The organism is Rhizobium acaciae, from assembly GCF_025941625.1.
Taxonomy (GTDB): Bacteria; Pseudomonadota; Alphaproteobacteria; order Rhizobiales; family Rhizobiaceae; genus Rhizobium; species Rhizobium acaciae.
On sequence record NZ_JAPCZO010000006.1, the window covers coordinates 114954 to 335849 of the forward strand.

Genomic DNA, 220896 nt, shown 5'->3' on the forward strand with positions numbered 1-220896 from the left:
CGGCGATGGTCGAGCAGTCGACGGCTGCCGTTGCCTCATTGTCCTCCGAGGCGGGCCGCCTGCGGGATCTGGTCAATCAGTTTCAATTGGACGACGACAAAAGTGCCGCGGACGGGCAGCGCAGCAGCGGACGGGCCTTCGAAGGCAATAGGCCAATCCACCTGGTCGCTTCGCGGCGCGTGACGCAAAGATGACGCGGGGCTGACGTCAGATCAGATACACGCGCTACTTGAACTGCCGTCCTGACGATTGCTGCATGGATCCAGTATGTGGCCGTTCCAGCTATTCGGCCGGCGTCACGCGGGTCCAGAACGCGTTGAACACGACCGAGTCGAAGAAGGCCGAGGCGCGGACGATACGGCCGTCGCGCATGTCGAGGAACCAGGCATAGGTGTTGGCGTAGGGCTCTCCGTCGCGGGCGATGCCGCGGGCGTCGAAAAAGACGATCACAGTGTCGCCGTCGGCATAGACGTTGCGGATCGCGGGCTTCAACGGCGCCTTCATGCGGGCGTTAAACGGGCGGATCACCTCGCGCAAGAAAGCCTCGCGACTGGGATAGGTCTTCGATGCCAGCGAATAACCCTCGATCGTCCAGCGGGCGTCGTCGGCGAGAAGGTCATACGGGCTGCCTGTGCCGGCCGCCCACGCTTCAAAGCCGGCCTCGACGGTCGTCTTGTTGCGGCGTTCGGTTTCGGTCAGCGTCTGCGATGCGGCGCGCGCCTCCAACCCACCCATAGCCAGAATGGTGGCGGCGATGCCGAGGGCAGCGTTGAAAATGCGGCGAACAAAGGATTCCGGGCTGCGGACAGTTGCGGTTGCAGTGGTGGACATGGTTTCCTCCGAGGATCGGGTTGGTGGCGCGACACCCGCTGGCCGAGTGCCGCTTGCAGCGCTCGCCGCCAAAAACTCTGATCAGATCTGGTTTTCCCAGGCTCTCAGCTGATGCTCCTTCAGCATGTCCTCGACGACCTTCGGAACCACGTTGCGGAACCTGCCGGTGTCGGCCGGAACGACGTCGATCATGCGGTCGATCATTTCCTTCGGGTCCATCTTACCTTCGGGGGTGGCGAAGAAATCGTCGAAGCCCTTGCGCAGATCTGCGCGCTTGGTGAAATTCTTGCTGTCATCCAGCCAGCGGAACGGATTGTCGGCCATCGTCTCGTTGTAGCCGGTGTAGTAGGCGCCCGGATTAATCGTCTGGATCTTGATGCCGTAGGGGGCGAGTTCCTGCTGCAGCGCCTCGGCGATCGATTCCAAAGCGTGCTTGGTGGAGACATAGGTGCCCCAGTTGGCCGGAGTGAAGAGGCCGCCCATCGAGGACGTGAAGACCACCTTGCCCTTCTTGCGTTCGCGCACCCATTTCTGGACGACGCCCTGGGTCAGCACCAGCGGCAGGAAGACGTTGACTTCGTAGTTCTTTCGAACGAGCTCGATCGGGATCTCCCAGACCGGGCCGGCTTCGCCCATGCCGGCATTGTTCCAGAGGACGTCAAAGTCCCAACCCTGCGCCTGCTTGATGTCGTAGGGGTCGGTGAGGTCGAGACGCTCGACGCGGAAGTCCTTGAGTCCGAGGGCGGCGATTTCCTCGCGCAGCGGCGTGACCTGTGACGAAACCTGCGTGGTCGCGATGATGCTATGGCCGTTCTTTGCCATGCCGATGGCGGCAGCCTTGCCGAAGCCGGAGCCTGCACCGGTGATCAAAATGGTCTTGGTCATGCGACATTCCTTTCGATACTTTGGGGTTGGTCAAAATCAAGGGTCGGCACAAGCATCACGCGACGGCTGCAGCCGCTGCCTGCGCGATTTCCAGATCCTGCGGAACCGCTCCACCGGAAACGCCAACGGCGCCGATCACCGTGCCGTCGCGGGCGAAAAGCGAGATGCCACCGGGAAAGGGAGCCAGGCCGCCGTTGGATAATTCGAGGGCATGGGCGGGAGCGCCGGGCTTGCAATATTCCCAGACGGCCTCGCTTGTCGTTTGAAACAATACGGCCGTCCGGGCTTTACCCATAGCAAGGTCGATCGAGCCGAGCACGGCGCCGTCCATTCGGCTGAACGCCTTGAGATGGGCTCCGGCGTCCAGGACCGTGATATTGACCGGCACGCCGATTTCTTTAGCCCGCGACTCGCCTGCGGCGATGATCCGGCGAGCGTCGTCAATGGTAATCATCTGCCTGCCTCCTCTTTTCGTTTGGGGACTAAGGCCCCCGCTCGATGAGACAGGTGTAGGCCGAAAAGGGTTTTGCAGTATTTTCAGCTCTTGCTGCGCTATGCGCAAATCTTGCGCTCCGGCGTGTGGGCTCCGGCAGGCGGATATCGCTCTATCCTCTTGTTTTACGCAATTCCCGGCAAAACCGCTTCGCGCTTTGCCTGGGAAAACCGCTTCGCACTTTTCCTGGAATTGCTCTAATCGGTGATGAGCGCGCGGTACTGGCCGGGCGTCAAACCGGTCATCTTGCGAAAGACGCGCGTGAAATTCGCCTGCGAGCCGAAGCCGGTATCGAGCGCGATCTCCACGAGCGAGGATCGCGCAAGCCGCAGCTTTTCCTTGGCCGCCTCGATCCGTCGCTCGGTGACGTAGCGATGCGGGGTCAGGCCGGTGGCCTTGCGAAACATACGGGCAAAATGAAAGGGACTAAGGCAGGCCTCGGCAGCAAGGTCATTCAGCAAGATCTCTGCGGCGATGCGGGCTTCGATGAAATCGAAGACGCGTCGCAGCCTTTTTGGATCGATGGTCGGGACCCGCGCGGCAGGATGCCACCGACCAGACGAATAGGTGCCGAGCAGGTGCGCCACCAGCGCCATCTGAATGCCGTCGAGGAAGAGTCGATCGGTCGGCTCCAGGCTTCTGTTCAACAAACCGCGAAAAAGCTGGCCGATATGCAGCACCATGGGATCGGGGACGCCGCCCGCATAGGCGAGCTGCACCCTGGCCGGGTCGATGTCAAAGTTCGAAAGCGCGTTCTCACCGACGAGCGACGGCGGCAGGAAGATGTGCAGGGACTCGGGCATGGTGCCGATGATTTCTACATCGCTCTCATGGACACCCGCCGGACATATCCAGGCGACGCCGGGACGAGCGATAGCCTCCTGTCTGTGACCGTCACCGGTCCACCTGATCTTCGACTGGCCCGAGAGCAGGACGGCTATCTCCGTGCATTCGAGTGTAAGGTCGACCTGCCAGCCCGGATCGAAACGCCGGAGCTCGACCTGCAGCGATGAGCACTCAACGAGTCGGCCCACTCGCTCACTGGTCCGATACTTTCTGTCCCCTTGCGATTCCACGAAAGTCATGTCGCATCCACGCCGTGAAGATGGATCTAAACTCGAATTGTTCAGTCTCGGCGGGTCGATTGTCGCCGCCACGCTGCTATCAATCTGAAATCATCTTTGATTTATGAAATGAATATCTTTCAAGCACGCCGCACTGCTGTCAGGGGCCTGCGTATTACAATCAGGATTTTGGCTGAAATTCAGGCGAGCGCAAGTCCGATAGCCCGAAGTGATACTGCCACGGTCCTCCCTCTTTTGTCGCAAGACACATGGAAGACGGCGATATTCTCATATCCCGACGCATCCTGTAGGGTCACGGGACTTCGAACCTATGGGAAAATTTCAGAGAGATCGATGAAAAAGACCTTCAATCCGGCCTCGGTGCGCCGGCCCTTTGGAAATTATAATCACGGCCTGCTGGTGCCGCCCGGCGCATCGCTTCTCGTCACGTCGGGCCAGCTTGGTATCGGTCTCGACGATGCTGTTCCGAGCGACGTCACTGCTCAGGCGGAACTCTGCTTCGAGGCGGTCAAGGCGATCCTCGAAGAGGCGGAAATGAGTTTTGCCGACGTCATCCGTATTTCGGGCTTCGTCACCCGCCGCGAGGACTTCCCGGCCTATATGGCCGTACGGGATCGCTATACGCTCGATCCGAAGCCGGTTTCCACCTTGCTCGTCATCGGCGGCTTTACGCGCCCTGAGTTCCTGGTCGAAGTGGAAGTGACGGCGGCGAAAATCTTCTAAAAGCGCTCCATCGCGTCTCCGACACGGACGAGGAATTTTGCCCGCGTTTCCGGCGTGCAATTGTTCATGTCGTAATGGGCGAGGAACGTCACCGGCCTCACCGGATTGATCTGCGCCCTCAGCACGCGCTTGACGATTTTCTTCGGCGGGTTGCCGGCTGCAAAGGCCCGGAAGGGCGTTGCGCCGTAAGTCAGGACGGCCGCGAGCTTGCGGATGTGGCGCAGCCGCGATTCCACCTTGCCGTTGACCAGCTCGAAGGAAACGCCCGGCAGCCACACGCGGTCGAAGTATCCCTTGAGGATCGCCGGAAAGCCGAAGTTCCAGATCGGGGTGCAGATCACCAGCCCCTCGGCCGCCTTCAACCTTTCGACATGCGATTCCACCAGCTTCAGATTTTCCGGATAGTCGTGATAGACGAGCCGGTCGCGGCGCGAGAGCACCGGATCGAACTGCTCTTCATAGAGATCGCAGCCATCCACCATATGCCCGGCCTTCTGCAGGCTCTCGACCGTTTGCCGGTAAAGCGCCTTGCCGTAACTTTCCTCGACCGGGTGAGAGTGGAGGACGAGAACCCTCATGAGGCCTCCATCAGGGCCGCCAGGCCAGGGAAGAGGTAGTTCTTGCCGGCGTTGAAATCGAAATCGGGATTCTCCCACGCGATCATCTTGCCGGGATTGAGCAGGCCCTTCGGATCGGTTTCCTGCTTGAAAGCGAGCTGAACTGCGTCGGTGCGCTTCATGCCGCCCTCTTCCAGCGTATAGCGGTGCGGATTGAAGATCGGGCATCCATTGTCCTGGTGGATCTTGATAATCTCCTCCAGCCGCTCCTCGGTGGTATAGCGCACCAGCGGCAGGCCGGAGCACTGGATCTGGCCGTCGAATTTGATGAATTCGAGATGACCCGGCACTTCGTCACCAAAGATTTCGACCATCTTCCGAACCTTGGCGACGTGATCCGGTCCCGGATATTGCACCTGCAGATAGGTGAAGCTCGGGTCGACCTTCAGCGCACGCAATGTCGTGTGGTTCCAGGCAAGCTCGTAGGCATGCGGGATGCCGCGCATGCTTTCCACCTTGTCGGAGCGGAACATGATCTCGCCCTTCTGCGCCGCCGTGAAGGCGAGAAAGGCATCCATGGAGTGTGGTGCGATCATCAGCACGACGATCGACTGACCATGACGGATATAGGGCTTGTGGCGGGTGAAATAGTCGTAAGGAATGGGAGCGGCGATCGGCGCGATCTCCTTGACGAGGATGCCGTTGCATTTCGCCAATGCGTCGGAGAAGCGCACCGCTTCCATGAAGTCGTCGTAGCCGACGAGCACATCGACCCAGTCATAGGCGGGCGCAAGCGGCATCTCGATCTCGGTGATGATGCCGTTTGTGCCATAGGCGTGGCTCACCTTCTGCAGATCCCAGCCGGTGAGGTCGAGCACGCGCGGTTCGGCTTCCATGGTGACGACGCGCAGGCGCAGTATATTTCCGAGATCGCGCAAGCCGCCCCAGGTGATCGAGCCGACGCCGCCCGAGCCGCCGGCGATGAAACCGCCGACCGTCGCCGTCTGCGCGGTGGAGGGGTGGAAGCGCAGCTCCTGGCCGGAATGGGCCTTGGTCTGCTTGTCGAGTTGGGCAAGTACGATGCCCGGTTCGCAGACGACACGGCCGGGATGGATCTCCTTGATCTTGTCCATCGCCGCAAGGTTCAGCACGATACCGCCGGAAAGCGGCATGGCCTGGCCGTAATTGCCGGTGCCGGCGCCGCGCGGCGTGACCGGCACGCCATGGGCATAGGCGACCTTCAGCGTCCTTATGACCTCTTCCTCGGTCTTCGGCGTGACGACGAGATCGGCCGTCACATTGTCGAGCTGCGCCTTCAGGATCGGCGAGTACCAATAGAAATCCCGGCTCTTCTGGCGAACGAGCGCTGGATTGTCCTCGACGGCGATGCCTTCGAGGTCCTTTTTGATCTTCTGATAATCGGCCATGTCAGGCTCCAACGACGCTATCGAGTTCACGGTAATCCGGCAGGCTGCGGTCGATCACCTTGCCGCGGCGAAGCACGACGCGGTCAGCCTGAGGACGGGACAGGAATTCACTCCAGCGCCGCGCGCTGAAGAGCACGAGATCGGCGGGATCGCCGGCGGCGATACGGCCCTTGTCCGGTCGCCCGACGATGGCGGCGGGCGAGGTGGTGACGACACGGGCGGCGGTATCGAGCGGGTGGTCGAGATGCAGAATCCGCACGGCTTCGCGGAAGACCTCCACCGGATCGAGATCGCCATAGGCATAGAAGGGGTCGCGGGTATTGTCGGATGCGACCGCGGTCGCGACACCGGCAGCGGCCAGCTCCTTGAACAGGGTGACACCGCGCCAACGCGGGGTGCGGCCGGGATAGCGGTCCTGCAGATACATATTGCACATCGGCAGCGCGATGACCGCGACACCTGCCTTGGCAACCAACTCGACGGTGCGCGCGGCGGTGTCTTCGTCCTGGCGGGCGAGCGAGCAGCAATGGCCGGCGGTCACCTTGCCCTCGAACCCGTTGCGCAGCACGGCCTCAGCGATTGCCCTCAGCGTCTCGGCGCCGCGATCATCCGTCTCGTCGACATGCAGATCGACATCAAGGCCATGCTCCGCGGCAGTCCTGAAGAGCGTGTCGAGCTGCCAGACAAGCTCCGGCCCCATCCGGGTGACGCCGCCAAGCAGGCCGCCGGTCTGTCGGATTGTTGTGACGAGATCGGTAAAGAAGGTGCTGTCTGCCATGGCATCCAGCGGGAAGAGGGCAACCGCCTGCAATGCGATCCTGTCTTTCCAGGCATCCCGGATTTCGGCAAATACCTCGAAGGAGATGCGATGCTGGGGCGCAAGCGAATCCAGGTGCGTGCGGATCAGGCTGGTGCCATGGGCATAGGCGGAGCGGAGCGAGAATTCCATGCGCCGTTTGACGTCTGCCGCCGACCAGTTGGCTTCACGGTCGGCCCTGACGGCATCGAGCGCACCCATGAAGCTACCGTCGGGATTGGCCTGGCGCGGCCAGATATGGCCCTTGTCGAGATGGGTATGGATATCGGCAAAGCACGGCCAGACCATGCCGTCCCTGAGATCGGTCCTGGCATAATCGGCGGGTGCGGCGCCGGCCGGCCGGATGGCGGCAATCATGCCGTCGCTGATGACGATATCGACCGTGGCCAGCCCTTCCGTGACCGGCACGTCGATATGTTCGAGGGTGGCGGCGGGCACTGTCGCATTGCTCAGCACGAAGCGGGCAGCATTCGGCGGGGATATGAAGGAATAGGTCATCAGTTTTCCCGTTTAATGCTGCTCTCATGCCAGCGGTGGAGGCTCAGCCAGGCGATGAGGGTGGTGAGGCCGAAGATCGCTACGCCAAGCATGGAGAGCATCAACAGGGCGGCGAAGAGCCGCGGGATGTTCATCCGGTACTGCGCTTCGAGCAGGCGGAAGGCGAGGCCGGAACCGGCACCGGCCGAACCTGCGGCAAATTCCGCGACGACGGCGGCGATCAGCGCAAGGCCACCGCCGATCCTGAGGCCGGTCATGAAATAGGGTTGGGCGGCAGGCAGTTTGAGAAAGAGCAGCGTCTGCCAGCGCGAGGCGCCGTAGAGCTCGAAGAGGTTGATCAGATTATGGTCGACGCTCTTCAGTCCCTGGACCATATTCGAAAGGATCGGGAAAAAGGCGACGAGGAAGGCGCAGATCAGCAGCGCGACCTGCGTCGACGGCGCATAGATCAGGATCAGCGGCGAGATGGCGACGATCGGCGTTACCTGCAGGATGACGGCAAGGGGATAGAAGGCAAGCTCGACCCAGCGCGACTGCACGAGAAAGATCGCAAAGCCGACGCCGCCGACAAGCGCCAGCATCAGCGACATGAAGGTGATCTTGGTGGTGACCCAGAGGGCAGGGGCCAGCGTACCCCAATCCGTCACGAAGGCGTTTGCCACAGCGGCCGGTCCTGGCAGGATATAGGGCGGCACGCCGGACAGTTTCACATAGGCGTACCAGACGAGGATCATCAGGGCGATAACGAGGAAGGGGATGGCGATGCGCAGCGCAAGATCGCGGCGCCTTGCGCTTGCGGTACCCTTAATGAGCAGCGGCGATGTGTCTGTTTCGTCACTCATCAATGATCCCCTGCCGAATTGATCGCCCCGATCAGCGAATGCGACACCGTTTCGCAGGCCTTGCGGTATTCCTCCGAGGTGCGGTAGTGCGCGTCGCGTTCGAGGCTGATGAGCAGCGGCACGTCGGCATGCACGCGCCCGGGCCTTGCCTTCATCACGACGATGCGGTTCGAGAGATAGGCGGACTCGAAGACCGAATGCGTCACGAAAATCACCGTAATGCCGGTCGCCTTCCACAGCCGCAGCACGTCGTCGTTGAGCTTCTGCCGGGTGATCTCATCGAGCGCGGCGAAAGGCTCGTCCATCAGCAGCAGCTTCGGCTTCGTCACCAGCGCACGGGCGATCGAGACGCGCATCTTCATGCCGCCGGAAAGTTCGCGCGGATAGGCCTTGGCAAAATCCTGCAGGCCGACGGTGGTTAGCACTTCCATGATCTGATCATGCGCGGCGGCCTTCGAAACGCGCCTCAACCTCAGCGGCAGATGGACATTGTCGAACACATTCTTCCAGGGCATCAACGTCGGCTCCTGGAAGACGAAGCCGATATCGCCCTCCGGCAGACCTCTGGAATTGATGCGCGAACTCGGCCAGTCGATCGTTCCCGAGGTGACATCGCCGAGACCGGCGATGATGCGCAGCGCCGTCGACTTGCCGCAGCCGGAAGGACCGAGCAGGCTGACGAACTCGCCGCTTTCGACCGTGAGCGACATGTTCGAAAGGGCGACAGTGCCGCTGGAAAAGACCTTCGAGACCGACTGCATGATAACAAGCGGCCGCTTGCGCGTCTCTTTCGGGGATACCGCCTGGGCTTCTGCTGGGAGCATAGCTGTCTCGTCATGCGGGAGGATACGGCCCGCCACATCCTCAATGGCGGACCAGGAGAACCGTCGGTCGGCCTACTTCTTCAGTGCCATTCCGGCGCCCTTGCAGACGAACTTCGTCGTGAAGGCCTTGGTGTAATCGGTATCGGCCTTGAACACCTTGATGGCGGTCATCTCGTCGAAGAACTTCTTGTAATGGGCGTCAGTGATGCAGCCGATGCCCTTGTCGAGGCTATCGCCGGATTCGATGATGCCGTATTCCTTCATCTTGGTGATCGAATAGGCGATCTGGCCATCCGTTATTTCAGGATTGTCCTTCTTGATCAGCGCGTTCGCCTTGGTGTTGTCGCCATGGAGGTAGTTGTACCAGCCCTCGATCGAGGCATCGACGAAGCGCTGCACGACATCGGACTTGCTGTCGATCATCGCCTGTGTTGTCGTGATCATCGTCGAATAGGGCGAGTAGCCGTTGTCGGCGAGCAGGAAGACCTTCGGCTCAAAGCCTGCCTGCTTCTGGATCTCGTAGGGTTCGGAGGTCAGGTACCCCTGCTGGGCAGACTCCTTGTCTGCGAGGAAGGGGGCGGGACTGAAGTTATAGGGCTTGTACTGCTCGTCCTTGAAGCCTTTGAAGTTGGCCTTCATCCATTCGAAATAGGTGAGGTAGCCGTCCTTGCTGAGGAACAGCGTTTTCAGCTTGGCGAGGTCCTCGAACGTGTCGACGCCGTTATCCGGATGGGCGATCAGCACCTGCGGATCCTTTTGGAAGATCGCGGCGACATCGACCAGCGGGATGCCCTGCTCGACGGCGGATATTTCTCCCTGAGGACCACCCATGTAGAAATCGAGCTTGCCGGAAATCAGCAGCGCGCTGTTTGCAGCATTCGGGCCGCCCTGGACGATGGTGACGTCGAGGCCGTATTTTGCATAGGTGCCGTCGGCGACGGCTTGGTAGAAGCCGCCATGTTCCGCCTGGGCAAGCCAGTTCGTCCCGTAGCTCACCTTGTCGAGGGCAAGCGCCGGCGAGGCGGCGGCAAGCATCGAAGCGAGGCCGAGGCAGCCCAGGAATTGCGTCTTCGTCTGTGCTTTCAACATGGTCGGCAGTTCCCCTTTTTGACCGAGGGAGGCCTTGCTCGGCCTCCTTTTGAGGGAATTTGAGCCATTGCCATGCGCTTTGAAAAGCATCAAAATTCGTGCGCATTGATGCCTTTTCGGCATCTGTCGGAAAGCTGAAAATAATTTGTGCGCCCTGCGCAAAATTTATGCATCGGAGAGACCATGCTGCACTCCAGACGCCTTCTTTACATCAACGAGATTGCCCGTTGCGGTTCGATCCGCAAGGCGGCCGCGCGCCTCAATGTTGCGTCATCGGCGGTCAACAGGCAGATTTTGGCGCTGGAGGAGGAGATCGGGGCGCCGCTTTTCGAGCGGCTGCCGCGTGGCTTGCGGCTGACAGCTGCCGGCGAACTCTGCATCGAGCATATCCGCGACGTGCTGAAGAATTACGAGCGCCTGGAGGGGCGCATCCGCAGCCTCAAGATGCAGCAGGCCGGCAAGGTGCGCATGGTGACCACCGTTGGGCTTGCCGCCGGGCCGCTGCCCGAAATCATCGCGCGTTTTCTTTCAGAGCATCCGCGCGTCTTCGTCCAACTGCGCAACGACACCGGCGGCACGACGGCCAGCCCCGTTGTATCAGGCGAGGTGGATATCGGTCTCGGCTTCAACATCCCCGCCACGCCCGGCATCCGCACGCTCGGAAATTTCGATATCCCGATCGGTGTCGTGCTGCCGCCGGGGCATCAGCTAATCGGTCCCGGGCCGATCAACCTTGCCGATGTCACCCAGGAAAAACTGGTTCTGGCGCAGCCGGGCACCAGCCTGCGCGAAGTGATCAACCTTGCTTTTGCGCGCCTACCCATTTCGGTCGAGCCGGTGCTGGAAACCAATGCATCGGAGATGCTGAAGCAACTGGTCAAATGCGGCACCGGGCTGACGCTGCTCAATCCGCTTGATGTCATCACCGAATGCCGGCGCGGTGAACTCGTCTTCCGGCCGATCGCCGAGCCGCATGCGCGTTACCAGCAGATGAAGCTGTTTGCGCGTGCCCGCGCGCCGCTTGACGCGGCCACCAGCCTTTTCGTCGAATATCTGCTCGCCGAACTGCTCGGCCTGGTGCAGGAATTGCAGGCCAAAGGTCATATCCCACCGGATGTGAAACCCGCGGCTGAGCCTATTTCACATAGAGATTCGAAAGCGGATAGGCCTTGAGGTCCCGGAGCATCTCGACGAACCCCTTGACCTGATGGCGGCAGATCGCCTCACCCTTTTCGGCAGTGGCAATCGAGGCATCGCCGACCACGCCGAAGGGATTGAGGTCATGCGCGATCCAGGCAAGCGAATGCGGCGGCAGAGGCTGAAGAAATTTGGATTGCTGCCGCATCCCTTCGGCCTTCGAGGCAAAGTTCTGGGCCTTGTCCATCCGCACCAGCTCGGGGCGGAAATGCAGCATCAACGATGTCTCGACATCGCCGCCGTGGATGCCGTATTTGCTCTCGTGATCGCTGACCATGCCTTCCGGGTGGCCGAAACGGCCCCATTGCGTGGAGACCACCGCCATTTGATAGCGCACGCGCAGTTCGCGCGCGACGATGCTCATGATGTCGACATTGCCGCCGTGGGAATTGACGATCACCATCTTCCGCAGCCCGGCTTCGGCAACCTTTGCGCCGATCGCCGTCCAGACGGGGATGAGCAGCTCGGCACCGAGCGACAGCGTGCCGGGGCCGTAGATGTGTTCGTTGGCCTTGCCGATCTCCTGTGTCGGAAGCACCAGCATGTCCAGATCCTCCGGCCGCTGCCTCTTCAGCTCCGCCAGCATGCCGGTCGCAATCGCGACATCCGTTGCGATCGGCAGATGCGGGCCGTGCTGTTCCGTCGAGGCGATGGGCAGAACGGCAATCGTGGTATCGGGGGAGAGGCCGGCAAAATCATATGTATTGAGCTCGTTCCAGTAAAACGGCGTGGGCATGCGGTCGTCCCCTTTCGTCAGCTGCTTCGATAGGGAGTAGGGAATAATGATGAGCCCGAAAAGCATCATTTTTTGCGCATGGCGCTGCTTTTTTTCGCGCGCATCGGCGGGCGTTGCTCCGCTGGCGCTTCAGCATCCAAGCCAACTTCATTGAAGTTGTGGCTCGCGGCATCTTATGACCGCGGCTCGGGGAATTCATGAGCCAGATCGATAACCGTATGCAACGGAAGGGGTCTAATCAGGAGGCCGAGTTGCACTACCTCAGCAGACGGCGTTGACGCGCGCCTATGTCCAACGAGCAAGGTGGAACAGTTCATGCCAAGCCAGATACAACTGGAACTTTCCCGTCGAGATCTACTTATCTCGTCGGCCGCAACGATTGCGGTCACCGGAGCCGTCGCGCCCGCGGCGGCACAGTCCCCAGGAAATGACATGGCCTATTCATCCAAAGTTTCCTTCGCGGTTAACGGTGAGAAGCGCGATCTCGAGGTCGACAACAGAACGTCGCTGCTCGACGCGTTGCGCGAGCACCTGCATCTGACCGGCACGAAAAAAGGATGCGACCACGGCCAATGCGGTGCATGCACCGTCATGGTCGACGGCCACCGCATCAATTCCTGCCTGACACTGGCGGTCATGCACGAAGGCGATCAAATCACCACGATCGAGGGCCTCGGTCAGCCTGAAAACCTTCATCCGATGCAGGCGGCCTTCGTCAAGCATGACGGCTTCCAGTGCGGCTACTGCACGCCGGGACAGATCTGTTCCTCCGTGGCGGTGCTCGAGGAGATCAAGGCGAACATACCGAGCCACGTCACCGGCGACCTTACGGCGCAAGCGGCCGTCACTGCGGCCGAGATCCGCGAACGCATGAGCGGCAACATCTGTCGATGCGGCGCCTATTCCAACATTATCGATGCCATCTCGGAAGTCGCGGGGATAAAAGCATGAGAGCCTTCACTTATGAACGCGCCTCGTCCGTCGAGGCCGCGGCCAAGGCTGCAGCCTCAAATCCTGAAACCAAGTTCATCGCCGGCGGCACCAACCTCCTCGACCTGATGAAGCTCGAGATCGAAACGCCAACGCATCTGATCGATGTCAACACTGTCGGCCTCGACAAGATCGAACCCACGCCGCAGGGCGGGCTGCGCATCGGCGCCTTGGTCCGCAATACTGATCTTGCAGCTCATGAAACCGTTCGCCGCGACTACGGCCTGATCTCCAGGGCGCTTGTCGCGGGCGCCTCCGGGCAATTGCGCAACAAGGCGACGACGGCCGGCAACCTCCTGCAGCGCACGCGCTGTCCTTATTTCTATGACCCGAACCAGCCGTGCAACAAGCGGCAGCCGGGCAGCGGCTGTTCCGCCATCGGCGGCTTCAGCCGCCAGCATGCCGTCGTCGGCACCAGCGAAGCTTGCATCGCCACGCACCCGAGTGACATGGCCATCGCCATGCGGGCGCTCGATGCTGTTGTGGAAACGGTCAAGGCCGACGGAAGTCGCCGCTCGATTGCGATCGCCGACTTTCATCGGTTGCCCGGCGACACGCCTGATATCGAAACCGTTCTTGAGCGCGGCGAGTTCATCACGGCGGTCTTGCTGCCGCCCCCGATCGGCGGCAAGCACATCTATCGCAAGGTGCGAGACCGCGCCTCCTATGCCTTTGCGCTGGTCTCGGTCGGAGCCGTGATCCAGCCGGATGGCACAGGACGGGTCGCCGTCGGCGGCGTTGCCCACAAACCGTGGCGCATCGAGGCCGCCGAAGCCGAGCTGCCGAAAGGCGCGCGGGCAGTGGCAAGCGTGCTTCTCGCCGACGCCCATCCGACCGAACAGAACCGTTTCAAGGTGGACCTGGTCGAGCGCACGCTCGGCGCGGTCATCGCCGAAGCAAGGGGTTGAGCCATGCAGTTCGATACGCCAGCGACAACCAACCCGATCGACAATCTGAAGGTCGTCGGCCAGCCGATCCACCGCATCGACGGCCAGCTCAAGACGACCGGCCGGGCGATGTACGCCTACGAGTGGCACGATCCGAATATGTCCTACGCCTATGGTTATCCTGTCGGTGCGGCCATCGCCAAGGGCCGCATCACGTCCATGGACGTTTCCGCCGCCAAAGAGGCTCCGGGTGTGCTTGCCGTGGTGACGACGCTCGATATCGGCGAGCGGAAGAAGGGCAAGTTCAACACCGCCAAGCTTTTCGGTGGCGACGAGGTTCAGCACTATCACCAGGCAATCGCGGTCGTCGTCGCCGAGACCTTCGAACAGGCGCGCGCCGCAGCCTCCCTGGTCAAGGTCGATTATGCCGAGGAAAAGGGTGTGTTCGACCTCGGCCAAGCCAAGGATTCAGCCGTCAAGCCGGATGAATCGCAGCAGCCCGATACAGCGGTCGGCGACTTCGAGGCTGCCTTCAGGTCAGCTCCCGTCACTGTTGACGCGTCTTATACGACGCCCGACCAGTCGCATGCGATGATGGAGCCGCACGCATCGATCGCGGCCTGGAACGGCGACGAGGTGACCCTCTGGACCTCCAGCCAGATGATCGACTGGTGGCGTTCCGACCTTGCAACGACGCTCGACATCGACAAGGAGAAGATCCATCTCATGTCGCCCTTCATCGGCGGCGGATTCGGCGGCAAGCTGTTCCTGCGGGCGGATGCCGTGCTGGCCGTTGTCGGCGCGCGTGCCGTAAAGCGGCCCGTCAAGGTCGCCTTGCCCCGCCCGTTTGTCATGAACAACACCACCCATCGGCCGGCGACGATCCAGCGGATCCGTATTGGAACCGAGCGTGACGGCAAGATAACCGCCATTGCCCACGAAAGCTGGTCTGGCGATCTTCCGGGCGGTGGATTGGAGACAGCCGTCAACCAGACACGGCTCCTCTACGCGGGTGCAAACCGGATGACCGCGATGCGGCTGGCGACACTGAACCTCCCGGAGGGCAATGCCATGCGCGCTCCGGGCGAAGCCCCCGGACTGATGGCGCTCGAAATCGCCATCGACGAGATTGCCGAAAAAGTTGGGATCGATCCTGTGCAGTTTCGGATCATCAACGACACCCAGGTCGATCCGGAGAAGCCGCAGCGGCCTTTTTCCCAGCGCAATCTCGTCGGCTGCCTGACGCTCGGTGCTGAGCGGTTTGGCTGGGGTGAACGGGGAAGGCCGGGTTCCAGGCGGGACGGCAACTGGCTGGTCGGCATGGGCGTCGCCGCTGCCTTCCGCAACAACCTCGTCCTTCCCTCCGGAGCCCGGGTAAAACTCGACCGGGAAGGCGTCGTAACGGTCGAAACCGACATGACCGACATCGGGACGGGCAGCTACACGATCATCGCCCAGACCGCCGCCGAGATGATGGGAGTCACGATCGATAAGGTCGCCGTCCAACTCGGCGACTCGCGTTTTCCGGTTTCTGCGGGTTCCGGCGGACAGTTCGGTGCGAACTCCTCCACGTCCGGCGTCTACGCAGCCTGTGTCAAGCTGCGTGAGGCCATCGCCAAGAAGCTCGGCTTCAACTCCGAAGACATCGTCTTCGAGAACGGCGGGGTCCGCTCGGGCAATCGTTCGGTGCCTCTTGCCGAAGCCGCCGGTCCGGATGGTCTTGTCGGCGAGGATACCATCAAGTGGGGCGAGCTCACCGAAACGCATCAGCAATCGACATTCGGCGCCCACTTCGTCGAGGTTGGCGTCGACATCGCCACTGGGGAAAGCCGCATTCGCAGGATGCTCGCAGTCTGCGCGGCAGGCCGGATCCTCAACCCGATCACGGCCCGCAGCCAGGTCATCGGCGCGATGACGATGGGGGCCGGCGGCGCACTGTCCGAGGAATTGGCGGTCGACACCCGTCGCGGCTTCTTCGTCAACCACGATCTCGCCAGCTATGAAGTGGCGGTGCATGCCGACATTCCGCACCAGGAGGTGATCTTCATGGACGAGACCGATCCGATGTCCTCGCCGATGAAGGCGAAGGGCGTCGGCGAGCTTGGCCTTTGCGGCGTCGCGGCAGCAATCGCCAACGCCGTCTATAACGCGACCGGCGTCAGGGTTCGGCACTATCCGCTGACGCTTGACAAGCTCATCGGCGGCTTGCCGGACGTGGCTTGATCACGTCGACGGCGGTCCGAAAGCCGGACCGCCGTCGCTTCCTGTAGGATTTCCCATGCATCACACACTTGCGCCCGTCACGGCGCCAATTCCCGTCAGGGCCACGTCCACTGACGATCCTGTGGAACTGCTTCGATTCGCGATAGACGCCCATGGTCTTGGCGCGGCGGCACTTGCCACCCTCGTCGAAATCCGGGGCGGGGCCGCGCGGGCGCTCGGCGCTCATATGGCCTTTGCCGCAGACGGACGGTTCTGCGGCTATGTCTCCGGCGGATGCGTCGAAGCCGCCGTCGCTTCCGAAGCGCTTCTGGCAATGGCGGAAGGACGGGACCGCACGGTCAAGTTCGGCGACGGCTCTCCCTTCTTCGACATTGTCCTTCCCTGCGGCGGCGGGATCACTGTTGCAATCCATGTCCTGAAAGATGTCGGCGCTTTGCAGCATGTTCTGGATCGTCTCCGACGGCGGCAGGCAGCCGGCCTTTCATATTCGCCAGAGCGGCAGACGCTCGAACCGGTAGACCCACTGCCACGGGCGTGCTGGCTCGAGCGAGATTTCCTGAGCGTCTACCGTCCCCGCACCCGCATCGTCCTTTCCGGGCAGACGATCGAAGCGCAGGCCGTCGTACGACTGGCCGAAGCTTCCGGCTACGACGTGATCGTCAGGGGACAGGGCGAGGGGGCCAGGGTCGCAGCCGACAACATCGACCCCTTCACGGCCGTCGTGCTCCTGCATCATGACCTCGACGCCGAAGCCGCCATACTCGAGGCCGCGCTTCACTCGCCTGCCTTTTACATCGGCGCACTCGGCAGCACCCGGACGCATCATCGGCGTGTCGAGCGGTTGAGAGCCATGGTTTTCAGAAAGGACGACATCGCTCGCATCAAGGCGCCCATCGGGATGTTCGGCCCGACGCGGGATGCAACCTCGCTCGCCCTGTCTGTTCTGGCGGATGTCGCCGCGGCAAGACTGGTGGCTTATGCGTGAGGCGTCAGTCGCGATCGTCATTCTCGCTGCCGGCAAGGCAAGCCGGATGGGTGAGGGCGGGAAGCACAAGCTGCTGGCCGAATTCGACGGCGTACCGCTCGTGCGGCGGTCGGCATTGACCGCGCTCGCTGCGGATGCAGCCTCCGTTATTGTCGTTACGGGCCATCGCAGGAGCGAGATCGAGGCTGCGCTCGACGGGCTCGCGCTGACTCTCGTCGATAATCCCGATTACGCCAGCGGCATGGCGAGCTCGCTCATGGCAGGGTTCTCATCAAAGCGCGCTGACAGCGCCGAAGGCATTCTCGTCATGCTCGCCGATATGCCCGGCATTTCCACGACGCATCTCGATGCCCTGATTTCCACCTTTCGCAACGCCGGCGGCGAGGCCGTCGTGCGCGCCGTCTCGCGGGGGAAACCTGGCAATCCTGTTATCCTGCCCCGTTCTCTCAGTCAGGCAGTCCTTGGGCTTGAAGGCGATGTCGGCGCGCGCGATATCATCGCCACATCAGGCCTGCCCGTGCTCGATGTCGATGTTGGCGACGCGGCTTTGCTCGACGTCGACACTCCGGACGAGGTATTGGCGGCGGGCGGCGCATTGAACTGACCCAGGAATACAGTGAGATGAGGATGATTTGATGAAACGGTTCGAGCTGGATTCTCCGCGGCTTTGAATTCGCCACTCTTAGCCGCGGATATGCCAAGCCGTCATTCTGCAGCCGATGGATCAACGCACCGACCTGAATGCCTCTCGCAGTTCTTCAGCGAAAAGCTTGGGCTGTTCCCAGGCGGCGAAGTGACCGCCCATATCGACACGGTGGTAATAATGCAGCGTGGGATAGGCCTGCTTGCTCCAACTCTCCGGCGCCTGGTAGATCTCCTTCGGGAATACGCTGATTGCTACCGGGATCTTGATCTCTTTGGTCTTTTGGGCGTCGGAGCTGAAGTTGTTGTTGTTGTTTTCCCAATAGAACCGCGACGAGGATGCCCCAGTGTTGGTCAGCCAGTACAATGTGATGTCATTCAGCATTTCGTCCTTGGAAAAAACGCGCTCGGGAATGCCCTCGCTGTCGCTCCATTGAGCAAATTTTTCGTAGATCCAGGCAGCCAGACCCGACGGTGAGTCGGAAAGCGAGTAGCCGATCGTCTGCGGACGCGTCACCATCACGGCCCCATAGGCGGCATTCCGGCCGAAGAAGGTACTCAACGATTCATAGGCATCCCGCTCGGGCGCCGACAGTCCCGCAGGAGCCGGGTCTCCACTGTTGATCGCCTTGGTGAGATTGCCCGGAACTGTCGCCGGCATGTTGAGATGGATACCAAGCAAGCCCTTGGGTGCCCGGCGCGCCAGCGCGTCGGAGATAACGGAACCATGGTCGCCACCCTGGGAAACATAGTGCGCGTAGCCGAGCCGCTTCATCAGGATGTCCCATGCTCGCGCGACGCGGTCAGGCCCCCAGCCAAGCTCCGTCGGCTTACCCGAAAACCCGTAGCCGGGGATGGAAGGGATGACCACGTCAAATGCATCCTCCGCTCTACCGCCATAAGCAGTCGGATCTGTAAGAGGGCCGACCGCCTTGATGAACTCGAAGGTCGAACCCGGCCAACCATGGGTCAGAACGACGGGAAGGGCGTTGGGATGACGCGATCGCACATGGATGAACTGGATATCGACCCCGTCGATCGTCGTGATGAATTCCGGAAGTGCATTGAGCTCAGCCTCGGCTTTGCGCCAGTCGTAATCAGTGCCCCAGTAACGGACCAGATCCTGGACGCGCGAAAGCTGAATGCCTTGCGAGGCGTCGCTCACGGTTTCCTTATCTGGCCAACGCGTTTCGGCAATGCGCTTGCGCAGATCGTCAAGCTGTGTCTGCGGAACGTGGATCTGGAACGGGCGGATCGTTTCGTCGGCCTTGATCGGCGTCGTCGGCCCGTCCGATGTGACATCGGCGGCACTCGCTGGCACAAGGTAACCGGCTGGGAACAGCAACATCGGTCCAACCGCCATCACCATCGCTCCGCGGGCAATCCGGCGCCAGGCGAGAATATTGTCAAACTTCTTCATGAGGCACTCCATGTTCTTGTCGCCCGGGGCGACATTTCGTGACGGAGTGATGTCTGACGGGTCTGCGTATCCGGCATGTTTCAAGAAATGCCAAAAACGTATCAGAGTGTGGAGTGGCGGCTACACAGGGGCGGGAACGCAATCGTCGAGGACCGACCTGGGCAAAATCAATACCTCATTGCTGCCTGCGGAGGCTCCCCAGCATAGCCTTGAATCCCGCGACGGCTCGCTTCGAAACCGCCTCCGGATTCTCGGCATTGGCGATCCAAAGCGCCATATGGCTGCTGGCGCCATTGATGAGGCGAGCGGCGGTTTCGGTGTCGATGTCGATGATCTCGCCATCGGCCTTGAGACGGTCGAGGCTGCGGGAGAGGGCGGCGATACAGCCGGGGGTGTTCTGCCATTGCGAGATGTCGCCGAGGACGGCCGGGCCATCGCGAAACATGATACGCTGGATTTCGGGCTCAAGCGCCATCTCGATGTAAGCGGAGCACTCGTCGACAAAGCCCTGCCAGCGCGTCGGAGCGGCGGCCGAGACCTCGTTCAGCCGCTCCGTCATTTCCGCATCGATTTCCATGATGACGGCCTGGAGCAGGCCCCTCTTGTCACCGAAGTGGTGATAGAGGGCGCCGCGCGTCAGCCCCGCTTCGCCGGTGAAATCGTCCATCGAAGCTTCCGCATAGCCGATCGTGCCAAAGGCACGCCGCCCGGCTGCGATCAGTTTGCCTCGGGTCTCTGCGATCATCTCCTGGCGCGGTTTGCGCATGGCTTCTCCATTGGCATACGCCGCGTATCTTTTTCATTGACATACGGGACGTATGCATTATTTAAACACATACGCTCCGTATATAAGTGTTCTATCCGATAGCTGGAAGGGTCGTCCCATGTCAAATCCGTACAGACAAATATTCGCGGCACCTGGGGCCAAGGGCTTCTCCGCAGCCGGCTTTTTTGCACGCCTTCCCATCGCCATGGCGCCGATCGGCATCGTTGCCATGCTCTCTCAGGCACATGGCGAATATTGGCTGGCGGGCGCCGTGTCGGCGACTTATGCGCTCACCAATGCGGTGATCTCGCCGCAGATTTCGCGCGCGGTCGACCGGCTGGGCCAGACGGCAGTGGTCGTTCCCACAACCATCGTATCCGTGCTGGCGTTTATCGCGCTGATCACCGCGACCAACCAGAACTGGCCGGTGTGGACGCTGTTCGCCTCAGCCTTCCTCGCGGCAGCCATGCCGAGCATTCCGGCGCTGATGCGGGCGCGCTGGACGGAACTCTTTCGCAACCAGCCCGAGCTCAACACCGCCTTCGCGTTCGAAAGTGCCGCGGACGAACTGGTCTATATCGCCGGCGCCTCGCTGTCGGTCGGGCTGGCCGTCGCCCTATTCCCCGAAGCCGGCATGATGGTGAGCACAGCTTTTCTGGCGCTCGGGACCGCCGCCTTCATCGTGCAGCGCGGCACCGAGCCGAAGGTGCGGCATGTCGCCGGCGCGGCTTCGGTTGGCTCCGCGATCCGCCAGCGTCCGGTGCAGATCATCACGCTCGCGCTGATCTTCGTCGGCGCGATCTTCGCAACCGCTGAAGTGAGTGTTGTCGCCATCACCAAGGAGCTTGGTCAGCCGAATGCGGCAAGCCTAGTCATCGGTGTCTATGCCCTCGGTTCCTTCCTGGTGGGTTTGACCCTCGGCGCGCTCAATCTGCGCATCCCCTTGCATCGTCAGTTGCTGATCGCTGTTGCGATCCTTGCACTGACCTCGCTGCCGCTGCTCGTCGCCGGCAGTTCGGTAACCCTGCTTGCTATCGCCGTCTTCGTCAGCGGCATCGCGATCTCGCCGACCTTTATAACGGCCTTCGGATTGATTGAGCGTCGCGTGCCGGAATCGGTGCTGACGGAAGGTGTCACCTGGGTGATGACCGGCATCGGCATCGGTATGGCGCTCGGCGCCTTCGTCTCGGGCTGGGTCGTCGACAGCTACGGTCCCCAGAGCGGATTCTGGGTGTCTGCAGCCGCTGGGGCCGCAACCGTCCTTATCATTGCGCTCGGTCAGCGTACCCTCTCGGGCGAGTGCACCGGCGGCGAAGATTGCGCGATGCTGGAGCCGGCGCAGTAGCAGGAAGACGGTAAAAGGAAGGAGCAGGTCGGGTCGACTTGCTGAACGCAGTGAGATCGCAACCGCCATGATGAGTGCGTCTGCTGGTTCCAGTGCATGTCGCGGCTGCAGCGCGCCTGTCAATTACTGGCGCGCCGTCCTCCTAACCCGCGGGTCCCCGATTCAATTTCGATCAACGCGGGATGAAATCGTGATGTTACGGCACCTGAGCCCCACTCACCGCGACATAGACCGAATAAACCGACCGCGTCGCCGCAATGAACAGCCGATTGCGTTGGGGGCCGCCGAAGGTGAGGTTGGCGACGGTCTGCGGTACGCGGATCTTGCCGATCAGCTTGCCCGTCGGGTCAAAACAATGCACGCCATCGGCGGCACTTGACCAGAGGTTCCCGTTGACGTCGGTGCGGACGCCGTCTGGGATGCCGTTGTCGATCAGGCAGAAGACGCGGCTGTTCGTGAGCCTGTTGCCGTCGACCACGTCGAAAGCGCGGATGTGACGCGGCAGGCTTTCGTCGTGGCTTGCGGCCGAATCCGCCACATAGAGGATTGTCTCGTCGGGCGAGAAGGCGAGGCCGTTCGGCTGGATGAAATCCGTGACGACGGCCGCAAGCGCGCCGGTCGTCGGATCGAGCCGGTAGACGTTGCGGGTCGGCTGCTCCGGCTCGGCGCGAAAACCTTCGTAGTCCGACATGATGCCGTAGGTCGGATCGGTGAACCAGATCGAGCCGTCGGACTTCACCACCACATCGTTCGGCGAATTGAGCCTGGCGCCCTCGAAACGGTCGGCGAGCACGGTGATCGAGCCGTCGACCTCGGTGCGCGTGACGCGGCGCGTCCCATGCTCGCAGGAGATCAGCCGACCCTGCCGGTCACGCGTATGGCCGTTGGTGAAGTTGGAGGGTTGCCGATAGACGGAGACGCCGCTTTCAGGGGTCCATCGCAGCATGCGCTGGTTGGGTATGTCGCTCCAGAGCAGCTGGTTCGCATCGTTGAACCAGACGGGACCCTCCGCCCAGCGGCAGCCGGAATAGAGCTCGTCGAGGCCGGCGCTCGTTACGATCATCTGCCGGAAGCGCGGGTCGTGGATTTCGTAGATGCTGGCCTCGGCCATGGCGGTCTTTCCGTTTATCGCATGCCGGCCCGGCGACCGCCGGCGAGCATGATGACGCTGATGATGATGAGGCCGGTCATGATCAGGCGGATGCCCGCGCCGAGCCCGTAGGTGTTGAGCATGGAGACGACCAGGAACATGAAGAGCGATGCGCCCCAGATGCCCGGTACATTGGAATCGCCGCCGGCGACCGCCGTGCCGCCGATCACGACGACGGCGATCGACATCAGCAGATATTCCGAGCCCATGTTGAGCGCCGCGCCGCCCGAGAAACAGGCGAGTAGATAGCCTGCGACCGATGCGAGAACGGCGCAGAAGAGGTAGGTGACGAAACGCGTGCCGTCGACCGGTATGCCTGCCATGCGGGCTGCCGGCATGCTCTGGCCGATCGCCGAGATCCAGCGCCCGTAGATCGTCTTCTCGAGCAGGAACCAGGCCAGCAGCGAGATGAGGAGTGCTGCGATCGCCACATTCGGCACGCCGAGCGTGCTCGACGTGGTGAATTCCGCCAGCACGCTCGGAGGCTTGATGCGCAATCCCCGGTTCGTCCAGATCGCGGCGGACTGGACGATGAAGCTCATGGAAAGCGTTGCGATGATCGGCGGAATGCGCAGCGCCTTGATGAGTGCATAATTGCCGAGGCCGACGACAAGGCCGATGACGATGGCAACGAGAAGGCCGGGCAGGATCATGCCGTTTTCGACATTCATCAGCTTCAGCGCCACCGTGCCGGCAAGCGTCATGGTGGCGGGAACCGAAAGATCGATATTGCCGGGACCGAGCGTGATGACGAACATCTGGCCGATGCCGACGATAACCGAAAAGGCCGCGAAGGTGAGGGCTGCCTGCGACAGGCCAAGCGTGCTGGCGCCGAACGTCACCATGATCGTCAGGAACCAGACGACAAAGGCGGCAAGCCACGACCAGATCCAGGGTTTGCGGAATAGGCGCAGGAGCGGGGTCATCGGCGTTTCTCCCGCTTCTCCAGGCGGTTCAGCATCAAACGGAGGGCCAGCACGATGATCAGGATCGCACCCTGAGCCCCGATCTGCCAGTCCGGCGAGATGCGCAGGAAGGACAGGAACGAGCCGGCAAGCGTCAGCGTCAGCGCACCGATGACGGCGCCGATCGGGGAAACGCGGCCGCCGATGAACTCGCCGCCGCCGAGGATCACGCCGGCGATCGACAGCAGCGTGTAGCGCAACGCGATATTGGCATCGGCCGAGGTGGTCAGTCCGACGAGGGCGATGCCGGCGAGCACGGCAAAGAGGCCGGCAAGACCATAGGCGGCAGCGCGCGCCCCAACAATCGACCAGCCGGCGCGCTCGACCGAGCGTTGGTTGCCGCCAATGCCGCGCATCAGCACGCCGAGCGACGACCGCATGACGAGAAGATGGGCGACCAAGGCGATGACGATGCTGGCGACGATCGCCATCGGCGCCAGCGGCGGCTTGACGGTCATCAGCCAGCGTACCCAGTCCGGCGCCTGCCCGCCCGGTGCCGGCAGCAGCAGAACGGCAAGGCCGCCCCAGACGAAGCTCATGCCGAGGGTCACGACGATGGACGGCAGGTTGCGCAGATAGATGACGACGCCGAGCGCCGCATAGGTTGCGATCGCGCCTGCAAGGATCAGCACGCCGATCACCGGAGCATCCCGCAGAAAGGTCGCGGTGACGCAGGCGACGAAGCTGACGAAGGCGCCCATCGAGAGATCGAGATCGTTGACCGCCATCACGATCATCTGGGCGATCGTCGCAAGCGCGATCGGCACAGCCAGGTTGAACAGCAGGTTGAGCCCGACATAGCTCATGGCGCGCGGCTGTAGCCAGAAGACGGCGGCGAGCAGCAGCGTCAGCGACAGGGCGGGAATCGCTAGACGCAGGGCGTCGGACGACAGCCGGAACGTCATGCGGCGACCCCTTCGAAGGAGGCGGCGATGATGTTCTTCTCGTTGACGGCATCACCGGCGAGTTCGGCCGTGATGCGGCCTTCGCGGAAGACGTAGACGCGGTCGCAGAGGCGAACCTCGTCCATCTCCGTCGAGTACCAGATGAAGGTGCGGCCGCGCGCCGCTTCCTCGCGGATAATCGCGTAGACCTCCTGCTTGGTGCCGACGTCGACACCGCGCATCGGATCGTCCATCAGGACGACAGGTGCGCGCGTCGCAAGCGCGCGCGCAAAAAGCACTTTCTGCTGGTTGCCGCCCGAAAGCGACAGGATGCGATTGTCCATATCGGGGGTGCGGATCTCGATCCGCCGCTTCCAGTCGGCGCCTTTCGTCTCCTCTTCGTCCGCGAGGATGAGACCGCGACGGGAGAGGTCACCGAGCGAGGCGATGGAGAAGTTGCGCAGGATGCTCCACAGCTCGAAGACGCCGTTGAGGCGGCGGTCGCCGGCAACGAAGGTGACGAGCGGATCTCTCTCCGGCAGCCAGTTGCTCGACTGGGTGGCATGCAGGGCGAGCAGGAGCTCGGTCTGCCCATGGCCCGCCAGGCCCGCCAGTCCGATGATCTCGCCCTTGCGGGCCGCAAAGGGAAGGCCCTTTGCCTGATGGGACAGAATGAGCGGAGCGGTGGATTGTTCGCGGGCCGAGCGCTTGGTTTCCTCCTTCGCAACGGTTCCCATGGCTTCCACGAGGCCGTGATGGTCAAAGCCCCGCGCCGGGCGCTCGGCGACAACGCGGCCGTCCTTCATGACGACGATGCGATCGGAGGTTTCGAGGATCTCGTGCAGGATATGCGAGATGAAGATGACGGACCCGCCGGTGGCGATGAAGCGGCGGACATGGTCAAGCATCTGCCGGGCAAGGCTTGCATCGAGCGACGAGGTTGGTTCGTCGAGGATCACCAGCCGCGGCGCAATGCCGGAGTCGGAAAAGGCCATTGCGATCTCGACCATCTGCCGCTCGGCGATCGAAAGATCTCCCACGGCCCTGCTGCTGTCGATGCCGTGGCCGGGAAAGACGGCGTCGAGGCTCGTCTCGATGATTTTTGCGGCGCGCCTTCGCCAGCCGAAGCCACCGAGATGGCGATGCATGATGCGCGTGTTCTCGACGATCGAAAGGTTGGGGCAGAGCGAGAGTTCCTGGAAGACGCAGCGCACGCCGCGGGCACGCGCAGCGTTGATGCCATAACGCTCGATCCGTTCGCCGTCGCTCGCCACACTTCCTTCGTGCGGCGTGAGACCGCCGTTGATCACGCTGACAATGGTGGACTTGCCGGCTCCATTGTGTCCGACAAGCCCGACGCATTCGCCCGGCATGACGCGAAGGGTCACGCCATCGAGTGCCCTGACTGCGCCGAAACTCACCTTGGCGCCATCGACGGCGATCACCGCCTTCAAAACGTCATCCATGCTGCCCGCCATGCCTGCTTGAAAAAAATGCCGCGCGACCTTTTGCGGCCGCGCGGCAGTCGCCGGGAGAATTACTTTGCCGACTCGATGACCTTGATTGCGTCTGCCTGCGTGTATTCCACGTTGGCGACGCCGCCGGCCTGGGTATTGGCGAGGTTGGTTTCGAGATTATCCTGGTCGATGCGCAGGAAGGGCACGACCAGGTCCTTCTTGACTTCCTTGCCGTCGAGGATCTGCTGCGCCACCCAGAAGGCAAGCGTCGAGACACCGGGCGCGATAGACACGGACATGGTCTCGTAGCCCTTCGCGTCCTTCTGCTCCTTCCACCACTTCAGTTCGTCTTCGCGGTTGCCCATGATAATGATCGGCATCTTTCGGTCGGTCGCGGCAATCGCCTGTGCGGCGCCATAGCCGTCACCGCCCGCCCTGCGTTACCACGCCGGCGATGTCGGGCAGGCTCGGCAGGATGCCGGCAACAGCCTTCTGCGCCACGTCCTGCGCCCAGTCGCCGTGAACGGAGCCGACAATCTTGAACTGCGGGAACTGCTTGACACCCTCGTGGATGCCCGCCGAGATTTCGTCGTCGACGAAGACACCGGCAAGGCCGCGGATCTCGAGCAGGTTGCCGCCGTCCGGAAGTTTCTTCGAAAGGTACTCGACTTCACTGCGGCCCATTTCCTTGAAGTTGACGGCGATACGCCAGGCGCAGGGTTCGGTGACGATGCCGTCGAAGGACACGACGGTGATGCCGGCATCGCAGGCTTCCTTGACCGCACCGTTCAGCGCCGTCGGCGAGGCAGCGTTCAGCACGATGGCGTCATAGCCCTGCAGGATCATGTTCTGGATCTGCGCGGCCTGCTCCGTCGCCTGGTTCTCGGCGGTGGTGAAAGGGTCGGCTGCGGCAACGGTGCCGGCCTTCACGGCTTCGCCCGTCACCTTGCCCCAGCTCGTCAGCATGGCTTGGCGCCACGAGTTGCCGGCATAGTTGTTGGAAAGGGCGATCTTCTTGGCCGATGTCTCGGCAAAGGCGGAAACGGGCATCGCGGCGCAAGCAATAGCGGCCGATGCCAGAAGCATCTTACGGATTGTCATGTCTTCCTCCCTGATGATCGCGCTGGTCGGCGGATCGCTTCACTCCTGCCTGCCCAATTGGGTCCGAGTGAAAATTGTTCTTGCACTGAGCTTCCTCCTCTCAGTAAGGGCAGGATGCGGGAGATCGACCGGCCTGTACAGGGGCAAGGCGGCAATCCGTTTGCGGGATTTGCGCAACAAGCTGCGGGTTTACGCAAGACGGCGGCGCTTCCGCGGGCGCTTACTGGGAAGGGGCGCGGCGGGTTGAGGAGCCTGCTGCCGCCTCGGGGAGGAACTGACGATGCTGCATCTCGTACCCGCAGCCATGTTCGACCATTATCTCGGCATTTCCCGGCTGCTCGCGGGCCAGCTCGACTTCCGCTCGGCTATCCGTTCCGTCGCGGCCGAGGTCGCCCATATCATCCCGCACGACCATCTCGATGTCTGTGTGCTGCTTGAGGGCGGCAATTATCACACAGCCTATGAAACGGGCATCGAGACCGCCTGGGGCGGCCTTGCCGGCGCGCCTGTTGTCAACAGCCCCATCCGCTCGCTGCTCTGGGGCGAGGTGGATTTTCTGCTGGCGGACGACGCCATGACCGACCCGCGTTTCCACTTCGAGGGCGCCTTCAAGCGGCCGATCGTCGAACAGTCGCTGAGAAGCCGCTTGCATGTGCCGATGAAAGTGCAGGGCACGATCATCGCGGCGCTTTCCTGTTCGTCGCACAGGGCGGGCGTCTATACGATGGAGGATATCGAACGCGCCCGCATCATCGCCGACCTGCTGACGCCCTATTTCTTCGCGCTGCAGGCGGCCGAGCAGGCGCAACGCTCGGCCATTGTCGAGGCAGAGGCCCGCGCCCGCGAGGAGGGGTTGCGGCAAGGTGCGCTGAAGCTTACCGAAGCCCTGGAGCAGGAACGCCAGCGCATCGGCATGGACCTGCACGACCAGACGCTCGCCGACCTGACGCGGCTCGCCCGCCGGATCGATCGGCTGTCGCGCAACGGCGAGGTGGCGCCCGAGGCGCTGGAGCCGATCTCGCGTTCCCTGCAGCATTGCATGCAGGATCTGCGGCAGATCATCGAGCAGGCAAAACCCTCCGTGCTCCAGCTCTTCGGCCTCGCCCAGGCAATCGAGCATCATCTGGACCGATCGACCCGCGACACGGGATCGGGGATCGAGTGGGGCCTTGTCGACGAGACACACGGCGCATTGGAGCGACTGGAACCGACCGTCAGCGTCGCGCTGTTCCGGATCGCCCAGGAGGCGATCAACAATGCGGTGCGCCATGCCGCGCCGCTGGCCGTCACGGTGCGGCTCGAGGCCGATGACGACCGGCTATCGATCGAAATCTCCGACGACGGAACCGGGCTTGCCAAGGCGCGGGGACGGATCGGCGGCGGCATCGACAATATGAAGACCCGCGCGCGGCTGATTTCGGCGCGGTTCACGACCGGCCCCGGCCACAACAATCGCGGGACTGTGGTGCGCGTCGTGCTACCGCTCGTACCGAACGACCCGCCGAGCGGGCCAAACTGAGGAGAAGGGCATGATGAAGGTTCTGATCGTCGAGGACGACCCGCTGCACCGGTCCTATCTGCACGAGGCGGTCAACGCGGCTCTGCCGGAATGCGACACGGTGATCGAGGCGGAGAACGGAACCGTCGGCGAGAAGCTCGCCCGCGACCACAAGTCGGCGCATATCGTCATGGACCTGCAGATGGCGAACCGCAACGGCATCGAGGCGGCGCGCACCATCTGGAAGGAGCGGCCGGAGACCCGCATCCTGTTCTGGTCGAATTACTCGGACGAGGCCTATGTGCGCGGCGTCTCGCGCATCGTGCCGGATGGCGCCGCCTATGGTTATGTGCTGAAATCCGCCTCCGACGAGCGGCTGAAGCTGGCGCTACGCTCGATCTTCATCGAGAGCCAGTGCGTCATCGACCGCGAGGTGCGGGGCCTGCAGCAGAAGAGCCTCGGCCAGACGAACGGCTTCACCGATTCCGAATACGAGATCCTCGTCGATATCGCGCTCGGCCTCACCGACCGGGCCATCGCCAAACGTCGGGGCCTTTCCCTGCGCAGCGTGCAGAACCGCCTGCAGCAGCTCTACGACAAGCTCGACGTCTACCAGAGCGCCGGCGACGACCACGAGGACGGCCGCTTCAATCTCCGCGCCCGCGCCGTCACCGTCGCTTTCCTGCGCAAACTCCTGAACTACAGCGCTCTGGAGCGGGCTGAGGCAGAGCTGCAGGAGTGGCTTGAGGGAAAGTAGTTTCCGGATTTGCGTGGAATGACGGGGGATCAGAGAGGCGGGCTGCGGCCCTGCCTTTCACGGCGCATGAGCCAGCGCGATCGCATCGGCGGCTTCCTCGCAGCGATCATTGAGCGTGCTGGTCGCGACACGGATATGACTGCTTGGCAGGACGGAGAATTTGCTGCCCGGATTGACCGCGATATTGCGTGCGGCGAGCGTCACCATCGCGAATGGTTCGGAGACGACGGGCACCCAGAGGCACAGGCCCTGACCCGGCGGTACCGGTATTCCCCGTTCGCTGAGTGCATCGGCAAGAGCGTCACGCCTCTGCTGATAGATCTCGCGCGCCTCGCCGATAAGCTGCCAGGTTGCCGGATCGCGCAATAGCCAAGCGGCGGCACCTTGCAGGATACGGCTGGTCCAGCCGGCGCTGAAGGAACGGTAAGACTGGATCTGGTCGACGATCGGCGCGGAACTCGACAGGACCGCGAGACGCAGATCCGGGCCGAGGCTTTTCGAGAGTGAGAGAATATGGATCGTCCGCTCCGCAAATCGGCCGGCCAGCGACTGCGGAGGTGCCGCCGACACGTCGCCGACGCCGTCATCCTCGATGATAAGCGTATCGCTGTCTTCCAGCACATCTCCTAGCTGATCGAGGCGAGATGAACTGACCGTAACGCCGGTCACCGAATGCAGCCGCGGCTGGAACAGAAAAGCCGCCGGACGTTGCTGCAATGCTTCGCGCAGCGAATCCGGCAAGGGGCCTTCGCCGTCGCAGGCGACAGGGATGATTTTTACGCCGAGGTCTTCCAGAATATCGAGCAGCCGCATCGCGGTCGGATGTTCGATCGCGACCGACGAACCCGAGGAAACCAGCGCATGCAATATCGTATAGACGGCGTTATAACCGCCGTTGGTGGCCAGAAAGGCTTCCGCCTCGTAAGGCCATCGCTCTGAAACGGCGTCCTTCAACTCAGGGACGATCCGGCTCCGTTCATAGCTGTTGAGGTCGGCGGCTGACGCGCCATAGGCCATTGCCTCGGCGAGGCGCGGAAGCAATGCTGCATCCGGTCCGGCTAAGGTGAGGTCGAGCACACCCGCCGCATAATTTCCCGAGCTGGCGAGACGTTCCGGCTTGGCGACAAAGCGGTCGCCGCTGACCCAGGTGCCGTTGCGCCCCCGGCCGCTGATGATCTTCTGGCGCCGCAATTCGCTCCAGGCTTCGGAGATCGTTGCCGGACTGACATGCAATTCGTAAGCGATATCGCGGATCGCCGGCAGGCGCGTCCCAATGGGCAGGACACCGGCACGGATCAATGCGCTGGTTTCGAGAGCGATCCCCCGGATGCTGCGGTCGGCTATTTTTTCAGCAAACCAGGAGGCTTCGACCGTATCGCTCATTTTTCTCTCACTTTAAATGTTCAATAACGTAATAACATTTGTACTCTCTATTTTGAACATTTAATTTGCCACTCGTCGAGCAATTTTGTGAGTTTTGCATGCCTGTGACGCTTCGCATCGCCCTCCGGGACTGGGATTACATGACACCGCTCGTGCTCGGTGACGTCAGTTCTTCCCGTCTCGATATCAAGGTGGATCGTGTGGGCACGCTGGTCTCGAGCCTCGCCGATGACGCAACGCATGACGCTGCGGAAATGTCCTTCAGCCGCTATTCCCAGATGCGTCATGATGGCGATGATCGGGTCATTGGCATGCCGAACTTCATCATGCGCGGCTTCCGCCATCGCTGCATCATCACCACAAAGGATAGTCCGATCCGCAAGCTCTCCGATCTGGCCGGCAAGAACATCGGCGTGACGGGCTGGCGCGATTCCGGAAATACCTGGACCCGTGCTGCGCTGCGCCGGGAAGGCGTCGGCGTCGAGGATGCCATGTGGTATGCCGGGCGCCTGACGGAGGCTCATCCGATCGTCGATCGGCTCGATGGTTTCGGACGGCCCGGGCGCATCGAGGCTGCTCCCGGCGAGCGCCCGATGGTCGATCTTCTGATCGATGGCGGGCTCGATGCTGTGTTCACACCTTTCATGCCGAAGGGCTTCTTCGATCAGGAATCGCCGCTCCGCCAGGTGCTGGATGATTTTCGCGCCGCGGAAGTCGCTTACCTCAATGAGGTTGGTTATGTGCCGGGCATGCATCTAATCGGCTTCAAGGCTGATATCGTCCAGGAGCACCCCTGGATCATGGATGAACTCAGCGCGCTGATCGACGAGTCCCAGCGCCTCTGGCTGGAGAAGCGCGAGAAATACGCCGACACCACGCCGTGGATGATCGACGAGCTGCGCCGCTGCGCGGCCGAGCTGCCGCCGACCTGGAGGGCCAGCGGATTTGCCGAGAACGAGGCGATGATCGCCGACTTCGCCGAGGAACTTTACGAACAGAAGATCATGCCGCGGCTTTTGACGCCCGCCGAATTCTTTCCGCGGCACGCCAAGGCCCGGTGAAAGCTACCCATCGTTGACCACCAAATTAGCAAACCAAAAAAAGGGGAATGACATGCATTTGAAACTGATCGCTTCCGCCGCCCTGATGGGCCTGATGATGACGACGTCGGTCTTCGCTCAGGAGGCGGCCGCACCAAAGCAGACCGTCAACGACGCTCTTCGCGCCCGCCTGCCGGAGAAGATCCGCACAGACGGCAAGATGATCTCCGTCAACAACGGTTCCTTTCCTCCCTATGAGATCGTCACCGGTACGAAATTGACCGGCGCCAGCGCTGATCTGACCGATGCGATCGGCCAGATGCTAGGCGTTACGATCGAGCACGAAACCGTCAGCGGGTTGAGCGCCTTGCTCGCCGGCATCAATTCCGGCCGATACCAGTTCGCCTTCGGCCCGATCGGTGACTTCAAGACCCGTGAAGAGGCCAATGATTTCATCGACTGGGTTCAGGAATACGTGGTCTTCTCCGTCCAGAAGGGCAATCCGAAGGCCATCACCTCGCTCGACAGCGCCTGCGGCAATCGCATCGCCGTCATGGCCGGCGGCTCCGCCGAAAAGGTAATCCAAGCCCAGGTCGAAAAGTGCAAGACGGCGGGCAAGCCCGCGCCCGAAGTGCAGTCCTACACCGACCAGCCGAGCTCGATCCTAGCGGTCCGCTCCAAACGCGCCGATGCCTTCTTCTCCTCGCAGGCGCCGCTGACCTATTTCGTGTCCCAGGCAAACGGCCAGCTGGAATTGAGCGGCGTCGGCCAGAAAAACGGGTTCGAGGATCTCTATCAAGGCGCCGTCGTGCCGAAGGGCTCGCCGCTCGGCCCCGTTCTGCTCGACTCGATCAAGGCGTTGATGGATAACGGCGCTTATGCCGCCATCATGAAGAAATGGGGTCTTGAGAACAACATGATCAAGCAGCCCGGCCTCAATCTTGGTGGAGCCCTGCCGAAATGAGCAATGACCGCACGACTGCCGCACCGCCTTTGGGCGGTGCGGATATCAGGGATGTTGCCCACGCCCACAAGCCTTTTCAAACAGGCCGGCTCGTCCTGTGGGTGGTCGTGCTCCTGACTGCCGCGAACTTCCTATGGATCGTCGCCCATAACGAAAATTTCGGCTGGCCTGTCGTCGCGGCCTATTTCTTCGATCCGACTGTTATCAACGGCCTTTACGTCAGCTTGGGGCTGACGGTGGTCGCGATGGCCATCGGCATCGTGCTCGGCCTCGGACTAGCGATCGCCCGGCTGTCGAATGACCGGCTCGCACGTTCGCTGGCGTCGCTGTTCATCTGGTTCTTTCGCGGCACGCCGCTCCTGGTGCAGCTGATCTTCTGGTACAATCTCTCGACCCTCTTTCCCGAACTTTCGATCGCCGTTCCGTTCGGCCCGACGCTGGCCAGCTGGGAGACCAATTCGGTGATTACGCCGATGACGGCGGCAATCGTCGGCTTGGCCTTGAACGAAGCGGCCTACATGGCCGAGATCATTCGTGGCGGCCTGCTCTCGGTCGATCGCGGCCAGTTCGAGACGGCGGAAGCCTTCGGCATGACCAAGGCGAGGGCGCTGTGGCGGATCATCATTCCGCAGGCGATGCGCTCGATCGTGCCGCCGACGGGCAACCAGCTGATCAGCATGATCAAGGCAACCTCGCTCGTCAGCGTCATCGCCATGGCCGATCTGCTCTATTCCGTCCAGTCGATCTACAATCGCACCTTCGAGATCGTACCGATGCTGCTGGTCGCGGTCCTCTGGTACCTCTTCATCACGTCGATCCTCAATCTCGGCCAGAGCTATATCGAGGCCTATTACGGCCGCAGCGAACGGCGCAACAATGTCGCTGTCGCCAAATCCGAGACCCTTGTCGAGGAGGCAAGCCATTGACCGCTGCCGAAATTGCAAGACCTCTCGTCAGAGCCCGCAACGTCCACAAGTCCTTCGACCAGCTCGAAGTGCTGAAGGGGATCGACCTCGACGTCATGCCGGGTGAAGTCGTCGTCGTGCTCGGCCCGTCCGGGTCGGGAAAATCGACCTTCCTGCGCTGCATCAACCATCTCGAAGCGATCAATAAGGGGTTCATCGAAGTCGATGGCGAACAGATCGGTTACCGCCTTCGCAAAGACCGGCTGGAAAAGCTGTCCAGCAACAAGATCGCCAGCCAGCGGCGCAAGATCGGCATGGTGTTCCAGCAGTTCAATCTCTATCCGCATATGACGGTGCTGCAAAACATCGTCGAGGCGCCGATCGGCGTGCACGGAGAAAGCCGCAACGCCGCAACCGAGAACGCCCTGCGGCTTTTGGAGCGGGTGGGTCTGTCGGAAAAGGCGGGCAGCTATCCCCGCCAGCTCTCCGGCGGTCAGCAGCAGCGCGTCGCCATCGCCCGTGCCCTGGCGATCAAGCCGAAGCTGATGCTGTTCGATGAGCCGACCTCGGCGCTCGACCCGGAACTCGTCGGCGAAGTTCTCTCCACCATGCGCGATCTCGCCAAACAGGGCCTGACGATGATCGTCGTGACCCACGAGATCGGTTTTGCCCGTGAGGCGGCCGATCGGGTCGTGTTCATGGACGGCGGCAATGTCGTCGAGATGGGCAAGCCCGAGGATGTCATCGGCAATCCGCAACATTCCCGCACCCAGGCTTTTCTCGCCCGTTTTCTCTGACTGGTGTCAATCGGTTGCTTCGCCCTCGGGGGCGAAGCAATGCTCTTTCGGCCAAGACTGGATATTCTCATGCCCACGCTCGACAATGCCTATGCCCGCGTTTCCGATTTCGAAGCCATGGAGGCGGAGCTGAAGGCGACCCGCCAGCACCTGCACGCCCATCCGGAACTCTCCTTCGAGGAAGCGGAAACGGCGCGTTACGTCGCGGAAAAGCTGGAAGGCTGGGGTTATGACGTGACCCGCAATGTCGGCGGTCACGGCGTTGTCGCCCGGCTCAGCGCCGGCAAGGGCAGCAAGGGCATCGCCATCCGCGCCGATATGGATGCACTGCCGATCGTCGAGGAAACCGGACTTGCCTATGCCAGCGGCACCCCCGGCAAGATGCATGCCTGCGGCCATGACGGCCACACGGCCGTGCTGCTTGGTGCCGCCGAATATCTCGCCCGCACCCGCCGTTTCAACGGCACGGTGACGCTGATCTTCCAGCCGGCGGAAGAGGCGAGCAAGAATAGTGGCGCCCAGGCGATGATCGCCGACGGCCTGTTCGAGCGGTTTCCGTTCGACGCCATCTTTGGCCTCCACAACCATCCCGGCGCTCCCGAAGGCACCATCCTGCTGCGATCCGGCCCGATGATGGCGGCCTCGGATACCGTGGAGATTACCATCACGGGCAAAGGCGGCCATGCCTCGCGGCCGCACCTGACCGTTGATCCCGTGGTCGTGGCGTGCAACCTCGTCGTCTCGCTGCAGACCATCATCTCGCGCAACCTCGATCCGACCCAGACGGCGGTCATCACCGTCGGCACGATCCATGCCGGCGATGCCGTCAACGTCATTCCGGAATATGCCAGGCTCGCATTGAGCGTGCGCTCCTTCGAGCCCGGCATTCGCGACCTCCTGCAGGAACGCATCACCAAGCTCGCCCGCTCGGTGGCAGAAGGGCACAATGCTTCCATCGAGATCGACTACGATCGCGGCAATCCTGTTGTCGTCAATTCGCCTGCCGAGACGGATTTTGCCCGGATCGTCGCGATGGAACTGATCGGCGAAGACAAGGTCGCGACGTGCCCGCTCATTCCCGGCAGCGAGGATTTCTCGCACTTTCTCGAGCACAAGCCGGGCAGTTTCCTGCGTCTCGGCAATGGCATGAATTCCGCCATCCTGCATAGCGCCAAATATGACTTCGCCGATGCCAGCCTGACGGTTGGCGCAGCCATGTGGGCAAGGCTCGCGGAACGGTACCTCCAGGATGACGCTTGAAGTCCGGTCGCCCAGCTTGACCGCGTCGCATTTGGAGCTTGCACTTTCTGTAGCGCAAAAGGATTTTGTAGCGAGACCATCACGTCAACATCTCTCGCAATCCAGGATGCGCAGCATGATTGCCGACTATAACGACGCCGGGCTCGACTTGTCCTACGATCTCGAATTTTACGCATTGATGGCGGAAAGCTTCGAACGAAGCGTGGGACGCAGCCTGACGCCGGAAGGCGAGGGTGCTGAATGGCTCTACGACCAGTCGCCGGCAGTTGTTCTTGCCCACAACACCGACGCCGATCCGCGCTTCATCTACGCCAACCGCGCGGCCCAGGCCTGCTTTGAATATTCATGGGACGAGTTCGTCACTTTGCCATCGCGTCTTTCGGCGGAGGCGCCCGATCGCGCCGAACGCGAGAGGTTATTGAATGCCGTGGCGGCCAACGGCTTTATCGCCGACTACCGCGGACTTCGCATCGCCAAGTCAGGGCGGCGTTTCTACATCGAAAAAGCCATCGTTTGGGATCTCGTCGACCGCAGCGGGTGCCGTCGCGGTCAGGCTGCGACATTCGATTCCTGGCAAGACGTGCAGGCGGATTGAGCGCCGGCTGCGGAGACCCCAACCACGCGCCGGATATGTCTGCAGCTTTGCAAACCATGTCGTTTGCCATTTGGTTGCCAAAAAACCATGATTGCGTCACATAGATCGCACATCGACACTCGGCATCAAGAATTGGATCAACGCTGAATGCGCATAGCCTACTTTTTCCTTGGTGCATTTCTTGCAATTGCACAGTCCGCATATGCTGAAGTCGCATCACCGCCTCTTTTGGCTCCGCTAAAGCGACAGGCGCAAGCCGCTGAGTTGAGCGCGCAATTTCTTTCGCGGTATAGCTACAAGCCCGTCCCACTCGACGACGCCTTGTCAGCCAGGATCATGGATGGGTTCATCAAGTCACTTGATCCGGATCGCATGCTCTTCCTGCAAGCCGACATCGACGGATTCATGTCCGACCGCAGCGAGATCGATGATGCCATCGAGGATAAGGACTTGAAGATCCCGTTTGCGATCTTCAAAGCGTATCAGCAGCGCGTTGTCGACCGCATGAACTATGCGCGCAACCTGCTTAAGCAAGGCTTCGATTTCAGCGCGCAGGAAAATTATTCGGTGCTGCGCGATAAAGCGCCGTGGCCGCAGTCGGAGGCCGAGAGCAATGAGCTTTGGCGCAAGCGCGTCAAGAGCGACTGGTTGCGGTTGAAACTGGGCGGCCAAAACGACGCGGCCATTCGCGAAACACTCGACAAACGTTATGAAAACACGCTCGAGCGCGCTTACAAGTTTAAAAGCGACGACGTTTTCCAATCGTTCATGGACGCCTACGCAACCTCGATTGACCCGCACACGGACTATTTCGGTACGGCCGCTTCAGCCGACTTCAATGTCTCGATGAAGCTTTCGCTGTTTGGTATCGGTGCGGTCCTGCAGGAGCGCGACGACTACACGACGATCCGCGAGCTCGTTCCTGGCGGACCGGCGCAGCTGTCCGGCAAGCTCGCGGTCGGAGACCGCATTACCGGCGTTGGTCAAGGCAAGGATGGGGCGATCAAGGACGTGGTGGGCACGCGCCTTGATGAAGTCGTGCAGATGATACGCGGAAAAAAAGGCTCCGTCGTGCGGCTGGACATCCTGCCGGCAGATGCCGGAGCTGATGGCACGCATCGGGTCATCAACTTGGTGCGCGATAAAATCAGTCTCGACAAGCAGGCCGCCAGGAAGACTGTGCTGTCCGTGAAGGCGGGCGACGCGACGCGTAAAATCGGGATCATCACGCTGCCGGTATTCTATGAGGATTTTGAAGCCAAGCGCAAAGGAGACCAGGATTACAAAAGCGCAAGCCGCGATGTCGCCAAGCTTCTCGACGAACTGAAACAAGAAAAGGTCGACAGCGTTCTCATTGACCTGCGCAACAATGGCGGTGGTTCATTGGACGAGGCGATCGATTTGACCGGCCTGTTCATCGGCAATGGCCCGGTCGTTCAGCAACGCGGCAGCGATGGCAAAGTCGAAGTGAGGAGCTCGGATCTTGCGGCGCCTGTCTGGACAGGCCCGGTGGGTGTCCTGATCAATCGCGGATCGGCTTCGGCGTCGGAGATTTTTGCCGCGGCAATCCAGGATTACGGTCGAGGCGTGATCGTCGGCGAACCCAGTTTCGGGAAGGGCACCGTTCAGACCGTCGTCGATCTTGACCGGATCGTCCGCAACAGCAAACCCGAGTTGGGGGAGCTGAAGGTGACGATTGCCCAGTTTTTCCGGGTCAACGGCGGGACGACGCAGCTGCACGGCGTAACGCCCGATATCGGCTTGCCAGGACTTTCCGATCCGACGAGCTTCGGCGAGACCAGTTATGACAATGCCCTGCCGTGGGCTCAGATCAAACCTGCGAAATACACGGCCGCCGACACTGTCACGACGTTGCTGCCGACATTGCAAAGCCGCCATGATGCGCGGATTGAGAGCGATCCGGACTTCCAACGCCTGATAAAAGACATTGCCGACCTCAAGGCGCAGCGGGAAAAAGGAATTGTTTCCCTCAATGAAGCCGAACGTCGCAAAGAAGCGACGGCGCGCGAGAAACGGTTCAAGGATCGAGCGCAAGCAAGCGGTGGCGAGGATCTTGGAGATGACGGCCTGGAGGCAGGCGAGCGCAGCCTGAGCGCTGATATTGCCATCGAGAATGCCCGCAAGAACGCAAAAGACGTCCTGCTCGACGAGGCCGCCGCCATTCTTGCCGACGAGGCGGATCTGCAGCAAGGCGTGCTGAACGCAGCCACCAAACAATCAGGAAACACGAACGGAAAATAATCGTCGATGACCGGCGCAACGGTGTGCGCAGCTTTGCGATCACCTTGGCATGATCGGCCTGGGTTCAGGTCCTTTCAAGGCGAGGGATTTCGTTGGCGATTTCCGCATCGGCGTGATGACAGGCGGTCAGAAGACCAGGTGCTGCCGTTCGCGCGGTCAGGGCAGGCTCCTGTTCTGCGCAGATCGACGTCGCTTTCCAGCAACGCGTTCGAAAACGGCATCCGCTGGGCGGATTTGCGGGGCTCGGCAGATCGCCCTGCAGAACGATGCGCTTGCGCTGCGCGCGACGCCTCGGATCCGGTGTCGGGACCGCCGACATCAGGGCCTGCGTGTAGGGATGAGCCGCTGCGCTGAAAATCGATTGCTTCGGCCCCGTTTCGATGATCTTGCCGAGATACATGACCATTACACGGTCCGAGACATGCCGCACGACGGCGAGATCATGCGCGACGAACAGCATCGCCAGATTACGCTCGCGCCTCAGTCCGGCGAGCAGGTTGATCACCTGCGCCTGGACCGAGACGTCGAGGGCTGAGACAGGCTCGTCGCAGACAAGAAGTGTCGGATTAAGCGCAAGAGCGCGGGCAATGCCAAGGCGCTGCCGCTGGCCGCCTGAAAATTCCGAGGGATAACGGTCCGCATGCTCGGCGCGCAGCCCGACGGATTCGAGCAGCTTGACCGTCTCTTCACGCCAGCTGCTCTTGGGCACGACCCCCGGGTGCAATGCCCAGGGTTCGGAAATCAGCCGGTCGACCCGCATGCGGGGATTGAGCGACTGGTAAGGATCCTGGAAAACGACCTGCATCTTGCGGCGCAATTCATGCAGCCGCCGGCCGCTGGCTGTCGTAATGTCCACGCCGTCGAGCAAAGCGCTGCCGCTTGTCGCCGGTCCGAGCTTCAAGAGCGTCCGAACCAGCGAGGTTTTGCCGCAGCCGCTTTCGCCGACGAGGCCGAGGGTCTCTCCCTTGGCAATCTCGAAGCTGACATCGTCGACGGCACGCACCGGCGCCGAGGCGCTGCCGAAGTGCCGGGAAAGGTTTTGGACCTTGAGCAGAGGTTCGATCATACTGGTGATACCGGGAAGTGGCAGGCGGCCTGGCGGCCCGGCCCTACGGTTTCAAGAGAGGGGACGACCTCGGCACAGAGCCCTTCGGCGCGTGGACAGCGGGTTCTGAATGTGCAGCCGGAAGGCAGGGCGACAGGATTGGGTGCTGAGCCGGGGATCGGCACCAATTCGTCTTCATCCGTGTCCATGCGCGGCTGCGAGGCAAGCAATCCGACGCTGTAGGGATGCCGTGCATCTTCGAACAGTTCGAAGACGCTTGCGGTCTCGACGACGCGGCCGGCATACATGACGGCGACGCGATCGGCGAGTTCGGCGACGACGCCGAGATCATGGGTGATGAAGATCATGCCGGCATCGCTGCGTTTGCGGATCGTCTCCAGAAGATCGACCACCTGCGCCTGGATCGTGACGTCGAGCGCCGTCGTCGGCTCGTCTGCGATGATGACATCCGGTTCCAGTGCCACGGCCATGGCGATCATGATGCGTTGGCGCATGCCGCCCGAAAACTCATGCGGATATTGCCTGGCACGGCTTTCAGGGTCGGGAATGCCGATGGCCGTCAAAAGGTCGATCACGGCTTTTTCGACACCGCCTTCCGGAGTACGGCCGTGGATGCGGAACATTTCAGCGATCTGCCAGCCCACGGAATAGACCGGGTTGAGCGCTGCGAGCGCATCCTGAAAGATCAGCGCGATCCGGTCGCCGCAAAGATCGCGCCGTTCGTTCCGCGAGAGCTGCAACAGCTCGACACCGTCGAAGCGGATCGATCCTTGATTGATTTCGCCCGGCGGGTTGGGAACGAGATCCATGATGGCCGATGCGGTCACCGACTTGCCGGAGCCGCTTTCGCCAAGAAGCGCCAGGACCTCTCCACGCTCGAGCGAGAAGGAAACGCCGTTGAGCGCCAGGATGCGGCCGGCGGCCGTATCGAAACTGACCTGCAAGTCCTTGACTTCGAGAAGAGCCATCAGCGCCTCCGGTTGACAAGACGCCAGTGCTGCGACGGGTCATTGACGATCCGGAACCAGTTGGCGAGGAGATTGAAGGACATGGTCGTGAGCATCACAGCCAGGCCAGGGAAAAAGCCCAGCCACCAGGCGGATGACAGATATCCCTGGCCCTGCGCCACCATCAGACCCCAGCTCACGGCAGGCGGCTGGATGCCGAGACCGAGATAGCTCAGCCCGGATTCGAACAACATGACCATGGCGAGATTGACCGAGGCGAGCGTCAGCATCGTGGGAGCGACGCTGGGGAGAATGTGATTGCGCAATATCCAGACAGGCCCGCCGCCGAAGACGCGCGCCGCATCAACGAAAAGCCTCTCCCGGACTTCCAGAGTTTCGGCTCTTGCGACGCGGATATAGGCAGGCATGCGGGTAACGGCGAGCACGATGATGAGGTTGCCGACGCTCGGGCCGAACAGGTAGAGCCCGAAGAGCGCCACCAGCAGCGTCGGGAAACCCAGGATGATGTCGCACACCCGCATGACAAGGTTGCCGATGATGCCACCGAAGTAACCGGCGATCACGCCGAGCAGCGTTCCGCCGATCAGGCTCGTCAGAACAGTCACCAGCGCTATGCCGATCGTTGTCGATGCCGCCTGAATGAGGCGAACGAGGAGCGGGCGCCCGAGGGCGTCGGCGCCCAGCCACAATGTCCAGGACTGGCCGAGGTCGAAGGGCGGCAGGTTGCGCGCCTTCAGCGAAATGCGGTTTTCGCCCAGCAGCGACGATGCGTCCGCAAGGATGGCAAGGACGACGATCAGCAGCCAGATTGTCGCAGCGACCGCCATCGGGTCGCCTGCGAGCGCGCGCATGAACCACAAGATGCGGCGGCTTCGGCGCTCGCGGGCAGGGAGGAAGTCGGCGGACGTGTTGGTCATTCGACCCTCACGCGCGGATCGATCGAGGCATAGAGCATGTCGACCAGGATATTGATGAAGAAGATGACGACGGCGACCGCGAAGATCGATGCCTGGACGATCGCGAAATCGCGCTTGAGGATGCCGTCGATCAGCAGCTTGCCGATGCCGGGAAACCCGAAAACAACCTCGACGACGCCACCGCCGCCGGCGAACTGGGCGGCGAGGTCACCGGTCACGGTCACCGCGGGCAAGAGGGCATTGCGCAGCGCATGCACGAAGGTAACCCGGCCGCCGCGCGCGCCCTTGGCCCGCGCAGTCCGGACAAATGTCGCGTTCAGTGCTTCGATCATCGAGCCGCGGACGATCTGCACCAGCGTCCCGAACGGTCGGGCAAAAAGACAGGCAACCGGCAGGATCCAATAGATCGGACCGCCGAAACCCGATGTCGGCAGAATGCGCAAGGTAACGGCAAACAGCAGGACGCCCATCAGCCCGAGCCAGAAATCCGGCACGCTGGCCGCTGCCTGCGACAGCACGTTAATAGCCCGGTCGATCCAGCCGCCGGCATTCACAGCGGCAATCGATCCAATAATGACGGCAGCGATGAAGGCCAGGGTCAAGGCAATGGCACCGAGCGCCAGCGTATTCGGCAACGCCTCCAGGACAACGTCCATGGCCGGGCGGTTGTGCCAAAGCGACGTGCCGAAATCGAGGCTCAGCATGTCGCCGGCCCAATCGAGGAATTGCCACGGGAGGGAGCGATCGAGGCCGAGACGGACGCGCATGGCTTCGCGGGCCGCATCCGAGGCATCGACGGGCAGGTAGAGATTGACGGGATCACCCGTCAACCGCACCAGGAAGAAGGCGGATGTCATCAATGCTGCAAGTGCGAGTGCCGCAAAGGCTGCACGTTTCAGGAAGTAGGTGAAGGACATCCGCTCTCCTCAAGGGACGTTCGGCGACAAGTCTGGGCGGTCAGCGGTAGCTGATCGATTTAAGCTTGATCTCGTTGCCGGCCTGCACATCGGGTGTGTAGGTGACATTCTCGGCGACGCGGGCGATTGTGACCATGTGGAACAGCGGGACGATATTGACCGCATCGACGGCGATGTAGCTGAACGCCTCCTCGAACAGTTTCTTGCGTTCGTCGCCGGTTGCCTTCGACGCGTCGGCAATCAATGTGTCGAGCTTGGCATCGGCGATGGTCGACTGGTTACCGTCGGTGGTAAAACGGTTCGGCAGCGTGAATACGGCGTCGCCTTCGGTGTTGTCGATCTGCGTCTGCAGGATCGACGGCTGACGTTCCTTGTCCCAAGGTTTCAGCAGCTTCTTCAGCCATGGGCTCGTTTCAAGCATTTCGAGCCGGGCATTGAAGCCGGCATCCGCGAGCATTGCCTGAATGGCTTCCAGACTTTCGGACGAATTGGGATAGATGCCGATGCGGCCGTAGATGACGATTTCCTTGTCGACCGGCACGCCATCGGCTTTCGCGGCGGCGAGCAGGGATTTTGCTTTTTCGGGATCATACGTCCAGACGGGGATGTCGGGATTGAAGCCGAAGACGGACGGCGGCACCGCCTGCATCGCCTTTTGGGCATCCTGGTGGAAAATGGTGCCGACAAGGCCGTCCCGGTCGATCGCAAGATTAAGGGCTTCACGCACGCGTTTGTCGTTGAGCGGCGGAATTTCTGCGTCGATCCTCAGCAGCGAGGTTTCGGCGTTCGGGAAGGCATGATCCTGTTCCGTGGTGCCGTCCTGGGGTGCTATTTCATATGCGATCTGTGCTTCACCGGTGGCGACCATCGCCGCGCGAACAGCGGATTCGGCGCGCCAGATGATGGTTGCGTTCTTGATCGCCGGTTTGTCGCCCCAATAGCCGTCATAGGCCACGAGGTCGACCGATTGCCCGGGCGTCCACGCTGCAAGCTTGTAAGGTCCGGTTCCGGCCGGGGAACGCGTCTTGCCGTCGTTCGGGGTCGCCGGCGAACCGATGTCCACGGCGGACATCTTGTTCGGCAGGATCGGCTCGACGATATCCGTTTTGATGAGGAGGGTCGTCGGGTTCACCGCTTCGGCATTGAACTTGACGCCCTTCAACGTCGCAAGTCCGACTTCGCAGGCCAGTGCCGGATCCTGCGCGCGCTTGAGAGCGGCAACGACTGCATTGGCATCGAACGCCTTGCCGTCGTGGAAGGTGACGTCGTCGCGGAGCTTGAATTCCCAGGTCAGCTCGTCCATTTGCCGCCAGCCGGTGGCAAGGCTCGGGACGACCGATCCGTCGGCCGGGCTCAGATTGACGAGCGCTTCCGTGATGTTGTTGTGCAGAATGCGAGAATTGCCCGAAAGGTCGGTGTCACAGGGATCGAGCGACTTCGGTTCATCGGTCACCACCACCGCCAGCTTATCCGAGGCAGCATCGGCGCGAATTGCGCTGCCTGGAGCCAGCAGAAATGCCAGTCCGATGCTCAGCGCACCAATTGCCTTCATCTTCTTCATGAAATCCCTCCTCCAGATCCAAACGAGCGGCATCCCGTCCATCGCAGTGCCGTCTTGTGAAAACCATCCGGTTGCGCACCGCCTCGGCGGGTATCCAAATGGCTTTACTTCCTCCGCCAAGCGCGTAGTGTCAAATGTGACACTCGCACCACTGAGCATGCTCACTCAGTCCGGTGAAGTCAATACTATAATTCTCATATGGAATTCAAAGTTCATGATTGAACCAAGGCATGGATCACCCGTCGTCGAGAAGACCGCCCACTTGCTTGAGGCCGTTGCCGATGCGAAGACGGGAATTTCCCTGGCCGCACTGGTTGATCAGCTTGGAGTTCCGCGCTCGACCGTCTATCGGATCCTCAATTCATTGGCCGCGCATGGGCTTGTGGCGCGGGTGAATGGTGGAGCGTCCTACGAGTTGGGGCCAAAATTCGTCGAGCTTGCGCGGCGCATCTCGCCCGGCGCCGACAGGGCAACGGTGATCGAGGCGGCAAGGCCGATCCTGACGGCTGCGGCTGACCGCATTTTCGAATCCTTCAGGCTGGCCGCCCCCGAAGGCAACGAGATGATGACGATATTTGCAGCCTCCAGTCCCGGCGATTATTCGCTTTTCATCAAGGTCGGCAGTCGCTCGCGTCAACATGTCGGCGCCGCCGGCAAGCTCGCCCTTGCCTATTCGGACTACGGTGACATCGAGGCCTATTGCAGCGGCGGACTGGAGTCGAAGACGCCATACACGATTACCGATCCGGAAGCGCTGAAGGAAGCACTCGTTGAAATTCGGCGCAATGGATGCGCCGAGGACAATCAGGAATCCAACCTCGGCCTCCGGGCCTTTGCCGCGCCCGTCTTCGATTCCGAAGGTCGGCTCGTCGCGACGATCAGCGTCCCGTTTATTGGTGAAGCGACGCCGGACAGGGCGCGGGCAATCAAGCGCGAGGTTGTGGAGGGCGCCGCCATCTTGACCAAGGCGATCAATGGCAAGCAGCCATTATCCAAATAAGAAACATAAAATTCTTTATTGAACTATCTTCTCGTTATGCTAGAGCTTCCACCGGACAATGGAGGATCTCATGACGGCTTTGGACCCATCAGTTTACGCAAAGCTTTTGCGGACGAATTCTGCAAGTCTCAGCACTCTGTTGCTGAAGCGTGGCCTGAAGAACACCGCGGTTCGCGGCGTGCGACCGCTGGCGAGCGCCGGCAGGCCGATGATCGGCCCAGCCGTCACCGTACGCTACATCCCCGCACGGGAGGATATCGACGGTTCGACTTACAGTTCGGATCCATCCAATCAACAGCGCAAGGCCATCGATACGATCCCCGACGGCCACGTTCTCGTCTTCGATTGCCGCTCCTTGGCGGAAGTCGCCGGCATTGGCGCCATGCTTGCCCGTCGTCTCGTCTATCGTGGCGCCGCCGGTCTCGTGCTCGACGGCGGCGTCCGCGATACGGCCGATATCGCGCAGCTGGGTCTTCCGACCTACTGCATGGGACCGGCAGCGCCGGCGAACCTGGTTGCCCACCATGCCTCGGATATGAACCAGCCAATCGCCTGCGGCGGCGTCGCCGTTTACCCCGATGACATCATCTTTGGCGACAGCGAAGCGGTGATCGTTATTCCGCGGGAATATGTCGATGACATTGCCGAAGAAGCTGTCGCGATGGAGGAGCAGGAAGAGTTTCTCAAGCTGGAAATCGAGTCAGGCAAATCGACCTTGGGCGTATACCCGCCAAACCAGGAGACCCTGGAGCGTTATGAGGCCTGGCGCCAAGCGAGATTGCCGAAAAGTCCCATCATCGTCTCCTAGAACAGGATGAAGCGCTCGAACGGCAGCCCGAACCCGTCGCTGAAGACGGCGACCGAAAAGATCGTCAGCCGCAGCGACGGGATGATCGCGAAGTGGATGGGTGGGCATGCCGGATCGGCTGGAGAAGCGACCCGGCCGGCTGAGGCACGGGAAGGCTGGCGGACGCGTTTCGTCTATTGCCGCGCGATGCCCGCATCCTTTATGACCTTTGACCACTTGTCGATATCAGCCTTCAGACGATCGCCGATTTCCTGCGGCGTGCTGGAACGGGCCTCGACGCCGAGATCCGCAAACCGCTTCTTGACGTCGGGGTCGCCAAGAACCTCGACGAGCGCCGTGTTCAGTTTGTTCACGACGGCCTGAGGTGTGCCGGCGGGAGCGAAGATACCGTTCCAGGACGTGACATCGAACCCTTTTACGCCTTCTTCCTGGGCCGTCGGAACGTCCGGCAGGAGGATAGAACGGGCCGAGCCAGATGATGCAATCGCAACAGCCTGGTTCTGCTGAAGTGCCGCTTTTAGCGCCGTCTGGCTATCGATGATCAGGTCAAGCTCCCCACCGAGAAGGGCAACTTGTAGATCCGGCGTGCCCTTGTAGGGAACGATCGTGAGGTCCACTCCGGCCGTCGATTTGAAGAGTTCGGCCGCAAGGTTCTGGCTGCTCCCGACATTAATCGTCCCGACATTGAGCGCGCCCGGGTTTGCGCGGGCTGCTTCGAGAATATCCTTGAGGGATTTGAATTTACCATCCGCCTTGGTCACGAATACGAAATCGAAATAGGCGAGGCTGGATACCGGAACGAAATCGGCGACGGGATCGAACTGCAGGTTCTTGAACAACGGAACGCTGACTGCAGTTCCGTTCGACAGAAGTGCGAGCCTATATCCGTCGGGCTCCCCATTCAGCGCCACCCGTGCGGCGACCGATCCTCCCGCGCCGGGCTGATTCAGGATGACGATCTGTTTCCCAAGCTTTTTGCCGAGAGAATCCGCAACGATGCGCGCAGTGATGTCGGCAATTCCACCAGGGCCGAAGGGAATGACAAGACTGATCTCGCGGCTCGGATAGTCGTTCTCCTGCGCCGGTGCTTCCACCGCCATCGCGAGTATTAGAACGAGCGCCGGGATAATCGATTTCATCAATGTTACGATCCGCCGGGATGGCGTGCTCACTTGTTGTCTTACGCTCATGTTCATAATCTCCTCCTCTTGATAAATGCCGATGCACGCAGCGATGTCCGCACAACCGATGCATGAATGCCTTGCGCATCCAGATCGGCGCCCTCCACCTGCGTGAAATGCGTCGTCCAGCCATCCCGAAGGCGGATTACCGCCAATAGAGCCGCATAGGATTGTCAACCAGCAGCTTGCGCTGAAGCTCCTCGGAGGGTGCGATGCGCGGGATGATGTCCACCAGCGCGCCGTCGTCGGGCATGTGGTCCTTCATGTTGGGGTGCGGCCAATCGGTGCCCCACAGGACACGCTCCGGGAAGCGCTCGACCAGCGTCCGCGCAAACGGAATGACGTCGTCGTAGTTCGGTGGACCTGATCGCGACAGCCGCTCCGGGCAGCTCACCTTGCTGACGACATTTTCATGCTCGGTCATGAACCGGATAAAGCGGCCGAACTGCGGGCCGTCGACTGGCTGGGAGACATCCGGCCGGCCCATGTGGTCGACCACGACGGTCGTCGGTAGCGAGGTGAAGAAGTCCCAACGCTCCTCGAGATCGGCCGCCTCGAAATAGATCACCACCTGCCAGCCAAGCGGTGCGATACGGTCGATGATCGCACGATAATAGGCATCCGGTTTCGGGTCGACCAGGCGGCGAACGAAGTTGAAGCGCACGCCGCGCACGCCGGCGTCATGCAGTTCGGCGAGCTCCCCGTTCGTCACCGTGTCACGCACCGTCGCTATTCCGCGAGCGCGATCGCCGGCCGCATGCAGCGCATCGACCAGGGCACGATTGTCGGCGCCGTGACATGTCGCCTGGACGATGACGTTGCGCTCGAATCCGAGAAAATCACGCAGGGAGAACAGTTGCTCCTTGCCGGCATCGCAGGGTGTGTACTTCCTCTCGGGCGCATAGGGAAACACATCCCCGGGCCCGAAGACATGGCAATGCGCATCCACTGCACCCGACGGCGGAACATAGCTCGGTTTGCTCGGATCGGGATGATAGCGGAGCCAATCGGGATCCATCTGGAAATTTGCCATCACAGCCCCCGTGCCTTGAGCTGTGCATCGAGACGCGGATAGACGCGGCGCGTGTTGAGTTCGAACACCTTCCGCTTGTCCTCATCGGATATCGTCAGAGCCTCGATATAGCGCTTGGTGTCGTCGAAATAGTACCCCGTCTGCGGGTCGATCCCGCGCACTGCGCCAACCATTTCCGATCCGAACAGGATGTTTTCCACATCGATCACCTCGAACAACAGGCCGATGCCCGGCTGATGATAGACGCAGGTATCGAAATAGACGTTCTTCATCACGTGCTCGGCCAGAGGCGGCCGCTTCAGCATGTCGGAGAGGCCGCGATAACGGCCCCAGTGATAGGGAACGGCTCCGCCGCCATGTGGAATGATGAACCGCAGCAAGGGGAAATCCCCAAACAGGTCGCCCTCGACGAACTGCATGAAGGCAATGGTGTCTGCGGCAATGTAATAGGCGCCGGTCGCATGCATCGCACAATTGCAACTGCCGGAAACGTGGATCATCGCGGGAACGTCGAGTTCCACCATCTTTTCGAAGAAGGGGTACCAGGCGCGATCGGTGAGCGGCGGCGAATCGAACTTGCCGCCGGAGGGATCGGGATTGAGATTGCAGCCGACGAAGCCGAGCTCGTTGACGCAGCGCTCCAGCTCGTCGATCGCGTTGGCGATCGAGACACCAGGAGATTGCGGCAGCTGGCAAACACCCACGAAAGTCTCGGGATAGAGATCGACCACGCGCTTGATCAGATCGTTGGAACGACGCGCCCAGACCTTTGCCACCAATTCTCCGCCGATATGCGGCGCCATCGCCGAGGCCCGAGGCGAGAAAATAGTCATGTCGGCGCCGCGCTCGCGCAGCAGGCGCAGCTGGTTGGCCTCGATGGTCTCGCGGATCGCATCGTCGGAAATGTCGGGATAGGCGGGATCGATATCGCCGCCCGATTTGATGGCAGCCTCCTGTCGTGCTCGCCATTCGCCATGGAGCGCAGGGGCCGTAGTGTAGTGGCCGTGGCAGTCGATGATCATATCTTTGAGGTTCCTGTAGCGGCAAAGATGCGTTCGCCTCGGCAGCGAATCCCGCGGTCGGAGGGGAAGGCATGGGGAGCCAGCCGGCGGTGGCGCGGCTTAGCTCCTGGACCAGCATTCGCTCGAGGTCGCAGCCGGTGCGGAAGCCAGCCCCTACGGAAAGCCTGCGAAGGCTTTCCGAAACCGGTGAATGCGATCGTTTGGTGTTTGCTCATGCCCCGTTCTAACGAACCGGACGATGATCAGGCATATCGGAAGGGTTCACGCTCCATTGCTTTTCCTGAAGTCCACTCCGCACAAACCGTGCGGAAGGTATCCGTGAATGCCGTTTGCAGCTGTGTCGGACGCCAGTCATCGCGCACCGTGAGGCCGATCTGACGACGCAACGACAGCCCAGCGCCGGCGACTTCGCCAAGCAGGCCAGCACGCCGTTCGAACAGGAACTGGTCGCGCGACATCAGCGTCAACCAATCGTCCTCCAGCATCAGCCCGCGGACCACCAGAACCGAACCGCATTCGATGCGTAGCCGTGGCGGCTCAAGCCCGTGCTCTGTAAACATCTCCTCCCACCGATGGCGTACCGGCGCGCCCGTCGCGGCGATGACCCATGGAAAATCCAATAGCCGCGAGAAGGCAAATCCCGGTTTGGACAGCAGGGGATGTCCGGCGCGACCGACGATCACCGGGTCATCGATGAACAACGGTTCCTGAGCGATGTCCTTGACCGGCGGAGGGTCGCGCATTGCCCCGATCAGCAGATCCATCTCGCCTTCGCGGAGCCTGGCCAACAGCTCCACATATGGCCCCTCCACCACGTCCACCGACGCCATTGGATAGGCGCGAGCGAAACGAGCCAATGCCTGCGGCAACAGGATTGCGCGCGCCAGCGGCATGGTGCCGACAGTGACACGTCCGGCGCCCTCCGACCGCAGTGCCTCCAGTTCGTCGAACCCCGCCTCCAGCTCCGATTGCGCCAGACGGGCGAACCGCAGCAACACGGCGGCGGCCGTCGTCGGCTGAACGGTACGCCCCTGCCGGACGAGAAGCGGCACGCCCAGCAACTGCTCCAGATCGCGGCTCGCCCGATGCAATGCCGGTTCAGAGAGGCCAATTCGCTTCGATGCCAGCGCAAAGCTGCCTGCTTGATCGACCGCGATTAGCGCGCGCAATTGTCCAAAAGTGATGCGCCGCTCGATATGGGGCAGCGGCGGCAAGCGGGCGCCACGTCGCACGCTTTGGCCGCCGCGCGCCACATAGGCGAGCGCGCGTTCGATGCGGGCCGTGATCAAGCGCCCCGCCTCGGTGCTGGTAACGCCGCTCGGCTGGCGATCGAATAGCACATGGCCAAGCTGCGCCTCGACCTTGGCAACGGCTTGGGTCAGAGCAGGCTGCGACAAATTCATGGTGTGAGACGCGCTGCTGATGCTGCCCAGCCGCGCGGCGGCAGCGACGGCCTCGAGGTGGCGAAGGTTGAGTTCGCGGTGTGCAATCATCAGCACACTTCAACACAGCTTATGACCGGTGCGCAAATCAAGTTTGCTTTGCGGCTCAATATTCCCTCCCCTAATTCCCAGCCGAGACAGGAGGGAGGATCGAGCATGCCCGATGTGATTACCCAGATCGAACGCGCCGATACCGCCATCATCCACGGCCTGGCAGATGCCGGAGTCCCCATCGTCCACGATGCGCAGGAACGCACGGGACCGCTGGCCGGCCGGTTGCGGCCGATCTTTGTGAGTGCCCGCATCGCTGCTTCCGCAGTCACCGTTTCGGGGCGGCCGGGCGCGCCAATTGGACGGTGCAGTTGCCATTGAACAATTGAAAGATGGGACATCACGGCCAGGCGGGCAGCTTGGGAGGAAATAAATCATGACGTATTTGGAGGCGAGTAAAACGATGACACCTGTGGGTGAGACGCAAAAACCGGCGGGCCGATTTGGCATCTTTGGCCAGTTGTGGTTTCAGGTGCTGGCAGGGACGCTGCTCGGCATCCTGCTGGGTCATTTCACGCCCGCCACTGCGGTGGCGATGAAACCTTTCGGCGACGCCTTCATCAAAATGATCCGCATGATGATCGGGCCGATCATCTTCGTCACCGTTGTACATGGTATCGCCGGCATGAACGACATGAAGAGCGTCGGGCGTGTCGCGCTGAAATCCATTATCTATTTCGAGGCGATCACGATCTTGGCGCTGATCTTCGGACTGATCGCAGTCGATCTGTGGCGTCCGGGCGAGGGCATGAACATCGACGCTGCCGCAATCGATACCGCATCGATCAAGACCTATCTTGCGACGGCGCACGACCAGTCCATTTCAAGCTATTTCCTTGACATCATCCCGGATACCTTCGCCAGCGCGCTGACGGAAGGACACGTTCTGCAGGTCCTGTTTATCTCTGTCCTGTTCGGTATCGCCATCGCCGCCATCGGAGAACGCGGACGCCCGGTATTCCAGGTGATCGAAAGCGCCTCGCAAGGGTTCTTCAAGATCATCGGCTACATCATGTACTTCGCGCCGCTCGGCGCCTTCGGCGCAATTGCCTTTACCGTCGGTCAGTTCGGTACCGCCTCGCTCTGGTCGCTGGGTGAGTTAATCATCGAGTTCTTCGTCGTCTGCGCCTTGTTCACAACAATCGTCCTCGGCAGCGTTGCCCATTGGTGCGGTGTCAGCCTGTGGCGGCTGCTAGGCTATCTCTGGGATGAAATCGTCATCGTCGCTGCGACCACCTCGACCGAAACGGTGCTGCCGCGCCTCATCCAGAAGATGCGCAAGGCCGGCTGTGAGGAAAGCGTGGTCGGCTTCGTCATCCCGGCCGGCTATTCGTTCAACCTCGACGGCACATGCCTCTATCTGACCACCGTCGCTGTGTTCCTGGCACAGGCGACGAACACACATCTGACCTTCTGGCACGAACTCGGCCTGATCGCGGTGTTGCTGCTCACCTCGAAGGGAGCGGCGGGCATCGCCGGAGCGGCCTTCGTTGTACTGGCGGCAACCCTGAATACCACCGGAACCATTCCGGTCGCCAGCATCGCGCTGATCCTCGGAATTCACCGTATCCTTGCGGAGGGGCTGACTTTTGTGAATCTGATCGGCAATGCGCTTGCCACCGTCGTCGTCGCGAAATGGGAAGGCAAGCTTGACGAGCAGCTACTGGCCGCCACTATCGGCAACGACCGCTTGCGCGCCAGGCACCAAACCGCCGCCGCTGCGTTGTGACATGGTGCAACACTCAGCTCCGGTCTCCGATCTATTCTATTGGAAACCGGGTTGTCGCATGGGTTCAGGTCCTGTGATAAAATTACGGGACGCCACCATGTAACGACGAAATCTCGACGCCGCTTGTCCAGAGGCAAGCGTGCCACTGAACATGCCGTCAACCCCGCGACGCGCAGCCTGATCGATCGCGCCGCCTGCTTGACGCTGCACACACACGACTTCACACTCGCGGCGTCGAAGGTGAGTCGGACAGACTGTACCGTTTTTCGCATCCGTTGCTCACCCCAGAAGGAGTCGCCAGCAGGGGCTGATTGATCCAATCGCCGACCGACGCTGGTTGGTCGCGAATAGGATCGAGGTTTGATTGAGTTCGAACTCGCAGCCGCTCCTATTTTCTTGTGAGGTCGCGCCGTGGATAAAGTGTTATCACCCGTCGATCCTCCTCGCGACAGTCCATTTTGGCACCGGAACTTCCGATTGCCGAGCAACCGCCGGTCTCTTCTTTGGCTGGGGCTTTTGATATCAGTTTTGCTTCTTGCGGCCCTCGTCGTTTTTTTCCGTGAAGTCCACCACCTCGAAGAGCCGGTCGAGCCCTTTGAATATCGAACTCTCAATAAGGCTGCCCGATCACCTCGCATCGCCGCTCGCTCAGATCCGGCGGCTCCTTCTCCCCTCCCGTCGATATCGATATCGCTGCAGCTGATCGAGGTCCCGAAGCTGGAGTTGGCAAGTCAGTTTCTGCGGATCTGGCGCGTCTCGGGGCGGAATATGTGCGGTGCTCTTCGAGAGGCCGGCATCGATATGAGCGAATGGAAAGCCGCATCGATGCGCAATCGCAGCTATGAATGTTATTTTCAGCGCATCTACGAACGGGACGAGGTGCGTCCCCTCAGCTCGACCTTCGTTAAGGTTCGTGGAGATGAGATGGGCGGTATTCTTGATATCCGCGCCAAGATCATTGGGCCGACGACCGACGCCCAGGGACGTCTCGCTCCGGCTGTCCTGCGCATTTTCGAGATCATCGTGAAGCAGGCGTGCTGGCGTGATTTCGAGGATACTCTTGCCTCGATTCAAAACCTTCGAAATGTCGAATACGAACGATTCGGCTCCTATCTCAGCTTTACGCGCGAAGCAGACAGCGCAAATATCTTCAATTTTGTTCTTGGTCTTAAGGCGACTTCAAATTCGCAGGTGAAGACCAAGACGTATTTTTCGACTGAGCGCTGGCTCCAAATGCCCGCAGTGCTCCCGCGAGCTTCATCCACAGTGAGCGCTCGGAAACGTCCATATGAGCCAGCGCTCAATGACGGCGCAAGCACTCGTCACGATCCGGGATCGAGCCGGAACTGTGACTGAACATCGACGATAACCGCCGATGCCGCCGAACGCATGGACAGGCCCGGAAAAGAACATATCTTCGAGAGACCTTCCTTTTTGGAAGTCTCGAATCAAACAGCACGGGCACACATCCATGACCAAAGGCTCCGATCTTCTAGTGGCAGCGCTTGAGAACGAAGGTGTCGACCGCATTTTCGGCATCCCAGGCGAAGAGAATCTCGACGTCGTCGAATCCATCCGCAAGTCGTCGATTGAGCTCGTCCTCACCCGACACGAGCAGGCAGCAGCGTTCATGGCCGCGACCTATGGCCGCCTGACTGGGAAGCCCGGCGTCTGCCTGACAACGCTTGGCCCCGGCGCTCTGAACCTCTCGACGGGTGCCGCCTATGCCTTGCTCGGCGCGATGCCGATGGTGATGATCACAGGTCAGAAGGGGATCCTCTCGTCCCGCCAGGCACGTTTCCAGGTGGTCGACGTCGTCGCGTCGATGAAGCCGCTGACCAAGCTCGCAAGGCAGATCGTGTCGCCGCAGATGATCCCGACGACGGTCAGGGAAGCGTTCCGCATCGCCCAGGAGGAAAGGCCGGGGCCGGTGCATCTGGAGCTTCCGGAAGATATCGCGGCCGAAGAATGCCAGGAGGTGGCGCTGATTGCGCCGCATCAGCTCGAACTGCCGACGGCAAGCGACGCGGCCCTCGATCGCGCCGCCGCCCTCATTGCCGCAGCCAAACGTCCGCTTCTGATGTTCGGGGCCGCCGCCTCGCGCCCCCGCTCGACATCGGATATTGCGCAGTTTGTGATCCGTACGCGCATTCCGTTCTTTACCACCCAGATGGGGAAGGGAACGGTGCCCGGCGGAACCGAACTTTATATGGGCACCGCGGCGCTGTCGGAGCGGGATTATGTCCACGAGGCCATCGAACAGGCCGACCTTATCATCACGATCGGGCACGACACCATCGAGAAGCCACCTTTCATCATGGGCAAGGGCGGCCCGAAGGTCGTTCATATCGGATATCAGCCGGCGACCGTCGAGCAGGTCTATTTCCCGCAATCCGAGGTCATCGGCGACATCGGCCCTTCGCTGAAGGCGCTGGCGGATCGCCTCGAGGGCAAGCTACCAAATGCGCAGGCGCTTCTCCATCTCCGCGAGCGCATTCTCGCGCGCATCGCCGCGCGGGCGACGGAGGATCGCTTCACGCCACAGCGGCTGGTCCACGATATAAGAGAAGTGATGCCGCATGACGGCATCCTGGCGCTCGACAACGGCATGTACAAGATATGGTTCGCCCGGAACTACCGGACGCGGATGGCGAACACGCTGCTGCTCGACAATGCTCTTGCAACGATGGGAGCGGGGCTGCCGTCGGCCATGGTTGCCTCGATGCTCTATCCCGAGCGGCGTGTCATGGCGATCTGCGGTGACGGCGGCTTCATGATGAACTCCCAGGAACTCGAAACCGCCGTCCGGCTGAAACTCAACCTCGTCGTTCTTGTCATCGAGGATAATGCCTACGGCATGATCCGCTGGAAGCAGGCGGTGGACGAGTTCCCGGATTTCGGGATGACCTTCGGCAATCCCGACTTCGTGAAATATGCCGAATCCTACGGCGCCAAGGGAACCAGGGTCGACGATATCGGCCAGTTCAAACAGGTTCTCGAAGAGGCATTCTCCGGAGGTGGCGTCCATCTGGTGAACGTCCCGGTCGACTACTCGGAAAATGAACGCGTGCTGGTAAAGGAGCTTCGTGAACGGCTCCCCGCGATACTGGAGGCCTGAGATGCAGTCTACCATGAAGGTCTACCAGGCGTTCAACCGCGAGCCGATTGCAGAGCTGCCGGCAGACGACGTGGCCGCACTCGAGCGCAAGCTTCAGCTCGCCGCCAAAACCTTCGCCGATCGCGATGGCTGGCTGCCCCCGCATCAACGGATGGCGATCCTCAGAAAGGCGTCGGCGCTTCTGCAGGAGAACCGCGATCGTTTTGCGATGATGATCGCCCGTGAAGGCGGCAAGCCGCTTACGGATGCGATCATCGAGGTGACGCGCGGGATCGACGGCCTGGTGAACGCGGCGGACGAGCTGCGCAATTTCGGCGGCAAGGAAATCCCCATGGGGCTGACCGCCGCCAGCGCCAACAGATGGGCCTTCACCACCAAGGAACCGATCGGCGTCGTGGCGGCGATATCGGCCTTCAACCATCCGCTCAATCTCATCATCCACCAGATCGCGCCGGCGATCGCCGTGGGTTGCCCGGTGATCATCAAGCCGGCGGCAACAACGCCGATTTCCTGCATCGAGATCGTCAAGCTGTTCTGGGAGGCCGGTCTCGACGAACGCTGGTGCCAGACCCTCATCACCGAGGACAACGCGCTTGCCGAGGCCTTCGCAACCGATCCTCGCGTGGCGTTCCTGAGCTTCATCGGTTCCGCCAAGGTCGGCTGGTACCTCAAGAGCAAGCTGCCGCCGGGCACCCGATGCGCGCTGGAGCATGGCGGAGCGGCACCCGTCATCGTCGACCGCAGCGCCAATGTCGATGCGATTGTCGGCACTATCGTCAAAGGTGGCTATTATCACGCTGGGCAGGTCTGCGTGTCGGCTCAGCGTCTTTTCGTGCACGAGGATATTCTGGCTTCCTTCACCGAAGCCCTCGCCGCCAAGGTTGCAGCCCTGCGTGTCGGGGATCCAACACTTGCGCAAACCGAGGTAGGGCCGCTCATCCTGCCACGCGAGGCAGACCGCGTCACGACCTGGATCAAGGAGGCGACGGACGCCGGAGCCAGACAGATCGGAGGCGGGCGGATGTCCGAGACGACACTGCTGCCATCTGTCTTGCTGAACCCGCCTACTGAGGCGAAAGTGTCGGTGCTCGAGGTCTTTGGACCGCTGACCTGCGTCTACGGCTACCGCGACCTTGACGAAGCGATCCGCATCGCCAACTCGCTGCCCTATGCCTTCCAGGCAAGCGTCTTTTCTGCCGACATAGCGGTTGCTCTCAAGGCGGCAAAACATCTGGATGCATCGGCCGTTCTCGTCAACGACCACACGGCGTTCCGCACCGACTGGATGCCTTTCGCCGGACGCAGGCAGTCAGGATACGGGGTCGGCGGCATTCCCTGGACGATGGAAGAGATGGCCGACGACAAGATGGTGGTGTTCAACCAGGTGACTTAGGGGCAGCGATGATGGGATCAACTGTTCGATTTCCCTCGGCAAGTAAAACCCTTGGATAATAGACGATGCCTTCGCCGACGTGGTCGGTCACCGCGCCTGCATAATTCTTCTACGGCGACGGGATGGGTGTCGTGCACCGCTCAAAATTGGACAAACATTGGATAACCGCTTGCTCGGCCAGGATGGACTTGCCTCGCCCATAACCGGGAGGCATGGTCTGCCTCGGAACAACGGAATCACAACTGCGGACGAGAGGTCCTTGACCATGCTCGAAAACTCGCAGCGCATCGCAAACATGGCTGATTAATGTTTTCCTTCCTGCACAGTTCGGACCTGCATATCGGCAAGCGATTTGGCAATCTTCCGGAGGATTTGAGAGGACGCCTGCGCGAGGCGCGGCATGGCGTGATCGGGAGACTCGCCAGTGCGGCACGAGAGCATGGGGCTGGTGTCATCCTGCTCGCGGGCGACACCTTCGATACCGAGACGCCGACGCCTGCCGTGCTTCGCCAAGCACTTGGCGAGATGGCTCGGAATACGCCGCTGCGCTGGGTTCTCCTTCCGGGCAATCACGATTCACTGCTGGCGGACCAGCTCTGGAGCGCTGCGCGCGGCGTGGTGCCCGACAATGTCATCCTGGCGACGGAAGCGGCGCCCCTCCCGCTTGGACCTGATGTCATCCTGCTGCCGGCGCCTTGCACGACCAGGCGGTCGGGCCGTGACCTGACCGAATGGATGACGGGTGCAGCCACGCCGGACGGCTCCATCCGCATTGGCCTCGCCCATGGCCCGAAATCCAGGAATTTTCGGAGGATGCCACGGCCACCAATGTGATTGCGCCGAACCGCGCGGCGCTGGCCGGCCTCGACTACATGGCGCTCGGCGATTGGCACGGATCGGTCGCGGTGGACGCCAGAACATATTATAGCGGCGCGCCCGAGCCGGACCGTTTCAAGCATGACCGGCCGGGGCAGGCGATGGTCGTTTCGATTGCCGGGCAGGGAGCGATGCCGACGACGACGGCAGCAGTGACCGCCAGCTTTTCCTGGCAGACATTGCAGCTTCCCCTGCTGGCGTCAGAAGACGGCGTTGAAGCGCTGAAGGCGGCACTGCCGGAACCCTTCGCGCGGCGACAAACCCTGTTGCGCGTCGCGCTGTCCGGCCGTGCCCGATTGAACGGGCGCACAGCAATGACCAGCCTGCTGCAACAGGTCGCGCCGGAATTTGCGCATCTGGAGATCGATACGGACCTGCTGGGGACCGATTGCGAGAGCGATGATCTCGAGATCATCGACCGAGCCGGTGCGCTGCGCGATACTGCGGATTTGCTGCTTGCCGAAAGCCTCGACCAATCCCGCTCGGGCGATGACAGGGGCGTGGCGCGCGAGGCGTTGATCCGCCTGTTTTCCTATTGCGAGGCGATCGATCGATGAAACTCAACGCTCTTCGCCTTCACAATGTCAAACGCTTCGCCGGCCGCGGCATATCCGTCGAAGGAATCGCCGACGGCGTCAATGTGCTGAGCGCCGCCAACGAACACGGCAAATCAACCTGTTTCGAGGCGCTGCATGCGCTGTTCTTCCAGCCGCACGGCGGCACGCCAAAGAGCGTGCAGATGCTGCGCCCCTATAGCGGCGGCAATCCGATCGTTGAGGCCGACATCACGATCGAAGCCGGCCGCTACCGCCTGACCAAGCAGTTCTATGGCGGACGGCGCGCCAGCGTCACCGATCTCGGCAGCGGCCGGCTCGTCGCCCAGGCCGACGAGGCCGAGGCTTTCATCGGCGATCTCATTTCCGGCGGAACTGCCGGCCCGGCAGGCCTGCTCTGGGTGCGCCAGGGCATCACCGGCATCGAAAATCGTAGCAAGAGCGAGGAAGAAAACGACAAGCGGGTGCGCGAAAGCCTGTTGTCTTCAGTGCAGGGCGAGGTGGAGGCGCTGACGGGCGGACGGCGTATGTCGGCGGTGCTCGAAGCCTGCGAGGATGAACTCAATCGCCTGGTCACCGCAACGCTCCGGCCAAAGACCGGAGGCCGCTTTGCCGCCGCGCTCGACGATCGCGACCGGCTGCAGGCGGAGGAGGGGCGGCTGGCCAAGGAGGTGGAGATGCTGCACGGCGCGCTCGACCGCCGCCGCTCAGTGCAGGCCAGACTCAGCGAACTGGAAAATTCGGACGAAGAGGCCGGCCGGAAAGCGGCGATTGCCAATGCCGAGTCAGTGCTCGAGGCCGCTAAACTGCACGACAGGGAGCTCAAAGCGCTCGACGCCGAGGCTACTTTGGCTGCCAGCCGCCGCGATGAGGCGCAGCAGGCTTTCGACCGCTTCCACACGACATTGAACCGCAGCGACGAACTCGCGCGGCGTTTCGCCGTGGCGGAAAAAGAACTCTCAAATGCAGCCGAGCGACGCGCGGCATCGCTTGTTGAAAGCGAAGCTGCGACGGCTGAGGTGCAAGCGGCCGAAGAGGAGGAGCGGGTAAACCGCGAGCTGCTTGCGCGGCTGGAGGCAGCGCTCCGTTCACGCCACGCCGCAGAGCGGCTGGCCGAGGTGCGTCTGCGTCTGGAACAGGCCGAAGCGGCGCGCCAGCAGATCGAAGATGGCGAGGCTGCACATGCGTTGCTCGCCATTCCGCTCGATGCGATCGAACGGCTTGAAGCGCTGGATCTCAAGATCGTCGGCTTGCGCGCGGCCGCCGAGGTCGGCCTTCCCACGCTCAGGATCGATTACCTGAAAGACGCCTCCGGATTGGTGAGCATGGACCGCCAGCCTTTGCCCGGGGGCGAGGATAGAAGCTTTGCCGGAATGGCGAAGCTCGAAGTATCAGGCGTCGGCACGCTGACCATCCATTCCAGCCGGCAGGCAGAGCCGGACGGGGCGCTGGAGAGTGCGGAAGCCACGCGCCAAACATTGCTTGCCAAGCTCGGTGTCGACAGTCTGCGGGCGGCACGACAGCGCGATATTGCCGCGCGGAACAAGCAGGAGGAGCTGGTGCGGGCACGCCAGCGGCTCGCTGATCTCGCCCCGAATGGCATCGACGAACTTCACCTCGACGCCGCACGCTTTGCTGAACTCAGCCAGGGTCCGGTCGAACTCGACGCCAACCCGGAGGAGGTGCGCGCCCGTCTCGCCGATGCGACGCGACGCATCGAACTGGCGCGCAATCGGGCGCGGGAGGCGTCAGTGATGCGCACGGAAGCAGGCGAGGCCATATTGCGCGCGCAGACCGAGCACGCCAGGCTTGGCCAGGAACGCGAGGCGATCGAAGCGGTCATCGGCCCCGAAGCCGGCCGGACTGAATTGCAACAGGACCTTGCCGTAAAACTTTCCAGCGCCAAAGAACAGGTCGATGCTGTCGAACTCCGGGCCGCGCCTTTGCGCAGGACAGGTCGGGACCTCGCAGGTGCAGAGGCCGCCCTTGCCAGGGCGCGCTCGGTCGCCGACGCCGCAGGCCGCGAAATTGCCAAGCTTCGCGAGGAGCTTGCCGATCTCGGCGGTCAGATCCGCACCCGCTCAGACAGTGCGGTGGAAGAAAACTGGCTGGAAACTCGCGGTTTGCTTGATGCGGCGCGGGAGCAGGTAAAGCGTTTCGAGACGGAGGTCGCCGTCCTGGATCGCCTGCGCAAGGCGCTGACGGCGACGCGAGCAGCCGCGCGCGACCTTTATCTCAAGCCTGTCATGAACGAACTCACCCCGCTGCTCGGCCTGCTGTTCGACGACATCTCGATTACCTTCGACGGCGACACCTTGCTGCCGCAGATCGTGCGCCGCAACGGCCTGGAGGAGGATGTCGACCGGCTGAGCGGCGGCATGCGGGAGCAGCTCTCGGTGCTGACCCGCCTTGCATTCGCAAGGCTGCTTGCCCGCGACGGCCGGCCGGCACCCGTCATCCTCGACGATGCGCTTGTTTATTCCGACGACGACCGGATCGAGCGGATGTTCGATGCGCTGCACCGCCAATCGCGCGACCAGCAGATCCTCGTCTTCTCCTGCCGCCAGCGCGCCTTCGCCAAGCTAGGCGGCAATGTGCTCACCATGCAGCCATGGCAGCCGGATTGATGAGGATCGATTCTCAGGCAAGCACTCTGCCACGCTCAAGCCACAGATAGGCTGCGGCCGTCCAGGAAAAGCCGAGGCCGCCGCAGCCTTCACCGGTGACCGGGTCGAAATATTCGGCGAAACCTTCCGTTTCGATCGCTGCGATGGTGGATTGCCGCAGCTCTTCGGCGACATCCGCATGGCCATTGCGTTTCAGTCCGTCGATCAGAAGCCAGTTGATGATCGCCCAGGCGGGGCCGCGCCAGTAACGCTTCGGCTCCCAGCTGGCGATGCCAGGCTTCGTGGTCGGAAAAGCGACCTTGAGATCCTTGGACCAGGCCTTCATTTCCGAAACCAGCGCGTCGGCAACCTGCTTGTCGAGGTCCAGCGAGAGGAGGGGGATGAAACCGGCTTGCGTCGCGGCCTCGACATCCTCGCCGGAGATCAGGTCTCGCGAGACGAAGCGGGCGAGGTCCGGCCGCCATTGGGCCGTCATCGCCTTGCGAGTGCGGTTGTTGAAGGCAGCGATCTCGATTGCGTCGCCGGTCCGGCCGAACAGGCGGGCAAGGTGCTCGAGGTCTTCGCCGGCCTTGAGCAGGATGGCGGTCGTCTGGATCTCGGCGACCTTGAAGGACGCCTTTTCCCATTGTTTGGCCGGATCCCAGCCGCAGGCGGCATAGGTATCGACCAGATGAATGAAGCGGCGGTAATCCTCGTCGCGCGGACGCATGTCGGCATCGACATGGCCGGTATCCTTGCGCACCACAAGCGTATCGGTGGTGGTGGGCACCCGGGCGAGCGCGATGTCCCAGGCCGGAGAATTGTCGCTGCCGCTTTCCCACGGATGTAGAAGCGCAACGAGCCCGGTGCCTTCAGGATCGCGGGCGGAATACCACCAGCGATGCCATTTCAGCGCCGCCTCGTAGAGGGGCAGGGTGCGCTCTTCGGCGCCTTTGCCGGCGGCGTCATGCAGCTTGCGCAGCGCGATCGCAAAGACCGGCGGCTGGGTTATGCCGGAGGTCGGGATCGTGTGCTGCGTACGCCAGACATTCGGGCCCGGGAAATAGGTTTCGCTTGGCGCGTGGAAGACGATATGGGGGATCATCCCGTCCGCCCACTGACCCTCGACCAGCCGCTCCAGCTCGCGAAAGGCGCGGTCGGTATCATAGAGCGCGAAGCCCATGGCGACGAAGGCGGAATCCCAGTTCCACTGGAAGGGGTAGAGCCTGTCGGTCGGCACGGTATAGCCGCCACGATCGTTCACGGCGAGGATGCGCTTCGCCTGGTCGATATGCGTGTTCATTCTGGATGCTCCGGTATTCTTAGGCCAAAACGGCCGGAAAGGACTTGCCGCTTTCAGGCGAAAGCCAGGTGATGCGCTTCTGGTCGAGCCTCAGGCCGATCGTATCGCCGCTCTTCACGGTTTCCGAGGCCGGCAGGATGACGCGGACCGGCTGGTCGTGGATCGAGCCGGTCAACAGCAGGTGCGAGCCCATCGGTTCGGCAACGCGTACCCGCATTTCGAGACCCTGGGGCAGCGGCGCGAGTTCGACAGCCTCGCCGCGCAGGCCAAGGATGATTTGATCGCCGGATTCCTGCGGCGCCACGAGCCGTTCGGCGCCGGCCGCCACCTGGCCGTTCGAAACCGGCACCTCGATGAAGTTCATCGGCGGGTTGCCGATGAAGCCGCCGACGAAACGTGTCGCCGGGTGGTTGTAGATCTCGACCGGATGGCCGACCTGCTCGACCACGCCGCCATGCATGACGGCGATGCGGTCGGAAAGGCCCATCGCTTCCGTCTGGTCGTGGGTGACATAGATCGTCGTGGTGCCTGCCGATTGCAGCACGGTCTTGAGCTCGGTGCGCATTTCGAGACGGAGCAGCGCGTCGAGGTTCGAAAGCGGCTCGTCCATCAGCAGCACCTTCGGTTCGACGGCAAGGGCGCGAGCGACCGCGACGCGCTGGCGCTGACCACCGGAAAGCTTGTTCGGGTAGCGGTCGAGATATTGCTCGATATGCAGGAGGCCAGCGGCTTTCTCGACCTGCGCCTTCACTCTGGCGTCGTCGACCTTCTGCATCCGCAGCCCGAAGGCGACGTTCTCGTAAACCGTCATATGCGGAAAGACGGCGTAGTTCTGGAAGACCATCGCAAGGCCGCGATCCCGGGGTGCAAGGCCGATCACCGACTTGTCGCCGATGCGGATATCTCCCGATGTAGCCGTCTCGAGGCCGGCGATGATGCGCAGCAGCGTGGTCTTGCCGCAGCCGGATGGACCGAGCAGCGAGACGAATTCGCCGTCGTTGATCGTCAGCGAGACCTCTTTCAGCGCCTGGAAGGCTCCGAAGCTCTTGCGGATGCGGTCGATGACAATAGTGGCCATATCTCTGGTCCCGTTACTTGGAGGAAATGCCCCAGATCGCGAAGAGGTAACGCCTGACCGCGAAGATGAAGACAACCGAGGGAAGGATGAGCATCAGCCCCCCGGCAAAACGGTAATGCATCGGGCTTTCCGAAAGCACGGTCAGCAGGTAGGCGGTCAGCGTGCGGTTGCGCACCGTCAGCACCGAGGCGGCAAAGACCTCGTTCCACGAGATGACGAAGGCAAAGACCGCGGTTGCGACGATGCCGGGAAGCGCCAAGGGCGCCACTACCTTGAAGAAGGCCTGGATGCGGGTGCAGCCGAATACCCAGGCGGCTTCCTCCAACTCCTTCGGTACGCCGAGGAAAATGCCCTGGGTGACGAGTGCCGCAAAAGGCAGCGCCAGCACCGTATGGATGAGGCCGACGCCGAGGATCGTATCGTAGAGGCCGAGCCGGATGAAGGAGACGGTCAGAGGCAATGCCAGGATTGCCAGCGGGAAAGCGCGGGTCAGCAACACCAGAAGGCGGTAGCTGTCTTTGCCGCGGAAATCGTAGCGGGCGAGCGCGTAACCGGCCGGCGCGCCGAGCAGGATCGAAAGCGCCACCGTGATGCCGGCTGCGCCCAGCGAATTCAGGAAGGACTGGACGACGCCTTCGGTCTTCAGAAAAAGAATGAAAGGCTCGAGCGATATGCCGGTGGGAAGTCCGGTCTTCGGCCAGACATAGACGCCCTGGCGCCCACCGAGCGCCCCGAGCGCCACCAGATAGATCGGCACCAAGACCCAGGCACAGAGTGCGGCGATGCCGCTCCAGAGAAGCCAGCGGCGCGAAGAGACGAAGCCGGCGGTGTTGGAGGTATCCGTGGTCATGGCAGGCGCTCCGGATCGACCTTCAAGGCTTTGAGATAGATGAGCGTGGCGGCAAGCGAGATGATCATGATCAACACCGCGTAGGCGGCGGCGACGCTATAGTTCTGGTTCTGGTTCTGCCAGTTATAGGCCTCGCCGACGAGAACCGGGAAATTGCGCCCGCCGAGCGCATAGACCACCGCGAAGACCTCGAAGGCGAGCACGGTGCGCAGGATCAGCGCCGATTGCAGGGCGGGGCGGATCAGCGGCAGGGTGATGCGCCAGAAGCGCGTCCACGGACCTGCGCCGAAGATTTCGGCCGCTTCTTTGAATTCCTTCGGCACCTGGTTGAGGCCGGCAACGATGATGACCATGACGATGGCCGTGCCGCGCCAGATTTCGGCGACCGCAATGGCGATGAAGAGCGCGACCGGCGTCTGGTAGGAAAGCCAGCTTGCCTGCCTGCTGACGATGCCGAGGCCGAAGAGCAGCGAATTCAGATAGCCGGTATTCTGCAGGATCGACAGCCAGACGAGACCGGCGGCGAGATCGGAAATGCCGAGCGGGATCGTCCAGATCCACAGGATCGTCTCGCGTCCGCGGCCGACCTTGGCGACCATGGTGCCCATGGCAAGCGCCAAGGCGATCTGCACCGGCACGACCGCGATCGTCAGCAGGAAGGTGTTCTTCACCGAGCGGGTGAAATTGATGTCGGTTACCATGCGCTCGGCGTTGGCGAGCGATGGTGCGCCGTTGTCCGAAACCGCCAGCCAGATCGTCTGCACCAGCGGCACGGCGAACAGCAGCGCCAGAAAGGCGACGGATGGCAGGATCAGCAGATAGGGGATCCAGGGTCGACTATTGGTCATCGGCTCCCGCCTCGACGAACAGAGGGTTGAAAGAGCGCCCGGGCATTTCGCCCGGACGCTTCGCAGGCGGATTTATTCGACCGGGCAGGGGCCGTCGCTCTTGGCATCGGGCGCCCAGCAGGCAGCTTTCGTATCGGCCATCAGCTTGGCCATTGTCGCGCCTTGGGTCTTCAGGACGTCTGCGACGGACTCGTTCTGCAGCACGATGCGCTGGAAACTGTCCATGTAGACCTTGTTGAACTCGCCGCCCTTGTCGCCGAGGCCGACCGGGAGCAGCGAGATGACCGCGTCTTTGGAAGCCTGGGTGGCCGTGACCGCACCGGCGAGCAGGGCGACGCCGGCATCGAGATCCGGCGGCAGCTTGATGTTCAGCGTCGGGAAGAAGCCGACCTTGGAGGCAGTCAGGAGCTGCGTCTCCGGCATGGACAGGTGCTCGATGATCTTTTCTGCACCGGCCTTGTCGGGCGCGCCCTTCGGAATGGCGAGACCGGCAACGACCGGCATATAACCGCGGCCCTTCGGACCCGCAGGCGCCGGGAAGACGACATAATCGTCAGGCGCTGCCGAAATGGCATTCTTCAGACGGGCGATATGATCCCAGGCGACCATGACTTCGCCGGCTGCCAACGGCTCCTGCATGAAGTCGTAGCTGGTCGAGTTCGGCGTCACATAGGCCCACAGCGCCTTCAGCTTCTCCCAGCCGGCGGCCGCATCGGCACTCTGGAAGGTGCGCACGACACCTCCCGTGAAGGAGGGATAGAAATAGCCCTGGAAGTAGCGCGCCATCAGGCCCTTCGGGCCGGCCGGGAAACCGATCTGCGGTTGGCCTGTGGCGTCCTGCATATTCTTGCCCCACGCGATCAGCTGATCGTAGTTCAGCGCGTTCACGTCGGCGCCGGCGGGCAGGTATTGCAGGGCTTCCTTCTTGGCGGCCATCACATAGGTCGCCTGCATCCACGGGATGTACTGCTGGGTCGACTTACCGAGCTTGCCGAGGTCGAGCAGCGACTGCGGCATGCCGCCTGCCGCCAGCTTCTTGGCGAGATCGTCGAGCGGCTCAAGCGTGTCCTTGTCGGCGAGTGGCGAAAGCTCGCCATGCAGCGCGCCGACGAGGCTGACGGTGTGCTTGCCGGCCTGGCGCTCGGCTTCCATACGCACCGCAAACTGTGGTGGTTCCTCGACCACGTAGTCAACCGAGCCGACGTCCTTCAGCAGCTCCTCGCGAACGACGGTCGCCTCCTCGATCGGACGAAGCTGGGTGGACACGAAAACCGTCTGGGCAAGCACCGGCGAGGCGAAGGCCAGCACGGTGGAAGCCAGAATTCCAAATGACATGATATGTTTCATCTTCTCCTCCTTCATTGTTCTTTGTTTGAATGCACGGCTGTCTATGCCGCCTTGGCGGGACGGCGATGGCTGTCGCGATCGACGAATTCGATCGCGTGAAGCTCCTGGAGTTCTTCGGCGGGTTCGCCGGCAATGGCGCGCAGCAGCAGCGAGGCGAAGCTCGCGCCGAGGTTTTCGCCGGTCATGCGCATGGTCGAGAGCGGCGGGCTTGTGAACGCGCCCATCGCCAGGTCGTCATGGCCGACAATGCTGATCTGGTTGCCGCCATCGACCTCGCGCAGCGCCCGGAGCGCTCCGATTGCCATTTCGTCGGTGGCGCAAACGAGTGCGGTCGGACGCGACGGTTGGCGCAGAAGTTCCAAGGCCGCGAGATAACCGCCCTGTTCCAACGGCGCGCCTTCGGCACAGAGGTCGGTCGCAAGGCCGCATTCCTCCATCGCCGCCCGCCAGCCACGGCAGCGGTCATGTGCGAAGTAATATTCCTGCGGACCGGCGATGTGGCCGATACGGCGGTGGCCGGCAGCATGGAAGCGCAGCGTCGCGGCCCGGAAGCCGGCAAAACCGTCGCCGTCGATATAGGGATGGGGCAGCAGGCTTTCCGTGCGGCCGTTGGTGACGAAGGGAATGCCGCGCGACTGCAGAAATTCGACGCGCTCGTCCTTCCGTTTGGTGCGGACGAGAAGCATGGCGTCGACGCGGCGGCCATCGACGAAGCGGCGGCAGATGTCGAGTTCGCTCTCGCCGCGCGGCACCGGCGCAATCACCAGATTGAGGCCGGCAGCGGCAAGATGTTCGGCACAGCCGGACAACATATCGAGGAAATGCGGTGGGCCGATATGGCCGGGATCGCTCGGCAACGTGACGGCAACGAGCTCGGCGCGCTGCCTGCGCAGGCGGCGGGCGGACGCATTCGGCCGGTAGCCGACCTTGTCGGCAGCCTCGCGAACTCTTTCGCGCGTAGCCGCCGACACATCGGCATAACCGTCAAGCGCACGCGACACCGTGGTGATCGATAGTCCCAGCGATTGCGCGAGCTGTTTGAGATTGGCCAAGATCTTCCTCCCGAAGTGAGAAAAAGATTCTCCAAAACGTTTTGGGAGTCAAGCCAAAACGTTTTGGCTTGATGAAAGCCACAGGAATCCTGCGATTGTCTCTGGCTGGCAAAAAACGCGGGAGCTGTAGGAAGACAGCTAAGAACGCTCAACGCAGATTTGGGGGGACCACTATCTTGTGTATCTCGATACGCTCCGGAAGTTCGCACAGCAGTTCTGCATCCCGCGCCAGATGATGAACCTGCTCCGGATCACCTTTCGTAAACGCCGTCATCGATTGCATGTCGGCCCAGTAGGAGATCGTCGTGAACCATGTTTCATCCTTTCGATCTTCGCGCAGCAATTGGACGCCGAGTGCCGTCTTTAGCAGTGGCGGAATTCCCTCAGCGCGATTGTAAGCTTCATATTCATCAGCAAATTCCGGCTTCGTACGACCGCGCCAGATACGGGCGATAGTTGGAACTTTCGTCATGTTCTGCTCCCCGTGACATTTGAATGAAGCAAGCCGACGGTCGAGGACGTCTGCCTCAAACGGCATGGCATCGTGGAACAGGGCACCAAGCCCCGCCGCTCAGAGACGCCCCGGGCATGCGCCCACTCGGGCATCACACCCGTTCACAGCCCGGAACGTCTGTTCCACGAGCAAAGGAGATGAGTCCCACGATCGATCGTTCAAGGCCTCCGTGAGCCGATCGACCGGTCTGGACCTTCTACCCCGCTTGGGGGCTCGGCCGTTGATGGCTCACGAGTGCGTTCATTCGATCAAAATCTAATCAACGGCGTAACCTGATTTGAAAGTCGGTTTGGTACGGAGGGTCTCCTTCCGGGAAGTGACGTCATGATCCTTGAGTTGCAGAATGCCATTCTGGAAATGATTGCCAAAGGGGAACCGCTGGCAGCAACGATCGAGCAGCTTTGCCTCAGGGTCGAGGCCGCCGTCCCCGGAATCACCGCTTCGGTGCTGACATTCGACGGGAGCCGTCTTCACACACTTGCTGGCCCCTCCCTTCCGCCTGACTATTCAGCGGCTGTCGACAATCTTGAAGCCGGTCCTCTTGCGGGCTCCTGTGGCGCCGCTGCCTATTTCGGAGAAGCGGTCGTTGTCACTGATATTGAGACCGATCCTCGTTGGCAGGATTTCAAGTCCCTGGTCCTTCCGCTGGGGTTGCGGGCTTGCTGGTCCAGCCCGATCAAGCGTGGCGAGCGGGTGATCGGCACCTTCGCCTTCTATTATCGAGAACACGGCGCTCCGAAGGCCGTCGAACGGAACCTCGTCGAGGCTTGTGTCCATCTCTGCACAATCGCCATCGATCGCGAAGAACGGGTGATGGAACGTCAGCGGCTGACATACAGCGACGCTTTGACGGGGCTGTCGAATCGCGCTCGTTTCAACCAGCTTCTCGCCGAAGATCTGCCTCGATCCCGGCACGCCTGGGGCATCTTGCTGGTTGACATCGACAACTTGAAACTCGTGAACGATACGTTCGGGCACGCAGCCGGCGACGCATTGATTCAAGTGGTTGCGGACCGGGTCGCCACGACAGCAGGCTCCCTAAACACGTTTAGGCTCGGTGGAGATGAGTTTGCTGTCATTGTGTCGGACGACAAAGACCTTGATCTGAATGCGAGGGCAACCGACATCCTCAAAGCACTGTCCTCTCCTTCGACGTGTGACGGTCATGTCGTCTTTCCCGCCGCGACGATTGGCGGCGCGTTGGCAAAGACGGAAACAAACCCTGACCAGACCCGCCAGAACGCCGATCTGGCGCTCTATCATGCGAAAGAACACAACCGTGGCCGGTACGTGCAACACTATCCCGGCCTGGGCACCGCCCTGACCAGACGCTTCAGGGCGGTTCGGGACGTGGGCGTTGCTCTGGAAGACGATCGGATCGACGCGCATTACCAACCGATCTTGCGCCTGGATACGCGGGAAATTGTAGGTTTCGAAGCCTTGTGTCGAATGACCACGCCTTCCGGCGAAATCATAGCCGCAGCGCATTTCCATGAGGCGACGAAAGACGCGCATATTGCTGCTGAGCTGACCCAACGGATGTTGCTGAGGGTTGCGAGAGACATCCGCAGCTGGCTCGCCCGAGGCCTTCCTCTCCAGCATGTCGGCATCAACCTGTCCGCCGCAGATTTTCGTGGCGGTAATCTGCAAGACAGGCTGTGCCGAATTTTCGGGGAAGCGGAGGTTCCTCTCAAGCACATCATCCTCGAAGTGACGGAATCGGTCTATCTCGGACAACGGGACTATGTCGTAGCGGACGAGATTAAGGCTCTTCGTTCCAAGGGTTTGCGGGTTGCCCTCGACGACTTCGGCACGGGCTACGCGTCTTTGACCCATCTGCTGACGGTGCCGGTCGACATCATCAAGATCGACAAGTCCTTCATCGACCGCATGGTGCCGGGCGACGCTGGGACCTTCATCGTTGAGGGCCTGATCGGAATAGCTGACAAGCTGGGAATCCGGGTCGTCGCAGAAGGGATCGAAACAGAACCCCAAGCTGTTCAATTGAGCCAGCTCGGCTGCAAGCTCGGACAGGGCTATCTGTTTTCGAAAGCAGTCGATCGCACGGTTGCCGCGGCCATTTTAGAGCAGCATGGACAACGGCTCAACCAAGACAAGACCCGTGCCGGAGCCCTATAGCCTGAGCGAGGTTTTCGCGCTCGGGCCAGCCCCGGATACCTGAGACAACGCTTGAGTATCAAGATTATTTTGAACGGATCAGAGATGCGAAAACGGATACATGTCAGCCAATTGCGGGTAGGAATGTATGTCGAGGACGTCGAAATTGAGGGAGAAGACAGGACACGCCGGTTCAAGCCGTTCCTGATCTCGGCCGCCGGTCAGGTCGAGAGTTTGATGGAAAACCGTCTGATGACTGTTGTTATCGACGTCGGAAAAGGCGCGGATGTCGACCCGGGCGGGGCACAGGACATCGACCGGGCTGCGTTTGACGCCCAGCTTCGTGCCGTGTTTTCAGCAAAGGATATCAAGCAGGCGAGGGAATGCGTCGAGGATACAAGACCGCAGATCCGTCAAATGCTTGCCCACGCCAGGATCAAAGCCTCTTTCGCCAGTGATGCGGCAAGCGCAGCTGTGGAGCGGATCATGTCGGCAGCCTTCGACAATGCCGGCGCGCTGATCGCAGTCGCAAAGCTCAAGGAAAAAGATGAGCTGACGTTCCTCCACTCTCTTGCGGTAAGCGCGTTGATGATCACCCTAGGGCGCAGCCTCGGTCATGGAGAAGAGGATGTGCGAGTATTAGGACTGGGTGGACTGGTTCACGATCTTGGAAAAATGGCGCTCCCGGACGAAATTTTGACGAAGCCCGGCAAGCTGACGGCCGAGGAAATGGATCTTGTCCGCGGGCATCCTCAGCGGGGATATGAGCTGGTTTCTCATGTCGCCCATGTCCCGAAGCCGGTGCTCGACATTTGTCGCTACCACCACGAAAAGTTCGATGGCTCGGGCTATCCTGGCCGGCTCGCCGGAAAGAAGATCCCTTACGTCGCCCGGCTTGCGGCGATTTGTGACGTTTACGAAGCGCTGACCACGATCAGGCCATATAAGCGCGCCTTCTCGCAAGCAGAGGCAATCAACATGATGATGAATTCGCCGGGCCATTTCGATAGCCAGCTTCTTTCCGCATTCGTGTCAAAAATGGTGATCAGCGGCACGCTCCACTAAAGCCATCATTTTCCGGAAGGCGCGTTGTACCGGCCGCGTGGCCACCTCCGGTGAAGGTGAACCCGACTGCTTTCATTCCCGCGCGTTTGCCGGTGGCCAGCACCTGTTCCACCTGATCAAGCAGGCTCTACGAGCGCACCTCGATCACCGTCACGACAAACCTGGCCTTCGGTGAATGGCCGTCGGTGTTCGGCGACGCGAAGATGACGACGGCGCTACTCGACCGCCTGACCCACAATTGCGAGATCGTCGAAACCGGAAAGGAATCCTGGCGCCTCAAAGCCGCTCTCAAAGCTAAAGCCGAAGAAGCCAGTCACCCGCAGTCGGCCTACCCTCTTTCAACCCCGGCCAAGCAAAGCGCTGATCGTCTACAGCGGGTGAAGATTGCGCGCCGATAAGGGGGCAATTTTTGTGCGCCGATTGACAGATAGGCGTTCGGAACGCTGAGCAGTGCTCGTAAAAGCCGCTTGACAAAACGCGTCCGCCGCGAGTATTGGGTAATCGATCACCCAAGGAGGATGGCGAGGATCGTGGCAGTATCTCTTTCTGACATCGCGGAACGTGCGGGAGTCTCGGTAAAGACGGTTTCCGGCGCATTGCACGGCGGCTCCGCCCGCATGTCGGACGATACGCGCCAGAAGATCAAGGCCATTGCGGAAGAGTTCGGCTACGTGACCAACCTTGCGGCGCGTGGCGTGCGTCAGGGCTGGCTGCCGCTGGTCGGCGTCGTCTCCGACGGCCTCATCACTTCGCCCTTCGCCACCGAGATCGTACGTGGCCTCGACGGGGCGGCCCGCGGTGCCGGCATGGCGGTCTTTGCGGTCAACCACCGCAGCGGCCAGTCTATCGGCTCGGTGCTCGACGAGGTGCAGCAGTTCCGGCCGCGCGCCGTTGCTTATGCCGCCATGTACCACAAGGATGTCGCCCTGCCGGACAGATTGGCGGGCTCCGTCGGCGTCATGATCAACTGCCGCGAGGCTGCCGGCCGCGTCACCGCGCTGGTGCCGGACGAAGAGGGCGGCGCGCGGGAGATCGTGCGTTATCTCCTCGTCGCCGGCCGCCGTCGCATCGCCTTTATCAACCTGCCGGGCATTCTCGCCGGCACGCTACGCGAGATGGGGTTTCGTGCGGCGCTTGAGGAGGCGGGCATCGATCCCATCGGCGTGTTGCCGGCGGTGCGCCGCAGCGTCTACAGCGACCGCGCGCCAAGCCTTGTTGCCTCTCACGTGGAGGCGCTTCTCAAATTCGGTCAACGGCCGGACGCCATCCTGTGCGGCAATGACCGCGTGGCGATGGAAGTCTATGCGGCTCTTGCCCGCGCCGGCCTTCGCATTCCGGATGATATCGCGGTGGCAAGCTTCGACAACCAGGTTGAGCTTGCCTCGCGGCTGGACCCGCCATTGACGACGATGGCCCTGCCGCACCGCGCCATGGGCCGCCTTGCCATGGAGATCCTCCTGGCGGAGCAGCCCGAACCGCCGCATCTGCATAAACTGCCGTTCCATCTGGTCGAACGGGCATCCGTCTGAACATCGAATAGTGCCAAACAGGAGGAGAATACGAAATGAGGATTTTAATGGGTAATCGTTTACTTTCCGCACTCTTAGCGTCCGCTACCCTGGTCGCGACCGCCGGTTTCGCCGAGGCGAAGACCGTCATCCACGTCATGCACCAGGGCGATCCCGGCTGGGTGAAGGCCTATGGCGACGTTGCCACCCGCTTCGAGGCCGCCAATCCCGATGTCGACATCGAGATGATCTACGCGCCGCACGATGCCTATAACGAAAAGTTCAGCGCCGCCGTCATGGCCAAGCAGCTGCCCGATATCATGGAACTTGATGCTCCGTTCCTCGCCAATTATGTCTGGTCCGGCTATCTGCAGGCCGTCAAGCCGCTCATTGACAAGGACCTGCTCGATGACATGACGGATTCGAATATCGCCCAGGGCACCTATCCGATCGACAAGGACCTCTATGCGATCGGGCTCACCGACTCCTCGGTCGTGCTCTACGGCAATAAGAAATATCTTGAAGCCATTGGCGCCCGCATTCCGAAATCGGTCGACGATGCCTGGACCCGCGAGGAATTCGAAGGCTATCTCGAAAAGCTTTCCAAGCTTGAAGGCGTGAAGTGGCCGATCGACACCTTCCGAGGTTACGGCATCAAGACCGAGTGGATCACCTATGCCTACGGCCCCCTGCTCGAAAGCGCCGGCTGCGACCTGATCGACCGCAAGACTTGGAAGGCCAGCGGCACGCTCGATGGCGAGGCCTGCGTCAAGGCGCTGACGATGATGCAGGACTGGGTGAAGAAGGGCTGGGTCGTACCGACTTCGTCCGGCACCAACCAGTTCTACGCCGAGGGACAGCCGGCCGCGCTCGCCATGGGCGGCCACTGGTTCTACGCGGAGGCATCGGCAGCGATGAAGGACAATATCGTCGTCATGCCGCTGCCGAAGATCGGCGACAAGGGCGTGAGCCCGAACGGAACCTGGATCTGGGGCATTTCCGCGACCTCGGAAAACCCTGAGATCGCCGGCAAGTTCCTGAGCTTCTTGCTGAAGGACAAGGAGTACAGAGAGTACGCCAAAACCCAGTCCGCCTATCCGGGCCTGAAGAGCTTCGCCGCCGGTTCCCCGCTCTATGCGGAAGGCGGTCCGCTCGCCGTCGCCTTTGAGCAGGCTTCCAAGACCGCGATCGCCCGTCCGCCGCACCCGGCCTATCCGACAATCACCTCGGCCTTCATGCAGGCCGTCGACAAGATCTTCAACGGTGGTGACGCGCAGGAAGCGCTGACGGCCGCTGCCAAGAAGATCGACGAGGATATCGAGGACAACGCCGGCTACCCACCCTTCGACGAGCAGCAGTAAGGGGTTTTGACGGGGCCGGCTCGTCCTGCCGGCCCCTGAACCATCTCGGGAGGATGACCGATGAGGAGGAAACAATGACTTTGCAACAGACCTCCACGCCCGCTTTGCGACGTCCGGCCAAACGCCGCGACAACAAGCGGCTCTGGCAGGAAATGGCGATGATCGCGCCTGCCTTTCTGCTTATGGCGATATTCCTGATCACACCGTTCCTCTTGTCCTTCTGGACGGCGATGACCAACCAGCCGCTCGTGCCGCGCCCGACGCCGGTGCGCTTCGTCGGCCTCCTGAATTTCGAGCGCGTCTTCACCGATCCGCTGTTCTGGACCTCGCTGTGGAACGTCACGCGCTTCACCGTCTGGGTGCTGCCGCTGCAGTGCGGCCTCGCCTTCCTGACCGCGCTGCTCTTGCATCAGAAGCTGCCGATGCAAAACCTGCTGCGCGGCCTGTTCTTTCTGCCGGCGATCACCTCCATGGTGGTGGTCTGCGTCATCTGGGGCACGCTTTTCCAGTATCCGAGCGGCCCGCTCAACCAGATCGTCGGTTTCCTTTCCGGCGGCACGATTCAGCCGATCGACTGGCTCGGCGACCCCAACTGGGCGATGTTCTCCATCGTGTTGCTTTCAGCCTGGCAGGCCTATGGCTTTCAGATGATCATCTATCTCGCCGGCCTGCAGGGCATTCCCGAAGAACTATACGATGCCGCCCGCATCGACGGGGCAAGCGCGCTGCGCCGCTTCTGGCACGTCACCATGCCCGGCCTTCGCCCGACCCATGTCTTCGTGCTGGTCATCACCACGATCCAGGCCTTCAAGCTCTATACGCAGGTGGCAATCCTCACCCAGGGCGGCCCGAACGAAAGCACCGAAACCGTTGTCCACTACATGGTGCGCGCCGGCTTCGAGGAGCAGAAACTCGGCTACGCATCGGCCGTGTCCGTCATCCTCTTCGTCATCGTTCTTCTGATCGCGCTCTTGCAACGCAAACTCCTGAGGCGCTTCGATGTCTGATCTCGCTTTGACCCAGCCCGTCCCGCTGGCAATCACAAGGGGCAACGGCAAGAGAAGCCTGCGCATCGTGCAGAGCCTCTGCATCCTGGTCATCGCGCTGGTGATGATCTCGCCGCTGTTCATGCTGCTGATCGCCAGCCTGAAGGACGACCGCTTCCGCATCCTCGCCGACATGGGCAGCTTCCGCGCCTTCTGGGTCAGCGACCCGACGCTGTCGAACTACAAGGAGATCGCCCATTTCTCCGGCGAGCTGGCCTATGGCCGATATCTCTTCAATTCGCTGGTGATCCTCGTCGCCACAGTCGTCTCGGGACTGGTCGTCAATTCCATGGCGGGCTTCGTTCTCGCCTGGGGCTCGCTGCGCGGCAAGGCGGCACTCTTGGCGCTGGTCGTCGCGCTCTATGTCATCCCGCAGGAAAGCATCATCATGCCGCTCGTCGTCATGATGTCGCGGGCGGGGCTGACGGATACGTTCGCGGTGCAGATCCTGCCCTGGGTGGCAAGCCCGCTCTATGTCTTCCTCTTCTACCAGTTCTTCGCGCAGCTGCCGAAAGAACTCTATGAAGCGGCGGAAATGGACGGCGCATCGGCCTTCCGCATCTACCGGTCGATCTACATGCCGCTCAGCCTGCCGGCGCTCGCCACGGTCTCAATCCTCATGGGCATCGAAAGCTGGAACCAGTATCTCTGGCCGACGCTGGTCACCCAGACCGACTATGCTCGGCCGATTGCCGTCGCCATCGCCACCTTCTTCGGACAGGACAGCATCTACTGGGACCGCGCCATGGCCGCCTCGGTGCTGATGATGATCCCGGTCCTCATTCTCTATCTGGCTTTCCAGCGCTGGTTCGTCAGTTCATTCGTCGGCTCCGCCGTGAAAGGTTGATCATGTCTCTGCAGGCAAAATCCGAAACGTCAGCACCTGAAACCATTGAAGCGGAACTGCCCGAAGGCACGGTGCTGCATCTCTGGCTGAAGGCGCGCCATGCCGGCGGCGAGGCGAAGCTCTTCGTCGCCGTTGATGGCAACGACATCGGCGAGCTCTCGACCCGCCGCACAGGGGAATTTGAGTTCTTCGCTGTGACGCTCGCGAAGGGCGGTCGTGCCACGCTGTCTTATGATGCGACAAGCACAGCGCTCTCCGTCGCTTACGCCTTTCGGCCGGAAACCGTGATGAAGGAGGGCATCCGCGTCCTGCACAGCGATGCCCGCACCGCCGCCCCCGACCTGCCCGACAGCTACCATTTCCGCCCGCCCTTCGGCTGGATGAACGATCCGAACGGTTTTGGACGGTTCGGCGAAAACGCTCACCTCTTCTACCAGCATTATCCTCATGAGCCGCGCTGGAACACTATGCACTGGGGTCATGCCGTCTCGAAGGATTTCGTCCGCTGGAGGCATCTGCCCATATTCCTCTTTCCGGCGGTGCATCTATCGGAAAAGGACGATGGCCGCGGCGGTGCCTTCTCCGGCTCGGCGATCCCCGGCGCCGGCCCGGAAGGCGAGGAGATCCGCGTCTTCTACACCGAGCATGTGCGTGACCGGCAACCGGAAGAGCAAATCCAGCTTTCCGCCGTCAGCCGCGACGGCATCGTCGCCGGTCCGTCGGAAATCGTGATGCCGCTGCGCCCGGAAGGCTTGAACCTCACCACCGATTTCCGCGACCCCTATGTCTTCAAAGGCCCGGACGGGCGCTGGAAGATGCTGCTCGGCAGCCGCGACAGGCAGGGCGGCGTCGTACTGCTCTATGAAACTGCAGACGCGCAAGGCGCCGATGGCTGGACCTTCCTCGGCATCGTCCATCGTGAGGACGGTTTCGGCATGACGGCGGCGGAATGCCCCTGCATGGTGCCGCTTTCCGGCAAAAACGGAAAAACCCGCTGGGCGCTGATCTTCGGTCTGCTCACCAGCCGCGACCCGGCCACCGGCCGCCGCAATCTCACCTCCGTCACCGTCGGCGGTTTCGATGGCCGTACCTTCACTGCGGAGTTCGTGCAGGAGTTGGATTTCGGTTCGGATGCCTATGCCTTCCAGGCCTTCGTTGATGGCAACGACCCGGTCGGCATCGCCTGGCTCGCCAACTGGACGGATTTTTCCAAGAAGGACGATTTCCCGACGACCATGACCCTACCGCGCAGCGTGCTTCTCGACGGCGACACCGTGCTGACCCCGCCGGTCGCAGCCGTCGAAAGCCTGCGCCATCAGTTGCTGGACGACACCGCGCTTGCCGCCGGCAAGACCGTGCCACTCGGCACCGGCGCCGTCGAGATCGTCCTTGATCTCACCGAGCCGGGCGCCGCCTTCGATCTCACCTTCGATCATCCGGATGTCGATCTAGGCGTGAAACTCGATGCCGATGGTCTGGCGATTGTCTTCGACGCTTGCACCGGTATGACGCCGCCACGTTACGTCGCCACCGGCGCGAAACCGTCCAGCCTGCGCATCTTCCTCGATGCCGGCTCCATCGAGGTCTTCGCTGACAACGGCCGCTGGACGGGGTCCAAGCGCATTCCGGGCTTTGCCGCCGTACGTTCGGCAACGCTCGCTGGCGCCGTCGCCGGGGCCGGCGTCTGGCAACTGAAACTGTGAGGGAGGACAGACAATGGCATCGGTAGCAATCGACCGGGTTCAGAAGCAATACGGCGCGGCCTCCGTTATCCACGGAGTTTCCGCGGATATCGAGGACGGTGAGTTCGTCACGCTCGTCGGGCCGTCCGGCTGCGGCAAGTCCACGCTTCTGCGCATGCTGGCGGGGCTAGAGGATATCAGCGGCGGTGAAATCCGCATCGACGGTCGCGTCATGAACGACGTCGCGCCGAAGGAGCGCGATATCGCCATGGTGTTCCAGTCCTACGCGCTCTATCCGCATATGACGGTGCGCGAAAATATGGGCTTTGCCCTGAAGCTGCAGGGGCGCGATAAGGCGACAATCAACAAGCTGGTGAGCGAAGCCGCCGGCATTCTCGCACTTGAACCCCTGCTGGAACGCCTGCCGAAACAGCTTTCCGGCGGCCAGCGCCAGCGCGTCGCCATGGGCCGCGCCATCGTACGCCATCCGAAAGTGTTCCTCTTTGACGAGCCGCTGTCCAACCTCGACGCCAAGCTGCGGGTGACCATGCGCAGCGAGATCAAGGAGCTGCATCAGCGCCTTGGCACGACCATCGTTTATGTCACCCACGACCAGATCGAGGCGATGACCATGGCCGACAAGATCGTCGTCATGCGCGCCGGCCGCATCGAGCAGATCGGCAAGCCGCTGGATCTCTACGACCGTCCAGATAACACCTTCGTCGCCGCCTTCATCGGCTCGCCGTCGATGAACCTCTTCGAGGGCGGCATCAGCGACGGCAGCTTCCGTATCGGAGGCGGTGTTTCCCTGCCGCTTCCGCCGCAATCGAGCCAAAGCGCGGCGCGCACCTACGGCATCCGTCCTGAGGACCTCGACATTGCGGAGACGGGCATTCCGGCCACCGTGCTGACTGTCGAGCCGACCGGTGCGGAGACCCATCTTTCGGTGCGTGTCGGCACGCAGACGGCAACCATCGTGCTGCACCGGCGGGTGGATTTAAAGCCCGACCAGCAAATCCACCTCGCGCCCAAATCCGAGAAAATCCACCTCTTCTCCACCGAAGGCAATCGGATAGACTGATCCCCCGGCGCCTCCCGCTGAGCCGCGTCCGTCATTTGACGGACGTGTTCGGTTCCGGTGCCGTGATGACTGATCTTATGGCAGAGGTTCAGCGGGAGGCCACGCGCGCTCACGAACGAAAAGATCAAATAGTTTGTTCGGCGGACCACTGAACTACTACCCTCACATAACCGCAACTGGTGTTTTCGAGATAAAAAATCCACCGCAATAACAGGTCGTTGGTCCATATCCCGTTAAGGCGCTGGAGTGTTCTTGGAGTTCACCGCTTCCCGGAAATGACGGGGGGTCGTACCCGTTCGCTCCTTGAAAATCTCGTAGAAGCGACTGCTGGAACCAAACCCGCAGTCAAAACCGATCTGGAGGACCGGATCGTCCGTGTCCGTCAGCAGCTGCATCGCCCGGGCAATGCGATGTCGGGTCAGGTATTCGTTGACTGATATTCCCAAAACCTTTCGGAAAGCGCTGTTGGCGGTGCTTGGATGCATGCCCGCGAGTTTTGCGAGGCCGGGTACGCTTACCGGATCTGCGTAGCGGGAATTGATGAGGTCGATCAGCAGCTCGACGTGTCGCACCGCCTGGCCGGCCAACGATGTCGGAGAGACATGGGTTGGCGAATTGTCGCTTTCAGCATTGTCCAGGATCAGACGTCGTATTCGCAGTCGCGCTTCCTCCACGACCAGTTTCCGTCTTGCCGCACTGCCGCACTGCCATTCCTTTTCCCATCTTGGGAGGATCAAAGCATCCATCGTTTCCTGATTTCCCTGTGCCAGAAATCTCCCCTGCATGATCGACTGCCTTGCCTTTCTGTCCACCGGCAGACCCAGGAAATCGACAAGGGGAAGATAGAGGCACACCAGCGGCGCATTTTCGCTGACAGCGATCGTCTGATGCGGAATTGCGGCCCAGAATAAGACCAGGCGGCCGGCCTCCACCTGTTCCTGCCTTCCATTAAAAAGGTAGGTCATCTGGCCTGCCATGAGCAGATTTATTTCAACGTGGTCGTGCCAATGCGGTGCGGCCATCGCATCAGCGATGTGACGCTCGATCAGGAACTCCCCTCGGGATCCAATCCATTCACCGCGGCTTTGGGTATGTTTCATGTGTGCAAGACTCGAATTCCGGAATTAATAGGCCGATGCCGGGAAGAAATTCTGATCCAGAAGGAGCAATAAGCAATCACAACCGATAGGGAGATTGCAATGCCGAAGATTTGCCTGGTAGGCGCTGGGAGCACCGTTTTTGCTCAGAACATTCTAGGAGATGTCCTGTCTTCACAGAGAGGCGGCGACTACGTCATCAGCCTCTTCGATATCGATCCAGAGCGACTGAAGACCTCAGAGATCGTTGCTCGCCGGATCTGCGAGTCGCTTAAGCTTTCAAACGTCAGGATAGACGCCACGCTCGACCGGCGGGAAGCGTTGCGCGGTTCCGATTTCGTGATCCTCATGATGCAGGTCGGTGGCTACAAACCGGCGACCGTCACGGACTTCGACATTCCGAAAAAATATGGCTTGCGTCAGACGATCGCCGACACCCTTGGCATCGGCGGCATTTTCCGCGGTTTGCGGACGATACCAGTCCTTGAGGCGATCTGCCGAGACATGCAGGAGGTCTGCCCGCAGGCTCTTCTGATGCAGTACGTCAACCCGATGGCCATCAACTGCTGGGCGATCAAGGATCTGGCCCCGGAAATCCGCACCGTCGGCTTGTGTCACAGTGTGCAGCACACAGCCGGGCATCTCGCGCAATGCCTCGGCGAGGACATTGCCGACGTGAACTATGTTTCGGCTGGGATCAACCACGTCGCCTTCTTCCTGAAATATGAGAAAGTTCATAGCGACGGACGGCGGGAAGATCTCTATCCGAGACTGAACGCTCTCGCCGCCGATGGCCGCGTCCCTCCGGACGATCGGGTGCGGTTCGATGTGCTCAAACGGCTTGGCCACTTCGTCACCGAATCCAGCGAGCATTTCTCCGAGTACACCTCCTGGTACATCAAGGAGGGACGAGGGGATCTCATCGATCAACTCAATATCCCGTTGGACGAATACATCCGGCGCTGCGAAGTGCAGATCAAAGAGTGGCATGCCCTGCGCAAGGAACTGGAAGGCGACATGCCGATCGAGGTGTGCCGCAGCAATGAATATGCGGCCGGCATCATTCATGCCGCGGTAACCGGCAACCCGGCGCTGATATACGGCAATGTCCCAAACAACGGCCTGATCGAGAATCTGCCCGATGAATGTATCGTGGAAGTGCCTTGCCATGTCGACAGAAACGGAATTCAGCCGGTCCGGGTCGGTCGGATCCCCTCTCAGCTTTCCGCCGTCATGAACTTGAGCGTTTCCGTTCAGCAGTTGACGGTCGAGGCGGCTCTTACAAAAAAACGCGAGCGCATCTACCAAGCCGCTCTGCTCGATCCGCATACGTCCGCGGAATTGTCGCCAGACCAAATCTGGAACCTTGTCGACGACCTGATCGATGCTCACGGCGATTTGTTGCCGAGATATCAGTGAGATCCCGCGGGTAAGCCAGCCACACGCGTATGGCAGTTCATTCGTTTTAGGCGCGCCGTGAATTCACGGCGCGTCTTTTTCATTCCAGCGTCATCCAATAACTCAAAAAACGTCAGAAAATTGATTGACACTGATCATTTGAAATGAAATCATGATCGAAATTGGGATCGGCCGTGAGGGAGGTTTTCGTTGAGCCAGGCAGTTGGAGTGAAGGTCGATCGACTGGATGCCATTCGCAGCCACCTCTACGCGAACGGCTCTTCGACTATTCAGGCGCTTGCCGATGCGATCGGAGCATCGCTTGCCACGGTTCGTAGAGACCTGCAGATCCTTGAGCAGGAGGGCGCCATTGATCGCGTGCATGGTGGAGCGCGCATTGCCGAGGGATCGTCGGTTGAGGTTGCATTTCAGGAGCGCGAAAAGCGCCATCTATCGGCCAAGCGGGCGATTGCCACCGCGGCCTACGACCTGCTTCATCCGCGTACGGCGATCTTTCTCGACGCGGGAACGACCGTCCTCCAGCTTGCGCGCCTCGTTCGCATCAACCCCATGCCGCTCAGGATATTCACCAACGGCCTGACGGTAGCGCAGGAATTCCTGAATGTTCCGAATTTGGAAGTGGTGCTTCTCGGCGGTCAGCTGCGCAGCGAGAATGCGTCGCTTGTCGGACCTCAGGCGGAGGCAATGCTGGAAACATTATGGTTCGACCAGCTCTTTCTTGGCGTCAGCGCCATCAGCTCCGACGGCGCGATCTACAGCGTGGACAGTGCGGAAGCGAGCCTCAACCGGCGCATGCTGGCTCGGTCGGCCAATCGTTTCGTCCTGGCCGATTCCTCGAAATTCGGAACCACGGCGACCTACAAGGTCGCTCCGCTGGACACCGCGAAAGTCATTACCGATTCCGGGCTTTCGCGGCATTGGCGCGAGGAGCTTGTCAACTTCGGCGTCGACGCAACAATCGCGGATCTGAGGGCGAAAGAGTGAGCGACGCGCTGATCCTCGGCATCGACGGTGGCGGAAGCAAGGTGCTGGTTGCCCTCGCGGACAAGCGTGGCCGGATATTGCGGCGTTCCCGCGGCCATGGCGTCAATCCCATGGACAATCCGAATTGGCTCCAGGAGTTGGAGCAGCATCTCCTTCCCTTTCGCGATGTAGGAAATCTGGCGGCCGTCGCCGCAGCGCTGCCCGCCTACGGCGAGGTTGAGCGCCTGTCGGCTCTACAGCGCGATGCGATCGAGCGCCTGTTCCCAAACGTCCACCGCCGCGTCCTCAACGATGTGGACGCGGCGCACCTCGGTGCTTTTGCCGGCGAGCCGGGTATCCTCATTCTTTCCGGCACGGGTTCAATGGCATGGGCGCGCAATTCCAAAGGCCGGTCGGCGCGCACCGGCGGCTGGGGAGATCTCATCGGTGACGAGGGCAGCAGCCATTGGATCGGGCAGAGGGCGCTCAATCTCGTCAGCCAAAGCTTGGACGGGCGTGCTCCGGCAACAGCTCTTGCAAAGGCCCTGTTTGACCACCTTCGCATCGACTTGAGCAATCCGATGAATGGACTCGGCGATTGGGCCAGCTCCCTGGCGAATGAACGGGCGGACATTGCAGCAATTTCGACCCTCGTCGATCAGGTCGCACTTGGCGGCGATAAAGGGGCGGTCGGGTTGATCGAGCAGGCCGCCGATGAATTGGCGAAGCATCATGCGGCAATTGCGGGCCATTGTGATCCGGATGCCGACTGGACCTATGCCGGCGGTACTTTTTCGAGCCGGCTTCTTTTGGAGGTGCTTGAACGGCGAATTGGCAGGCCTTCGGCTTTGCCGAAACTTCCCCCGATTGGCGGCGCGCTCCTGGCTGCCGCCCAGCTTCTCGGCTGGCCGTTAGACGACGGCTGGTTCGGGCAAATCGTGGCCACGGCCAAAGGCGGTGACTGCGCATCCCAGTGAATTGAGCTCAAGAATAATGAAGGATGGGAACATGCATAAATTGATCTTGCCTCTACTTGCATCGGCGGCCTTGGCAATCGCCGCACCCGCTCTTGGCCAGGACGCCAAGCCGCTTGCCGGTCAGTCGATCACGGTGCTCATGCCATCGCCGCAGGGACCGAACATCGCCTCTGACTTCGAGGCCGAAACCGGCATTCACGTCGACCTGCAGACCCTGTCGTGGGACGACATCCGCCCGAAGCTGGTGACCGCCTTGGTTGCCGGTACGGCGCCAGCGGATGTGACCGAATTCGATTGGTCCTGGACCGGTCAGTTCAGCGCGGCCGGTTGGTATATGCCGCTCAACGACGTGATCGACGCCGATACGCTGAAAGATATCGGCGTTGCCAAGATCTTCACGGTCGACGGCAAATTATTGGGAATTCCCTACACCAACGACTTCCGGGTGATGCTCGTCAACAAGAAGCATTTCGCGGATGCAGGCATCACCGAGATGCCGAAAACATTGGACGCCCTGGTCGCTGCAGCCAAGAAGATCAAGGAAAAAGGCATTGTCGACTATCCGATCGGCCTGCCGGTTTCAGCAACGGAAGGCGCGTCAACGAGCTGGTACCTGCTGACTAAGGCCTTCGGTGGCGAACTCTTCGACAAGGACTTCAATCCGCTCTTCACCTCGCCGGATTCGGCTGGTTACAAGGCGCTTGCTTTCGAGTTGATGCTCCTCAAGGAAGGGCTGGTCGATCCTGCGTCTACCGGCCTGAAGGATAGCCAGATCAATGAGAGCATGTTCGCGCAGGGCATCGCCAGCATCATGATCTCCGGTGAGCCTGGTCGTCTTGGCCAGATGAACGATCCCAAGCAGTCGAAAGTCGCCGGCCAAGTAGAGGCGATCCTCGTGCCGACTGCAAGCGGTGAAACGCGCAGCTTCGGCCTTCCAGAAGCGCTGGCTATTCCCAACGTCTCTCCCAACAAGGAGGCGGCGATCGCTTTCGTCAAATGGTTCACCAGCAAGGACTTCCAGAAGAAGAATGCCGTGAACGGCTTCCTTCCGACCCGCACGTCGGCGCTTTCCGAACTCAACGAGTCCGGAAAGCTGAACAGCGGTGACGCTCTCGTGGCGCAGTCCAAAACTGTTGAGCCGCTGTTCCCGCAAGGCACGCCGCCTTGGTATCCGCAATTTTCCAGCGGCGTAAACACAGCGATCAATAGCGCTGCCAAGGGACAGATGAGCGTCGACCAGGCGATGGAGGCTATCGCTTCCGCCGCCAAGCAGGCGATGGCGCAATGACAGCTTTGGCGTCCGAAGGGGCCACGAGCAAGCGTGGGGTCGGCTTCAACGCCGACGCCACGCTCGGCTTGCTGTTGGTGTCGCCCATCGTTGTCACGATGGCAGCTTTGGTCTTCTACCCGATGGGAAGAACCGTCTCGGACAGCCTGCACAGGGTCAACCCCATGCAGGCCGGCACGCCATTCATCGGCCTGGAAAACTACAGCCGAATGCTGTCGGATAGCCAGCTCGCGACGACGTGGAGCAACACGCTCACATACGTTGTTCTGGCCGTCGTCGCCGAAACCGTGTTCGGCGTTCTTGCCGCCGCTCTCATCAATCAGATCAAGGTCGGGCGGCAGTGGGTGCTCGCAGCAGTGATCTTGCCCTGGGCGCTGCCCGGCGTTGTGAATTCGGTCATTTGGCTTTGGATTTATCAACCTGGGGCGGGTCTGTTGAACGGCATTCTTTCGGCGCTCGGGCTCCCCTTCGAAAATCACGTCTGGTTCAACGATCGCACCAGCGCCATCGTCGCCGTAACAATCGTCCACGTCTGGCGCATGATGCCTTTGACGATCGTCATCGTCCTTGCGGCGATGCAGAGTATCCCTGCTCATCTCTATGAGGCTGCGCGGATCGATGGGGCCACGCGCGTTCAGATGTTCGCATTGGTAACCCTTCCGCTGGTTCGCAGTGCGATCGCTGTCGCCATGACGAACGCAACCGTGAACGCTTTCAATCTCTTCGACGAGGCCTGGGTTCTGGCGGGTGCCAGCCTCGAGACCCGACCGGTGCTCGTCCAGATCTACCTCGAAACCTTCCAGAATCTCCGCTTCTCGTATGGCATGGCGCTATCGGTCGTGATCACTCTCGTGTCTCTGCTGATTTCGCTCGTCTACGTCCTTCGTGTCTATCGCAACACACGGTTCGACTGATGAGATCTACTATCGCCTATCGAATGATGATTTGGACCGGTGTCGTCGTCCTGTTGATCTGGTCTTTGGGGCCGATCTACTGGACCATCGCGAGTTCGGTTACGCCAAGCGAAGACTTTTCGACGCGACCGATCAACTTCTTTCCGCAGCACTTTACGCTCGATCACTACTCCCGGCTGCTCGGCATCAATATCGCCCGGATCGGGGGTGTGGAGGTGTTCAAACAGTTCCGTGCCGCATTGCTCAATAGCGTGGTGACATCGATCGCCGCCACGCTGCTTTGCGTCGCGATATCCTCACTTGGGGCTTACGCGTTCACCAGACTGCAGTTTCCCGGCCGCAAAGCGCTTTTTGTCGCTGTCGTCGCGACTTTGGCCATTCCTGCCTACGCTGTCTTGATCCCGCTCTATCAGATCATGATCAAGCTGCATCTCGTCGATACCTATCTGGGCGTCTCGCTGATCTATGTCTCGGCATTCCTGCCCCTGTCGCTCTGGCTGCTGCGGAGCGTGTTCGAAGCTCTTCCGATCGCACTCGAAGAGGCGGCGCAACTCGACGGAGCGGGCCGGCTCTACATCTTCTTCAACATCGTCCTGCCGCTGGCCGGACCGGGTCTGACGGCAGCGGCGATCCTCACCTTCCTTGGTGCCTGGGGACAGTATCTCGTACCGCTCATTTTCTCGCCGCAGGCAACGAAGCCGCTAACGGTTCTGATCCCGGAATTCGTAACGAAGAACTTCATCGACTACGGGCTCATCACCGCGAGCGGCTCGATCGCCATCGTCATCCCCGCCCTCGTCGTCATTTTCCTCAACCGTTACCTCGTCAGCGGCCTGTTGGCTGGTTCTGTCAAATAATCGGAGACTTCATGAGCACGACCGAAAAGGTTATTTTCGAGCAATTTCCCTATTGGGAGAAGGCCATTGAATTGAATTCAGCCGACGACCGCGCGGAGCTGCTCGTCTTCGTCGGTTGCGGCACATCCTTCAATCTTGCGCTCTCGCTGGCGGCCTATGCCAATATGGCCGGACGCAAGGCAATCGCGGTCCCTGGTGCCGAATGGCAAAACCGGCCGTCGGCCTTCTGGCCCGAGTGGCGCAACACACACGTCGTTGCGCTTTCCCGGAGCGGCGAGACGACAGAAACAGTCGCCGCAGCAAAGGCAAGCCGGGCCGCCGGCGCCTTCGTGACGGCGATAACCGTTGAACCGGAAAGCTCTCTGGCGAAAAATTGCGATCGGATGGTCGCGGCCGAAACCCATCCGGATGAAGGTATCGTCATGACGGTCTCGGCGAGCCTCATGGTCCTTCTCGGTTTGCAGATGATCGGGCAGAAGGTTCCTGCCTCTGTCGTGAATTCGGCCCGCCAGCTGGCGAGCGCTCTCGATGCCGCGCTTCCTGGAATTATCGCAGACCGGTCGCACTTCGTCTTTCTCGGTGGCGGGCCGCTCTTCGGCGTCGCCCTGGAAGGAGCGCTCAAGCTCATGGAAATGAGCCAGATCATGACCCAGGCCTTCCACCCGCTGGAATACCGGCATGGGCCGATCAGCCTCGTTGACGGGAAGACGGTTGCGGTCATGCTGTACAGCTCCGACCAGAGGGAGGCGGAGACGAAACTGGTGGGAGAACTGAGAGAAAAAGGCGCGGTCGTTATCGGTGTGGGTGGTCCAGGCGATCTGGAACTCGCCGTTGATGTCGATCTGTCGCTTGCGGGTCTCGTTGTCCTTCCGGCGTTGCAGGTCCTCGGCGAGCGGGCCGCGCAGGCTCGGCATATCGATACGGTCTCTCCCCGTCACCTGACGAAGGTTGTAACGCTCGCATGACGCCGATCGAAGAGAACCGGCAGACCGCGCTGCGAAAGCTTTTCGGTGCCCGAAACCTGCCTTTTCCCCATGGCGTCACTTCGGTCTGCTCGGCGCATCCGCTGGTCATTGAGGCAGCCCTTCGGCGTGCCGGGATGGAACACCGGACGGTCCTCATCGAAGCCACCTGCAATCAGGTCAATCAGGAGGGCGGCTATACCGCGATGACGCCGGTGGACTTTCGCAGGTTCATCGAGGACATCGCCGCAGCGACTGATTTTCCAGCCGAACGCATCATCCTCGGAGGCGATCACCTCGGTCCCAACCCATGGAGAAAATTGGCGGCCGAGGAGGCAATGCTGCGCGCCGCGGCTATGGTGACGGCCTATGTCGAGGCAGGGTTTGAAAAGATTCACCTGGACGCGTCGATGGGCTGTGCCGGTGAACCAACGGCGCTCGATGACGAATTGACCGCGGCGCGGGCGGCTCGATTGGCAAAGGCCGCTGAGGAGGCCGCTCTTCGTTCAGGCCACCGTCCGCCCGTCTATATCATCGGAACCGAGGTGCCGCCTCCAGGTGGTGCAACGCACGCACTCGAAGAAATCGAAATTACCCGGGCCGATGCGGCGATGAAAACGCTGGCGGTTCACCGGGCGTCGTTTGCCGAAGCAGGTTTGGCGTCGGCAATGGAGCGGGTCATTGGGATCGTGGTTCAGCCGGGCGTGGAATTTGGAAACACGGACGTGGCGCTCTACAAGCCTGAACGGGCCAAGAGCCTCATTCGTTCGCTGGACGACATGCCGGGCTTGGTTTTCGAAGCACATTCCACCGACTACCAACCGGCCGAAGCCTTGTCTGCTCTCGTTGAGGGCGGCTTTGCAATCCTCAAGGTCGGACCAGGGCTGACTTTCGCGCTGCGCGAAGCGCTTTACGGTCTCGATGCGATCGCTGACGTGCTTGCCGGGAAGACGCCACGATCCGGACTGGTGACGACCATGGAAAAAATCATGGTCGAACAACCGGCAAGCTGGGCGGGCCACTATGGCGGCAGCCCCGATGAGGAGCGACTGCAACGACATTTCAGCTATAGTGATCGAATTCGCTATTACTGGCCGGATCCTCGCGCATCCGCCGCCGTCGGCGAATTGTTCAGCCGGCTCCCCGATGAAATTCCCGAAACTCTGATCAGCCAATATCTCGGCCGGCTATATTCCGACGTGGTGTCAAAGCGGGTCGCTCCGAAGGCCCGCGAACTCTGCCTTGCTGCGGTCGACGCGGCACTGGCGCCTTATTCAGCCGCCACGGCAATCCAATGAGCAATCGACAGCCGTGTCAGACGAGCGGCTGCGTCCCGAAGATACCAACATTCAGCCGGAGAAAGTTATGGCGTCAGTAAGTGTGGCGAATGCCCGCAAGAGCTACGGTCACTTCGAAGTTCTGCATGGGGTGGATATTGATATCCAAGACGGCGAATTCGTGATCCTGGTCGGTCCGTCCGGGTGCGGGAAGTCGACATTGTTGCGGATGATCGCCGGCCTCGAAGAGATTTCAGCTGGCCGGATATCGATCGGCAGCAAGGTCGTGAACAATGTCGCGCCAAAAGAACGCGATATCGCGATGGTTTTCCAGTCCTACGCGCTCTACCCCCATCTGACAGTCGAGGCGAATATGGGTTTTTCGCTGAAGCTGGCGAAAGCACCCAAGGAACAGACCAGGCAACGTGTTCGAGAGGCCGCTGAAATTCTGGGGCTCGCGCATCTGCTCGACAGATATCCGAAAAACCTGTCGGGTGGCCAACGCCAACGTGTGGCGATGGGCCGTGCCATCGTCAGAAATCCGCAGGTCTTCCTGTTTGATGAACCATTGTCGAACCTGGACGCGAAGCTGCGTGTCCAGATGCGTTCGGAAATCAAGCAACTGCATCAACGACTGAAGACAACGACCATTTACGTCACCCACGATCAGATCGAGGCGATGACGATGGCCGATCGGATTGTTGTGATGCGGGACGGCTTCGTCGAGCAGATAGGCTCGCCGCTCGATCTCTACGACCGGCCGGCAAACCTTTTCGTGGCGGGCTTCATCGGTTCGCCGGCGATGAACCTTATTCGAGGCCAAGTCAGCACTTCGGGGCCGCTGGAGTTGATCGCGGACGGTGGAGGTAGGTTGCCGCTGCCCGAAGCAGCGCCATTGGAACGCGGCGCACAGCTTATCTACGGCATTCGCCCTGAGCATCTCGCAATCGGACAAGGTCCTGTTGCCGCTGAGGTCGTCCTCGTCGAGCCCACTGGTGCTGAGATCCAGGTCACCACGAAGTTTGGTGCGGATCACCTCGTTGCGACGGTAAGAGAGCGCCTTGATCTCCACGCCGGCGACAAGATCGTCATTACCCCGGATCTCAGCAAACTGCATCTGTTCGACGCAAAAACCGAAAAGCGGTTGAGGTCCGTCTAACGTGGCGATTTTGCCGGACTGGCGGAACGTGACGTAGAGTCCAAGCTGATCACAGGTCGGAGACGAGTTCGCCAACGCGGGCGGATGGTTCGCTGCAGGTCAGCGTCCAAGGCTGCCGGCGGCGGCGATGATCTCCGCCGCGGTCGGGAAGATGGAGAGACTGTTCGGTCCGTCGAGCGCCTCGATTTGTGCCCAGCCGATGGTGCCGTTCGCATTGACCAGGAAGTGCCCGACGAGCTGGGTAGCGTGGTTCGCGAAGATCGCATGATCGGCTTCGTCAAGCTCGAAGTGATCCTTGGCGTTGAGCACCGTGTTGGCTTCCATCGGGTGCAGCGGTTCCGGCAACTCGCCCGTGGGATTGATGCGTGCCGCCTGGAACTGCGCCATCGTTGCGCCATAGGGCCATTCGGGCTGCTCGCAGCTCCCTTCGGGCAGGAACTCGCCATGCGGCACACCGTAGGCACGATGCGTGCGGCAGTCCGGGTCACATAGAAGTGTTATTGGCGTCGGCCGGTGGCGGAAATACAGGCGGGCGCGTTCCACCGGCGTGTTGATAACGGCCACAGTCTCCACCCCGGCGGCGCGCAAGGTCGGCTGTACGCCGGCAAGCTGTTCTAACTGGCGCCGGCAGAACGGGCAGTGCAGCCCGCGAAAGAACCCGATCACGAACGGGCGACCGCTCAAGTCGGCAAAAGAGACGGTTCCGTCGAAGTTGGCCGTGGCGAGTGCGAAGGCGGGGGCACTTTCTCCTGGTTGCAGCGGGCGTTTCTGGTCTCCCATGGAATATTTCCTTTGTCGTATCGTCTAAAGCGCGTCGCAATCTTTCGGATTCGCTCCTCGCGCTTTAGGTATTTGTTTTTACGCATGTCGTTGTCGCAAAACCGCTGCACACTTTTGCGCAACATGCTTTAGTGGACGACCGAAATTTAACTATATCACTTGCCGCAAGAAGGCCCAGCACTCGATGTTGAGAGCGCCGAATGTGGTTCGGCATGCCATTTGCCGCTCCGACCGGCGTCGAGAGCTTGCCGGTATCGATCGCCGCTCCTATCTTATTTAGAATAGACTAATGGAGCAACGAGATGGCGGAGCTTGTGGCCGACACTCTAATCGACAAGACGATTGAGATCATTCCACCGGAAGACACGAAAGAACAACCAGACAGTGCTGCTTGCCTTTGCTGCAAGCGCCAACGTCGGTGGATGGACGATGACGGCTGCGGCATCTGTGAGGAATGCCTGGCCTCGTAATCGACACAAGAAGGGTACAAGGAGATGGCAATCCGCAGCGCCGGACTTCTGCTATACCGGCGTGTTTCCAGCGACATCGAAGTGCTTCTCGTCCATCCGGGCGGTCCTTTCTGGGCTAGGAAAGACGAGGCTGCGTGGTCGATCCCGAAGGGGCTGATCGAGCCTGGAGAAGATGAGCTCGCGGCAGCAATAAGGGAAACTGCCGAAGAGCTGGGTGTAGCAGTCGATGGCAGGTTCACATCGTTGGGCGAATACCGGCAACCTGGCGGAAAGATGGTTGTCGCGTGGTCAATCGAAGCCGATCCGGTACTGGACGTGAATGCGATACAGAGTTCCGAATTTGAAATGGAATGGCCACCACGGTCAGGCCGGGTAAAGAGCTTTCCGGAGGTCGATCGAGCGGGGTGGTTTTCCCCGCCCGACGCAGCCATAAAGCTGTTGAAAGGGCAGCGACCGATGCTTGCCGACCTCCTGACGCATCTGGAATGATCGGCCCGAAATTATTGATTGAGCCGTCCGATCTCGCTTCACTCATGCGTGAGGTGCGCGGCAGCCATGAGTTGCTTCTGACAACAGCCATCCTATCTGACAGTCACCGCCACGTCACTGAAATCGAGAAAACGGAGCTGCGATCCGCCTTGAGCACGCGCGAGGAGACAATCATGAACGGCATTTCCAAAACCCTGAACGACATGACGCTCGTCGAACGTTCGAGCCTGCTCGACACCGTCGCCGACGCCTTGGAAGCAACGGCCGAGGAGGCGGAAGGTGAGGGCGACGCCCGCTTCGTGGCCAACTCCATCTGCGTCGCCAATACGATTCGCGGACTATCCGGGGACCTGACGCCACGCGATCTGCAGGCGGCCGAGTTGCTCCTTGAGCAGGGCATCATGCTCGTCCACCAGTTCTCGAACCGGGCGAAGACGAACGGAGTGATCCACTAGAACAGGATGATTTTAGGCCGGGTCGGCCTAAAATCTGAATCCTGTTCTAAATTAAGTAGTTGGAGCATGATGTCGTCCGAAAACCGCTCACACTTTTCGGCATCATGCTCTAACCGTGGGGTGAGGGCTCCCCCGTCAGCAATGCGCGCTTTCAGTGTGGACGGCGGCCGGCCGATTGAGATAAAGCCGTTAATCCGCGCTGGGGGATAGCGGATGCCGCCGGTCCCTGGTGAGAATGAGTGGTCTCCGCCGCGGCAAGCCGTGGGAGCGGGAGACTAGCAGACACGCCAGGAAGGCTTTATTTCCAATGGATTGCCGGTTCAACGCGCTGCCGTATCGAATGGCCGATATAGCAGAGTTCACCTTTGTTCGGTCAGGAGAAGCGTGATGCAGCCTGGTCGCACAGGACTTGCCGTCTGCTTGATGGTGGCCGCCGCTTTTTTAAATAGTTTCGACGCAGTCATTGTGCGTTTGCTGGCCGGCGACGTGCATCCATTGATGATCGGCTTTTTCCGGTCGTTTTTCGGACTTCTTGTCGTCACGCCCTGGATCGTGTCACGGGTCGACCTGAAATCCTCTCCCTATCGTGTTCTGCATGTCGTGCGTGCGGGTCTGAAGCTTGCCTCACTGGTTGCTTTGTTCGTCGCCTTTACGCACGCGCCACTCGCCGATGCCACGGCGATCAATTTCACCATGCCCATGTTTCTCGTTCTCGGTGCGTGGCTGGTGCTTAAGGAACATGTCGGCATCTCCAGCGTCGCCGGCATTGTCGCAGGTTTTATCGGCGTCACGATCATCATTCGCCCTGGAGCGTCCGGTTTCGACCAATGGCTGCTTTTTGCGCTGGCAGGAGCGGTCTTGACGGCGGCCAGCCAATTGATGCTGCGGCGGATGGCATTGAGGGATAGTGCCGACCGGCTGGTTGCATGGAATCTGATAGCGACGGTACCGCTCGGCCTGATCGTCATGCTGCCGGTCTGGTCGATACCGACCTGGAGCCAACTCGGACTGCTTGCCCTGCAAGGGGCACTCGGCGCACTTAACATGACGCTGATCACGCGCGCCTTCGGTATGGCGACCGCAAGCGTTCTGGCACCGCTCGACTTTCTCCGACTGCCCGTCGTGGCCCTTATGGCCTTCGCATTTTTCTCGGAAGTTCCGGCCGCACAGACGTGGATCGGCGCGGCGGTGATCATCGGCGCGGCCATTATCGGAACCCGCGGCATGACATGGCGACGCAAGCCGCCGGTTGATAAGCCCTAATGATTTTTGGGGTTCACAAAAATTTTAGATGCACTAATATTTCAGTTACAGCGACTGATCGTCGAGCCGTGCCTGTTGCCGGAGGGGTATGACAGGCAGCACAGACGAAGACGAAACCGGACATCACGACCCCATGGGGTTCACTCGGGAGGAGTGGCATGAAGAGTTTCATCGGCAAACGCGCGATCGCCAGTGGCGTATCGCTCGTGGTGCTTATCGTCATCGTGTTCTTCCTGTCCCGGCTGACGGGCGATCCGACCGACCTCTATCTGCCGATCGATGCGACCACGGAAATGCGCCAGCAATTCCGTGAGATGAACGGTTTCAACGATCCGTTGATCATCCAGTTCGGCCGTTACGTCTCGGATCTCGCACAGGGCAATTTCGGTCAGTCACTGCGACAGGCCCGTCCGGCCATGGATGTCGTGCTGGAGGCATTCGTGTGGACCTTCTGGCTGGCTGTCATCACCATGGCGCTGGTCACGGTCGCCGCGATCGTTATCGGTTCGCTCGCGGCGTTTCGCGTCGGCGGCGTCTTCGACCGTCTCGCCACTTTCTTCTCGCTGATCGGCGCTGCGGCGCCGGATTTCTGGCTGGCCATCGTGGCGATCGTCATTTTCGCCGTCAAACTACATGTCCTGCCGACATCGGGAACGGGAACTTTCTGGCACTGGGTCCTGCCGGTCAGCGTGCTGTTCATCCGGCCTTTCGGCCTGATCCTGCAGGTGGTCCGCGGCTCGATGATCAGTGTTCTGTCTTCCGCCTACGTGAAGACGGCCCGCGCCAAGGGAGTCCGTTCGAACTCAATCATCTTCATTCACGGACTGCGCAACGCCATGCTGCCGGTGATCACAGTCATCGGCGACCAGGCGGCCGCCATCCTGAACGGTGCCGTCGTCGTCGAGACGGTGTTTGGTTTTCCGGGCATCGGCAAGTTGATGATCGATTCCATTTTGCTTCGCGATTTCGCCGTCGTGCTGGCCGTCATCATGGTCTCGGCACTGGCGATCTTCATCATGAACCTGTTGATCGACATCGCCTATGCGCTGCTCGATCCGCGCATCCGGTATTGAGCGATGACGATGGCCGACACACAAATCCTCGCCGAGAAAAAACCAAGCGGCCCGATCGGGCGTTGGCTGACGATGCTGTGGGCGGACAAGCTCGCTTTCTTCGCGGCTCTGTTCCTCTTGATCGTTCTGCTCTGTGCGCTGTTTGGCCCGTTCCTGCTGGAGGCCATCGCCACCAAGCAGAACCTGCGGGGCCGCAACGCGCCCCCGTTCGATATCACCCGCGGAATGCTTTATGTTCTCGGCGCGGATGCGCTGGGCAGGCCGCTTCTTGCCCGCGTCATCGTGGCGGCGCAAAACACCATCCTGGTTGCCGCGGCAGCCGTGCTCGCATCATCTGTCGTCGGCACAGCGCTCGGTCTGGTCGCAGGTTACAGCCGCTCTTCTGCTGCTCAATGGATCATGCGCCTCGGCGACGTCATCATGTCCTTTCCGTCGCTGCTTCTGGCGGTGATCGTGCTCTACATGCTCGAGCCCTCGGTCACCAATATCGTCCTCGTCCTGGCGATCACCCGCATTCCCATCTATCTGCGCACCACGCGCGCCGAAGTGCTGGAAGTGCGCGAGCGGATGTTCGTGCAGGCGGCGAAGGTCATGGGAGCATCGTATTGGCGCATTGTCTTCCATCACATCCTGCCAGTGATCTTCCCCACGCTGGTGACCATTGCGACGCTCGATTTCGCCTTCGTCATGTTGGCCGAATCCTCGCTGTCATTCCTTGGGATCGGCATTCAGGCGCCGGAGATCACCTGGGGTCTTATGGTTGCTCAAGGACGACCCTATCTCACCAATGCCTGGTGGCTTTCCTTCTGGCCGGGCCTTGCAATCATTCTGACGACGCTGTCGCTGAACCTTTTGTCGAATTGGCTGCGCATCGCGCTCGATCCGACACAACGCTGGCGCCTTGAAATGAGGGGCAGGAAAAATGGCTGAACATCTTTTGGAAGTGCGTGACCTCTCGGTCGAGTTCCACACCGCCAGCGGGACCGTCAAGGCGGTGCAGGATGTCAGCTGGCATCTCGATCGCGGCGAGACGCTGGCGATCCTTGGGGAAAGCGGTTCGGGCAAGTCCGTGTCGGCCTCGGCGATCATGAACCTGATCGACATGCCGCCCGGCAAGATCACCAGCGGCACCATTCTCCTCAACGGCCGCGACATGCTGAAAATGACGCCCGAGGAGCGACGCTCGATCAACGGCGCCAAGATCGCCATGATCTTTCAGGACCCGCTCGCCCACCTCAATCCGGTCTATCCGGTGGGCTGGCAAATCACCGAGATGATGACGACGCATGGCCAGTCGGCGGAGCGCGCCGGCGCGAGGGCGCTCGAATTGATCGGGCGCGTCGGCATAACCGATCCGCAGGCGGCGATGCGAAAATATCCGTTCCAGTTCTCCGGCGGACAGCGGCAGCGCCTGATGATCGCCATGGCGATCGCCTGCAAGCCCGATATCCTGATCGCGGATGAACCCACCACTGCGCTTGATGTGACGGTGCAGGCGCAGGTGCTCGAACTTCTGCAGGAGTTGCAGCAGGAAACCGGCATGGGCCTGTTGCTGATCACCCATGATTTGGGCGTCGTTGCCGAGATCGCCGACCGGGTCGTGGTGATGAATTCCGGCTGCGTCGTCGAAACCGGCAATGCGGCCGAAGTCTATCGCAACCCGCAGAACGCCTATACGAAGAAGCTGATTGCCGCCGCGCCGGGGAAGGGTGCGATGGCGCAGGAGCGTGACCGGCAGGGCGAACCGCTGCTGCGCGCCATCGGCTTGAAAAAGAGTTTCGGCGCATTCCAGGCGCTGAAGGGCGTGGACTTCGTCATCATGCCCGGCGAAACCGTTGCCGTTGTCGGCGAGAGCGGTTCCGGCAAGTCAACCCTTGCCCGGGCGATCGTTCGCCTCGATGATCCTCAGGAGGGCCAGGTTCTCTACCGCGGCAACGATCTGCTTGCGATGACCCCGAGAGAAATATTCGGGCTGCGTCGCGATTTGCAGATGGTCTTTCAGGACCCGACCCAGTCACTGAACCCGCGGATGAGCGTGTTCCGGTTGATTTCGGAGGCCTGGGTCATTCACCCTGATATCCTGCCGAAAGCGAGATGGAAGGAGAGAGTGGCCGAGTTGCTGGTCAAGGTTGGCCTGAAACCGGATATGGCCGACAGGTATCCACATCAGTTTTCCGGCGGCCAGCGCCAGCGTATCGCGATTGCCCGGGCGCTGGCGATGGAGCCGAAACTGATCATCTGCGACGAGGCGGTTTCGGCGCTCGACGTGTCGATCCAGGCGCAGGTGATTGCCTTGCTTGAGGGCCTGCGTCGCGAATTCGGCCTGTCTTACCTCTTCATCGCACACGATCTGCCGGTGGTTCGCGATTTCGCCGATCGGGTCATCGTCATGAAGGCCGGCGAGATTGTCGAGGAGGGTCCGGTGGAGCAGATCTTCAATGCGCCCTCCCACCCCTACACGCAGGCGCTTCTTGCCGCGAGCCTCGATCCCGATCCGGAGATCCAGGCCACCCGACGCGCCGCCCGCCAACGACAGGAAGGACTCGTTTCCGCATGAAGCCCGATGTCATCGTCGCCTATCCGCTCCGGCCCCATCAGATGGCGATGCTGGAGGAGACCTACACGCTGCACCGGCTCGATCTTGTCAAAGGCGAAGAGCGGGATACTCTCTTGCAGCAAGCCGGCCCGATCTCCTCCGCACTGGTCTGCAACGGCCATGTGACGATCGACGAAGCCCTGCTTTCGAAATTGCCGGCATTAAAGCTCGCCGCCTGTTCCTCGGCTGGCTACGACCAGATGGACGTCGAGGCGATGACACGGCGCGGCATCAAGCTCACCAACACATCCGAGGTGCTGTGCGACGACGTTGCCGACATGGCACTGCTTCTGATGCTGGCGGCACGCCGGCGCCTGCCGGAAGGCGATCGCTACGTGCGCTCCGGCGATTGGGGGCAGAAGGGCATGATGCCGCTGACGACATCGACCTCGGGCAAGAAGGCCGGGATCGTCGGCCTCGGCCGCATAGGGATGGCCATTGCCAAGCGATGCGAAGCTGTCGGGCTGACGGTCGGCTATTATGGCAGGATGAAGAAAGCCGGCAACGATTTTGCCTATTTCGACACGCCGGTAAAACTGGCGGACTGGGCCGATATCCTGATCGTCGCCACCCCTGGCGGGCTCGCCACCGAAGGGTTGATTTCGGCGGACGTGCTGAATGCGCTCGGACCGACCGGCAGCTTCATCAACATTGCCCGCGGCACCGTGGTCGACGAACCGGCCTTGATTGAGGCCTTGCAGGAAAGGCGGATCGCCTCGGCCGGCATCGATGTCTACCTCAACGAACCCAATCCCGATCCGCGCTTTGCAGCGCTCGACAACGTTGTGCTCTATCCCCATCATGCCAGCGGTACCGAGGAAACGCGCGACAGGATGGCGCAATTGACGGTCGACAACCTTGCCGCCTTCTTCGCAGGCAGGCCGCTGCTGACGCCGGTCAATTGACTCCGGCAAAACCCGCGGCGCGGCAGATCAGACGAAGTAGTCCGGGAACTCCTTCCGCAGGTCTTCCACTTTCGCGACGGTGCGGCTGAGATGCTCACGGATTGCATCGACCGCACCCTGTTCGTTGCGCGCGGCAATCGCATCGATGATGGCGTGGTGCCCATCGAGAATGCTGACGATCTTGCCCTTCTCGGGCAGATGCAGGCGACGAATACGCTCGAGGTGGCCGGAGCGCTCGCGTATCAACTGGTGGAGGCTGCTGCGCTTGGCGCCTGCGAACAATGTCTGGTGAAAGAGCTCGTCGAGCTCCTGGAAGATCGCGATCTGATCGGCGTCGTCGGCGACTGCCGACTGCATCTTGATGATCGACCGGGCGCGGGTAATGACGCTCGGATCTGGATCCGGATCGGTTGCGAGGCGGCGGCAAACTTCCGTTTCCAGCGCCACGCGAAGGAAATGTGCTTCGTAAATCTGCAGGACGTCGATCCTGGTCACCACAGTGCGGGACTGCGGGTAAATGCGGACCAGACCCTCCTGTTTGAGAAGCTGCAACGCGTCACGGATAGGAGTCTGGCTGACTTCATAAGTCTCGGTGAGCTCGGTGCGCGACAGCGTGGTGTCCGGCGGCAGCTGAATGGTGATGATGCGCTTTCGCAGATCATCATAGACCCGCTGGACGGTACTGCCGGCGACGACCGGAAAGCCGGGCGCGGTCAGGCCAAATGTAGAGGCGAACTGGGAATTCATGTGAGGCGTCCTTTTCAGTCCCATTCATAGCTTTGCACGACCTAATGCACAAGAACGCAAACTTTCCATTGATATATATGTCAAACTAAAATATCAGTTGGTGCAAACGCTGAAATAAGCAAGCGAAAAGGTGGGAGACAGCCGTGACCGCGAGGAAAACCTACGAGCAATTGCGGTCCGCCCGATGGATGCTGCCGGATGATCAGCGCTCGTTCGGCCACCGGTCGCGGACGATGCAGATGGGTTACGCGCCGGAGGATTGGCAGGGAAAGCCGATCATCGCCGTGATCAACACCTGGTCCGATGCGCAGCCGTGCCACATGCATTTCCGTGAACGCGCCGAATGGGTGAAGCGCGGAATTCTTCAGTCGGGCGGCTTCCCCATGGAACTGCCCGCTCTTTCCCTTTCCGAAAACTTCGTCAAGCCGACCACGATGCTCTATCGCAATATGCTGGCGATGGAGACCGAGGAACTGTTGCGGAGCCATCCTGTCGATGGCGCCGTTCTGATGGGCGGCTGCGACAAGACGACACCAGGCCTTGTCATGGGCGCAGTGAGCATGGGCGTTCCCTTCATTTATCTGCCGGCCGGCCCGATGCTTCGCGGCAACTATGCCGGCAAGACGCTGGGCTCCGGTACCGACGGCTTCAAATATTGGGACGAGCGCCGCGCCGGCACGATCACCCAGGAGGAGTGGCAGGGCATCGAAGGCGGAATCGCCCGCAGCTACGGCCATTGCATGACCATGGGCACGGCATCGACGATGACGGCGATCGCCGAGGCTATGGGATTGACGCTGCCGGGCGCATCCTCGACCCCGGCAGCCGACGCCAACCACCAGCGCATGTCGGCGGCCTGTGGCCGCCGCATCGTCGATATGGTGTGGGAGGATCTGACGCCGGACCAGATCATCACTCCGGCCGCCGTCGACAACGCGGTCACGGTCGCCATGGCGACCGGCTGCTCCACCAATGCCATCATTCACCTGATCGCCATGGCGCGGCGCGCCGGCGTCCCGCTGGAGCTCGATGATCTCGATCGCATCGGTCGCACGACGCCGGTTCTCGCCAACATCCGGCCTTCCGGTTCGACCTATCTGATGGAGGATTTCTTTTATGCAGGGGGCCTGCGTGCCCTGATGAAGCAGCTCGGCGACAAGCTGGATCCCACCGCGATTACCGTTATGGGAAAACCCTTGGTGGACGGTCTCGACCAGGTGAAGATCTACAATGACGACGTTATCCGGCCATTGTCGAACCCGGTCTATCACGAAGGTTCGCTGGCGGTGCTCAAGGGGAACCTGTGTCCCGACGGCGCGGTCATCAAACCAGCGGCCTGCGACCCCAAATTCCACCGCCATCGCGGCCCGGCCCTGGTCGCCGACAGCTATGCTGACATGAAGAAGATCATCGATGATCCCGACTATCCGCTGACGCCGGACACGGTTCTCGTGCTCCGCAATGCCGGCCCCCAGGGCGGGCCGGGCATGCCGGAATGGGGCATGATCCCGATGCCGAAGGCGCTGTTGAAGCTCGGCCTGCGCGACATGGTACGCATCTCGGACGCCCGCATGTCCGGAACCAGTTTTGGCGCCTGCGTGCTGCATGTCGCACCGGAATCTTATGTTGGCGGGCCTCTGGCACTGCTGAGAACGGGGGACATGGTCGAGCTTGATATTCCGGCACGCAGCCTCAATATGCTGGTTTCCGAAGAAGAGATCACAGCGCGGCGGGCCGCCTGGGTGGCGCCGACGCGGCATTACGAGCGCGGCTACGGCTTTATGTTCTCCGGCCATATCGAGCAGGCCGACAAAGGCTGCGACTTTGATTTCCTGACAACGGAATTCGGTGGCAAGACGCCGGAACCGGCCATCAACTGAGGCACCACGATGTTTGATCCCAATCGACGCACGATCCCCGCACAGCCGCCCAAGGCTGGCTTCGCTGCCGGTCCGTCCAAACTGGACGCCATCCGATCGGTTACCCTGTCGCTCGCTTACCTGCCGTTGGCGCGACCAATCAGCGATGCCAAGGTGTTGACGGGCCGGCAGAAGCCGCTGACCCAGGTGGCCTTTCTCTTTTGCGAGATCGTCTCCGAGGCCGGCCATAGCGGCCTCGGTTTCAGTTACTCGAAGCGGGCAGGCGGACCTGCGCTTTATGCACATGCCTGCGAGCTTGCAGACAACCTGATCGGCGAAGATCCCAACGATACCGCGCGCATCTGGGACAAGCTCTGCTGGGCCGGGGCCTCGGTCGGCCGCTCCGGCATTGCGACCCAGGCAATCGCCGCCATCGACATCTGCCTCTGGGACCTGAAGGCGAAACGCGCCGGCCTGCCGCTTGCAAAACTGCTTGGCGCCCATCGCGACAGTGTCGCCTGCTACAACACCTCCGGCGGCTTCCTGTCATCGAGCGTCGAGGAAATCCGCGATGCCATCGACCACTCGATCGCTTCCGGGATCGGCGGCATCAAGATCAAGGTCGGACAGCCGGACCCGATGATCGACCTTCGCCGGCTTGATGCGGTGACCAGCCATATCGATGGCCGTGTCCCGCTGATGGTCGATGCAAACCAGCAATGGGACCGCACGACGGCGTTGCGTTTCGGCCGGCTGGTCGAACCGCTCAATCTCGAATGGATCGAAGAGCCGCTCGATGCCTATGATGCCGAGGGCCATGCGGCACTGGCACGCGAACTCGCCACGCCGATCGCCACCGGCGAAATGCTGGCAAGCGCCGACGAGCACATGGCGCTGATCCGGGCCGATGCGGTCGACTTCATTCAGCCGGATGCGCCGCGGGTCGGCGGCATCACGCCCTTTCTGCGCATCTGCACACACGCCGAGGCGAAACGTATGCGCCTGGCGCCGCATTTCGCCATGGAAATCCATCTGCATCTGGCGGCCGCCTATGCGCATGAGCCGTGGGTAGAGCATTTCGATTGGCTGGCGCCACTGTTCAACGAACAACTCGATATCAAGGACGGCCGGATGATCGTGCCGGCCCGTCCGGGGCTTGGTTGCAGCCTGACGGGCAAAGCCCGTGACTGGACCGTGGAAACCTGCAGCTTCGGCGTTTGAATGAGAACGAGGAGAAGGAAATATGAACCCCGCAACCCGTGAAAAGCTGATGGGTGTCTCCGTCGCGACGCTTTGTTCTGCGCTGTTCAAGCGCGGCCTGAGAAACCAGACGATCCAGGATGTTCGGCCGGTGCAGCCGAAGGGCCGCAATATGGTGGGACCGGCCTTCACGCTGCGTTACATGCCGGCGCGTGAGGACCGCAACGCGATGAACGTTTTTCGGAACCCGAAACATCCGCAACGGCTTGCGATCGAGACCTGCCCGGAAGGCTCTGTTCTTGTGATGGACAGCCGCAAGGATCCGCGCGCAGCCTCTGCCGGCGACATCCTGATTACCCGTCTGATGATGCGCGGCGGCGCCGGCGTCGTCACCGATGGCGGCTTCCGGGACGCCATGACGATCGGCGGCCTTGATATTCCCGCCTATCACAACCGTCCCTCCAGCCCGACGAACCTGACGCTGCACGAGGCAATCGACATCAATGTGCCGATAGGCTGTGGCGATGTGGCGGTCTTCCCGGGCGACATCATGGTTGGCGACGACGACAGCGTGATCGTCATCCCGGCTGAGATCGCCGACGAGATCGCTGATGAAGCGGTGGAGATGACCGCTTACGAGGATTTCGTGACGGAACGCGTCAAGCAAGGTCATACGATCATTGGCCTCTACCCGGCCACCGACGAAAGCAATCTGACGCTCTTTGCCGAATGGCGGAAGGTGAGTGGCCGCTAGAGCATGATGCCGAAAAGTGTAAAGCGGTTTTTGGACGACATCATGCTCTAACTATTTAATTTAGAACAGGATTCAGATTTTAGGCCGACTTGGCCTAAAATCATCCTGTTCTAAGGCGGCGCATGTTGAACAACGGAATCAGCACGGAGCAAGGCTCCGCCGAGGAGAATAACAATGAGCTGGACCCCTTCAGGCAGGCATTTCATCGCCGGCGAGTGGATTGCCGGAACGACGACATTTCGGTCCGAGCCGGCGCATGGGCAGGCACATGACTTTGCTGTCGGCACAACGGAACTGGTCGACCGCGCCTGCCGCGCCGCCGAAGCTGCTTTTGCAGCGTTTTCGGCAACGACACGCGAGGAGCGCGGCCTATTCCTCGAGGCAATCGCCGAGGAGATCGACAAGCGCGGCGAGGCCGTCACCCTCATCGGAACGCAGGAAACCGGGCTTCCGGAGGGCCGGCTCAACGGCGAACGCGCTCGCACCACCGGCCAACTCAGACTGTTTGCCGACCATATCCGCAAGGGCGCGCATCTCGACGCTCGCGTCGACGCAGCCCAACCCGATCGGCAGCCGGCGCCGCGGCCCGAGATCCGTCTGGTGCAGCGGCCGATCGGCCCGGTCGCCGTCTTCGGCGCTTCGAATTTTCCGCTGGCATTCTCGACGGCCGGCGGCGATACGGCAGCAGCGCTTGCGGCGGGCTGCCCGGTCGTGGTGAAGGGGCATTCGGCCCATCCCGGCACAGGTGAAATCATTGCCGAGGCGATTGCAGCCGCTATCGAGCGCACTGGAATGCCGGCTGGCGTCTTCAGCCTGATCCAGGGCGGCCGCCGCGATGTCGGAACGGCTCTGGTGACCCATCCCGCCATCAAAGCCGTCGGCTTTACCGGCTCGCTTGCCGGCGGACGGGCGCTCTTTGACCTTTGCGCCCAGCGCCCTGAGCCGATCCCCTTTTTCGGGGAACTCGGCAGCGTTAATCCGATGTTCCTGCTGCCGGCTGCTACCGCTGCCCGGGCGGATGCAATCGGTTCCGGCTGGGCCGGTTCACTGACGCTTGGTGCCGGCCAGTTCTGCACCAAGCCCGGCATCGCCGTCGTCGTCGACGGGCCGGAGGCGGACAAGTTCACCCGTGCCGCCAAGGCGGCTCTTGAAAAGGTGGCGCCGCAGACGATGCTGACCAACGGCATCGCCACGGCCTATCACGAAGGTGCCGACCGCCTGCGGGCAAGCAATGCCGTCGCGCCGGTTCTCGCTGCAGACAGTGCCGGCCGCGACGCCGCGCCGAACCTGTTCGAGACCAACGGCTCTGCCTGGCTTGCCGATCACTCGCTCAGCGAAGAGGTGTTCGGCCCTCTCGGCCTCGTCGTGCGCGTCGGCTCGCCTGAAGAGATGGTCGCCCTCGCCGAAAGCTTTCAGGGACAGCTGACCGCGACGATCCATATGGACGACGCCGATCTTGGCCTTGCCCGCGACCTGCTGCCGATCCTCGAAAGGAAGGCTGGCAGATTGCTAGTCAATGGCTTCCCAACCGGCGTTGAGGTTGTCGATTCCATGGTGCATGGCGGACCCTATCCGGCCTCGACCAATTTCGGCGCGACCAGCGTCGGGACCATGTCGATCCGCAGATTTCTGCGCCCCGTCGCCTATCAGAATTTCCCCGCCGACCTGTTGCCGCAAGACCTGCGCAACTGAAACCGAGGAGTACCAAATTGATCGCCCCGACGGAACTTCGCGAGATCATTCGCAACGGCCTGCTGTCTTTTCCGGTCACTCCTTTCGATGCCGAGGACCGGTTTGCCGCCAGGCCGTTTTCGGCGCATCTGGAATGGCTGTCATCGTACCCCGTTGCCGGCCTAATCGTTGCCGGCGGCACCGGTGAGCTATTCTCGCTGACGCCGGGTGAGGTGGTCGAGGTGGTAAAGGCCGCCCGCGCCGTGTCCGGCGATGCGCCTGTTATTGCCGGATGCGGCTACGGCACGCGGATTGCCTGCGACATGGCGCGCGAGATCGAGGCGGCCGGTGGCGACGGCATTCTTCTGCTGCCGCATTACCTGACCGAGGCGCCGGCAGATGGCATTGCCGCGCGTGTACGGGCCGTTTGCAAGGCCACCAATATGGGCGTTATCGTTTATAATCGCGGCCAGGCGCGGGTTTCGGCCGAGCAGCTTGCTCAGCTTGCCGACGAATGCCCAAATCTGATCGGCTTCAAGGATGGAACCGGTGACATCGATACGGTGCGCCGTGTGACGATCGCGCTGGGGGACCGCCTTTCCTATATCGGGGGCATGCCGACACACGAACTGTTTGCTCAAGCCTATCGCGGAGCCGGCATGCCGACCTATTCCTCGGCGGTCTTCAATTTCGTGCCTGAAACGGCACTGAAGTTCCACAAGGCATTCCTCGCCGGTGACGACGCGGCCTGTGAGCAGATGCTGCGCGATTTCTATTATCCCTTCGCCCGCATCCGCGATCGCAAGGCCGGTTATGCGGTATCCGCGGTCAAGGCAGGCGTGCGTTTGCGCGGCTTTGATGCCGGTCCGGTGCGGGCGCCGCTGACGGATCTTACCGACGAGGAAGTCGAGATGATGCGCGAACTGATTGCTTCGGCCAAGTAAGATTTCGCGCCCCAGACAAGGTTGAAGGCTGTGCACTCGGAGCGCCAGGGTTGAACGCAATCGTCAACTAGTATATTAGTGCACTTGTGCTTTATAGGACTATGAGGAGATAGATGCCGGAGCACCGGAAACGGGACGCAGATTCACTGTGAGGAGCGCCAAAGGCGCATGGGAGGAGAACGAAATGAAACTGCATTTGTTAGCTGCCTGCTTTTCAACAACGGTGCTCGCGCTGAGCGGCGGTACGGCGCACGCTCAGGATGCCAAGAGCAACGTCACTATTGTGCTTGCCGAAACCGTCGATGTCGTCGAACCCTGTATGGCAGCGCGCCAGGACGTCGGCCGGGTCATTTCTGAAAACGTCAACGAAATGCTGGTGGAATTCGACTACGTCAATGGCGGTCTCAAACCCCGCCTGGCGACGGAATGGTCGAAGATCGATGACGACACCTGGGAGTTCAAACTGCGCCCGAATGTCAAATGGCACGATGGCAAGCCGTTCACCGCCAAGGATGTCCAATTCACCATCGAGCGCAACAAGAACAAGAAGCTCAGCTGTGAGACCGGCGGCAAATATTTCGGCGGCACGGAATTCAGCTTCGAAACGCCCGATGCCAACACGATCCGCATTACGACAAAACCGGCGCAGCCGATTCTTCCGCTTCTGATGACGGTGATGGCTGTGGAATCGGCCGAGGCGACACCAGCCGACGAATTCACCCGCAAACCGATTGGCACTGGCCCTTATACGTTCGACAAATGGGAAATCGGCCAGTCGATCGTGCTGAAGCGCAATCCGGAATATTGGGGGGAGAAACCCCAGGTGGAACAGGCGACCTATCTGTTCCGCTCTGACAGCGCCGTTGCTGCCGCCATGGTCGATGCCGGCGAAGCCGATATCGTTCCGGCCGTATCCGTACAGGATGCCACCAACAAGGAAACCGATTTCGCCTATCCGAATTCGGAGACGACATCGCTGCGCATCGATACGCGCGCAGCACCCCTCAACGACCGGCGCATCCGCGAAGCGATGAACCTCGCCATCGATCGTCAGGCGATGCTCGGAACGCTGTTCCCCGAACAGGCGAAGATCGCGACACAGCTCGTCGTACCCACAACGATCGGCTACAATGCCGATATCCCCGCCTGGCCCTATGATCCCGAAAAAGCGAAGGGACTGGTCGAAGCGGCGAAAGCGGACGGTGTCCCGGTCGATCGTGAGATCCGCATCATCGGTCGCAACGGGCAATATCCCAACGCCACCGAAGCGATGGAAGCGATGATGGCGATGCTTCAGGAAGTCGGCTTGAACGTGAAGCTCGACATGTATGACGTTTCCGTGTGGAACGGCTACTTCGTTGCACCCTTTGTCGCTGATTCCGGTCCGACGCTGACTCAGTCGCAGCACGATAATGCGACCGGCGATCCCGTCTTTACCGCATTCGTGAAATATGCGACCGACGGCTCCCACTCCATGGTTCGCGATCCCGCTGTCGACGCGCTGATCGCCAAGGCGACCTCTGCCACCGGCGACGAGCGCACAAAACTCTGGAAGGAGCTTTTCGCCAAGGTGAACACTGAGATCATTGCGGATATCCCGATGTTTCACATGGTCGGGTTCACCCGCGTTTCGCCGCGTCTCGACTTCAAGCCGACGATCGCGACGAATTCCGAACTGCAGCTGGCGCAGATCCGCTTCAAGTAAGCTGGTCTGTCGAACTTAGGCAGGGGCCGCCACCAATGGCGGCCCCTGCTTTCCATGACATGACGGATAGATGCCTATGCCTCTGATTGATCGCGTTGCCCTAACTCAATTCACCGAGCAGATATTGACCCGCGCCGGCATGGAGATCGACAAGGCCGAAACCACTGCCGCCGTCCTGGTGGAGGGCGACATGATCGGCCACGAAACCCATGGCGTCAGCCTTCTGAACTGGTATGTCGAGGCGTTGGAAGACGGTTCACTGGCAAAGTCGGGCAGCTATGAGGTCGTCAATGACCGCGGCGCTGCCTTTGTTTGGGACGGCAAATCCCTGCCGGGCGCATGGCTGCTGACCAAGGCGATCGAGCAGGCCTGCGAACGTGTAAGCGATCATGGCGTCGTCACCGCCGCGATCCGCAACTGCCACCATACCTGCGCTCTTTCAGCCTTCATGCGGGAGGTAACCGACCGGGGCCTGATCGTGCAGCTGTCGGTCTCGCATCCCGCGGCGAGCCGCGTTGCGCCCTATGGCGGCACGAAGCCGCTCCTGACGCCCAATCCGATGGCGGCCGGCTTCCCGACGTCTAAGGATCCGATCCTGATCGACGTGTCGGCCTCGATCACCACCACGACCATGACGCAAAACCTGGCGAAGGCCGGCAAGAAATTTCCTGAGGCCTGGGCCCTCACCGCTGCAGGCGAGCCGACCGACGATCCGCGCGAGGTGACCGAACGGGGCGGGACGATGATGCCTCTCGGCGGCCAGCTGAAGGGGCACAAGGGTTTTGGGCTCGGGCTGATCGTCGAATTGCTGGGGCAGGGGCTTTCCGGCAAGGGACGGGCGAACGCGCCTTCTGGTGTCTTTTCGCAAAGCGCCTTCGTCCAGATCATCGACCCCGCCTTTTTTGCCGGGTTGGATGCCTTTACGACGCAGTCCGATTTTCTCGGCTCTGCATGCCGCAGCAATCCTCCGGCGCCCTGGAACAATGGTCCTGTCCGCATGCCGGGCGATAGCGCAGCGCGAAGGCGCCGCTCGGCGTTGGAAGAGGGCGTGCCGGTCGGCGATGCAGCTTGGCAGAAGCTTTGTAAACATGCCGAGATCCTGGGCCTGCCTATTCCCGACGTCGCCGCGTGAGGAAAACATCTCGGCTTCGAAACTCCTATCGGTCGCCGCAATGCCCGGTGTCAGGTGCAATCAGATCGGCCAGACCAACAACAGGATCGGCACGCTGACGACCACCACAATGAGCGAGAGCGGCAGACCCAGCCGGGCGTAGTCACCAAATCGATATCCGCCCGGTCCCATCACGAGCGTGTTGCACTGGTGTCCGATGGGCGTGAGGAAGTCGCAGCCGGCTCCAATCGCCACCGCCATCAGAAAAGCATCGGGTCTGAAGCCCAACTGCTCGGCAAAGGTCGCAGCGATCGGGGCCATGACCAGAACCGTCGCTGCGTTGTTCAAAAACGGGGTTACGGCCATGGCCGCAACCAGGATGAGAGCCAAAGCCCCGAAGGGCGGGAGCATTTCGGCGGTTCGCGAGAGGAGGTCCGCGATGATGTCGGTGGTTCCTGTGGTCCTGAGCGAGTCGCTGATCGGAATGAGAGCGGCCAGCATGATCAGAATGGGCGCATCGAGATGCTGATAGACCTCCCGCAAGGGAATGGATCGGGTGACCACCATCAGAAAAGCGGCCGCGAAAAACGCTGTTGCAACGGGGATCCCACCAAAGGCCGTGGCCGCCATCGTTGCCACGAGGATAATGACGGGGACTAGGCCATTGCGGGCGCTGCCGAGTTTCAAATTTCGTTCGACGAGCGGCAGGCATCCCCATTCGCGCAAAAGATCCGGTAATTTCTGCAGATTGCCCTGCAAGACCAGGACGTCGCCGTTGCGGATCTTGATCTCCCCCAGACGCTCGGTGAAGCGTTTGTCGCGGCGGCTGACGGCAAGAAGGTTGAGGCCGGTGTTGTCGAAGAGAGAAATGTCTTTTGCGCTGACGCCGATCAATCGGGAATGTTCGCCGACAATGGCTTCAACGGAACCTATGTCGCGGCGTACCTCGGGCTCGTGCTTACGATCGGACAGTTGAAGCTTGGCTTCGCTGACGATCTTGTCGAGCGCGCTCTGCTCGCCCTCGATAATAAGAAGGTCGCCCTCCTTGAGGACGGTGTCGGGAAGTGGCGTGCGCTTTTGGCCGCCGCCTCCGATAATTGCCGTGACCATCGCATCGCCGCCAGCAGGCTTCTGCAGCCAACTGATCGACTGCCCGATCGCGCCGGACGGCGCAGCGACCTTGGCTTCGGTGGTATAGTTTTTGATTGCTACCGCCTCGTCCATCGACGTCTCTGCACGCGATCTTTCAGGCAGCAGCCTGTAGAAGAACGCCAGAAAAACAACGCCCGCGACTGCCAGCGCCAGACCGACGGGCGTATAATCGAACATCGTGAATGGCTGCCCAGTGATCTCTTCTCGCACCCTGGACACGATGATGTTCGGCGACGTGCCGATCTGCGTCATCAGCCCCCCAAGCAGGGAGGCGAAAGACATCGGCATCAAGAACATCGACGGTGATACGCTTGATTTTCGGGCCATTTGCACAGCCACCGGAATCATGATCGCCAGCGCACCGATGTTTTTGATAAAGGCCGACAGCGTTGCGACAATGGCAACCAGAATGATCAGCTGCATCCGTGGCCCGCGTCGTTCGGGAGAAAATCTGCGCAAGGCGACATCCATGATCCCCGATCTGGATATCGCCGCACTGACGATGAGCGCGCTGCCAACGATGATAACAATGTCATCGGAAAAGCCGGAAAAAGCATTCTTGGCGGGGACGATGCCGACAATGATTGCAGCGAGAAGGGAGCTTACGGCGACTATATCGTATCGATAACGACCCCACAGGAACGCGCCCATCATCAGCGCGATGATGAGAAGAGATAGCCATTGATCAGCGCGCATTTTTGCATCCCGGTGGTAGTAATTAACGTTTCAAGCAAGAGAACGATGCGGCGCGGCTGAGAAATTTTTTCTCGTCTATCCCAGCCGTTTTATCCGCTGACGGCTGGAGGAGCACCCTGATGGAACTTCCAGCGGCCAGCCGGCATTTCGCTGTCGGGGCTGCTTTCGGGAACGACCATGGCCAGTGACAAACTATCGACCTATCGGTCGAAGCGCGACTTTAAAAAAACGGATGAGCCGAGCGGCGATACGCAGCTCGCCCGCAGCAACCGCCGTCGCTTCGTCATCCAGAAACATGATGCCACCCGGCTGCACTACGATCTGAGGCTCGAGCTGGATGGCGTCTTCAAGTCCTGGGCGGTCACCAAAGGGCCGTCCCTCGACCCGCACGACAAGCGGCTGGCGGTCGAGGTCGAGGATCACCCGCTGGACTATGGCGACTTCGAAGGCACCATTCCAAAAGGTCAGTATGGCGGTGGGACGGTCATGCTCTGGGATCGGGGCTATTGGGAACCGGAAGGAAAAAAGAGCCCCGAACAGGCCCTCGCCAAGGGTGACTTCAAGTTCATCTTGGAAGGCAAACGGCTGCACGGCAGCTTCGTGCTGGTGCGCATGCGCAATGATCGCAACGGCGGCAACCGGACAAATTGGCTGCTCATCAAACACCATGATGAGTTCTCCGTCGAAAACAATGGCGAGGCGATCCTCGAGGAGAACGACACCTCTGTCGCCTCCGGCCGAACCATGGAGATGATTGCCGCCGGCAAGGGACGAAAGCCCAGGCCTTTCATGGTCGAGGGTGGCGACGTTCAGGCTAATGCCGTCTGGGACAGCAATCACGGACTGGCTGCCGAAGAGCGAAAAGAGGACGCCGGAGGCGGTCGGAAATCGAAACCGGTCACAAAGGTCGATCTGCCGGATTTCATTGCGCCGCAGCTCTGCCAGACACTGGAACGCCCTCCGGCCGGCACCGGCTGGCTTCACGAGATCAAATTTGACGGTTATCGGATCCAGATGCGAGTGCTGGATGGTGAGGCGACGCTGAAGACCAGGAAAGGGCTCGACTGGACGGCAAAATATCCCGAGATCGCCGAGGCGGCATCGACGCTGCCCGATGCGATCATCGACGGCGAGATCTGCGCCCTCGACGATCATGGCGCTCCGGATTTTGCGGCCCTGCAGGCGGCCCTTTCGGAAGGCAAGACCGGCGAACTCGTCTATTTCGCTTTCGATCTTCTCTATGAGGGTGGCGAGGACGTGCGATCACTGCCGCTGGTCGAGCGGAAGGCGCGGCTTCAAAGCCTTCTCTCCGACGCCGGCAGCGATCCGCGTATCCGTTTCGTCGAGCATTTCGACACCGGCGGTGATGCAGTCCTTCGATCTGCCTGCAAGCTCTCACTGGAAGGCATCGTCTCGAAAGAGGCGGATGCACCCTATCAATCCGGCCGCACCGAAAGCTGGGCGAAGTCGAAATGCCGCTCCGGCCACGAGGTGGTGATCGGCGCCTATGCCAAGACCAACGGGAAATTCCGATCCCTGCTGGTCGGCGTCTATCACGGCGACCACTTCGTCTATGTCGGCCGCGTCGGCACGGGATATGGCGCAAAGAAAGTGGAAACGCTGCTTCCGAAGTTGAAAGCGCTCGAGACGGCAAAATCACCTTTCACCGGCATCGGCGCGCCGAAGAAGGAGGCCGAGGTCACCTGGCTGAAGCCCGAGCTGGTGGCGGAAATCGAATTCGCGGGCTGGACCGCCGACGGCATTGTCCGGCAGGCAGCCTTCAAGGGACTGCGGGACGACAAGCCGGCCAAAGAGGTCAAGGCCGAACGGCCGGCAAAGCCCGCGGAAACTGACGTGCCGCAGCCGGCGGTGGAGGCAAAGGCCAGACCCGTCCGCCGAAAAAGCGCCAAGGCCGAGGTCATGGGGGTACTGATCTCCAACCCGGACAAGCCGCTATGGCCGGATGCCAATGACGGAAAACCCGTTACCAAGGAGGAACTGGCCCGATACTACGAAGCCGTCGGCTCCTGGCTGATCGAGCACATCAGGGGACGGCCGTGTTCGATCATCCGCGCGCCCGACGGGATCGGCGGCGAGCAGTTTTTCCAGCGCCATGCGATGCTCGGCACCTCGAACCTTCTCGAACTGGTCAAGGTCTTCGGCGATAAAAAGCCCTATTTGCAGATCGACCGTATTGAAGGCCTTGCTGCCGTCGCGCAGATCGGCGCCGTCGAACTGCATCCCTGGAATTGCGAACCGCGTCAGCCGGAGGTGCCCGGCCGGCTCGTCTTCGACCTTGATCCAGGTCCGGGCGTGCCATTCTCCGCGGTCGTTTCGGCAGCCCGCGAAATGCGGGACCGTCTCGACGCGCTGGGTCTGATCAGCTTTTGCAAGACGACTGGCGGCAAGGGTCTGCACGTCGTCACTCCGCTTGCGGTCAACAAGCGCAAGCCGCTTTCGTGGGCCGAAGCGAAGGGTTTTGCGCACGACGTCTGCCAGCAGATGGCGCGCGACAATCCCGATCTCTATCTGATCAAGATGACGAAGAGCCTGAGGAACGGCCGGATCTTCCTCGACTATCTGCGCAACGACCGGATGGCGACGGCGGTGGCGCCTTTGTCACCGCGCGCCAGGCCGGGTGCCACCGTCTCGATGCCGTTGACTTGGACGCAGGTCAAATCAGATCTGGACCCCAAGCGCTTCACCATCCGCACCGTTCCGACCCTGCTGTCAAAATCTTCCGCCTGGGAAGATTACAGCGACGGCAAGCGTCCGCTGGAACAGGCGATCAAGCGCCTCGGCAAAGTCTCCAAAGTGGCTTGAGCGTTATCGGACTACAGTCCATCCGGCACTGTGATCGGCTGGTTTTCTCGGCGTGAATTTTCTCGGCGTGCTGATATTGCCATTCACAAAACTGCTCCAAATAACGGTTGGGTAAATCGCGTGCCACCACGTTGACAATCCTCTTTTGCTCAGGTCTACTGGTCCACTTACCGGACCAGTAGACCTGAGCGCGGGGAGGGAAAAGCAATGGACGTTCGAGCGATGCTCGAAGACGACGTTGCGGCGCTCGGTGGGGCGCCGAAGAAGTCGATGAAAGACTTCGTCGTCCAGAAGATTGCGACCTTCATTGCCACCGGCATTCTCAAGGTGGGCGATCCGTTGCCAAGCGAACGTGAACTCGCCTCCGCACTCTCGGTCAGCCGCGAGACCGTCCGTGGGGCCATCCTTATCCTTTCCACCCATGGGATTCTCTCGGTTGTGCACGGAACGCGCACGGTGGTGGCATCGGAGGACGTCGGCGAATTGGCCGTCCAGGCTGCGCGGTATCGCGACATCGCGGCCTACAGTCTCGACAATGTTCATGAGGCCCGGCTTCTTATCGAAGCACAGGTCGTCAGGGCTGCCGCGCTCAAGATGGAGCCTTCAACTTTTGATTATCTCCGCAAGTCGATCGCAGCGCAGGAGGCCGCCTGTGACGATCCTGTGCGTTTTTTGATATGTGACCGGGAATTTCACACCGCTATCTACCGTTCCAGCGGCAACGCGGTGCTGGCTGATATGGCCGCCGACCTTTATTCCTATCTTCTGAGCCACCGAAGGCGCGTCGTATCGCAGCCCGGAACGATCGCCACGAGCATTGCCGATCACCGGTTGATCCTCGCTGGCTTGGAGACGCGGGACCCGGATGCCGCATGCGCGGCCTTCGCAATCCACGAAACCCGTATTTATACGACGACCAAATTACTCTTCTCGTAGTTCGCAGGGAGGCGAAACACGATGCATATTCTCATTATCGGGGCGGGAGGAATGATCGGCCGGAAGCTCGCCGCCACACTGGGGCGCAGCGGGTCACTCGGCGGCGATACAATCACGCGCATGACGCTTGTGGATGTAACGCCTCCGCCGATACCCGCCGGTGGCGTTGCGCCGGTGGAAGCGCTGGCTGCCGATATTTCCGAAAGCGGCGCAGCGGAAGCCCTGGCGGCTCGCCGGGCCGACGTGATCTTCCATCTCGCCGCGATCGTTTCCGGTGAAGCCGAGCGCAATTTCGACCTCGGCTACAAGGTCAATCTCGACGGCACGCGATTGCTGTTGGAAGCGATCCGCCGGGAAGGAAGCCGCCAAGCCTATGTTCCCCGGTTCGTATTCTCCTCGTCGATCGCGGTCTATGGCTCGCCGTTTCCCGATCCCATTCCCGACGATTACGTGCTCGCACCTCTCACCAGCTACGGAGTCCAGAAGGCGATTTCCGAGCTTCTGCTTGCCGACTATTCGCGGCGCGGCTTTATCGACGGCGTCGGAATTCGGTTGCCGACCATCGTGATCCGGCCGGGTGCGCCGAATGCCGCCGCATCGGGCTTCTTTTCCGGAATCCTGCGTGAACCGCTTGCAGGCCAGCGGGCTGTTCTTCCGGTCGAAGAAACGGTCAAGCACTGGCTGGCAAGCCCGCGTTCCGCCATCAAATTCCTGATCCATGCGGCGACGCTCGACACCGCGGCGCTGGGTGTTCGGCGCACGCTCACCATGCCGGGCGTCGCCGCCACCGTTGCCGACCAGATCGCAGCCTTGCGCCGTGCTGCCGGTCCCGAGGCGGCGGAGTTGATCGATCGTGGCCGCGACGAGGTCATTGAAGGGATCGTCGCCGGATGGCCGAAGTCCTTTACGCCCGAACGCGCGACGCAACTGGGTTTCGTCGCCGAAACCACGGTGGACGAGCTGATCGAGGTCTATCTCGCCGAAGACGCTCCGGGTGCGTCCGGATGAGATTGAGCTGGGCTAAAGCCGCCCCATAAGAGGAGAGTACCGCCCGGGCACACCCGCATATGCGGGATTGCAGCGGCAGAAGGACTTGAGAAGATAAGGCCGCCGGCAAGATATACGAAAATACGAATACATAGCATGTAGCGCTCGATTTCTGGGAGGAGTGGGTATGGCAGGCGTTCAATTCGCGGATGTGCGGAAATCATTCGGAGCATTTCCGGTGATCAAAGGCGTGGATATCGACATTGCCGACGGGGAATTCGTGATCCTGGTCGGCCCGTCGGGTTGTGGAAAATCCACTCTTCTGCGGATGCTGGCGGGACTTGAGAATATTTCCGGCGGCGAGATCAAGATCGGCGGGCGCGTGGTCAACACGCTGCCGCCCAAGGACCGCGACATCGCCATGGTGTTCCAGAACTATGCGCTCTATCCGCATATGACGGTACAGGAGAACATGGGTTTCTCGCTGATGCTGAACAAGGCGCCGAAGGCGGAAGCCGAGAAGCGGGTGAAATATGCCGCCGGCATCCTCGGTCTCGACAAATTGCTCGACCGTTATCCGCGCCAGCTTTCCGGCGGCCAGCGCCAGCGCGTCGCCATGGGGCGGGCGATCGTGCGCGATCCGGAAGTCTTCCTGTTCGACGAACCGCTGTCCAACCTCGATGCGAAGCTGCGCGTCGCCATGCGCGCCGAAATCAAGGAACTGCACCAGCGGCTGAAAACGACGACGGTCTACGTCACCCACGACCAGATCGAGGCCATGACCATGGCCGACAAGATCGTGGTCATGCATGACGGCGTCGTCGAGCAGATCGGCACGCCGCTCGAGCTTTACGACAAGCCGGCCAATCTCTTCGTTGGCGGGTTCATCGGCTCGCCGGCGATGAACATGATCAAGGGCAGGCTCGACCCCGAAAACCCGACAAGTTTCAAGGCGCCGGACGGCACTGCGCTCCCGGTTTCCAACCCGCCTGCCGACGCCCTGGGCCGCGACCTCGTCTATGGGCTTCGTCCGGAATACATCCTGCTCGATGCCAATGGCCTGCCCGGTGAAATCGTGGTGATCGAGCCGACCGGCTACGAGACGCACCTTATTCTCAGGCTCGGCGGCAGCGACCTCAGCTGCGTCTTCCGCGAACGCGTCAGCGCGCGGCCGGGCGAGACCCTGCGCGTTGCGATCGACGCCGCGCATGTTCATCTCTTCGATGCCGAGAGCGGCCGGAGATTGACCGACTGACGCCGTCCGGCGGCTGCGCGGGGCGGAGGAGCCCCCGTCGCCCGCAGGCCGGCAGCACCCCGTTTCAGGGATGCAAGGACCGTCGTTCACCAAGCGGGAGGTGAATGGCGGGGAGTTCGCACCCGCTTTTTTGAAGAGGAGGAATATCATGAGGTTTAAGAGACGTGACTTTCTTGCCGCCTCGGCTGCCGTTGCCGGCGCCGCCGGCCTCGGCATCCGGCCAACCTTCGCACAGGCCGAACCGACCTATACGCCGGAAAGCGGCGCCAGCCTGCGGCTGCTGCGCTGGACACCTTTCGTCAAGGGCGACGAGGAGGCCTGGATTGCAAACACCAAGAAGTTCACCGAAGCGACCGGCGTTGAGGTGCGCATCGACAAGGAAAGCTGGGAAGATATCCGCCCGAAGGCTGCCGTCGCGGCCAATGTCGGCTCCGGCCCGGACCTCATCATGTGCTGGTTCGACGACGCTCACCAGTATCCCGACAAGCTGGTCGACCTGACAGAGCTCGCCAACTATCTCGGCAACAAATATGGCGGCTGGTATGACGGCGTGAAGGGCTATGCGGCGCGCGGCGACACGTTCATCGCCATGCCGCTGGCGGCAATCGGCAATGCGGTGGTCTATCGCGACACTCACGTGAAGGCGGCCGGATTCAGCGAGTTCCCGAAAGACACGGCAGGCTTCCTCGAGCTTTGCAAGGCGATGAAAGCCAAGGGCACGCCGGCAGGCTTCCCGCACGGCAAGGCCGTCGGCGACGGCAACAACTACGCCCATTGGCTGCTGTGGAGCCACGGCGGCAAGATGGTCGACGAAGGCGGCAAGGTAACGATCAACAGCCCGGAAACACTGGCCTCGATCAACTATGCCAAAGAGCTCTATGCGACCTTCATTCCAGGCACGGAAAGTTGGCAGGACGTCAACAACAACCGCGCCTTCCTCGCCGGCCAGGTTTCGCTGATCGCCAACGGCGTCTCGGTTTATTACACGGCCAAGAACGACCCGAAGCTCGCCGAGATCGCCAAGGACATCCGCACGACGAATTTCCCCGTCGGCCCGGTTGGCCAGAGCGTCGAGCTTTTCCAGACGAGCTCACTGCTTCTCTTCAAGCATACGAAGTATCCGGAAGCGGCGAAGGCCTACATCAAGTTCATGATGGAAGCCGACCAGATGAATGCCTGGATCCAGGGCTCAAGCGCCTATTGCTGCCAGCCGCTCAAGGCTTTCGCCCAGAACCCGATCTGGACCTCCGATCCGATCCACGCGCCTTATGCGCGCGCCTCGGAAAAGCTGCGTCCGAACGGCTATGCCGGCCCACTCGGTTATGCCTCGGCAGCGACCATGGCCGACTACGTTCTGGTCGATATGTATGCGGCCGCCGTCACCGGCCAGATGTCGCCCGAGGATGCGATGAAGGAAGCTGAACGGCGGGCAAACCGCTACTATCGCGTCTGAGCCGCGCTTCAAAACAAGCGGTGTGCCGGCCCTCGGCATGCCGCAAAGTCCTCTGGGAGTTCAAGTGCAATCTGGGAGATGGCAATGTCGATGGTGAATTCGGAGGACAGGCGTGGGCCGATCTCTTCGCTGCTGCAGAACAACAATGTGCTCGGCTTCCTGTTCATGCTGCCGGCGGCGGTGTTCCTCGTCTGCTTTCTCACCTATCCACTGGGGCTCGGCGTCTGGCTCGGCTTCACCGATACGAGGATCGGCCGCGACGGCATCTTCATCGGGCTGGAGAACTACCAGTTCCTGATGGACGACAGCGTCTTCTGGCTGTCGGTCTTCAACACCATTCTCTATACCTCCGTCGCCTCGGTGCTGAAATTCGCGCTTGGCCTCTGGCTGGCGATGCTGCTCAACCAGCACCTGCCGTTCAAGTCCTTCTTCCGGGCCATCGTGCTGCTTCCCTGGGTCGTGCCGACGGTGCTTTCGGCGCTGGCCTTCTGGTGGATCTACGATTCCCAATTTTCGATCATCTCCTGGTCGCTGATGCAGCTCGGGCTGATCAGCGGACCGATCAACTTCCTCGGCGATCCGATCAATGCGCGCATATCCGTCATCGTCGCCAATGTCTGGCGCGGCATTCCCTTTGTGGCGATCTCGCTGCTTGCGGGGCTGCAGACAATTCCGGCGTCGCTGCAGGAGGCCGCCTCTCTCGACGGCGCCACGAGCTGGCAGCGTTTCCGCTACGTGACGCTACCAATGCTGACGCCGATCATCGCCGTCGTGATGACCTTCTCGGTGCTCTTCACCTTCACGGATTTCCAGCTCATCTACGTGCTGACCAAGGGCGGACCGGTCAATGCGACGCATCTGATGGCGACGCTATCGTTCCAGCGCGGCATTCCAGGCGGTCAGCTCGGCGAGGGTGCGGCCATCGCGGTCGCCATGGTGCCCTTCCTGCTCGGCGCCATCATGTTCAGCTTCTTCGGGCTGCAGCGGCGCAAATGGCAACAGGGCGGCCAGGATTAAGGCCAGAGTCAGAGCCAAATTGGGGTTAGGGAGAGTGATGATGTCGATAAATTCAAACGCCGCCGATCAGGTCGTGACCGACAATGCCGAAGGCATGAGCTATCTGAACCGCCTGCCGCGGCGGATCGTAATGCTCTACCTGCCGATGGCCGTCTTCGTCGTCGTGCTGCTCTTCCCGTTCTACTGGATGGCGATCACCGCGGTGAAGCCGAACGATCAGCTGACCGACTACAGCAACTACAGCCCCTTCTGGGTGGTGGGAGCGACGCTCGATCACATCAAATACCTGTTCCTTGAGACATCCTATCCCGGCTGGCTGTGGAACACGATGCTGGTCGCGGTCTGCTCCACCTTCCTCTCGCTGGTAGCCTCAGTCTTCGGCGCCTATGCCATCGAGCGCGTCCGCTTCACAGGGTCGCGTTCGGTCGGCTTGGTGATCTTCCTCGCCTATCTCGTGCCGCCGTCGATCCTCTTCATCCCGCTTGCCTTCATCGTCTTCAAGCTCGGGATCTACGACTCGCGCCTGGCGCTGATCTTCACCTATCCGACCTTCCTCATTCCCTTCTGCACGTGGCTGCTGATGGGCTATTTTCGGTCGATCCCATTCGAGCTGGAGGAAAGCGCGCTGGTGGACGGCGCCAACAGATGGCAGATTCTCACCAAGATCATTCTGCCGCTCGCAGTACCCGGGCTGATTTCAGCTGGCATCTTCGCCTTCACGCTGTCCTGGAACGAATTCATCTATGCGCTGACTTTCATCCAGTCGTCGGAAAACAAAACCATCCCGGTCGGCGTGCTGACCGAACTGGTGCGCGGCGACGTCTTCGAATGGGGGGCACTGATGGCGGGCGCATTGTTCGGCTCCCTTCCGGTGGTCATCCTCTACTCGTTCTTCGTGGACTACTACGTCTCATCGATGACCGGGGCGGTGAAGGAGTGACGGTCTACCGCGGACACGCCCCTTGCTCCTGCAGCAGTTGCGACTGCTTGTTACCGTGGGCAGGAGGAGTGTCCGCAAAATGGGATCAGCTGCCTTCCCATCATGTATCGAAACCTCGTCTTGCCGAGATCGAATAATTGTAGATTGCCGCGTAGCTCGTCGATACGAGCAGCGGAAATGCGATGGTCTTGAGTATTTCCGGTGTGCCGGTCGCCGCATGGATTGCCACGAGAATGCCGGCTGAGCCGAGACAAGCAATGAGAGGCGGCGCCCAAAATCGTGCAGATCCGACGAAGCGCTTCGAAAGCCAGTCGATCACAGATTTCAGGAAAAGCGTCAGGCAGGCGGATATCGCACCCTGTACAAGGCCGGCATAGAGCGGCAATGGCATGGCGTGCGCGCGATTGGCGAAAACCGCCCAGCTGCCCATTGCCAAAAAGGCGAAGAGAACATGGACAACGCCGCTGCGGAAAAGCCGGTGCAGTGCTTTCGGCATCACAACGACCAACCGTGGCGGACAAGATGGCGCAACAGGGTCAGACCCTGTTCTTCATCGCGGCGCGCAATATGTCGTTGATCCGATCCTGCCAGCCAGGGCCATCTTCCTGGAAATAGGCAAGCACATCACTGTCGATCTTGAGCGAAACAAGCTCCTTTGTGTTCGGCAGCGCCGGCCGCTCAACAGCTTGCTCCGGCTTCTTCTTCGCGGGTTTGAACAACGCTTCGGCGGCATCCATTGGATTGACAGGTCTGCGGGGCGAATTTGCCATAGGTGCCACTTTCTATTGCCTGTCGGATCGACATATGAGCGGCATACGGGATCTCGGCTGCTTCGTCGACTATTTAGCTTGTTTTCAAAGGCGATTTAGCCGACCTGCTCGATCGCCAGCGTGCCGGCGGCAGAAACCACTTGTCCTTGCGCTTCCGGTCTTTCGCCTCGGTGACCACCTAAAGCCGTCGGCTATGATCGGAAATCGGCTTCACAAGGTTTGCATTGCCGGCAGGTTCTGGATGTAAGACCTGCCGGCAATCTGGCCGTCAATCAGCCTTTTTGCGATACAGCAATGTCATGAGTGCGAGGACACATCCCAAGGCTCCGACCGATGCGAAGATGTAGAAGTTCCACTGCGGAGCCAGGCCTGCACCCAGAACCGCACCGCCGATAGCCGGTCCTATCATGCCTCCGATACGGCCGATGCCGAGCGAGAAGCCAAGGCCGGTTCCACGGATTTCGACCGGATAGAGGTTTCCAACGAGAACGTTGGCGAGGATCTGCGTACCGATCGTTCCCGTACCGGCAAGTGCGACGAGACCATAAACCTGGAGGCCCTGATCCACTTGCGTCAGCAACCAGATCGAGCAGGCACCGAGAAGAAACATGCCTGCCACGACTATTTTGACGTTTCCGCGGTCGGCAATCCTTGCGCCGATCAGGAGGCCGACGGCGGCTCCGAGATTGAGCGTTACGGAGAAGAGGAGGGCAGAACCGAGGTCATAGCCCATCTTGTTCATGATGGTCGGAAGCCAGTTGACCATGCCGAATGTGAGCAGAAGCGAACAGAAGTGAATGCCCCATGCGTTCAATGTCGGCAGCAGGCGACCTTCGGAAAACAGCGACCGGATGCCCACCTGGCGTGATGCAGCAGGCCTGGCTACCGGATTGGGCAGCCCGTACTGGTTTGCAATCTGGTTGGCTTCGGTCTGGCGGTTCTTCGTTGCCAGCCATTCGGGGGACTCGGGTATGAGACGGATGAAGAAAGGCAGAAGCAGGATCGGCGCACCGCCGATGATCATCAGTGGACGCCATCCGTATTTCTGTATCAGCAGCATTCCGAGGATACCCGAAATGATGCCGCCGGCCAGATAACCGAGAAGAGCAATCGAATAGGCCATCGCCTTCCGTTTCGGCGGAGAAAACTCGATGATTAGAGCGGTTACCGTGGGAAAAAGAGCGCCAAGGCCCAGGCCGGCGAGAAAGCGTGTTCCCTCGAAAGCGAGAAAGTTCGGCGCAAGACCGCTGCCGATCATCATCACGGAAAAGCTCAGCAGGCTGCCGATGATGACCTTGCGACGACCTATCCTGTCAGCAAGAGTTCCGGCAATGAGCGCGCCCAGCAGCATACCGAACAGGGTGATGGAGGCAGCCCGTCCGACCATGCCCGGCGTCAGGCCCCAGCTGGCTTCACCGAGCAACGCCGGCGCGACTGCGCCGTAAACGATCAGATCGTAACCGTCGAACAGGATCAGCAGACCGCAAAGGGCGATGATGATATTCGGGCTGCGAACGTGTTCCTTGATAATAGCGAGATCTTGTATGGCCAATTTTCCCTCCCCATGCTTTGCGTACAGGAAGTACGCTCCTGCCAGCGGCAGGTCCGCGTCGATCCGTGTACAAATCCTCCTGGATCGTTGCCGGCGTGGTTCCTCCCAGCGCCAGACTCACCCGCAAACGGGCTATGTCAAGACAACGATGACACGCTATTAAATACTTGCGAATAAAATATTTGCAACTGCAAACTTTTCAGTTCGCAACTTTTCCCTTTCCGGACATTGCCGGCAGGTTGCTGTGCATGCGGCGCAGCGCCTTCTTCAGTGCTGCGACCTCCTCGTCCGACATGTCCTGAACCGCGGTGCGTTCAAGCTCGACGGCAAGCGGCATGAGCCTTTCCGTCAGCGCCTCTCCCTGCGGGGTCAGCCTTACGATGACGATACGGCCATTATCTTCCGGACGTGTTCTCGACACCAGCTTGCGCTTGGCCAGTGTGCCGACGAGGCGCGACAGCGTCGAAATCTCGACAGAGACGACGTCGGCGAGATCCCCCAGGGTGCTCTCCCGGCGCTCCTTGAGCATGGCCAGAACCCGGTACATCGCCACGCTGAGATTGTCTTCGGCGATTCTCTGCGCGAATACCTCGGCTATCCGCACGCCGGCGCGATTGAGAAGATAGGGAACGGAATCGGTAAGTTTGTACATGTCTCTGTCTGCTGGCGGGATTTCGCTTGCTGAGGGCTCTCTCCGACATGCACCTAAATTACCGGAATGACAACACGATTGGCTTTCAGCCGTCGAGAAAGGCTGAGTAAGGCAAGCATTTTCCCGCTCAATTTATAAACTTGCATTGACAATAGTTGCAAATGCAATAATCTAGATGCCAAGGAGACACGGGAGGAAATCATGTCTGCCACTGCTGCCCTCGGCATAGCGCCGGCCCCCGCACCCATCAGCGATGCGTTTCGATCGACCATGCGCCGTTTCCCGGCGACGGTGACAGTCATTTCTGCTTGTCGCAACGGCGCGGATCATGGAATGACGGCCACCGCCGTCACATCACTTTCGATGGATCCGCCATCTCTCATCATCTGCCTGAACAATCGCACCTACCTGCATGACATGCTGCTTGAGGTGCCGGAATTCGCAGTCAGCATTCTGACCGACAGGCAGGCAGCCGTATCGGAAGGTTTCAGCGGCAAGATTGCGCCTGAGCGTCGGTTCGACGCTGCCGATTGGGTTCGCCATGAGCGCGGCATGATGGTGCTGGACACCGCTCATGCCTCGGTTGTCTGCCGCCGCATGGGCGCAGTTCCCTATGGAACGCACACCATCTTCATCGGGCAGGTGGTGGATACACGCCATTCCGACGACACGATCGCGCTGATGTACGAGAATTCGAAATATTGCGCGCCACAGCACGCGCTTCCTGCATCCCAGAACTGAAGGTAGTTCCATGAACAATACAGCCGCCCTGTTTCCCGCCTCGGCGCGGGTCAAGACCGCATGTCTTACAGATCGCATCGCCTCGGTGCTGGACGAAATCCGTGCCGGCGCGCGCGATACCGAAAAATCCGGCCGCGTGCCGGCCCGCTCTATCGATCTGCTGCGCTCCGCCGGCTATTTCGATATCGTCAAACCGGCCCGCTTTGGCGGCGACGAAGGATCCTTTGCCGAGCTTGTCGATGCAAATATCGAACTGTCGTCGGCCTGCGCCTCCACCGGCTGGGTTGCCGGCCTCCTTTCCGCACATCAATGGCTCCTTGCCATGTTCGATGAAAGGGTTCAGCAGGAGGTGTGGGGCAGCGATCCGGATGCGCTGCTCTGCGGTTCCTATGCGCCGGTTCGCTTGGCGGACCGCGTCGAGGGTGGTTTCCGGCTATCCGGCGACTGGGCCTTTGCGAGCGGATGCGAAAATGCCCAATGGGCGCTCTGTGCGGCGATCATTCCGCCAAACGGCGAGGGGGAGCGTCCTGTACCGGCGTTTCTTCTGGTTCCCGCCAGCGACTATACCATCGCCGAGACCTGGGACGTGGTAGGGCTCGCAGGCACCGGCTCAAAAAGCCTGATCCTCAAGGATGTCTTCGTTCCCGAATACCGCATTCTGAGCTTTCCGGATGCGACCTCCGGCAGAACGCCGGGCGGACGTGGCTACAAGGGTATCGGGCTTTTCAACATTCCGCTGCTCATGGGGGTTCCGTTCTGCCTCGGCAGCGCCGCTGTCGGTGCGGCGAAGGGCGCACTGGATAGCTATATCGACCAGATCGGGACCCGTGTGACACGTGGTGCGGTTGCCGGTGGCAACAACAAGATCGCGGAGTTTCCGACGATCCAACTTCGCGTGGCGGAAGCCTCCGCATCCGTGGATGCCGCCCGCGAAATCATTCTGCGCGATATTGCCCGGGCGCAGCAACTAGCCCAGGCCCGCGAGGATGGCACCGGCGAGATCACCGAGAACGATCGGATTCTCGCCCGCCGCAGCCAGTCCTTTGCGGTCAGCCTGGCGCTTCGGGCGGTCGAAGCACTCAATGCATCGACAGGCGGCCTCGGCCTGCAGATGTCCAACCCCGTCCAGCGGGCGTGGCGCGATGCAAATGCCGTCGGGCGCCACATTTCCATGAACTGGGATGCCGTCGGCACCATGGCCGGCCAGCAACTGCTCGGTCTTCCGCCCAAGGGACAATTCTGATCCGCCATCCGCATTATTTCGATTCAAGACAGGAAAGAGAGCATATCGTGCAAGGCAAGATCGCGCTTGAAGAACATTTCGCCATTCCCGAGACGCTGCAGGATTCGGCTGGATTCGTGCCGGGCGACTACTGGACGGAACTGTCCGCCCGTCTTCTGGATATCCAGGAAAAGCGTTTGCGGCTGATGGATGCCCACGGCATCGAGAAGATGATCCTGTCGCTGAACGCTCCGGCCGTGCAGGCGATCCCGGACAGGGCAAAGGCCCTGGAGATTTCCCGACGCGCCAACGACTTTCTGGCGGAGCAATGCGTCAAGAACCCGAACCGTTTCCTGGGATTTGCAGCATTGCCGCTGCAGGATCCGGATGCCGCAACGCAGGAATTGCAGCGCTGCGTGACGACGATGGGTTTCGTCGGCGCACTGGTCAACGGCTTCTCGCAGGAAGGCGACGGAACGACGCCACTCTACTACGACCTGCCGCAATACCGTCCGTTCTGGGCCGAAGTCGAAAAACTCAACGTCCCCTTCTATCTGCATCCGCGCAACCCGCTGCCGCAGGACAGCCGGATCTATGCTGGCCATTCCTGGCTGATGGGTCCGACATGGGCGTTCGCGCAGGAGACCGCCGTTCATGCGCTGCGCTTGATGGGATCCGGCCTGTTTGACGAACATCCGGCCTTGCGGATCATCGTTGGCCACATGGGCGAGGGGCTGCCATACATGATGTGGCGCATCGACAACCGGAATGCGTGGGTCAAGGTGGAAAAGAGCTATCCGGCCAAACGCCCGATTGCCGATTATTTCAACGAGAATTTCTACATCACGACGTCAGGGAATTTCCGCACGCAATCGCTTATCGATGCTATGCTGGAAATCGGCGCAGACCGAATTCTGTTCTCGGCAGACTGGCCATTCGAGAACATCGACCATGCTGCAAACTGGTTCGACAGCGCCACCATCTCCGAAGCCGACCGTCTGAAGATCGGTCGCACCAACGCAGTTTCACTCTTCAAACTCGATCGATAGCATGGTCGTACCTTTCAGATACACGGTCAGCGCGGCCCAGGTGATCTTCGGGAGCGGCTCGTTGAGCCGTCTCGCCGATGCGATGACAGGGCAGGGCGGCAAACGCGCCCTGATCCTTTCGACCCCGCACCAGAAAGCGGAGGCTGAACGGATCGCCGCATCCCTCGGCCCGCTTGCGGCGGGACTATTCCACGATGCGACGATGCATACGCCGGTCGATGTGACCGAGCGCGCGATGGCGGCCTATAACGCAGCCGGCGCCGATTGCGTCGTCGCGATCGGCGGCGGATCGACGATCGGTCTCGGCAAGGCAATCGCCTATCGCAACGACGCGCTGCAAATCGTGGTGGCAACGACCTATGCCGGGTCGGAGGTTACACCGATCCTCGGCCAGACAGAGAACGGGCAGAAGACGACGGTCCGCGGGGCCGACATCCTGCCCGAAGTGGTGATCTACGACCCTGAATTGACATTGGGATTGCCGGTCAACATCAGCGTCAGCAGCGGGCTCAATGCGATGGCTCATGCGGTCGAAGGTCTCTACGCGCAGGATCGCAATCCCATTTCGTCAATGATGGCGGGCGAGGGTTTGCGCGCGCTGAAGCAGGCTTTGCCTCAAATCGTCAATGCACCTGGGGACATCGAGCCGCGAAGCGAAGCGCTTTACGGTTCCTGGCTGTGCGGCACGGTGCTCGGAGCAGTTGGAATGGCCCTGCATCACAAGCTTTGCCATACGCTGGGCGGTAGCTTCGACCTGCCGCATGCCGAAACCCATGCGGTCATTCTTCCCCATTCTGCCGCCTACAACGCTGAAGCCGCAGCGGACGCGCTAAAACCCGCTGCCGATCTTTTTGGCGGCTCGCTGGGCAGCGGTCTTTATGATTTTGCCGCTTCGATCGGCGCCCCCCTGGCGCTGCGAGATCTGGGTATGAAGGAAGTCGATCTGGATCATGCGGCGGAACTCGCCGCCCGGAACCCCTACTGGAACCCGCGCCCGATCGAACGGAAAGCGATCCGGGCTTTGCTGCAGAGCGCCTGGGAGGGCGCGCGGCCGCGTTAACGCCTTAGGAGGATGGCCACGTGCCTGAATATTTCACCGAAGAGAGATCCGTGGAAGCCGTCAACTCGCGGATGGGGCAGAGCGTTGATCCGCGCCTGGCCGAAGTCATGGCGTCGCTCGTCAGGCACCTGCATGCCTTTGCCAAGGATATCAGCCTGACCCAGGAGGAATGGGAGCTGGCCATAGGCTTCCTGACCCGAACCGGCCATCTCTGTCATGACGAGCGACAGGAGTTCATCCTGCTCAGCGATACGCTGGGCTTGTCGATGCTGGTGGATGCAATCAACAACCGGCGTCCGCCAGGCGCCACGGAAAATACGGTGTTTGGACCGTTCCATGTCGAAGGGGCGCCCGTACGGCAGATGGGTGAAAACATCTCGCTCGACGGCAAGGGCGAGAGCTGCCTCTTCATCGGGCAGGTGATGGATCTTGACGGCAATCCGATCGAGGGAGCCCGGATCGATGTATGGTCGGATAATTCCGATGGCTTCTACGACGTCCAGCAGCCGGATATCCAGCCGAAGTGGAACAACCGGGGTATTTTCGTCACCGGCGCAGGTGGCGCCTATAGCTTCGTCGGCATCAAGCCGGTTTCCTATCCGATCCCGGATGATGGCCCGGTCGGCCAGATGTTGACGTCCCTCGGCCGCCATCCCTACCGTCCTGCCCATACCCATTACCTGATCACGGCTTCAGGTTATCAGAAGCTCGTAACCCACACTTTTGTCGGCGACGATCCCTATCTGCAATCCGATACGGTGTTTGGTGTCAAAACCAGCCTGGTCGCGCCTTTTGAGCGTGTCGATCGTCCGACGATCTGGCGCTCCGATTTCGATTTCGTGCTGACGCCGGTGGAGAATACACGATGATCGTAGCCCGCTACGCGGTATCCGACCCCGGCAAGGCTGCCGAACGCTCCCGATTGCTCGAGGAGCACAAGACCTATCTGCATGGCGCGGTGATCCGCATCCTGCTGTCCGGACCTTCCGCGCCGCCGGCGGAGGACAAGGGTTCCACCGCAATCGTGATGGCGCAAGTCGAAACGCTCGCCGAGTTCGAGGCGTTCAGCGCAGGAGACCCCTTCGTCCGCTCCGGCGTTTACGCGAGCGTCGATATATTCGAATGGCGGCCCAGTTTTGGGCTTCTTATGGAGAGTCTCTGATCGCCGTTTTGGCCTGCTGAAAGTGATCAGATCCAGAGCATGATGCCGAAAAGTGTGAGCGGTTTTCGGACGACATCATGCTCTAACTCTTTAATTTAGAACAGGATTCAAATTTTAGGCCGACTCGGCCTAAAATCATCCTGTTCTAGGTCATATCGAAGACGGCGGCGTTGTCTTGAACCTCGCGCAGCCCCTTGTACGAGGCATGGCGGAGATTGCCGTCATCCGTCCAGCCGCGAAACTCGATCTCGGCGATCAGCGTCGGCTGCACGAGGACGAGGCGCTTGCCGTTCAGCGGAACAACCGGCCGGCTCGTCTTCAACCGGTCCAGCGTCTTTTTCAGGTATTCAGCATCGCTGGCACCGAAACCGGTTCCGACGGAGCCAACGTAAATCCAGTCGAGCCCTCGTCTGCCGGCCAGTAGCAGCCTGCCGATGCCGCCGCGGGCGGATGCGGACTGCTCGTAACCGACGATCATGAAGCTCTCGCTCTGGACGCATTTGATCTTCAGCCAGTCGCCCGTGCGGCCACTGCCGTAGGGCCGGTCGCGATGCTTGGCGATGATGCCTTCCAGATGATGATGGCAGGCGTGCTCGAGGAGTTCTTCGGCCGGCAGCTCTATCTCCTCGGAGAGGCGGATCGCCTGATCGTCGCCGTCCGGTATCAGGTCTTCAAGCAGGTGCCGGCGTACGTCAAGCTCGGTGCCGGTCAGATCGTGTCCATCGAGATAGAGAAGGTCGAAGGCGACGAGGATCGACTCGGTCGATACTCGCTTGCCGCCCCGCCCGCCGAGCGAACGCTGCAGGGCGCCAAAATCCGAGCGGCCATGATCATCGAGTACAACGGCCTCGCCATCGAGAATGGCGGTCGTTACGCCAAGCTCTTTCGCTGCGGCGGCGATGGTGGGGAAGCGATGGGTCCAGTCATGGCCGCCGCGGGTGATGACCCGCACGCCCTTCGGCTCAACGTGGATTGCCAATCGATAGCCATCCAGCTTCACCTCATAGAGCCAATCCGGCCCGACGGGCACAGTCGGCTTCAGCAGTGCGAGGCAAGGCTCGACGCGCGACGGCATAGGATCGAAGGGCAGACTGGGCTGGTCAGGATCGCGCTTGCGGATCGGACGAGACTGCAGCGTTGAGTGAGATTCGTCGAGCAAGGGCATTGGGCGGTGCGTGCGCTTCATGATTAAGTCTGACGCCTCCCCGAGCAGTTTTCCACTTCGACCGGCTTGCGCCGAGCACTCATGATTCTGATGACATTGCCCCGGTGCCGGCTCTTGCTTTTCCCCAGCCTTGGACTTTGCCGTGCTCGGCTTCATCTGCTTCTTCTTCGCGTCGATGGCAACAACGCGACTCAACTGAATCACCCGGCCGATTGTTCCGAGTCGAAACGAATCTCAATTCAAGGACTTAACGCGGAGAACACACTCCTGCCCGGCATCGTCATCAGCATTCTTCAACGGACGCTGTATTTCGCGTCGAGATCATCCATGGCCTTGACGTTACCGGCAGAGCGGCCGTTCTCGTCGAAGGTCTGGGCAAGAAACGCGTCAGCGATCGACTTTGCAAGCTCCGTTCCGATGACACGGGCTCCCATGGTGATGATCTGCGCATTGTTGGAAAGCGCGGCGCGCTCGGCCGAATAGGTGTCGTGCGTCAGGGCGGCACGGATGCCGGGAACCTTGTTGGCCGAGATGCAGACGCCGATGCCGGTGCCGCAAACGAGGATCGCCTTGTCGTAGGTACCGTCGATGACGCCCGAGGCGACGCGATCCGAGAGGTTCGCGTAGAAAGGATCGGCGCCGGCGCTGGTACGCGAGACTTCGTAGACGTCGAAGCGGTCCTTCAAATGGTCGGCCAGAACCTTGGCAAGGCCTTCGCCGGCGCTGTCTCCTGCAATGGCAAGCTTCATTGTCTTTCTCCTCGGAGTTTGGCGGCGCATCTGGCCAGGATGTCGAGGTAGCCTTCGACATCCCAGGCCGAACGGCCGATGAAGAGCCCGTCGATATGCGGGCTCGAAATCAGTTCTTCGCAGTTCTGCGGGTTTACCGACCCGCCGTAGAGGCAGGGGATCTTCCGGCCCAGCACAGCTTCGGCAACGGCGATGATTTCAGACTGGCGCGCATCTGCATAATCCGCGGTCGCCGGAATACCCTTCTCGCCGATCGCCCAGACTGGCTCGTAGGCCAGCAGGATTTCGGCGCTTTTCTGGGCGCCCGAAAGTTTCGAAAGCGCGCCGCGCACCTGGCTTGCGAGGATGTCGGCGGCCTTTCCGCTTTCGCGGTCGGAAAGCGTCTCGCCAATGCAGATCAGTGGAATGAGACCGTGGCGAACGGCTGCTTCGGTCTTCAGACCCACAGTCTCGTCGGTCTCTCCAAAGTGTTCGCGCCGTTCGGAATGGCCGAGCTCGACGAGATCGAGATTGCAGTCCTTCAGCATCACCGGCGAGACTTCGCCGGTCCAGGCGCCCTGGTCGGCCCAATGCATGTTCTGCGCGCCGACCTTCACCGAGGTCTTGGCAAGCCTCGCCTTGACCTCGCGCACGGCCGTGAAAGACGGAATGACGAAACGCTGGATACGCGGGTCGCGCGCGGCATCGGCAGCTTCAAGACCGCGGGCGAAATGCTCGGCTTCAGCAAGCGTCTTGTTCATCTTCCAGCTGGTGCCAATCCAGAAGCGCGGCTTTTCGGTCATGTCGGATCCTGCGTTAATGCAATGGTGAGCGTAATGCCCGCCTGCTCGAATTCCTCCAGGACAGCAGCATCCGGTGCGCTGTCGGTGATAATCGCTTCGAAATCGGCCAGATCCGCCATGACATGCAGGGCGGTGTGGCCGATGCGCTGGTGATTGACCAGAAGGCAGGTCCTGGTCGAGGACGCGATCATTGCCCGCTTGGCGCGCACGACATTGTCGTCCATATGATAGGCGCGCCCGCCGCTGACGGCGGGCGTCGAAATGAAGGCGATGTCGGCCCTCAGCCGCGACAGTGCCTCCTCGGTGACGACGCCGAGATAGGCGTTGAATTTGGCCGAGTAGATGCCGCCGAGCGCGATCAGCGTGATGCCTGTTTCACCTTTCAGCCGCTCCATGATCGCCGCATTGTTGGTGATCAAGGTCAGCGGCCGCTTCTGCAGCAGCATTTCGCCGAGCACGGCCGCCATCGAGCCGTCGTTTACCATCACCGTCATCCCCGGCTCGACCAGTTCCAACGCGGTCTCGGCCATAGCCAGCTTGGCCTCGCTGCCCTGGCGCTCGCGAATGCGGAAGTCGCTTTCGAACTGCGTTCCGGCGTCAATGGTCGCGCCGCCGCGAACCTTGCGCAGGACGCCTGCCTGCTCGAGATCGTCGAGATCGCGATGGATCGTCATCTTTGACACGGTAAAGCGATCGGCAAGGTCGTCGAGATCGACGGTCTTGTTTTCGACGAGCAGGTTGACGATCAACTGCTGCCGCTCTTCCCGCCTCATCCCGATCTCCACCCTCGTTTGATGTTAAGATAACGGAGTATGCGTGATAATCAACATTTATTATGTTATTTTGCGATCAAATATTGTTGCTTTCGATCGTTACTTCAGCAGCGCCTGCGCGGTTCGTTCGTCGGTGATCAGCCCGAAAAGGCGGCGGCTATTCAGAATTGCCCGGATAGCCGCCACTTTCGACTGTCCGCCCGCCAGCGCCACAAGCCGCTCTTTCTTGGTCTTGGGGAAAGACGCAGAGAGCGTGCGCGCCGTCAGCGCGGTGTCGAGGATATGGCCGTCGGCGTCGAAAAAATGTCCGAGGATTTCGCCGACGCCGCCTGCGGCAGCGATGTCGTCGATTTCACCGGGTTCGACCATGCCGGACAAAACCAGCTGCGCCTCGGCATCGACAGTTCCCAGGCCGACGAGCTTCAGATCGGCATTATTGGCAAGATCGAAGACCTCTTTGACGGCACGCTGCGCCTTCAGCACTTCGCGGTCCTCGCCAGTATTGGCGAAAAAGGGAACCGGCATGACATAGGCATGGGCGCCGGTCTTTTCGGCGATGCGATGCATCACGTCATAGGGATTGGCGCCGTAGTTTCGTGTCAGGCCGCCAAGCAACGAGACGAAGCGCAGGTTCTTCGCGCTTACCCTCGGCATATATTGGACGGCGGCGGAAAGCGTGCGGCCATGACCAAGGCCGATGACCGTATTGTCGCCGCGCTCGATCTCGCGCTTGAGATAGCCGGCGCCGGCATGGCCGAGTGCGCGGAGCGGCAAGCCTTCCTCGCCGAGATCGGGCGCGACCTCGCAATGTTGAAGCCCGAACCGTTCCGAAAGCCGCATCTCCAGCTCGACGCATTCGACGATATCCCCGTCGATGGTGACTTTGACGACGCCATCGGCGACCGCTCTGGCGATCAGGCGATGGGCCTTTACCGACGGCACGCCGAGGCGGCGAGCGACGTCGGACTGCGTCAGGCCACCGGCATAGTGAAGCCAGGCAGCACGCACGGCAAGCGTATCATCGGCGTCCGTCATCACGGTTCCTTTTCGAAGGTCATGCGGCGATTCCGCCGTATCGCAGTGCTGCCTTTTAAAGATCTCCGCCTCAGATGTTCAAGTCGGCGACGCCGGTGTCGATATGCGGCGCCCAGAAGGCCACGCTTTCGGCGATCTGCGGGATGACCTGGCGATCGTTCGGCTCGCGTTCCTTGAAGGAGAGTTCCAGGCAGATTTCATTGTCCTTCGCCCCACCTTCGACCAGCGCCTGGAGCAGAGGTGCCGGCTGAATGCGGCCTTTGGCGTTGAATTCGGCGGTAAAAGGCCGGTGCCCGCCCTTGTCCATCAGGCTCTGTTTGATGTGGATGATCGGCGATATCGCCGGGACGGCACGCGCCCAGGCATAGGGGTCGTAGTCGTCGGGATCGGCGGAGGTGATGTCGCCATGATCGATATCCGCCATCATCCACATCGGGATGGCCATTCCGGCGGCTGTCAGCCGCTCCTGCAGCGACAGGCAGGCGCCGATCGTCTCGCCGAACTCGCGGCCGATGCTCATCGGCTCCCAGAACATGTAGGAGAGGCCTGCAGCGCGCGCGTGCTCGGCGACATCGGCCCAACAATCGATGGCGATCTTGATCAACTCCTCGCGTCTGGCCGGATCGTCGAAGTCCTTATAGGTGAAGATCGCAAATTGCGTGCCGACCGAATGGCCGCCGAGATCGGCGGTGATGTCGGCAAAGGTCTTGAACCAGTCGACGTAGTAGCCGCGCACATCGGCATCCGGATGTCCGAAATGGTTGAGGCGCCCATAGGGACCTGTCATGCCCGAGGTGACCCGTACGCCTGTGCGCTTCAAGGCAGCGCGCATCTTGCGCGTCAGGCGGCTAATCACCGGCGCCTGCCAGCTCGGATTGATGAACTCGTGGGTCAGCTGGAGGTCGCGGATTCGCAAATCACGCGCAACCGTATCGATCAGATCGTCTGGGTCGGCGAAGCGGTTCACCAGCGGATTGGTATTGAGCGAAAGGGTCAGCGGCATGGCGGCATCCTTCAGGCGGCGGCAAGGCGGGTTGAAGCAAACCACTCGCCAAAGGCCGCGCGTTCCGCTTCGTTCAGATGGAGGTAGTGTTTGGTGCGGCGATAGAGGATATCGTCCGCCGTTTCGGCCCATTCCGTGGCGACGAGATAGCGCGCCTCGGCCTCATAGAGCTGTCCGCCGAAATGCCGCCCGAGCCCTTCCATGCCAGTCGCTCCGGCAACCACATTCCTGGCACGGGCGCCATAGAGACGGCCGTAGTGATGCACGAGCTTGCGCGGCATCCAGGGATAGGTATCGCGCAGGCTGTTGGCGAAGCTCTCGTAATCGGCATTCGGAATTTCGCCGCCCGGCAGCGGCGCCTTCTCCGTCCAGTCGCCTCCCATGTTCGGGAAGATGTGCTTCAGGCGCTGCATGCCGCGTTCAGCGAGCTCGCGGAATGTGGTGATCTTGCCGCCGAAGACGTTGAGCAGCGGAGCGCCGCCTGTCTCGTCGAGATCGAAGACATAGTCGCGGGTAACGGCGGACGGGTTGCCCTTGCCATCGTCAAACAGCGGGCGCACGCCGGAGAAGCTGTGCAGCACGTCGTGGCGACGCAGCTTTTCCTTGAAATAGCGATTGACCGCCTGGAGCAGATACTCGATCTCCGTCTCGTCGGCGGCGACATCCTCGGCCCGGCCTTCGTAAGCGATATCGGTCGTCCCGATCAACGCCTTGTCGCCCTCATAGGGATTGATGAAAATGACGCGTTTGTCGTGGTTCTGCACCAGATAGGCATTGGCGCCCGCCCAGAACTTCGGCACGATGATGTGGCTGCCCTTGACGAGGCGGACATTGCGGCCGGAGTTCGAACCGGCGACGCGATTGATGATGTCCATCACCCAGGGGCCGGCGCAGTTCACCAGACATTTGGCACGGAAGGTTCGCGTCTCTCCCGTGGTGTTGCTTTTGGTGGCCACGGTCCAACCGCCATTCTCGCGACGGGCCGACACGGCCGGCGAGCGGGTCAGCACCAGAGCGCCGTTTTCCGCTGCGCTGACCGCATTCAAGGTCACGAGGCGGGCGTCGTCGACCCAGCAATCGGAATATTCAAAACCGCGTGTATATTGATCGAGGATCGGCGTGCCTTCCGGGTCGCGGAGCAGATTGAGTGTTCGGGTCCCGGGCAGTTTCTTGCGGCCGCCGAGATGATCATAGAGGAAGAGGCCGAGCCGCACGAGCCATGCGGGGCGATCTTCAGGGCTGTGCGGCAGGACGAAGCGCATCGGCCAGATGATATGCGGCGCGGCATTGAGCAGCACTTCACGCTCGATCAGCGCCTCACGCACCAGGCGGAATTCGTAATATTCGAGGTAACGCAGACCGCCATGCACCAGCTTGCCCGAACGCGACGAGGTTCCCTGTGCCAGATCGTCCTTTTCGCACAGCACGACCTTCAGGCCGCGGCCGGCAGCATCGCGTGCTATCCCCGCGCCATTGATGCCTCCGCCGATGACGAAGAGATCCAGGAGTTCGGGTTCGGTCATATCATGCTCCTTCGATGCCTGCTGCATCAGAATTACGCGCCCACCGGCGACGTCGTTGCGGCTTCGGCAAGCTTGTCCCAGGCGGGCGTCATTGCCTGGCGTACATCGGTGTAGGCAGAAAAGAGCCGGTCGAACCGGTGGGCCTCGCTGGCATCTGGTATCTCCGGATCGCCGAGCAGCGGCGTCACCCAGTCGGCAATGCAATCGTCCATGCTCGAATAGACGCCGACAGCCACCGCAGCCATCATCGCCACGCCGGCCGCGCCCGTCTCCTCACGGCGCGACTGGCGGATCGGTGCGTTGACGGCGGCCGAAAGTGAACGGCGAAGGGCGACGGAGCGTGTTGCGCCGCCGGTGACCCGCAGCTCCTCTGGCATCGCGCCCATCGCCGCGTAGCAGTCGCGGGTCGCAAGCCCCAACCCTTCGATCACGCTGCGCAGCAGGTCGGGGAAACCGTGACGCATCGAAAGCCCGGTGAAGCCCGCGCGCGCATTGGCGTTGACGAAAGGCCCACGTTCGCCCGCTTCGGAAATGTAGGGATGGTAAAGCACCGACCCCGGTCGGCTTTCTGCAAACCAGCCGTCGATGCGTGCAATGAGGTCTGCGTGCGAAGCAGGCTTGCCGGCCTCGGCCATCAGATAGGCGGCGACATTAAGGATCCAGTCGATGTTGATCGTGGCGCCCATATTGGTCTGGACCTGGGTGACGATGCCGGGAATGGGCAGGGCGATCACATAGCCGGTGCCCTCGCGATTGAGCTGAACGTCGGCAACGGCCTTGGCGCGCAAGTGCACGCCGGTCGAGCCGATCGTCGAGCAGGCGGCGTTGCGAGCGCCGCTGCGCACGCCTGCACCAAGCGCCGTCATCACCATGTCGACATAGCCGAGGCAGACCGGCGTTCCGGCAAGAAGACCGCAGGCCTTAGCCGCCTCCGATGTCAGCGGGTGGCTGATCTCGCTGCCGTCGATGATTTCGGGCAGGAGCCCGCGTCTGCGCTCAAGGCCGAGCGCGTCGATCACCACAGCATCATACTGGCGTGTTCTGAAATTGCCAAAGGTGAAACTCGCCTCCGATGGATCGGTTGCCCGCACGCCTGTGAGGTTGAGATAGAGCCAGTCCTTGCAGTGCAGCGCCGTCTCCGCCCGATCGAGAAGGTCCGGCGTGAAGCGGTCCATATGGGCGAGTTGCGCACCCTGCTGGCAAGTGTTGAGGCCGGTGCCCGTCGTCTCGAAGCGGGCACGATTCTGCGTTCCGCCCGCGAGCGACGTCACCGTCGGCGCGGCGCGCGCGTCGAGCCACAGCCAGGCATCGGCAACCGGCCTATTGGCTCGGCCGACGAGCCAGGTGCCGTCGCCCTGTCCGGTGACGGCGATGGCTGCGGTGCGGGATGCGAGGTCGGGGACTTTTTCGCCGAGGCCACGCAACGCACTGGCGCAATCGAGCCAGGTCTGATCCAGCGACTGCGTTGCCGAGCCATCGTCTCCGGTGGCATATCGGTTGCGAACGGAGGCGGTGGCGATCTGGCGGCCGGACAGATCGAAGGCGACAGCCTTGATGACCGAGGTGCCGGCATCTATCCCAATGATGATCTTCTCGGTCGATGTCATTGCAGCCTATCTCGCCATCCTAGCAAGGGTCACGGCGGGCAATACGCGGATCAAATTCATCTGAAGTCCTCCCGATCCCTCAACTCTCTGGGATGATGCGTCCGGCTGCCAAATTCGGTTTTTAATCTCAGATCGAGCGCGCAGCCGAAACCTCCCTAAGCTCGTTTAAAAACATAACATAAAGATACCACAATACCAGTAAGATTTTTCTGGCGGTGTAATTTTTTTCATCTAAAATAGAAAGGTACGGATGTTATGCCTGTGCCGCCCAGCGATTGCCGTGCGACATCGAAAACGGCAACGTCCGCGATGCTTAACGTGCAAAATATCGATTTTAAAACAGACATATACCGCCATAATGCGATCGAATGACATGCGTGAAGCTGTTAGCATTTGCTGCCCCTTTTCGCTGCAGCGCAGCGTGATAAACAAGATGTGAGACCCTGCATTTTAATCGACATACCTTGAAAGTGCCGTTGACAGCTCATAAAATTTATAACATCATTTACGGCATAAATAACATACTTCTATCACGGAAGCGGTCTTCCTGATGGAGAATTTGCAGATCCAGGCGGTTGGAGGAGACAAGCGCCGGTCTTGTTGAGGAGGCTTAAAATGCGAATTTTCGTCCAGAGTTGCGCTCTTGCGGGTGGTCCGCCGGCTTCCGTTCCGGTGCGACGCAATGCTTCAGCCCGCCTGCGATCATCGTCGCGCTAGCCCTCTCCATCTTGCCATTCCAAGCCAAAGGCCGTCCGGACATGAGTACCTCGCCCGATTATCCAGCATCAAAGCCGAGCAGCGGCAATCGCGGGCTCCTTGTCAGCGCGGCGTTGGCGGTCATCGTCGTTGCAGCGATCGCGTTCGATACGGCGGTCGTCAGGATCGGTTCCGAAAACGATGTCCGCCAGCAGGCATTCTCTCCGGAAACCTTCGGCGCCGAGCAGTTCCCGAAGATCAAGGCAAATGTCGAGGAACGGGCGATTGCAGCCGCCGATCTCGCGGCCGCCATTGCCGCCGACAAGAAGGCGGCGGCCGAGAAATACGGCACTGCGACGAGCACTGGACCGGTCATTCCCGTCACGCTGACCGGCGTTTTCGGCGCCCGCAAGTCGAACACCAACGAAATGAAGATCGATGGGTTGCCTCCCGAGACGGTGGTCCGTGTCCAGACCGGCCCTGCGGTCAACGGCACGGACCTCCGCGATGCAACCGGCACCATCGAATTCGGCCAGTTTACCAACCAGATCCAGTATCAGGATGCCGGCTCGGCCATCAATAACGAGATGAAGAAATCGGTTTTCGCGGGCCTGGATGCTGACGCGCTGGACGGAAAACAGGCGACCGTGGTCGGCGTCTTCAAGCTCATCAACCCGAAGAACTGGCTCGTCACGCCGGTGAAGGTCGAGCTCAAATGAGCCAGCCGCAACGCAGCAACGGCGCGAAAGGCGAGGTCGTCCTCGCTGCCCGCAATATCGCAAAATCCTACGGCAACGTTCACGCCCTCAAGGGAGTGAACTTCGACATCCATCGCGGCCAGGTCACAACGCTGTTCGGGGAGAACGGCGCGGGCAAGTCGACCTTGATGAAGATCCTTTCGGGTGTCGCGCAGCCAAGCTCCGGCGAGATCATTCTCGACGGCTCGCCGATCAGCTTTACTTCGTCCACCCATGCGCGCGAGTGCGGGATCTCCATCATTCACCAGGAGCTCAGCCTCGCCCCCAATCTCAGTGTTCGCGACAATATTTTCATGGGCCGGGAGATCATCAAAGGCGGTGTCGTCGACTTCGCTGAAGAGGCGCGTCAGACCCGCGCGCTGATGGAAGAGCTCGAGGAAGACATCGATCCGCTGACGCGCGTCGAGGATCTTCGCCTCGGCCAGCAGCAGATTGTCGAGATTGCCCGGGCGCTCTCCGTCAACTCGCGCATCCTGATCATGGACGAGCCGACCTCGGCGCTGAGCGCGACCGAGGTGGAAGTGCTCTTCAAGGTCATCCACGACCTGACGAGCCGAGGCGTGTCGATCGTCTACATCTCGCATCATCTGGAAGAGGCGCTGCAGATCACCAATCACGCCGTCGTTCTGCGCGACGGAAACATGACGGCCTATGCCGAGCGCAAGGATATCGATCTCGAATGGATCGTCCGCAACATGGTCGGCGAGAATTTCGACCTCGGCAGCCCGCCGGAAGGCCACCCGTTCGGAAACGTCTCGCTTTCCATCGAAAATCTCAGTGTCCCCGGCCCCTCCGGCGCTGCCTATAATGCAGTCGATCGTCTGTCTCTTAAGGTGCGTGCCGGCGAAATCGTCTGCATCTACGGGCTAATGGGCGCCGGGCGCACGGAACTGCTCGAGTGTATTGCCGGACGTCTGCGCGCAAGTGGCGGACAGGTTCTGCTCGAAGGACAGGACGTCAGTGGGCTCAGCATCGCCGGGCGCATTGCCAGCGGTCTCGTGCTCGTGCCCGAAGATCGCCAGCGCGACGGCCTCGTCCAGACGATGACGGTCGGCTCCAATCTGTCGCTTGCTAGTATCCGCGCCTTCACCAAAGGGATTTTCACCTCCGGCCATCGGGAGCGCGATCTCGTCAATGACGCGATCCGGCGGGTGCATGTGAAAACCGATGGCGGTGCAGCTTCGATCGGCTCGCTCTCCGGCGGCAACCAGCAGAAGGTCGTCATCGGCAAGATGCTGGCAACCCAGCCGAAGGTCATCCTGCTCGATGAGCCAAGCCGCGGCATCGATATCGGCGCCAAGGCGGAAGTTTTCAAGTTGCTCGCGGAGCGCGCCAAGCAGGGATTGGCGGTCATCTATTCGACGTCCGAAGTCAATGAATGCCTGAGCATCGCGCACCGCATCATCGTCATGCATCGCGGCAGGATATCGGCCGAGTTCGGCTCGGATGTCACCAAGGAAAAGATCATGGCCGCCTCCGGCGAAGCCGTGGTCGCGCACTAGCCTGAGTATGGAGCACTGATTATGTCAGTCACGAACGTCACCGAAAAGAAATCAGTTTCCAGCGGGCCGAAGCGCAATACCAATATCGTGCGTCTCATCCTGGAGGGACGGGCCTTCTTCGCGCTGATCGTCATCATCGCGGTCTTCTCGTTCCTGTCGCCCTATTACTTCACGCTGAACAACTTCCTGATCATGGCGTCGCACGTCGCGATCTTCGGCATTCTGGCGATCGGCATGCTGCTCGTCATCCTGAACGGCGGCATCGACCTTTCGGTCGGTTCGACGCTTGGGCTTGCAGGCTGCATCGCCGGTTTCCTGATGCAGGGCGTCACGCTCACCTATTTCGGCGTCATTCTCTATCCGCCGGTTTGGGCCGTCGTCGTCATCACATGTGCGCTCGGTGCGCTGGTCGGTGCGGTCAACGGCGTGCTGATCGCCTATCTCAAGGTGCCGGCCTTCGTCGCCTCGCTCGGCGTGCTCTACGTCGCCCGCGGTATCGCGCTTTTGATGACCAACGGCCTGACCTACAACAATCTCGGCGGCCGTCCGGAACTCGGCAATACCGGCTTCGACTGGCTCGGCTTCAACCGGCTCGCAGGCATTCCGATCGGGGTCATCGTGCTTGCGGTTCTCGCGATCGTTTGCGGCATCGTGCTGAGCCGCACCGCCTTCGGCCGCTGGCTCTACGCCTCAGGTGGTAACGAGCGTGCCGCCGACCTCTCCGGTGTCCCGGTCAAGCGCGTGAAGATCATCGTCTATGTGCTTTCGGGCGTCTGTGCTGCGATTGCCGGCCTGGTCCTCTCCTCGCAGCTGACCTCAGCCGGTCCGACGGCAGGCACAACCTACGAACTGACGGCGATCGCAGCCGTGGTCATCGGCGGCGCGGCGCTGACCGGCGGCCGCGGTACGGTCCGCGGCACCATGCTCGGCGCCTTCGTCATCGGCTTCCTTTCGGACGGCCTCGTGATCATCGGCGTCTCGGCCTACTGGCAGACCGTATTTACCGGCGCCGTGATCGTTCTCGCCGTCCTCATGAACAGCATCCAATACGGCCGCCGGGTCAAATCGTCCTGACGGCTGAGACCGAAACTTATCCACGACGGCAGGCTGGAGTCCAGAAAGCCGATTGGGGAAAGCAACGCCGGATCACCGGCAATAACTGAGCTCACGAATGGGAGAGAGACTATGTTTAAGAAAGGCATGCGCATACTTCTGGCCGCCGCGGCCGTAGCACCGCTTCTGGCAAGCTCGGCTTGGGCAGCGGGTATGATGACGATCATCGTCAACGATCCGTCGAATCCCTATTGGCTGACGGAAGGCAATGTCGCCAAGGCAACTGCCGAAAAGCTGGGCTACACGGCCTCGGTCAACGCCCACAAGGGTGACACCAATACCGAAAGCAACCTGATCGATACGGCGATCACCAACAAGTCGGTGGCGATCATCCTCGACCCGGCAAACGCCGACGGTTCCGTCGGTGCGGTCAAGAAGGCCGTTGCTGCCGGCATCCCGGTCATCCTCGTCAACGCCGAAATCAACCAGGAAGGCCTGGCGAAGGCGCAGCTTGTTTCCAACAACGCGCAGGGCGCCGCACTCGGTGCGCAGCAATGGGTCGAAGCGATCGGCGACAAGGGCAATTATGCCGAACTCTTCGGCGCTCCGTCCGACAACAATGCTGCAACGCGGTCGAATGGCTACGAAACTGTCCTTTCGCAGTATCCGGATCTGAAGAAGGTCGCCCAGGAAGTTGCCAACTGGGACCGCACCCAGGGCCACAACAAGATGCAGTCCATGCTGCAGGCCAACCCGGATATCGTCGGCGTCATCTCGGGCAATGACGAAATGGCGCTCGGTGCGATCGCCGCGCTCAAGGAAGCCGGCAAGCTCGCCAATGTGAAGGTCGGCGGCTTCGACGGTTCGCCGGATGCGGTTGCCGCCATCAAGGCGGGCGAACTCCAATACACCGTCCTCCAACCGGTTGCCGTCTTCTCCGAAGAAGCCGTCAAACAGGCCGACAATCTGATCAAGACAGGTAACACGGGTGCCAAGAGCGAAAAGCAGCTCTTCGATTGCCTGTTGATCACCAAGGACAACATCGACAAGTACACCGGTCCGTTCGTTCTGGCGCAGTAAACGGTAAAAGGGCGCTCGCAAGAGCGCCCTCATTTCATGCTGGAAGCGATGGCCGACGGCCCAACCGCCGGTTGCGCTTCGCCTTTTTGCCTTGGCGCGGCAATCACTGTACGAAGCTGGGATCCATAATTCAGCGACAGGGGTGACCCGTGACACAGAAGACCAGCCGGGACGACGATCTGTTGGACCAGCTCACCAGCGACAGCCGGCAGACGCGCCAGATCGCGCGCCGCCGCATGATTGCAGAGGCCGTGATGGGTGAAGGCTCGATGCGGATTGAAGACCTGACCGACCGCTTTGGGATCAGCCTGATGACGGCTCACCGCGACGTCGATGAACTCGTCAGCCGCGGCCTCTTCAGGAAGACGCGCGGTATCGTCACTGCGGCGGCGACCAATCTCATCGAATCCAGCGACGTCTATCGCTCGAACCGTCAGTCGGCCGAAAAGAAGCTGATTGCCGAGGCGGCAATGCAGTTCGTCGAACCGGGACAGGCGATCTTTTTCGATGACTCGACCACGGTTCTTCAGATGGCGGCACATCTGCCTTCGAAGGCGCCGGTCACCGCAATTACCAATTCCCTGACGCTGATGAATGCGCTGACGGGCCTGCACGACGTGACGCTGCTCGCCCTCGGCGGCCAGTATTACAATTGGTGCAACGCCTTCATGGGTCGCATGACCATCAACGAGATCAACGCTCTCAGGGCAGATGTCGCGTTCATCTCGATGTCGGCGATCAGCGATGGCACGGTGCTGCACCAGTCTCCTGAAACAGTCGATACCAAGCGCGCCATGTTCGACTGTTCCGTAAAACGCATCCTGCTTGCCGATCATACCAAGTTCGAACGGCGCGCACTCCACAGTTTCGCAGCACTGGATGAGTTCGACGTCGTTATCGTCGACGACAAGACCCAGCCGGTGCACATAGACCGCATGCGGTCCAGAGATATCAACGTGGTCATCGCCAGGGGCGCCGGAGGGCGCTCCTGACGGCGCCGGCCGTTGCCCCTCATGAGGTAAATTTAAATGCCGACACTGCTCGGGATCGATAGTGGTTTGACAGTCACCAAGGCGGTCATCTTCGATATCGACGGCACGCCGCTTGCAGCCGCGCGTCGCCGTGTCACGCAGTTCATTCCGAAGGCCCGCCATATCGAGCGCGACATGGATGAATTATGGAGCGCGACGGCCGATGCCATCCGCGAAGCGATTTCGCTCAGCGGGCGGCCAGCAAGCGACATAGAGGGCATTGCCGCTACCGCGCACGGAGACGGTATCTACCTGCTCGATCACGCCCAACAGCCGCTCGGCCGGGCCATTCTCTCGCTGGACAGCCGGGCAGGGGCGATCATCGACCGGTGGACGCAGAGCGATGTCGCCGACCTGGCGATCGAGCTGACGGGACAGATCCCGCATGTCTCCGCGCCATCGGCATTGCTGGCCTGGATCCGCGACATGGAGCCTGAGCGCTACAAGCGCATTGGCCATTTCTGCAGCTGCAAGGACTGGCTGCGGTTCTGCCTGACCGGGGTCATCGGTACGGACCGCACCGAAGCCAGCACTTCCTTCACCAATGTCAAAACGCAGAACTACAGTGAGGACGCCCTTCGTCTGTTTGGATTGCAGGATCTCGTCCACGCCCTGCCGCCAGCCTCGCGCTCCGACCAGATCGTCGGACGCGTGACCCGTGATGCCGCGCAGCTGACGGGCCTTGCCGAAGGAACGCCTGTCGTTGCCGGTCTGCACGACGTCACGGCCTCGGCGCTCGGGGCAGGGGGTTATGCCAAGGGCGTTGTCGCAGTCATTGCCGGGACCTATTCGATCAACGAGACGCTTTCGTCGGAACCGCGTGTCGACCGGCGCTGGTTCTGCCGCAACGGGATTGCGCCCGGCATCTGGAACAGCATGTCGATCTCCCCTGCATCGACAGCCAATTACGACTGGTTTCTGGACACGCTCTGCGCTGCCGAGCGAACGAATGGCGAGCTGCAAGGCAACTCGATCCACGCCCTGCTGGCGCCCGAGATCGATGCCGCCTTCGAGCGCCCCTCGACGGCGCTCTTCCATCCCTATCTGTTCGGCTCGCCTTATGGCGCGGCGGCGAGCGCCGGCTTCTTCGGGCTCGGTGGATGGCACGACCGCGGCGACATGCTGCGCGCCGTGCTTGAAGGCATCGCCTTCAATCATCGTATCCATGTCGACGCGCTTCGCGACGGCTTTGCCTTCGATCAGGCGCGGCTCGCCGGTGGCGTCTCGCGCAATCCTGCCGTCGTGCAGATGTTTGCCGATGTGCTTGGCATGCCGGTCACGGTAACCGAGACGGATGAGGCAGCCGCCTGGGGTGCTGCGCTTTGTGCCGGGTCGGGCGCCGGTATCTTTGCCGATCCGCAGAGCGATCCGCGCGACACCGCCTCCATCGCGAAGACTTGCCGCCCGGATGCGGCTCGCAGCGCGGATTATGAAAAGCGTTTCCAGGTGTTCCGCGACATTGCCGACGCGATGATCCCCCTTTGGCCTAGGATTGCCGCGCTTGCACCGGAGCAATCGGCAAACTGAAAAGACAAATGCCTGCTGCGGCGGGCGATTTAGGACGATGAGCATGACCCCCGATTTGCAGCAGCGCTTCTCGAACCTCGGCGAGAACGATATCGACGTTTTGATCATCGGGGCGGGCATCAACGGCGCCGGCCTGTTTCGCGACCTCTCGCTACAGGGTGTCAATTGCCTGATCGTCGACAAGGCCGACTTTGGCTCCGGCACGAGCGCCGCACCATCGCGGCTCATTCACGGCGGCCTGAAATATCTGGAAACGGGTGAGTTCGGACTGGTTGCGCAGTCGACGCTTGAGCGCAACCTCCTGCTCAAGAACGCGCCGCATTGCGTCGAACCGCTGCCGACCTTCATTCCGGTCTTTTCCTGGACCCGCGGCATCTGGGCAGCGATCAGGACACTCTTCGGGTCGAAGACGGCGCCACGCAGCCGTGGTGCGGTTCTCATCAAAATCGGGCTTCGGCTCTACGACTTCTTCGGTTCGCGCGACCAGGTCATGCCGCGTCACCGGCTGATCCTGAAGAAACAGGCGCGCAGGGAGATGCCGCATATTACCCCCGCCATCGTCGCCGGCGGCATCTATTACGATGCCAAGATCAGCAGGCCGGAGCGGCTCGTCTATGAGCTCGTGCATGATGGTCTCGATGCGAATCCGAGGAGCCTCGCGGCAAATTTCGCGACACTGGCTGCCGTTTCAGAAGGGCGTTTGACCTTCCGGCAGCCCGATGGTCGCGAGTTCAGCGTCGCTCCCAAACTGGTCGTCAATGCGGCAGGTCCTTGGATCGATCAGGTCAACGCTTTGCTCGGCGCTCCATCGCGGCTGATCGGCGGCACGAAGGGTTCCCATATCCTGCTTGACCATCCCGAATTGGTGCGAAGCCTCAACGGCCATATGATCTATTTCGAGGCCGACGACGGCCGCATCTGCCTGGTCTACGACTATCTCGGGCTGGCGCTGGTCGGGTCAACCGACATTCCGGCAGGTGATCCGGACAATGTCTCGTGCGAGGAGCCCGAAACGGAGTATTTCCTCGAAAGCATCCGCTCGCTGCTGCCGACGCTCCGCTTCGATCGCGACCAGATCGTTTACAGCTATAGCGGCATCCGCCCGCTGCCGGCATCGGATGCGACCGCACCGGGGCTGATCAGCCGCGACCACTCCGCGCCGGTGAAGGAACCCGAGGACGGCAGACCGTTTCCGGTCATTTCGCTGGTCGGAGGCAAGTGGACGACGTTCCGCGGTTTTGCGGAAGAGGTCGCCGACACCGTTCTCTCCCGGCTGCAGCGCCGCCGCAGCCAGTCGACACGCTATCTGGCGATCGGCGGCGGCAAGGTCTTTCCGGTTGATGCTGAGCAGCGTAACGCCTGGATCAGCGATACCGCGGCGCGCAGCGGCGTTGCTGCCGAGCGTGCCGACGAACTGCTCCGCCGCTACGGCACGACGGCCGCGGCCCTGCTTTCTTCTCCTTCGGCCTATTCCGACGAGCAGCGCCTGACGGGTGCGCCGCATTACAGCCTCCGCGAGATCGACTGGATCGTCCGGAACGAAATCGCCGTCCATCTGTCGGACATCGTGATGCGCCGCACGACGCTTGCGATCGAGGGTCGGTTGACGCTGGAAGGCTTGCGGGAAATCACCGGCGTTGCCGGGGCAGCGCTCGATTGGAATGCCGAACGGACGGCCAGCGAAATCCAGGACGTTGTCAGCCAGCTGAGCCGCTTCCACGGCCAAACGCTGACGGGCAAGCCTGCCGCCGCCGGGCCGGAAAAGGCCGCACGCCCGGCCGCAGGCTAGAACAGGATGATTTAGGCCGGGTCGGCCTAAAATCTGAATCCTGTTCTACATTATATAGTTAGAGCATGATGTCGTCCGAAAACCGCTTCACACTTTTCGGCATCATGCTCTAGCCCAGTTTCAGGAGAAAGCCGGATCGAGGGAACCGGATTTATAACGCTTCGCCATTTCCGAAACGGGAAGGGGCGTGATGCGGCCGGCCATGCCGGCAGTGCCGAACTGTTCGAACCGCTCCTTGCAGAGCTTGGTCAGCGCCGTCATTGCCGGCTTCAGATATTTGCGCGGGTCGAACTCGCTTGGGTCCTCCTGCAGCACGCGGCGGATCTGACCGGTCATCGCCATTCTGCCATCGGTGTCGATATTGACCTTACGCACGCCGTTCTTGATGCCGCGCTGGATTTCCTCGACCGGGACTCCCCATGTCGGCTTCATCTGGCCGCCATATTTGTTGATGATCTCCTGCAGCTCGATCGGGACCGAGGACGAGCCATGCATGACGAGATGCGTGTTCGGGAGCTTGCGGTGAATTTCTTCGATGACGTTCATCGCCAGCACCGAACCGTCCGGCTTGCGGGTGAACTTGTAGGCGCCATGCGATGTGCCCATCGCTATAGCGAGCGCATCGACCTTGGTTTCGCGCACGAACTTCACGGCTTCGTCCGGATCGGTCAGTAGCTGGTCATGCGAAAGCTTGCCCTCGGCGCCGTGGCCGTCCTCGGCCTCGCCCATGCCAGTCTCCAGGGAACCGAGAACGCCGAGTTCGCCTTCAACCGAGATGCCGCCGAAATGCGCCATATCGGTCACCATTTTGGTGACGCCGACATTATAGGCCCAGTCGGCAGGCGTCTTGGCGTCCGCCTTCAGCGAACCATCCATCATCACCGAAGTGAAACCCGCCTGGATCGCCGTCATGCAGTTGGAGGGATCGTTGCCGTGATCGAGATGCACGCAGACCGGAATATGCGGATAGATTTCAACGACGGCATCCATCATATGCTTCAGCATGATGTCATGGGCGTAGGCGCGGGCTCCGCGCGACGCCTGCATGATAACCGGCGCCTGACACGCGTCGGCGGCCTCCATGATGGCGAGCGCCTGCTCCATGTTGTTAATGTTGAAAGCGGGAACGCCGTAGCCTTCCTCCGCAGCATGGTCGAGCAGTTGCCTCAGCGTAATGCGTGCCATCCAAGATTCCCCCATATCGATGGTCGATCGAAACGCCGCCATCTCTTCGAAACTAGAGCCCGGGCGTGAGCCGTTCAAGCGTCTTATTTTAATAGGCAAAATGGCATAGGAGGAGGAATGTAACAAGCGGCAATAACAATATCACAACGAGTATGATATTTTTCAGCAGTCATTTCGTATCCACAAGCCGAATGAAATCCCAGACATGTGCTGAAGAGATGGGGCGCATGGTCTTGCTGGCGATGGCGAGAGCTCTTCAGCCAGACACCCCTCGCGCGGCCGCTGCGGTTATGGCTTGTGGCCAATCGCAGACGGCCAACATGGGCGTCGGTTTAACGCCTTTGCAGGAATCCGGAATACCCGGCAAGCCGGGTCAAATGAGACCGTATTGTTCCGCCTTGTTGCGCAGGAACGGCAGGCCCTTGTCCATGACCTCTTCCATATCGCGCGCAACGGGGCGCCAGACGGCCAGGCCATAGGCCACCTCAGGCGGCATGTTGATGAAGCTTTCCATCGCAAGCCCGCCCTTGAAGCCGATTGCGGCAAGCGCGGCATAGATCGCATCCCACGGAATGTTGCCATAGCCCGGCGTACCGCGGTCGCTTTCCGAAAGATGGATGTATTTCAGGTGATCGCGGGCGATCAGGATGCCGTTTGCCGCACCCTTTTCCTCGATATTCATGTGGTAGGTATCGAGATGGACAAAGATATTATCCGCGCCGACACGCTCCACCATGTCAACGGCCTGCTGCGCCGAGTTGATCAGGTGGTTCTCATAGCGGTTCACCGCCTCGACGCCGAGTTGGATGCCATACTTCCTAGCATGCGTTGCCGCGACGTCGAGCACCTTGGCGATGTTGTCGTATTCGCCCTGCGTCGGTGGCAGGCCGGTGCGTTCGCCGATGCCGCCGAAGATGACGCCGGAGAGCGCCTCGGCGTTCATTTCTGCGGTCTTTTCGATCGCAACCTTCAGGTGCTCGATCGCTGCATCGGGGCGGACGGAAGCCCAGGCATGTTCCGGCAGGCCGAGCGAGCAGACGGCGCGCAGCTTGTTCTTTTCAAGCAGGTCGCGGGTGTGTTTGGCATCGACGGCAGGCGCGTTGAGCAGCGCGATCTCGATGAAATCCATCTGGTAGTGCACGGCTCCGGCAATGGCCTTCTCGGCGCCTGCGCGGTCCCAGTTCATGGTCCACATGCTGGTGTGAACGCCGAAACCTTCCATGGTCGTATCTCCTATTTCACGATTTTGATGAACTTGGCCGAGAGCCACCGCAGCACCATCACGACGATGAGCAGGATGCCCCAGACGGCAGTGGTGAGATGCTGGTTGGCGCCGAGCAGGTTGAGCCCCGAAGAGAGAAGCTGCAGCACGATGAGCGCCACGAAGACGGGCAGGACGCGGCCGAAGCCGCCGAAGGGATTGATGCCGCCGAGGAAGCAGGCGAGCACGGTGATCAGCAGATAGGATTCGCCGTGGCCGACGCGCACCGAATTGAAACGCGCAAGCATGATGATGCCGGCAACCGCAGCCATCACGCCGGAGAGCATGTAGACCAGCACCAGGACCTTGCGGGTGTTGATGCCGGAATAGCGGGCAGACTCGATATTGGAGCCGATCATGTAGGTGGAAAAGCCGAGCTTGGAGCGCGAGAGCAGGATATGGCTGGCGATTACACAGGCGATCAGGATCAGCAAGGGGACGGGGATGCGGAGGATGCTGCCGTGGCCGATCGGAGCGATGAAGGCGGGGAAGCCCGAGATATCGCCGCCGCGTGTCAGGAACTCGCCGAGGCCGCGTAGGAAGATCATCATCGACAGCGAAACGAGAATCGGATGGGCGCGGGTAAAGGCGATGACCAAGCCCATGACCAGGCCGCTTGCCGCGCCGACGGCAAGCGCCAAAGCCGAGCCGAGCAGGAAGGCGCCCGGACCGGCTTCGATGCCGCCATTGGCCTGCAGCGTCCAGGCGAGGGTCAGGCCGGCGATGTTGGCGGTGAAGGTGATCGCGAGGTTGAGGCCGCCGGTGAGGATCGGCATCAGCATGGCAAGCGTCAGGACGCCCAGCTCGGGAAGCTGAAAGGCGACCGATCCGAAGGTCGCGCCCGTTAGAAAATGCGGCGAGGCGAAACCGAAGACGACAAGCACGGCCGCCAGCGCGGCGAGGGGACCGGCCATGTCGGCCCCGAAGATGGCGTTGAAGCGGGCGGCGAGCGCGTTCATCAGCTCTCTCCCCTGTCTGCAGGCCTGCCGCCGGTCGATTTGCGGGTCGCAAACACCGGCACCAGATTGCCGATGCGGGCGCTCGACAGCGTGATCGCCACGAGGATGATCGCGCCGACGATCATCTTGAAGGCGAAGGGCGAGACGCCCATCAGGTTGAGGCCGTTCTGGGTGATCGAGACGAGCAGCACACCCAGCACGCAACCGAGCACCGAGCCCTTGCCGCCGCCCAGCCGCGCGCCGCCGAGCACCACGGCAGCCAGGACATCGAGCTCGCGGCCATAAAGTGCGTTCGGCACGACCTCCTGCGCATAATGCGCCTGCATGAGCCCGGCGATGCCTGCCATCAACCCAAGCCAGCCGAAGGCGATGAATTGCATGGCGCCGATATTGATGCCGAAGCGGCGCGCGCCTTCCGGATTGTCGCCGAAGGCATAGAGCTGCCGGCCGGTCGTCGTGCGAGTAATGAAGAGCCAGGTGGCGAGCGTGCAGACGACCATGACGACAACCGGCAAGGTGATCTCGGCCCAGCTCCCATCGGCCATTTCGCGCTCGTAGATTATGACGCGGCTCGTCAGCCAGTCGGGCAGATCGTAGATTGACACGCCCTTGGTGAAGAACATCAGCAGGCCGAAATAGACGTTGAAGGTCGCGATGGTCGCGACGATCGAGATGATGCGGAAGCGGTGGATCAGGAAGGCGTTGATCACGCCGAGCACGATGCCGATACCGCCCGCAATCAGGAGACCGGATAGCCATCCGCCGCCGCCGATGCGCTCGAGCGCAAGTGCGGTGACATATTGTACGATCGAGGCGGCGACGGCGAAGGAGATGTCGATCCCGCCTGATATCAGCACCACGAGCAGGCCGACGGCGAAGATGATGTTGACCGCGCTGATATTGAGCAGGTCGAACCCATTGCCGAGCGTGAAGAAACGGTCGGTCGCAAAAGCGAGGACGATACTCATCGCGATGATGACCGCAAACAGCACGAATTCAGTCGTATGGGACAGGAACAGCTTACGCATAGACCGCCGCCTCCAGGTCCTTCAGTGTGGTCGCGCGCGGATCGTGCCAGCCGGCGATCCGGCCCTTCTCCATATGGATGATCCGATCGGCGTTGAAATAGACCTCCGGCACCTCATCTGAAATCAGGATGATCGCAAGCCCCGCCTCAGCGAGGCGGGCAACGATTTCGAAGATGCCGGCGCGCGCGCCAACATCGACGCCGACCGTGGGCGCATCGAGGATCAACACCTTGGGATCGGTGGCGAGCCATTTGGCGATCGCGACGCGCTGCTGGTTGCCGCCCGAAAGCGTCGAGATCGCATCGTCCTGCTTGCCGATCCTGATGCCGAGATCGGCGATCCAGCGCGCGACCAGCGAGCGCTTCTTTTCCGGCGAAATGAGCCGGCCAGCCAGGATGCGGTTGAGCGAGGCCATGACCAGATTGTCGGCGATGGATTGCGGCTGATTGAGACCGAGCGAAAGGCGGTCTTCGGAGAGATAGGCGACGCCTGATGTGATCGCCTCGCGGTTGGAGGCAAAGCGCATCGCTCTCCCCTCCAGCACGATCGTGCCGGCGGCGGGCCGACGCATGCCGAACAGCGTCAGCGCAAGTTCGGTGCGCCCGGAGCCGAGCAGGCCGGTGATCCCGAGCGTCTCGCCACGGCGCAGATCGAAGGAAATATCCTCGAACTCGCCGGGCCGGGAAAGCTTGCTGACGGAGAGCAGGACCGGGTTCTGCGATACATTGCGGGCGAGAACGTTCTGGTCGAAGGTGCGTCCGGTCATCAGCTCGGTGATGTCAGACTGGGTCATGCCCTCCACCGGATAGACCCCGACCAGCGCGCCATCGCGCAGCACGGTGATGCGAGAGGAGATTTCCAGCACTTCCGCAAGACGATGGCTGACGAAGACCACGGCAACGCCCGAGGTCGACAGCGTGCGCACGATCGCCAGCAGATGATCGGTCTCCGACTGGGTGAGGGAGGCCGTCGGCTCGTCCATGAAGACGATCCGGGCCTCTCCGACCAGCGCGCGCGCAATGGCGACGATCTGGCGCTGAGCGATGGCGAAATCCTTGAGGGGTCTGTCGACGTCGAGGGTGACGCCGAGCCGGACGAGTGCTTCCTCGGCTATTGCGCGGATCGCGGCATAATTGACGAAGCGCGGGCGCGAACCGGAAAGGGTCTGGAAGGCGATATTCTCAGCCACGCTCATCTCCGGAAAGAGCGCGAGGTCCTGCCAGATGATCTGGATGCCGCGGGACTGGGCCATGCCTGGCGTCATGTGAGATATCGTCTCACCGTCGAAGACGATCTCGGCGCCGTCTGCGGGCCGATAGACGCCTGATATCACCTTGATCAACGTGCTCTTGCCGGATCCATTCTCGCCGGCCAGACAGTGCACTTCGCCAGGCAAGACTTCGAAGGAAACGTTTTTCAGCGCCTTGACACCACCGAATGTCATGTTGACGCCGCGAAGCGAAAGAAGCGGCTGCGCCTTCACACCATCATCCGTTGCCGTGCTCATGCCGGTTGCCTGTCCCGTCGAATGCCATGAAAGATCAATGGTCCGGCCATGGCCGGATACCGCTCTCTTTCCCGAACGCCGGGCCGGTCGACATGGACCAGCCCGACACCCGGGGAGGGGGCCTCTTCAGAGGCCCATAGCGGCCAGGTCGTCGACCGTATCCTTGTTGATCGGCAGCAGTTGATCGACGATGATGTCGTTACCAACAGGCTTGATCACGCCGAGACCTGGAATGTCATCACCGTCCTTGACGCTCTCGCCCTTGATCAGGCGATCGGCGAGCGTGACGAAGACTTCGCCGGCCTGTTTCGGATTCCACATGAAGCCGCCCGATATCGCATCGGACTTGATCAGCTTCTGACCCTGGCCGGGCGAGAACGGGCCGAGCACGAAGATTTTGCCCGTCTTGCGGCGTTCCTCGATGGCGCGCCCAGCGCCGATCGGACCCTGGCTGCCGAAGGCGAGGAAGCCGGTCAGATCCGGATGCGCAGCGATGAGATCGAGCGCCGTCGAGCGGCTCTTGTCGACGTCTTCCGCCACACCGTAGCGCTCGCCGACGAGCTTCATGTCCGGGTAATTCGCCTTGATATAGGCGATTGCGGCATCCGCCCAGGCGTTGTGGAGCGGCACGGTCAGCGAACCGACGAAGACGGCATATTCGCCCTTGCCGCCCATTTTCTCGGCGAGCAGCTTGCCATGCGCTTCACCGAAGCCGGTGGCCGATGCGAGTTCGAAATTCCAGTCGGCGCCCTTCTGCGAAGGCGATTCATGGGTAATGACCTTGATGCCGGCGGCTTGCGCCTTCGTCAGCACGGGCTCGAGCACCTTGGCATCGTTCGGCACCACGCCGATAACCTTGACGCCCTGGGCGATCAGATCCTCGATGGCGCGCACCTGCAGCGCCGGGTCGGCGCTGGTCGGGCCGATCATGAAGGCATCGACGCCTAATTTCTGGCCCTGTTCCTTGATGCCGGCTTCCATCGCGTTGAACCATGGAATGCCGCCGATCTTGACGACAACGCCGACCTTCGGCGCGTCCTGCGCAAACGCGACCACCGCCCCGGCAAGCGACAGCGATGCGGCAAATGCCGCTACGATAAGGCTCCTCATCCTCACTCCTCCTCAAAGGTCGCTCATACGAACGACGACCACCGGCCGGTTTGCGGCAGGTTGTTCCTGGTTGCTTCTTGGCGAGGGAATACCCTTGCCTCCCATCCCGCCTCCTCCGGCGAACCATCTTTTGCACAATCGATCTTTCTTTTTTGCACAATCGATGGTGCAATGACTATCGATCAAGGTAGAGCTTTCGTCAAGAGGGGTTTGTTTCTAAGGGAAGCGACAAAGGAAAGGCGAGATATGACCGACATCGGCAAGAAGAAGGCGACGATCTACGATCTCTCGATGCTATCGGGTGCGTCGCCTTCCACCGTGAGCGCCGTGCTGAACGGAAGCTGGCGGAAGCGGCGTATCAAGGAGGCGACGGCGCAGCTCATTCAGAAGCTGGCAAACGAGCACGGCTATACGGCAAACCTGCAGGCTCGTGGCCTGCGTTCGTCCCGCTCCGGTCTCGTCGGTCTTCTGCTGCCGGTGCACGACAACCGCTATTTCTCCTCGATGGCCCAGTCTTTCGAGGCGCAGGTCAGAAGCCGCGGCCAGTGCCCTCTCGTCGTCAGTGCCTGTCGCGACCCGGAGGAGGAGCGCCAGGTCGTCGAGACACTGATCTCCTATTCGATCGATGAGCTTTTCATCGCCGGCGCAACCGATCCGGATGGCGTGCACAAGGTCTGCGAAAAAGCAGGGCTGAAACACGTCAACATCGATCTGCCCGGCACGCTGGCGCCGTCGATCATCAGCGACAATCATGAAGGTGCGCGCATGCTGACACAGGCGATCATCGAGCGCGCGCAGGAGGATGGACCGCTTTCACCTGACGATCTGTACCTGTTCGGCGGCCGCAACGACCATGCCAGCCATGAGCGAATTCGCGGTTTCCGCGACGTAAAGCGCGCATTGCTGGGCGCAGATCCCGACGTCTGCATCCAGCCGACCGGCTATTCACCCGCCATGACGGCCCGCGCCTTCGAAGCCTTCTACGAAGGCCACGGAAAGCTGCCGCGCGCATTCTTCGTCAATTCCTCGATCAATCTCGAAGGGCTGATGCGCTTCCTCGCCCTGCACCCGCACGAGACCTTCGCCGATATCATCGTCGGTTGCTACGACTACGATCCCTTCGGCTCTTTCCTGCCTTTCCCCGTCTTCATGATCCGGCAGGACAGCGAAACGATGATCACCAAGGGGTTTGCGATCCTCGATGCGGACCGCCGTCCGCCAATCACGCATCTGGTGCGGCCGACACTCGTGCCACCCCGCACGGCACTGACCGGCCCGCTCGACGCGCTGAAGGATATCGAGTAATGCGTCCTGCCGCGTTGGCGAGGCTGGGCTGACGCAGCAACGGACACCTTGATGCCGATTGCGTTGGCATCAACAACTGCCTTATCGGATCTAGCTTTCTGTGATGCGGCGATCTTCATCGGAGCCGACGGAAAGCTGCTTCCAGTCCAGGTCTTCCTGCAGCTCGAGATATTGCGTCGCGCCGATCTGATCTGTGTCGCGCAATTCCTCGAGCCGCTGGCGCTGGGCAAGAACGGCGGCGATCGTCAGGTGACGGCGGCGATCGAGCGGCGAGGTCTCGTTTGCATCGGTTGATGCAGTCCAATGATCCTTGCAGATCGTCCGGATCGCTTCGGCCTCGGTGCCGCCTTCCTTCTCAAGCCGCTGAAAGGCAGCTTCGGCGAGCGATCTCCGGGCCGCCTTGAGCTCATCGCGGACTTCTGCCTGCCGACCGAGTTTCAGGAAATGGATCATCGGAGCCAGGGTCGCCCCTTGAATGACCAGGGTTGCGAGCACCACCGTGAAGGCCGTGAGCACGACCAGGTCTCGCTCGGGAAAGTCGGCGGGAAGCGCGAAGGCCGTCGCCAGCGTAACGAGGCCGCGCATACCGGCCCAACCCACCAGCAAGGTTTCCCCGGATGTGAAAGGCGCCAATTCATGGCCGCTTCGGTGGCGAGACGCGACGACGGCGTGAAGCAGGAACGCCATCACCATGCGCGAAAGGATGACGCCGACCACTACGATGGCGGCAAATCCCATCGCCCGCTGAAGCTCTTCGGCCGACATCGCTTCAAGGATGCGGCGCGCCTGCAGGCCCATCAGCAGGAAAGCCACCACGTTCAGCAGGAAGACGACAGTCGTCCAGACGGCGAAGGAATGCACCCGCATCCGTGGTGAATCCTTGACCGAAGAGAGAGTGGCGAGCGTCATTGCGCTCGCCACGGTGGCAAGGACAGCCGACAGGTGCAGATGTTCGGCGATCAGCCAGGTCGAAAAAGCGTAGACGAATTGAAGCAGGGTCCCGCCGACCGTGTTTTCGGTTATCGGCCGAAGCCGCGAGACAAAAAAGCCGAAGGCGATGCCGAACAGGATTCCTCCGGGTGCGGCGAACCCCACCTGAAGTGCCGTCCCGGCATCCAGCCCACCCCGCGCCTGGACAGTCAGCGCGGCCCCGAAAAGCAGCAGAGCGGTCGCGTCGTTGAACAGGCTTTCTCCCTTGAGCAAAGCATCCACACGGCGGGCGACCGGCAAATTGGAAAGGACTGCCGTGGCGGCTGCGGCATCGGGCGGCGAAACAATTGCGCCAAGTGTGACCGCAACCGCAATCGGAAGCCCGACCGTCAGCATGCTGATCGACACGACCACGCCTGTCGTAACAAGAACAGCGACGACGGCATAGAAGAACAACGGCAGCAGCATGCGCCGCGCCGCGCCCACCGGGAAGTCATAGGCCGAATCGACAAGAACGGGCGCGATGAACAGAGCGAGCGCCGTCGGCGGATCGATCGGAATCGTGGGCGCGCCGGGCAACATCGCCACGGCGACGCCGGCGGCAGCCAGAATGCCGGGGTAGGGCAGGCGCATACGACGCGTGACCTGCAGCAGCAGGATGGCAACCGCCAGCAATGCAACAAGTGTTTCGAAGAACGTCATTTCAGCATACTAGCAGGCTTTCGAGCACATTGAAGCGGGTGCCGCCCCGATGTAAAGCTTGTGTCGTATCAAGCTGATGAGGGCGACGATGGACTACGAGGTTGCGATTGTCGGCGCTGGCGCAGCCGGCATTGCAGCAGCAAAAGGGCTGGCCGATGCCGGGCGCTCGGTCATCATCCTGGAAGCCAGCAACCGCGTGGGTGGACGGGCCTGGACAATCGAGCTGGCCGGAATGCCGCTGGATATGGGTTGCGGCTGGCTGCATTCCGCCGAGCGCAATCCTCTCGTCGCCATTGGCCGTGGGGCCGGGTTCAATATCGAGCGCGGGCCGACGGCGTGGCAAAGCCAGTGGCGCGATCTCGGCTTTACGCAGGATGAGCGCGCCGCGGCGGCGGCGGCATGGACCGCTCTTGAGGAGCGGATGCGGACCAATCCTCCCGCCAGCGACAGGGCGTCGGACGCGCTGGAGCCGGGCGGCAAATGGAACGCCTACTGCCAGTCCCTCAGCGGATATATGAACGGCACGCCGCTCGATCGGCTGTCGATCGCCGACTTTCTTGCCTATGACAATGCAGCGACCGACGCCAATTGGCGGGTGCAGGAAGGCTATGGAAGTCTGATCAGCGCGACCGTTCCAAACGTGGCCTTGCGCCTTTCGACGCCCGTTCGACGTGTGACATTGACCGCGAACGGCGTCCAGCTGGAGACCGACCGCGGTCCTGTCACGTCAGGTGCCGCGATCATCACGGCATCGACCACGGTTCTGGCCCGCGGAACCATTATCTTCGCCCCGGAGGCCGACGATCACCTCCATGCCGCAAGTCAGCTGCCGCTTGGCCTCGCAGACAAGCTGTTTTTGGAACTCCATGGCAATCATGGTCTCGAGCCGGAGACCCATCTGCTCGGCGACCCGCAAAATGCCAAGACCGGCAGCTATTATATCCGGCCGCTCGGCCGGCCAATCATCGAAGGCTTCTTCGGCGGAAACGGCGCTGTCGTCATCGAACGCGCGGGTTTGCTGGACGCATTTGCCTTCGCACTCGACCAGCTGTCATCGCTGCTCGGCAACAACATTCGCCGCCACTTGCGGCCCCTGGCAGCCTCTTCCTGGTGTCGTACCGATTGGATAGGCGGCTCCTACAGCCATGCACTGCCCGGCCATGCGAGCGCACGCGCAGTCCTGGCGCGACCGGTCGGTGACCGGCTGTTTTTCGCCGGCGAGGCAACGCACCAGTCCGACTTTTCGACCGCGCATGGCGCATGGGAAAGCGGGTTGCGGGCCGCCGACCAGGCTGCGGCCGTTCTAACACGCTCCTGATATAGCAGGGTGCATCTCGTGACCCTCAACACACCGATGCCACTGACCGACCATCATCAGCTGGCAGAATTTCATGATTGACCGGTTCGGATTGTTTACGTGCAACTATAGATCGTTTCCGCTGACAGTGTCGGCATTCCGTCGCTATCTAAGGTTCAATTTAGCCGAAACTGCCAAGGCCATTGCCCGGCGACTGACCCCCAGTTTAGAAAACACATTCTTAAGGTGGAATTTCACCGTAGGCTCGGAAAGCCCGAGCGCGCGGGCGATTTCCTTGTTGCTCTTACCTTCGTGCAGGCAGAGCAGGACCTGTTGCTCGCGTTGACTGAGAAGACTTTTGCCGCCGGCAAGAGGACCCTTGATCCGGCGGCCGTTATCGACGGGTTTGCCAAAGACGCTTTTTTCACCCTGGCCAATTATGCGACCGATGAAGTCGACGGCATCGGCACTGAAGACCTTCAGGCCGAAACGCCGCACGATCGCCCGCACGACCGTGGAGAATTCGAGTCCCTCGTCCTCGAAAAGCTGGGTCACCTCGTGCGAGCGGGCACGCGCGATCGCCAGCTGGAAATATTCGAGCGCCTGAGCATGCCGGCCGTCGTTCCAGGCGGCAACCGTTGCCAGGATTTCCGCCGCCAGCAGGTGATAACCGCTGCCGTTCGCGCGGCTTCGCGCCATCACGATCTCCAGATTGGCGAGCCCTTCGGCTGGTCGTCCCTGGGCTTTGAGAAGGCGCGCTTGTGCAACGAGGAAATCGCTTTCCTCGCGCCAAGTCCAGAAGCGCCCGAGTTCGGGATCGCGCAACGATGAAACCAACCGCTCGGCGAGAAGCACCGCCGATTCAATCAGGCCGGTCTTCGAGAAGATATCGACGCGCATGATGTCGGCCGCAATCTTCAGGCGCGGCAGCGCGCGTTCGACGGCGACCTCTTCTGCCTTGTCGATCGCTGCCATTGCCGTATCGAGACCGCTCAGCCGCAGCCGGCTACGGGCCAGCAGCGAAAACATCCGGGAATAGATATCGACCCAGCCCTCGCCCTGGACCACGGCATTGACGGCTTCACCAAGGCTCCTTTCGACCAGCGCTATCTCGCCCTGGAGGTAGAGAACATCCGCCGTCGCCACCCGGCAGATCGCTTCGAGATTGACGTCGGTCCACTGCGCGCTCTGGATCAGGTCCTGCGCCTCCCGGCAGAAAGTCAGCGCCGCCGAGAAGTTGCCGGCGAGCGTATTGACCAGCCCCAGATGGATCAGCATGAAGATCTGGGCATAGGCCGTCTTTTCCTCGCGGTAATAGGCCAATGCCTTCAAGGCACTCAGCCGGGCGAGGTCTAGATTGCCGCGCCTGGTATAGGCGATGCACAGATGGTTGTAGATCCAGCCGAGCTCCCAGGTCGATTGCGGCGAGAAACCTGACGCCATTCGTTCGAGATGCAGGATCTGCGCATCGTCGAGATGAAGATCCTCATAGATATCGACCAGCCCGTCGATGTGATCGAGCGTCGATGCCTCGATCGTCAGGAACTCGTCGCCATGCAAGGCCCGGCCTTGCTTGATTGCTTCCATCCGCTCGCGCGCCGCCTTGATGTGCCCCTTCTTCGCGAGCACCAGCACGTAACACAGCGACAGGCTCGGAGATTCGTGGATGACGCCGGCGGGCAGGTCGTCGATCAGATGTTCGAGCACTGTGTGGCCAGCGCGGATGAAGAGATTGACGCCGCCGGCCTGCCGGATCGTCTGTGCAGCGAGCGAAAAGTTGCCGGCGCGCGCCGCGTGTGAAACGGCCCTTTCCAGGAACCCGCGCTCGGCAAACCAGATCGCCGCGATGGAGTGAAGTGTTGCCTCGTCGGTCTGGGGATCACCGGCAAGCTCGATCGTCAGGCACTTCCGCACGATCGGATGAAGCCTGTACCAAGCCGCACCGGTCTGGCTCTTTTCGATCAGCGGGCTCATATCCTCGAGCAGCCGAAGGTCATCTGCCTGCAGATCGGTGCCGGAAAGATGGCTTGCCAGCTCCAGCGGGAATTCCTCCAGGATCGAGGTGACGCATAGCATTCGGCGAAGCGCCGGCGACAGCAGACGCAGGATGGCTTCGTCGATATGGCGGAAAAGATCGGGGTGTTCACCAGCCAGCAGCCTGTCGCGCTCGTCTGCACCACCGCTCTCCATCACGCCGAGCGCGATCTGCGTCAAGGCCGGCCATCCACGGGTGGCGCGTACGAAGTTTGCAACGTCGCCGGTGTTGATGTTGCGTGGAAACAGGCTGCGGATCTCGTTGCGGCTGAAGGCGAGATCGACGGCGTTGATCTCCGTGACAAGGCCGCGCACCCTGAGGCGGGCGAGCGGCAGCGGCAGTTTCTGCTGCGATGCGCAGACGATCCTCAGATTGTCGGGGGCACCTAAGAAAAATCCATCGAGGAAAGCCTGCACGTCGGGTGAGGAAGCGATATCGAGCTCGTCGATAAACAAGATTGCGCCACTTTCCCGATCGGCGACGATGTCGAACAGCTCCCGCAGGGAGGCGGGAGGCTGTGGGGCGCGGATGCCGAGCGCCAGGCAAAGATCGGCTAGCAGTTCGGCAGGCCGGGTATGCGCGGGGTCCAGCGTGATCCAGCCGCAATGACCGACACCGCCATCGAACAGCGACTGAAAATAATCGGAGCCGGAAGTGACTGCCTCATATCCCGCCTTGAGCAGCGCCGTCTTGCCGAAGCCGGACGGTGCATGGACGACGACGATCTGGCGCGCCAGACCGTCGCGGATCTTCGAAAGGGGAAAGGGACGGTCGATGGCCGTGAACAGCATGCGCGGCGGGCGAAAACGGGAACCTAGCGTCTTCAGTTCACCGCCGCCGGGGCGGGTTGCAGTTTTGCCTTCGGAACGACTGTGATGCATCCAAAAACGCCTCGCTCATTCGACCATCCTGACTAGCGAGCTTTAAGAAGCATATCCCGTGCCAGCCCAGATCTAACCGGCCTCGAGCGGTGCATAGTTCTGCGTCAGGCCGAAGGCGGCAGGGCCGAAGACGTCCAATGCCTCCGGTGTGCGCATGATCGGCGGCACTTTGACGCCAAGCACGTTGACCCGCTGGCCATAACGCAGGCGTTCGGTGGTTATCGGTTCGGCAGTATCGGCTTCGAGGATGCAGATGAGATCCGGCACGATCGCCAGCACCCTGCCGTCTTCCTCGGCCACCAGATTCTCGTTCTGGATCTGGATGCGCACCGGCCTGCGGCTTGTGTCGAAAGGTTCGATCGTCACGACGCCGACCGACCAGCCGTTCTGCTCGCGCCGCGAGACGTCGACAACCTTTCCCGAGGCCAGAAGGCGTGCGGTCTCGTAATGCGTTCCGGAGAAGAATTCGATCAGGTCGGCGAGCGGATCGCGATGCGCAGCAAGCGCCAGCCGGATGGTGCGCCCGATGCCGATGGCAAGCGACATCGTTCCGGGAACGGATACGCGACGGGTCGTGCGGCCGTCCATGCCGTAATTGACGATATAGGACTGGCCGCCCATGCGGATCGTCACGCCGCGAGCGAGCCATTCCGCCTTGGCCGCACTTTCCGTCTCGATGATGACGACGTTGCCCTGCTCGTCGGCGACGGTCACGGGTGCGGCGGGCACGCCGTAGACGTTAAAGGTCTCCATTTCGAGCTGCGGAAAGGCGCGGCCCATGCCGTCCGCGTCGATGACCGGGAGCCGGCATTCCGCCGCCAGCATGATCGGCACCATCGAGTTGATGCCGCCAGCCTCGAAGGGGATGATTGCCCCCATCGCCTTGCCGACACGTTTCTCGTAGGCTCTGAGTGCAAGCCCGATCTCTTCGCCACTGGGCATCTTCTCGATCAGGATCGTTGGCGCCCCCATCGCGCCGCAGGCGGCGACCTCTATGCCGTCAGGTACGTCGTCCAGCGGCAGAAGATCGACAGGACCGTGACGTTCGATCGCCGCCTTTGCCATGAGTTTGCCGATATAGGGATCGCCGCCGCCGCCGGTGCCGAGAAGGGCCGCGCCGACCGCCAGATCGTCGATATCCTCGTTGGTGATGATTGCCATATGTTCAGCCGATCTCTTCGATGGAAATGAAGGGTTCCTTCAGCCCGAAGCAGGCAGGGCCGAAGACATCGAGCGCCTCCGGTGTCCGCATGATTTCGGGAACGGAGACGGCAAGCACGGTGACGCGCTGTCCGTAGCGGAGGTTTTCGCTGGTGATGGGTTCGGCCGTTTCCGTGTTCATGATGCAGATGAGATCGGGCACGATCGCCTTCACCTTGCCGTCGACGCGGGCGATCAGGTTCTCGTTCTGGATCTCGATCTCCATCGTCGAGCCGAAGGGCGGCAGCCCCCCGATCGTAACGCGGCCGATCGAAAATCCGGCCTTGGTCTCGCGCATGACATCGGTGATCTTGCCGCCGAAGATGATGCGCCCGTAGCGATAGAGCGTCGAAGGCAGAAAGCCGAGCAGCGCCTCGATCGGATTCTCGTGCGAGCTTTTGGCGTTGCGCAGGACTTCGCCGATGCGGATGGCAAGGCTCAGCGTGTTCGGGATGGCGGTGCGTTTGACGTCGGCGCCCGACATCGCATATTCGGCGATATAGGCGCAGCCGCCCATGCGGGTGGCGACGGCGCGCGAAAGCCATTCCATCTGGCGGTTGTCGACCGCTTCGATGATGGCGCAATCGCCATATTCGTCGCTGACGGCCATCGGACTGCCGGACACGCCGTAGACGCCGAAGGTTTCCATTTCGAGAAAGGGGAAGGCGCGTCCCATGCCATCACCGTCGACGATCGGCAGGCCGAGGCGGGCGCCGACGACGAGCGGGATCGTCGAGTTGATGCCGCCGATCTCGATCGGCATGGTCGCCTGCGCCTTGCGGCCGAGATGGCGTTCGAGCCGCTGCAACGAGAACATCGCCTCCTCGCCGCTCGGGATCTTCTCGACCAGCACGGTCGGCGCGCCCATCATGGCGGTCGGAATGACCAGCATGTCGTCGGCCAGTTCCTTGGGGTCGATGATCTTCACCTCAAGCCCTTCGTCGAGGCATTGCTGCACCATCAGCCGGCCGACATAGGGATCGCCGCCGCCGCCGGTCCCGAGAAATGCCGCGCCGACGGCGAGGTCGCAGAGTTGTTGACTGTTGAGTTTCATAGGGTCCTCATCCGATCACGAGATCGCCGATGGCTTTGACGCGGATGCGCGTCGCACTGCCCGGCAGATAGGCGAGCGGCACTTCCTCGATATCCATGATCTTGACCGTTCCGGCCTCTGCACCCGCCTTGACCGCGCGCTCTTCGGCTTCCTTCTTGGCGCCGCCGAGCACGATGTCACGGGAGGTGCCCTCAAGCGAGAAGATGCGGTCGACCTCGCCGCCGACCTGCGCGATCGCAGCGCCAATCGCATTGGCGACGGAAGCGTTCTCAGGGCGGATGACGCGCGATGCGGAGGGCAGGTCGCGCGAGATCAGGATCGAGCCACCGCCGACCAGGATGACGGGCAGGGGCTCGGCGCTCGTCTTCATCCGGTCCACGGCCTCGTCGGCCATGCGGTGGATGGTGTCGAGCGCCGTCTCGATCGTCCTTGCCGGGATATGAGCGACACGTGAACGGTCGCCGATATCCTCGAGGCCGGCCGCGACGATGATGTCTGTCGTGGTCAGGGTATCGCCGCCGAAGATCAGGGCGCGGGAGGTAATTTCGTAGCCGACCGAATCCGGGCCAATGCGGGCGCCGTCGTCGCGCACAATCGAGCCGCCGCCGAGACCGATCGCGAGCACGTCGGGCATGCGGAAATTGGTTCTGACCCCGCCAATATCGACGGCGACGGCAGACTCGCGCGGGAAGCCCTGCATCAGCATGCCGACATCCGACGTGGTCCCGCCGATATCGACGACCATCGCCTCCCTTTCGCCGGCAAGCATCGCCGCGCCACGCATGGAATTGGTCGGGCCGGAGGCGAATGTCAGCACCGGATAACGCTCGACGTAATCAGGCACCATCAGTGTGCCGTCGTTCTGGCTGATATAGAAGGGCGCATGGATCGCCAACTCCTTCAGCGCGTTGCGGAAGGAGCTGACGACTTTGCGCGACAGGTCGGCGAGCGATGCATTCATCACCGAGGCGTTTTCGCGTTCGAGGAAACCGACCCGGCCGACTTCGTGGCTGAGCGATATCGACAGGCCGGGGATCTCGTTTCCGAGAATCTCGGCTGCCCGCAGTTCCATGTCGGGTGTGACCGGCGAGAACACCGAAGTGATCGAGGCCGCCGTGAGGCCGCGGCTGCGGATTTCACCCGCGATGCGCAGGATTTCGGGCTCATCGAGCGGCGCGATCTTGCGGCCGTCGAATTCGTTGCCGCCGCGCACCATGAAAGTGTGGCGGCCGAGCGTATCGGCCAGATCCTTCGGCCAGTCGGTCATCGGCGGCAGCGCCTTGGTCGCCGGCAGGCCGAGCCGGATGGCCGCGACTTCGAGCAGCCGCTTGCGCTCGACGACGGCATTGGTGAAATGCGTCGTGCCGATCATCACCGCCTGGATTTCCGAGACCGAAACGCCGGTCATCGACAGCACCTGCTTCAACACGGCGACAATGCCCGAGCCGACATCGCTGGTGGTCGGGCTCTTGCATGCCCCGAGCACCAGCGGGCCGTCCATCAGGGCAGCATCGGTATTCGTGCCGCCCACATCTATTCCAATACGCATCATGACCTCCGTGAGAATGTGCCTGGCCGTGGCGCCGGAGCGGAAAGCTCCGGTGCTGGCGATGATCGCTGTTTCCGTGTTGCTTCAGGCGACGAGCGCCTCGGATCGGTCGGGATCCCACCCGACCGTGACTGCGGCGCCTGGGAAAAATCGTTCGGTGCGGGACTGGTTCTGGCGCTCGGCGACGATCTCCTGCGAGCCGACCGCCAGCCGATAGCGCACCAGCGCGCCCTGGTAGGTCTCGCTGAGAACCGTTGCAGAAAGGCTGATGCCGGATGAGGTGTCGGGACCGATGATCACGTTCTCGGGACGCACCACCAATTTTGCCGCCTGCCCGGCGGTAAGCCCCTCGGGACCCCGCGTCGGCAACACGGTTCCTTCCAGCAGCACGGTCATGCCTTGCCCGTCATTGGCGCCGACCGTCACGTCGATCACGTTCGAATGACCAATAAAGGTGGTGACGAACAGCGTCTTCGGCCGTTCGTAGATTTCCTCGGGCGTCCCGACCTGGACGATGTGCGCCTTCTGCATGACGCCGATGCGGTCGGACATCGTCAAGGCCTCGTCCTGGTCGTGGGTCACATAGACGGTGGTGATACCGAGCTTCTTCTGCAGATCCTTGATCCAGTATTTCATTTCCTCCCTGAGGCTTTTGTCGAGCGCCGACAGCGGCTCGTCGAGAAGGAGGATGCGGGGCTCCGTCACCAGCACGCGGGCAAGAGCGACACGCTGCTGCTCGCCACCCGACAGCTGACGCTGGAAACGCTCCTCATATCCCGAAAGCCCGACCTGGCGCAGCGCGGCGGTGACGCGCTTGCGGATCTCCTCCTTCGGCAGCTTCCGAAGCTTCAGGCCGAAGGCGATGTTGTCGGCAACGTTCATGTGGGGGAAGATCGCGTAGTTCTGGAAGACGATGCCGATGTCGCGCTTCTCCGGCGGCAATCTCGTCACGTCGTCGCGGCCGATGAGAATCTCGCCGCCGCTCGGCGGCACGAAACCAGCGATCATCCGGAGCGTCGTCGATTTTCCGCATCCGGATGGGCCGAGAAGAGAAAAGAACTCTCCTTCGGCGATGTGCAGGTCGATGCCGGCGACCGCGACGCTGTCGCCGTAGGATTTGGCGAGCTTTTTCAGATGGATATCGGACATGCGGCGAAGGCTCTCCTGTTATCAAGATGAATAGCGGGCGGCGAGGAAACCGCCCGCTGCTGCGGCATCAGCTGGCGAAGATGCCGTTGACCGTTTCGACGATGTCGTCTTCGTTTTCGAGGTAGGAATTCCAGTCCGGCACCCAGAAGCCCTTGATGGCGTCGGCGCTGTTGACGACGCCGGCCTTGGCGAGGTTTTCGGGCAGGACCGCGTTGCTGACCGTCGGGCGCAGGTAGAATTCCTTGCCCATATTGCCGATAAAGGTCGGATCGAGGGCGCGGTCGAGAAGAGCGAAGGCGAGCTTCTTCTGCATCGGTTCGGCGTAGCGGCTGATCGTATAGGTCTGCGTCAGGATCGGCTGCTGTTCGGTCCAGTACCAGAAGGCGAAGGGCGCGCCCTTGTCGCGGGCCTGCATCGGCTCGGCATCGTCGAGCACGGCGACTATTACTTCGCCGCGGTCCATCAGCGTCTGCATGTTGCCGGTGAAATCGGAGATCTTGGCGGGCATCAGCGCCTTCATCGCCTCGTAGCCGGCATCGAGATCGTACTGATCCTTGCCGAAGATACCGCAGGCGACGAGGAAGAAGTCCATCTGCAGTGTGTTTGACGTGATGTAGGTGCCGCGCTTGCCGGCGAATTCAGGCTTCCAGAGATCCTTGAACGACGAGGGCGGCGGCGAAACCAGATCGGTGCGGTAGGCATAACCATACTGGTTGAAGGCCCAGGTGACGCCGACGCCGTTGGCGGTGGCGAAGGGCCAGAGGTTCTTGGCGTTCGGCACGTTCGGCAGCAGTTCGTCGAGCTTCAGGAAGAAATCGCCGGCTTTTGCCGTCTTGAACATCTCCGGCAGGTTCCAGTTGGTGATGTCGAGCGGCGGCTTCTCGGAGCCGCCGGCGACGAATTTCGGGAACCAGGGCCAGGTCGAGTCATACTCGATCTTGCAGTTGAACTCCTTCTGGAAGTCGGTCAGCAGATATTTGTTGACCAGCTCACCCCAGGGGCCACCCCATTCGCCGACGCGCAGCACAGCGCCGCCGGCATCGAAGACCTTGCCGTCGAAGGCGACATCCTGCGACCAGGCGTGATTGATATTGAACAGAGGCAGCGTGGTGGCAGCGACGCCCATCTTCAGGATCGTGCGGCGGGTATGCCCAGTCGTTTTCTCAGTCATGAAGTTCCCCTTTTTGCTCTATCGTTGATGTGTAGGCGTGGCGGTATTCATCCCCCGAAGGTGCGTTTCAGGTTGACGAGTCTGGAAGTCAGCACGGTGGAGAGAATGACGAGCGCGATGGCGAAGATGCCCGCGGCGGCGGCCGTCGGCTCGAACTGGTAGCGCATGGAAACATACATCGCGATCGGCAGCGTCTGCAGGTTCGGCGTCGACAGGAACAGCGTGACTTCGAACTGGCCGAACGAGACGATGAAGGCGAAGATCGTGCCCGCCGAAATTGCCGGCCCGATGATCTTCAGCGTTACCAGCCGGAAGGCGGTGAAGGGCGAGGCGCCAAGGCTGCGGGCGGCCTCCTCCAGCGAGCGGTCGAAGCCGACCAGCGCCGCGGTCACCGTCGCGATGACGAAGGGGCAGGTGACGATCACGTGGCCGATGATCAGCCCCGGCATGGTGCGGGCAAGGCCGATGCCCGTGGTCACGTAGAAGACATAGAGGGCAAGGCCGAGTACCACGCCGGGCAGCACGATCGGCAGCATGAAGAAGCCGCGCAAGATGCTGGAGGTACGGCTCTGCGAGCGTGTCAGATAGATCGCCGCCATCGTGCCGATCACGGTTGAGATCAGCGTCGAGACCAACGCAATCATGAAGCTGACGCCATAGGCCGAGAGGAATACCGGCGAGGTCAAGAAGGCCTGTATCCAGCGCAGCGACAGGCCCTCCGGCGGAAAGGTCAGGTAGTCGCCAGAATTCAGGCCGGCAAGCACCACGATGAAGACCGGCACCAGCAGGATCGCCAGCGACAGCAGCGAGATGGCCTTGAAGGCAAAGGGGATGGCGGATTCTTGGCGCATCAGGTGCGCCCTCCCGAGGTTCTGACCGCCGCCTGGTGATAGACCGCAACAGCTGCGATGCTCGTCACGAAGAGCACGACGGCGATGGCGGCGCCGAACTGCCAGCGCCCGACCTCGGCGATCTGCTGATAGATATGGATGGGCAGCACCATCACCTTCCAGCCGCCCATCAGGGCGGGGACGACATAGGAGCTGATCGAAAGCGCGAAGACCAGAAGCGTGCCGGCCAGAATTCCGGGCATCGAGAGCGGCAGCACGATGGTGACGAAGGCGTGCCAGCGCGAGGCGCCGAGGCTGCGCGCCGCCTCCTCCAGCGAGGGATGGATGGCCTTTATGATGCCGATCAGCGATAGCACCATGAAGGGTAGGGTGATCTGCACCAGCCCGACGATGACGCCGAAGACGTTGTACATCAGCGGCAGCGGCGTCGTGATCGCCCCGACCCTCAAGAGAAATCCATTGATGAGGCCGTTATCGCCGAGCAGCACCATCAGCCCGTACATGCGGATCACCATGTCGAGCTGCATGGAGGAGAGCACGAGGATCATCAAAAGCGTGGCGCGGCTCGGCTTCACGGTTTTCGCGATGACGTAGGCGAGGGGATAGCCGAAGAACAGGCAGGCGGCGCCGACGATGGCTGAAATCCAGATCGAGCGCAGGATCGATTCATAATAGCTCGCCCGTGTGAAGATGCGGACGAAATTGTCGAAGGTGATCTGGCTGTTGAGGGCGATGACGCCGGCGACGGACTTGTTGAAGGCGAGCCCGAACAGTGACGCCGTCGGGATCACGAAGAAGACAAGGAAGACGAGGAACGCCGGGATGACCAGCCACCACAGGCGGAAATCCTGAAGGGCGGCAGTCGATCCTTTCCGCTTTTCCGTTTGTGTCATGGTGTCAGCTTGCGCAATCGCCATCTCTGTCCTCTCAATGGAACGTCCAGCGTTCTCTCATTCGGCCGCAAGCGGCATGGGCAGATGAATATAGTCGTAACCGAGCAACTGTTTTTCGGGCGGCTGCGGGAAGGTCAGCTTGCTGTGGGAAAGGTTCGAACGCACCAACGCTGCGGCAACGGAAACGGCGGCAGGGATAGGGTCGATGACAGGCACGTCGATGCCATGCGCCAAAAGCCCCTCGCGCAGAGCGAAGGCGCAGCCCATCAGGCCGGTGCAGCCGAAGACGAGCGCCTCGGCGCCATCTTCCTCGACGGCCCGGATGCCTTCCTTGATCAGCATCGCCTTCGTCCGGTCGAGATCTTCCTCCAATTCCAGAACGGGAATATCGACGCTGCGCACCGAGGCGAGCTTGGTCGAAAGGCCGGCGACGGCCGCCGTGTTTTCAAAAGATGCCCGCAGCCGGCGCATGACGGTGAGGACGGAAAACCGGTGGCCGAGCATCGCCGCAAGGTGCATGCCGGTCTCGCAGGGGCCGAGCACCGGGATCGTCACGGCTTCCCGCGACGGCCTGAGACCCGGATCGCCCATGCAGTCGATGATGACGGCATGGACGCCTTCATTCTGCGCCTTGATCGCCTCGGCAATCGTTCCCGGCACCGAGAGGGCAGCCTCGAACTCGCTCTCGATCGATCCCGGCCCGGCCGTAATCTGCGCGTGGCTGACCTTGATGCCCGGATATTCCAACGCCCGGAGATCGGCGACTTTGCGAAATCCTTTGGTGACGATCGGTGACACCACGCGAATTTCTACGACGCTATCCTGCACGGCCGGCCTCCTTGATGCGCAATTCGCTCTGGGCAATTCATGGGCTTACGGTGCCGCAGTCCGCCCCGGCTTGGAAGTTCGGAAATGAGTAGGTGCGGAAGTGATTCGGATGGGTCATCCGCCAGCACGGATGGCAGCGAACCTATCCGAATGGATAGGGTGCTCTAGAAAAAGCAATTTTAAAACAAATGCTTGTCGATAGGCTGATTCCAGAGGCATCGCATCCCGGCATGAAAATCCGCTGCAGGCAGGGGGTTTGACGAGGCCGAGCAGACGAATAACCCTGCATCGACGACAGCAGGTTCAAGACCGCCTGCTCATCACGGGGGAATCGTGCCATGCCTTCGGCCAAAGCCGCGCCTTCCGCATCATCCTTCCAGAACCGCGCCAGAACGGCGTGGCGCCTGTTTGCGAATTTCGCCTATGACTATCGCCGTTTCCGCCGCGCCTCCTTCATCGATGGCGCACAGTCGCGCGAAAACCGGCGGGCACATATCCATCTCCTGGCGCATATGCTGGAATACGGCATGTCGCTTTCCAATCCGCGCAATGGCTTCGGCATGGACAAGGTGCGGCTGCTGGCGGCAGAGACGCGCGGCTATATCGAGCAGCACGGCCGCGACGCTTCGGCCGATATCGGCCTTTCCGTGCTCTCGGCCTATGTCGCCTTCAATGCGGAGCAGGGCGATGTCAGCGAGGCACAGGCACTGCTGGACGATCTGCTCGTCGTCGCCGGCGCCGGGCACAATATCCGGCCCGGCGGCAGCGAGGCGGTCAGTGCAGCCGAGATCGTCAGGCATGCGCGGATGGATTTCGTCTCCTTCATGGAGGCACGCCATAGCGTGCGCCAGTATGACGGCAACAGGACAGTCGCTTTCGAGAAGATCGAAAGAGCCATCCGTGCGGCCCAGCAATCGCCTTCGAGCTGCAACCGACAGACATGCCGCGTCTACGCCTTCACCGAGAAGCCGTCGATCGCCCGCGTTCTCGCCCACCATGATGGCAATCGCGGCTTCGGCGACCAGCTCGGCGGCGTATTCGTCGTGACAGTCGACCTGTCGCACTGGAATACGGTCGGCGAACGAAACCAGGGATGGGTGGACGGCGGCATGTTCGCCATGACGCTGGCGCTCGGCCTCCACGCGGAGGGGCTGGGCGCCTGCATGCTGAACTGGAGCGCTGCGCGCGAGCAGGATATCAAGATGCGGACCTGCGTCGGCATCCCCGACAACGAAATCATCATCACGCTGATCGGTTTCGGTGAGATGCGCGAGGATTTTCGCGTGCCGGTATCGGCCCGAAAGCCGATCGACATGGTCCTGACGCACGAACCGCCGCTTCGGTAAGCCTCAATCGTCGAGCGGCAGCACTCGACACCCTCGGTCGATCGGGTAGCTCTTGAACTTCTTCTTCACCGGCTTATCGCCATCGACATCCGGCAGGCGGTCGATGCCGTGGCGCTGAACCAATCGCGCGCCCAAAAACCGGCAGCACAATCCATTACCCGTTGACGCTCCGAGCAGTCGCAGCGCTACCGCCGCCGGCAGCCCGGCGCGTAGCAAGCGCCTTGGCCGAAAAGAGCGCGTAAATGATCAGCGGAAGGCAGACGAGATAGGATGTCCGGATGCCGGCATGTTCGGCAATGAAACCGAGCAGCGGCGGCGCCAGGAAGAAGACGACAAAGCTCATCTGGCCGAGGGCGGCGACGTTGAGATACGCCGCGCGATCTGTGCGTTGGGCCGACGCCGAAACGGCGAGAGGGTAGACCGCGCTGCAGCCGGCGCCCATCAAGGCAAAACCCGCCAGCGCGACATAGGGATGCGGCGCCCCCGACACGGCGCAGATGCCGATCGCCGAAAGAACAAGCAACATCGTGGCGACGGCCCGCGCGCCAAACCGATCGACCAACGGATCGACGAACAGGCGCGCCAGCGCCATGCAGAAGGTAAAAAGCGTCAATCCCAGTCCGCCAATGAAGGGCTCGACCGAAAACACATCGCGCATATAGATCGCCGACCAGTCGATCCCGGCACCTTCGACGAGAAAGGCCGCGATGCCGATCACGCAGAGCGGCATTAGGCCCCAGGTGGGAAGCGCTACCAGCGGCGCCTTGCCTTCATGTAACGCGATCCGCGCCGGCGCATTCCGCATGCCGGAAATCGCCCAGATGCCGATGACAAGAACCGTGACAAACGTCACGGCGAGATGGAGTTCCATCGAAATGCCGGCTTGGCGGACGACTGAGGAGACAAGCGCTGTGACGAAGAAGCCGAGGCTCCAGAAACCATGCGCCCTGTTCATCACGCCGCGTCCTAGCTGCGCTTCGATGCGATCAATCTCAACATTGAGATTGATCTCCAGCGCCCCGGCGAGCAGCCCCTCGACGAAGAGCACACAGAACACGACCGGCGCCGCGCCGATCCACGGCACCAGCGATAGCAGCGCAGACGTGCCGAGAACAGTAATGAATGCCGTCGTACGCGCGCCGAGCCGGGCGATCAGGGGCGAAGAGAAAGTCAACGAAATCAAGGCGCCGATCGCAGCCCCTATCAACGTTAAACCAAGCTCGGACTTATTGACGCCAAGCGCAACCTGCAAATCCGGCATCCTCGACAGCAGCGCCCCGAGCGACACAGCGAAGAGAAAGAAGCAGACATAGATCCGCTGCTGCGGCGCGATTTTCATGATGCAACTCCGGGGATTGACGCGTCGAAGCACGCGCGTATGGACCTGTGATGTCTATCTCACAGGGCCTGAGATCGAAACTTGTTTCTGAGGAAATGCGTCGGAGAAGGTGATCTTGGGGACCGGCGCGATTTGCCTAGCCGCGGTGACGTGCGCGGGCCGTTTGATCAAGCTTGCAAGCTCGCCGCCGCGATTCTGAACGCGAGCTTCCCTTCGCCGCCAGATACAGTTCCGTCACTTGAGATTACAGATCGCTTTCTGCATCAACAAGGTTGAACTCTGCGCCGCCGAGCCGACGGCCCCAGAGAATCTCCCAATGTCCCCGTCGTCATTCCCATGATGGTTTGCCGCGAACGCCTGGATCGCAACCTGCCTACCGCTATTGAACTTTGCCTTCCCGTTCAACGAAATCTATATTCCGTTCAACACAGGAGAATCTTATGGGTACCCAACCACCCACTGCTCCGGAAAGCGAAGCGAAAGTCGCGTTGGCCCGCAATAAGCTCGTACTCGAGCAAGCGAAGGCCGTCGGTCTCCTTGGCACGGCGAAGAATACCCGCTTGTCGGGGCGTGTGCCGTCGGAGTTGATCGAGGCAGCCAAGAAGCGTGCCCGTGTTACCTCCGACACCGAGCTGCTGGAATTGGCGCTTTCACGGCTGGCTCTCGAAGACGACTTTGGTCCGCGTCTGGTGGGCCGCAAGGGCCGCATCCCGACGGATATCGATCTTGGGATTAGATCTCTCTGAAACCCTCCGGTCACTAAAGCCCCAGAGGCACGTCGCGACGATCGAGCGTGGGCCCGACGAAGATCTTCCATGGGTTGCTAAGGGACCGGCAATCGGAGGGCCTCTGTTCCTGGATACCGGCCTCTATCTGGATGTGCTTGCTTGCACAGTCACCCACCTTCAAAGGCTCACAGATGGTCAACCTTCTTGACGGATGGATTTTCTCTGGTACCCCGTACGTGCGCGGCAAGGCTTCGGGCGATGTTGTTGCAAGCGATCTTGAACTAAGTTTCTGGGGTGGGGTCGATCCCTGGACCGGCGAGGTGATCGATCGGCATCACCCCTTGAGTGGCCGCTCTCTCAAAGACCATATCCTCGCGATCCCCGGGGGTAGGGGATCCTGCTCTGGAAGTGGCGTGATGTTGGAGCTTTTGCTGAATGGCAAAGGTCCTAAAGCGATGCTGTTCGAGCGAGAGGAGGATATCCTCACACTCGGTGTCGTCATCGCCGAGGAGGTATTCGGTCAATCCATTCCCGTTGTGACGCTCACGCCCGAGAATTTTCGCAAAGTGGTGCGTTCGGCCTTTGTCGAAATCGACGGAAACGTGGTCTTCTGTTCGGCCGACGGGTTAGCAACGGACGCCATTCCGGCGCACAGCCAGCACTCTGGCCATCTTTTCGGTGACGTCGAATTGTCGGAGCTGGATAGAGCTTATCTGGCAGGTGATCACGGGAAGGCTGCGCAATCGGCGATCCGCATAATTCTCAGAATGGCGAAGCTGCAGGGGGCCGCTCAACTGATGGATGTCTCACAGGTCCACGTCGACGGCTGCATCTACACCGGACCCGGCTCGCTTTCGTTTGCCGAAAGGTTGCGTGATCTCGGCGGGCGCGTCGTGGTACCGACGACACTCAACTCGATTTCGGTCGATCATCGACGCTGGCGCTCGCAAGGTATTGATCCCGTTCTGGGCGAACCGGCCAGCAAGCTGGGTGACGTTTATGTCGAGATGGGCGCGCGGCCGACCTTCACCTGCGCGCCCTATCTGCTCGAGACGGCTCCCAGGATCGGCGAGCAGGTGGCCTGGGCAGAATCGAATGCCGTCGTCTACGCCAACAGCGTTCTTGGCGCGCGGACAATGAAATATCCGGACTTTCTCGACATTTGCATCGCACTCACCGGCCGCGCGCCGCTGGCAGGTCCACACATCGACATCAATCGAAAAGCCGGGCTGGTCGTCAGCGTCGGCAATATCGAGGGCATCGACGATTCCTTCTATCCGCTGCTCGGTTATCACATCGGCACTCTGGCATCGAACCTTATCCCTGTTGTCACCGGCCTCGATCAGGCCGATCCAACCAATGATGATCTCAAGGCTTTCGGTGCGGCCTTTGCGACCGTTTCCAGTGCGCCGATGTTTCACATCGTGGGGGTGACGCCTGAGGCAAAGACGCTGGATGCCGTTGCCCCCGCAGGCATCAGCATTCCTTCGATCGATCTTCGGCTCGAGGAACTTGCGTCGAGTTGGGAGGAACTCAACAGCGCCGACGAGGAGCGCGTCGATCTCGTCTCGCTCGGCAATCCGCATTTCTCGCTCAGCGAAATCGAGAAGCTCGCGTCCATGTGTACCGGGCGAAAGAAGCATGTGGATGCGGCAGTGGTCGTTACCTGCGGCCGCGCAACATACGACAAGGCCAACGAAGCCGGGCTGATACCAGCCCTCGAACATTTCGGGGTGCAGTTCGTGACGGACACATGCTGGTGCATGATCACTGATCCGATTATTCCTACCCTTGCGAAAACCATACTGACGAACTCGGGCAAATATGCTCATTACGGGCCAGGGATAACCGGTCGACGCTTCTATTTCGGTGGCATGGCCGCATGCGTTGCGGCTGCATGTAGTGGGGTACATAGCAAGGCGGCGCCCCGCTGGTTGCGGCCGGCCTAGCGCTGCCGCTGGAGCAATCATTTTTCCGCTTCTGGCGACCATGGAGCGTGATGTCTTGATCACGCCGCCAAAGATTGAAGGGTTCAGGTCACGACCGCATGATTTTCGACAGTTCTCGTTCCTGCCACTTTAACGTTGTTTCGCGATCTTCTCCAGCTTAACCATTCACATCGATGACGGCCCGGCCGCGAATTTTGCCCGCGACAATGTCTTCAGCGAGTTGTGGCAGCCTGGACATAGGCTCAACAGTCGTCATGCTGTCGAGCTTGCCCTTGTCCATATCGCGGGTAAGCCGCGCCCATGCGGAAAGCCGCTGTTGGCGGGTGGCGATCACGGAATCGATGCCAATCAAGGTTACGGCACGCAGGATATGCGGCAGCACAGTGGCCGGAAGATCAGCACCGCCGGCGAGGGGCCGCAGCACGCGATTGCGCAGCCGTAAACCGTCTGGGACAGCGCATTGGCGAGCGTCGTCGAACCAACACTGTCGATACCACCGCTCCAGCGTTCCCTTTGCAACGGCCCACCCTTTTCGGCAAGCATCGCGCGGTCGATGAAGGTGGTGGCGCGCTCCTCCTCTCGGCCGTCGGCTGCCTCTTAGGGATCGTATTCGGAACGGTCCTGTCCCTGGCCCGCCTGTCGCGCTCTCGGCTTCTCCTGCCCTTCAAGGTCGTCGCCTTAGTTTATGTCGAAGTGTTTCGGCGCGTGCCCTTCCTGGTGACTTTGCTGGTGTTCTTCTTCGGCGCGCAGGTGCTTGGCTTCGATTTATCGCCGCTGGTTGTCACGCTCATCAGCACCTCGGTTATTTCCACGGCCTTCGTGGCGGAGATCATCCGCGCCGGGCTTGCCGCCGTGCGCCCGAGCCAGCTCGAGGCTGCCGAGGTCATGAATTTCTCGCCCTGGCAGATTCTTTGGCTGGTTCGCTGGCCGCAAGCCTGGCCACTGATCCTGCCACCGGTGTTCGGCTATTTCGTCCTGTTCATCAAGGACACGGCACTTGCCTCCCAGATCGGTGTTCTCGAACTCACCCAGGCGGGCAAGATTCTCAATACCAAGGGCTTTTCGGCTCTGCTCGTCTTCGCGACGGTCCTCATTCTCTACTTTCTGATTTCCTACCCCTGGCCCGGTTGGGGGCCCATCTGGAGAGCTATCTTGGCGCATCTCGACATTCGCGGTCTCACGGCCAGTTACGCTAATCACACCGTCCTTGACGGCATCAACCTGACGGTGGAGCGTGGCGAGATCGTGAGCCTGATCGGCCCATCGGGGTCCGGAAAGAGCACGCTGCTGCGGGTGATCACCGGTCTCCTTAGGCCGGAGCGCGGCGAGATTATTCTCGACGGCGAAAGGATTGACTATGCTGACCGCCGTTCGCTCAAGGTCGCGCGGGAAAAGCTCGCGATCGTGTTCCAGCAATACAATCTCTTCGGCAATATGACCGTGCTCGGCAACGTCACCGTTGCTCCGGCGAAGATCCGGAAGCGCGACAGGAGTGAGGTGGAGGCTGACGCCCGGCGTCTGCTTGAGAAGGTGGGGCTTGGCGACAAGTTGAACGCCTATCCAGACGAGCTCTCGGGCGGCCAGCAACAGCGTGTCGCACTTGCGCGGGCGCTTTGCCTGAAGCTGGAAATCCTGCTGCTTGATGAAGTCACGTCCGCGCTCGATCCGGAACGGGTGAGCGAGGTGCTCGACACCATCAAGCTCCTCGCTTCCGACAACATCACCCTCCTGACTGTCTCCCATGAAATGAATTTCGTGCGTGAGGTTTCCGATCGGGTCGTCTTCATGGCGAATGGCGAGATCCAGGAAATCGGGCGGCCGGAGCAGATATTCGACGCTCCTCAGGTGCAGCGTACGCGCGAGTTTACGAGCAGGATCGCTCGAGTGTCTGACACAGATTCTATTGCTACCTCTGTGGAAATTTGACGACAATGAAATTAACGATAACCGCCAGCCCGTATGTTTTCGACGCTGTCTTGGAGACTGAAAAAGCGCCCCACACATCAAAGGCGTTTTTGGAACGCATGCCATTTGAGGGAAAGATCGTACATGTGCGCTGGTCGGGCGAGGGCGTGTGGATACCGCTTGGGGATTTCGATTTCGGCGTTAACTACGAGAACCATACCAGCCATCCGGCGCCCGGCCATGTTATCCTCTATCCCGGCGGTATAAGTGAAACCGAAATCCTCATCGCCTATGGCGGTGTGGCTTTTTCCTCGAAGGTCGGACAACTTGCCGGCAACCATTTCATCACGATCACTTCCGGCCTCGACAAACTATACGAAGTCGGGCGCAAGACGCTTTGGGAGGGCGCGCAGTCTATCCGCTTCGAAGCGGCGCAGATTTGACCGTCAATCGGCCGAGCTGCTTTTCAAAGATCCAGAGCAATCCGTCTCGCGCTAGTGGTTTGTTCCAACATTCGGTGCCCACGTCCGATGGTTGCAATAATGTCGTCAGAGTCTGCTTTCCAGATGAACGGCTTCGGCTCTTCATCGTGCTCTTTGATAAAGTCGTTGATGGCTGCCTGAAGATATTTAGGGGCTTGCAGCAAAGTTTCAGCGAGGTCTGATTCCAATCCCAAGCAGCTCGTTTCTCTCTCTCTCGTGTGGGTGTCACTTACGATACTGGGCCGCGTCATTTTTTCCCAAGGCCTCCTTCAGAAGCTCGGCCTCCATGCTCATCTCGGCATATATCTTCTTCAGCCGAGGGTTCTCGTCCTCCAGGGTCTTCATCTGGCTGATCATCGGCCGCCGTATTTGGCTCGCCATTTATGAAGGGACGCTGTGCTCGCATGTTCCCGGCATCGCCCGGGCACAGGGACCCCGCCTTCTGCCCGGCGAAGGATTGCAAGGATTTATGGCTTGCTGAATCTGCTCGTCTTCATCAAAGTCTCTAATTTTGAACCCGTTTAATGTGCGGGGCGATAAACGAACGAAGCCGGCAATGAGTGCCGGACGGGTTACACGGAATCTTTGACACGCTCCCAGGCGTTCAGGAGGTGGCGACCGAGGACGTCCGCCAAGACTTTCCCGTCGCGGGCTTCCAGTGCCGTGATCATCTCTTCATGTTCGGCTACTGCGGCTGCCCATTTTTCAGCGCCTTCATGACCGATGAAGCGTATTCTTTTCAGGCGCGACTGCAACAACGCCTGCATGTCGCTGAGGGCGGCATTGTGGGCGATCTGACAGATCTGCGTATGAATTTCCTGGTTCAATTTGTAGTAGCGAAGCCGGTCTCCAGACTCGTAACAGCGTAGCATCTCGTCGTGAAGATGCCTCACTTTGGCAATCTCCTGGTCGGTAGCCGTGGTGCATGCTAGCTGTCCGCCGAGTTCCTCGAGGCTCTTTAACACGACGATCATATCGTGCACGTCCTTGCTGCTGAAGCGTTTAACGATCGCCCCACGGCTCGGAACGAGCTCGACAAGCCCTTCGCTTGCAAGATATTTGATCGCCTCTCGCAGCGGGGTGCGGGAGACGCCGAGCTGCTCTCCGAGCTGGCTTTCATGGAGCTTGGACCCCGGGGCCAGGTTTCCTTCGATGATCATATCACGAAGCCTGCCGACAAGTGTGTCATGCAATGCCGTGCGCAGGATAGGCCCGGTATTCGAGGTCGGCGTTTCAGGCAGCATTTCACTCATTTTCTGAAAACCAGATCTTACGATGGCGATGGCGGGTTGATGGTCCGCCGTTACGGCTACACCAATCCCAAGTGACTTACCAATTTAAAATTTTGTATACAAAATACAAAACACTTGATCTGCGAGGTTGAATGGCATACACAACCGCAATCTTGTTCGGAGGACAGACATTGCACATCACCGCGGATGCAGATACCCGGCCCATCATCGCGCTTGCGATGGGAGATCCTGCGGGCATAAGCCCCGAACTGACCGCGAGCCTTCTTGCTCTGGATGACATCAAGGCGGCAGCCCACATCATTGCGATCGGAGATCGCCGCATCCTTGATAAGGGCGCCCGCGAAGCCGGAGTCGAGCTCGATCTGGCGGCGACGTCGCTTGATCGCTTGGATATTGCCAATGGTTCCCGACACGTCTTTGTCGATCTTGCTCACTTGTCACCCGAGGAGGTGACGCGCGGGGAGGCGACGCTGGCAGGAGGCGCCTTTGCCACGCGCAATTTCCGCACCGCACTCGAGCTTGCCCAAGAAGGCAGGGTCGACGCCGTCTGCTTCACGCCGTTCAACAAGAAGGCGATGCGCTATGCCTATCCCGATTATGACGATGAGATCCGGTTTGTCTCGGACGTCCTGTCGTTCAGGGGCAAAGTCCGTGAGTTCAACGTGCTGGAAAAGATCTGGAACGCCAGGGTCAGCTCCCATATTCCGCTCAAGGACGTAGCCGCCAATCTGTCGGTTGACCGGATCATGGCCGAGCTGGAATTGACCCTGTCTTGCCTCGAGGGGGCCGGTATCGACCAACCACGGGTGGCTGTCGCAGGTCTCAATCCACACGCCGGCGACGGCGGTAGCTTCGGCCTGGAAGAGATTGACATCATCGAGCCTGCCGTGGCTGCAGCTCAAGCGCGTGGGCTGGCCGTCGAAGGGCCATTCCCAGCCGACACCGTCTTCCTTCGCGCCTTGAAGGAGGGTTTTCACGCCGTTTTGACCATGTATCACGATCAGGGTCAGATCGCGATGAAGCTGATCGGATTCGACAGGGGCGTGACGATGATGGGCGGATTGCCTTTCCCGCTTTGCACGCCAGCGCACGGAACGGCCTATGACATTGCCGGCAAGGGCATCGCCGATGTAGGCGCCAGCCGCGAGGCAATACTGCTTGCTGCACGCATGGCGATTCGCCAACGCAAGGCCGCCTAGGCAGCTTAATGCTGCTGTCTCCGGCGCGACCGGAGCGATGCGGCCTTGCAGTCTGAGGAGATGATGATGACTGGCGTAACCCGAAAATGGACCCGCGATACCTGGCCGATTGCCGCGGCGATGATCCAGTATCCGAACAGGCTGGCAGATGGTCGCTCGGTTCAGGACCAGACGGTGGACGAGTGGGCCGAAACTGTCGGGGAAGTCGCCGATGCCGGCTTTACCGAGATCGATCCGACCGATAGCTGGCTTAGAGTTGCCGATCTTTCGCCGCAACGTCGGCGTGAATTTCAAGATGTCGCGACGGCGCATGGCATGACCATACCGGCGATCTCGACATCCAGGCGCAGCGTCATCGACGCATCCCTTGGCGATGATTATCTTGCCTACAGCCATCGCGTGATCGATGCCGCCGCCGAAATGGGGGCAGGTAGCGTCTCCTTCGGGCTCTTCGAGCCGCTGACCGACGAGCAGAAGAACGCCCTATGGTTCTGGACCGAGCAGGGGGCCAAAAATCCGGATGATCCGGCTATATGGCGGAAGGCCGTTGCTCGCATCGCCGAGCTTGGCCACCATGCGGCGGACGTCGGGCTCGACGTGTCTCTTGAGATGTACGAGGATACTTATCTCGGCACCGCGGACAGTTCGGTCCGCTTCGTTGAGGACGTCGGGCTCGACAATGTCGGCATCAATGCCGATCTCGGCAACCTCATTCGCCTTCACAGGCCCGTCGAGCACTGGTTGCAAATGATGACGAAAGTGGCGCCCTACGCGAAATACTGGCACGTCAAGAACTACATGCGCATCGAGGACAGGAGGTCGGGACTGATCGCCACCCATCCGGTGCCGCTCGAATCGGGATTGATCAACTACCGAACCGCCATCAAGCTGGCGCTTCAATCCGGATTCGATAGCCCCTTCCTTTGCGAGCACTACGGCGGTGACGGGCTTTCTGTCAGTGCCGCAAATCGCGATTATCTCCGACGCATATTGCCATGCAACTGAGGATCTTTTTATGACGACCATCCTTGATGCTTCCGAGGACTTTGCTTCCACAGCACTTGCCGGTTTCTGTCAGATCTATCCAAACCACGTCCGCCTTGTCAGCAACGGCGTCGTTCGGGCGACTACGGTGCCCAAAGGCAAGGTTTCGGTGGTTGTCGGTGGCGGCTCCGGCCATTATCCGGCCTTCGCCGGGTATGTAGGTCCCGGCATGGCGGATGCCGCTATTGCCGGCGATGTGTTCGCATCGCCGTCGACGGCTGCGATTGCCCGCGTTTGCCGCCACGCGCATAATGGCGGAGGCATCGTTCTCGGCTTCGGCAATTATGCAGGCGACGTCCTGAATTTCGGCGTGGCCACCGAGCGCCTGCGCGCTGAGGGCATCGATGTGCGCATTGTCGCAGTCACCGATGACGTGGCCAGTGCTCCGGCCGAGATGCATGCGATGCGCCGGGGCATCGCCGGCGATCTCGTGGTTTTCAAGATCGCAGGCGCGGCGGCCGAAGCGGGCTTGTCGCTGGATGAGGTGGAACGGGTTGCGAGGCTGGCCAACAAACGCACTGTCTCCTTTGGCGTGGCCTTTGCGGGTTGCACGCTGCCGGGTGCAAAGGAGCCGCTTTTCACAGTGCCCAAAGGCCGCATGGCGCTTGGCCTCGGTATCCACGGTGAACCGGGTATCAGCGAGCAGGACGTTGCAAGCGCTACCGATCTGGCCGGCGTTCTGGCCGGCAAGCTGTTAGCCGAAAGACCGTTTGGATGCAGCCGGGTTGCTGCCGTACTCAACGGTCTCGGATCCACCAAATACGAAGAGCTTTTCGTACTGTGGACGGCGGTGCAGAATGAACTGAAAGCGGCAGGCCTTGATCTGGTGGAGCCGCAGGCGGGAGAGTTCGTCACCAGCCTTGACATGCAGGGCTGCTCGCTGACGCTGACTTGGCTCAACGACGAACTGGAACGGTATTGGAGTGCGCCGTGCGACGCGCCCGCTTTCCGCATGGGGCGTACGATTCCTGCGGATCTGAGGACAGACGCCATCGTCGACGAGGATGTCACTCCCGCAATCCCGCTGGCCTCCGAATCGTCACGCAAAGTGGCACGCTGCATCTGCGACTTGTTTGCCGGCATCGCAGCAATGCTGAAAGAACAAGAAGCCGAGCTGGGCAGGATCGATGCCGTTGCGGGCGATGGTGATCACGGGCAGGGCATGCAGCGCGGTTCGCATGCAGCAGCAAAGGCTATCTCTGCTGCGGTCGAAGCCGGCGCTGGCGCGCAAACGGCCTTGGCACTCGGCGGCGACGCCTGGGCGGACCGGGCGGGCGGAACATCGGGTGCGATCTGGGGTCTGCTGCTCAGGTCCTGGAGCAATGCGTTGAGTGATGCCGACGCGCCGGATGACAGCGCGATTGTCGACGGTGCAAGGCTTGCCCTCGACGGTGTCACTCATCTGGGACGTGCGCGGCTGGGCGACAAAACGCTTGTCGACGCCCTGGCGCCGTTCGTCGAAACCCTGTCTCGCGAGGCACAGGCGGGCAAGCCGCTTGCTCAGGCGTGGAAGACGGCGGCTGGCGCGGCACAGGATGCAGCCAAGGCGACGTCCGCGCTCACGCCCCGTCTTGGCCGCGCCAGACCGCTTGCCGAAAAGAGCATCGGTCATCCGGACGCAGGCGCGATATCGCTTGCGATGGTGGCCGCCCTGGCATCCGATTTCATCGGACGCTCACGCTGACGTTCAGGTCGCAGCTGGCGGGTCCGGTCAGTTGTGCAGCCCGACGAACATCAGCCAGAGGCCGGATGTGAGGGTGATGATGTCCATCATGATGCGGAAGCTTCGGTCGGAAAGCCTGATCACATAACGTTTGGCAAAGAAGGTTCCCGCCATCAGCGACGAGCCGATGATCAGACCGCTGAACAACAGCTCGTTGGTCAATATCCCGATCTTGCGAAATGTCAGGATCTTTGCAGCCTGCACCAGGATCGAGGCCGCGGCTTCGGTCGACAGGAAGGCGCCTTTCACCAGTCCGAATGCAAGGAAGGCCGGTATGCTCAGCGGGCCAGTAGACAGAAACAGTCCCGTCAGAAAACCGACGGCGGCGCCGGCAGCGGCCAGGCCACCCAGTCCGACGACCAGATTGCGCTTCTGGACGAGGCGTCTAAGCGGCACAAGCAGCAGGATGAATAGGCCAAGGAGCGTGCCACTGACACTTGCCGGCAGGCTGACGAGGCTAAGAGCGCCAAGCGATGCGGCGGGAATACCGGGCAGCGAATAGGCAAGAACCGCCAGCCAATCCACGTCCTTGCGCCATGCCACGACGCGGGCGGCATTGGCCATCAGACCGGCAATCGCCATCACCGGAATAGCCCGGCTTGGATCGAACATCGGCACCAGCACCGGCAGCAGAATGAGGCTCGCACCGGTGCCGATCACGCCGCTCAGGCAGCCGGCAAAAAAGCCGATGGCGCAGACAAGCAAATAGGAGAGCAAAGCATCGCCTCGCGGGATCGATCATGTGGTCGTCCGCCGATCCCGCTTAGAGGATCGGCGGACAGTTGGGCCGTCGTGCCCGGCTGTCTTCAGAAGAAGGCTTCATCCTGTTGCCGACGCAGTGTCAGCAATTCCGACGCTTCATCGAGGTCCACATCGCCGCACAGGATAGGCTGGCCCGCCAAAACCGGTCTCTTCAGCTTGCGGTTCGCCGCGAGATAAAAAGGCACGGGCGCCTCCTGCGACAGCCGGGCCGCCGGCACCATTCTGGCCGATACGTTCACGATCGAATGATGGTGGCCGCTAGCGGTCAAGATTGTGCCGGCCGCTATGTCTGCATCAGCATGAGCGACGAGGTCGATGACCGGCCGCGGCTCGGCTGCGCCACTCGAAACGCCGCGCAGCCCGACTTCCAGGATGCTGGTGGCCGCTTCGACACCGAGAAGATGACGGGGAATATAGAGCATTGCGATATCGCCCTTGCGGCTGACGACGTGGCCTTTTTCCGCAAGCATCTGCCATGTCGGGGCGTCGTCGCATCGCACGGTCACGAAGACGCCGCCTGCAAAACTCACCTCGCCGGGAAGACGAAGGCAATGGAACACATCGAGGGCTTTTTGTGCCTTGAGCAGCCCGCCGCTTGTTTGCGGCGAAAAGAAGTCGGCGACTTCTGAAATGCGGGCGATCGGCGCGTGCAGATCGGATCTGTCAACCTGAAAGCCCATGGCATTGGCGACAAGCGTCAGCTCGCAAAGGTCCGGGACCGCACGTTGAGGCAGGGCCGATGCGATCCCGGCGCGCTTTGCTGCGACTGCGGATGTCTCGAAGTTGGCAGGCTCGATCCACTCGGCAAACTCGGGGACGGCAATGACCTTGCCGTTGGAATTCAGTGTTCCGAGCGCGGGATCGAACACGATATCATATTCACTTGCCTTGCCGGCGCTGACGATTTCAAGTCCCAGAACCTCGGCCCATGTGATCAGACCCATGAGCAGGCTTGGCTGGTCGCCATCGACCGGTGTGACGATGACATTGTTGCGGCGTGCGCGCAAAGACAAGCCGGGTCCAACGACACTATCGACTTCTTTCGAAACCAGCGCCACGTGCTTGCCGGCATCGATTGCAAGCCGCGCATGGCGGGCACCGGCTTCCGGGTGACCGGTTGCCTCGACGACAACCGCAATCGGCAGTTCAAGGACGATCGAAATATCGCCGGTCGCGATGAACAGGCCGTTGTCCCATGCGGCCCGTGCTTCAGCAACGCTATTGCACTGGGCGATTTTCGAATGATCGATGCCGAGACCGCAAAGGACCTCGGCAGCCGCCTCGGCTTTCAAGTCCACGGCGATCCGCGTGCTGAGGAGCGGCGTCTTCAGGCTTTGGGCAAGAAAGCTTCGGCCAAACCCCCCCGTGCCAACAATGCAGCACTCGACTGCCTCGGCATTGATGCCGAAATAGCTATGATAGTTCATAGGTGATCCTTCGTGACGGATGAGAAAGCCAGGCGACCCCACTCATGCCGCCGGGTCCACTCGTTCGCACCGCTTGAAGTGGGAGAAAAGCTTCACGGCCTGCGGGATGATGAGCAGCGCCAGTGCGATCGTCATGATCGTGCCGACGAGGAAGTTGGAGAAGAACACTCGAAGCGATCCATCCGAGACAATCATCGACTGGTGGAAGGATTCTTCAGCCTTGCTGCCAAGCACCATTGCCAGAACCAGGGGAGCCAGCGGGAACTCGAGCTTGTTGAAGATGAAACCGACAGCTCCGAAGATCAGCACCAGCCACAGGTCCGATGTAGAATTTGCAACCGTGTAGGCACCGACGAAGCAGATCGCGACGATGATCGGCCCGATGATGGTGAAGGGGATGCGCAGCAGCGCGGCAAAGAACGGGACGGTGAGAAGGACGAGGAAGACACCGACGATGTTCGAGACATACATGCTGGCGATCAGGCCCCAGACGAAATCGGGCTTGGTGGTGAACAGCATCGGACCGGGTGTAAGACCCCAGATCATCAGGCCACCCATCATCACGGCCGCGGTCGCGGAACTCGGGACACCGAGCGCCAGCATCGGCAGCATGGCGCAGGTTCCCGCTGAGTGGTCGGCGGTTTCCGGCGCGATGATGCCTTCCGGACGGCCGCTGCCGAATTTCGCGCCGGGCTTTGACCATTGGCGGGCAAGGCCATAGCTCATGAAGGACGCAGCTGTTGGCCCGCCTGGCGTAATCCCCATCCATATGCCGACCAGCGAGGAGCGGACGATAGTCGTGATGTAGCGTGGCATCTCGCAGATCGTCCTGAAGACGTCGCGCGGATCGATACGGGAGGAGACACCTCGAAACTTCAGGCCGTCCTGGACGGTCGCCAAAAGTTCGCCGATACCGAACAGACCGATGACGACGACCAAGAAGCTGATACCGCTCAAAAGTGCATCAAAGCCAAAAGTCAGCCGGAGCGAGCCGGTCACGGTGTCCATTCCGACAGTCGACAACAAGAGGCCGAGACCAAGCGAAACGACGGTTTTCAGCGGTGATGCACTGCCCATGCCGACAAAGGCGCAAAAGGCCAGGAAATAGACCGCAAAATATTCCGGCGCCCCGAACCGGAGCGCAAATCGGGCGGCCCAGGACGACAGCAGGGTAATAACCACGACACCGATCAGCGCACCGATGCCCGCCGAGATGAAGGCAAAAGTCAGCGCCCGTGTCGATTGTCCGGAGCGCGCCAGAGGATAGCCGTCAAAAGTCGTGGCGACGGAACTTGGTTCACCTGGAATGTTGAAAAGGATGGAGGTCGTTGAACCGCCGAACAGGGCACCCCAATACATGGATGCCAAAAGGATGATGGCCGATACCGGGTCCATCGAAAACGTCAAAGGGATCAAAAGAGACACGCCATTCGGGGCGCCAAGCCCGGGAAGCACACCAACCACGAGCCCGAGCAGAACGCCGGCCACCATCAGCATGATGTGCATAGGCGTCAGCGCGATCCCGAAGCCGTCCATCAGCAGTCCAAAGTTTTCCATGAGATATGCTCCGGGTGCGCTCAGTAGATGCCGAGCATGTCTTCGAGCGGGCCTTTGTGGAGTGGCACCTGGAACGCGGTCTCGAAAACCAGATAAAGTGCAATCGAAAAGGCAATGCCCATCAGCATCGCATATTGCGGTTTGTATTTGCCCTGGCGCCAGGCGATGTAGAAGAGGTACAAAGCGCTTCCGACGTAGAGGCCAAGGAAGATCGTGGCGACGACAAAGACGATCATCGGAATGAAGAAGGAAAGGAGCCGCCGGGCCTGTTCCGGCTCGAGAAAGGTTTCCTGCTGCTCGTCGCTTCTTGCTTTCAAGACGGCTTGCACGGCGCAGCCGATGCTGGCCGCGATCACGATGAGGCCGACATAGAAGGGAAAGTAGCCGGGCTTCGGTCCGGAATCTCCCCACGTTACACCAAGCTCCAACGAGCCCGTCGCTGCGAGCACACCAACCGCCGCGATGCTGGCGGCGGTGAAGATCTCCATGTGGAGGCGCTTGATATTCATGATCGGTCTCCTTCGTCCAAAAGGATCCGGCAACGTCTGCCGGATCCGCAGCGCTTGTTGGATAGCGCGTTTACTGGACCAGCCAGCCTTCGGTCTTGAAGACGTTCACCGCGCTCGTTTCGCTGGTGCTGATGAAGTCCGCCAACTTCGCACCATCAAGGAAGTCACCGGTTTGCGAGGTCTTGCGGATGTATTCCGCCCATTCCGGGGTCTCACTCACTTTCTTCATGACATCGGTATAATAGGCGATGGCATCTTCAGGCGTACCGGCAGCAGCCCAGATCGTTCGCGGCATTTTATAGGACGAGATCGCTATGCCTGTAGACGAGCAGATTGGAATGTCGCCCCAGCCCTTGCCGTCATAGACCGGATCGCTTTTTGCCATTGGCTTGTCGGAGAAGACGCAAAGCGGCTTGATCGCGCCAGCTTGCCATTGACCGATATTCTCGTTGGGATTGTTGACGTTGGCAGCAACGTGGCCGCCCGCAAGCTGAACGCCGACTTCGCCGCCTCCGTTGAACGGCAGATACTTGAACTTCGCACCCGTGGCCTGCTCGATCAGCGCCACCAGGGTTTCGTCGGTGTCCTTTGCCTGGCTGCCGGCAAACGCAATGGTGTTTGGCGCTGCCTTGGCTGCGTCCACAAGGTCAGCCGGCGTCGTATATTCAGAATCCGATTTCACCCAGATCAGGAACTCGTCGAATGCCAGTGCGGCAACCGGCGTCAAGTCCTTCGTGGAATAGGCCATCTTTGCAACATGCGGCAGAAGGTAGGCATTGTTGGTGCCAAAATACAGCTTGTTGGGATCGCCTTCGTTCTTCTTGGCGTAGAGGAATGCTTCGGCGCCACTGCCGCCCCCCTTGTTCAGCACCACCATCGACTTGCTCATGAGATTATGCTTGGTGATGATCGCCTGGATCGCGCGTGCGAAATTGTCGGTGCCGCCGCCGGCGCCGGATGCAACAACAAACTCAACGGGCCGTGTCGGCTCGAAAGCCAATGCCTGGCCGGCAATCGCCAACGCGGCGACAAGCGACATGCTCATAGATAAGGTTTTCATCTTCTACCTCCTGTTAGATGAAGCCGGTGCGGACCTCCGTGCACCGGTATTGCTTGGCAAAAACTATCAGGCAGCAGCCCGCGTCCTTGACGCCATGCGTGCCGCCAGAAGGATTGCCTCACGGCTCGCGCCGATGTCTGCGATGCCCCGACCAGCGATATCGTAGGCGGTGCCGTGGGCAGGCGTGCAAAGTGGAAAGGCAAGGCCACCGATCATGGTGACGCCCTTATCGAACCCCATGAGCTTCATCGCGATCTGACCCTGGTCGTGATACATCGTCAGGACGGCATGAAAACCTTCCTTGACCGCGCGCAAAAAGACTGTGTCTGCCGGATATGGTCCATCGACGTTGAAGCCTTTCGATTTGGCAAGCGCCACCGCAGGTCCTATGATCTCAATTTCTTCCATGCCAAAACTTCCGCCGTCACCAGCATGCGGATTGAGGCCTGCCACGGCTATTCGCGCATCGGCGTGGCCCGCTTCCGCAAGGCAGCGGGTGGTGAGTTCAATTTCGGCCATTATCCCGTCGACCGTGATTGCTGCAGAAACTGCCGAGAGCGGAATATGCGAGGTGACGCGGGCATTCCAAACCTTTTCCAACACGTTGAATTCGCGCAGTTTGCCTTTAAATCCGGTCACATCGCAGACAAATCGGATCTCGTCGTCGTAGCCGGGATAGGCAAAGCGCATGGCTTTCTTGTTGAAGGGTGTGAAACACACTGCTGAAACCTGTTGCGACATCGCAAGCTCGAGAGCGTGACGGAAATTGGCCGTCGCGAATTGTCCGCCCGCAAGCGTCGCCTCTCCGAGTGAGACCTGTGCCGGGTCGAGATGCGCAAGATCAACAAAGACGTGACCGTCGGCATCCAACGAAGCAGATCTACCCGCAGTCGTCGTCTCAACCTTCAAGTCGAGGCCGGCATCTGTCGCGCCTTTATCGAGGATGCGACGGTCGCCGATGACGATCAATCGTGCCGTATCTGCGATATCGTCCAACGCCAGGAGCCTTGCCGTGAGCTCGGGACTTATCCCTGCCGGATCTCCCATTGCCAGCGCTATAACCGGTCGCGGCTGCCTGTCGATCGAATTCATCTTTTATCTCCATCCTAGCGCTTAATACGGCATTCAGTCTCCGATATCAAGTCTTATGAATTCTGTATACAAAATATTGCGGACGCGACTTGCCGACCGTTGCCGCAGGTGCGAACCTGAACTGTCCGGGATCCTGTTCGGATGACTGATGGGAGAGGTGTGCGGTTACCGCACTGCAAGTCGTCGAGTTGTAGGAATGCCGCCTGCGCGGGGGCGCATTCTCAGGCGACAGACGATCCTTGAAGTCAGGCCTAGTCTCTCCATAATCGAGTGGCGCACGGGGAAGGTAAGGCCGCAGGTGATTGAAATAGACGTCGTCGCGAGGCAGCGGTCAGCGGCATCGACTTCCGGATCGGGCTCGGCGTTGCCTGGAACAAAGAGGAACCAACCGCCTCGCGCGACGACATCGTCGATATCGCCCGCTCACTGGCGCGGCCGGCCAAGTAAGCGATCTTCGCGGCGGCAGGACGCGTGCAGCGGGCTGTCGATTACCTGCATTCCTTGCAGCCGGAGGCCAACGAGGAGGAGGAGGAGGCGTAAGCCGTCTCTTCCTTCACTCAGCCATGAGAGATGCGGAACACTGCAGCGGCCGATAGCGCTCGCGAGCGCTTCTTGCGCCTTAGGGTGAGCAAGAGATGGAAGGCTTCGAAGAGCTTGGCCCGGCCGGAATTGGCCCAACCGGGCAAGATCGCTGGCGTATGCCGAGCGATGGCGGCACTCCCCATTCGTAAATAGTGGGAGATCCGGTTTAAGGCGCTATCGTGCTCGCGGCTGTATCGTTCAAAGAGTTTTTGACCTCTTCTCTTACAATGCCGGCGGCGTCAGACGCAAATCTGGCATTGATAGTCAGGGTTTTCCCAACCTCTTTCGCATAGTCGAAAGCCGCATCGCGGCAGTAGTCGCTTATTACATCGAAGGTATCATTGGTCTTTTCCGCTGCGATGATGTCGTCCATCAGCTTGATGTCGCGTTGAAAACGGTGCTGAAGAAACGATAGGCCTTCCACTTGATAGCGAAGCATTGCTTTCGCGATGCTTGTCGGCATCTTCAAGGCGGAATCGGCAAATTTGTTGCTGCCGCTCAACGCCGGGAATAAAGCTGGCGGAAATTCGAAGCCTAATTTTGAAGCTTGTTTCTGCACGGCCTGTCTCCTTATCGTGTGGGATATTGTTTGATGCGCTGCAAAGGGGCGGATGATCGCAGCCGCGATGAAAACGGCGCCGCCACTCGGGAGCGCTCCGGCGGGGCTCGCAACGATATTGCTGCACGCCCCGTATAGCCGACGACCGCCAAAGGCTGTCTAACGCAATTACGCGTGGTGGCCGCTCACCGACATCATTAGCTCGGCACTGAGCGATCTTCGTTGACAATGGGAAACATCGCCGATGCTCAACATGCCGACCATACGCTGCTTGTCGTTCATGACGGGAAGCCTGCGAATCTTGTGCTTCTCCATTTTGTGGACCGCCTCTTCGATGCGATCCTCAGTGTGACAATAGTTAATGCCTGGCGACATCACATCCCTTGCCGTCAGTTTCGAAACATCGCGGTTGTCTGCCAATGCTCGAACAGCAAGATCGCGGTCGGTGATCATGCCTATCAGGCGATCGTTTTCACCAACCGGAACGGCGCCGATATCTTTCTCTTTCATGAGCTTGGCCACCTCATGAACTGACATCGTTGGCAGAACCCAAGAGACTTCCTTATGCATTGCTTCGGAAACTTGCATAGTTCTCTGCTCCGTTGAACAGACGGAAGCTTATCGCGCCGAAAAGAAAAACACATTGATCGAGGTCAAAGACCGTTCATCGCCGCAATCGGAGGCCCACGATGGCATCGTAAACTTAAACTAGCCTGGTCTTGTCCCGCCTGTTGGGTCATATCAAATGGAGGATGCGCGTGCCCGTAGTTTTGGATAGATTCTTGGCCATCGAGCCCGGAAACCGATAGGGTCCAACGATCAGTACGGACGCTTCAAACTCGTTTGGAAAAGCAAAATGGTTCGACCGGTCCGTGCGATCGTCATTGCAGTGCTTGTGTTGCTTGTCGCCCTCGCATCGGCCTGGTCGTCGCTCGCGCTTTGGTACCGCTTGCCATTGCCCGAGGTCGGCAGGCAAGCCAGCGCCATCTTGTTCGGGCTTTTTGGTGCCTGGGTCATCGTGGCGCTCTTCGGCAGGAGGCGCTTTCGTGCGGTCCTCGCGTTTGCGGCCGCGTTCGTCCTTGTCTTCGTCTGGTGGAGCACGATCGAGCCGCCGGCAAATGGCGCGTGGGCTCCGGACGTCGCTCGTCAGGTCACCGGCGAATTCGACGGTGATCTGTTGACGCTGACAAATGTGCGCGATTTCGAGTGGCGCAGCACCACCGACTTTACGGAACGATGGACGACGCGCAGTTACGACCTGAACAAGCTGAAGAGCGTCGACATGTTCATGTCGTACTGGTCAGGTCCGACCATCGCGCATGTCATCATGAGCTTCGGCTTCGACGACGGCCGTTATCTGGCGTGGTCTATCGAGGTGCGTCGCCTTTCCGGAGGTTCGTTCTCACCGCTGGCGGACCTCTTCAAAAACAGTCCTCTGGTCATCCTCGCCGCAGATGAAAGAGATGTGATCGGTCTCCGCTCCAATTTTCGCGGTGAGGACGTCCAGATCTACCGCCTGAGGGCGACGCCGGCGGCTGCGAGACTTCTTCTGCGCGAGTATGTCTCCGACGCAAACGCGCTCGCGGCCACGCCCGCCTTCTACAATTCGCTGACGACCAACTGCACGACGACGATCGTCAAGATGATGCGCGTCGCAGGTGACGCCGTGCCGACGGACTGGCGCCTCGTCGTCAACGGATACCTGCAGGAATACGCCTATGACCGTGGCGCGCTGGACATCTCGGTTCCCTTGTCGCAACTGCGGTCTGCCGCACACATCGCTGCAAGGGTGCACGAGGACGGTGTTTCGCCGAATTTCTCGCAGGCCATTCGCGTCGGCGTCCCGTCGCCGTTGGGCGCGTTGTGACGTATGCCGAAGCATTGAGCAAGCAAACCGGCTAGGCAGGCGCCACAATGCCTGCGGAGATTTTGACTACCATACGCCTCGCTTCGGGGCTTTTCGTATTCGGCTCAACACCATAGGCGTTCTTATCGCACGACTGAGACACCCCGGTGGTGGTTTGCCTTACGTGGGAGTCCGGCGGGTCGCATATAAACCCCAGCAGCCTAACGCAAACAGCGCGGATTGGATGTTCCGGATCGACGGGGATCTGCATTGTCGTCACCAGATGATTGGTTTGGGCGGCAACGCCGATGACCGAAAGGAGTTCGGCATGCTGCGCCTCCGTCCTCCCGCGCGCCTTGGCGGGGGGCCGTGTGGGAACGGGCGCAAAAGAAGCAGCTGTTGTCAGTGGAGATGGCGAGATTTGAGCGTTGCCTTTCCCTGCGTATTTTTTAAGCGTCAAAATGTGATTTTGTGATATTTATAAAAATATCTGACCCGCTTATTCTGCCTGCGCAATAGATAAATGCTGAAAAATTCGCCATTCTTGAGATCTCAGCTGGCACCGCACCGATCGAACTTTCCGAAATTGCACTTATAATCAACAGAATACAAATCGTCGGAGCCGGCTTACGACGGGAACATGGCATTGCGGTTTTCTAATTTACCAGAGCCCATTGAAAAAGGAAAAAATGCCCGATATCGTGGAATAATAAGAAAGCCACATAAAACCACAAAAAAGGGAAGCAGCTTATGAATGACATCAGCAGACGCAATTTCCTCGCCGGGCTTGGTGCGGCTGGCGCCGGTGCCGGTCTCCTGCAGATCAACCCGGATTTTCTGTTCTCCTCGGCCTTTGCCCAATCGGGCAAGACGGTGGTGTTCCTGTCGGCGGAAAATATTACGGGCAACTGGGACCCGACCGGCCACACGACGCTGTCGCAGAAGAATATCGAAGGCTTCGTCATGGGCTTCCTGACGCGGACGCCGATGACGGTCGAAAAGCCCGATGAAGTGGTCTATGAACTGGCCACCAGCATCAAGCTTCTCGATCCGAACAAGCTCGAGATCAAGCTGCGCGAAGGCGTCAAATTCCACGACGGCAAACCCTTCAAGGCCGAAGACGTCAAGGCGACCTTCGAATACGGCTCCGGGCCGGACCGCCCGGCCCAATTCTATCCCGGCCCGACCGAGACGCTTGTTATCACCACCCCTGACGACTACACGGTCATCGTCGATACCTCTAAGGGCGGATATCCGGCCCATCTGTTCATCTTCCTCGCCTCATACCTGCCGATCATGTCGGCGACCGATGTCGCCGGCGGCCCGACCGGCCCGCTGACGCAGCGCCTGAACGGCACCGGCCCGTTCAAGTTCGTCAAGCAGGAAGGCAATGCCACGATCCTCGAAGCCTATCCTGATTATTTTCTCGGTACACCGAAGATTCCTGGCATCAGCTTCAATTTCGTCGGCGACAGCACGACGCGCATGTTGTCCCTGCTCAACGGCCAGGCCTCGATCGTCGAGCGTCTGGAACCGGAACAGGTGACTTCGCTCCAGGGCAACGACAAGATCGCCATCAGCAGCGTCGTTTCGGTCGAGAACAAGTATCTCTGGTTCCGCTGCTCGAAGGCGCCGTTCGACAACCCGCTCATCCGCAAGGCGGCCTGCCACGCGATCGACCGCTCGATGATCGTCGAAATTCTGGGCTCGGCCGGCCATGCTTCGTCCAATTACGTGTCGCCGGTGAAGTTCGGCTATATCGACCTGCCGAATTATCCGGAATACAGCCCGGAAAAATGCCAGGCGCTGCTGGCCGAGGCCGGCTTCCCGAAGGGCGAGGGCCTGCCGCCGCTGGAATACATCACCTCCGTCGGCTTCTACCCGAAGACCAAGGAATACGGCGAGGTCATCACCGCCATGCTGCAGGAACAGGGTTTTCAGGTGTCGCTCTCCGTTCTGGAAATCGCCGCCTGGAACGAACGCCTCTATGACCGCCCGGGCGGAGGCCCCGGCCATATGGTCGATTGCGGCTGGTCCACAGGTTCGCCCGAGCCAGACCTCGTGCTGCGCACGCATTTCCATTCGACCTCGAAGCGCATCACCGGCATCGTCGACAAGGAACTCGACGCGACACTCGACAAGGAGCGCAGCGCCCCGTCGCTCGATGAGCGCAAGAAAATCCTGCAGACCGAAACCATGCCCATGCTTGCCGAAAAGGTGCCGGCCCTGTCACTGTTCACTTCGGTGATGATCCACGCGATGGACAAGTCGCTGGCCGGTCTCTTCATCTATCCTGACGGATCCATGGACGCCTCGAAGGCCGCATTCAGCTGATGCTAGCTTGCGTTTTCCGCGGCGCTGGAGGGCCGGCGCCGCGGAGGTTTTCGTTTCGCTCATGATGTCAACAAACGACCGCGACCGTCACCGCTGAGAACGGTTCGCTCCGATTGCTGCCAGGATATGACATGTTCATTCTCAGTTTTCTGGTTCGACGGCTGGCGCAAGGCGCATTGATCGTCTTTCTGGTGACGCTGCTGATCTTCACGCTGCTGCGTGTGGTTCCCGGCGATCCGGTCCGGCTGATGGCCGGCGGCATGGCGCCTGAAGCGCTGATCGAGCAGATCGCCAAGGACATGGGCCTGCGCGATCCCATACTGGTTCAGTTTGGCCGCTATATGAGCGGCGTCGTCAGGGGCGATCTCGGACAATCCTTCGTGCGGCCTGCAAGTGGCGCTTCCACAGGCGGTTCCAGTTTCGGCGATTCCACCCGTGGCGAACGGGCCGAAGTGCTGACCCTGATCGCCGACACCCTGCCGATGACGCTGCAACTCGGCGGACTGGCGATATTCTTCGCCTTGGTCTTCTCCTTTCTGGTCGGCATTCCCGGCGGACTGGCGCCCGGACGATGGCCGGATCGCGTGGCCTTCTACATTTCCTCGATCTTCATATCGTTGCCGAATTTCTGGCTCGGCATCGTCCTTGCCATGCTTTTGTCGGTCAAACTCGGCTGGCTGCCCGCGATCGGCTACTCCGGCTTTGCTTATACCATCCTGCCGGCGATCGTTCTGGCCGTCGAACTGGCGCCGGTGCTGATCCGGACACTGACCGGATCGGTGGCCACCGTGATGATGGAGCCCTTCATCGCAGTCGGCAATGTCCGCGGCCTGAGCCGCAGCCGCATCATCGTCGCCCATGCGCTGCGGAATGCCTCCGTTCCGCTGCTCAACCTGATCGGCATCCAGATCAGCGGCCTGCTGGGCGGCGTCCTCGTCGTCGAATTCATCTTCGACTATCCGGGCCTCGGCCTTCTCACCATCAACGCCGTGCTGCAGCGTGACTTCCCGCTGATCCAGGGGATCGCCATCGTCACCAGCGCGATCTTCGTCTTCATCAACATCGCAGTCGACCTGATTGCCACCATGATCGATCCAAGGTTGGAATATTGATGAGCGTGACAGAGACAGACATCCCGGCAGTCCCGGTTCCGGCAACGCAACGCGGCGCTTCGGTGGCGCGGCGTATCTGGCGGGTTGCCCTTGCCTCCAACGAATTTCGTGTCGGCGCCGCCATTTTCATCGTGCTGGTTCTGGCGGCCCTGCTTTATCCGCAACTGAGCGGCATCGACCCCACCAAGATGAGTGTCGCCACGCGCCTGCATGCGCCGCCGTTCATGGGCGAAAAGTGGAGCTGGTCGGCGCCGCTCGGTACTGACCAGATCGGCCGCGACATGCTGGTGCGCAGCCTCGTCGGCCTGCGTTACTCGTTGCTGATCGGGCTTTCCACCGTTCTCGTCATGCTGATCATCGGCTGTTCGCTCGGCACGATCGCCGGCTACTATGGCGGCCGCGTCGACATGGCGATCATGCGCCTGACCGATGCTCAACTGTCGATCCCGATGATCATCCTGGCGATCACCGTGCTTGGCGTCTCGCGTCCGACGATCCCGGCGATCATCCTCGTCCTCGGCCTGTCGAGCTGGCCGGTCTATGCCCGCGTCACCCGCAGCGTCGTGATGACCGAGCGCAAGCGGGAATATGTGCGCGCCGCCGAAATCTACGGCGCATCGGATTTCCGCATCATGGTGCGCCTGCTGGCGCCCTTGGTGCTGCCGCCGATCATCTTCGTGTCGGTGCTCGATGTCGCCCGGATGATGATCTTCGAATCCATCCTCGGCTTCATCGGGCTGGGCGTTCAACCACCGACGCCGACCTTCGGCAACATCATCGCCGACGGCCGCAAGTATCTGCTCAATGCCTGGTGGATCGCCACCATGCCGGGCGTGTTCCTGTGCCTGTGCCTGACCAGCATCAACCTGATGGGCGCATCGCTCGAACGGGCTCGCAATCGTATCTATGGAGGCAAATCGTGACTGGCACACCGCTTCTGAAGGTTCGCGATCTGAGCGTCGGCCTGGAAACGGGCGGCGGCATACGTCCGATCATTTCCGACATCGGCTTCGATCTGGCCCCGCGCGAAATTCTCGGCATCATCGGGGCGAGCGGCGCCGGCAAGACCGTGCTCTCGCGTGCGCTCGTCAACTGGATCGATCCGCCACTGAAGGTTACGTCCGGATCGGTGGTCTACAAATCCCAAAACATCCTCGATTTGCCGGCACAAAAGCTGCGCGTGCTGCGCCGCGAGATCGCCTATGTCGGCGCCAATCCGGCTGGGGCTCTCGATCCGACCCTGCCGGTCGGCCAGCAGATCGTCGAGAAACTGCGCGCGGTCGCACCGGAGATTGCGCATCAGGAAGCCAGGAAGCGGGTCATCGATCTGCTTGGCGCGGTGCGCATCCCCTCGCCGCAGATGCGTTACCACGAATATCCATCGCAATTCAGCGGCGGCATGATGCAGCGCGCCCTGATCGTCGATGCGCTGGTCAGCAATCCGGCTTTCCTCGTCGCCGATAATGTCACCCAGCCGCTTGATGTTACGGTCGCTGCCCAGGTGCTGCGCCTGATGCGGGAGCTGACGACGCGTTTCGACACGGCGATCGTCTTCATATCCTCGTCGTTGCCGCTGGTGAGTGACGCAGCCGATCAGATCCTGGTTCTGGCCGAAGGCAGGGTCGTGGAGCGGCAGGCAACGAAGGCACTCGTCGACACGCCGGAGCATCCCTATACCCGAGAGCTGATCAGCCAGATCCCGAAGATCTGGACAAGCGAAGCGATCGCAATCGATCTGCCGGCCGAGACCCGCAAGCCGATCATCAGCATTCGTGATGCCACCCGTTCCTACCGGGTGCGCAAGCGCGGCACCTTTGCCAGCTACAGCACCGTGCGCGCCGTGCGCAACGTCACCTTCGACGTCTTTCCGGGCGAGAACTTCGGCATCGTCGGCGAATCCGGCTGCGGCAAGTCCACTCTCATGCGCCTGCTCAGCCGGCTGGAACGGCCCGATAGCGGCCAGGTCCTCTGCGACGGGCAGGATATCAGCAGGCTTTCCGGCAAGGGATTTTTGAAGTTCCGGCGCGATTTTCAGCTGGTGCTGCAGGACCCCTTCAATTCGCTGCCGCCACGCACCGCCATCGGCGCCATCATCGAGGAGCCGCTGAAGACGCACGGCATCGCCAGGGGCGCGGAGTTGCGTGACCGCGTGCTCTCCGTGATGCGTGAGGTCGGCCTGCCCGGTACGCTCTATGACGAGCTTCCGCTGGGTTTGAGTGCCGGCCAGCGCCAGCGCGTCAACGTCGCCCGCGCCATGGTGCTGGAGCCGAAGGTGCTGATCATGGACGAGACGCTGTCGTCGCTCGACCAGACCGAGCAGTTCAAATTGCTGAAACTGTTCGAGCAGCTGCAGGCCCAGCACGGCCTGACCTATGTCTACATTTCCCACGACCTCGCGATGGTACGGCGCGTCTGCAACCGCGTTGCCGTCATGTATCTCGGCGAAGTCGTCGAGATCGCCGACAACAGCCGGCTGTTCTTCGATCCAGGCCATCCCTACACCAAGGCCTTGCTCAGCGCCGTGCCGACGTTGGAGGAGCGCCGCTACAAGCCGGAAGAGTGTCTGCTGGAAGGAGAGCCGCCAAGCCCGATCGACCTGCCGCCCGGTTGCAGTTTCGCCAGCCGCTGCCCGAACGCATTCGGCCGGTGTCACAAGCAAAGCCCGGTCCTGACCGCCCGCGGCAACAAGGATCTGGCTGCTTGCTTTTTGGTGGAAAACACGCTTTCCCATGCCGCAGCTTGAAACCGCAAATTGCATCGAAACCCGGGGGGATCAGAGGATGAAAGAAACAGCAACTGCGGCGGGACACGCCTGCTCGACAGACTTGCCCATGGGCTTGTGACCGGGAAAGCCCTTATGACCGACCATCCCCAGGCACGTCTGCAACACATTCTCGAAGAACTGGCCAAGCATGGCCGGGTCTCGGTCAAGGAACTGGCAGCGGAGTTTTCCGTCAGCCCGGAAACCGTGCGCCGCGACCTGAAGCAGTTGGAGATGGAAGGGCACCTGCGCTGCATCTATGGCGGCGGCGTGACGCCGCGTCGGGATGCCGACCAGCCGATCTCGCAACGTATGCGCGTCAATGCCCGTGAAAAGGCAAAAATCGCAACCCTCGCCGCCAGGGAGCTGCGCGACCATTCCAAGATCTTCCTCGACAGCGGCACGACGATGCTGGCGCTGTCGCGCTATCTTGTCGATCGGCCGCTGATCAATATCTACACCAACTCGCTGGATATCATCCAGACCTTGTCGGGGGTGGAATCCAATAACGTGGTCGCCGTCGGCGGCGTTCTACGGCCGAGCTACCGGGCGTTTCTCGGCACCGATACGCTCAACGTGATCCGCGAACATCTCTTCGATATCGCCTTCGTCAGCGCGGTGACGGTCGATGTCAATCTCGGTTTCATGGACCTCGGCGAGGACGAGGCGCTGGTGCGCCGGGCGTTGCGCCGCCATGCCAAGCAGGTCGTGATGCTCGCCGACAGCAGCAAGTTCGGCCGCCAGGGTAATTTCTGCACCTATAATTTTCGTGACGTTGATCTGCTCATCACTGATGCGCCTCCGCGGGCAGATTTTCTTGAAAAGCTTGAGGAGGCGCAAGTGAAGGTGATTTATGCTTGAAACCCGCAGTGAACCTGCATCCCTGCCTGAGGTCGATGCCGAAGCCCTGCACCGGATGATGGAGGAAGTCTCCGTCTTTGGCGGCGGGCCGGGTGGTGCGATGACGCGACTGACCTTGTCACGGGAAGACAAGGCGGCACGCGACTGGCTGGCGAACTGGCTGAAGAATTCGGGCCTGCGCCTGGAGATCGACCCGATGGGCAACATGTACGGTTTTCTCGACTGGGCAGGGCCGGATGCGCCTCTGGTCATGAGCGGGTCGCACCTGGACAGCCAGCCGAACGGCGGCCGTTTCGATGGCGCCTATGGCGTGATTGCCGCCTGCGCGGCGATCGACGCCATACGCAAGCAGGTTGCCGCAGCTGGGGTCACGCCGAAAGTCAATTTCTGCATCGTCAACTGGACCAACGAGGAGGGTGCCCGCTTCCAGCCGAGCCTTCTCGGCAGCGGCGTCAATGCCGGCGAACTGACACTCGATTTCGCGCTCGCCCGCAAGGATGGCGACGGCATTTCCGTCAATCAGGCTCTTGATGACATCGGTTATGCGGGCACCTTCGGCCCGGTTATTCCCGATGCGCTGATCGAGCTGCATATCGAGGGTTCCGCAGAGCTGGAAAAGAAGGGCATGCGCTTTGCCGCCTTCAGCCGTTTCTGGGGCAACGTCAAATACCGGCTCGCCTTCATCGGCCGCCAGGCCCATACCGGCCCGACGCCGATGGCCGAGCGCCATGACGCGCTTCTCGCCGCGGCTTACCTGATCGCCGAGTTGAAGGGTTTTGCCGACCAAGCCGGGACCGACCTGCACACCTCCTGCGGCCGCCTCGAGGTCTATCCGAACTCCCCCAACGTCGTGCCCGGCGAGGCGGTGATGTTCATCGAACTGCGCTCTGCCAAGCCCGATGTGCTTGCCCGGGCGGAAGCCCAGCTCAAGGAGAAGATCGAGATCTGCGCCAAAAAAGCGGATGTCGGCTTCGATGTCCGCTCGATCGACCGCCGCCGTGCCGGGAACATGGATGAAGGACTGGTTGCCCTGGCCCAGGATACTGCGGCTGAATTTGGCCTCGAAACACTGCTGCTCGACACGATCGGCGGACATGACGCGGTCAGCATGACGGCCGTTTCCCCAGCAGTCGTCATCGCCGTGCCGAGCGTCGGCGGCGTCATCCACCACCCGACGGAATTCACCACGCCGGAAGACCGGTTGCTGGGCGCGGAAATCCTCAGCGCCATGCTGTGGAAATTCTGCCTCGACGGCAACGTCCTGAAAACCACGGACTGAAGGAGTGGGATGATGAAGGCACTCGGGCGAGCATCCACGGTGGATGAGAAGGCGGCGGAAGCCGCCATCCGGGCCGTTCCGGGCTGGGCAAACGCCGATATGCGTTATGCGCCGGGCGTTGCGGGCGTCGCCTCGCCGACGCACCGCGCCGTCGACAGCCAGAACTGGTTCGTTGCCAGGGGAGATGCGCCCGCCTCCTATTTCCTGAAAATTCTCCATGCGGACCAGTCGGATTTCATCGATCTGGACAGGTCCGTTACCGCCGCGCGTCACGCTTCAACCCTGGGCCTGACGCCAGCGCCCCTTTGGCACAGCCCGGAAATGTCCGCCGTCGTTTTCGACCGCCTGCCGGAAGCCTGGCATACCGCCAGAATGGACGACCTGCGCAAGCGCGATGTTCTGGAAAGTGTCATCGCCACCAAGAGCACCCTGCATGGCAGCAGGCCGCTTGGCGAAACGTGGACGGTGTTCGACCGCATCCGCGTCGTCGAGAAAGCGCTTGTCGATGCAGCCATCGCAGAGGTCGCCGCAGACGGATGGTGGATGCGCGAATGCGTCGGCGATATCGAAGCGGCGATCATCGCCACCGGCTTCGATGAAAAACCAGCCCATGCCGACGGCCTTGCCTCCAACATCATGATCGCGCCGGATGGCAGAGTGCAACTGGTCGATTTCGACGAGGCCCGCAATGTCGATCCGTTCTACGATATCGGCATCCTGCTCAACGAGGCCTTCCAGTTCGACAGCGAAATGCAGCCGGCGCTCGAAATCTTCGAGGGACAATTTCGCCAGACATCGCTCAACCGCTGCCGCCTTTACGCCATTGCTGACGATCTCTTCTGGGGCATGTGGGGCATGCTGATGGACAAGGTTTCGCCGCGCGGCGGTATCGAATTCCTGAAATATGCGCAATGGCGCCTGTTGCGCTGCCGGATGGCGCTTCGCAATCCGCGTTTCGAATTCATGCTCCGCACACTCTGAGAGATCAAGCCATGGAAAAACGATTGGGAGAAGCGGCAAACGAAGCGGAAGCGGAGATCGAATCCCTGCTGCGCGAAATTGAGCCGTGGTCGGGACGCGAACTCCATTACGGTCCGGTGCACGGCGGTATCAGCAATTCGAACTGGCGGGTCAGGGTGTCAGGCGAACAGGGCCGTTTCTTCGTCAAGGTTCCCGGCCGCGGCACCGAGATGTTCATCGACCGCAACGCGGCGCTGGACGCCAGCCGCCGGGCGCAGGACCTCGGCATCGGCCCGAAGATTTACGAATATCTCGCTGACAAGGGTGTCGAGATAGCCGACTACATCGAAGGCCGACGTGCCTGCACCAACCGCGATTTCCAGGATCCGACGGTGCGCAAAGCCGTCGTCGGGCTCTACCGCACCTTCAACGATTCAGGCAGACTGCCGCTGACCAAGACGATCTTCGACATGATCGACGAACACATCGAGCAGGTGCGCGAACTGAACGGCGCCTTCCCGATCGATTTTGCCTGGCTTTACAAGCAATATCGGCTGGCACGCGCTGCTCTCGAAGCCTCCGGTATCGATCTCGTTGCCTGCTTCAACGATCCCATGGCGGGCAATTTCATGGTCGCCGAGGACAAGTCGCTGATGCTGATCGACTACGAATATGCCTCCAACAACGACCGTTGCTACGATATCGGCATCTGGTGCGGCGAGATGTTCTTCTCCGATGCCGTGGAGGCAGAAGTCATTGAGGAATATTTCGGCCGCTTCGATCCGCGAATGAAGGCCCGTCTTGCCGTGCACCGGGCGCTTGCCGATGTGAAATGGTCGACCTGGGCCATGGTCCAGAATGTCGTCTCGGCGCTTGATTTCGATTTCTACAAATATGGCGCCTGGAAACACATGCGCGCTCGCGCGGCCATGCAGGATCCGCGCTGGGTCGAGTATCTCAAGGCGGTTTGATCCGGTGGATTTTTCAGATGATCGGCGGAAAGCCTGACTCGAATTCCGAGCGCATTTCCTAGGTGCGCGATAATCGCATGAGCATGCCACTCTGCCGCCCCTCTTCTAGTGTGGCTCCTCAATCACTGCATCACGTCGTGCGGAGGGATCTCAGCTGGCAGCTACATTACCACGGACTCCTATAGCCGTCAGTGAAAGCGGTCGACGAACCCAAACGGGATACCGAGCAGTCTCGGTTACCGACAGTCAGCCTGCAAGTCGTCGTTGCCGCAAATCTCGGACGCTTTGGTGGTCCGGAGAATCATCGCGGATCGTGCACGCGTATCGGCAACCATTCCTGACCTGCCGAGGCTCGAAGACGAATTCATGCATTGGTGCCCGGCAGGCCGAACGCCTGCTGAAAATATCGGCGAAAGGCATGCATGGCTGGAGTGAAGTCGGTGTTGGCGCGCCAAGCGAGGCCGACATCCATCGGTGGCACCGGATCCTTGATGTTGATCGTCTCGATCCGCCGGCCTTCCAGCGACCAGGGGCGGTGTACCATATCCGACAGGATCGCGACGCCGAGGTTGTTGGCGACCATGGAGCGTACTGCCTCGATCGACGAGGTGCGCAGCATCACGCGCGGCTGGTAAGGTGTCGTGCTCCAGTACTTCAGCGACGAATACGCCGCCTCGTCCACCGTCAGCATGATGTAGGGTTCCTCGGCGATGTCCTGCAGGCCAACGCCCGCATGCGTCAGCAGCGGATGCTGCGCCGCCACCCAGAGCCTGCGGATGGAACGCAAAAGCGTCTCGGTGGTGAGCGCGTTATTCAGGATATTCGAGGTGAGAAGCACCGAAATGTCGTATCGGTTGACCAGCAGGCCTTCCTCGATCGACTCGCGGTTTACCTCGTAAAGCTGGATGCGCAGCTTAGGATAAAGCCGCCGCATGCGCTCGATGTGGAGCGGCAGGAAGTAGCCGATGACGGTATAGGTCGCCGCGACAGTCAGATCGCCTTCGATGTCGCTGCTGACATAGTTCAGATGCGTTGCCTCATCGATCTTCGCGAGGATTTCATAGGCGTAGGAGAGAAACTGCCTGCCAGCGGCGGTCAGTTCCATGCCCTGAGGCATGCGCGTGAAAAGAGCAACGCCGATCGATTTTTCCAGTTCCTTGATGGCGGTCGTCACTGCCGACTGCGAGATCGAGAGCTGTGCCGCTGCATAGGAGATCTGTCCTTGCTCGGCGGTTGCGACGAAATAGCGGAGCTGCCGGAAACTGAGGCTCATGATCTGTTTTCCCATCGAATTATCTGAATTCGGCTTGAATAAATCCGATCGACTGCTTTTAATTTATGCGAGTGCTCTACGAATTTGAGGCGGAATCGAGACAAGCCGTGGAAATAAACATATTAAGCTTCGCTCGTGATTTAAGCGCAGGTATCTCTTTTCTCGATAATGATGCCGCAAAAAATGAATTTTTCAAATCCTGTTTCGTCGCGTAGCGTTTTCGTCAGATGACAACGGCGGGAAGACAGTTTGAAAGATATCGTCGACATCAACTGCGATATGGGAGAGGCCTTCGGTCGCTGGCGGATCGGCGATACGCAGGATTCGCTGCTGATCTCTCACATCAGCTCGGCCAATATCGCCACCGGCTTCCATGCCGGCGACCCGAACCTCATCGACGAGACCGTGGCGCTAGCCGCGGCTCATGGGGTCGGGGTCGGCGCGCATCCTGGCTACAATGACCTTCAGGGCTTCGGCCGTCGCAAGATTGTCGGCAGCAGCAAGGAGCTGGTCAACGACATCATCTATCAGGTGGGCGCGCTGCGCGAGTTCGCCCGCCGCTACAGCGTGCCGGTGCAGCATGTGAAGCCGCATGGCGCGCTCTACATGGAGATGGCGGTCAATCCGGACTTCGCGCAGCTCTTTGTCCAGTATATGCGCATCGTCTCGCCCAACGCCTTTGTCTTCTGCATGGGCGGCTCGGCGACGCACAAGGCGGCACTCGATGCCGGACAGCCTGTCGTGCGCGAGTTCTACGCTGATCGCGACTACGACGACAGCGGTTCGATCGTCTTTACCCGCGATGCCGGCCGCCCAGACCCGATGGTGCTGGCGCAGAAAGTGCTGCGCGCCTGCCAGGAGGGCAAGGTCCGCACGGTCACGGGCAACGATATCGACATCGAATTTGAATCCATCTGCTTTCATTCCGATACGCTCGGCGCGCTCGATATCGTTCTCAGCATGCGCGAGCTCCTGATCGGTGCCGGAATCAGGATCGTGCCCGTGTCGCAGATCCTTGGCCAATAGATTTTGCGGAGACCGACCATGAGCAAGATTGAAATCCGTTCGCCCCTGCCGGGCACCTTCTACCGGGCTTCGGCGCCGGATGCGCCGCCCTTCAAGGCAGACGGCGACGATGTCACCGAGGCCGAAACGATCGGCGTAATCGAGGTGATGAAGACATTCCAGGAGGTTCCGGCTGGTGTTTCCGGCAAGGCGATCACCTTCCTCGTCGACAATGAGGAGCCTGTCATGGCAGGGCAAGTCATCGCGGAGGTCGAGGCATGACGATCCGCTCGGTGCTTGTCGCCAATCGCGGGGAGATTGCCGTTCGCGTCATCAAGGCCGCCAAGGCGCTCGGCATCCGGACCGTGCAGGTGCACAGCGCAGCGGACGCAGACATGCTGGCGGTGCGGCTCGCCGACGAGGCGGTGAACATCGGCCCGCCGGCGCCGAAAAAGTCCTATCTCGACATCGAGGCGGTGATCGCCGCCGCCAAGGCGGCCGGTGTCGATGCCGTGCATCCGGGCTACGGCTTTCTGTCCGAAAACGGCGATTTTGCCGATGCGGTGCGCGACGCCGGCATGATTTTCATCGGTCCTTCCGGCGATGCGATTCGCACGCTCGGCGACAAGGTGGCGGCGCGGCAGGTGGCAAAACGCGCCGGCGTGCCGACGGTGCCCGGCAGCGACGGGCGTGTCGCCGGGCTCGACGCCGCGCGTTTGCTCGCAGGCGAGATCGGTTTTCCTGTGATGATCAAGGCGGCGGCTGGCGGCGGCGGACGCGGCATCCGGATCGTCGACAGTATCGCCGAGCTCGAACAGCAATTTCCGCTGGCTTCGGCCGAGGCGCTGGCCGCTTTCGGCGACGGCGGACTTTATCTGGAAAAGGTCATCGCCCGCGCCCGGCACGTCGAGGTGCAGATCTTCGGCGACGGACAGAATTTCGTGCATTTCTTCGAACGCGAATGCTCGCTGCAGCGGCGGCGCCAGAAGGTATGGGAAGAGGCGCCTGCCTTCCTGCTGCCTGCCGACATGCGCGAACGGCTTTGCATGAGTGCTGTGGCGCTTGCACGCGAGGTCGGCTATCGCGGTGCCGGCACGGTCGAATATCTCTATGACGACGAAACGGGCGACTTCTACTTCATCGAAGTCAACACCCGCATCCAGGTCGAGCATCCTGTTACCGAGATGATCACCGGGTTCGACCTGGTGCAGGAGATGTTCAAGGTCGCAGGCGGTGCAGCCCTTTCGGTCTCTCAGCGCGACATCGTGGCCAGCGGCCATGCGATCGAGTGCCGCATCAATGCCGAGGATCCGTTCAAAGCCTTCCAGCCATCGCCGGGTACGATCGCGTCGCTGTCCGTTCCGGAAGGCGAGGGCATCCGGTTCGACACGATGCTCTACGAGGGCTACACGATCCCGCCCTTTTATGATTCCCTGCTCGGCAAGCTGATCGTGCACGCCGAAACACGCAAGGCCTGCCTCGAAAAGCTTGCCGCGTCGCTGACGGCTCTCGCGATCGAAGGCGTGCCGACGACGGTGCCGCTGCATCAGGCGCTCGCCCGCGATGCAAGCGTCGGCAAGGGCGCCTTCCATACCCGCTTTCTCGAACAATGGCTGGAGCATGATTTTCCCGCTCTGGCCGGCCGGACCCAGGAGGTTGCCTGATGCCTGCGCGATATACGTTCGGAGGTGATGAACACCTCTTCGTCGAATGCAGCAGCGAGATGTCGCTCGAAGCCTTCTTCAAGAGCCTGTCCATGGCGACAGCGGTTCGGGAAAGCCAGATCAGGGGCGTCACCGAGATCTGCCCGGCCAACGCCTCGTTCCAGGTGAAGTTCAATCCCGATCTCATCAAGCCTGATGACATCCTGCGGGAGGTCCAGGCGATCGAGGGCGTGGCGGAAAAATCCGAGCCGGTCCTGAAGACCCGCATCATCGAGATCCCGGTCTTTTACAATGATCCGTGGACGCACGAGACGCTGATGCGCTTTCGCGAGCGGCATCAGGAACCTGGCGGAACCGACCTCGATTATGCTGCGCGGATCAACGGCTACGGCGGTGTCGGGGATTTCGTCGCCGCCCATGCGGGTTCGCCCTGGTTCGTGTCGATGGTCGGTTTCGTGGCCGGACTGCCCTTCATGTACCAGATGGTCGAGCGGCAGCGGCAGATCGAAGTGCCGAAATATCTGAGGCCGCGCACCGATACGCCCAAACTGACGGTCGGCCATGGTGGCTGCTTCGGCTGCATCTATTCGGTGCGTGGCGCCGGCGGCTACCAGATGTTCGGCGTCACGCCGATGCCGATCTTCGACCCGACGCAGCAAACGAGTTACCTGCGCGATTTCATGGTGTTCTTCCGTCCTGGCGATATCGTCAAGTTCAAGCCAGTCGATCGCGACGGTTACGACACGGCAGTCGAAGAGGTCGACAAGAGGCTCTTCAGCCCGCCGATCCGCGAGATCCGGTTCGATCTTCGCGAATTCAGCAAGGATATCCACGGTTACAACGCCGCGCTGGAGGGCGTTCTCCATGGCCATTAAGGTGCTGCACCCGGGACTATCGACCAGCGTCCAGGATCTCGGCCGTCCGGGCTATTTCCACCTCGGCATCCCGATCGGCGGCGCGATGGACCGCTACGCCATGCGTGCCGCCAATCTGCTCGTCGGCAACGACGAAGGGGCGGCGGGTCTCGAGGCGGTCTTCATGGGGCCGAAGCTCGAATTCGCCGAGGACAGGCTCGTGGCCGTCACCGGTGCCGACATGCCGGTAAAGGTCGACGGCGTGGGGCAGCCCGGCTGGACGGCTTTCAAGGTCAAGGCCGGCCAGGTGTTGAGCTTTGACTTCCTGAAATCCGGCGCGCGCATCCTGATCGCGGTCGCGGGCGGCATCGACGTGCCGGAAGCGCTCGGCAGCCGCTCCACCTATCCGATCGGCGCGCTCGGCGGCTACAAGGGCAGGGCGCTGGCAGCCGGCGACGAACTGCCGGTCGGAAAGGCCGGTCTTGCCGAGGAAGGAAAAAGCGTCGCCGAAGAGCTGCGGCGCAGACCTGGAACGCCGGCAGAGCTGCGCGTGCTGCCGGGGCTCTACTGGGACCGGCTGACGGATGCCGCCAAGGCGAGCTTCTTCGCCGACGAGTGGAAGGTGGCGCCTGAGGCCGACCGCATGGGCTACCGCTTCCGCGGCGGGCGCAAGCTCGACTTCCTGGACCGCAAGCAGCCCTTCGGCGCCGGTTCCGATCCGTCGAACATCGTCGACAGCTGCTACCCCTACGGTTCGATCCAGGTACCGGGCGGGACGGAGCCGATCATCCTCCATCGCGACGCTGTCTCCGGCGGCGGCTATTTCATGGTCGGCACTGTAATCTCGGCCGACATGGACCTCATCGGCCAGTTACAGCCGCATACGCCGGCGCGGTTCGTCGAGGTGACGATGGACGAGGCGCTGAAGGCGAGGGCCGATCGGGCAGCACTGCTCGACCGCCTCCGCCAAAGCCTGTCGTGAGGTGACGACGATGGCCGGCCGATCACTCGACGTGCGTCAGGTAATCGGCGGTCACGCTCGGGCCGGGGATGATGGCAACGATCTTCATCTGGGCGATCATGCGCTTCATCGAGGCGTCGAGATGGGTCTCCAGCATGGCGGCAGCCGCGTCGACAGCGCCGCGCATCAAAAGCTCGACGATCAGCCTCATCTCGGTAATCGCGGTCGGATCGTCAGGCAAGCCGAGATGACGCAGCAGCCGCTCGGCGGCGTTGACGGGCAACAGATTGTTGCGGATCAGTTCCCGCGTCTTCTCGTTTGCCGTCGTCAGCACGCAGATATCGATCATCTGCTCCTGAAGTTCCTCGAGTTTTTCGAGGTGGTCGACCGGCTGCGAAGCTTCGAGGCCGGCCAAGCGGGTGAAGAGTTCGGTCAGGCGTTCGCGATCGACGGCGGCAGCGCCGGCCTTGAGCGCCGCGGGCTCCAGCATGCGTCTGAGCGTGAAGTGATCCTTGATCGTCTGGGCAGTCAACGGGCCAGCGATCCAGTGGGAACTCTGGTTCTTCCGGACGAGGCCGCGTTCCTGCAACCGGCTGAGGACGTCGCGCACCACCGTGCGGCTGACCTTGAAATGATTGGCGAGTTCGATCTCGATGATGCGGTACTGGCCAAAGACGACGCAGCCGGCCACGTCGCGCTCGACCGTGTTGTAGATGCGCGCCCAGGACGACCGGCTCTGCAACGCCTCGTCGGCATGCTGGGCGATGACGAGGCCAAAGGACTTGATATCTGTTCGGTTCGGCGTGAGGCCCGCATCCTGAGGGCCGACCAGAAAGCCACGTCCCTGGAAGCGGTGGACGAGGCCATCGGCCTCCAGACGAAGCAGGGCGCGCTGCACCGGCGCGCGCGACGTTTGGAGAATATCGGCGATCGGCCCCTCCAGCAGGACCAGACCCAGCGGCAGCTGCCCGCCGACGATGTTGTCGCGCAGGATGTGCTCGGCAATCTCGTACCGACGCTGGGCCGTCTGTGCTGGGAGATTGCGTATCATTGGGCGGGGCATCCTCCATCCAACCGCGGATGGCAACAAAATCGAAATTCTCTTTAGTGTATTTCGCAGTTTCGGACTATGTCAAAATAAATGTCTTTTGCATACCGAAATTGCATTTTCTGCGAGAAGGGGAGCGGGCTACACTTTTTTGTCCCGCTGGGCCGTTTCCTCGTCGAAAGGGTCTGGCGGTGCGGTGAGCTGCGCATGGAGAGCGCATTTGATGCAGAAATATGCGAGTTTTTCCGAGTATTCGCCGAAAAAATGCGCATAGCGAGACCGAGCATTCATCTCTCCTTTTCGAGTTTTGCCATCTATCGATGCGATCATTTTATGACTTCGCGTTGCCATGCACAAAATCTCAACGGTTTCCAAAAAAGCCTATTGAATACAAAAACCATTTATGTCATCAATTCGGTATAGGAATGCCGCTAGAAGCATTCCTGGGGTGAACGACAAAAACGTCAGACTGCCGATCGATTTCCGCCGCGTGCCTGACTGCGCGCGAACGGTTCCGGCTGCCATGTCGCAGGGATGCGGCGGCAAGCGTGCTGACGCAAGATGGAGAGGCTCTTGTCTTCGGTTCTCAAGCTCGCGGGTGTCACCAAGGCCTACGGTACGCTGAACGCGCTCGACGGCATCGACCTGTCGCTGCCGAACGACAGCTATGTTTCGCTTCTGGGGCCGAGCGGATCGGGAAAGACGACGCTGCTGCGCGTCATCGCCGGTTTCGAGCAGCCGGATCTCGGCACCGTTATTTTCAAAGGCCAGCGTATCGAGACGGTGCCGCCGCACCGGCGCGACATCGGCTTCGTCTTCCAGAATTTTGCCCTCTTTCCGCATCTTTCAGTCTCCAGGAACATTGCCTTCGGGCTGGAAAACCGCGTCGAAAATCCGGTGACCGATCCTGCTATCGTGCAGGCTAGGGTCAAGGAGATGATTGCGCTTGTCGGCCTATCGGGCCTCGAGGATCGCGGCGTCGCGCAGATCTCCGGCGGTCAGCGGCAGCGCGTGGCGCTGGCCCGCACGCTGGTGACCGAACCGTCGCTGGTGTTGCTCGACGAGCCGCTAGGCGCACTCGACGCCAATCTTCGTGCCCGCATGCGCAGCGAGCTCAGGCTGATCCGCGAGCGCTGCGGCGTCACCTTCCTGCACGTGACCGGCAGCGAGAGCGAGGCGCTTGCCATGGGCGACATGGTGCTGGTGCTCGACTGCGGCCGGATCGCGCAGGCGGCAGACGCCGATACGATCTACAACCGGCCGAAGTCGCTGTCGGTGGCGGGCTTTCTCAACTGCTACAATCTTTTCGAAGGCCGGCTCGCCGGGGAGAGCTTCCTCGGCCCCTATGGTGCTTTCCCGCTCGGCGACCAAATGCAGTTCCGCGACGACCGCACAGGCTACGCGATCCGCTACGACCGTGTTGCGATCCGCGCGGCCGAAGCGCCTGTTGCCGATGACGAGGTGAAGCTCGAGGCGACCTTCGTCGCCGACGAATATTCGGGCGCCGCGATCAACTCCTTCTTCTCGCTCGATGACGGCCGCGTCTTCGAAGTGGAATCGCATCTCAGCCAGAGCCTGCCGCCTGCCTGTGCGCCGCAGTCGCGCTACGCGCTCGTCTGGAAGCGCCGGGATGCCCTCGTTTACGCCTGACACTCTTACCGCGCAGCCGCGGGACGGGAGACTGATTGATGTCGATAAGTGCCACAACAGCCGAGACCGAGACCACCGTGGAACCGGTCAGGAAGGCATCCGGCAAGACGCTCTGGCTGTTGGCGCCGGGCGTCATCTGGATGCTGCTTTTCCTGGTAACGCCCATCCTGATGATGATCTACGTGTCCTTCTGGACGCAGACCACCTTCAAGATCACGCCTGATCTTACCATCAAGAGCTGGGTCACCTTCTTCACCACGGACACCTATCTCAGCGCTCTTTGGACGACGGTCAGGATCTGGTTGATCGTGCTTGTCTCGACGCTGGTCGTCGGCTATCCGGCGGCCCTCTATGTCGGCCTCTTCGTCAGGAACAAGACGATCCAGACGGCGCTTCTCGTCCTCTGCGTCATCCCTTTCTGGACTTCTTTCCTGATCCGCGTGCTCGCCTGGCGGCCGATGCTGGGCAAGGAGGGGGCGATCAATCTCATCCTGCAGGGTCTCGGCATCATCAACCAGCCGATCGAGGTGCTGCTGTTCTCCGAACTCTCGGTCATCATCGGCATGACGCAGATCTATTGCGTCTTCATGGTCGGGCCGATCGCCTTCATGATGGGCCGCATCGACCAGAGCGTCATCGAAGCGGCGCAGGATCTCGGTGCGGGCTTCTGGCGCATCTTCCGCACTATCATCCTGCCGCTCACCATGCCGGGCGTGGTGGTCGGCGCGATCTTCGTCTCCGTCATGGTGCTTGGTGAGTTCGCGACTGCCGCCGCCCTCTCCGGCCGCAAGGTGAACCTTCTCGGCAATATCATCGTCACCCAGGTCGGATCGCTGAAATGGGCCTTCGCCGCGGTCGTCGGCGTCGTGCTTACCGTGCTCATGGGCATTGTCGTCGCAGCACTCTTGCGCGTCGTCGACCTCAGGAAGGAGCTCTGACATGCAGGCAGGCGGCATCAAGCTTTCACTCGGCGTCTACACCGCGCTCTTCCTGGTCTTTCTTTACGCACCGATGGTGGTGCTGGCCATTCTGTCCTTCCAGACGGGGCCGGAAGGCGGGCCGCAGTTCCCGATCATCGAATGGTCGACCTACTGGTACAAGCATCTCTTCGGCCTGACGCCGCCGTCGCGCATCGCACCGCTGCCGATCAACGAAGCCCTGGTCCGCTCGCTGGTGCTCTCGGTGATGACGATGATCGTCTCCACCGTGCTCGGCGTCACCTCGGCACAGGCCTTCCGTCGCCGGTTTCCTGGCTCGGGCGTCGTCTTCTACCTGATCGTCCTCGGCATGATGGTCCCCGGCGTTCTGGTCGGCCTTGGCATGGCGCTCGTCGCCAATGCGCTCGGCATCGACCGGCATTGGTGGGGTACGGCCTTCGTGCTGCACGTTGTCTACACCTACCCGTTCGCCTTTCTCGTCATGCTGGCGATCCTCAACCGCTTCGACCAGAGCGTCGAGGAGGCGTCGTGGTCGCTCGGCGTGTCGCCGGCGCGCACCTTCCGCAAGGTGACGTTCCCGCTGATCTTTCCGGGCGTGCTCTCGGCCATGCTGTTTGCCTTCACGCTGTCCTATGACGAATTCTCGCGCACGCTGTTTGCGTCCGGCCGCGACCTGACGCTGCCGCTCGCCATTTACGGCACTTTCTCGGTGGAGGTGCATCCGAACGTCTTCGCCTTTGGGGTGCTGACGACGATTTTCTCTTTCGCGCTGCTCGGCGTCTACGCCGTCCTGATGATGCTTTCCATACGCCGCGCCAAGCGAGTCGCGATCCAGGAGGAGGCGTGATGCCGATACCTTCAGCCATCGTCACGGGCGCAGGATCCGGCATCGGCCGCGCGATCGCAGCCCGGCTGTCGCAGGACGGCTATGCCGTGCTCGTCAATGATCTCCATCTCGACCGTGCACAAGCGGTGGCCGACGAGATCGCAGTTGCCGGTGGCACGGCCGCGGCGGCGGCCGGCGACGTCTCCTCCGCGACGGATACGGCGCGCGTCTACGATGTCGCAGTCTCGGCCTTCGGCCATCCTCGGCTGCTCGTCAACTGTGCCGGCATCGTCCATCAGGCGCTGTTCGAGAACCTCGAACTCGCGGACTTCGATCGGATGTTCGCGATCCATGTGCGCGGTACCTTTCTGATGACCAAGCTGGCTTTGCCATCGATGCTCGCCGCCGGCGATGGCGTCATCATCAACGTCGCCTCGCAGCTCGGCCAGATCGGCGGCATCGAACTCGTCCATTATGCCGGCGCGAAGGCAGCGATCATCGGCATGACGAAATCGCTCGCCCGCGAGGTCTCGAACCGCGGCGTGCGCGTCAATGCCGTCGCTCCCGGGCCGATCAACACGCCACTGGTGCGCGAACTCTCGCAGGAATGGCGCGTCCGCAAGGCCGCCGAGCTGCCGCTCGGCCGTTTCGGCGAGCCGGAAGAGGTTGCCGCCACCGTTTCGTTTCTCGCATCGCCCGCCGCCAGCCTGTTCGTCGGCCAGACGCTTGGCCCGAACTCCGGCGACGTCATGCTCTAGTCAGGAAAACTGAATGACCACGATCTCTTCGACACCCCGCATCGTACTGATCACCGGCGCCGGCATCGGTATCGGCAAGGCGACCGCCAAGGCGTTCGCCGCGCTCGGCGACCATGTGATCGTCACGGATGTCCTGAAGGTCGAGGGGCGCGCCGCCGTGGCGGAGATCGAGGATGCGGGCGGTTCGGCCGAATTCATCGAACTCGACGTCCGCTCGACGTCCGCCGTCGATGCCTTGGTCGCCGACGTGGAGAAACGTTACGGCCGCCTCGACGTCATCATCGCCAACGCCGGCATCGCCCATAAGGCACCGCTCGACGTGCTCGACGACGACAAGTGGGAGCTGACCTTCGACATCGATCTCAAGGGGATCTTCCGCGTGGTCCGTGCCGGCGTACCGGGCATGAAGGCACGCAAATCAGGCGCGGTGGTGGCTCTTTCCTCGATCATGGGTGTTGCCTACGGTTGGGACGAGCACGTGCATTACTCCGCCGCAAAGGCCGGTGTCGTCGGCCTCGTACGCGGTCTGGCTGTCGAACTCGCCCGCGACGGCATCCGCGTCAACGGCATGGCGCCCGGCTACATCCGCACTGCACAGCTTCTATCGGAAGAGAACTCGCTCGGACCGAAGGGGGCGGAAGCGGCAAGCGCCTTCATCCCGATGGGGCGGCTCGGCGAACCGGAGGACATTGCCGACGTGATCGTCTTCCTGGCGTCGAACAGCGCAAGATACATAACCGGCCAGACGCTGGTCGTGGATGGAGGGCTCCTCGTGGGCCGATACTGACGGCGGGCGCGTCACTGACGCCGAGGCTGGACGAGAACGATGGGTGGTCATGAAGGCCATCCCGGGGAACAAAAAACCGGAGAACGACAATGACAATTTCGATGGACATGAATCGACGTTCACTGCTGAAGCGATCCGCAGGCGCGATGGCGCTTGCCATCGGCGGCGGTACGCACTTCCTCTCTTCGCGGGCGGCCTATGCGCAGGCCGCCAGCCTCGCCGGCGAGCAGCTGCGCACGATCGGCCTTTCGGTCACCGTGCAGGAACGCATCCTGGCCGACTTCAAGGCGGCAAGCGGCGTCGGCACGACATCAGGCACGGCGGCGACCTTCCCGGACGCGCAGACCCGGATCCTCTCCGGTTCGAAGGACTATGACGTCTGGGAAACGATCGGCGAGCGCCTTCCCTCCGTCGTCATGACCGACAATGCCGACCCGATCGAAACCGCGGGCCTGAAGAGCTGGTCGAATATCCGCGAGATCTTCACCAAGCCTGATCCGAAGTTCGACCCCAAGGCGCAGATCGTCGGTCAGATCTGGACGGACGAGACGCAGACGGCGCTCTGGATGGTGCCTTCGGTCTTCAACTTCGATTCGGTCGGTTATAATCCGGAGGTGCTCTCCGACGAGGAAGCCAACAGCTGGACGGCGATCTTCGACAGCAAGTACAAGGGCAAGTCCGGCCTCAACACCGACCCGCTGACGGCCTTCGGCCAGGCGGTCATGGCGATGAACACGCTTGGCCTCTCCAATGTCAAGAACCCCGGCAATCCGACCGCCGCGGAAATCGACGAAGCCGCGAAGTTCCTGATCTCGAAAAAGAAGGAAGGCCAGTTCCGTGCGCTCTGGGGCGATTTCGGCGAACTCGTCAATTTCCTGGCATCCGGCGAAATCGTCGTCTGCGACGCCTGGCAGCCGGCGGTCATGGCCGTCAAGGCGCAAGGAAAGCCCTGCAAATACGCCATCCCGAAGGAAGGCTATCGCGCCTGGTCGATCGGCAACACCATGCTGAAGGGCACGCCGAACAAGGAGGCCGTCGTCGCCTATGCGGATTACTGGCTGTCGGGCGAACCAGGCATCACGGTGTCCGAGCAGGGCTATTATTCGCCGACCACCAACATCAAGGAAAAGATGGCACCGGAGAAATATGCCTTCTGGTACGAAGGCAAGCCGTGGGTCGGTGCGGCTGAGCGCGGCATCAAGGAGGGCGATCTGCGCGACGGCGGTTCGCTCGAGACCCGCGCGGCAAACGTCGCCTACTGGCACCAGTGGCCGGACGAATACGACCACCTCATCCAGAAGTGGGACGAATTCCTCAGCGCCTGATGCGTTACCCCCAGCGCCCGGGCATCCCACGCGAGATGCGGTGAGGGCGCCACCTGGCAGGCGGCTCCGGTCGCCTGTCCTTTAACCCGCAACCCGGAATGACCGACATGATACATGACCTCGAGCTCTACCAGATCGGCAAGGTCTACGATAACGGAACGCCGGCCGTGATCAATTTCAACCTCACCGTCGACAAGGGCGAGTTCATAGCGTTCCTCGGCCCGTCCGGCTGCGGCAAGACGACGACGCTGCGGATGATCGCCGGCTTCGAAAGCATCTCCTCCGGCAATCTGATGGTCAGGGGCGAGCGGATCAACGATATCGGCCCGGCGCAGCGGCCGACCTCGATGATCTTCCAGAATTATGCGCTCTTCCCGCACATGACGGTGCGCAACAATATCGGCTACGGCCTCGACGTGAAGCGCATGGAAAAGGCCCAGCGCAATGCAAAGGTCGATCGCATTCTCGAAAAGCTCGGTCTTGCGGACGTCGCCGAGAAGCGCTGCGACAAGCTTTCCGGCGGCCAGCGACAGCGCATCGCGCTTGCGCGCGGCCTCGTGGTCGAGCCAGATATCCTGTTGCTCGACGAGCCGCTCGGCGCCCTGGACGCCAACCTGCGCAAGACGATCCAGAGCGAATTGAAACTGCTGCAACGCGAGCTCGGCGTGACGTTCGTTTTCGTGACCCACGCCCAGTCCGAGGCGCTGGCGCTTTCCGATCGGATCGTTGTGATGAACCAGGGTCGGATCGAACAGATCAGCCCGCCGCATCAGCTCTACACGCGGCCGAATACGCCTTTCGTCGCGCAGTTCATCGGCCGCAACACGATCTTCAAGGGTGCGGTCAAGGGCCACGAAAAGGGACATGTCATGGTCGACACGCCACTTGGCCTTCTCGCCGGCGATGCCAATGGCGCGGTCGCAGACGGAGATGCGGTGAGCGTCGTGATCCCTGCCGAAGCAGTCGAGGTGCATGCGCTCGACAAGGGCGGCCGTGACGCGATCGCTGAGGCCTCCAGCGGCAATGTCATCGACGCCAGGATCCACCGCTTCGACGTCGTCGGGCATATCTCGCATCTTTCGGTCGCCCTGCCGGACGGACGCATGCTGGCGCTCGAAGCCCATGTCGACAAGTATCCGCCCGGCGCGTTTCCGGTCGATGCGCCGGTTGCGCTCGCCTTCAAGCCCGAAAACGCCACCGTTATTCCCGCCCATTGAAAAGCCGGCCGATCAAAGCCGGATCAACGAGAACATCACAAGGAGACCCCGCAATGGCAAAAGAAATCTTCTGCAGCTTCGGCATCGACGTGGACGCCGTCGCCGGCTGGCTCGGCTCGTATGGCGGCGAAGATTCGCCGGACGATATCTCGCGCGGCCTGTTTTCCGGCGAAGTCGGCAGCCCACGGCTGTTGAAGCTGTTCGAGCGCTTCGGCATCAAGACCACCTGGTTCATCCCCGGCCACTCGATCGAGACGTTCCCGGAGCAGATGCAGGCCGTCGCCGATGCCGGCCACGAAATCGGCATCCATGGCTACACCCATGAAAACCCGATCGCCATGACGCGCGAGCAGGAGACGGAGGTGCTCGACAAGTGCATCGATCTCGTCACCAAGCTCTCGGGCAAGCGGCCGACCGGCTATGTGGCGCCGTGGTGGGAGTTCTCGAACGTCACCAACGAACTCCTGCTCGAGCGTGGCATCAAGTACGACCATTCGCTCATGCATAACGACTTCACGCCGTACTATGTCCGCGTCGGCGACAGCTGGACCAAGATCGACTATTCGAAGAAGCCGTCGGACTGGATGGTGCCTCTGAAGCGCGGTCACGAGACCGACCTGATCGAGATCCCGGCATCCTGGTATCTCGACGACCTGCCGCCGATGATGTTCATCAAGAAGGCCCCCAACAGCCACGGCTTCGTCAACCCGCACGACATCGAGCAGATGTGGCGCGACCAGTTCGACTGGGTCTATCGCGAAATGGAATACGCCGTCTTCCCGATCACGATCCACCCTGATGTCGCCGGCCGGCCGCAGGTACTGATGATGCTGGAGCGTCTTTACGCCCACATGATCAAGCATCCCGGCGTCAAGTTCGTGACGATGAACGAGATCGCCGACGACTTCGCCAAACGCTTCCCGCGCAAGAAGTAAGAGGCAAAGCCGATGTGTTCGCTCTGCGGCATTCTGGGTGGCAACGAGCACTGGGCCGACGCGGTCGCGCGGCCCGGGGTCTATACCCGCTCCGCCGAGCGGATCGACCGCCGGCGCGAGCGCGCCCGCCGTGTTGCGATCGCCAACTGCATTCTCGACGCCTTCGGTCTCTCCATCTCCGACTGGCAGGGATCCTCCTTCCTGCTGTCGACCCGGACCGGAAAGACCGAGATCATCGAAGATCTCGGACATCTTTGGCCGGCGGCCGAGCGGCTTGCGGGCCGGCCGCTCGATCCGCTGGCCGAGCCGCTTCTCGACCGGCTGGAGGCGAACCGTCATGGTTGATGCGTTTCCGGCCTTCACGCCCGTCACGTTGCTGACCGGTTTTCTCGGGTCCGGCAAGACGACGCTGCTGCGCCGGCTGCTGACCGATCCGGCGCTCTCGAACGCCGCTGTGCTGATCAATGAGTTCGGCGAGGTCGGGCTCGACCATCACCTGCTCGAGCGCATCGACGAAAACATGGTGCTTTTGCAGTCCGGTTGTCTTTGCTGCACGGTGCGGGGCGAACTGGCCGATGCGATCCGCGATCTGCATTCGAAGCGCGAGCGCGGCATCGTCCCGCCCTTCGACAGGATCGTCATCGAGAGCACCGGACTTGCCGATCCTTTTCCCGTTCTTTCCACGTTGAAGGCCGATCCGGTTCTGCGGCATCATTTCCGGTCCTCGGGCGTGATTGCCACCGTCGATACCGTCAATGCGGGGAGGCAGCTTGCCGCCTATCGCGAACCGATGCGGCAGGTGGCCGTGGCCGACCTTTTGGTGCTGACCAAGGCCGATATCGCCGAGACCGGCCAGGTCGCGCGGGTTACGGCGATGATCCGGCAGATCAATCCGGATGCGCCGATTGTCCTTTCGTCGGACGATGTCGTCAGTCTGATGGAGGACATGACAACCGGCCGCGCCGAGGCAATGCAGTCGCCGGGCGGCTTCTATTGCGACGACCCGGGGCCGGTTCTTGCCAGCGACCATTCCGACGGCATCCGGTCCTTCGTGCTGGTGAGCGAAGGCACGGTCGACTGGACAGCCTTCGGGATCTGGCTGACCATGCTGCTCAATCGGCACGGCGACCGTATCCTTCGGGTCAAGGGTATTCTCAACATCGAGGGCGAGGACTTTCCGGTCGCGATCCACGGCGTGCAGCATCTGGTCCATACGCCCGTCCATATGCAATCCTGGCCCGGCGGGGACCGACGGTCCCGCATCGTCTTCATCGTCGACGGCATCGCGCCCGCGGTGATCGAGCGATCGTTTGACGCCTTCAATGGGCTCGGCGTGGCAAAAGTCGCGCCGAAGCGGATCGAGGAACTGCAGCCATGAGAAAAATGCCGACGCCGAAGAGCTTTCCGACGCCCGCCCTGCATACAGAGGGCCGGATCAAGCTTCGCATCCTCGGCACGGCGATTTCGCTTCTCGAAGAACTTCGGCTCGGTGCCGAGCGCGATCTCGGCATGGATATCGAATTCGACAATCAGGACTTCATGACCGCCCAGCACAAGGCGGCGCTGGAGCCGATGACCTACGACATCTACGACCAGTGCTTCCACAACCTCGATATCGTCTGGTACTGGCGCGCCGTGCAGCCGATCGACATCGGGCGGATCACGCTTTGGGACGAGATCACCGATCTGACGAAAACGGGCCGCATTGGACCGAATGCGCGGATCGGGCAGGGCGATGCGCCGGTGACCAAGCTATTCGTGCAACCGAACCTGGCGCTTGCCGAAACGCCCTCGCAACGCATCTCGATGCTGCCGACGACGCATAATTTCGACAGCTTCGCCTACCGCACCGATGCGGCCAATTCCAACCAGATGACCTCCTGGGCGGCATTGCTCGACCCGCGTTGGCACGGGCGCGCAGCCCTCGTCAACGAGCCGGCGATCGGCATCTTCGACGCAGCCCTTGCGGCGCAGTCGGCCGGGCTGATGACCTTTAACAATCTCGGCAACATGAGTATTGAGGAAATCGATCGGTTGCTGTGCATTCTGGAGGAGCGCAAGAAGGCCGGCTTTTTCCGCGGCTTCTGGCGTTCTGCCGAGGACGCGGCGAACCTGATGACGAAGAGCGACACGCAGATCCAGTCGATGTGGTCGCTCGGCATCAGCAAGCTGAACCTGCGCGGCTTTCCCGTCGAACTCGCCAATCCCGCCGAGGGTTACCGCGCCTGGCATGGCGGGCTCTGCCTGTCGAAGCGGCTCTCCGGCCGGATGCTCGATGCGGCCTACGATTATCTCAACTGGTGGATCTCGGGCTGGCCCGGCGCGGTGGTGGCCCGGCAGGGTTATTACATGTCAACGCCGACACGCTCGCGGCCGCACATGACGCCGGCCGAATGGGACTATTGGTACGAGGGCCTGCCGGCCGCGGCCGACCTGCCAGGCCCCGACGGCCTCCTCCGCGTCAAGACGGGTGCGGTGCGCAGCGGCGGCTCCTACTGGCAGCGCGCCAACTCGATCGCCGTTTGGAACACGACCATGGACGAACACAATTATCTGGTGCGCCGCTGGATGCAGTTCGTGGCGGCGTGAGCAAAGCGGGAAAGACAGAATGACCCTTTCTTACGGCTCCCTCTCGATCGCCCAGCTCTCCACCCTCATCCAGGGTGGCAGCGTCAATCCTGTTGCGGTGGCGGAGCAGGTCTTCGGGGCGATCGACGACCATGACGACAAAGCGATCTTCATCTCGCTGACGCGGGAGCGGGCAATGGCGGAAGCGCATGCCTCCTCGAAGCGGCTGAAAGACGGTCGTTCGCTTGGCTTGCTCGAAGGCATTCCGGTTGCCTGGAAGGATCTCTTCGATGTTGCCGGCGGCGTCACGGCGGCGGGGTCCAGGCTGCTTCTTCGTGATCAGGCACCGGCCGCAGTCGACGCTGCCGTCGTCTCCGCGCTGGCTTCGGCGGGCATGGTGGCAACGGGCCGGGTCAACATGAGCGAGTTCGCCTTTTCCGGCCTTGGCATCAATCCGCATTTCGGCACGCCGAAAAACCCTCGCAGCACCGATGTCGCCCGCATTCCGGGCGGCTCGTCCTCCGGTTCGGGCGTGGCGGTGGCATCAGGTCTCGTGCCGGTCTCGATCGGCTCCGACACCGGCGGTTCGGTGCGTATCCCGGCGGCGCTGAACGGCATTGTCGGCTACAAGGCGACGCGTGGGCGATACCCGATGAAGGGCGTGTTCCCCCTTTCCGGCAGCCTCGATTCGCTTGGGCCGCTTTGCCGCTCGGTGCAGGATGCCGTCTGGATAGACGCCGCGATGCGTGGAGGCACGACACCGGCGGTTCGTCGCAAACCGCTTGCCGGACTGGAGGTCGTAATCCCCACCAACGTCGTCTTCGACGATGCCGAGCCGGGTGTCGTTGCGGCCTTCGAAGCGGCGGTTGAGCGTTTGTCCGCTGCCGGCGTCATGTTCACGCGGCTGGAGATCCCGGCCTTCGCGGAAATTCTGCAACTGATGGCAAGCCACGGTGCCCTGGTGACTGCGGAGGCCTACTGGCTGCATAAGGCGCGGATCACCGGGCCGGATGCCGGACTGATCGACCCGCGTGTGGTCTCGCGCACCCGCTTCGGTGAGGAGATCACCCTTTCGCACTACCTCGACATACTCTCCGCCCGCACGCGGCTGATCGAAGCGGTGGACCGGTTGGTCGGCGACCGGCTGATTGCCTTCCCGACCGTCGCGCATGTGGCACCGCTGCTCGAGCCGCTGAAGAGGGATGACCAGCTCTTCGTGGCGACCAACGCCAAGACACTGCGCAACACGCTGCTCGGCAATTTTCTGGACTGGTGCGGGGTGTCGATGCCTTGCGGGGCAGGCGACGCCGGCATGCCCGTCGGCTTCCTGCTGTCGGGGCTGGCGCGCGGCGACGAGCGGTTGCTGTCGGTGGCGCTCGTCGCCGAACCGGTCATTCGCGGCGAGACAATTTGAAGGCAGTCGGTCCGGCGGCTGCGAACATCAACAAGGAGAGTTGCAATGTGCATGGCGTGTTATGTCGACGAAGCGACCAAGAGCAAGATCATCGCTTACAATGCCGAATTCCATAAGGTGACGAAGAGCCCCTATGGCAGCGACGACGAGATCGGCATGCTGAACCTGATCGACGCCAAGTCGCGTTCGGCGATCATCGGCCGCACCGACGCCTCGAAGGTCTTCGACCTCTCGGTCGACCATTTCGTCGGCATGCCAGGCTGGTTCGGCGCCGGCGACCAGCCCTACCAGATCTGGATGACCCACACGCCGCAGGGAGAGATCGTCGCCAACACCATGGGCGTGACGCGCCAACAGAACGAACTCGTCGGCTACTCCGGCGACAGTATCTCGATGTACACCCATTGCGGCACGCATATCGATACGTTCAACCACTTTGGCTACAATGGCGAAATCTTCAATGGTTTCACGGCGCGGGATCACCTCGGCAGCCGAGCCTGGGATATTTGCGGCCCGGAAAAATATCCGCCGATTTTTGCACGCGGTATTCTTCTCGATATCGCGGCTATGTATGGCGTCGATACGCTGCCGCCGAGCCATCCAATCGGCAAGGCCGACATCGAGGACTCCCTGAAGAGGCAAGGGCTGAAGATCCTGCCCGGCGACGTGGTGCTGCTGCGCACCGGCCAGATGCTGCGATGGCCCGATATGGCCTTTACCCGAAACACGCCCGGCCTCAACCGCGAGGGCGCGGAGTATATCGCCAAGCATGGCGCGGTCATGATCGGCGCCGACAACCTGACGCTGGAGCAGACGCCGTCGGCGCACGAGCTCAACTTCTTCCCGGTCCATACCTATCTGCTGGCGGAAGCCGGCGTGCCCATACTTGAGATGGCCTATCTCGAAGAGTTAGGCGCCGAAAAGCTCTACGAATTCGCGTTTTTCGGAGCTTGCATCAAGTTACGCGGCGCTACGGGAACACCGATGCGGCCAATCGCGATGCCGCTGCGCTGATCGCAAGCCGCGAGAATGCCAACTCAACCCAAACGATGGCGCACAGTCGCGCCAAAACCGGATCCGGTTCAGCCGACGAGGGCCGGCGTCATTGCTGCATATGCGGTGCGTGCGACACTTGACGAGCTGTGCTGCCTGGATTTCCAGCGCGGACGCATCCAACGACGAGATTCATGGATAATCCAGGCCGTCGGTTTGAAGTCGCGAGAATTCTGAGCGGGATCCGCCGGGTCGACGCAGAACTCTTGCTAGGCTTGCCGGAAAAGTGCCGCGGCGGAAGCCGGAACGCCAGGGCAATAACTATTGCAGTTGCTGCGGCTGCGCCCAGGAGGCCGCGGCGCGAAAGGTAGATGTCACGGGGCGTGATTTCGCGGGCCGCGAGGGAAGCGGCAGAGGGACATGATCTCACCTTTGATTTGGGTTTCAA

195 protein-coding genes and 9 pseudogenes (1 of these 204 cut by a window edge) are annotated in these 220896 nt (G+C 61.1%); 120 read left to right on the forward strand and 84 right to left on the reverse strand.

The features are described from left to right. Window positions 1–194: the end of a HAMP domain-containing methyl-accepting chemotaxis protein gene (locus OLZ32_RS11585; RefSeq protein WP_264396292.1), read on the forward strand. Its footprint begins 1687 nt before the window's first position; the window shows 194 of its 1881 coding nt (coding positions 1688–1881); its start codon lies off the left edge, out of view; its stop codon occupies window positions 192–194. Window positions 195–282: 88 nt separating this feature from the next. On the opposite strand, the gene OLZ32_RS11590 is transcribed toward OLZ32_RS11585, so the two are convergent. From OLZ32_RS11590 to OLZ32_RS11605, 4 genes are all read right to left on the reverse strand, one after another. Then, on the reverse strand, window positions 283–831 hold the full coding sequence (locus OLZ32_RS11590; RefSeq protein WP_017991738.1) for a nuclear transport factor 2 family protein: 549 nt from the start codon (window positions 829–831) through the stop codon (window positions 283–285). Between the two features lie 81 nt (window positions 832–912). Then, window positions 913–1716, reverse strand: coding sequence for an SDR family oxidoreductase (locus OLZ32_RS11595; protein ID WP_264396121.1), 804 nt, complete (start codon window positions 1714–1716; stop codon window positions 913–915). 55 nt (window positions 1717–1771) lie between these two features. Then, on the reverse strand, window positions 1772–2170 hold the full coding sequence (locus tag OLZ32_RS11600) for a GlcG/HbpS family heme-binding protein (RefSeq protein ID WP_164069002.1): 399 nt from the start codon (window positions 2168–2170) through the stop codon (window positions 1772–1774). A 236-nt stretch (window positions 2171–2406) separates the two neighbouring features. Further along, entirely contained in the window at window positions 2407–3294 is an 888-nt protein-coding gene (locus OLZ32_RS11605) for an AraC family transcriptional regulator (RefSeq protein WP_264396293.1), read from the reverse strand. A gap of 333 nt (window positions 3295–3627) precedes the next feature. Between OLZ32_RS11605 and OLZ32_RS11610 the strand changes: the two genes are divergently transcribed. After that, window positions 3628–4017: a RidA family protein gene (locus OLZ32_RS11610; RefSeq protein ID WP_264396122.1), complete on the forward strand. Its 390-nt coding sequence runs from the start codon at window positions 3628–3630 to the stop codon at window positions 4015–4017. Here OLZ32_RS11610 and OLZ32_RS11615 read toward each other — a convergent pair. The 6 genes from OLZ32_RS11615 to OLZ32_RS11640 form a co-directional block, all read right to left on the reverse strand. Next, window positions 4014–4595 (reverse strand): NAD(P)H-dependent oxidoreductase, encoded by a 582-nt coding sequence (locus OLZ32_RS11615; RefSeq protein WP_264396123.1) that lies wholly within the window; start codon window positions 4593–4595, stop codon window positions 4014–4016. The two genes, OLZ32_RS11610 and OLZ32_RS11615, sit on opposite strands and share 4 nt — an antisense overlap. Next, entirely contained in the window at window positions 4592–6001 is a 1410-nt protein-coding gene (locus OLZ32_RS11620) for an FAD-binding oxidoreductase (RefSeq protein ID WP_264396124.1), read from the reverse strand. The genes OLZ32_RS11615 and OLZ32_RS11620 overlap by 4 nt, the downstream gene beginning before the upstream one ends. A gap of 1 nt (window position 6002) precedes the next feature. Next, the gene (locus tag OLZ32_RS11625) at window positions 6003–7316 is read right to left on the reverse strand and encodes a cytosine deaminase (RefSeq protein WP_264396125.1); all 1314 of its coding nucleotides are present in this window, start codon (window positions 7314–7316) and stop codon (window positions 6003–6005) included. Next, window positions 7316–8158 (reverse strand): ABC transporter permease, encoded by an 843-nt coding sequence (locus OLZ32_RS11630; RefSeq protein WP_003562365.1) that lies wholly within the window; start codon window positions 8156–8158, stop codon window positions 7316–7318. Before OLZ32_RS11630 ends, OLZ32_RS11625 begins: the two co-directional genes overlap by 1 nt. After that, the gene (locus OLZ32_RS11635) at window positions 8158–8982 is read right to left on the reverse strand and encodes an ABC transporter ATP-binding protein (RefSeq protein ID WP_264421146.1); all 825 of its coding nucleotides are present in this window, start codon (window positions 8980–8982) and stop codon (window positions 8158–8160) included. The genes OLZ32_RS11630 and OLZ32_RS11635 overlap by 1 nt, the downstream gene beginning before the upstream one ends. A 72-nt stretch (window positions 8983–9054) precedes the next feature. Next, a complete protein-coding gene (locus tag OLZ32_RS11640; protein WP_264396127.1) occupies window positions 9055–10071 on the reverse strand; it encodes an ABC transporter substrate-binding protein in 1017 nt (338 codons plus the stop codon). A gap of 183 nt (window positions 10072–10254) precedes the next feature. Here OLZ32_RS11640 and OLZ32_RS11645 point away from each other — a divergent pair, with 183 nt between their 5' ends. Continuing rightward, complete coding sequence (locus OLZ32_RS11645; RefSeq protein WP_264396128.1) at window positions 10255–11244, forward strand: LysR family transcriptional regulator; 990 nt, start codon at window positions 10255–10257, stop codon at window positions 11242–11244. Here the strand turns inward: OLZ32_RS11645 and OLZ32_RS11650 are convergent. Then, window positions 11207–12073, reverse strand: coding sequence for a creatininase family protein (locus OLZ32_RS11650; RefSeq protein WP_264396129.1), 867 nt, complete (start codon window positions 12071–12073; stop codon window positions 11207–11209). The two genes, OLZ32_RS11645 and OLZ32_RS11650, sit on opposite strands and share 38 nt — an antisense overlap. Window positions 12074–12307: 234 nt before the next feature. Here OLZ32_RS11650 and paoA point away from each other — a divergent pair, with 234 nt between their 5' ends. From paoA to OLZ32_RS11675, 5 genes are read left to right on the forward strand one after another with little or no spacing between them, the layout of a single operon-like run. Next, window positions 12308–12955: an aldehyde dehydrogenase iron-sulfur subunit PaoA gene (gene paoA, locus OLZ32_RS11655; RefSeq protein WP_264396130.1), complete on the forward strand. Its 648-nt coding sequence runs from the start codon at window positions 12308–12310 to the stop codon at window positions 12953–12955. Next, complete coding sequence (locus OLZ32_RS11660) at window positions 12952–13902, forward strand: FAD binding domain-containing protein (RefSeq protein WP_264396131.1); 951 nt, start codon at window positions 12952–12954, stop codon at window positions 13900–13902. The genes paoA and OLZ32_RS11660 overlap by 4 nt, the downstream gene beginning before the upstream one ends. Window positions 13903–13905: 3 nt before the next feature. Further along, the gene (paoC, locus tag OLZ32_RS11665; RefSeq protein ID WP_264396132.1) at window positions 13906–16104 is read left to right on the forward strand and encodes an aldehyde oxidoreductase molybdenum-binding subunit PaoC; all 2199 of its coding nucleotides are present in this window, start codon (window positions 13906–13908) and stop codon (window positions 16102–16104) included. A 55-nt stretch (window positions 16105–16159) separates the two neighbouring features. Beyond that, on the forward strand, window positions 16160–17089 hold the full coding sequence (locus OLZ32_RS11670) for an XdhC family protein (protein ID WP_264396133.1): 930 nt from the start codon (window positions 16160–16162) through the stop codon (window positions 17087–17089). Continuing rightward, the gene (locus tag OLZ32_RS11675; protein WP_264396134.1) at window positions 17082–17693 is read left to right on the forward strand and encodes a nucleotidyltransferase family protein; all 612 of its coding nucleotides are present in this window, start codon (window positions 17082–17084) and stop codon (window positions 17691–17693) included. The genes OLZ32_RS11670 and OLZ32_RS11675 overlap by 8 nt, the downstream gene beginning before the upstream one ends. A gap of 120 nt (window positions 17694–17813) precedes the next feature. On the opposite strand, the gene OLZ32_RS11680 is transcribed toward OLZ32_RS11675, so the two are convergent. Both OLZ32_RS11680 and OLZ32_RS11685 read right to left on the reverse strand, forming a co-directional pair. Beyond that, window positions 17814–19151 carry an epoxide hydrolase family protein gene (locus OLZ32_RS11680; RefSeq protein ID WP_264396135.1) on the reverse strand — a complete coding sequence of 446 codons (1338 nt, stop codon included), beginning with the start codon at window positions 19149–19151 and terminating at the stop codon, window positions 17814–17816. Between the two features lie 175 nt (window positions 19152–19326). Continuing rightward, window positions 19327–19917: a TetR/AcrR family transcriptional regulator gene (locus tag OLZ32_RS11685; protein WP_026238463.1), complete on the reverse strand. Its 591-nt coding sequence runs from the start codon at window positions 19915–19917 to the stop codon at window positions 19327–19329. A gap of 118 nt (window positions 19918–20035) precedes the next feature. On the opposite strand from OLZ32_RS11685, the gene OLZ32_RS11690 reads away from it, so the two are divergent. Beyond that, complete coding sequence (locus tag OLZ32_RS11690; protein WP_264396136.1) at window positions 20036–21262, forward strand: MFS transporter; 1227 nt, start codon at window positions 20036–20038, stop codon at window positions 21260–21262. Between the two features lie 196 nt (window positions 21263–21458). On the opposite strand, the gene OLZ32_RS11695 is transcribed toward OLZ32_RS11690, so the two are convergent. The 5 genes and pseudogenes from OLZ32_RS11695 to OLZ32_RS11715 form a co-directional block, all read right to left on the reverse strand. Then, window positions 21459–22373 (reverse strand): SMP-30/gluconolactonase/LRE family protein, encoded by a 915-nt coding sequence (locus tag OLZ32_RS11695; protein ID WP_264396137.1) that lies wholly within the window; start codon window positions 22371–22373, stop codon window positions 21459–21461. A 14-nt stretch (window positions 22374–22387) separates the two neighbouring features. Continuing rightward, entirely contained in the window at window positions 22388–23338 is a 951-nt protein-coding gene (locus OLZ32_RS11700; RefSeq protein ID WP_264396138.1) for an ABC transporter permease, read from the reverse strand. Next, on the reverse strand, window positions 23335–24282 hold the full coding sequence (locus tag OLZ32_RS11705) for an ABC transporter permease (protein ID WP_025396864.1): 948 nt from the start codon (window positions 24280–24282) through the stop codon (window positions 23335–23337). The genes OLZ32_RS11700 and OLZ32_RS11705 overlap by 4 nt, the downstream gene beginning before the upstream one ends. Next, the gene (locus OLZ32_RS11710) at window positions 24279–25727 is read right to left on the reverse strand and encodes a sugar ABC transporter ATP-binding protein (RefSeq protein WP_264396139.1); all 1449 of its coding nucleotides are present in this window, start codon (window positions 25725–25727) and stop codon (window positions 24279–24281) included. The genes OLZ32_RS11705 and OLZ32_RS11710 overlap by 4 nt, the downstream gene beginning before the upstream one ends. Window positions 25728–25798: 71 nt before the next feature. Beyond that, window positions 25799–26819: pseudogene (locus OLZ32_RS11715) on the reverse strand (substrate-binding domain-containing protein). Window positions 26820–27099: 280 nt separating this feature from the next. On the opposite strand from OLZ32_RS11715, the gene OLZ32_RS11720 reads away from it, so the two are divergent. Together OLZ32_RS11720 and OLZ32_RS11725 are read left to right on the forward strand one after the other, a co-directional pair. Next, window positions 27100–28338, forward strand: a complete 1239-nt coding sequence (locus OLZ32_RS11720; protein WP_020046916.1) for a GAF domain-containing sensor histidine kinase — start codon at window positions 27100–27102, stop codon at window positions 28336–28338. Between the two features lie 13 nt (window positions 28339–28351). Next, window positions 28352–29074 carry a response regulator transcription factor gene (locus OLZ32_RS11725; protein WP_003562390.1) on the forward strand — a complete coding sequence of 241 codons (723 nt, stop codon included), beginning with the start codon at window positions 28352–28354 and terminating at the stop codon, window positions 29072–29074. 57 nt (window positions 29075–29131) lie between these two features. On the opposite strand, the gene OLZ32_RS11730 is transcribed toward OLZ32_RS11725, so the two are convergent. Continuing rightward, window positions 29132–30457 carry an aminotransferase-like domain-containing protein gene (locus tag OLZ32_RS11730; RefSeq protein ID WP_264396140.1) on the reverse strand — a complete coding sequence of 442 codons (1326 nt, stop codon included), beginning with the start codon at window positions 30455–30457 and terminating at the stop codon, window positions 29132–29134. 98 nt (window positions 30458–30555) lie between these two features. On the opposite strand from OLZ32_RS11730, the gene OLZ32_RS11735 reads away from it, so the two are divergent. The 7 genes from OLZ32_RS11735 (at window position 30556) to OLZ32_RS11765 (ending at window position 38280) form a co-directional block, all read left to right on the forward strand. Beyond that, window positions 30556–31518 carry a nitrate ABC transporter substrate-binding protein gene (locus OLZ32_RS11735; RefSeq protein WP_264396141.1) on the forward strand — a complete coding sequence of 321 codons (963 nt, stop codon included), beginning with the start codon at window positions 30556–30558 and terminating at the stop codon, window positions 31516–31518. Between the two features lie 52 nt (window positions 31519–31570). Continuing rightward, entirely contained in the window at window positions 31571–32461 is an 891-nt protein-coding gene (locus OLZ32_RS11740) for an ABC transporter substrate-binding protein (protein ID WP_264396142.1), read from the forward strand. Then, window positions 32458–33387, forward strand: coding sequence for an amino acid ABC transporter permease (locus OLZ32_RS11745; protein WP_264396143.1), 930 nt, complete (start codon window positions 32458–32460; stop codon window positions 33385–33387). The genes OLZ32_RS11740 and OLZ32_RS11745 overlap by 4 nt, the downstream gene beginning before the upstream one ends. Continuing rightward, window positions 33384–34163, forward strand: coding sequence for an amino acid ABC transporter ATP-binding protein (locus tag OLZ32_RS11750; RefSeq protein WP_264396144.1), 780 nt, complete (start codon window positions 33384–33386; stop codon window positions 34161–34163). The genes OLZ32_RS11745 and OLZ32_RS11750 overlap by 4 nt, the downstream gene beginning before the upstream one ends. Before the next feature lie 69 nt (window positions 34164–34232). Further along, window positions 34233–35423, forward strand: a complete 1191-nt coding sequence (locus OLZ32_RS11755) for a M20 aminoacylase family protein (protein ID WP_264396145.1) — start codon at window positions 34233–34235, stop codon at window positions 35421–35423. Between the two features lie 115 nt (window positions 35424–35538). Next, the gene (locus OLZ32_RS11760; RefSeq protein ID WP_017991706.1) at window positions 35539–36018 is read left to right on the forward strand and encodes an MEKHLA domain-containing protein; all 480 of its coding nucleotides are present in this window, start codon (window positions 35539–35541) and stop codon (window positions 36016–36018) included. 147 nt (window positions 36019–36165) lie between these two features. Then, window positions 36166–38280 carry a carboxy terminal-processing peptidase gene (locus OLZ32_RS11765; RefSeq protein WP_003550668.1) on the forward strand — a complete coding sequence of 705 codons (2115 nt, stop codon included), beginning with the start codon at window positions 36166–36168 and terminating at the stop codon, window positions 38278–38280. A gap of 64 nt (window positions 38281–38344) precedes the next feature. Here the strand turns inward: OLZ32_RS11765 and OLZ32_RS11770 are convergent, their stop codons facing one another. The 5 genes from OLZ32_RS11770 to OLZ32_RS11790 are packed head-to-tail and all read right to left on the reverse strand — an operon-like array spanning window position 38345 to window position 43709. After that, a complete protein-coding gene (locus tag OLZ32_RS11770; protein WP_164047590.1) occupies window positions 38345–39346 on the reverse strand; it encodes an ABC transporter ATP-binding protein in 1002 nt (333 codons plus the stop codon). Beyond that, window positions 39343–40314 carry an ABC transporter ATP-binding protein gene (locus tag OLZ32_RS11775; protein ID WP_264396146.1) on the reverse strand — a complete coding sequence of 324 codons (972 nt, stop codon included), beginning with the start codon at window positions 40312–40314 and terminating at the stop codon, window positions 39343–39345. The genes OLZ32_RS11770 and OLZ32_RS11775 overlap by 4 nt, the downstream gene beginning before the upstream one ends. Continuing rightward, the gene (locus OLZ32_RS11780; RefSeq protein WP_264396147.1) at window positions 40314–41231 is read right to left on the reverse strand and encodes an ABC transporter permease; all 918 of its coding nucleotides are present in this window, start codon (window positions 41229–41231) and stop codon (window positions 40314–40316) included. Before OLZ32_RS11780 ends, OLZ32_RS11775 begins: the two co-directional genes overlap by 1 nt. Then, window positions 41228–42148, reverse strand: coding sequence for an ABC transporter permease (locus tag OLZ32_RS11785; RefSeq protein ID WP_062941637.1), 921 nt, complete (start codon window positions 42146–42148; stop codon window positions 41228–41230). The genes OLZ32_RS11780 and OLZ32_RS11785 overlap by 4 nt, the downstream gene beginning before the upstream one ends. Before the next feature lie 40 nt (window positions 42149–42188). After that, the gene (locus tag OLZ32_RS11790) at window positions 42189–43709 is read right to left on the reverse strand and encodes an ABC transporter substrate-binding protein (RefSeq protein WP_264421148.1); all 1521 of its coding nucleotides are present in this window, start codon (window positions 43707–43709) and stop codon (window positions 42189–42191) included. Window positions 43710–43923: 214 nt separating this feature from the next. On the opposite strand from OLZ32_RS11790, the gene OLZ32_RS11795 reads away from it, so the two are divergent. Together OLZ32_RS11795 and OLZ32_RS11800 are read left to right on the forward strand one after the other, a co-directional pair. Next, the gene (locus tag OLZ32_RS11795) at window positions 43924–44709 is read left to right on the forward strand and encodes an IclR family transcriptional regulator (protein ID WP_264396149.1); all 786 of its coding nucleotides are present in this window, start codon (window positions 43924–43926) and stop codon (window positions 44707–44709) included. Window positions 44710–44779: 70 nt separating this feature from the next. After that, window positions 44780–45517: a ribonuclease activity regulator RraA gene (locus OLZ32_RS11800; protein ID WP_264421150.1), complete on the forward strand. Its 738-nt coding sequence runs from the start codon at window positions 44780–44782 to the stop codon at window positions 45515–45517. Here the strand turns inward: OLZ32_RS11800 and OLZ32_RS11805 are convergent. The 5 genes and pseudogenes from OLZ32_RS11805 to OLZ32_RS11825 all read right to left on the reverse strand — a co-directional run. Next, window positions 45514–45615, reverse strand: a pseudogene (locus OLZ32_RS11805) (tripartite tricarboxylate transporter TctB family protein); the annotation flags it as partial. The gene OLZ32_RS11800 and the pseudogene OLZ32_RS11805 overlap by 4 nt on opposite strands. Window positions 45616–45690: 75 nt before the next feature. Continuing rightward, a complete protein-coding gene (locus OLZ32_RS11810; RefSeq protein ID WP_406648112.1) occupies window positions 45691–46713 on the reverse strand; it encodes a Bug family tripartite tricarboxylate transporter substrate binding protein in 1023 nt (340 codons plus the stop codon). A 130-nt stretch (window positions 46714–46843) separates the two neighbouring features. Further along, the gene (locus OLZ32_RS11815; protein WP_264396152.1) at window positions 46844–47731 is read right to left on the reverse strand and encodes an amidohydrolase family protein; all 888 of its coding nucleotides are present in this window, start codon (window positions 47729–47731) and stop codon (window positions 46844–46846) included. Continuing rightward, the gene (locus tag OLZ32_RS11820) at window positions 47731–48753 is read right to left on the reverse strand and encodes an amidohydrolase family protein (RefSeq protein WP_264421152.1); all 1023 of its coding nucleotides are present in this window, start codon (window positions 48751–48753) and stop codon (window positions 47731–47733) included. Before OLZ32_RS11820 ends, OLZ32_RS11815 begins: the two co-directional genes overlap by 1 nt. A gap of 242 nt (window positions 48754–48995) precedes the next feature. After that, the gene (locus OLZ32_RS11825; RefSeq protein WP_264396154.1) at window positions 48996–50246 is read right to left on the reverse strand and encodes a LysR family transcriptional regulator; all 1251 of its coding nucleotides are present in this window, start codon (window positions 50244–50246) and stop codon (window positions 48996–48998) included. Between the two features lie 105 nt (window positions 50247–50351). Here OLZ32_RS11825 and OLZ32_RS11830 point away from each other — a divergent pair, with 105 nt between their 5' ends. The 7 genes and pseudogenes from OLZ32_RS11830 (at window position 50352) to OLZ32_RS11860 (ending at window position 60543) form a co-directional block, all read left to right on the forward strand. Then, window positions 50352–50567: an RraA family protein gene (locus OLZ32_RS11830; RefSeq protein ID WP_264396155.1), complete on the forward strand. Its 216-nt coding sequence runs from the start codon at window positions 50352–50354 to the stop codon at window positions 50565–50567. Window positions 50568–50649: 82 nt separating this feature from the next. Next, complete coding sequence (gene dctA / locus OLZ32_RS11835) at window positions 50650–51975, forward strand: C4-dicarboxylate transporter DctA (RefSeq protein WP_017991700.1); 1326 nt, start codon at window positions 50650–50652, stop codon at window positions 51973–51975. Window positions 51976–52452: 477 nt separating this feature from the next. Next, window positions 52453–53331 carry a DUF6030 family protein gene (locus OLZ32_RS11840; protein ID WP_264396156.1) on the forward strand — a complete coding sequence of 293 codons (879 nt, stop codon included), beginning with the start codon at window positions 52453–52455 and terminating at the stop codon, window positions 53329–53331. A 115-nt stretch (window positions 53332–53446) separates the two neighbouring features. Continuing rightward, complete coding sequence (locus OLZ32_RS11845) at window positions 53447–55093, forward strand: acetolactate synthase large subunit (protein ID WP_164068979.1); 1647 nt, start codon at window positions 53447–53449, stop codon at window positions 55091–55093. Between the two features lies 1 nt (window position 55094). Further along, window positions 55095–56486: an aldehyde dehydrogenase family protein gene (locus OLZ32_RS11850; RefSeq protein ID WP_029871656.1), complete on the forward strand. Its 1392-nt coding sequence runs from the start codon at window positions 55095–55097 to the stop codon at window positions 56484–56486. Between the two features lie 306 nt (window positions 56487–56792). Further along, window positions 56793–57919 (forward strand): annotated as a pseudogene (locus tag OLZ32_RS11855) (metallophosphoesterase family protein). Then, window positions 57916–60543 carry an AAA family ATPase gene (locus tag OLZ32_RS11860; protein ID WP_264396158.1) on the forward strand — a complete coding sequence of 876 codons (2628 nt, stop codon included), beginning with the start codon at window positions 57916–57918 and terminating at the stop codon, window positions 60541–60543. Before OLZ32_RS11855 ends, OLZ32_RS11860 begins: the two are co-directional and overlap by 4 nt. 13 nt (window positions 60544–60556) lie before the next feature. Here OLZ32_RS11860 and OLZ32_RS11865 read toward each other — a convergent pair whose 3' ends face one another. From OLZ32_RS11865 to OLZ32_RS11895, 7 genes are all read right to left on the reverse strand, one after another. Then, window positions 60557–61825 carry an MGH1-like glycoside hydrolase domain-containing protein gene (locus OLZ32_RS11865; protein ID WP_264396159.1) on the reverse strand — a complete coding sequence of 423 codons (1269 nt, stop codon included), beginning with the start codon at window positions 61823–61825 and terminating at the stop codon, window positions 60557–60559. Between the two features lie 19 nt (window positions 61826–61844). Beyond that, complete coding sequence (locus tag OLZ32_RS11870) at window positions 61845–62903, reverse strand: ABC transporter ATP-binding protein (RefSeq protein WP_264396160.1); 1059 nt, start codon at window positions 62901–62903, stop codon at window positions 61845–61847. A gap of 13 nt (window positions 62904–62916) precedes the next feature. Then, a complete protein-coding gene (locus OLZ32_RS11875; protein ID WP_264396161.1) occupies window positions 62917–63753 on the reverse strand; it encodes a carbohydrate ABC transporter permease in 837 nt (278 codons plus the stop codon). Next, the gene (locus OLZ32_RS11880) at window positions 63750–64601 is read right to left on the reverse strand and encodes a carbohydrate ABC transporter permease (protein WP_264396162.1); all 852 of its coding nucleotides are present in this window, start codon (window positions 64599–64601) and stop codon (window positions 63750–63752) included. The genes OLZ32_RS11875 and OLZ32_RS11880 overlap by 4 nt, the downstream gene beginning before the upstream one ends. A gap of 72 nt (window positions 64602–64673) precedes the next feature. After that, window positions 64674–65948, reverse strand: a complete 1275-nt coding sequence (locus tag OLZ32_RS11885; protein WP_264396163.1) for an ABC transporter substrate-binding protein — start codon at window positions 65946–65948, stop codon at window positions 64674–64676. A gap of 41 nt (window positions 65949–65989) precedes the next feature. Further along, window positions 65990–67000, reverse strand: coding sequence for a LacI family DNA-binding transcriptional regulator (locus OLZ32_RS11890; RefSeq protein WP_018493574.1), 1011 nt, complete (start codon window positions 66998–67000; stop codon window positions 65990–65992). A 148-nt stretch (window positions 67001–67148) separates the two neighbouring features. Next, on the reverse strand, window positions 67149–67472 hold the full coding sequence (locus tag OLZ32_RS11895) for an antibiotic biosynthesis monooxygenase family protein (protein ID WP_264396164.1): 324 nt from the start codon (window positions 67470–67472) through the stop codon (window positions 67149–67151). Between the two features lie 366 nt (window positions 67473–67838). Here OLZ32_RS11895 and OLZ32_RS11900 point away from each other — a divergent pair, with 366 nt between their 5' ends. From OLZ32_RS11900 to OLZ32_RS11940, 9 genes and pseudogenes are all read left to right on the forward strand, one after another. Then, window positions 67839–69653 (forward strand): putative bifunctional diguanylate cyclase/phosphodiesterase, encoded by a 1815-nt coding sequence (locus OLZ32_RS11900; RefSeq protein ID WP_264396165.1) that lies wholly within the window; start codon window positions 67839–67841, stop codon window positions 69651–69653. A gap of 84 nt (window positions 69654–69737) precedes the next feature. Continuing rightward, entirely contained in the window at window positions 69738–70697 is a 960-nt protein-coding gene (locus tag OLZ32_RS11905) for an HD-GYP domain-containing protein (RefSeq protein WP_264396294.1), read from the forward strand. Window positions 70698–70779: 82 nt separating this feature from the next. Next, window positions 70780–71095, forward strand: a pseudogene (locus OLZ32_RS11910) (ATP-binding protein); the annotation flags it as partial. A gap of 120 nt (window positions 71096–71215) precedes the next feature. Then, complete coding sequence (locus tag OLZ32_RS11915; protein WP_264396166.1) at window positions 71216–72226, forward strand: LacI family DNA-binding transcriptional regulator; 1011 nt, start codon at window positions 71216–71218, stop codon at window positions 72224–72226. Between the two features lie 47 nt (window positions 72227–72273). After that, window positions 72274–73566, forward strand: coding sequence for an ABC transporter substrate-binding protein (locus OLZ32_RS11920; protein WP_264396167.1), 1293 nt, complete (start codon window positions 72274–72276; stop codon window positions 73564–73566). Window positions 73567–73640: 74 nt separating this feature from the next. Continuing rightward, window positions 73641–74573 (forward strand): carbohydrate ABC transporter permease, encoded by a 933-nt coding sequence (locus OLZ32_RS11925; RefSeq protein WP_003550718.1) that lies wholly within the window; start codon window positions 73641–73643, stop codon window positions 74571–74573. Continuing rightward, window positions 74566–75459 (forward strand): carbohydrate ABC transporter permease, encoded by an 894-nt coding sequence (locus OLZ32_RS11930; protein ID WP_017991686.1) that lies wholly within the window; start codon window positions 74566–74568, stop codon window positions 75457–75459. Before OLZ32_RS11925 ends, OLZ32_RS11930 begins: the two co-directional genes overlap by 8 nt. 2 nt (window positions 75460–75461) lie before the next feature. Further along, on the forward strand, window positions 75462–77162 hold the full coding sequence (locus tag OLZ32_RS11935; RefSeq protein ID WP_264421154.1) for a glycoside hydrolase family 32 protein: 1701 nt from the start codon (window positions 75462–75464) through the stop codon (window positions 77160–77162). Between the two features lie 13 nt (window positions 77163–77175). After that, a complete protein-coding gene (locus tag OLZ32_RS11940; RefSeq protein WP_264396169.1) occupies window positions 77176–78222 on the forward strand; it encodes an ABC transporter ATP-binding protein in 1047 nt (348 codons plus the stop codon). A 233-nt stretch (window positions 78223–78455) separates the two neighbouring features. Here OLZ32_RS11940 and OLZ32_RS11945 read toward each other — a convergent pair whose 3' ends face one another. Next, window positions 78456–79322, reverse strand: coding sequence for a helix-turn-helix domain-containing protein (locus OLZ32_RS11945; RefSeq protein ID WP_264396170.1), 867 nt, complete (start codon window positions 79320–79322; stop codon window positions 78456–78458). Window positions 79323–79421: 99 nt separating this feature from the next. Here OLZ32_RS11945 and melA point away from each other — a divergent pair, with 99 nt between their 5' ends. The 9 genes from melA (at window position 79422) to OLZ32_RS11990 (ending at window position 89135) form a co-directional block, all read left to right on the forward strand. Beyond that, the gene (gene melA, locus OLZ32_RS11950; protein ID WP_017991682.1) at window positions 79422–80738 is read left to right on the forward strand and encodes an alpha-glucosidase/alpha-galactosidase; all 1317 of its coding nucleotides are present in this window, start codon (window positions 79422–79424) and stop codon (window positions 80736–80738) included. Between the two features lie 189 nt (window positions 80739–80927). Then, window positions 80928–81722, forward strand: coding sequence for a DeoR/GlpR family DNA-binding transcription regulator (locus OLZ32_RS11955; protein WP_264396171.1), 795 nt, complete (start codon window positions 80928–80930; stop codon window positions 81720–81722). Next, a complete protein-coding gene (locus tag OLZ32_RS11960) occupies window positions 81719–82678 on the forward strand; it encodes an N-acetylglucosamine kinase (RefSeq protein WP_017991680.1) in 960 nt (319 codons plus the stop codon). Before OLZ32_RS11955 ends, OLZ32_RS11960 begins: the two co-directional genes overlap by 4 nt. 31 nt (window positions 82679–82709) lie before the next feature. Continuing rightward, the gene (locus OLZ32_RS11965) at window positions 82710–83966 is read left to right on the forward strand and encodes an ABC transporter substrate-binding protein (protein ID WP_003550736.1); all 1257 of its coding nucleotides are present in this window, start codon (window positions 82710–82712) and stop codon (window positions 83964–83966) included. Then, complete coding sequence (locus OLZ32_RS11970) at window positions 83963–84880, forward strand: carbohydrate ABC transporter permease (RefSeq protein ID WP_264396172.1); 918 nt, start codon at window positions 83963–83965, stop codon at window positions 84878–84880. The genes OLZ32_RS11965 and OLZ32_RS11970 overlap by 4 nt, the downstream gene beginning before the upstream one ends. 23 nt (window positions 84881–84903) lie before the next feature. Next, window positions 84904–85737, forward strand: coding sequence for a carbohydrate ABC transporter permease (locus OLZ32_RS11975; protein ID WP_020486869.1), 834 nt, complete (start codon window positions 84904–84906; stop codon window positions 85735–85737). A gap of 11 nt (window positions 85738–85748) precedes the next feature. Next, window positions 85749–86702, forward strand: a complete 954-nt coding sequence (locus OLZ32_RS11980; protein WP_003550744.1) for an SIS domain-containing protein — start codon at window positions 85749–85751, stop codon at window positions 86700–86702. Then, complete coding sequence (locus OLZ32_RS11985) at window positions 86699–87997, forward strand: D-tagatose-bisphosphate aldolase, class II, non-catalytic subunit (RefSeq protein ID WP_264396173.1); 1299 nt, start codon at window positions 86699–86701, stop codon at window positions 87995–87997. The genes OLZ32_RS11980 and OLZ32_RS11985 overlap by 4 nt, the downstream gene beginning before the upstream one ends. 67 nt (window positions 87998–88064) lie before the next feature. Beyond that, on the forward strand, window positions 88065–89135 hold the full coding sequence (locus tag OLZ32_RS11990) for an ABC transporter ATP-binding protein (protein ID WP_017991676.1): 1071 nt from the start codon (window positions 88065–88067) through the stop codon (window positions 89133–89135). A gap of 99 nt (window positions 89136–89234) precedes the next feature. Here the strand turns inward: OLZ32_RS11990 and OLZ32_RS11995 are convergent, their stop codons facing one another. Further along, window positions 89235–89915 (reverse strand): redoxin domain-containing protein, encoded by a 681-nt coding sequence (locus OLZ32_RS11995; protein ID WP_003550751.1) that lies wholly within the window; start codon window positions 89913–89915, stop codon window positions 89235–89237. Window positions 89916–90217: 302 nt separating this feature from the next. Here OLZ32_RS11995 and OLZ32_RS12000 point away from each other — a divergent pair, with 302 nt between their 5' ends. The 8 genes from OLZ32_RS12000 (at window position 90218) to OLZ32_RS12035 (ending at window position 97166) form a co-directional block, all read left to right on the forward strand. Continuing rightward, window positions 90218–90385, forward strand: coding sequence for a hypothetical protein (locus tag OLZ32_RS12000; protein ID WP_003550753.1), 168 nt, complete (start codon window positions 90218–90220; stop codon window positions 90383–90385). 24 nt (window positions 90386–90409) lie between these two features. Beyond that, on the forward strand, window positions 90410–90874 hold the full coding sequence (locus OLZ32_RS12005; protein ID WP_003550755.1) for an NUDIX domain-containing protein: 465 nt from the start codon (window positions 90410–90412) through the stop codon (window positions 90872–90874). Window positions 90875–91047: 173 nt separating this feature from the next. Further along, window positions 91048–91329: a hypothetical protein gene (locus tag OLZ32_RS39365; protein ID WP_020487077.1), complete on the forward strand. Its 282-nt coding sequence runs from the start codon at window positions 91048–91050 to the stop codon at window positions 91327–91329. A 387-nt stretch (window positions 91330–91716) separates the two neighbouring features. Next, window positions 91717–92592 carry a DMT family transporter gene (locus tag OLZ32_RS12015; RefSeq protein WP_264396174.1) on the forward strand — a complete coding sequence of 292 codons (876 nt, stop codon included), beginning with the start codon at window positions 91717–91719 and terminating at the stop codon, window positions 92590–92592. A gap of 158 nt (window positions 92593–92750) precedes the next feature. Then, entirely contained in the window at window positions 92751–93665 is a 915-nt protein-coding gene (locus tag OLZ32_RS12020; protein WP_003550760.1) for an ABC transporter permease, read from the forward strand. A gap of 3 nt (window positions 93666–93668) precedes the next feature. Then, window positions 93669–94595, forward strand: a complete 927-nt coding sequence (locus tag OLZ32_RS12025; protein WP_017956475.1) for an ABC transporter permease — start codon at window positions 93669–93671, stop codon at window positions 94593–94595. After that, window positions 94588–96222, forward strand: coding sequence for an ABC transporter ATP-binding protein (locus OLZ32_RS12030; RefSeq protein ID WP_003550764.1), 1635 nt, complete (start codon window positions 94588–94590; stop codon window positions 96220–96222). The genes OLZ32_RS12025 and OLZ32_RS12030 overlap by 8 nt, the downstream gene beginning before the upstream one ends. Then, on the forward strand, window positions 96219–97166 hold the full coding sequence (locus tag OLZ32_RS12035) for a 2-hydroxyacid dehydrogenase (RefSeq protein ID WP_264396175.1): 948 nt from the start codon (window positions 96219–96221) through the stop codon (window positions 97164–97166). Before OLZ32_RS12030 ends, OLZ32_RS12035 begins: the two co-directional genes overlap by 4 nt. A 27-nt stretch (window positions 97167–97193) precedes the next feature. Here OLZ32_RS12035 and OLZ32_RS12040 read toward each other — a convergent pair whose 3' ends face one another. Next, a complete protein-coding gene (locus OLZ32_RS12040; protein WP_003550768.1) occupies window positions 97194–97913 on the reverse strand; it encodes a GntR family transcriptional regulator in 720 nt (239 codons plus the stop codon). 143 nt (window positions 97914–98056) lie between these two features. Here OLZ32_RS12040 and araD point away from each other — a divergent pair, with 143 nt between their 5' ends. From araD to OLZ32_RS12075, 7 genes are all read left to right on the forward strand, one after another. After that, on the forward strand, window positions 98057–99793 hold the full coding sequence (araD, locus tag OLZ32_RS12045; protein WP_264396176.1) for an L-arabinonate dehydratase: 1737 nt from the start codon (window positions 98057–98059) through the stop codon (window positions 99791–99793). A gap of 9 nt (window positions 99794–99802) precedes the next feature. Next, entirely contained in the window at window positions 99803–100993 is a 1191-nt protein-coding gene (locus OLZ32_RS12050; protein ID WP_003550772.1) for an L-talarate/galactarate dehydratase, read from the forward strand. A 22-nt stretch (window positions 100994–101015) separates the two neighbouring features. After that, the gene (locus OLZ32_RS12055; RefSeq protein ID WP_264396177.1) at window positions 101016–101726 is read left to right on the forward strand and encodes a ribonuclease activity regulator RraA; all 711 of its coding nucleotides are present in this window, start codon (window positions 101016–101018) and stop codon (window positions 101724–101726) included. Window positions 101727–101900: 174 nt separating this feature from the next. Continuing rightward, a complete protein-coding gene (locus tag OLZ32_RS12060) occupies window positions 101901–103418 on the forward strand; it encodes an aldehyde dehydrogenase (NADP(+)) (protein ID WP_264396178.1) in 1518 nt (505 codons plus the stop codon). A 17-nt stretch (window positions 103419–103435) separates the two neighbouring features. Continuing rightward, window positions 103436–104341 carry a 5-dehydro-4-deoxyglucarate dehydratase gene (locus OLZ32_RS12065; RefSeq protein WP_017991666.1) on the forward strand — a complete coding sequence of 302 codons (906 nt, stop codon included), beginning with the start codon at window positions 103436–103438 and terminating at the stop codon, window positions 104339–104341. A 184-nt stretch (window positions 104342–104525) separates the two neighbouring features. Continuing rightward, the gene (locus tag OLZ32_RS12070) at window positions 104526–106046 is read left to right on the forward strand and encodes an ABC transporter substrate-binding protein (protein WP_003550780.1); all 1521 of its coding nucleotides are present in this window, start codon (window positions 104526–104528) and stop codon (window positions 106044–106046) included. 70 nt (window positions 106047–106116) lie between these two features. Then, window positions 106117–107178, forward strand: a complete 1062-nt coding sequence (locus OLZ32_RS12075; RefSeq protein ID WP_264396179.1) for an Ldh family oxidoreductase — start codon at window positions 106117–106119, stop codon at window positions 107176–107178. A gap of 60 nt (window positions 107179–107238) precedes the next feature. Here the strand turns inward: OLZ32_RS12075 and OLZ32_RS12080 are convergent, their stop codons facing one another. Beyond that, window positions 107239–109005 (reverse strand): SLC13 family permease, encoded by a 1767-nt coding sequence (locus OLZ32_RS12080; RefSeq protein WP_017991664.1) that lies wholly within the window; start codon window positions 109003–109005, stop codon window positions 107239–107241. 177 nt (window positions 109006–109182) lie between these two features. On the opposite strand from OLZ32_RS12080, the gene ligD (OLZ32_RS12085) reads away from it, so the two are divergent. The 7 genes from ligD (OLZ32_RS12085) to OLZ32_RS12115 all read left to right on the forward strand — a co-directional run bounded on the left by ligD (OLZ32_RS12085) (window position 109183) and on the right by OLZ32_RS12115 (window position 118416). Then, window positions 109183–111828: a DNA ligase D gene (ligD, locus tag OLZ32_RS12085; RefSeq protein ID WP_264396180.1), complete on the forward strand. Its 2646-nt coding sequence runs from the start codon at window positions 109183–109185 to the stop codon at window positions 111826–111828. Between the two features lie 207 nt (window positions 111829–112035). Beyond that, window positions 112036–112764 (forward strand): FadR/GntR family transcriptional regulator, encoded by a 729-nt coding sequence (locus OLZ32_RS12090; protein WP_017991662.1) that lies wholly within the window; start codon window positions 112036–112038, stop codon window positions 112762–112764. Between the two features lie 21 nt (window positions 112765–112785). Next, window positions 112786–113772 carry a D-erythronate dehydrogenase gene (gene denD, locus OLZ32_RS12095; protein WP_264396181.1) on the forward strand — a complete coding sequence of 329 codons (987 nt, stop codon included), beginning with the start codon at window positions 112786–112788 and terminating at the stop codon, window positions 113770–113772. Between the two features lie 166 nt (window positions 113773–113938). Next, on the forward strand, window positions 113939–115006 hold the full coding sequence (locus tag OLZ32_RS12100) for an ABC transporter ATP-binding protein (protein WP_003550787.1): 1068 nt from the start codon (window positions 113939–113941) through the stop codon (window positions 115004–115006). Between the two features lie 148 nt (window positions 115007–115154). After that, entirely contained in the window at window positions 115155–116459 is a 1305-nt protein-coding gene (locus tag OLZ32_RS12105; protein WP_003550788.1) for an ABC transporter substrate-binding protein, read from the forward strand. An 84-nt stretch (window positions 116460–116543) separates the two neighbouring features. Further along, window positions 116544–117476: a carbohydrate ABC transporter permease gene (locus OLZ32_RS12110; RefSeq protein WP_003550789.1), complete on the forward strand. Its 933-nt coding sequence runs from the start codon at window positions 116544–116546 to the stop codon at window positions 117474–117476. Between the two features lie 40 nt (window positions 117477–117516). Continuing rightward, window positions 117517–118416, forward strand: coding sequence for a carbohydrate ABC transporter permease (locus OLZ32_RS12115; protein ID WP_003550790.1), 900 nt, complete (start codon window positions 117517–117519; stop codon window positions 118414–118416). 100 nt (window positions 118417–118516) lie between these two features. On the opposite strand, the gene OLZ32_RS12120 is transcribed toward OLZ32_RS12115, so the two are convergent. The 4 genes from OLZ32_RS12120 to OLZ32_RS12135 all read right to left on the reverse strand — a co-directional run bounded on the left by OLZ32_RS12120 (window position 118517) and on the right by OLZ32_RS12135 (window position 121390). Next, on the reverse strand, window positions 118517–118912 hold the full coding sequence (locus OLZ32_RS12120) for a hypothetical protein (RefSeq protein ID WP_003550794.1): 396 nt from the start codon (window positions 118910–118912) through the stop codon (window positions 118517–118519). A gap of 40 nt (window positions 118913–118952) precedes the next feature. Next, window positions 118953–119186 (reverse strand): BrnA antitoxin family protein, encoded by a 234-nt coding sequence (locus OLZ32_RS12125; RefSeq protein ID WP_003550795.1) that lies wholly within the window; start codon window positions 119184–119186, stop codon window positions 118953–118955. Between the two features lie 268 nt (window positions 119187–119454). Beyond that, a complete protein-coding gene (locus OLZ32_RS12130; RefSeq protein WP_264396182.1) occupies window positions 119455–120738 on the reverse strand; it encodes an MFS transporter in 1284 nt (427 codons plus the stop codon). A 199-nt stretch (window positions 120739–120937) separates the two neighbouring features. Further along, the gene (locus tag OLZ32_RS12135) at window positions 120938–121390 is read right to left on the reverse strand and encodes a MarR family winged helix-turn-helix transcriptional regulator (protein ID WP_003550797.1); all 453 of its coding nucleotides are present in this window, start codon (window positions 121388–121390) and stop codon (window positions 120938–120940) included. 201 nt (window positions 121391–121591) lie between these two features. Between OLZ32_RS12135 and OLZ32_RS12140 the strand changes: the two genes are divergently transcribed. Genes OLZ32_RS12140 through OLZ32_RS12165 form a run of 6 tightly spaced genes read left to right on the forward strand, consistent with a single transcriptional unit; the run spans window position 121592 to window position 126624 of the window. After that, complete coding sequence (locus OLZ32_RS12140) at window positions 121592–122131, forward strand: flavin reductase family protein (protein WP_003550798.1); 540 nt, start codon at window positions 121592–121594, stop codon at window positions 122129–122131. Window positions 122132–122141: 10 nt separating this feature from the next. Further along, window positions 122142–123374, forward strand: coding sequence for a flavin-dependent monooxygenase (locus OLZ32_RS12145; RefSeq protein ID WP_264396183.1), 1233 nt, complete (start codon window positions 122142–122144; stop codon window positions 123372–123374). A 47-nt stretch (window positions 123375–123421) separates the two neighbouring features. Beyond that, window positions 123422–124402, forward strand: a complete 981-nt coding sequence (tsdA, locus tag OLZ32_RS12150) for a gamma-resorcylate decarboxylase (protein ID WP_062941586.1) — start codon at window positions 123422–123424, stop codon at window positions 124400–124402. A 1-nt stretch (window position 124403) separates the two neighbouring features. Further along, the gene (locus tag OLZ32_RS12155) at window positions 124404–125462 is read left to right on the forward strand and encodes a maleylacetate reductase (RefSeq protein WP_264396184.1); all 1059 of its coding nucleotides are present in this window, start codon (window positions 124404–124406) and stop codon (window positions 125460–125462) included. A 20-nt stretch (window positions 125463–125482) separates the two neighbouring features. After that, window positions 125483–126331, forward strand: coding sequence for a dioxygenase family protein (locus OLZ32_RS12160; protein ID WP_264396185.1), 849 nt, complete (start codon window positions 125483–125485; stop codon window positions 126329–126331). Next, window positions 126328–126624: a YciI family protein gene (locus OLZ32_RS12165; protein WP_017991654.1), complete on the forward strand. Its 297-nt coding sequence runs from the start codon at window positions 126328–126330 to the stop codon at window positions 126622–126624. The genes OLZ32_RS12160 and OLZ32_RS12165 overlap by 4 nt, the downstream gene beginning before the upstream one ends. Before the next feature lie 145 nt (window positions 126625–126769). Here OLZ32_RS12165 and ligD (OLZ32_RS12170) read toward each other — a convergent pair whose 3' ends face one another. From ligD (OLZ32_RS12170) to OLZ32_RS12205, 8 genes are all read right to left on the reverse strand, one after another. Further along, window positions 126770–127810, reverse strand: coding sequence for a non-homologous end-joining DNA ligase (ligD, locus tag OLZ32_RS12170; protein ID WP_264396186.1), 1041 nt, complete (start codon window positions 127808–127810; stop codon window positions 126770–126772). A gap of 272 nt (window positions 127811–128082) precedes the next feature. Beyond that, window positions 128083–128538, reverse strand: a complete 456-nt coding sequence (derI, locus tag OLZ32_RS12175) for a D-erythrulose-4-phosphate isomerase (protein WP_017991651.1) — start codon at window positions 128536–128538, stop codon at window positions 128083–128085. Then, window positions 128535–129320: a triose-phosphate isomerase gene (locus OLZ32_RS12180; RefSeq protein ID WP_264396187.1), complete on the reverse strand. Its 786-nt coding sequence runs from the start codon at window positions 129318–129320 to the stop codon at window positions 128535–128537. Before OLZ32_RS12180 ends, derI begins: the two co-directional genes overlap by 4 nt. After that, window positions 129317–130093 carry a DeoR/GlpR family DNA-binding transcription regulator gene (locus OLZ32_RS12185; RefSeq protein ID WP_264396188.1) on the reverse strand — a complete coding sequence of 259 codons (777 nt, stop codon included), beginning with the start codon at window positions 130091–130093 and terminating at the stop codon, window positions 129317–129319. Before OLZ32_RS12185 ends, OLZ32_RS12180 begins: the two co-directional genes overlap by 4 nt. A 99-nt stretch (window positions 130094–130192) precedes the next feature. Further along, window positions 130193–131128 (reverse strand): sugar-binding transcriptional regulator, encoded by a 936-nt coding sequence (locus OLZ32_RS12190; RefSeq protein ID WP_264396189.1) that lies wholly within the window; start codon window positions 131126–131128, stop codon window positions 130193–130195. Between the two features lie 70 nt (window positions 131129–131198). Continuing rightward, a complete protein-coding gene (locus tag OLZ32_RS12195) occupies window positions 131199–132131 on the reverse strand; it encodes a sugar phosphate isomerase/epimerase family protein (protein ID WP_264396190.1) in 933 nt (310 codons plus the stop codon). Window positions 132132–132142: 11 nt separating this feature from the next. Beyond that, window positions 132143–133654, reverse strand: a complete 1512-nt coding sequence (locus tag OLZ32_RS12200; RefSeq protein ID WP_264396191.1) for a glycerol-3-phosphate dehydrogenase — start codon at window positions 133652–133654, stop codon at window positions 132143–132145. A gap of 32 nt (window positions 133655–133686) precedes the next feature. Beyond that, window positions 133687–135261: an FGGY-family carbohydrate kinase gene (locus OLZ32_RS12205; protein ID WP_264396192.1), complete on the reverse strand. Its 1575-nt coding sequence runs from the start codon at window positions 135259–135261 to the stop codon at window positions 133687–133689. A 758-nt stretch (window positions 135262–136019) separates the two neighbouring features. Between OLZ32_RS12205 and OLZ32_RS12210 the strand changes: the two genes are divergently transcribed. The 7 genes from OLZ32_RS12210 (at window position 136020) to OLZ32_RS12240 (ending at window position 144697) form a co-directional block, all read left to right on the forward strand. Further along, window positions 136020–136676 carry a DUF2291 domain-containing protein gene (locus OLZ32_RS12210; protein WP_264396193.1) on the forward strand — a complete coding sequence of 219 codons (657 nt, stop codon included), beginning with the start codon at window positions 136020–136022 and terminating at the stop codon, window positions 136674–136676. After that, window positions 136673–138217 carry a sugar ABC transporter ATP-binding protein gene (locus tag OLZ32_RS12215; protein ID WP_260111316.1) on the forward strand — a complete coding sequence of 515 codons (1545 nt, stop codon included), beginning with the start codon at window positions 136673–136675 and terminating at the stop codon, window positions 138215–138217. The genes OLZ32_RS12210 and OLZ32_RS12215 overlap by 4 nt, the downstream gene beginning before the upstream one ends. 21 nt (window positions 138218–138238) lie before the next feature. Continuing rightward, window positions 138239–139291 (forward strand): ABC transporter permease, encoded by a 1053-nt coding sequence (locus OLZ32_RS12220; RefSeq protein WP_003550838.1) that lies wholly within the window; start codon window positions 138239–138241, stop codon window positions 139289–139291. A gap of 111 nt (window positions 139292–139402) precedes the next feature. Then, a complete protein-coding gene (locus OLZ32_RS12225; protein ID WP_017956522.1) occupies window positions 139403–140350 on the forward strand; it encodes a D-ribose ABC transporter substrate-binding protein in 948 nt (315 codons plus the stop codon). Window positions 140351–140499: 149 nt separating this feature from the next. Next, window positions 140500–141342, forward strand: coding sequence for a DeoR/GlpR family DNA-binding transcription regulator (locus OLZ32_RS12230; protein ID WP_003550840.1), 843 nt, complete (start codon window positions 140500–140502; stop codon window positions 141340–141342). Between the two features lie 36 nt (window positions 141343–141378). Next, the gene (locus OLZ32_RS12235) at window positions 141379–142908 is read left to right on the forward strand and encodes an FGGY-family carbohydrate kinase (protein WP_264396194.1); all 1530 of its coding nucleotides are present in this window, start codon (window positions 141379–141381) and stop codon (window positions 142906–142908) included. Between the two features lie 37 nt (window positions 142909–142945). After that, the gene (locus OLZ32_RS12240; RefSeq protein WP_264396195.1) at window positions 142946–144697 is read left to right on the forward strand and encodes a glycerol-3-phosphate dehydrogenase/oxidase; all 1752 of its coding nucleotides are present in this window, start codon (window positions 142946–142948) and stop codon (window positions 144695–144697) included. 120 nt (window positions 144698–144817) lie between these two features. Here OLZ32_RS12240 and fba read toward each other — a convergent pair whose 3' ends face one another. The 6 genes from fba to OLZ32_RS12270 form a co-directional block, all read right to left on the reverse strand. Beyond that, a complete protein-coding gene (gene fba, locus OLZ32_RS12245; RefSeq protein WP_003550843.1) occupies window positions 144818–145882 on the reverse strand; it encodes a class II fructose-bisphosphate aldolase in 1065 nt (354 codons plus the stop codon). 373 nt (window positions 145883–146255) lie between these two features. After that, the gene (locus OLZ32_RS12250; RefSeq protein WP_264396196.1) at window positions 146256–147104 is read right to left on the reverse strand and encodes a sugar phosphate isomerase/epimerase family protein; all 849 of its coding nucleotides are present in this window, start codon (window positions 147102–147104) and stop codon (window positions 146256–146258) included. An 11-nt stretch (window positions 147105–147115) separates the two neighbouring features. Beyond that, window positions 147116–148102, reverse strand: a complete 987-nt coding sequence (locus tag OLZ32_RS12255; protein WP_264396197.1) for an ABC transporter permease — start codon at window positions 148100–148102, stop codon at window positions 147116–147118. Beyond that, complete coding sequence (locus OLZ32_RS12260; RefSeq protein ID WP_011648978.1) at window positions 148102–149130, reverse strand: ABC transporter permease; 1029 nt, start codon at window positions 149128–149130, stop codon at window positions 148102–148104. The genes OLZ32_RS12255 and OLZ32_RS12260 overlap by 1 nt, the downstream gene beginning before the upstream one ends. After that, window positions 149123–150637 carry a sugar ABC transporter ATP-binding protein gene (locus OLZ32_RS12265; protein ID WP_264396198.1) on the reverse strand — a complete coding sequence of 505 codons (1515 nt, stop codon included), beginning with the start codon at window positions 150635–150637 and terminating at the stop codon, window positions 149123–149125. Before OLZ32_RS12265 ends, OLZ32_RS12260 begins: the two co-directional genes overlap by 8 nt. A gap of 126 nt (window positions 150638–150763) precedes the next feature. Next, entirely contained in the window at window positions 150764–151747 is a 984-nt protein-coding gene (locus OLZ32_RS12270) for an autoinducer 2 ABC transporter substrate-binding protein (RefSeq protein WP_264396199.1), read from the reverse strand. Between the two features lie 246 nt (window positions 151748–151993). Here OLZ32_RS12270 and OLZ32_RS12275 point away from each other — a divergent pair, with 246 nt between their 5' ends. Further along, the gene (locus OLZ32_RS12275) at window positions 151994–153052 is read left to right on the forward strand and encodes a LacI family DNA-binding transcriptional regulator (RefSeq protein ID WP_264396200.1); all 1059 of its coding nucleotides are present in this window, start codon (window positions 151994–151996) and stop codon (window positions 153050–153052) included. Window positions 153053–153142: 90 nt separating this feature from the next. Here the strand turns inward: OLZ32_RS12275 and OLZ32_RS12280 are convergent, their stop codons facing one another. Then, window positions 153143–154684, reverse strand: coding sequence for a cation:proton antiporter (locus OLZ32_RS12280; RefSeq protein ID WP_260111307.1), 1542 nt, complete (start codon window positions 154682–154684; stop codon window positions 153143–153145). Between the two features lie 88 nt (window positions 154685–154772). Between OLZ32_RS12280 and OLZ32_RS12285 the strand changes: the two genes are divergently transcribed. Beyond that, window positions 154773–156002 carry a flavin monoamine oxidase family protein gene (locus OLZ32_RS12285; protein ID WP_264396201.1) on the forward strand — a complete coding sequence of 410 codons (1230 nt, stop codon included), beginning with the start codon at window positions 154773–154775 and terminating at the stop codon, window positions 156000–156002. Window positions 156003–156146: 144 nt separating this feature from the next. On the opposite strand, the gene OLZ32_RS12290 is transcribed toward OLZ32_RS12285, so the two are convergent. From OLZ32_RS12290 to OLZ32_RS12330, 9 genes are all read right to left on the reverse strand, one after another. After that, window positions 156147–158897, reverse strand: coding sequence for a helix-turn-helix transcriptional regulator (locus tag OLZ32_RS12290; protein ID WP_264396202.1), 2751 nt, complete (start codon window positions 158895–158897; stop codon window positions 156147–156149). A gap of 72 nt (window positions 158898–158969) precedes the next feature. Beyond that, the gene (locus OLZ32_RS12295) at window positions 158970–160058 is read right to left on the reverse strand and encodes a DUF917 domain-containing protein (protein WP_028742496.1); all 1089 of its coding nucleotides are present in this window, start codon (window positions 160056–160058) and stop codon (window positions 158970–158972) included. Window positions 160059–160062: 4 nt separating this feature from the next. After that, a complete protein-coding gene (locus OLZ32_RS12300; RefSeq protein ID WP_264396203.1) occupies window positions 160063–161151 on the reverse strand; it encodes a DUF917 domain-containing protein in 1089 nt (362 codons plus the stop codon). A 7-nt stretch (window positions 161152–161158) separates the two neighbouring features. Continuing rightward, the gene (locus OLZ32_RS12305; protein ID WP_026160272.1) at window positions 161159–162700 is read right to left on the reverse strand and encodes a hydantoinase/oxoprolinase N-terminal domain-containing protein; all 1542 of its coding nucleotides are present in this window, start codon (window positions 162698–162700) and stop codon (window positions 161159–161161) included. Window positions 162701–162784: 84 nt separating this feature from the next. Beyond that, entirely contained in the window at window positions 162785–163849 is a 1065-nt protein-coding gene (locus OLZ32_RS12310; protein ID WP_264396204.1) for an ABC transporter ATP-binding protein, read from the reverse strand. 67 nt (window positions 163850–163916) lie between these two features. Next, the gene (locus OLZ32_RS12315; protein WP_264396205.1) at window positions 163917–165020 is read right to left on the reverse strand and encodes an ABC transporter substrate-binding protein; all 1104 of its coding nucleotides are present in this window, start codon (window positions 165018–165020) and stop codon (window positions 163917–163919) included. Between the two features lie 47 nt (window positions 165021–165067). Continuing rightward, window positions 165068–165871 carry an ABC transporter permease gene (locus OLZ32_RS12320; RefSeq protein ID WP_003550873.1) on the reverse strand — a complete coding sequence of 268 codons (804 nt, stop codon included), beginning with the start codon at window positions 165869–165871 and terminating at the stop codon, window positions 165068–165070. Further along, window positions 165871–166788: an ABC transporter permease gene (locus OLZ32_RS12325; protein ID WP_264396206.1), complete on the reverse strand. Its 918-nt coding sequence runs from the start codon at window positions 166786–166788 to the stop codon at window positions 165871–165873. Before OLZ32_RS12325 ends, OLZ32_RS12320 begins: the two co-directional genes overlap by 1 nt. A gap of 33 nt (window positions 166789–166821) precedes the next feature. Continuing rightward, a complete protein-coding gene (locus OLZ32_RS12330; RefSeq protein ID WP_264396207.1) occupies window positions 166822–167592 on the reverse strand; it encodes an aspartate/glutamate racemase family protein in 771 nt (256 codons plus the stop codon). A 338-nt stretch (window positions 167593–167930) separates the two neighbouring features. On the opposite strand from OLZ32_RS12330, the gene OLZ32_RS12335 reads away from it, so the two are divergent. Beyond that, a complete protein-coding gene (locus OLZ32_RS12335) occupies window positions 167931–168938 on the forward strand; it encodes a nitroreductase family protein (RefSeq protein WP_264396208.1) in 1008 nt (335 codons plus the stop codon). Between the two features lie 154 nt (window positions 168939–169092). Here OLZ32_RS12335 and OLZ32_RS12340 read toward each other — a convergent pair whose 3' ends face one another. Beyond that, window positions 169093–170277: an MFS transporter gene (locus tag OLZ32_RS12340; protein ID WP_264396209.1), complete on the reverse strand. Its 1185-nt coding sequence runs from the start codon at window positions 170275–170277 to the stop codon at window positions 169093–169095. A 440-nt stretch (window positions 170278–170717) separates the two neighbouring features. Between OLZ32_RS12340 and OLZ32_RS12345 the strand changes: the two genes are divergently transcribed. Both OLZ32_RS12345 and lhpI read left to right on the forward strand, forming a co-directional pair. Then, entirely contained in the window at window positions 170718–171023 is a 306-nt protein-coding gene (locus OLZ32_RS12345; RefSeq protein WP_264396210.1) for a hypothetical protein, read from the forward strand. Window positions 171024–171196: 173 nt separating this feature from the next. Then, window positions 171197–172954 carry a cis-3-hydroxy-L-proline dehydratase gene (lhpI, locus tag OLZ32_RS12350; protein ID WP_264396211.1) on the forward strand — a complete coding sequence of 586 codons (1758 nt, stop codon included), beginning with the start codon at window positions 171197–171199 and terminating at the stop codon, window positions 172952–172954. Between the two features lie 157 nt (window positions 172955–173111). Here the strand turns inward: lhpI and OLZ32_RS12355 are convergent. Next, window positions 173112–173521: pseudogene (locus OLZ32_RS12355) on the reverse strand (oxidoreductase); the annotation flags it as partial. On the opposite strand from OLZ32_RS12355, the pseudogene OLZ32_RS39370 reads away from it, so the two are divergent. From OLZ32_RS39370 to OLZ32_RS12365, 3 genes and pseudogenes are all read left to right on the forward strand, one after another. Further along, window positions 173468–174001: pseudogene (locus tag OLZ32_RS39370) on the forward strand (amino acid ABC transporter permease); the annotation flags it as partial. The pseudogenes OLZ32_RS12355 and OLZ32_RS39370 sit on opposite strands and share 54 nt — an antisense overlap. A gap of 105 nt (window positions 174002–174106) precedes the next feature. Then, window positions 174107–174880 carry an amino acid ABC transporter ATP-binding protein gene (locus OLZ32_RS39375; protein ID WP_026160271.1) on the forward strand — a complete coding sequence of 258 codons (774 nt, stop codon included), beginning with the start codon at window positions 174107–174109 and terminating at the stop codon, window positions 174878–174880. A 5-nt stretch (window positions 174881–174885) separates the two neighbouring features. Continuing rightward, window positions 174886–175302 carry a DUF3830 family protein gene (locus OLZ32_RS12365; RefSeq protein WP_264396212.1) on the forward strand — a complete coding sequence of 139 codons (417 nt, stop codon included), beginning with the start codon at window positions 174886–174888 and terminating at the stop codon, window positions 175300–175302. A 23-nt stretch (window positions 175303–175325) separates the two neighbouring features. Here OLZ32_RS12365 and OLZ32_RS12370 read toward each other — a convergent pair whose 3' ends face one another. From OLZ32_RS12370 to OLZ32_RS12380, 3 genes and pseudogenes are all read right to left on the reverse strand, one after another. After that, entirely contained in the window at window positions 175326–175529 is a 204-nt protein-coding gene (locus tag OLZ32_RS12370; protein ID WP_454824381.1) for a hypothetical protein, read from the reverse strand. Between the two features lie 64 nt (window positions 175530–175593). Next, a pseudogene (locus tag OLZ32_RS12375) lies at window positions 175594–175808 on the reverse strand (transposase); the annotation flags it as partial. A 105-nt stretch (window positions 175809–175913) separates the two neighbouring features. After that, window positions 175914–176594 carry a GntR family transcriptional regulator gene (locus OLZ32_RS12380; protein WP_003550891.1) on the reverse strand — a complete coding sequence of 227 codons (681 nt, stop codon included), beginning with the start codon at window positions 176592–176594 and terminating at the stop codon, window positions 175914–175916. Between the two features lie 131 nt (window positions 176595–176725). On the opposite strand from OLZ32_RS12380, the gene OLZ32_RS12385 reads away from it, so the two are divergent. The 3 genes from OLZ32_RS12385 to OLZ32_RS12395 all read left to right on the forward strand — a co-directional run bounded on the left by OLZ32_RS12385 (window position 176726) and on the right by OLZ32_RS12395 (window position 180521). Then, window positions 176726–177793 carry a 4-hydroxythreonine-4-phosphate dehydrogenase PdxA gene (locus OLZ32_RS12385; RefSeq protein ID WP_003550892.1) on the forward strand — a complete coding sequence of 356 codons (1068 nt, stop codon included), beginning with the start codon at window positions 176726–176728 and terminating at the stop codon, window positions 177791–177793. A 66-nt stretch (window positions 177794–177859) separates the two neighbouring features. Then, the gene (locus tag OLZ32_RS12390) at window positions 177860–178798 is read left to right on the forward strand and encodes a sugar phosphate isomerase/epimerase family protein (protein WP_003550895.1); all 939 of its coding nucleotides are present in this window, start codon (window positions 177860–177862) and stop codon (window positions 178796–178798) included. A gap of 10 nt (window positions 178799–178808) precedes the next feature. Further along, window positions 178809–180521 carry a dihydroxyacetone kinase family protein gene (locus OLZ32_RS12395; RefSeq protein ID WP_017991618.1) on the forward strand — a complete coding sequence of 571 codons (1713 nt, stop codon included), beginning with the start codon at window positions 178809–178811 and terminating at the stop codon, window positions 180519–180521. A 27-nt stretch (window positions 180522–180548) separates the two neighbouring features. Here the strand turns inward: OLZ32_RS12395 and OLZ32_RS12400 are convergent, their stop codons facing one another. The 6 genes from OLZ32_RS12400 to OLZ32_RS12425 form a co-directional block, all read right to left on the reverse strand. After that, a complete protein-coding gene (locus OLZ32_RS12400; protein ID WP_003550899.1) occupies window positions 180549–181277 on the reverse strand; it encodes a sulfite exporter TauE/SafE family protein in 729 nt (242 codons plus the stop codon). 89 nt (window positions 181278–181366) lie between these two features. Then, window positions 181367–182749, reverse strand: coding sequence for an NAD(P)H-dependent oxidoreductase (locus tag OLZ32_RS12405; RefSeq protein ID WP_017991616.1), 1383 nt, complete (start codon window positions 182747–182749; stop codon window positions 181367–181369). Between the two features lie 42 nt (window positions 182750–182791). Next, window positions 182792–184306 (reverse strand): tripartite tricarboxylate transporter permease, encoded by a 1515-nt coding sequence (locus OLZ32_RS12410; protein WP_003550902.1) that lies wholly within the window; start codon window positions 184304–184306, stop codon window positions 182792–182794. Between the two features lie 20 nt (window positions 184307–184326). Continuing rightward, entirely contained in the window at window positions 184327–184815 is a 489-nt protein-coding gene (locus OLZ32_RS12415; RefSeq protein WP_003550904.1) for a tripartite tricarboxylate transporter TctB family protein, read from the reverse strand. A gap of 70 nt (window positions 184816–184885) precedes the next feature. Next, window positions 184886–185860: a Bug family tripartite tricarboxylate transporter substrate binding protein gene (locus OLZ32_RS12420; protein WP_264396295.1), complete on the reverse strand. Its 975-nt coding sequence runs from the start codon at window positions 185858–185860 to the stop codon at window positions 184886–184888. A gap of 81 nt (window positions 185861–185941) precedes the next feature. Beyond that, window positions 185942–186967 (reverse strand): 4-hydroxythreonine-4-phosphate dehydrogenase PdxA, encoded by a 1026-nt coding sequence (locus OLZ32_RS12425; RefSeq protein ID WP_003550907.1) that lies wholly within the window; start codon window positions 186965–186967, stop codon window positions 185942–185944. Window positions 186968–187294: 327 nt separating this feature from the next. On the opposite strand from OLZ32_RS12425, the pseudogene OLZ32_RS39220 reads away from it, so the two are divergent. Next, window positions 187295–187414 (forward strand): annotated as a pseudogene (locus OLZ32_RS39220) (LysR substrate-binding domain-containing protein); the annotation flags it as partial. Next, a pseudogene (locus tag OLZ32_RS39380) lies at window positions 187415–187507 on the forward strand (antirestriction protein); the annotation flags it as partial. 208 nt (window positions 187508–187715) lie between these two features. Here the strand turns inward: OLZ32_RS39380 and OLZ32_RS12435 are convergent. Both OLZ32_RS12435 and OLZ32_RS12440 read right to left on the reverse strand, forming a co-directional pair. Further along, window positions 187716–188108: a hypothetical protein gene (locus tag OLZ32_RS12435; protein WP_003550909.1), complete on the reverse strand. Its 393-nt coding sequence runs from the start codon at window positions 188106–188108 to the stop codon at window positions 187716–187718. 168 nt (window positions 188109–188276) lie between these two features. Next, window positions 188277–188696 carry a CBS domain-containing protein gene (locus OLZ32_RS12440; protein WP_003550911.1) on the reverse strand — a complete coding sequence of 140 codons (420 nt, stop codon included), beginning with the start codon at window positions 188694–188696 and terminating at the stop codon, window positions 188277–188279. Window positions 188697–188964: 268 nt separating this feature from the next. On the opposite strand from OLZ32_RS12440, the gene OLZ32_RS12445 reads away from it, so the two are divergent. The 9 genes from OLZ32_RS12445 to OLZ32_RS12490 all read left to right on the forward strand — a co-directional run bounded on the left by OLZ32_RS12445 (window position 188965) and on the right by OLZ32_RS12490 (window position 200232). Continuing rightward, entirely contained in the window at window positions 188965–189975 is a 1011-nt protein-coding gene (locus OLZ32_RS12445) for an Lnb N-terminal periplasmic domain-containing protein (protein ID WP_264396213.1), read from the forward strand. Window positions 189976–190704: 729 nt separating this feature from the next. Continuing rightward, a complete protein-coding gene (locus OLZ32_RS12455; RefSeq protein WP_264396214.1) occupies window positions 190705–192288 on the forward strand; it encodes an ABC transporter substrate-binding protein in 1584 nt (527 codons plus the stop codon). 131 nt (window positions 192289–192419) lie between these two features. Further along, entirely contained in the window at window positions 192420–193400 is a 981-nt protein-coding gene (locus OLZ32_RS12460; protein WP_003550298.1) for an ABC transporter permease, read from the forward strand. Then, entirely contained in the window at window positions 193400–194323 is a 924-nt protein-coding gene (locus OLZ32_RS12465; protein ID WP_264396215.1) for an ABC transporter permease, read from the forward strand. Before OLZ32_RS12460 ends, OLZ32_RS12465 begins: the two co-directional genes overlap by 1 nt. Next, the gene (locus tag OLZ32_RS12470) at window positions 194320–196143 is read left to right on the forward strand and encodes an ABC transporter ATP-binding protein (RefSeq protein WP_264396216.1); all 1824 of its coding nucleotides are present in this window, start codon (window positions 194320–194322) and stop codon (window positions 196141–196143) included. Before OLZ32_RS12465 ends, OLZ32_RS12470 begins: the two co-directional genes overlap by 4 nt. Window positions 196144–196257: 114 nt before the next feature. After that, on the forward strand, window positions 196258–197022 hold the full coding sequence (locus tag OLZ32_RS12475) for a DeoR/GlpR family DNA-binding transcription regulator (protein WP_264396217.1): 765 nt from the start codon (window positions 196258–196260) through the stop codon (window positions 197020–197022). Beyond that, window positions 197015–198301 carry a Zn-dependent hydrolase gene (locus OLZ32_RS12480; RefSeq protein WP_264396218.1) on the forward strand — a complete coding sequence of 429 codons (1287 nt, stop codon included), beginning with the start codon at window positions 197015–197017 and terminating at the stop codon, window positions 198299–198301. Before OLZ32_RS12475 ends, OLZ32_RS12480 begins: the two co-directional genes overlap by 8 nt. A gap of 12 nt (window positions 198302–198313) precedes the next feature. Then, the gene (locus OLZ32_RS12485) at window positions 198314–199282 is read left to right on the forward strand and encodes a phosphotransferase (RefSeq protein WP_264396219.1); all 969 of its coding nucleotides are present in this window, start codon (window positions 198314–198316) and stop codon (window positions 199280–199282) included. Window positions 199283–199293: 11 nt separating this feature from the next. Next, the gene (locus OLZ32_RS12490) at window positions 199294–200232 is read left to right on the forward strand and encodes a choline/ethanolamine kinase family protein (RefSeq protein WP_264396220.1); all 939 of its coding nucleotides are present in this window, start codon (window positions 199294–199296) and stop codon (window positions 200230–200232) included. Window positions 200233–200596: 364 nt separating this feature from the next. Here the strand turns inward: OLZ32_RS12490 and OLZ32_RS12495 are convergent, their stop codons facing one another. After that, window positions 200597–201505: a LysR family transcriptional regulator gene (locus OLZ32_RS12495; RefSeq protein ID WP_264396221.1), complete on the reverse strand. Its 909-nt coding sequence runs from the start codon at window positions 201503–201505 to the stop codon at window positions 200597–200599. Window positions 201506–201754: 249 nt separating this feature from the next. Between OLZ32_RS12495 and OLZ32_RS12500 the strand changes: the two genes are divergently transcribed. The 5 genes from OLZ32_RS12500 to OLZ32_RS12520 are packed head-to-tail and all read left to right on the forward strand — an operon-like array spanning window position 201755 to window position 206010. Next, window positions 201755–202531, forward strand: a complete 777-nt coding sequence (locus tag OLZ32_RS12500) for a 5-oxoprolinase subunit PxpA (RefSeq protein WP_264396222.1) — start codon at window positions 201755–201757, stop codon at window positions 202529–202531. A gap of 18 nt (window positions 202532–202549) precedes the next feature. Continuing rightward, complete coding sequence (locus OLZ32_RS12505; RefSeq protein ID WP_017957430.1) at window positions 202550–202792, forward strand: acetyl-CoA carboxylase; 243 nt, start codon at window positions 202550–202552, stop codon at window positions 202790–202792. Beyond that, entirely contained in the window at window positions 202789–204174 is a 1386-nt protein-coding gene (locus OLZ32_RS12510; protein ID WP_264396223.1) for an acetyl-CoA carboxylase biotin carboxylase subunit, read from the forward strand. The genes OLZ32_RS12505 and OLZ32_RS12510 overlap by 4 nt, the downstream gene beginning before the upstream one ends. Beyond that, the gene (locus OLZ32_RS12515; RefSeq protein ID WP_264396224.1) at window positions 204174–205049 is read left to right on the forward strand and encodes a 5-oxoprolinase subunit B family protein; all 876 of its coding nucleotides are present in this window, start codon (window positions 204174–204176) and stop codon (window positions 205047–205049) included. Before OLZ32_RS12510 ends, OLZ32_RS12515 begins: the two co-directional genes overlap by 1 nt. Next, complete coding sequence (locus OLZ32_RS12520) at window positions 205039–206010, forward strand: 5-oxoprolinase subunit C family protein (RefSeq protein ID WP_003550284.1); 972 nt, start codon at window positions 205039–205041, stop codon at window positions 206008–206010. Before OLZ32_RS12515 ends, OLZ32_RS12520 begins: the two co-directional genes overlap by 11 nt. Window positions 206011–206032: 22 nt before the next feature. Here OLZ32_RS12520 and OLZ32_RS12525 read toward each other — a convergent pair whose 3' ends face one another. Continuing rightward, entirely contained in the window at window positions 206033–207052 is a 1020-nt protein-coding gene (locus OLZ32_RS12525) for a GntR family transcriptional regulator (protein ID WP_003550283.1), read from the reverse strand. A gap of 546 nt (window positions 207053–207598) precedes the next feature. On the opposite strand from OLZ32_RS12525, the gene OLZ32_RS12530 reads away from it, so the two are divergent. From OLZ32_RS12530 to OLZ32_RS12590, 13 genes are all read left to right on the forward strand, one after another. Further along, complete coding sequence (locus OLZ32_RS12530) at window positions 207599–208687, forward strand: ABC transporter ATP-binding protein (RefSeq protein ID WP_264396225.1); 1089 nt, start codon at window positions 207599–207601, stop codon at window positions 208685–208687. Window positions 208688–208725: 38 nt separating this feature from the next. Beyond that, window positions 208726–209625, forward strand: coding sequence for an ABC transporter permease (locus OLZ32_RS12535; protein ID WP_003550279.1), 900 nt, complete (start codon window positions 208726–208728; stop codon window positions 209623–209625). A 1-nt stretch (window position 209626) separates the two neighbouring features. Further along, a complete protein-coding gene (locus OLZ32_RS12540) occupies window positions 209627–210472 on the forward strand; it encodes an ABC transporter permease (protein ID WP_003550278.1) in 846 nt (281 codons plus the stop codon). Next, a complete protein-coding gene (locus OLZ32_RS12545) occupies window positions 210472–211209 on the forward strand; it encodes an SDR family NAD(P)-dependent oxidoreductase (protein WP_003550277.1) in 738 nt (245 codons plus the stop codon). The genes OLZ32_RS12540 and OLZ32_RS12545 overlap by 1 nt, the downstream gene beginning before the upstream one ends. Before the next feature lie 13 nt (window positions 211210–211222). Further along, on the forward strand, window positions 211223–211996 hold the full coding sequence (locus OLZ32_RS12550) for an SDR family NAD(P)-dependent oxidoreductase (protein ID WP_003550276.1): 774 nt from the start codon (window positions 211223–211225) through the stop codon (window positions 211994–211996). A gap of 89 nt (window positions 211997–212085) precedes the next feature. After that, the gene (locus tag OLZ32_RS12555; protein ID WP_003550275.1) at window positions 212086–213321 is read left to right on the forward strand and encodes an ABC transporter substrate-binding protein; all 1236 of its coding nucleotides are present in this window, start codon (window positions 212086–212088) and stop codon (window positions 213319–213321) included. A gap of 107 nt (window positions 213322–213428) precedes the next feature. Next, entirely contained in the window at window positions 213429–214538 is a 1110-nt protein-coding gene (locus OLZ32_RS12560; protein ID WP_264396227.1) for an ABC transporter ATP-binding protein, read from the forward strand. 53 nt (window positions 214539–214591) lie between these two features. After that, on the forward strand, window positions 214592–215473 hold the full coding sequence (locus OLZ32_RS12565) for a polysaccharide deacetylase family protein (RefSeq protein WP_168344103.1): 882 nt from the start codon (window positions 214592–214594) through the stop codon (window positions 215471–215473). Between the two features lie 12 nt (window positions 215474–215485). Further along, on the forward strand, window positions 215486–215818 hold the full coding sequence (locus tag OLZ32_RS12570) for a hypothetical protein (RefSeq protein ID WP_029875725.1): 333 nt from the start codon (window positions 215486–215488) through the stop codon (window positions 215816–215818). Then, window positions 215811–216851 (forward strand): CobW family GTP-binding protein, encoded by a 1041-nt coding sequence (locus OLZ32_RS12575; RefSeq protein WP_264396228.1) that lies wholly within the window; start codon window positions 215811–215813, stop codon window positions 216849–216851. The genes OLZ32_RS12570 and OLZ32_RS12575 overlap by 8 nt, the downstream gene beginning before the upstream one ends. Further along, entirely contained in the window at window positions 216848–218062 is a 1215-nt protein-coding gene (locus OLZ32_RS12580) for an ABC transporter substrate-binding protein (protein WP_264396229.1), read from the forward strand. Before OLZ32_RS12575 ends, OLZ32_RS12580 begins: the two co-directional genes overlap by 4 nt. Before the next feature lie 19 nt (window positions 218063–218081). Beyond that, window positions 218082–219455, forward strand: a complete 1374-nt coding sequence (locus OLZ32_RS12585; protein ID WP_264396230.1) for an amidase — start codon at window positions 218082–218084, stop codon at window positions 219453–219455. A 45-nt stretch (window positions 219456–219500) separates the two neighbouring features. Further along, window positions 219501–220469 (forward strand): cyclase family protein, encoded by a 969-nt coding sequence (locus OLZ32_RS12590; protein ID WP_264396231.1) that lies wholly within the window; start codon window positions 219501–219503, stop codon window positions 220467–220469. Between the two features lie 88 nt (window positions 220470–220557). Here OLZ32_RS12590 and OLZ32_RS39385 read toward each other — a convergent pair whose 3' ends face one another. Continuing rightward, window positions 220558–220878 carry a twin-arginine translocation signal domain-containing protein gene (locus tag OLZ32_RS39385; RefSeq protein WP_406648105.1) on the reverse strand — a complete coding sequence of 107 codons (321 nt, stop codon included), beginning with the start codon at window positions 220876–220878 and terminating at the stop codon, window positions 220558–220560. Window positions 220879–220896: the final 18 nt, after the last annotated feature.

Excerpts from the sequence above, each read along its gene's own strand:
- OLZ32_RS12135 (WP_003550797.1), bottom strand. The coding sequence starts at position 121,390 with ATGTACAAACTTACCGATTCCGTTCCCTATCTTCTCAATCGCGCCGGC.
- OLZ32_RS12475 (WP_264396217.1), top strand. The coding sequence starts at position 196,258 with ATGACCGACCATCCCCAGGCACGTCTGCAACACATTCTCGAAGAACTG.
- OLZ32_RS12020 (WP_003550760.1), top strand. The coding sequence starts at position 92,751 with ATGAAGAGTTTCATCGGCAAACGCGCGATCGCCAGTGGCGTATCGCTC.
- OLZ32_RS12570 (WP_029875725.1), top strand. The coding sequence starts at position 215,486 with ATGTGTTCGCTCTGCGGCATTCTGGGTGGCAACGAGCACTGGGCCGAC.
- OLZ32_RS12115 (WP_003550790.1), top strand. The coding sequence starts at position 117,517 with ATGTCGATAAATTCAAACGCCGCCGATCAGGTCGTGACCGACAATGCC.
- OLZ32_RS11820 (WP_264421152.1), bottom strand. The coding sequence starts at position 48,753 with ATGATCATCGACTGCCACGGCCACTACACTACGGCCCCTGCGCTCCAT.
- OLZ32_RS11850 (WP_029871656.1), top strand. The coding sequence starts at position 55,095 with ATGCAGTCTACCATGAAGGTCTACCAGGCGTTCAACCGCGAGCCGATT.
- OLZ32_RS11975 (WP_020486869.1), top strand. The coding sequence starts at position 84,904 with ATGATGATTTGGACCGGTGTCGTCGTCCTGTTGATCTGGTCTTTGGGG.
- OLZ32_RS12515 (WP_264396224.1), top strand. The coding sequence starts at position 204,174 with ATGCCTGCGCGATATACGTTCGGAGGTGATGAACACCTCTTCGTCGAA.
- OLZ32_RS11860 (WP_264396158.1), top strand. The coding sequence starts at position 57,916 with ATGAAACTCAACGCTCTTCGCCTTCACAATGTCAAACGCTTCGCCGGC.
- OLZ32_RS11745 (WP_264396143.1), top strand. The coding sequence starts at position 32,458 with ATGAGCAATGACCGCACGACTGCCGCACCGCCTTTGGGCGGTGCGGAT.
- OLZ32_RS11615 (WP_264396123.1), bottom strand. The coding sequence starts at position 4,595 with ATGAGGGTTCTCGTCCTCCACTCTCACCCGGTCGAGGAAAGTTACGGC.
- OLZ32_RS12335 (WP_264396208.1), top strand. The coding sequence starts at position 167,931 with ATGCCTTCGGCCAAAGCCGCGCCTTCCGCATCATCCTTCCAGAACCGC.
- OLZ32_RS12385 (WP_003550892.1), top strand. The coding sequence starts at position 176,726 with ATGGCATACACAACCGCAATCTTGTTCGGAGGACAGACATTGCACATC.
- OLZ32_RS12555 (WP_003550275.1), top strand. The coding sequence starts at position 212,086 with ATGACAATTTCGATGGACATGAATCGACGTTCACTGCTGAAGCGATCC.
- OLZ32_RS11705 (WP_025396864.1), bottom strand. The coding sequence starts at position 24,282 with ATGACGTTCCGGCTGTCGTCCGACGCCCTGCGTCTAGCGATTCCCGCC.
- OLZ32_RS12465 (WP_264396215.1), top strand. The coding sequence starts at position 193,400 with ATGAGCGTGACAGAGACAGACATCCCGGCAGTCCCGGTTCCGGCAACG.
- OLZ32_RS12530 (WP_264396225.1), top strand. The coding sequence starts at position 207,599 with ATGGAGAGGCTCTTGTCTTCGGTTCTCAAGCTCGCGGGTGTCACCAAG.
- OLZ32_RS12520 (WP_003550284.1), top strand. The coding sequence starts at position 205,039 with ATGGCCATTAAGGTGCTGCACCCGGGACTATCGACCAGCGTCCAGGAT.
- OLZ32_RS11660 (WP_264396131.1), top strand. The coding sequence starts at position 12,952 with ATGAGAGCCTTCACTTATGAACGCGCCTCGTCCGTCGAGGCCGCGGCC.
- OLZ32_RS11825 (WP_264396154.1), bottom strand. The coding sequence starts at position 50,246 with ATGATTGCACACCGCGAACTCAACCTTCGCCACCTCGAGGCCGTCGCT.
- OLZ32_RS12380 (WP_003550891.1), bottom strand. The coding sequence starts at position 176,594 with ATGAGTGAAATGCTGCCTGAAACGCCGACCTCGAATACCGGGCCTATC.
- OLZ32_RS11765 (WP_003550668.1), top strand. The coding sequence starts at position 36,166 with ATGCGCATAGCCTACTTTTTCCTTGGTGCATTTCTTGCAATTGCACAG.
- OLZ32_RS12050 (WP_003550772.1), top strand. The coding sequence starts at position 99,803 with ATGTTTGATCCCAATCGACGCACGATCCCCGCACAGCCGCCCAAGGCT.
- OLZ32_RS11995 (WP_003550751.1), bottom strand. The coding sequence starts at position 89,915 with ATGGGAGACCAGAAACGCCCGCTGCAACCAGGAGAAAGTGCCCCCGCC.
- OLZ32_RS12235 (WP_264396194.1), top strand. The coding sequence starts at position 141,379 with ATGCCGACACTGCTCGGGATCGATAGTGGTTTGACAGTCACCAAGGCG.
- OLZ32_RS11630 (WP_003562365.1), bottom strand. The coding sequence starts at position 8,158 with ATGAGTGACGAAACAGACACATCGCCGCTGCTCATTAAGGGTACCGCA.
- OLZ32_RS11590 (WP_017991738.1), bottom strand. The coding sequence starts at position 831 with ATGTCCACCACTGCAACCGCAACTGTCCGCAGCCCGGAATCCTTTGTT.
- OLZ32_RS11730 (WP_264396140.1), bottom strand. The coding sequence starts at position 30,457 with ATGAGCGATACGGTCGAAGCCTCCTGGTTTGCTGAAAAAATAGCCGAC.
- OLZ32_RS12075 (WP_264396179.1), top strand. The coding sequence starts at position 106,117 with ATGCCTATGCCTCTGATTGATCGCGTTGCCCTAACTCAATTCACCGAG.
- OLZ32_RS12200 (WP_264396191.1), bottom strand. The coding sequence starts at position 133,654 with ATGACCGAACCCGAACTCCTGGATCTCTTCGTCATCGGCGGAGGCATC.
- OLZ32_RS11640 (WP_264396127.1), bottom strand. The coding sequence starts at position 10,071 with ATGTTGAAAGCACAGACGAAGACGCAATTCCTGGGCTGCCTCGGCCTC.
- OLZ32_RS12250 (WP_264396196.1), bottom strand. The coding sequence starts at position 147,104 with ATGGAAGGTTTCGGCGTTCACACCAGCATGTGGACCATGAACTGGGAC.
- OLZ32_RS12155 (WP_264396184.1), top strand. The coding sequence starts at position 124,404 with ATGGTCGTACCTTTCAGATACACGGTCAGCGCGGCCCAGGTGATCTTC.
- ligD (WP_264396186.1), bottom strand. The coding sequence starts at position 127,810 with ATGAAGCGCACGCACCGCCCAATGCCCTTGCTCGACGAATCTCACTCA.
- OLZ32_RS11625 (WP_264396125.1), bottom strand. The coding sequence starts at position 7,316 with ATGACCTATTCCTTCATATCCCCGCCGAATGCTGCCCGCTTCGTGCTG.
- OLZ32_RS11945 (WP_264396170.1), bottom strand. The coding sequence starts at position 79,322 with ATGAAACATACCCAAAGCCGCGGTGAATGGATTGGATCCCGAGGGGAG.
- OLZ32_RS12580 (WP_264396229.1), top strand. The coding sequence starts at position 216,848 with ATGAGAAAAATGCCGACGCCGAAGAGCTTTCCGACGCCCGCCCTGCAT.
- OLZ32_RS11870 (WP_264396160.1), bottom strand. The coding sequence starts at position 62,903 with ATGGCCACTATTGTCATCGACCGCATCCGCAAGAGCTTCGGAGCCTTC.
- OLZ32_RS11785 (WP_062941637.1), bottom strand. The coding sequence starts at position 42,148 with ATGTCCTTCACCTACTTCCTGAAACGTGCAGCCTTTGCGGCACTCGCA.
- OLZ32_RS12070 (WP_003550780.1), top strand. The coding sequence starts at position 104,526 with ATGAAACTGCATTTGTTAGCTGCCTGCTTTTCAACAACGGTGCTCGCG.
- OLZ32_RS12145 (WP_264396183.1), top strand. The coding sequence starts at position 122,142 with ATGAACAATACAGCCGCCCTGTTTCCCGCCTCGGCGCGGGTCAAGACC.
- OLZ32_RS11915 (WP_264396166.1), top strand. The coding sequence starts at position 71,216 with ATGGCGAGGATCGTGGCAGTATCTCTTTCTGACATCGCGGAACGTGCG.
- OLZ32_RS11935 (WP_264421154.1), top strand. The coding sequence starts at position 75,462 with ATGTCTCTGCAGGCAAAATCCGAAACGTCAGCACCTGAAACCATTGAA.
- OLZ32_RS12120 (WP_003550794.1), bottom strand. The coding sequence starts at position 118,912 with ATGCCGAAAGCACTGCACCGGCTTTTCCGCAGCGGCGTTGTCCATGTT.
- OLZ32_RS12090 (WP_017991662.1), top strand. The coding sequence starts at position 112,036 with ATGGACGTTCGAGCGATGCTCGAAGACGACGTTGCGGCGCTCGGTGGG.
- OLZ32_RS12240 (WP_264396195.1), top strand. The coding sequence starts at position 142,946 with ATGAGCATGACCCCCGATTTGCAGCAGCGCTTCTCGAACCTCGGCGAG.
- OLZ32_RS11740 (WP_264396142.1), top strand. The coding sequence starts at position 31,571 with ATGCATTTGAAACTGATCGCTTCCGCCGCCCTGATGGGCCTGATGATG.
- OLZ32_RS12550 (WP_003550276.1), top strand. The coding sequence starts at position 211,223 with ATGACCACGATCTCTTCGACACCCCGCATCGTACTGATCACCGGCGCC.
- OLZ32_RS11675 (WP_264396134.1), top strand. The coding sequence starts at position 17,082 with ATGCGTGAGGCGTCAGTCGCGATCGTCATTCTCGCTGCCGGCAAGGCA.
- OLZ32_RS12480 (WP_264396218.1), top strand. The coding sequence starts at position 197,015 with ATGCTTGAAACCCGCAGTGAACCTGCATCCCTGCCTGAGGTCGATGCC.
- OLZ32_RS12165 (WP_017991654.1), top strand. The coding sequence starts at position 126,328 with ATGATCGTAGCCCGCTACGCGGTATCCGACCCCGGCAAGGCTGCCGAA.
- OLZ32_RS11845 (WP_164068979.1), top strand. The coding sequence starts at position 53,447 with ATGACCAAAGGCTCCGATCTTCTAGTGGCAGCGCTTGAGAACGAAGGT.
- ligD (WP_264396180.1), top strand. The coding sequence starts at position 109,183 with ATGGCCAGTGACAAACTATCGACCTATCGGTCGAAGCGCGACTTTAAA.
- OLZ32_RS11600 (WP_164069002.1), bottom strand. The coding sequence starts at position 2,170 with ATGATTACCATTGACGACGCTCGCCGGATCATCGCCGCAGGCGAGTCG.
- OLZ32_RS11810 (WP_406648112.1), bottom strand. The coding sequence starts at position 46,713 with ATGAACATGAGCGTAAGACAACAAGTGAGCACGCCATCCCGGCGGATC.
- OLZ32_RS12215 (WP_260111316.1), top strand. The coding sequence starts at position 136,673 with ATGAGCCAGCCGCAACGCAGCAACGGCGCGAAAGGCGAGGTCGTCCTC.
- OLZ32_RS12110 (WP_003550789.1), top strand. The coding sequence starts at position 116,544 with ATGTCGATGGTGAATTCGGAGGACAGGCGTGGGCCGATCTCTTCGCTG.
- OLZ32_RS11635 (WP_264421146.1), bottom strand. The coding sequence starts at position 8,982 with ATGCTCCCAGCAGAAGCCCAGGCGGTATCCCCGAAAGAGACGCGCAAG.
- OLZ32_RS11920 (WP_264396167.1), top strand. The coding sequence starts at position 72,274 with ATGGGTAATCGTTTACTTTCCGCACTCTTAGCGTCCGCTACCCTGGTC.
- lhpI (WP_264396211.1), top strand. The coding sequence starts at position 171,197 with ATGGTCAACCTTCTTGACGGATGGATTTTCTCTGGTACCCCGTACGTG.
- OLZ32_RS12525 (WP_003550283.1), bottom strand. The coding sequence starts at position 207,052 with ATGCCCCGCCCAATGATACGCAATCTCCCAGCACAGACGGCCCAGCGT.
- OLZ32_RS12490 (WP_264396220.1), top strand. The coding sequence starts at position 199,294 with ATGGAAAAACGATTGGGAGAAGCGGCAAACGAAGCGGAAGCGGAGATC.
- OLZ32_RS12275 (WP_264396200.1), top strand. The coding sequence starts at position 151,994 with ATGACCGACATCGGCAAGAAGAAGGCGACGATCTACGATCTCTCGATG.
- OLZ32_RS12390 (WP_003550895.1), top strand. The coding sequence starts at position 177,860 with ATGACTGGCGTAACCCGAAAATGGACCCGCGATACCTGGCCGATTGCC.
- OLZ32_RS11990 (WP_017991676.1), top strand. The coding sequence starts at position 88,065 with ATGGCGTCAGTAAGTGTGGCGAATGCCCGCAAGAGCTACGGTCACTTC.
- OLZ32_RS12060 (WP_264396178.1), top strand. The coding sequence starts at position 101,901 with ATGAGCTGGACCCCTTCAGGCAGGCATTTCATCGCCGGCGAGTGGATT.
- OLZ32_RS12395 (WP_017991618.1), top strand. The coding sequence starts at position 178,809 with ATGACGACCATCCTTGATGCTTCCGAGGACTTTGCTTCCACAGCACTT.
- OLZ32_RS11670 (WP_264396133.1), top strand. The coding sequence starts at position 16,160 with ATGCATCACACACTTGCGCCCGTCACGGCGCCAATTCCCGTCAGGGCC.
- OLZ32_RS11980 (WP_003550744.1), top strand. The coding sequence starts at position 85,749 with ATGAGCACGACCGAAAAGGTTATTTTCGAGCAATTTCCCTATTGGGAG.
- OLZ32_RS11735 (WP_264396141.1), top strand. The coding sequence starts at position 30,556 with ATGCCTGTGACGCTTCGCATCGCCCTCCGGGACTGGGATTACATGACA.
- OLZ32_RS11685 (WP_026238463.1), bottom strand. The coding sequence starts at position 19,917 with ATGCGCAAACCGCGCCAGGAGATGATCGCAGAGACCCGAGGCAAACTG.
- OLZ32_RS12290 (WP_264396202.1), bottom strand. The coding sequence starts at position 158,897 with ATGCATCACAGTCGTTCCGAAGGCAAAACTGCAACCCGCCCCGGCGGC.
- OLZ32_RS39365 (WP_020487077.1), top strand. The coding sequence starts at position 91,048 with ATGAACGGCATTTCCAAAACCCTGAACGACATGACGCTCGTCGAACGT.
- OLZ32_RS12030 (WP_003550764.1), top strand. The coding sequence starts at position 94,588 with ATGGCTGAACATCTTTTGGAAGTGCGTGACCTCTCGGTCGAGTTCCAC.
- OLZ32_RS11775 (WP_264396146.1), bottom strand. The coding sequence starts at position 40,314 with ATGGCTCTTCTCGAAGTCAAGGACTTGCAGGTCAGTTTCGATACGGCC.
- OLZ32_RS12265 (WP_264396198.1), bottom strand. The coding sequence starts at position 150,637 with ATGAGCACGGCAACGGATGATGGTGTGAAGGCGCAGCCGCTTCTTTCG.
- OLZ32_RS12445 (WP_264396213.1), top strand. The coding sequence starts at position 188,965 with ATGGTTCGACCGGTCCGTGCGATCGTCATTGCAGTGCTTGTGTTGCTT.
- OLZ32_RS12040 (WP_003550768.1), bottom strand. The coding sequence starts at position 97,913 with ATGAATTCCCAGTTCGCCTCTACATTTGGCCTGACCGCGCCCGGCTTT.
- OLZ32_RS11690 (WP_264396136.1), top strand. The coding sequence starts at position 20,036 with ATGTCAAATCCGTACAGACAAATATTCGCGGCACCTGGGGCCAAGGGC.
- OLZ32_RS11695 (WP_264396137.1), bottom strand. The coding sequence starts at position 22,373 with ATGGCCGAGGCCAGCATCTACGAAATCCACGACCCGCGCTTCCGGCAG.
- OLZ32_RS11970 (WP_264396172.1), top strand. The coding sequence starts at position 83,963 with ATGACAGCTTTGGCGTCCGAAGGGGCCACGAGCAAGCGTGGGGTCGGC.
- OLZ32_RS11760 (WP_017991706.1), top strand. The coding sequence starts at position 35,539 with ATGATTGCCGACTATAACGACGCCGGGCTCGACTTGTCCTACGATCTC.
- OLZ32_RS12035 (WP_264396175.1), top strand. The coding sequence starts at position 96,219 with ATGAAGCCCGATGTCATCGTCGCCTATCCGCTCCGGCCCCATCAGATG.
- OLZ32_RS12505 (WP_017957430.1), top strand. The coding sequence starts at position 202,550 with ATGAGCAAGATTGAAATCCGTTCGCCCCTGCCGGGCACCTTCTACCGG.
- OLZ32_RS12325 (WP_264396206.1), bottom strand. The coding sequence starts at position 166,788 with ATGGCGATTGCGCAAGCTGACACCATGACACAAACGGAAAAGCGGAAA.
- OLZ32_RS11940 (WP_264396169.1), top strand. The coding sequence starts at position 77,176 with ATGGCATCGGTAGCAATCGACCGGGTTCAGAAGCAATACGGCGCGGCC.
- OLZ32_RS12190 (WP_264396189.1), bottom strand. The coding sequence starts at position 131,128 with ATGACGGACGCCGATGATACGCTTGCCGTGCGTGCTGCCTGGCTTCAC.
- OLZ32_RS12295 (WP_028742496.1), bottom strand. The coding sequence starts at position 160,058 with ATGGCAATCATCACCAACGAGGATATCGACGATCTGGCGGTCGGCGCG.
- OLZ32_RS11900 (WP_264396165.1), top strand. The coding sequence starts at position 67,839 with ATGATCCTTGAGTTGCAGAATGCCATTCTGGAAATGATTGCCAAAGGG.
- OLZ32_RS11720 (WP_020046916.1), top strand. The coding sequence starts at position 27,100 with ATGCTGCATCTCGTACCCGCAGCCATGTTCGACCATTATCTCGGCATT.
- OLZ32_RS11875 (WP_264396161.1), bottom strand. The coding sequence starts at position 63,753 with ATGACCACGGATACCTCCAACACCGCCGGCTTCGTCTCTTCGCGCCGC.
- OLZ32_RS11770 (WP_164047590.1), bottom strand. The coding sequence starts at position 39,346 with ATGATCGAACCTCTGCTCAAGGTCCAAAACCTTTCCCGGCACTTCGGC.
- OLZ32_RS12565 (WP_168344103.1), top strand. The coding sequence starts at position 214,592 with ATGGCAAAAGAAATCTTCTGCAGCTTCGGCATCGACGTGGACGCCGTC.
- OLZ32_RS12340 (WP_264396209.1), bottom strand. The coding sequence starts at position 170,277 with ATGAAAATCGCGCCGCAGCAGCGGATCTATGTCTGCTTCTTTCTCTTC.
- OLZ32_RS12055 (WP_264396177.1), top strand. The coding sequence starts at position 101,016 with ATGAACCCCGCAACCCGTGAAAAGCTGATGGGTGTCTCCGTCGCGACG.
- OLZ32_RS12540 (WP_003550278.1), top strand. The coding sequence starts at position 209,627 with ATGCAGGCAGGCGGCATCAAGCTTTCACTCGGCGTCTACACCGCGCTC.
- OLZ32_RS12185 (WP_264396188.1), bottom strand. The coding sequence starts at position 130,093 with ATGAGGCGGGAAGAGCGGCAGCAGTTGATCGTCAACCTGCTCGTCGAA.
- OLZ32_RS11800 (WP_264421150.1), top strand. The coding sequence starts at position 44,780 with ATGACGGCTTTGGACCCATCAGTTTACGCAAAGCTTTTGCGGACGAAT.
- OLZ32_RS11595 (WP_264396121.1), bottom strand. The coding sequence starts at position 1,716 with ATGACCAAGACCATTTTGATCACCGGTGCAGGCTCCGGCTTCGGCAAG.
- OLZ32_RS12300 (WP_264396203.1), bottom strand. The coding sequence starts at position 161,151 with ATGAAACTCAACAGTCAACAACTCTGCGACCTCGCCGTCGGCGCGGCA.
- derI (WP_017991651.1), bottom strand. The coding sequence starts at position 128,538 with ATGAAGCTTGCCATTGCAGGAGACAGCGCCGGCGAAGGCCTTGCCAAG.
- OLZ32_RS12195 (WP_264396190.1), bottom strand. The coding sequence starts at position 132,131 with ATGCCGCTGACCCTTTCGCTCAATACCAATCCGCTGGTGAACCGCTTC.
- OLZ32_RS12255 (WP_264396197.1), bottom strand. The coding sequence starts at position 148,102 with ATGAACGCGCTCGCCGCCCGCTTCAACGCCATCTTCGGGGCCGACATG.
- OLZ32_RS12320 (WP_003550873.1), bottom strand. The coding sequence starts at position 165,871 with ATGCGCCAAGAATCCGCCATCCCCTTTGCCTTCAAGGCCATCTCGCTG.
- OLZ32_RS12575 (WP_264396228.1), top strand. The coding sequence starts at position 215,811 with ATGGTTGATGCGTTTCCGGCCTTCACGCCCGTCACGTTGCTGACCGGT.
- OLZ32_RS12105 (WP_003550788.1), top strand. The coding sequence starts at position 115,155 with ATGAGGTTTAAGAGACGTGACTTTCTTGCCGCCTCGGCTGCCGTTGCC.
- OLZ32_RS12305 (WP_026160272.1), bottom strand. The coding sequence starts at position 162,700 with ATGCGTATTGGAATAGATGTGGGCGGCACGAATACCGATGCTGCCCTG.
- OLZ32_RS12225 (WP_017956522.1), top strand. The coding sequence starts at position 139,403 with ATGTTTAAGAAAGGCATGCGCATACTTCTGGCCGCCGCGGCCGTAGCA.
- OLZ32_RS11925 (WP_003550718.1), top strand. The coding sequence starts at position 73,641 with ATGACTTTGCAACAGACCTCCACGCCCGCTTTGCGACGTCCGGCCAAA.
- OLZ32_RS11905 (WP_264396294.1), top strand. The coding sequence starts at position 69,738 with ATGCGAAAACGGATACATGTCAGCCAATTGCGGGTAGGAATGTATGTC.
- OLZ32_RS11885 (WP_264396163.1), bottom strand. The coding sequence starts at position 65,948 with ATGAAACATATCATGTCATTTGGAATTCTGGCTTCCACCGTGCTGGCC.
- OLZ32_RS12280 (WP_260111307.1), bottom strand. The coding sequence starts at position 154,684 with ATGACGTTCTTCGAAACACTTGTTGCATTGCTGGCGGTTGCCATCCTG.
- OLZ32_RS12590 (WP_264396231.1), top strand. The coding sequence starts at position 219,501 with ATGTGCATGGCGTGTTATGTCGACGAAGCGACCAAGAGCAAGATCATC.
- OLZ32_RS11985 (WP_264396173.1), top strand. The coding sequence starts at position 86,699 with ATGACGCCGATCGAAGAGAACCGGCAGACCGCGCTGCGAAAGCTTTTC.
- OLZ32_RS12210 (WP_264396193.1), top strand. The coding sequence starts at position 136,020 with ATGAGTACCTCGCCCGATTATCCAGCATCAAAGCCGAGCAGCGGCAAT.
- OLZ32_RS11725 (WP_003562390.1), top strand. The coding sequence starts at position 28,352 with ATGAAGGTTCTGATCGTCGAGGACGACCCGCTGCACCGGTCCTATCTG.
- OLZ32_RS11795 (WP_264396149.1), top strand. The coding sequence starts at position 43,924 with ATGATTGAACCAAGGCATGGATCACCCGTCGTCGAGAAGACCGCCCAC.
- OLZ32_RS12415 (WP_003550904.1), bottom strand. The coding sequence starts at position 184,815 with ATGAATATCAAGCGCCTCCACATGGAGATCTTCACCGCCGCCAGCATC.
- OLZ32_RS12000 (WP_003550753.1), top strand. The coding sequence starts at position 90,218 with ATGGCGGAGCTTGTGGCCGACACTCTAATCGACAAGACGATTGAGATC.
- OLZ32_RS11830 (WP_264396155.1), top strand. The coding sequence starts at position 50,352 with ATGCCCGATGTGATTACCCAGATCGAACGCGCCGATACCGCCATCATC.
- OLZ32_RS11865 (WP_264396159.1), bottom strand. The coding sequence starts at position 61,825 with ATGAACACGCATATCGACCAGGCGAAGCGCATCCTCGCCGTGAACGAT.
- OLZ32_RS11650 (WP_264396129.1), bottom strand. The coding sequence starts at position 12,073 with ATGATGCTTTTCGGGCTCATCATTATTCCCTACTCCCTATCGAAGCAG.
- fba (WP_003550843.1), bottom strand. The coding sequence starts at position 145,882 with ATGGCACGCATTACGCTGAGGCAACTGCTCGACCATGCTGCGGAGGAA.
- OLZ32_RS12180 (WP_264396187.1), bottom strand. The coding sequence starts at position 129,320 with ATGACCGAAAAGCCGCGCTTCTGGATTGGCACCAGCTGGAAGATGAAC.
- OLZ32_RS12125 (WP_003550795.1), bottom strand. The coding sequence starts at position 119,186 with ATGGCAAATTCGCCCCGCAGACCTGTCAATCCAATGGATGCCGCCGAA.
- OLZ32_RS11930 (WP_017991686.1), top strand. The coding sequence starts at position 74,566 with ATGTCTGATCTCGCTTTGACCCAGCCCGTCCCGCTGGCAATCACAAGG.
- OLZ32_RS11700 (WP_264396138.1), bottom strand. The coding sequence starts at position 23,338 with ATGACCCCGCTCCTGCGCCTATTCCGCAAACCCTGGATCTGGTCGTGG.
- OLZ32_RS12220 (WP_003550838.1), top strand. The coding sequence starts at position 138,239 with ATGTCAGTCACGAACGTCACCGAAAAGAAATCAGTTTCCAGCGGGCCG.
- OLZ32_RS12140 (WP_003550798.1), top strand. The coding sequence starts at position 121,592 with ATGTCTGCCACTGCTGCCCTCGGCATAGCGCCGGCCCCCGCACCCATC.
- OLZ32_RS12100 (WP_003550787.1), top strand. The coding sequence starts at position 113,939 with ATGGCAGGCGTTCAATTCGCGGATGTGCGGAAATCATTCGGAGCATTT.
- melA (WP_017991682.1), top strand. The coding sequence starts at position 79,422 with ATGCCGAAGATTTGCCTGGTAGGCGCTGGGAGCACCGTTTTTGCTCAG.
- OLZ32_RS12270 (WP_264396199.1), bottom strand. The coding sequence starts at position 151,747 with ATGAGGAGCCTTATCGTAGCGGCATTTGCCGCATCGCTGTCGCTTGCC.
- OLZ32_RS12025 (WP_017956475.1), top strand. The coding sequence starts at position 93,669 with ATGACGATGGCCGACACACAAATCCTCGCCGAGAAAAAACCAAGCGGC.
- OLZ32_RS12310 (WP_264396204.1), bottom strand. The coding sequence starts at position 163,849 with ATGTCCGATATCCATCTGAAAAAGCTCGCCAAATCCTACGGCGACAGC.
- denD (WP_264396181.1), top strand. The coding sequence starts at position 112,786 with ATGCATATTCTCATTATCGGGGCGGGAGGAATGATCGGCCGGAAGCTC.
- OLZ32_RS12460 (WP_003550298.1), top strand. The coding sequence starts at position 192,420 with ATGTTCATTCTCAGTTTTCTGGTTCGACGGCTGGCGCAAGGCGCATTG.
- OLZ32_RS12365 (WP_264396212.1), top strand. The coding sequence starts at position 174,886 with ATGAAATTAACGATAACCGCCAGCCCGTATGTTTTCGACGCTGTCTTG.
- OLZ32_RS12495 (WP_264396221.1), bottom strand. The coding sequence starts at position 201,505 with ATGAGCCTCAGTTTCCGGCAGCTCCGCTATTTCGTCGCAACCGCCGAG.
- OLZ32_RS11610 (WP_264396122.1), top strand. The coding sequence starts at position 3,628 with ATGAAAAAGACCTTCAATCCGGCCTCGGTGCGCCGGCCCTTTGGAAAT.
- dctA (WP_017991700.1), top strand. The coding sequence starts at position 50,650 with ATGACACCTGTGGGTGAGACGCAAAAACCGGCGGGCCGATTTGGCATC.
- OLZ32_RS12345 (WP_264396210.1), top strand. The coding sequence starts at position 170,718 with ATGGGTACCCAACCACCCACTGCTCCGGAAAGCGAAGCGAAAGTCGCG.
- OLZ32_RS12015 (WP_264396174.1), top strand. The coding sequence starts at position 91,717 with ATGCAGCCTGGTCGCACAGGACTTGCCGTCTGCTTGATGGTGGCCGCC.
- OLZ32_RS12315 (WP_264396205.1), bottom strand. The coding sequence starts at position 165,020 with ATGACTGAGAAAACGACTGGGCATACCCGCCGCACGATCCTGAAGATG.
- OLZ32_RS12425 (WP_003550907.1), bottom strand. The coding sequence starts at position 186,967 with ATGAATTCGATCGACAGGCAGCCGCGACCGGTTATAGCGCTGGCAATG.
- OLZ32_RS12545 (WP_003550277.1), top strand. The coding sequence starts at position 210,472 with ATGCCGATACCTTCAGCCATCGTCACGGGCGCAGGATCCGGCATCGGC.
- OLZ32_RS12455 (WP_264396214.1), top strand. The coding sequence starts at position 190,705 with ATGAATGACATCAGCAGACGCAATTTCCTCGCCGGGCTTGGTGCGGCT.
- OLZ32_RS11620 (WP_264396124.1), bottom strand. The coding sequence starts at position 6,001 with ATGGCCGATTATCAGAAGATCAAAAAGGACCTCGAAGGCATCGCCGTC.
- OLZ32_RS12005 (WP_003550755.1), top strand. The coding sequence starts at position 90,410 with ATGGCAATCCGCAGCGCCGGACTTCTGCTATACCGGCGTGTTTCCAGC.
- OLZ32_RS12205 (WP_264396192.1), bottom strand. The coding sequence starts at position 135,261 with ATGACATCGACCGAGAAGATCATCATTGGGATAGATGCCGGCACCTCG.
- OLZ32_RS11645 (WP_264396128.1), top strand. The coding sequence starts at position 10,255 with ATGCTGCACTCCAGACGCCTTCTTTACATCAACGAGATTGCCCGTTGC.
- OLZ32_RS12080 (WP_017991664.1), bottom strand. The coding sequence starts at position 109,005 with ATGCGCGCTGATCAATGGCTATCTCTTCTCATCATCGCGCTGATGATG.
- OLZ32_RS12440 (WP_003550911.1), bottom strand. The coding sequence starts at position 188,696 with ATGCAAGTTTCCGAAGCAATGCATAAGGAAGTCTCTTGGGTTCTGCCA.
- OLZ32_RS11780 (WP_264396147.1), bottom strand. The coding sequence starts at position 41,231 with ATGACCAACACGTCCGCCGACTTCCTCCCTGCCCGCGAGCGCCGAAGC.
- OLZ32_RS12420 (WP_264396295.1), bottom strand. The coding sequence starts at position 185,860 with ATGAGCATGTCGCTTGTCGCCGCGTTGGCGATTGCCGGCCAGGCATTG.
- OLZ32_RS12560 (WP_264396227.1), top strand. The coding sequence starts at position 213,429 with ATGATACATGACCTCGAGCTCTACCAGATCGGCAAGGTCTACGATAAC.
- OLZ32_RS11605 (WP_264396293.1), bottom strand. The coding sequence starts at position 3,294 with ATGACTTTCGTGGAATCGCAAGGGGACAGAAAGTATCGGACCAGTGAG.
- OLZ32_RS11680 (WP_264396135.1), bottom strand. The coding sequence starts at position 19,151 with ATGAAGAAGTTTGACAATATTCTCGCCTGGCGCCGGATTGCCCGCGGA.
- OLZ32_RS12405 (WP_017991616.1), bottom strand. The coding sequence starts at position 182,749 with ATGAACTATCATAGCTATTTCGGCATCAATGCCGAGGCAGTCGAGTGC.
- OLZ32_RS11965 (WP_003550736.1), top strand. The coding sequence starts at position 82,710 with ATGCATAAATTGATCTTGCCTCTACTTGCATCGGCGGCCTTGGCAATC.
- OLZ32_RS11815 (WP_264396152.1), bottom strand. The coding sequence starts at position 47,731 with ATGGCAAATTTCCAGATGGATCCCGATTGGCTCCGCTATCATCCCGAT.
- OLZ32_RS12510 (WP_264396223.1), top strand. The coding sequence starts at position 202,789 with ATGACGATCCGCTCGGTGCTTGTCGCCAATCGCGGGGAGATTGCCGTT.
- OLZ32_RS11895 (WP_264396164.1), bottom strand. The coding sequence starts at position 67,472 with ATGACGAAAGTTCCAACTATCGCCCGTATCTGGCGCGGTCGTACGAAG.
- OLZ32_RS12485 (WP_264396219.1), top strand. The coding sequence starts at position 198,314 with ATGAAGGCACTCGGGCGAGCATCCACGGTGGATGAGAAGGCGGCGGAA.
- OLZ32_RS11880 (WP_264396162.1), bottom strand. The coding sequence starts at position 64,601 with ATGACCAATAGTCGACCCTGGATCCCCTATCTGCTGATCCTGCCATCC.
- OLZ32_RS12410 (WP_003550902.1), bottom strand. The coding sequence starts at position 184,306 with ATGGAAAACTTTGGACTGCTGATGGACGGCTTCGGGATCGCGCTGACG.
- paoC (WP_264396132.1), top strand. The coding sequence starts at position 13,906 with ATGCAGTTCGATACGCCAGCGACAACCAACCCGATCGACAATCTGAAG.
- OLZ32_RS11710 (WP_264396139.1), bottom strand. The coding sequence starts at position 25,727 with ATGGATGACGTTTTGAAGGCGGTGATCGCCGTCGATGGCGCCAAGGTG.
- OLZ32_RS12260 (WP_011648978.1), bottom strand. The coding sequence starts at position 149,130 with ATGCGTAAGCTGTTCCTGTCCCATACGACTGAATTCGTGCTGTTTGCG.
- OLZ32_RS11790 (WP_264421148.1), bottom strand. The coding sequence starts at position 43,709 with ATGAAGAAGATGAAGGCAATTGGTGCGCTGAGCATCGGACTGGCATTT.
- OLZ32_RS12585 (WP_264396230.1), top strand. The coding sequence starts at position 218,082 with ATGACCCTTTCTTACGGCTCCCTCTCGATCGCCCAGCTCTCCACCCTC.
- OLZ32_RS12535 (WP_003550279.1), top strand. The coding sequence starts at position 208,726 with ATGTCGATAAGTGCCACAACAGCCGAGACCGAGACCACCGTGGAACCG.
- OLZ32_RS12285 (WP_264396201.1), top strand. The coding sequence starts at position 154,773 with ATGGACTACGAGGTTGCGATTGTCGGCGCTGGCGCAGCCGGCATTGCA.
- OLZ32_RS11755 (WP_264396145.1), top strand. The coding sequence starts at position 34,233 with ATGCCCACGCTCGACAATGCCTATGCCCGCGTTTCCGATTTCGAAGCC.